Source organism: Pseudomonas salicis, from assembly GCF_057128705.1.
This window is the reverse complement of record NZ_JBSKHU010000004.1, coordinates 57,672-288,357: the sequence shown is the minus strand read 5'-3', so window position 1 is coordinate 288,357 and position 230,686 is coordinate 57,672. Positions and strand designations below refer to the sequence as shown.

Below are 230,686 nucleotides of genomic sequence, written 5' to 3'. Positions count from 1 at the left end.
CGTTACAAAAAATGAGGCGGCATTATAAACAACAACGGCCCGCAAGCGGGCCGTCGTTCACTGCGCTAATGAAGGATCAGCCCAGCGCTGCGTTCACCTTGGCGGTGATGTCTTCCACGGAACCGACGCCCGCGATGCTGCTGAACTTCGGCGTGCCGTCTTTGGCTTCGAGTTGCTTGTAGAACTCGACCAGAGGCTCGGTCTGCGCGTGATAGACCGACAGGCGATGGCGAACGGTCTCTTCGACGTCGTCTTTGCGCTGAACGAGGTCTTCGCCGGTTTCGTTGTCCTTGCCTTCAACCTTTGGCGGATTGAATACGGTGTGGTACACGCGGCCCGAACCTTCGTGCACACGACGGCCTGAAATGCGTTTGACGATCTCTTCGTCATCGACCTTGATCTCTACCACATGGTCAATCGCCAGGCCCGCATTCTTCAGGGCTTCGGCCTGAGGAATGGTGCGTGGGAAACCGTCGAACAGGCAGCCATTGGCGCAGTCAGGCTGCGACAGGCGATCCTTGATCAGGCCAATGATCAGGTCATCGGAAACCAGACCGCCGCTGTCCATGACGCTTTTGGCTTTCAGGCCCAGCTCGGTGCCCGCCTTGACCGCTGCCCGCAGCATGTCGCCAGTGGAGATTTGCGGAATGCCGAATTTCTTGGTGATGAACGTAGCCTGAGTACCTTTACCGGCCCCGGGAGCTCCCAGCAGAATCACGCGCATTGTTGTGCTCCTCAATTTTTATAGAGATTTCGTCGGATTCGCCTAAATGGGGCCAATCACTTTAAAAAATTAACTGACCCAACGGCCAAAGGCTGATCAAGATACACAGCCGGTTCATGCCGCACAAGACGCCAAAAGTCGCAGCAACCCGCGAAAAACCAGTAGCTTGCCAACGATCAATACTTTGGTACGACCCGGTGCAACTTCAGGGGTGTGCATCCTTGTCGATGAGCCAGGCGCCGCGAGATGAAGACCTGCGCCCTCACCCGCGTCGCAAGTGCCGCGTCAGCCGGTGTTACGCAAACCAGCGGCAATGCCTGCGACAGACACCAGCAGCGCCTGTACCAAAGGACTGTCCAGACTCGCGTCCTGTTTGCGCGAGCGCGCCAGCAATTCGGCCTGCAATAGATGAAGGGGGTCCAGATAGGTGTTGCGCAGGCTGATGAACTCCAGCGTCTCGGGGCTGTGGGCCAACAGCTGCGATTGGCCGGTCAGCCCCAGCACCACGTCACACGCCTGCGACAATAGGTCGCGCAAATGTGCACCCAAATGCAGCAGCCCCGGCTCCACCAGACGTTCGTCGTAGAGCTGCGCGATGTCGCTGTCTGCCTTGGCCAGCACCATTTCCAGCATGTCGATGCGCGTGCGGAAGAATGGCCACTGTTCGCGCATCTGCCCTAGCAGGTCGCCCTGCCCTCGCTCCAGCGCCTTGCTCAGCGCGTCTTCCCAGCCGAGCCATGCAGGCAGCATCAGGCGGGTCTGGGTCCAGGCGAAAATCCAGGGGATCGCGCGCAGGCTTTCGACGCCCCCTGCGCGGCGCTTGGCCGGACGGCTGCCCAACGGCAGGCGGCCCAGTTCCTGCTCGGGCGTGGCCTGGCTGAAGTATTCGACGAACTCGGGATTCTCCCGCACAACAGCGCGGTAGGCCTTCACGCCATCTGCCGCCAGCTCGTCCATCATCTGCCGCCACGCAGGCTCCGGCAACGGCGGTGGCTGGAGCGTCGCTTCGAGCACAGCGGCCAGGTACAGGTTGAGATTCTGTTCGGCGATATCAGGCAACCCGAACTTGAAGCGGATCATCTCGCCCTGTTCGGTGGTGCGGAAACGCCCGGCCACCGACCCCGGAGGCTGCGAGAGAATCGCCGCGTGGGCAGGACCGCCGCCACGCCCCACCGTGCCGCCGCGGCCATGGAACAGCAGCAGTTCGACTTGCTGGGCGCGGCAGATCTCCACCAGTTTTTCCTGCGCACGATACTGCGCCCAGGCCGCCGCCGTGGTGCCCGCGTCCTTGGCCGAGTCGGAATAGCCAATCATGACTTCCTGCGGGCCATGCAGACGCAGGCGATAGCCCGGCAGGCTGAGCAGGTGCTCGATCACCGGCCCGGCGTTATCGAGGTCCGCGAGGGTTTCGAACAGCGGCACGACGCGCATCGGTCGTTGTAATCCGGCCTCTTTGAGCAGCAATTGCACGGCCAAGACATCAGAAGCAGCACCGGCCATGGAGATCACGTAAGAACCCAAAGACGCCGCAGGGGCAGCAGCCACTTCGCGACAGGTGGCCAGCACTTCGGCGGTGTCAGCAGCCGGTTTGAAATGCGATGGCAGCAGCGGCCGCTTGCTGTTCAGTTCTTCCAGTAAGAACTCGATGCGCGCCTCTTCGCTCCACTCGTTATAGCGCCCCAGTCCGAGGTAATCAGTGATCTCGGTCATGGCCGCACTGTGGCGCGTGGAGTCCTGTCGGACGTCGAGTTTGACCAGGAACAATCCGAAGGTGACCGCCCGACGCAGACAGTCCAGCAGCGGACCGTCGGCAATGACGCCCATGCCGCACTCGTGCAATGACTGGAAACACAACTGCAGGGGTTCCAGCAATTCCCGGTTACTGTTCAGCACGTCTTCCGGCGCAGGCTGAGTGACTTTCAGTGAAGCATGGGCCCAGTTACGGGTAGCACGAAGACGCTCACGCAACTTTTTCAGCACGGCACGATAGGGTTCGACGCTGTCACCCGCTTCGGCCTGCAAAGCAGGGCTGGCCTGTTGCATCGACAGCTCGGCGGCCAATTGATCAACGTCACGCAGGTACAGGTCCGCCGCCATCCAGCGCGCCAGCAACAGCACTTCACGGGTCACGGCGGCGGTGACGTTTGGGTTGCCGTCGCGATCGCCACCCATCCATGAAGCGAAGCGAATCGGTGCGGCTTCCAGTGGCAAATGCAGACCGGTGGCAGCTTGCAGCGCCTGATCGGCTTTGCGCAGGTAATTGGGAACGGCCTGCCACAGCGAGTTTTCGATGACGGCAAAGCCCCATTTCGCTTCATCCACCGGGGTAGGACGTACCCGGCGGATTTCTTCGGTGTGCCACGCTTCCGCGATCAGGCGTTGCAGACGCTCGGTGATCTGGGCACGCTCCTGACGGTTCAGGTCGCGATGGTCAAGGGCAGCCAGTTGTGCGGCGATGGCGTCGTACTTCTGGATCAGGGTACGGCGCGCCACTTCAGTCGGGTGCGCAGTCAGCACCAATTCAATCTCCAGCTTGCCGAGTTGGCGAGCCAAGGCTTCAGGTGACTGCCCGGATTCCTTCAAACGCTCCAGCAACTCGGGAAGCACGCGGGATTCGAACGGCTGCGGCTTGCTGTCATCCCGTCGATGAATCAGTTGGTACTGCTCAGCGATGTTGGCCAGGTTAAGGAACTGATTGAACGCCCGCGCCACGGGCAGCAACTCGTCCTCGCCCAGGCTTTCCAGATTGGAACTCAGTTGCTCGGTGCTCTGGGTCGCGCTGCGGCGTCCGGCTTTGGCACTTTTGCGAATACGCTCGATTTTTTCGAGAAAATCAGCCCCGTGCTGATCACGAATGGTATTGCCCAATAGCTCACCCAGCAGGTGAACGTCCTCACGCAATCGTGCATCGATATCAGCCATCCAGCCTTCTCCTTCAGCGTTTTTTTGTTCTGTCCTGAGTCAGTTCGGTCATCCCGAACTGAACGCCCTCGTAAGTTTTGCCTCTATCAATGTGTATAGAGCGACAAATTCATGCACCTACGCAACCCTTTGCCTTACATCTGCCGGGAGCAAGCTAGTCTCAAGACGGGCCACGTCACGCATTGGACGACGGCTCGACAATTCGCCAGAACCCGCTCACACGCGGGTCGTTGAAGAGGTCTCTATGAAAATCCGTGAGCTCGCAAAACACTGGGAAGATTCCGCGAAAGGTCGCCTGACCAAAACCGGCTACGCGGTTCACCTGGATGTAGAAGCCGCGGCCCGCCTGGCCGCCATCGCCGAAATGTACCCCAAGCGTTCTGCCGAAGAACTGCTGGGCGAGCTGATCGGCGCTGCGCTGGAAGATTTGGAAGCCAGCTTTCCCTACATCAAAGGCCAGCATGTGGTCGCCACCGACGAGGAAGGCGACCCACTGTATGAGGACGTCGGCCCTACGCCACGATTCCTCGCGCTGTCTCGACGTTATCTGCAGGATTTATCCGAGCAGCAGGACAACGCTCAACACTGATCACGACGTCGTTTTTAGAGCATCAACAAAAGGCGCGCTCACCCCGAAAACCGGGGGCGGCGCGTCTTTTTTTGCGTCAATTTACGAGCGCCAATTTTACATCACGCAACAAAACGCCCGCCCGTAAGAGCGAAAACGTCTGAACTATTCAAAATCGGCAAAGGTCCGAACCATTAGCCATTACAGAAAAGCCGACAGGTGGCAGCGGAAATTGACCCTGGTCATGTCCCCGCCCAGGCCAGCGCTGAAATGGAAAATCTAGCTTTCAGGAGTTTCAAAATGGAGTTGACCACCATGAATACCCGCACTGCCACTCACACCATCAAGAGCCCGCGCGGGCTGAAACTGGCCGCGTTGGTCGTGGGCACCAGCCTCCTGCTTGCCGGTTGCGCGGGCAAACCTCCAAGCGAGCAATACGCGGTGACGCAATCTGCCGTGAACGCTGCAGTCAGCGCGGGCGGCACCGAGTACGCGGCCGTCGAGATGAAGTCGGCGCAGGACAAGTTCAAGCAAGCTGAACTGGCCATGCAAGAAAAGAAATACGACGAAGCTCGCAAGTACGCCGAACAAGCTGAATGGGACGCTCGTGTAGCCGAACGCAAGTCACAAGCGGCGAAAGCACAGAAAGCGGTGCAGGACGCGCGTCAGGGCGTCAACGAACTGCGTGAAGAAGGTCTGCGTCAGGCTCAGCCGACCGCTCAATAACCTCCCGCACTTCAAGCATTGCCACTGGATTTAAAGGACGAACATATTATGCGCAAACAAGTACTGATCCCTGCCCTGCTGGCCCTGAGCGTTGGTCTGGCTGCCTGCTCTTCGCAACCAAACGTGAATCTGGAACAGGCTCGCACCAACTACTCGGCGCTGCAAAGCAACCCGAAATCCACCGAACTCGCGGCCCTGGAAACCAAGGACGCCAGCGATTGGCTGAACAAGGCCGACGCCGCTTACCGCAACAATGAAGATCAGAAGAAGGTGGACCAATTGGCCTATCTGACCAATCAGCGCGTTGAGCTGGCGAAGCAGACCATTAACCTGAAGACCGCTGAAAACGATTTGAAGAACGCTGCGGCCCAACGTGCCCAGGCGCGTCTGGATGCTCGCGATGCGCAGATCAAAGCGCTGCAGAACAGCCTGAACGCCAAGCAGACCGAGCGCGGTACGCTGGTGACCTTCGGCGACGTGCTGTTCGACCTGAACAAGTCTGATCTGAAATCCGCAGGTCTGGTCAACGTCAACAAGCTGGCCCAGTTCCTTCAGGAAAACCCGGATCGCAAAGTGATCGTCGAGGGTTACACCGACAGCACCGGCTCCGACAGCTACAACCAGTCGCTCTCTGACCGTCGCGCCAACTCCGTGCGCATGGCGCTGGTGAAGATGGGCGTGAGCTTGGACCGTGTTGTATCCCAGGGCTATGGCAAGGAATACCCGGTTGCTGACAACGCCAGCGCTTCGGGCCGCGCCATGAACCGTCGCGTGGAAGTCACCATTTCCAACGACAACCAGCCGGTCGCACCGCGTTCGTCGATGCAATAAACCTGTTGCAGCGATAAACAAAAGCCCCGCCTGTTGACGAACAGGCGGGGCTTTTTTGTGGATGACGGAGCGACGTCTACTGCACCCTCTGCGGCGTTTCCTGCCCCATGCAACGCACGGCCTGTTTGCGGTCGTTGACCAGCACACCGGTCAGGCCTTTCTGTTCGGTGTCGAACAGCACCATCACGCCTTCCACGCATTGCGCGACTTGGGGCGCAGGCTCCAGCGCGACTTTGTAATCCTCCCCCGGAACGGTCTTGAGCATCGTGAACTGGCTCAATTCCAATGCGTCCTCGGGCTTGGCGAAGTGCAGGTAGCCGTAGTACCACAGCACGCCCACGGTGCCGAAAATGCAGCCGATGCCGGTGAGGATTTGCGGGATGAAGTTACGCTCTTCGGTCATTTCGGCTTCTCTTCAGGCTTACTGTCCGACGGCGTGGACGCACTTTTCTGGCGCGGATCAGGGTCGGGATAGTTGGGAACTTCGGCCAACCGACGCAGGCCACTGAAATGCGCCGGATCATCCAGATAACGCACCATCACTTCCTGCCACGTGGGGTCGGCGAAGGTCTGGACATGGGGGCCACGGGTCAATTGCAACACCCGAGGTGGGGGCGCGTTCTGGTACAGACTGATGCCGTTGTGAAGCGGGACTTGCGAATCGTCGAGGCTCTGGAACATCAGCATCGGCGTGCCTTTCAATTGAGCGATGCCGTTGATGGCACTGTCGCTGTCAGGAATCACCCACGACAACGGACGCTTGAACGGCCACGTCAGCCAGGACGTGCCGAGGGTGTATCGCGCGACTTCCCGGTAGCTGGCGGGCACGCCGTCGAGCACGAGGGCCTTGATGCGCGAACGCTGTTGCGGGTGTTCGGCCAGGTAATGCACGGCCAATGCGCCACCGATGCTCTGTCCCAGCACCACCAGCGGTTTGCCCTGTACGTCCGGGGCTTTGCTCAGCCAGTCGAACGCCGCGTCAATGTCCTGATAAATCGCGGGCAGGCTGGGCTCGCCTTCCGATTTGCCATAGCCGCGGTAGTCGAGCAGCAGCACTTGATAGCCCTGCTCGGGCAGCCACCAGCTCCCACCCAAATGCCAGGCCATGTTGCCGCCGTTGCCGTGCAAGTGCAGCACCGTTCCTTTGACCGGGACGCCTTCCTTCGCAGGCAGGAACCATGCGTTGAGCCGGGTCCCGTCTGCTGCCGTGAGGGTCACGTCGCGCCAGGCGATGTGGGCCTTTTCCGGGGTCAACGGCACTTCACGTTCGGGGTAGAACAGGAGTTGGCTGCAGCCGGTGAGCGTAATGAGCAGCAGCAACGTCAGAAGAGGCTTCAAGCGATGTCCTTGTCGTTCGCGTAGCTGTAGGAAACCATCACAGGATATTCGAATAATCCGCTTCGATCCGGTCCAGGCTCAAATGGTTAAGGAAGTTGGAGAAGCACATCCACGCCGACAGCGCGTTCATGTCGCGGAACTGGTCGGGCAGGTATTTCGGAGGCACCACCAACCCTTCATCCACCAGTTGCCGCAAGGTGCGCATGTCTTCCAGCGTGGTCTTGCCGCAGAACAGCAATGGCACCTGCTCCAGCTTGCCCTTTCTCACGGCCAACTGGATGTAGTTGTAAACCATGATGAAGCCCTTCAGGTAGGACAAGTCCTTGGTGAACGGCAGACCGTTCGGCACCGAGCCTCGGAACACGCGACTGGCGTTGCCGTAGCTTTCTGGCATGCCGAAGCCTTGCTCGCGGTAGAACTCGAACACTTGCAGGAAGTCCGCGCCCTCTTCTGCCATGTGAATGGCGCGGGTGCGGTTGGTGAGCTTGCGCAGACGGCTTGGGTAAGAGGCGAAGCCGATCACCTCCATCAGAATCGCCAGGCCTTCCTGTGTCACGGTTGACGAGGGCGGGCCTTTGGCGAGGAAGGTGCAGATCGGCTGGTTCTGGCCATTGAGCGTCGTGCCCACATGCACCAGCCCTTCATGGACCTCCAGCGCTCGCACGTCGCGCTCGTTGAACATCGCGTCGCTGCGGATCTTGATGTAATCCGCGCCCGCCGCCGCGTCGGCCACGATGCCGTCAGACTCGAACACCCGAATGGTTTCTTCCGCTTCGCCAAAGGTGCGGTTCAAGCGGCTTTGCAGCATCGCGACCGCGTCTTTCGCGTTGAGGGTTTTCGGCTCGTCCTTGAGGTCGCCACGTCCGGCGATGTTGTTCAAGTAATCAGAGAGCATCATGCCGAGGTCGGCCAGCGTCGGGTCTCCGGCGTGGAAAGCATCGGACGCAGCGCCGTATAGCTCTTGGGAAATCAGACCGAAATCCGGCGTGCCCCGCGCTTCGAGCATGCGCACGACCATCCGGTATTCCTTGCACATGCGGCGCATGATCTGCCCGACCGGGTTGAACTGCCCCAGTTGCCGGGTGATGTCACGCTCGATGTTCTGGAATTCGAGCTTCACAGCGCCGGAGTCGAACCCGAGCGGGCGGTTTTCGTAATAGGCCCGGTCCACCTCGGGCATTTGCTTGCCCTTGGCCGCGAGGAAATTCTTGCGAATGCTCTCGTCCCACTTCACCGCGTCGAGCACGCGAATCGGCGTCTGCGCCAACACAATGCGGTCGGACAGCGCGCGAATGGTCTGCTGGTATTCGTCCACCCAGTACCCCTTTGATTAACCCGTGGCGCTATTTGGCCATGCGCTGATATTGAGCCGCCTTGAGAAAGACGTCGGAATTGGCGGTGTCGTCCAGATAGGCGAACACCTTGTCCATGGAAGTGGAGATCAGCACGCCGTCGCCCTTTTCGGTTTCGGTGGGCTGGCCTTCGAAGGTCTTCTGATCGACCAGTTGCTGAATGCGCTCGACGTCCAGGTCGTAGATGACCAGTTCGTCGGCGGCGCTGCCGTTGTCGATCAGGTCGAAACCCGCGATCACGTAATGGGCGCCGTACTTCTCGGGCAGTGCCGCCGAGACGTACCAACGGCTGCCGTGCCGGGAAACGGTGAAGGTGTATTCGTCGCGGTTCTTGCGGTCGCCCTTGCGGTAGCTGACGGCCTTGTACTGATTGGCACCCGCGCGGCTGATTTCCAGCTCCAGCGGCTCGCCCCAGGCGTTTTTGCTGGTCCAGGTGCCGAGCAGCTTGGGCGGCGCGGTGTCGCTGGCGGGGATCGGGTCCTTGAAAGTCACCAGGCATCCGCTCAACAACGCGAACGACAAGGCGAGCAAGACGCTCCAGACTTTCATCGCTTCTCCTGAATTCAAGCGTTCTCAGCCAATCACTGGCTTGGCAGTACCCAACACCAGATGCATCTGGCGCGTAAGAATAGCGAGCATTTCCTCGTCTGCTTCGGGACGTGGCCCGGCGAGCAGCCCCTGATATTCCATCCGCCCGATAATCCCCGTCAACACTTGTGCATCCACTTGCGGTTGGGTCGAGCCCATGACCTCCAGAAACTGGGCGCTTCCCTGCAAGAGAATTTGCTGATGGGCCGCCACCAATGGCGCCAGGCGAGGGTTGATCAGGGCTTCCAGGCAGAACGCATGTTCAGCGATCAACTGGTCGCGCCGGGTCAGCAATTGATGGCGCACGTAGTCCAGGGTCATGCGGGCGATTTCATCGGCCAAACGGCCACGGGCTTCGGCGCTGCCGTCGTTGCGAGCGACCATCTCCCGCAGCAGGTCTTCGGTGTTGGTCCACAGCTTGGCCATGTAGGCGGCGCTGCGCTCGACGTATTGGGCGAAGGCATCGGTGAGCAGGTCGTCGATGTCCTTGAAGTAGTAGGTGGTGGCGGACAGCGGCACTTGCGCTTCGGCGGCCACGGCCCGATGGCGGACGGCACGCACGCCGTCGCGAATGAGGATGCGCATGGCAGCGTCGAGAATCTGCTGGCGGCGTTGCTCGCTGCCCTGTCGGCTGGCCTTGCGGCCCTGATACTGAACACTCTGCGCGACGGCGGTGGCCAGGCCGGCGGCTCCTTTTTGAGCGATCGTACGATTCACGACGGGGTTTCCTTTTTCAGTCTTGATAGTCAAGGCATATCACATGTTTTTCAGCGCCTGACGAGACGCTATCGCGAGCAAGCTCACTCCTACAACAGCCCGCGAACACCTGTAGGAGTGAGCTTGCTCGCGATAGCGTCATAACTGTTACCGCATGCTCCTACAGGTATTCATCAAGCAAAAAAAAGCCGCCCATGCTGAGGCGGCTTTTAGGATGACGCTTACGCCTGAGGCCGCATGTGCGGGAACAGGATGACGTCGCGGATCGACGGCGAGTTGGTCAGCAGCATGACCAGACGGTCGATACCGATGCCCTCGCCTGCCGTTGGCGGCATGCCGTATTCCAGCGCACGCACGAAGTCGGCGTCGTAATGCATGGCTTCGTCGTCGCCCGCGTCCTTGTCGGCGACTTGCGCCATGAAACGCTCGGCCTGGTCTTCCGCGTCGTTCAACTCGGAATAGGCGTTGGCAATTTCACGGCCACCGATGAACAACTCGAAACGGTCGGTGACGTTCGGGTTTTCGTCATTGCGGCGGGCCAGCGGCGACACTTCGAACGGGTACTGGGTGATGAAGTGCGGCTGATCCAGCTTGTGCTCGACCAGCTCTTCGAAAATCATCACCTGCAATTTGCCCAGACCTTCGAAGCCCAAGACCTTGGCGCCCGCTTTCTTGGCGATGGCGCGGGCCTTGTCGATGTCGTTCAGGTCGTCGGCGGTCAGATCCGGGTTGTACTTGAGGATCGAATCGAACACCGACAGACGCGCGAACGGCTCGCCAAAGTGGAACACCTTGTCGCCGTACGGCACGTCGGTGCTGCCCAGAACCAGTTGAGCCAGTTCACGGAACAGCTCTTCGGTCAGGTCCATGTTGTCTTCGTAGTCGGCGTACGCCTGGTAGAACTCCAACATGGTGAATTCAGGGTTGTGACGGGTCGAGACGCCTTCGTTGCGGAAGTTGCGGTTGATCTCGAACACCTTTTCAAACCCGCCAACCACCAGACGCTTGAGGTACAGCTCAGGCGCGATACGCAGGAACATTTCCAGGTCCAGCGCGTTGTGGTGGGTTTCGAACGGCTTGGCTGCGGCGCCGCCCGGAATGGTCTGCAGCATCGGCGTTTCAACTTCAAGGAAGTCGCGCTTCATCAGAAAGCTGCGGATGTGGGCGATGACTTGCGAGCGAACACGGAAGGTTTCGCGCACGTCTTCGTTGACGATCAGGTCAACGTAACGCTGGCGATAGCGCTGCTCGGTGTCGGTCAGGCCGTGGTGTTTGTCAGGCAGCGGACGCAGGGACTTGGTCAGCAGACGTACGCTGGTCATTTCGACGTACAGGTCGCCTTTGCCGGAACGGGCCAGGGTGCCCTCCGCCGCGATGATGTCGCCCATGTCCCAGGTTTTCACCGAGGCCAGGGTGTCTTCCGACAGGGTCTTGCGGTTGACGTAGACCTGAATGCGACCGGTCATGTCCTGGATCACCATGAACGAGCCACGGTTAAGCATGATGCGACCTGCAACCTTGACCGGAATCGCCGCTTCAGCCAGTTCTTCCTTGGTCTTGTCCACGTACTGTTTCTGCAGGTCGTTGCAGTAGTTTTCGCGGCGGAAGTCGTTCGGGAAGGCGTTACCCTTGGCGCGCTCGGCAGCAAGCTTTTCCTTGCGCAGTGCGATCAGGGTGTTTTCTTCCTGTTGCTGGGCTTGCGGGTCGAGTTGTTGGTCGCTCATGTCTTTAGATTTTCCATCACAGGTTCGTTGCTCTTGCCGTCGGCAAGGGATCGCGGGCCGGTCGCTGCTTCGCATGCGCCGTGCCCGCAACACGTGGGGTCGCGATTACAGCCCTTGCTTGAGGCTGGCTTCCAGGTAACCGTCGAGGTCACCGTCCAGCACCTTGTTGCAGTCGCTGCGCTCGACGCCGGTCCGCAGGTCCTTGATGCGCGAGTCATCGAGGACGTACGAGCGGATCTGGTGGCCCCAGCCGATGTCCGACTTGGTGTCTTCCAGCGCCTGGGACGCGGCGTTGCGCTTCTGCATTTCCAGCTCGTACAACTTGGCCCGCAGCATTTTCATGGCGGTGTCCTTGTTCGCGTGCTGGGAACGTTCGTTCTGGCAACTGACGACGGTGTTGGTCGGTACGTGGGTGATACGGACCGCCGAGTCGGTGGTGTTAACGTGCTGACCACCGGCACCGGACGAACGATAGGTGTCGATGCGCAGGTCCGACGGGTTGATGTCGATCTCGATGCGGTCGTCGATCTCGGGGGAAACGAACACCGCCGAGAATGAGGTGTGGCGACGTGCGCCGGAGTCGAACGGGCTCTTGCGGACCAGGCGGTGCACGCCGATTTCGGTACGCAGCCAGCCAAAGGCGTATTCGCCCTTGATGTGCACGGTGGCGCCCTTGATGCCGGCGACTTCGCCTTCGGACAGTTCCATGATGGTGGCGTCGAAGCCACGCTTGTCGGCCCAGCGCAGGTACATGCGCAGCAGGATGTTGGCCCAGTCCTGCGCTTCGGTGCCGCCGGAGCCGGCCTGGATGTCCAGGTAGGCGTTGTTCGGGTCCATCTCGCCGCTGAACATGCGACGGAATTCCAGCTTGGCGAGGGATGCTTCCAGGCCTTCCAGCAGCTCGACGACATCGGCGACAGCGCCTTCATCGTCTTCTTCGACGGCCATGTCCAGCAGCTCTTTAGCGTCGGCCAGGCCGGAACTCATTTCGTCGAGGGTTTCAACGATCTGGGCCAGCGCCGAACGCTCGCGGCCGAGGGCCTGGGCATACTCGGGCTTGTTCCAGACGTTGGGGTCTTCCAGCTCGCGGTTGACTTCGGTCAGACGATCATGTTTTTGATCGTAGTCAAAGATACCCCCGAATGGATTCGGAGCGTTCGGTCAGGTCCTTGATGGTGTTCAGGATCGGGTTGATTTCCATGGTCGTCAGGACTCGCAGGCGAATTTCACAAAGCCCGCGAGTATACCCGAGCTGACGCCGGGATGGCAGCCCGTTGGGCAGGGGTGGTTAGCGTCTACGGATGATCAAGCCAAATGCAAAACCTGTGGGAGCGAATTTATTCGCGAGAGGGCATTTCAGCCTCGACGGATAGAGGGACATTAACGCCCTTCGCGAATGAATTCGCTCCCACAGTTACGAGCCGACTACGACCTGATTGCGCCCATTGTGCTTCGCGGCATACAGGCCCTGATCCGCGCTCTGGATCAACTGGCGGCTGTGGCTGCCGACCGGAGGCACGAGGGTCGCCAGACCAATGCTCACGGTCAGGCTCGAGCCTTCCTTGGGCGCGATGTGCGGGATGTTCATGCTGGCGACGCTCTGGCGAAGTTTCTCGGCCAGCAAACGTGCGCCGCCCGGCGAGGTGTTCGGCAGGACCAGCGCGAACTCTTCGCCGCCGTAACGTGCAGGCAGGTCGGAAGGACGGCTGCAGCTGGAACGGATGGCCTTGGCCACCTGACGCAGCGCTTCGTCGCCTTCGAGGTGGCCGAAGTTGTCGTTATAGGCTTTGAAATAGTCGACATCGATCATCATCAGCGACAGCTGGGTCTGCTCGCGCGTCGCCCGGCGCCACTCCAGTTCGAGGTATTCGTCGAAGTGCCGACGGTTCGACAGCCCGGTCAGGCCATCGGAGTTCATCAGGCGTTGCAGCACCAGGTTGGTGTCCAGCAGCTGCTGCTGACTGACTCGCAAAGCACGGTAGGCTTCGTCGCGTTGCAGCAGAGTCATGTAGGAGCGGGAGTGGTAGCGGATGCGTGCCACCAGCTCGATGTTGTCCGGCAGTTTGACCAGATAATCGTTGGCCCCCGCCGCGAACGCCGCGCTCTTGATGAGCGGGTCTTCCTTGGTCGAGAGCACGATGATCGGGATGTCCCGGGTCATCGGGTTGTTGCGGTACTCGCGCACCAGCGTCAGACCGTCAAGCCCTGGCATCACCAGGTCCTGCAGAATCACCGTCGGCTTGATTTCGATCGCTTGAGCGATGGCCTGATGAGGGTCGGCGCAGAAGTGGAAATCGATGTTTTCCTCATTCGCCAGCCCACGCCGGACTGCCTCGCCGATCATTGCCTGATCGTCGACCAGCAACACCATGGCAGCGTTTTCATCCGTGGTGTTTACTTCGTCCAGCTGCAAGTCATGCATTCAGGGTCTCCTGGTCACAGGCGGGCTGTGAAATCACCTGGAAAATCATTGTATAAATGCCTCTTTCAAGCGAGGCGCGATCGTGTCTAGCGGGCGGATCTCCATGGCGGCGTCGATGGCGGCTGCCGCTTTGGGCATGCCATACACCGCGCAGCTTTGCTGGTCCTGGGCGATGGTGAGGAAGCCCCGCTGACGCATCAGCTTGAGTCCTTGGGCACCGTCTCGGCCCATACCTGTCAACAGAACGCCCACTGCGTCACCGTTCCAATAGCTGGCCACACTTTCGAAAAACACGTCGATAGAGGGCCTATATATCTCATTCACCGGCTCGGCGGTATAGGCCAGCGTGCCGTTCTTCAACAAGCGGATATGGTGATTGGTGCCCGCCAGCAACACGGCCCCGCACTCCGGCGGTTCCCCGTCGCGCGCCAGCCGCACCTCCAGCCCTGACGAGCTGCTCAACCATTGCGCCATGCCGGCCGCGAACACCTGGTCCACATGCTGAACCAGCACGATGGCTGCCGGGAACGCCTTCGGCAGTCCTTTGAGCAGCACTTCCAGCGCTGCCGGGCCCCCTGCGGACGAACCGATGGCGACCAGCCCCTTTCTTTGTGCCGCCACGCCCAACGGCGCTGGCGTCGGACGGACGCGGCTGTCACGTTGACCGACCAGCCACCCGATGTTGAGGATCTTGCGCAGCAAGGGTGCCGCTGCCTCTTTCGGGTCGCCCGCGCCGATGGCGGGCGTGTCGACCACGTCCAGGGCACCATGGCCCATTGCCTCGAACACACGGTGGACGTTCTGTTCCCGGTCAACAGTCACAATCACGATGGCACACGGCGTGGCGGCCATGATACGCCGGGTCGCCTCGACGCCGTCCATGACCGGCATGATGAGGTCCATCAAGATCAGATCCGGCGTCAGTTCGGCGCATCGCTGCACCGCGTCAGCGCCGTTGCTCGCCACCCACACCACCTGATGCGCAGGCTCGAACGCCAGCGCACGGCGCAGTGCTTCGACCGCCATGGGCATGTCGTTGACGATGGCGATTTTCATCCTTGCGCATCTCCTATCAGCTCGACCACCGCGTCGAGCAATGCATCATCATGGAAACTGGCCTTGGCCAGATAATAGTCGGCCCCGGCATCCAGCCCCCGACGACGATCCTCTTCGCGATCCTTGTACGACACCACCATCACGGGCAACGACTGCAAACGACTGTCGCGGCGCAACAGCGTCACCAGTTCGATACCGTCCATGCGCGGCATGTCGATGTCGGTAATCAGCAAATCGAAGTCTTCGGCACGCAGGGCGTTCCAGCCGTCCATCCCGTCCACGGCCACCGCGACTTCATAACCGCGGCTCAACAGCAATTTGCGCTCCAGCTCGCGCACGGTCAATGAGTCGTCCACCACCAGCACACGCTTGCGCACTTGAACGTCGACCTGACGATTGCGCCGATCAATACGCTCCAGTCGCCCGGTGTTAAGCAATTTTTCCACCGAGCGCAGCATGTCTTCGACGTCGATGATCAGCACGGCCGAGCCATCGTCCAGCAGCGCGCCAGCGGAAATGTCCTGGACCTTGCCCAGACGCGGGTCCAGCGGCAGCACCACCAGCGTGCGTTCGCCGATGAAACGCTCGACCGCCACGCCATACACGGCGTCACGTTCACGAATCACCACGACCTTGAGCGCGTCGGCGTTATTCTGGCTGGCAGGACGATTGAGCAATTGGCTGGCAGCAACGAGGCCGACGTGGCGCTCTTCGTGCCAGAAGTGCTGGCGGCCTTCCAGTTGCACGATTTCGTCCACTTGCACGTCGCGCATCCGCTCGATGTGCGCCAGCGGGAAGGCATAGGCTTCGCCGCCCACTTCCACCACCAGACTGCGCACGACGGACAGCGTGAGCGGCACTTCGATGTGGAAACGGCTGCCCTGCCCCGCCTGTTGATGCAGTTCGACCCCGCCGCGCAGTTGCCGGACCATGTGCTGCACCGCATCCAGCCCCACGCCGCGCCCGGAGACTTCGGTGACTTTGTCGCGCATGCTGAAACCCGGCAGGAACAGGAAGCTCAACAGTTCTTCCTCGCTCAGCTGCATCGCGGTTTCTTCGGGCGACAGTTTGCGGTCGATGATGCTGCGACGCAGACGCTCAAGGTCCACGCCACCGCCATCGTCGATCAGTTCGACGACCAGCAAACCGGCCTGGTGGGACGCCTTGAGTTGAATCAGTCCCTCCGCCGGTTTGCCAAGGGCCAAGCGCTGTTCGGGAAACTCGATGCCGTGGTCTACGGCGTTGCGCAACAGGTGCGTCAGCGGTGCTTCGAGCTTTTCCAGCACGTCGCGGTCGACCTGGGTTTTATCGCCGTCGATTTCCAGCCGCGCCTGTTTGCCCAGCGAACGGCCAAGGTCACGCACCATGCGCGCCTGCCCGGCCAGCACGTCGGCGAACGGACGCATGCGGCAGGCCAGCGCGGTGTCGTACAGCAGCTGCGCACGCTGACTGGCTTGCCAGCCGAATTCGTCGAGGTCGGAGGTCTGTTGGATCAGCAGGTGCTGCGCCTCGCTCAACAGACGCCGCGCTTCTTCCAGCGCCTTTTGCGCATCCGGATCGACGTTGGCGTCGAGCAAGGCTTCGAGATTGTCCAACGCGCGACTGGCGCCGCTTTGCGAGCGTTTGACCCGTTGCATCGCGGTCAGATAAGGCTTCAGGCGTTGGGTCTCGACCAGCGATTTGCTCGACAGGTCCAGCAGGTTATTCAGGCGCTCGGCCGTCACCCGCAAGACACGCTCGCCGCCCTCGTTGACCCGACGCTCGACGCGGCGGCCGATTTTCGGCTGGGCCTCTTCTTCGGCTTCGGGCACAGGGGCCGGTTGTGCGGGTGTAACGGATTCGGTGACAGCGGGTAATTCAGGTTCAGTGGGTTCAGTCAGCGGCGCATGGGCCGACTGCACCGATTCCACCAGCGACTGCGCGTTGGCCAGCAGCAGATCGTCCATTGATGGCGCAAGGTTCGGCGCAGCGGTGGCAGGACGCGCACCCGGTTTGATCAGGTCGTTCATCAATGCGACGTAGCCGTCCACGTCGCCTTGGGCCACGCTGTTCGGTCCCGGCGTGGCGATGCGCATGAGCATGTCCGTGCCCATCAACAGCGCGTCGATATGCTCGGGCTTGAGGTGCAGCCGCCCCTCCTGGGCTTCGACGAGGCAGTCTTCCATCACGTGAGAAACGCTGACCCCGGCGTTGACGCCGACGATCCGCGCCGCGCCCTTGAGCGAGTGCGCGGCGCGCATGCAGGCTTCCAGTTGATCGGCTTGGGTCGGGTTACGCTCCAGCGCCAGCAGGCCCGCGCTCAGGACTTGGGTCTGGGCTTCGGCCTCCAGCGTGAACAGTTCGAACAACGAGGCGTCGCGCATTTGATCGGGCGTCATGTCAGGCTCCGGTTCACGGCGGACAGCAACTGTTGTTCGTCCAGCAACCGCAAGCTGCGGTCTTTCCACTGCACCACGCCTCGGGTGAAGCGTGCGTTGGCGTTTTGCGCAGGGGCCGATGCGCTGTCCAGCAAACGCGCCTCGATGGCATGAATCCCGTCGACTTCATCGACCGGCACCACCACGGGCCCGCCCTCGGCGGCCACGATCAGCATGCGCGGCATGATGCGCGAGGCATTGGCGGGGGCCGACCCGCTGTCCAATCCCAGCAGCTCGACGAACGACAGGCACGCCACCAGCGCGCCACGCACGTTCGCCACGCCGAGCAAGGCCCGGGAGCGTTGGTGCGGGAGCGAGTGAATCGTCTGCACCGGCGACACTTCGACCAGACAGCGGGTCGGCAAGCCGAGCCATTCTTCGCCCAGGCGGAAGACCACAATGGAGCGGGTTTTTATGTCGCTGGCCAGCTCTTCGCTGTGAATCGACACGCGCTCCTCTTGCGCCAGCGCGTAGCGGTCCAGCAAACGGGTCGCCGCCGCCGAATACACCGAGCAGTTGCGGCAATGGATGTGTTCCACAAGAAGCGGGCACGAGCGATCGCCGTGGATGCCGATCCGGTTCCAGCAGTCGTCGATGGCCTGGGCATCGTTGTTGACCAGTTCACTGTGTACGCCGGTCATCGATTACGTCCTTCTTTATTCACACCACGGGCCGCGCGTTCCTGCAGACGGCGAGCACCGGCGCTGTCGCCCTGGGCCGCGAGAATGGCCGCCAATTGGGCGAGCGCTTCGGGATGCTGCGGCTCCAGGTACAACGCCTTGCGATAAAAACCCTGGGCGCCGATCACGTCGCCGCCCACTTCGCTCAGCAGACCGAGCCAATAGAACACCGCGGCCACCGGTTCATACCGTTTGAGGTACTGCTCGCACGCGAGTTTGGCGTCGGCGCTTTTGCCTTCGTTGGCGAGCTTCTTGATGCTGTCGAGCAAGGCTGCGGCCTCCCCCGTCGCAGGCGATGCGGGAGCGGCGCTGCGCGTTGCAGACTGAGAAGTCGGGAGAAATCGCACTCCGCCGGGACTTCGTGCAGGCGGTACAGGTGCAGGCTTTTTGCTGGCTGGCAGCGGCTCGACCGGCAATGGCGCCGGGGCGGGTGACGCCGCGATCACCGTCAGCGACTCGGCGTCCGCCTCGCCTTGATGCCGGAACGCGAACGACTGCGCAATGCCGATGGAAGTCATGCCCATCCGCCCCAACAGACTGCCCTCGGCAGGGCCGATGAACAGCACGCCGTCGTTGTGGGTCATGCGCTTGAGCACTTCGAACCCACGGCGCTGGGTATCGACGTCGAAATAGATCAGCAGGTTGCGGCAGAACACAAAGTCATAGGCCGACTGCGCCACCAACAGGGTCGGGTCCAGCATGTTCCCGGCCTGAAAGCTGACGCGCTCGCGCACCCGGTCTTCGACGCGATAGCCGTCTTCGACCGGGGTGAAATAACGCTCGCGAAAGCTTAACTGGTCGCCGCGAAACGAGTTCTTGCCGTAGACGCCACGGCGCGCTCGCTGCAAGGACAGCGGGCTGATGTCCACGGCTTCGATCTTGAACTGTTGCGCCTGCAGCCCGGCATCGAACAACGCCATGGCAATCGAATACGGCTCTTCGCCGGTGGAGCATGGCAGGCTGAGAATGCGCAGCGGGCGTGCACCGTTGAGATGCGCCAGACGCGCCGTCGCCAGTTTGCCAAGAGTGGCGAAGGATTCGGGATAACGAAAAAACCAGGTCTCGGGCACGATGACCGCTTCGATCAATGCCTGCTGCTCTTCCGCCGAACGTTGCAACAGCTGCCAGTAGTCAGCGTGGTCGATGGCTTTGACGACCATGCGCCGCTGACGCAACGCGCGTTCGATGATCGCTTCGCCCACCGACGCCACGTCGAGGCCGATGCGGTCCTTGAGAAAGGCGAAGAAACGCGCGTCTTCGGTCATGGAGTGGCCTCAAAGGGTTCGAGGCTCAAGGGTTGCGCCGGGAACAGCAGCGCACGGACCGAGTCGTCCAGCAGGTCCTGCACGCGAATCCATTGCAGCAAGCCCAACGCGTCTTCCCGCACCGGGCCGAGGTACGGAGCCTGGCGGTTGTCCAGACCGTATTCCTTGAACTCGTCAGCGGCGCAACGCAGGGTGTCGGTGGCTTGTTCGAGAATCAGCCCCAGCCATTGCGGGTCACGCTCGGCATCAGGCCGGTAATGCACCAACACCAGCCGCGTGCTGGTGCGCGAGGGCGCCGGTTCGCCGAAGGTCAACGCGCTCATGTCGATGACCGGCACCACCACGCCTCGGTGTGCGAACACACCGGCCACCCAATGCGGCGTCTGCGCGATGGGTTTGAGCATCAGCCGAGGCAGCACTTCGGCGACCTCGGTCGCCTCCAGCGCATAGCGCTCCGGCCCGATGCGAAACAGCAGGAACAGCTTGTTCTTCGGCACCACCCCGGCGCTGCGTTTGGCTGAATGCTCGATCATGGTCGGGTCTCAGACCTTGAAACGCGAAACGCCGCTGCGCAGCCCTACCGCCACCTGGCTTAACTCGTCGATGGCAAAGCTGGCCTGGCGCAGGGATTCCACGGTCTGGCTGCTGGCATCGCCCAGTTGCACCAGCGCCTGATTGATCTGCTCGGCGCCGGTCGCCTGGGCCTGCATGCCCTCGTTGACCATCAACACCCGCGGCGCCAGCGCCTGAACCTGGTGGATGATCTGCGAAAGCTGCTCGCCAACCTGAGTCACTTCGAACATGCCGCGACGCACTTCTTCGGAGAACTTGTCCATGCCCATCACGCCCGCCGACACCGCCGACTGAATCTCGCGGACCATCTGTTCGATGTCGTAGGTGGCCACGGCGGTCTGGTCTGCAAGACGTCGGACTTCAGTGGCAACCACCGCAAAACCACGGCCATATTCGCCCGCTTTTTCGGCCTCGATGGCAGCGTTCAGCGACAGCAGGTTGGTCTGGTCGGCGACCTTGACGATGGTCACGACCACTTGGTTGATGTTGCCGGCCTTCTCATTGAGGATCGCCAGCTTGGAGTTCACCAGATCCGCCGCGCCCATCACCGAATGCATGGTTTCTTCCATGCGCGCCAGGCCTTGCTGGCCGGAACCGGCGAGAATGGACGCTTGATCCGCCGCAGACGTGACTTCGGTCATGGTGCGCACCAGATCCCGAGACGTCGCGGCGATTTCACGGGACGTCGCGCCGATTTCGGTGGTGGTGGCGGCGGTCTCGGTGGCGGTGGCCTGTTGCTGTTTGGAAGTGGCCGCGATTTCGGTCACGGAGGTCGTGACTTGCACGGAGGAACGTTGCGCCTGAGACACCAGTGCAGCCAGCTCGGTGACCATGTCGTTGAACCCGGTCTGCACCGAGCCGAACTCGTCATTGCGGTCGAGGGTCAGGCGGCTGCTCAGGTCACCCGTGCGCATGGTTTCGAGAATCCGCACGATACGGTTCATCGGCGCCAAAATCGTGCGCATCAAAAGCAGGCCGCACGCGGCGGCGGCCAGGACTGCAACGATCAGTGAAATGCCCATGCTGATCTTCGCGGTCAGCACGGCAGAAGAAATGTTCGCAGTCGCCTGATCGGCCACGGCCTTGTTGGCCACGATCAGGTCATTGAGTTGCTTGCGGCCTTGCAGCCAGACCGGGTTGACTTGGCCGTAGAACACCGTTCGTGCAGTGGCGTAATCGCCCGCTTGATAGGTTTTGATCACTTCGCTCAACAGTCGGCCATACACCTCACGCTGCTTTTCGAAGGCGTTGAAATTGGCACGATCGGTGTCGTCGTAGATGGTCTTCTTGTAGCTGTCCATCTGGTTTTGCAGACGGGTGTCGAAGTCGATGTACTGATCCTGTTCGGAACGGGTCAGCTCGCGCGCTTTACCCTCGCCGATCAACTCCAGGGTGCGGATGTAGCTCTCGCCCCAGGCACTGCGCACCAGGGTGCTGAAGTAGACGCCCGGCAACGCGTCGTCGCTGACCGCTTCTTCGCTGTGCTGGATCGACAGCAGTCGGGTGTACGACACGACCACCATCAACAGCATGATGGCGATGATTACAGCGAAGCTCGCCAAGATACGTTGGCGCAACGTCCAATTCTTCACAGTCAGCCCTCAAGAGTTCAACACCGACAACGCCGGGTTCAAGAAGCGGACCGACAGACGGCCCAACGCGAGCCGAGTATAGCCCAGTGCCTTACGAATTAACCCGGCTGTTTCCGACATAGATAAAGCGATAACGCACAGATATATCGGAAATATCTGACAGGTTATCGGCGGGAGGGGGGAATGCTTGATAAGGAGGCACGACCCTTGTGAATGATGTTGAGCACCGGTTTTATCTTGCGCACATCCGCGTGTATGAGTTTTAACTCTGTGCTCGCCCTTTCCTGTAGGAGCGAATTTATTCGCGAATGGCGTTACGGCTGATACATCTCTATCGCCTGAGCACTCTTTCGCGAATAAATTCGCTCCCACAGGGGGCGACGTGCCGGGCTGTTGTGGAAGGCACTCTCCTACAGAAGATCACTGGCGCCGCAAACGGAGTGCCTGACGCAATTCAACTGTGGGAGCGAATTTATTCGCGAAGCGGTTTTCCGGGCGATGCATCTCTATCGTCTGCACCACCGCCTCGCGAATGAATTCGCTCCTACAGGGACGGCGGTGTCGTTCAGGGGGGATTGTGAGGGCTATGGCTGCGCCTGTCGCACTTGGCTCTCCAGCTCGGTCTTGAGCCCCGGCGCCAGTTTCAGTTGTTTCGCCAGCTCATCGAGATAAGCGCGTTCCATGAAGTGCTCTTCGTCGACCATCATCACGCTCGCCAGGTACATCTCGGCGGCGATTTCAGGCGTGTGGGCGGAGCGGGCGACGTCGGCGGGGTCGAGGGGTTTATTGAGTTCGGCGTGCAGCCAATGCTGCAATTCCTGGTCGCCGGTCAGGCGGGTGAATTCGCCTTCGATCAATTGGCGCTCGTGGTCATCGACGTGTCCATCGGCCTTGGCCGCAGCGACCAGCGCGCGCAAGACGGCTTCGCTGTGCTGCTCAACCTGGGCGGGGGGCACACGGTCCACCGTCTGCGGCTGACTCGGTCCCGCGCCCGGCTGGTTCGCCTGCCAGTTGCCATACGCCTTGTAGGCCAGCACACCCAATGCGGCCAGGCCGCCGTAGGTCAGCGCCTTGCCGCCCATCTTGCGGGCGCTTTTATTGCCCAGCAGCAGGCCCATCGCCCCTGCTGCCAACGCCCCGCCTCCAGCCCCCGACAGAAATCCGCCCAGGTTGCCGCCGCCGACTTTGCCCAGTAAATCGTTAAGCCCGCCTTGAGCGCCTTTACCCTGAGAGCCGGGGTTGGCGGCGCTGCCAGCCTTGTTCTGCAACAGGTCCTGACCGGATTTCAACAGTTGATCGAGCAAGCCACGGGTGTTCATAACAGACCTCCTGATTCGGGATAGACGATTCGACTCGCAGGGTATGTCGAAGTCGCCGAAAGCCGTTTTCAGGTGTGCTTCTGGATGTTGCAGGGTTCGAACGCTACTCTGAAGCACATCGAGAAAAACGATACACACGCCTGACATTCCAAAAAACACAAGGGGCCGGTTCCGCATGATGACGCTCCGTCAGATCCGCCATTTCATCGCTGTGGCCGAAACCGGCTCGATTTCCGCCGCGGCTCAGGCGGTGTTCATTTCCCAATCGACCCTGACCCTCGCCATCCAGCAACTGGAGGAAGACATCGGCGTCAGCCTGTTCAGTCGGCACGCCAAGGGCATGACGCTGACCCACCAAGGGCATCAATTCTTGCGCCAGGCGCACTTGATCCTCGCGACGGTGGAAAACGCCAAGCGCAGCTTGCAACAAGGCGCGGATCAGGTGGCCGGGCAACTGGTGGTCGGCGTGACGAGCCTGGTGGCGGGCTATTACCTCGCCGACCTGCTGACCCGCTTTCAGCGCGCTTACCCCAACGTCGACATTCGGGTGATGGAGGATGAACGGCCTTACATCGAGCATCTGCTGGTCAGCGGCGAGATCGACGTGGGGGTGTTGATTCTCTCCAACCTCGAAGACCGCCACGCGCTGCAAACCGAAGTGCTGACCCACTCGCCCCACCGCCTGTGGCTGCCCGCCCAGCACCCGTTGCTGGACCACGACAACATTCATCTGGCCGATGTGGCGTGCGAGCCGCTGATTCAGCTGAACGTCGATGAAATGGGGGTGAACGCCCAGCGCATCTGGTCCCGCGCCGGTTTGCAGCCGAAGGTGACGTTGCGCACCGCCTCGACCGAAGCGGTGCGAAGTCTGGTGGCGGCGGGGCTGGGCGTGTCGATACAGCCGGACATGACCTATCGACCGTGGTCGCTGGAAGGCGACATCATCGAAGCCCGGCCAATCGCTGACCTGACCCAGACGCTGGACATCGGCCTGGCGTGGCGTCGGGGTACGGCGCGGCCTTCACTGGTCGATCCATTCCTGAGCGTGGCGCGGGAACAGCCGCATCCAGGACGCAGGCCATCGATTTAATCGAACGCTGCTTTCAGAATTTAGAATTTGTCGCCCGCTGGATGTGGCACTAGGCTCAGAAGCTTGGGCAGAAGCTGTTTCTGGATACGACATTCAACGACCTCGGTGTCGCCATGATGATGCTATCGCGAGCAAGCTCACTCCTACAGGGAGAACGGGTACTTCTGTAGGAGTGAGCTTGCTCGCGATAGCCCTATCAGCGACGCCATCCAGTCGTCCTGTATATAAGAATCGACAAGGAAGCTTCGAACGATGGCTGGCGACGTGACCTCACATTTTGCAACCGCGCTGCTGATCGACGGCGAGCAGGTCACGGGGCAGGGTTTTGTCGAGCCGATCCTCAACCCTGCCACCGGTGAAGTGCTGACCCGCATTGCCGAGGCCAGCACCGATCAGGTCGAGACGGCGATTCTGGCCGCCCACCGCGCTTTCAATGAATGGTCGCGCACCACGCCGCAACAACGCTCGAACATCCTCTTGAGCATCGCCGATGCCATCGAAAAGAACGCCGACCACCTCGCCCGCCTGGAAGCCTTGAACTGCGGCAAGCCGTTGCACCTGGCGCGACAGGATGACCTGACCGCGACTGTCGACGTGTTCCGTTTCTTCGCCGGGGCCGTGCGTTGCCAGACCGGGCAGCTCTCCGGCGAATACACGCCGGGCTACACCAGCATGGTGCGGCGCGATCCGATTGGCGTCGTCGCCTCCATTGCGCCGTGGAATTACCCGATCATGATGGCCGCGTGGAAGATCGCCCCCGCCCTCGCCGCCGGCAACACCCTCGTCTTCAAACCCTCCGAACACACACCGCTCTCGGTCCTCGCGCTGGCGCCGGTGTTCGCCGAGCTGCTGCCCAAGGGCGTGATCAACATTGTCTGCGGGGGCGGCGAAGGGGTCGGCAGCCATTTGGTCAGCCATCCAAAAGTGCGCATGGTCTCGCTGACAGGGGATATCGTCACCGGTCAGAAAATTCTTCAGGCCGCGTCGAAAACCCTGAAACGCACTCATCTCGAACTGGGCGGTAAGGCACCGGTGATCGTCTGCAACGACGCCGACATTGCCGCCGTGGTCGAGGGCGTGCGCACGTATGGGTATTACAACGCCGGTCAGGATTGCACCGCCGCCTGCCGGATCTATGCGCAGGCAGGCATCCACGATCGACTCGTCGCCGAACTCGGTGCGGCCGTCAGCAGCCTGCGTTTTGCGGGCAAGCGCGATGCCGACAATGAACTCGGCCCCCTGATCAGCACCCGCCAGCGCGACCGTGTCGCCAGTTTCGTCGAGCGCGCGTTGAGTCAGCCGCACATCGAACGCATCACCGGCGCGGCCGTGCATTCCGGGCCCGGTTTCTTCTACCAGCCGACCCTGCTCGCGGGCTGCAAACAGAGTGACGAAATCGTCCAGCGCGAAGTGTTCGGCCCGGTGGTGACCGTGACCCGCTTCGACGAACTCTCCCAGGCCGTAGACTGGGCCAACGATTCCGAATACGGCCTGGCCTCGTCGATCTGGACCCAGAATCTGGACAAGGCGATGCAGGTCGCGGCCCGTCTGCAATACGGCTGCACCTGGATCAACAGCCATTTCATGCTGGTCAGCGAAATGCCTCACGGCGGCTTGAAACGCTCGGGGTACGGGAAAGACTTGTCCAGCGACTCGCTTCAGGACTACAGCGTGGTTCGCCACATCATGGCTAAAAGCAGCTACGAGCTTTGAGCTTCGAGCTGCAAGAAAAAGCGTCAGAGCTGCGTAGGTTTTGAGTTCAAAGCAATAAAAAAAGAAAGGGGAGCAAGTGGATTTTTCGGCTAGAAGTCAAAAGTGGGCGCGATGACCACTTGCAGCTTGTAGCTTGCGGCTCGTAGCTGGCTCCCCACCACTGATTTCCTGCCAACCATAAGTTAAAGAGGGAACCCCCATGTCAGTGCAAAAGACCATGTTATTGGGAGCCATAGCCGGCGCAATGTTGACGAGCGGCGCCGTGCAGGCGGCGGAAGCGCTCAAGGCTGTCGGCGACGGCGAGGGCCAGTTGGATATCGTGGCGTGGCCGGGTTACATCGAGCGGGGCGAGAGCGATAAGGCCTATGACTGGGTCACCGGTTTCGAGCAGGAAACCGGGTGTAAGGTCAGCGTCAAAACCGCTGCGACGTCCGACGAGATGGTCAGCCTGATGACCAAGGGCGGCTATGACCTGGTGACCGCGTCGGGCGACGCTTCGTTGCGTCTGGTGGCGGGCAAGCGGGTGCAGCCGATCAACACTGACCTGATCCCCAACTGGAAAACCCTCGACCCGCGCCTGAAAGACGGCCCGTGGTACACCGTCAACAAGCAGACTTACGGCACGCCTTATCAATGGGGGCCGAACGTGCTGATGTACAACACCAACGTGTTCAAGACCCCGCCGGTGAGCTGGAGCGTGGTGTTCGAGCCGCAGGACCTGCCTGATGGCAAGCCGAACAAAGGCCGCGTTCAGGCCTATGACGGGCCGATCTACATCGCCGACGCCGCGCTGTATTTGAAGACCGCCAAGCCGGACCTGAAGATCGAAGACCCGTACCAACTGACCGAAACCCAATACAAGGCCGTGCTCGATCTGTTGCGCGCCCAACACCCGTTGGTGCACCGCTACTGGCACGACGCGACCGTGCAGATGAGCGACGTGAAAAACGAAGGCGTTGCGGCGTCGAGTTCGTGGGGTTACATGGTCAATGGGTTGGTGGCTGACAAACAGCCGGTCGCCTCGACCATCCCGCAGGAAGGCGCCACCGGTTGGGCCGATACCACCATGTTGCACGCCGAGGCCAAGCACCCGAACTGCGCGTACAAGTGGATGAACTGGTCGCTGCAACCGAAGGTTCAGGGCGACGTCGCGGCCTGGTTCGGTTCGCTGCCGGTCGTGCCTGCGGCGTGCAAGGGCAATGAGCTGTTGGGTGCCGAGGGTTGCGCCACCAACGGCTTCGACCTGTTCGACAAGATCGCCTTCTGGAAAACCCCGCAGGCCGAGGGAGGCAAGTACGTGCCGTACAGCCGCTGGACGCAGGACTACATCGCGATCATGGGTGGGCGGTAGTTCCCCAGTCTGCCGGTGCTGATCGTTCCCACGCAGGACTCAGGAACGATCATCACAATTTGCTGGGTGAGCGCGGGCCCCCTGTGGGAGCGAATTCATTCGCGAAAGGCCTGTTCAGTCGATGCATCTCTATCGCCTGACCAATTCTTCGCGAATGAATTCGCTCCCACAGGAGACCCCGTGCACCCGCCTCTCCCGCCACACGCATTTACGCTACACCCGGCGAACCCGCTGCGACGGCGTTCGCTTCCACTTGAGGTTTCACCCATGACCCTTGCAGTCCAGTTCACCCACGTTTCCCGTCAGTTCGGCGAAGTGAAGGCCGTTGACCGGGTTTCCATCGACATCAAGGACGGCGAGTTCTTCTCCATGCTCGGCCCTTCGGGTTCGGGCAAGACCACCTGCCTGCGCCTGATCGCAGGTTTCGAACAGCCCAGCGCAGGTTCAATCCGCATTCATGGCGAAGAGGCGGCTGGCCTGCCGCCGTACCAGCGCGACGTCAACACGGTGTTTCAGGACTACGCCCTGTTCCCGCACATGAACGTGCGCGACAACGTCGCCTACGGCCTGAAGGTGAAGGGCGTCGGCAAGGGCGAGCGTGTGGCACGCGCCGAAGAAGCCCTGAACATGGTCGCCCTCGGCGGCTACGGCGACCGCAAGCCGGTGCAACTGTCGGGCGGTCAGCGCCAGCGGGTCGCACTGGCCCGTGCGCTGGTCAACCGTCCTCGCGTGTTGCTGCTCGACGAACCCCTCGGGGCCCTGGATCTGAAGCTGCGCGAACAGATGCAAAGCGAGCTGAAAAAGCTGCAACGGCAACTGGGCATCACCTTCATCTTCGTCACGCACGACCAGACCGAAGCGCTGTCGATGTCCGACCGCGTGGCGGTGTTCAACAAGGGCCGCATCGAGCAGGTCGATACCCCGCGCAATCTGTACATGAAACCTGCGACCACGTTCGTCGCTGAGTTCGTCGGCACGTCCAACGTGCTGCGCGGCGAATTGGCGCAACAGTTGAGCGGCCACCCCAACGCCTTTTCCATTCGCCCCGAGCACATTCGTTTTGCCGAAGGCCCGGTTGCCAGTCACGAGATCGAAGTCAGCGGCCTGCTGCACGACATTCAGTATCAAGGCAGCGCCACGCGTTATGAGCTGAAACTCGACAACGGCCAGACCCTCAGCGTCAGCCAGGCCAACACCCAATGGCTGGACACCAGCGCGCAGCACCAGCCGGGTCAGCGCATGACCGCTCGCTGGGCCCGCGAGGCGATGATCCCGCTGCATGACGCTGTCATCGAGCACACGGCCGAGGCCCATTGAGATGAGCCAGACACTCGCCCATTCAGCACCAATGCCAGAGCAATCGCCCCTGCGGCGCTTTTCCAATCTGCTGTATCGACGGCCGAATCTGTACCTGACGCTGCTGCTGATCCCGCCGCTGTTGTGGTTCGGCGCGATCTACCTCGGCTCTTTGCTCGGGCTGCTGTGGCAGGGCTTCTACACCTTCGACGACTTCAGCATGTCGGTCACGCCGGACTTGACCTTGGCCAACTTCGCGGCGCTGTTCAACCCGGCCAATTTCGACGTGATCCAGCGCACGCTGACCATGGCCATTGCCGTGTCTATCGCCAGCGCCATCGTCGCGTTCCCCATCGCCTACTACATGGCGCGTTACACCACCGGCAAGACCAAGGCGTTTTTCTACATCGCCGTGATGATGCCGATGTGGGCCAGTTACATCGTCAAGGCCTACGCGTGGACGCTGCTGCTGGCGAAAGGCGGTGTGGCACAGTGGTTCGTTCAGCATCTGGGCCTGGAGCCAGTGTTGCAGGTGATTCTGGGGATTCCCGGTGTCGGCGGGAGCACCTTGTCCACCTCGCATTTGGGACGGTTTCTGGTGTTCGTCTACATCTGGCTGCCGTTCATGATTTTGCCGATCCAGGCCTCTCTCGAACGCCTGCCGCCCTCGCTGTTGCAAGCCTCGGCGGACCTGGGCGCCAAGCCTCGGCAGACCTTCCTGCAGGTGATCCTGCCGCTGTCGGTGCCCGGCATTGCGGCGGGTTCGATCTTCACGTTTTCGCTGACGCTGGGCGACTTCATCGTGCCGCAGCTGATCGGCCCGCCCGGCTATTTTATCGGCAGCATGGTCTACGCCCAGCAAGGCGCCATCGGCAACATGCCCATGGCCGCCGCGTTCACACTGGTGCCCATCGTGCTGATCGCCATTTACCTGTCCATCGTCAAACGACTGGGGGCTTTCGATGCGCTCTAAGCCTGTGATCAAACAAGGCGATCAAGCCTCATGGGGCATGAGGATTGCCGCATGGGGCGGGTTGGTGTTTCTCCACTTCCCGATCCTGATCATCTTCGTCTACGCCTTCAACACTCAAGACGCCGCGTTCAGTTTTCCGCCACAGGGCTTCACCCTGAAGTGGTTCAGCGTGGCCTTCTCGCGGCCTGATGTGATGGAGTCGATCAAGCTGTCGTTGCAGATCGCCTGCGTCGCGACATTGATCGCACTGGTGCTGGGCACCCTGGCGTCGGCGGCGCTGTATCGCAGGGATTTCTTCGGCAAGGACGGCATTTCGCTGATGCTGATCCTGCCCATCGCCCTGCCCGGCATCATCACCGGCCTGGCGTTGCTGTCGGCGTTCAAATCGCTGGGGATTGAGCCAGGGATGTTCACCATCATCGTTGGCCACGCGACCTTCTGCGTGGTGATCGTCTACAACAACGTCATTGCCCGCCTGCGTCGCACGTCCCACAGTTTGATCGAAGCGTCGATGGATTTGGGGGCCGACGGCTGGCAGACCTTTCGCTACATCATCCTGCCGAACCTCGGTTCCGCATTGCTGGCGGGCGGGATGCTGGCGTTTGCGTTGTCGTTCGACGAAATCATCGTAACCACGTTTACCGCGGGTCACGAACGCACCTTGCCGATCTGGCTGCTCAACCAACTCAGCCGCCCCCGCGACGTGCCGGTGACCAACGTCGTTGCGATGCTGGTGATGATGGTCACGATGCTGCCGATTCTCGGCGCGTATTACCTGACCCGTGGCGGTGAAAGCGTGGCGGGGAGCGGCGGGAAGTGATGACACCTTTTTGAATTCAACACCCACCCCTGTAGGAGTGAGCTTGCTCGCGATAGCGGTGTATCAGCTAGCCAATGAGTGACTGTTCATACGCAATCGCGAGCAAGCTCACTCCTACAGGACCACGTTTCAACGCGCTGGCGCGCCACAGCAAAGCGCCCGACAGATTCAACAAGAGGACAAACCCCATGCAAACCAAACTGCTGATCAATGGCCATCTGGTCGCCGGTGAAGGTCCCGCGCAGCCCGTGTTCAACCCCGCGCTGGGCCGGGTATTGGTGGAAATCAACGAAGCCACCGAGGGCCAGGTCGACACCGCCGTACGCGCCGCCGATGCCGCGTTTGAGAGCTGGTCGCAAACCGCGCCGAAAGACCGTTCCTTGCTGCTGCTGAAACTGGCGGACGCCATCGACGCTAACGCCGAAGAACTCGCCAAGCTCGAATCAGACAACTGCGGCAAGCCTTATCAAGCGGCGTTGAACGACGAGCTGCCAGCGATTGCCGACGTGTTCCGCTTCTTCGCTGGCGCCAGCCGCTGCATGAGCGGTTCGGCGGCGGGCGAATACCTGCCGGGGCACACCTCGATGATCCGTCGCGACCCAGTGGGCGTCGTGGCGTCCATCGCGCCGTGGAACTACCCGCTGATGATGGTCGCCTGGAAAATCGCCCCGGCGCTGGCGGCGGGCAATACCGTGGTGCTCAAACCTTCCGAGCAAACCCCTTTGACCGCGCTGCGTCTGGTCGAGCTGGCCAATGACATCTTCCCGGCAGGCGTGCTGAATCTGGTATTCGGTCGCGGCCAGACCGTCGGCAATCCGCTGGTCACACACCCGAAAGTCCGCATGGTGTCGCTGACGGGCTCGGTCGCCACCGGCTCGCACATCATTTCCAGCACCGCCGAGAGCGTCAAACGCACCCACATGGAACTGGGCGGCAAGGCCCCGGTGATCATCTTCGACGACGCCGACATCGACGCCGCCGTCGAAGGCATTCGCACTTTCGGCTTCTATAACGCAGGTCAGGATTGCACCGCCGCCTGCCGCATCTACGCGCAAAAAGGCATCTATGAGCAATTCGTGCAGAAGCTCGGGGAAGCCGTCAGCACGATCAAAGTCGGTCAGCAGGATGACCCGGACACCGAACTCGGCCCGCTGATCACGGCCCAACATCGCGACCGCGTCACCGGCTTCGTCGAGCGTGCGGTCGCCCAATCCCACACGCGGCTGATCACCGGCGGCAAGGCCATCGAAGGCAACGGTTTCTTCTTCCAGCCAACGGTGATCGCCGACGCTCAACAAGACGACGAAATCGTCCGCCGCGAGGTGTTCGGCCCGGTGGTGTCGGTGACGTCATTCGATGATGAAGCCCAAGTCCTGGGCTGGGCCAACGATTCCGATTATGGCCTGGCGTCGTCGGTCTGGACCCAGGACGTCGGTCGCGCCCACCGCCTGTCCGCCCGTCTGCAATACGGGTGCACCTGGGTGAACACCCATTTCATGCTCATCAGCGAAATGCCCCACGGCGGCCAGAAATTGTCCGGCTACGGGAAAGACCTGTCGATGTACGGGCTTGAGGACTACACCACCGTGCGCCATGTGATGTTCAAACACTGATGCTTTATCTGTAGCGGTCCGGCTCGCCGGCGGCAGCGATCCCACTGACGCCACCGCTGGCAAGCCGTGCGGCTACAGCCACGCCATCCAAACTGATTAGAATTTGACATCACCACGCAACCCCTGTGCTCATTCACGGTCAACACAACAGACGCTGCTTTGAATCGCGGGGGGTTGTTTTGGTATTCGTTCGAATACCGATAAAGCTCAACCACGCTCAATCACCCTTCAAGCGGATGTGAAAGGTGAGGATTCTTCCGGTCCGGCTTCGTACACTGTTTCCCCCTGACTGGAGCTTGCCTCGTTGACACGATATCCCCGCTTTCCCGCAGGCGACAGTGAGGCAGGTCGCACCATCAAGGACATGGACTGGGCCACAACGCCCCTTGGCCCCATCGAACAATGGCCTGCTGCGCTGAAGATCCACCTCAATCTGATCCTCAATTCCCCCGAGTCGATGTACCTGCTTTGGGGCCCGGAGTTGCTGTTTTTCCACAACGATGCCTGTGCCCCGACTCTCGGCCCTCGACGGGACGCGGCCATGGGTGCTCGCATGCCGGAGTTGTGGTCGGATGTGTGGGATCAAGTGCAGCCGTTTGCCGAGCAAGCGTTGAACGGGCAGCCGTATCACTGCGAAGACATGCCTCTGACCATGGCGCGTTATGGCGCAATCGAGCGCACGTGGTGGTCGTTTTCGTTCTCACCGATGATTGACGAACACAACCAGGTGGTCGGCCTGTTCTGCGTGACCAATGAAACCACACGCCGCGTGCTGGATCAGCGAGCACTGAGGGCCAGCGAACAGCGTCGGCTCGACCTGATTGCCGACCTTGAACGGCAAGTCGTCGAGCGTGCTCATGAACGTGGCCTGACTTGGCAAGTCAGCCCCGATCTGCTCTCGATCATGACCTCCGATCTGCATTTCGAAACCACCAACCCGGCCTGGCGATTCACCTTGGGCTGGACGGACGAAGCATTGTCGCGGTTCGCGTTCTCTGACCTGATTCACCCCGAAGACGTCGCGCGCAGTCAGGAAGCCTTTGGTGCGCTGGGGCGCAATCATCCGGTGCTGAATCTGGAAAACCGTTACCGACGCAAGGATGGCAGCTACCGCTGGCTGTCGTGGGTCGCGGTGCCGGAAGGCGGCAAGTTGTATTGCAGCGCACGGGACATTACTGCCGAAAAGCAACAGGCCGAAGCGCTGCGACGCGCAGAAGATGCGTTGCGTCACTCGCAGAAAATGGAAGCTGTCGGCCAACTCACCGGAGGGCTGGCCCATGACTTCAACAACCTGCTGATGGGTGTCAGCGGCAACATCGAACTCTTGAAAAACCGCGTCGCCAAAGGCCGCACCGACAACCTCGGGCGCTACATCAATGCGGCGCTCGAAGGCTCTCGCCGAGCCGCCGCGCTGACCCACCGGCTGCTGGCGTTTTCTCGGCGACAGACCCTCGATCCCCGACCGACTGATGTGGATCATCTGGTTGAGGGAATGGCCGAACTCATTCGCCGCACGGTGGGCCCCGCCATTGCCATGGACGTGATCGGCACCCCCGGCCTGTGGGCAACCCTGGTGGACGCCCATCAACTGGAAAACGCCCTGCTCAACCTGTGCCTGAATGCCCGCGATGCCATGCCCGACGGCGGTCAGCTGCTGATCGAAACCGGCAACAAAACCCTCGACGACATCGAAGCCCGAGAGCTGGAAATGCCCGAAGGTCGGTACGTGGCGCTGTGCGTCAGCGACAACGGCAGCGGGATGAGCGCCGATGTCGTCAAACGCGCCTTTGATCCCTTCTTCACCACCAAACCCATCGGCATGGGCACGGGGCTTGGGTTGTCGATGATCTACGGTTTTGCCCGCCAGTCGGGGGGCGGGGTTCAGATTCGCTCCGCAGTGGGGAAAGGCACGCAGGTGTGCATTTACCTGCCGGTACAAGGCGAGGCCATTGCGTTTTCCCCGGACACACCGTTGCAGGAACAGCCTTCCGGACCGGTGGCGGGCGGCGAAACCGTGCTGGTGGTGGACGACGAGCCGACGATCAGAACCCTGGTCGCCGAAGTGCTGACCGACCTCGGCTACCGTGTGCTGGAAGCCGAAAACGGTGCCCTGGCACTGGAAATACTGCAAACACGACAAACCATCGACCTGCTCGTCTCGGACGTCGGCCTGCCCGGTGGCATGAACGGACGCCAACTCGCCGACGCCGCCCGCTCAGTGCGACCGGGTTTGAAGGTGCTGTTCGTGACCGGTTACGCGGAAAATGCCGCCTTGGGCAAAGGTCGGCTGGAACCAGGGATGCATGTGCTGACCAAACCGTTTTCGATACCGGCGCTCGGCGAGCGGGTCAAGGGGTTGTTGGAAACGTGAGCGAAGTGTTCCGTGCTCATGTATAGGGGTCAGGCTGAATGACTGACTGTGGGAGCCGGCTTGCTGGCGAATCGGTCTTTTCAGCCACCCGATAAGTATCTGGCCCACCGCATTCGCCAGCAAGCCGCCTCCCACAACGTTGCGTCAGGTCATAAGACCCAAGCGTCAGCAGGCAATCAATCCCGCAAATCAGACTCGTGAATCGGCTGATCGCGATGGGTCGCACGTTGATACTGTGCAGGCCAGGTCGCCTGACGCCCGTTCAGGTCGTCATCGGCATGCAATGGCCAGTACGGGTCGCGCAACAGCTCACGGGCGAGCAGGATCAAATCCGCCTGCCCCGTGCGTAGAATATGTTCGGCCTGAGCGGGCTCGGTGATCATACCCACCGTTCCCGTGGCGATCTGGGACTCTTTCTTGACCCGCTCGGCAAACTGCGTTTGATACCCCGGACCCACCGGGATTTCAGCGTTGGCGGCGGTGCCTCCCGAGGACACGTCGACCAGATCCGCACCCAGCGTTTTCAGACGCTTCGCCAGTTCTACGGTTTCATCCGGATTCCAGCCGTCCTCCACCCAATCGGTCGCCGACACGCGCACGAACAGCGGCAGCGCTTGCGGCCAGACATCACGCACGGCTTTGGTGACTTCCAGCGTCAGACGAATACGGTTTTCGAACGAACCGCCGTATTCATCCTGGCGTTGGTTGCTGACCGGCGACAGGAACTGGTGCAGCAGATAACCGTGGGCAGCGTGAATTTCCACCACGCTGAAACCGGCGGTCAGCGCACGCTTGGCAGCCGCGACGAAGGCCTCGACGACCTCTTTGATTTGAGGGGTATCCAACGGCGTCGGCGGCGTGTGTTTCGGGTCGAAAGCGATTTTCGATGGCCCCCACGGTGTCCAGCCACCCTGATCAGCAGGAATGCTGCCCTGCTTGCCCAGCCAAGGACGCCAGGTGCTCGCCTTGCGTCCGGCATGGGCCAGTTGAATACCAGCCACGGCCCCCTGAGCGGTGATGAATCGGGTAATGCGTTGCAACGGCGCGATCTGCTCGTCGTTCCACAGCCCGAGGTCTTCCGGGGTAATACGGCCGTCTTCGGTGACAGCGGCCGCTTCGGTGAAGATCAGTCCGGCACCGCCCACGGCGCGGCTGCCGAGGTGCACGAGGTGCCAGTCGTTGGCCAGACCGTCCTGGGCGGAGTATTGGCACATCGGCGAGACCACGATGCGATTGCGTAAGGTGAGTTCGCGAAGGGTGAAGGATTCAAGCAGCAGGCTCATGAGTATCTCTCGAAGTCGCGGAGGAAGGTTCCTTTGTACTGAACCTAGAGCCTAGTCGACAAGCTGAGAGAAGCCGTGGTTCCTGCTGTCTCGCGTGAAATCAACGCGGTGAAATGTGCGCCACCATGAGCTGCACGGTCTCGTTGCCCCGAAATTCGTTGAGGTCCAGCTTATAGGCCAGCTCGACCCACCGCACCGTCGGATTGGGCCACACGTCGCGATCAACGCTGAACGCAATGCCGTCGAGCTTGACGGTGCCGCATTCGGTTTTGAGCACCATCTTCAAATGCCGCTCGCCTACGACGCGTTGCTCCACCAGCTGGAACACCCCGTGAAACAACGGCTCGGGGAAGTGCTGGCCCCAAGGCCCGGCATTGCGCAGCGCGCGGGCCAGCTCAAGATGAAACTCTTCAACCGCCAACGTCCCATCGGACAACAGACGGCCGGTCAGGTCTTCTTCAGTCAGTTGACGACGAACTTCGGCATCGAAGGCTTCGGCGAAGGCCGAGAAATTTTCCGCAGGCAGCGACAAACCGGCTGCCATCGCGTGGCCACCAAACTTGCTGATCAACTCAGGGTGTTTCGCCGCAACGGCGTCCAGCGCATCCCTGATGTGGAATCCCGGCACCGAACGCGCCGAGCCTTTCAGCACGCCCTCCCCTGCGCTGGCGAAGGCGATAGTGGGCCGGTGATAACGCTCTTTCAGGCGCGACGCGAGAATCCCGATCACGCCCTGGTGCCATTCGGCTTCGTACAGGCAGAGCCCGAACGGCATCGACTCGACAGGCAAATCCTTGAGCTGGGCCAGCGCTTCCCGCTGCATGCCCTGTTCGATGGACTTGCGGTCCTGATTCAGCTCGTCCAATTGCACGGCCATCTCCCGCGCCAGCGTCTCGTCTTCGCACAGCAGGCATTCGATGCCCAGACTCATGTCGTCCAGACGCCCCGCCGCGTTCAATCGCGGGCCGAGGATGAAGCCGAGGTCGGTGGAGGTGATGCGCGAAGGTTCGCGGCGCGCGACTTCCAGAATGGCGCGCAACCCCGGACGGGCGCGACCGGCGCGAATCCGCATCAAGCCCTGATGCACCAGAATCCGGTTGTTCGCGTCCAGCGGCACCACGTCGGCCACACTGCCAAGCGCGACCAGGTCCAACAACTCGCCGAGGTTTGGCTGAGCGCGACCGTTGGCCTCGAACCATCCGATTTCCCGCAAACGCGCGCGCAGGGCCATCAGCACATAAAACATCACGCCGACACCGGCTAGTGCCTTGCTGGGGAACGTGCAACCGGGCTGATTCGGGTTGACGATGGCGTCAGCGGCCGGCAGCTCATGGCCGGGCAAGTGGTGATCGGTCACCAGGACCTGCAGGCCCGCCGCCTTGGCAGCCGCAACACCTTCCACGCTGGAGATGCCGTTATCCACGGTCATCAACAGCTCCGGCTCACGCTCAAGGGCGACCTTGACGATTTCCGGGGTCAGCCCGTAGCCGTATTCGAAGCGGTTCGGCACCAGATAATCGACATGCGCCGCACCCAGCAACCGCAGTCCCAAAACCCCGACCGTGCTGGCCGTAGCGCCGTCGGCATCGAAGTCACCGACGATCAGGATGCGCTGACGCTGTTGCAGCGCCGTCACCAGCAAATCCACCGCCGCGTCGATGCCTTTGAGTTGCTGATACGGAATCAGCCGCGCCAGGCCCTTGTCCAGCTCGTCCTGCGACAGCACGCCCCGCGAGGCGTACAGTCGGGTCAACAAAGGCGGCAGATCGCCTAGAAAAGGCAAGGTGTCGGGCAACTGTCGTGATTCGATGCGCATGCGGGTTCCGCTGATGTGTTCGGTTGGAGCTGATTCAGTGATGCGGGCAAACGTCGGCGGTCAACCGCGCTCGCCAGCCAGCCACTGCAATTGCACTTCGTGCTGGCCACGGTCGTCGGTCACGAAAATCGTGCCTTCGCTGATCATCACGTCCCACTTGATAACGCGGGGCATGTCCTTGGCCAGGGTCTCCAGCACTTCCTGAGGCACGGCGGCGATGTTGACGTTTTTCAACGTTTTGACGGCCGGGACGATCTTGCCCTCCCACACGCGCAGGCTGCCGTACGCCAAGAGGCTGGTGCGCTCGGTACGGCGGGAGCACCACGTCAGCCGGTCAGCATCGGGTTGGCCGACTTCGATCCAGTGCAGTACGCGGTCATCCAGGCTTTTTTCCCACAAGGCAGGTTCGTCGACGTCAGACAGACCGCGTCCGAACGACAGGTGTTCGCTGTACCAGAATGCGTAGGCCAACAAACGCACGGCCATGCGCTCTTCGGTTTCCGACGGGTGGCGGGCGATGGTCTGTTTGACGTTTTCGTACACCCCACGGTCGAGGTCAGTGAGGTTCAGTTCGAATTTGTAGGTCGTGGACGGCTGGGCCATGAACGGGCTTCTAAGGACGGGAAAGGCGCCAAGTCTAACCGATGCACGTCCCGTTGAACGACCAGACTCGATGATTGATCGTCATGGCGACATGAAAATCAGCGTGCGCGCATTTGTCAGGCTGCTTTACTCAACCCAGGGTGACGAGTGTTAAACAAATGATCCACAACGCCGATACGTTGATGCGAGACCCTCTAGCATGAAGTTCACAGCGTGGGCCGTTGCGAAATCAGACCCGTCGGATCGGGGTGATCGCGGCTTAAACCTCAGTCAGTATTTTCAGGATTTACCTCGACGGATGGTCAATCGTTACGCACACATTCGCCCGTCCGGTGTTTTCGCCCTGCTGATCGCTTCGGCACTGAGTGCGACACCCGGAACCGCAGACGCGAAGGAAACGCTGACCTGGCTGCTTCGGGACTTCCCTCCCCTGACCATTTTCGCCGGCCCGCAAGCAGGCCAGGGCGCCATCGACAAGCTGATGCCTGAACTGATTGCGCAGATGCCGGAATACAACCACCAGATCATGCACGTGAACCGTGCGCGGGGCACACAGATGCTCCGGGACCCGGACGTCTTCGCCTGTGACCCGACGCTGTTGTGGACGGCAGAACGTGCGAAGACCATTCTGTTCTCGATCCCGACCTACGCCACGCCTGGCAACGGGGTGACGATCGAACGGCGAAATCACGCGATGTTTGCGCCATTTCTCGATGCCGATGGGCATCTTGATCTGGCGGCCCTGCTGAACGCCAACACGGTCAAGACCGGTATTGTGGCCGAGCGCAGCTACGGTCCGACTATCGATAAGATTCTCAAGGCGACCACCCAACCCGACAGCCTGATTCTGCATTACGGCAACGCGGCGGTAGGCAGCATGTTGCAGATGGAACGCCTGGACCGTTTCCAGGCCATTATCAGCTACTGGCCCGAAGCGCGGTATCACGCCCAGCAGCAGGGCATTGCGCTGGAAGAGCTGGAGTTTTTCCCGATCAAGGACGCGCCCAAGTACCAGTTCGCGCACATCGGCTGCTCGAAGACCGAAAAGGGCCGCGAAGCCATCGAGATCATCAATCGCGAGATGCGCACGTTGCGGACCACCAAGCTGATCTCGTTCTACGCCGAATGGATGGTCGACAAGCGCCAATACCTGCAGGACGCGCAGACGTTTTTCGACGACGCGGAAAACTGAAAAACACCAGGCAAAAAGAAACCCCGAGCAGCGGGGAGACTACTCGGGGTCAACCGTGGTCCATCTTGGACCCGTACGGCAGGCAACATAAACACCGGAGCACAATGCCTGCACCTGCCGTAATGGATAGGAGCCTATGTAATGGATAAGGTTCCCCGTCCCTCAGACAAAACCCTGACGGGCGGCAAAATTGTTGACCTGTGTCGCATTTCGCATCGCGGCGATGACGCAAGGCTCGATACGCCCCTCGGCGACCATCAAATCGCGATGAAGCCCGTCGACCACGTCGGTCAGCTGGCGCTTGTCACACAACTGGGCAGCGGAATAGACGCGTTCGATCACGATCGCACCGGCTGCATTTTTCAGCGTCACCAGACGCTCGCCATTTACACCGGCAGCGCCCAGGCTGGCCTCATAAGGTGCCAGTGCTTCGCTTAACAACAAGCTGATATTTTCCATCTGGATCACCACTCAACAGTTTGAATGCAAAGGTGCTTATCAATGACCATCGGCAGAAGCGGAAAGTTCTTTTCCGCTTCGAGGGTTTACCGTGAGCGGGTTGATCGTCACCCCCTTTGTCACTGGAGCATGCCTGCCCAATGTGACAGACAGAATTCAGTCTTTTGACGATCGCGTCGCGCTCGGCGTCAGACCCTTGGCCTCGCTGAGATCGAGCCAGCCCCCCAGCAAGCCCTGCAACTGTCCGCCTCCGTCATAGAACGGCACCGCCCACTGAGACGCTTTAATGACGCGACCGGACAGCGTGAAACTGCGCTCGGTCAGCAGCGGTTGATGAGTCGTCAATAGATTCATGTAACTCGCGTGCATCGCCTCGGCAGCGTCTCGTGGGATCAGATCGACATCGATCAGGCGCCGACCATTCATCTGTTCATAGCTGATACCGAAACTGTCCTCATAGCTACGGTTGCAGAACACGAGACGACCCTGGAGATCCCGGACATACATCGGCTCAGGAATACCGTCCATCAACGCACGCTTGAACGCCAGTTGATCGTTGAGCTGCACTTCGGCGATCAGCCGTTGCCGTATCTGGTCCGTCAACCGAATTTTCCAATAGAGCGAAACCAATACGCCTGATAACACCACCGCCAGCAGCCAAAACACCCAATGGGGAATCCGCTCCCACAGCGTGGATTGACCCATGATTCCCCCCAGCCATTTCGTGCGAATCGCCCGCATCTCGGCCACGGGGAATTCATCCAGTGCCTTGTTCAGAATGCTCAAAAGCTCAGGTTCGGAATTGATGACTGCAAACCGGTCCGGCGACCATATGTCCTCCACGCTGCCAGCCACCTTCAGCCCGCGCATCGACGAGGTCCAGGCCGCCGCTTCATTCTGAATGGTCGCCGTTGCCCCTCCGCTCTCCACCAACCGCCGGGCCTCCACGTAGGAGGGCACGATCATCAGTTGGACGTCTGGGTAGCGGACGCGAATGAATTCCAGAAGAGCGTGACGGGCAGGCATCGCCAGTACCTTTCCAGACATGTTGGCCAGGCTTACGAGACCCTCGTTATCCTTTTGGGTCACGTACACCCAACTGTTCCCGCCATAGGCGTAACTGAACGACAGCGTCGCCCGGCGCTCTGCGGTTTCCGCCACAGTGGTATTCATGTCAACGGCCCCGGACGACAACGCTTCCAGTGCCGCATGGAGGTTTGGCATCTCGTGGTGGACGAAGTTGAGGCCGGTCATGCGCGAGATTCGGTCAAGAATATCGATATTCAGCCCCACCCAGTGACCGTCGGCATCTTTAAAGACATAGGGCGCATGTTGTGTCGAACCGATGCGGACTTGCGAGTGTTTGCGAACCCACTGGCGTTCGGCGGCAGTGAGTCGGATACGCCGCCCAGGCGCGACCTCGACATTCTCGTCAAGTATCCAGCGACTTTGTATGTTCCGGTCCACCGCCTCATCCAGATCATTGAGTGAACGGTTCAACAGCGCCAACAGCGTCGTATCCTCTGCCCGTGTCGCGAACCCGAAGCCCGCCAAAGGCAACAAACTCTCGAATCTGGTTTGCAAACCCAGGTAGGGACGTAGCGACTTGAAGGCGTTCACGACTATTTCATTGCCGACGAATGCGTCGGCATCACCTTGAGTCAACGCCTCTACAGCGCTGAACAACGTCGGTGCAAGCACAATATCGCTGTCAGGATACAGTCGCTGCAGTTGGTCGGGATCGGCGTAGCAGTCCAGCGCGATAATGCGCTTGCCACTTAAGGCAGTGGACAATGTGAAATCTCCCCGGCGCCCTACCACCACAGCCCTGTCCGTCAGGTAATTGCGGGTGACGGCAAGGTCTGACATCCCGCGTTCGAACCCACTGGCGCTGGTCAACAGGTCGACTTTGCCTGTCTTCAACGCCTCGACGGCCTGATCGCGCTTGGCGAAGCCCGTAACGTGCATGGAGACGCCCAGCTTGGCAGCGATCAGGCTCAGATAATCTGCACTGATGCCTTGATAGCGGTTGCCGTCGCTGGTGATGTCGACAGGTTCGTAGTCGTCAATGGGAATACCGACACGCAGCACTTGTCGCTGGTCCAGCCACTGACGCTCGGCGGCCTCAAGCGGCATCGGCTGCACGCTGAGGAAGGGTTCGCCCAAAATGAAGGGAAGCTTTTCGGCTCCGTGCCCTGCCCGGCTCCCGACACACACCAGTAGCATCAATGCGCACAGCAAGTATCGAAAGATTCGGTTCTGGACGGGCACTCCTTGTCTGTCCATGTTCATGTTTTATACCGCCACTTGTTTGTTCACGAAAATAAGAAATTCCGCGCAAGTGTGGCACGCATGAACAAGAAGGCCCGCCGAGGGGCGGGCCTTAGTTGTTACACGGCGATACCGTTAAAGCGGCTTGCCGCGATTGCCGTGCTGGCTGACGAACGCCTGCATGGCTTTCAGGTCATTCGGCAGCACGGTGCAGCGTTCATCGCGCTCAAACAAATCAGACAAATGTGCAGGCAACTCAAGTGCTTTTCCTACACCGGCCTTTTGCACGGCTTCCGGGAATTTGACCGGGTGCGCTGTCCCCAGAATCACCATCGGGGTATCAAGGCTGCGACGGCAATCGCGGGCCGCTTTCACACCAATCGCGGTGTGCGGGTCAAGAACTTCACCGGTGCTGGCGAAGACTTCAGCGATGGTTTCACAGGTCTGTTCGTCGCTGACCGCCAGCGAATCGAAGAGCTTGCGGGTTTCGGTCCAGCGGTCTTCTTCGACGCTGAAACCGCCACCCTGCTTGAAGCTGGCCATCAGGTCGGCAATCGCGGCACCGTTGCGACCGTGCATGTCGAACAGCAGACGTTCAAAGTTTGACGACACCATGATGTCCATCGACGGCGACAGCGTGGCGTGCAGCGTTTCCTTGACGTACTGATTGCCGCTCATGAAGCGGTGCAGGATGTCGTTGCGGTTGGTCGCCACGATCAGTTGGCTGATCGGCAGGCCCATATTGCGCGCCAGGTAACCGGCAAAAATGTCGCCGAAGTTACCCGTCGGCACCGAGAACGCGACCGAACGCGCAGGACCACCCAGTTGCAGCGCCGCGTGGAAGTAGTAAACGATCTGAGCCATGATCCGCGCCCAGTTGATCGAGTTTACGGCCACAAGACGCGTACCTTTCAGGAAGCTCTGGTCGGCAAAGCTGTTCTTGACCATTTCCTGGCAGTCATCGAAGTTGCCTTCGATGGCGATGTTGTGGATGTTCTCGCCGAAGATCGTGGTCATCTGGCGGCGCTGAACGTCCGACACACGCTTGTTCGGGTGCAGGATGAAGATGTCGACGTTGTCGCAACGACGGCAGCCTTCGATCGCGGCGGAACCGGTATCACCGGACGTCGCGCCGATGATGACCACGCGCTCGCCGCGTTTTTCCAACACGTAATCCAGCAGGCGACCCAGCAGTTGCAGCGCGAAATCCTTGAACGCCAGGGTCGGGCCGTGGAACAGTTCCATCACCCATTCGTTGCTGTTCAATTGACGCAGAGGCGCAACGGCACTGTGGGCGAACACGCCATAGGTTTCTTCAAGGATCTTCTTGAAATCAGCGTCTGGAATGCTGCCGGTGACGAACGGACGCATCACCCGGAACGCCAGCTCGTGATACGGCAGACCGGCCCAGGACGCGATTTCTTCCTGGGTGAAACGTGGCAGGTTCTCAGGAACGTACAGACCGCCATCGGTGGCAAGACCGGCGAGCAGCACGTCTTCAAAATTCAGGGCCGGCGCCTGGCCGCGAGTACTGATATAGCGCATAAACAAACCTTCGGTTTGAGCGGCGAGCTTCGAGCTGCAAGCTACAAGTAAAAGCGAATTCCGTTTTCACTTTCAGCCTGCGTCAAGAAGCTCACCGCAATGTGATTTTGATCTTGCTTGAAGCTTGCAGCTCAAAGCTCGTAGCTGCGTTTAATTTAGATGTTCGACGCGAATACGAACGACCGGGCCCGCCACGCCTTCCAGCGCTTCCAGTGCCTGAATGGCATCGTTGATGCGCTGCTCGACCACGCGGTGGGTCAGCAGAATCATCGGCACCAGGCCATCCTGCTCTTCGGCTTCTTTCTGCATGATCGATTCGATGTTGATGCCGCGCTCGGACAGGATGCTGGCAACCTGAGCCAGAACACCCGGATGGTCCTTCGCCTGAATGCGCAGGTAGTAAGCGCTCTCGCACTTCTCGATCGGCAGGATCGGGTGAGCCGACAACGAATCTGGCTGGAAGGCGAGGTGCGGCACGCGGTTTTCAGGGTCGGTGGTGAGGGCACGTACCACATCCACCAGGTCTGCAACGACGGACGAAGCGGTCGGTTCCATACCTGCGCCCGCGCCGTAGAACAGGGTCGAACCGGCTGCGTCACCGTTGACCATCACCGCGTTCATCACGCCGTTGACGTTGGCGATCAGGCGATCGGCCGGAATCAGGGTCGGGTGTACGCGCAACTCGATACCGGCCGGAGTGCTGCGGGCCACGCCCAGGTGCTTGATGCGGTAGCCCAAGGCCTCGGCGTAGTTCACGTCAGCGGTGGTCAGCTGGGTGATGCCTTCGGTATAAGCCTTGTCGAACTGCAGCGGGATACCGAACGCGATAGACGCCAGAATGGTCAGCTTGTGCGCGGCGTCGATGCCTTCGACGTCGAACGTCGGGTCGGCTTCGGCATAACCCAGCGCTTGGGCTTCAGCCAGCACGTCCGGGAAGGTACGGCCCTTCTCACGCATCTCGGTCAGGATGAAGTTGCCGGTGCCATTGATGATGCCCGCAACCCAGTTGATACGGTTGGCCGCCAGGCCTTCACGAATGGCCTTGATCACAGGGATGCCACCAGCAACTGCGGCTTCGAAGGCCACGATAACGCCCTTTTCGCGGGCCTTGGCGAAGATTTCGTTACCGTGAACAGCAATCAGCGCCTTGTTGGCGGTGACCACGTGCTTGCCGTTTTCGATGGCCTTGAGCACCAGCTCGCGGGCCACGGTGTAACCGCCAATCAACTCGATGACGATGTCGATTTCAGGGTTGCTGGCCACGTCGAACACATCGGTCGTGGTCGGGGTACCGGTAATCTGGCAATTGGGGTTTGGTGTACGCACGGCAATTTGCGCGACTTCGATTCCACGCCCGGCACGGCGGGCAATCTCCTCGGCGTTACGCTTTAGCACATTGAAGGTACCGCCACCGACAGTACCCAGCCCACAGATGCCTACTTTGACCGGTTTCACTATGAACTCCCCGTAAAACGACCGGCGCTGAACCGACCGTGGAAACAGCCGCATGGCAGTGCGGCTCGCTGTTGAACTGATTTATTGGACTACTTGACGGCGCTCAGCGCCAGTTTCGCCACTTGTGGTGCAGGCTGATAACCCGGAATCACCTGACCGTCGGCCAGCACGATGGCCGGCGTGCCGTTCACACCGATCGCCTGACCGATCTCGAATTGGCGAGTCACAGGGTTATCGCATTTCGGCGCCTTGATGTTTTTGCCATCGACCATGCGGTCCATGGCGTCGCGGCGATCCTTGGAGCACCAGACGGCTTGCAGTTGTTCGTCACCTGGAGAGCCCAGGCCCTGACGCGGGAACGCCACGTAACGCACTTCAATGCCGCGCTTGTTCAGCTCAGGCACTTCGCCGTGCAGTTTGTGGCAGTACGGGCAGGTGGTGTCGGTGAACACGGTGATGTGCGATTTGGTCTCGCCAATGGCCGGGTAAACCACCATCTCACCGGTCGGGATGCCATTGATGGTCTTGGAAATCGCCAGGCGCTCGACCTTCTCGGTCAGGTTGACCGGCTTGCCGCCCTGAATCTGATACAGATTGCCCTGCATCACAAACTGACCGTCAGCGCTGGCGTAGAGTACACGACCGCCTTTGAGGTTGACCTCGTACAGGCCGTTGAGCGGGCTGCTGGAAATGCTCTCAACCGGGATTTCCAGGTTCAGCGATTCCAGGGTCTTGCGGATGGCCTTGTCGGACGCGTCATCGGCGTGGGCGAACAGGCTGAACGTACTGGCGAGCGCTACGGCGGCTGCACCGATAAAACGAGTCACGCGCATGAAAACTCCTCGAGCGGTGGGCAGACGGGCGGGTTTGAAAACGGTAACCGCGGGCATGCCGGGGAGGTTTTCAGGCTCCAATCTGCGAAACCGGCAAAGCCTATCACATAAGGCCCGCAAGGCCGACGCCGACTGATGTAAGACTCGTCGTAAATTCCGGCCGCAAACTTACCCGCGAGGGTGGTGTTTTGCATGCAGCTCTTGTAGGCGGGCCCGAGCGATGTGGGTGTAGATCTGCGTGGTGGACAAATCGCTGTGCCCCAGCAGCATCTGCACAACGCGAAGATCAGCCCCATGATTGAGCAAATGCGTGGCGAATGCGTGGCGCAAGGTGTGTGGCGACAGAGATTTGCCGATCCCCGCGACTTTGGCCTGCAGCTTGATCCGGTGCCAGAACGTCTGGCGGGTCATTTGTTCGCCGCGTTGACTGGGAAACAGCACGTCACTGGGGCGGCCATTGAGCAGTTCCTGTCGGCCGTCGCGCAGGTAGCGCTCGACCCAGACAATCGCCTCCTCCCCCATCGGCACCAGACGCTCTTTGCTGCCTTTGCCCATGATGCGCAACACGCCTTGACGCAAGTTGACCTGTTCGAGGGTCAGGCTCACCAGTTCCGTGACCCGCAACCCGCAGGCATAGAGCACCTCAAGCATCGCCCGGTCGCGCTGGCCGATGGCTTCACTCAGGTCAGGTGCGGCCAGTAAAGACTCCACGTCGGCCTCGGACAACGACTTGGGCAGCGGCTTGCCCAGCTGAGGCATGTCGACCTGTAGCGTGGGGTCGACGGCGATCAGCTTTTCTCGCAACAAGTACCGATAAAAGCCACGCACGCCGGAGAGAAAACGCGCGGACGAACGCGCTTTGTAGCCGTTGTCTACGCGCCAGGCCAGGTGATCGAAAATCACACCACGGCCGACGGTCATGAGGTCGATGCCGCGCTCCTGTAACCAGCCATTGAACAGCGCCAAGTCGCTGCGGTAGGAATCGCGGGTGTTGTCGGACAGCCCTTTCTCCAGCCACAGGGCGTCGAGGAAGCGGTCGATCATGGGGTGGTCTAAGGCGGGCATGGGGTCAGACTTGAGCGAGGGAAAACGGGAGGGAGTCTTTCACATCTCCCAAGACGATACAAAACGCTCATGCCTTTGAATGACCCGTACCGTCTGGGTGTTTTCGTCAGGCATAAAAAAAGCAGCCCGTAGGCTGCTTCTTTTTGCATCGGAAGACTGGGATTAAACCAGTTTTTCCTTGATGCGAGCTGCTTTACCGGACAGGTCACGCAGGTAGTACAGTTTAGCCTTGCGAACGTCACCGCGACGTTTCACAGCCATGCTGTCGATTTGCGGGCTGTAGGTCTGGAAAGTACGCTCAACGCCAACACCGTTGGAGATTTTGCGAACAGTGAAAGCACTGTTTACACCACGGTTACGCTTGGCAATTACAACGCCTTCGAACGCTTGCAGACGCGAACGGTCGCCTTCCTTCACTTTCACCTGAACGACAATGGTGTCGCCCGGGGCAAAGGGAGGGATCTCTTTGGTCATCTGCTCTGCTTCGAGTGCAAGAATGATTTTGTTAGTCATGCTGTGCTCCTAAGGTAAATCAGTCGGATTTACCATCGATACGTTAACTATCGTCCCGCTCGCGGAGGTATTCCGCCAGCAGCTTCTTCTCTTCTCCAGAAAGCGAGCGGCTTTCCAGAAGATCGGCGCGTCGTTCATAGGTCCGCCCAAGGGACTGCTGTAAACGCCAACGCCGGATGTGTGCGTGATTGCCACTTAGCAACACGTCGGGAACACGCTGATCCGCATACACCTCCGGTCGGGTGTAGTGCGGGCAATCCAGCAGACCATCCGTGAAGGAATCTTCCTCCGCGGAATCCACATGCCCTAAAGCTCCAGGCAGCAGTCGCGTAACCGCATCTATCAGGACCATGGCCGGCAGCTCGCCGCCAGACAACACATAGTCTCCAATCGACCACTCTTCATCGACATGAGCCTCAATAAAGCGCTCGTCAATGCCTTCATAACGACCGGCAATCAGGATCAGTGCTTCTTCCTGTGCCAACTCGCGTACCGCAGACTGATCCAGCTTGCGGCCTTGTGGCGACAGGTAAATCACCTTCGCCGCATCCCCTGCTGCTTGCCTGGCCTGAACCAGTGCATCTTCCAGAGGCTTGATCTTCATCACCATGCCAGGGCCACCGCCAAACGGGCGATCGTCCACAGTGTGATGCCGATCCGTGGTGTAGTCCCGCGGATTCCAACAGGTCAGCTGCAACAGCCCCTGTTTCACCGCACGGCTGGTAATGCCGTATTCGCTGATGGCGGAAAACATCTCGGGAAACAAACTGATGACTTCTATGCGCAGGCTCGCCATTGCTTAGAAATCCGCGTCCCAATCCACCTTCATCTCGCCTGCAACCAGATCGATGGCCAACACGCATTGCTCTGTGTAGGGCAACAAGCGTTCGCGATCATCCAGACTGCCTGCGCAGGGCTTGACCACCATTACATCGTTCGAGCCGGTTTCCAGAAGATGATCGATTTTCCCGAGCAGTTGCCCAAGGTGGTCGATAACCTTCAAACCCACGAGCTGGTACCAGTAGTACTCGCCGTCGGTCAGATCAGGAAGCATGCTGCGTTGCACGCAGATCTCATAACCGGCCAGAAGACGAGCTTCTTCACGATCATCGAGACCCTTGAGCTTCGCGACCAGGAACTTGTCGCTCCCGCGCCCGCTGACCAGCTCAACCTGCTTCACACTCCCTTCGCGCTTGAGCGTCCAGGTCTTGTACTGCAACAGGTTTTCAGTCGGATCAGTAAAGGAATACACCTTCACTTCGCCGCGAACGCCATGTACCGAATAAATCTTGCCGATGACGATGAGATCGTCGGCAGAAGCTGGCGTCGCGTTCATATTGCTCAGGCCGCAGCCTTAGCAGATTCCTTCAACAGCGAAGCAACGCGCTCAGAAGGTTGTGCACCAACGCTGAGCCAGTAGTTCAGACGCTCTTGGTTCACGGACAGACGGATTTCCTGACCACGGGCAACCGGGTTGAAGAAACCGATTTGTTCCTTGTGCGAACCGTCGCGTGGGTTACGGCTGTCGGTCACAGTCAGGTGGTAGAACGGGCGCTTTTTGGAGCCGCCAAGGGCAAGACGGATTGTTAGCATTGAACAAAGTTCCTGTAGTCGGTGCTGCAAATCTAAGATGCACAGCGGGCATGGGTGCCCGAAAGGCCGCATATTCTAAGGAATATCCGGACTTTTGCAAATGACTTTTTCCGGCGCGAACCGCAAGGCCATCAAGATCTGCCGTGGAGCCGCCTGCGTCGACGGCCATTAAGCGCCTGCCGAAGCAGGCCAGTGGGAAGATTTTCCCAAAGAAGGACGCGCGAAGCCGTGCTCCGCGCGGTGTGAATCACATCTTGGGCATGCCGCCGCCGGGCAGCATGCCGCCCATGCCGCGCATCATTTTGGCCATGCCGCCTTTGGTCGAGAATTTCTTCATCATCTTCTGCATCTGCTTGTGCTGCTTGATCAGACGCCCGATATCCTGCACCTGGGTGCCGGAACCCATGGCAATGCGGCGTTTGCGCGAACCGCTGATCAGCTCAGGGTCACGGCGCTCGGCCGGGGTCATGGAGTTGATGATGGCTTCCATTTGCTTGAACTGCTTCTCGGCCACGTTCTGTGCGTTGCCCATCTGTGACAGGTTCATGCCACCGATGCTGGGCAGTTTGTCCATGAGGCCGCCGAGGCCGCCCATGTTCTTCATCTGTTGCAGCTGATCGCGGAAGTCCTCAAGGTCGAAGCCCTTCCCTTTCTTCAGCTTCTTGGCGAGCTTGTCGGCCTTTTCTTTGTCGAGGGTCTGCTCGGCCTGTTCGATCAGGCTGAGTACGTCACCCATGCCCAGGATGCGCGAAGCGATACGGTCAGGGTGGAACGGCTCCAGCGCCTCGCTCTTCTCGCCCATACCGATGAATTTGATCGGCTTGCCGGTGATGGCACGAACGGACAGCGCGGCACCGCCACGGGCGTCGCCGTCGACTTTGGTCAGGATCACGCCGGTCAGCGGCAGCGCGTCACCAAAGGCCTTGGCGGTGTTGGCGGCGTCCTGACCGGTCATGGCGTCAACCACGAACAGCGTCTCGGCCGGTTTCACCGCCGCGTGCAACGCCTGGATCTCGCCCATCATCTCGGCGTCGATGTGCAGACGGCCGGCGGTGTCGAGGATCACAACGTCGATGAATTTCAGCTTGGCTTCTTTGATGGCCGCTTCGGCGATCGCTACTGGCTTCTGGCTGATGTCGGACGGGAAGAACGTCACGCCGATGTCGTTGGCCAGGGTTTCCAGCTGCTTGATCGCCGCCGGACGGTAAACGTCCGCCGAGACCACCATGACGGTTTTCTTTTTGCGTTCCTTGAGGAATTTCGCCAGCTTGCCTGCGGTGGTGGTTTTACCCGCACCTTGCAGACCCGCCATCAGAATGACCGCCGGTGGCGCGACATTGAGGGTCAGCTCTTCGTTGGCGGCCCCCATCATCTCTTCCAGCTCAGCCTGGACGATCTTCACGAACGCCTGGCCCGGCGTCAGGCTGCGGGACACCTCGGTGCCGACCGCGCGTTCCTTGATGCGGTTGACGAAATCCTTGACCACTGGCAAGGCGACGTCGGCTTCGAGCAGCGCCATACGCACTTCACGCAGAGTGTCCTTGATGTTGTCCTCGGTCAGCTTGGCCTTGCCGGTGACTTGGCGCAGCGTCTGTGAGAGACGATCTGTCAGATTTTCAAACATGCGTGATCCTTTGAGTTCGTGCGAACCCCAGTGAGTGCGGCGCTGTGCCTTTCATGGCTCCATATGAGGTGTTCGAATCCGACACCTATATAGAAGAAACAGCGCTCGGCGAGCCTGTGGCTTGAGCAGGTCGCGGATTATAGCGAAGAGTCCGGCGCTCGGACACCATGACGTCTGCTTCTGTGGTCTTTCGTGCACCGTTGGTTCTATGCCAAACTCAGCGGCTTTCGGGCACGCCCATCAGGATCTATGTTCCCCTTGTCACCGAGTTTGCTATTCAGCCTCGTCGCCGCCGTGCTCTACGCCGCTGCGACCCTCTATCAAGGTATTCGCCTGCGTCAGGGCAAGAAGGCCGACAAATGGCTGTTGTGCCTGATCGGCACCCTTGCCGTCGCCTGTCAGGCCAGTGCGCTTTTCGGTCAATTGGTGCGCCCTATCGGCCTCGGTCTGGACTTTTTCAGTGCCGCCAGCCTGATCGCCGTCGCCGTGATCATCGTGACCATGCTGGCGTGCATTCGCATCCCGGTGGAAATCCTGCTGATCCTGCTCTTCCCCCTCGGCCTGTTGACGACCCTGATGGCGCAATTCGCCCCCAGCGGCACCCTGCAGCCGATCCTCGGTGAACAGGGGCTGATCGGGCATATCTTGCTGTCGATCCTTGCCTACGGCATGTTCACCATCGCCGTGTTTCAGGCGCTGTTGCTGCTGTTGCAGAACCGGCAGCTCAAGAACAAGCACCCCTCCGGGCTGATCAAGAATTTCCCGCCGCTGCAGACCATGGAAAGCCTGCTGTTCGGTTTCCTGTGGGCCGGCTGGACGCTGCTGTCGATGTCGCTGATTTCCGGCTGGCTGTTCGTTGAGAACCTCTTCGCCCAACACCTGGTGCACAAGACCCTGCTGTCGATCCTCGCGTGGATTGTGTTCAGCGTCCTGCTGTGGGGACGCACCCGTCTGGGTTGGCGCGGTCACAAAGCGATTCGCTGGACGCTGGGCGGTTTCCTGCTGCTGATGCTGGCCTATTTCGGCAGCAAACTCGTACGCGAATACATCCTGCACATCTGACAGGCGCCGACCATGGAAAACCTGCCCAACGGCACGATGCTCGCGCTCCTTGTCCTGCTCACGCTGTGGTCTGCGTTGTTCACGGCGGTCGAGGCGGCGCACTACAACTTGCGCGCGGTGCGCATCAACCCGCGCTCGACCGAGCCCGCCAAGCCAGTGCTGGCGTTCAACCTGAACAGCCTGATTCTCGGCAACACGCTGCTCAAGGTCCTGATCACGGTGCTCGCCACCCTGCTGGCGATCAGTCGCTGGTACGACCACGGCCCCCTGATCGCTTGGGTGGGTGTCGCCAGCCTGCTGGTGATCGTCACCGAATTCATTCCGCGCAAGCTCGCCGCCCGCCGCCCCGAAGCCATTTTGTTGCTGGGCAATAACGTGCTGCGCATCCCGATGCGCCTGCTGCGGCCGCTGACCTGGCTGTACAAAAACATCGCCAAGGTGCTGCTGCGCCCGTTTCTCTCCAAACGTCGCCCGGACAGCGTGGCCGATGACGACGACATGGGGCCGACGGTCTACCAGGACAACGAAAGCCAGTTCGGCCGCTCCCGGGTGATTTCCGGGATTCACGCGCTGGACAGCATGACGGTCAACGACATCCTCGTTCCGCGCAGCGAAGTGGATGGCATCAACCTCGATGACACGATTGAAGAGATCGTCGACAAGCTGATCATATCCCGCCACACGCGCCTGCCGGTCTATCACAACGACATTAATCAGGTCGAAGGCGTGCTCAACACACGCATGATCAGCCACCTGCTACCACGCGGTCAGTTGACCAAGGAAGCGCTGAAAGCGGCGTGCTACGAGCCCTATTTCGTTCCCGAAAGCACGCCATTGCAGATGCAGTTGCTGAACTTTCACAAGCAGCAGCGGCGCATGGGCGTGGTGGTGGACGAGTACGGCGAAGTGTTGGGCATCGTCAGCCTGGAAGACATTCTCGAAGAGATCGTCGGAGAATTCGAAAGCGAGCAATCCCTCGACAACCCGCACATTCACCCGCAGCCGGACGGCCGTCTGGTGGTGGAAGGCGCGGCCTCGATCCGCGACCTGAACAAGAGCCTGGGCTGGCACCTGCCGGCGGACGGCCCCAAGACCCTCAACGGTCTGATCACCGAAGCGCTGGAAACCATTCCCGACAGCTCGGTGTGCCTGAAGATCGGGCCGTACCGCCTCGAAACGCTGGAAACCGAGGACAACCGGGTCACCCGCGTCCTCATGTGGCAAAACACCCGGACCAAAGACGTGACCTAAGGCGCGCAACAAGCCTGAAACACTTGTTTCCGCACTGCTGCCCTTCCTATAATCGAGCCGCTTACCCAGCCCCGCCGACCCGCGTGCTACCCGCACGATGCGAGAGTCGGCCAGTCACTCAGCCTGACGTCTTCACACCGCTCACATCCCGAGCACCGCCACCTCCCCACCATTCGGGGCTAGTCTGTTCAGCGCTGTACCCAAAAACAATTAACGATTGCCCCAGCGCCCCGGACGTTTTGTCCCCCGCTGACAGGCAAGATGACTGCCAGGGATACCCGCATGACCAGCACGTCCACCTTTCCGCCAAGCGGCGAAAGCGCGGCACCGCCCGCCAATTCCGCCGCCCGCGTGGCCACCGCCAGCTTCATCGGCACGGCCATCGAGTTCTACGATTTTTATGTCTACGCCACCGCTGCCGCCCTGGTGATCGGGCCGGTGTTTTTCCCGCAGACCTCCAGCACCGCACAAATGCTGTCGGCGTTTCTGACGTTCGGTATCGCCTTTCTCGCTCGCCCGCTGGGCTCGTTGCTGTTCGGTCACTTCGGCGACCGTATTGGCCGCAAGTCCACGCTGGTAGCTTCGTTGCTGTTGATGGGCGTCTGCACCACGCTGATCGGCGTTTTGCCAGGCTATGAGGCCATCGGTTCGTGGGCGCCGATTTTGCTATGCGTGCTGCGTTTCGGCCAAGGTCTGGGGCTGGGCGGCGAATGGGGCGGCGCAGCGTTGCTGGCCACCGAAAACGCCCCCAAGGGCAAGCGGGCGTGGTTCGGGATGTTTCCGCAACTCGGTCCATCGATCGGGTTTCTGGCGGCCAACGGCCTGTTCCTGACCCTGGCCGTCACGCTGAGCGACGAACAGTTCCGCTCCTGGGGCTGGCGCATTCCGTTCCTGCTCAGCGCCGTGCTGGTGGTGATCGGCCTGTATGTGCGCTTGAAGCTGGAAGAAACGCCGGTCTTCGCCAAGGCCATCGCTAATCACGAGCGCTTGAAGATGCCGATTGCCGAGCTGTTTTCGCAATACTGGGCGCCGATGCTGTTGGGCGCCGCATCGATGGTGGTGTGCTACGCGCTGTTCTACATCTCGACGGTGTTCTCCCTGAGCTACGGGGTGAAATCCCTGGGCTACAGCCGCGAATCCTTCCTTGCCATGCTGTGCTTTGCGGTGTTGTTCATGGCCTTGGCCACCCCGCTGTCGGCCTGGGCCAGCGACCGTTTCGGGCGCAAACCGGTGTTGATCATCGGCGGCGTGCTGGCCATTCTGTCGGGTTTTCTGATGCAGCCGTTGCTGACTCACGGCACCACGTGGGCGGTGACGCTATTTCTGTCCATCGAGCTGTTCCTGATGGGCGTGACCTTCGCCCCGATGGGCGCGATGTTGCCTGAACTGTTCCCGACCCGCGTGCGCTACACCGGCGCGTCGGCGGCCTACAACATTGGCGGGATCGTCGGCGCCTCGGTGGCGCCGTTCTTCGCCCAGCAATTGGTGGAGATGGGCGGTTTGAGCTGGGTCGGCGGTTACGTGTCGGCGGCAGCGTTGTTGAGTCTGATTGCTGTGCTGTGCCTGAAAGAAACGCGGCATGCGGATCTGGATACGATCAATTAACGACGCCATTGCAGGGGGGGCGATCCCGTAGACGTCCCCTGGCAACACACCCTGTGGGAGCGAATTCATTCGCGAAGGTGTATCAGGCGATGCATATGTGTCGGCTGAACATACGTCTCGCGAATAAATTCGCTCCCACAGGTGGTAATGGGCTGGACACAGCGCTTCGTAATTCCCAACAAAAACGGCGCCTTTAAGGACGCCGTTTTTATTTGCGGGACAGCCTTACAACTGCACTTTCACCGCCATCGACGCGCGGGTCGCCTTGCGGCGAGCGGCTTCAATCGATTCGTCACGGGCCAAGGCCACGCCCATGCGGCGCTGACCGTTGACTTCCGGCTTGCCGAACAGGCGCAGCGCGGTGTCTGGCTCGCTCAGGGCCTGCTCCAGATTGGCAAACGCGGTCTGGGTCGATTGACCTTCCACCAGAATCACCGCCGAAGCCGATGGGCCGAACTGACGAATCAACGGGATCGGCAGACCGAGAATGGCGCGGGCGTGCAACGCGAACTGCGACAGGTCCTGGGAAATCAGCGTCACCAGGCCGGTGTCGTGCGGGCGTGGCGAAACTTCGCTGAACCACACCTGATCGCCCTTGATGAACAGCTCGACGCCGAACAGGCCACGGCCGCCCAACGCCTCGGTCACGGCCTTGGCCACACGCTCGGATTCCGCCAGCGCCGCCGGGCTCATGGCCTGTGGCTGCCAGGATTCCTGATAGTCGCCCTTCTCCTGACGATGGCCTACCGGCGCGCAGAAAGTGGTGCCGCCGACGTGGCGCACGGTCAGCAGGGTGATCTCGTAATCGAAGTCGATGAAGCCTTCGATAATCACGCGGCCTTTGCCCGCACGGCCGCCTTCTTGGGCGTAATCCCAGGCCTTCTGAACGTCAGCCTCGGTTTTCAGCAGGCTCTGGCCTTTGCCCGACGAGCTCATGACCGGTTTGACGACGCACGGGAAACCCAGGTCATCGACGGCCTTCTTGTAATCTTCGAAGCTGTCGGCAAAGTGATAGGGCGAGGTCGGCAGGTCCAGCTCTTCAGCGGCCAGACGGCGGATGCCTTCGCGGTTCATGGTCAGCTGCGTGGCGCGCGCGGTCGGGATCACGGTGAAGCCTTCGGCTTCCAGTTCGACCAGCGTCGCGGTGGCGATGGCTTCGATTTCCGGGACGATGTAGTGCGGTTTCTCCGCTTCGATCACAGCCCGCAGTGCAGCGCCGTCGAGCATGTTGATCACATGGCTGCGGTGCGCGACCTGCATGGCCGGAGCGTTGGCGTAACGGTCGACGGCAATCACTTCAACGCCCAGGCGTTGCAGTTCGATCACCACTTCCTTGCCAAGCTCGCCGCAACCGCAGAGCAAAACGCGGGTCGCGGTCGGCGACAGTGGAGTTCCGATTTGAGTCATCTCAGGTCCTCGTGGAGCAGATATCGAGGGCAACCCGCCACAGGCGAGTAACCGCAGGTCATAAAGGCGCGCAATTTAACATGAAGGCCGGGGGATGGGGTGTGGTGGGTGACGGATGAGTCGGTGCTTCGCAGAAGTCTTGTAGGAGTGAGCTTGCTCGCGATGGCATTCCATCAGGTTCATATCTATCGCCCGAGAAGACGCTATCGCGAGCAAGCTCACGCCTACAGAAGAGATTGCTAAGCACGGGCCACCGAGAACATCGACCCACTGGCCCGCGCACGCTCATCGCACAACGCCAATACCGCCCGGCGTTCGTCGTTGCTCATGCGGCTCCAGCCCGTGATTTCCGTGACCGTGCGCTGGCAGCCAACGCACATGTCGGCATCATCCAGCGCACAGATGCTCACGCATGGCGAGCGCACGGGCTTTTCATGAACAGGTTGATCGGCGGCCATCAGTCTTCCTGCGGCGCCAGATCGCGGGCGTAACGCTGTGCGTTGTGAACGTAGTGGGCGGCGCTGGCTTCGAGCATTTTCTTCTGCGCCTCGGTCAGTTCCCGCACGATCTTGCCCGGCGACCCCATGACCAGCGACCCGTCCGGAATCACCTTGCCTTCACCGATCAGCGAATTGGCGCCGATGAGGCAGTATTTGCCGATCTTCGCCCCGTTGAGGATCACCGAATTGATGCCGATCAGCGTGTTGTCGTCCACCGTGCAGCCGTGAAGCATGACGTTGTGGCCGATGGTCACGTTCTTGCCGATGGTCAGCGGCGACCCCATGTCGGTGTGCATCACGGTGCCATCTTGCACGTTGCTGTTTTCGCCGATGTCGATCAGCTCGTTGTCACCCCGCAGCACGGCACCGAACCAGACGCTGGCGTTGGCCTGCAAACGAACCTTGCCGACCAAGGTGGCGGTGGGGGCAATCCAGCTTTGCGGGTGAGCTTCGACGCGGGCATCGCCCAGGCGGTATTTCATGGTGTCTTCCTCATGACTCGGCTCTGCGGCCGTGGGTCGAGCGCGGGGCTCACGGTTGGGCGAAACGGGTAAATCAGGTTTTCAGCGTCAGGATGGACGAACGCTGGGGCGGATGATGCAGGCTGATCTTGCTGTCGAACAGCACGTTCATCAGTTCCACGATCATGATCGCGCTCAAGCCCCAGATCTTGTACTCGCCAAAGCGGTAGCTCGGCACGTACCAACTGCGCCCCTGATAATCGATGCGGTGCGTATGTTCGCGGGCGTCTTCGCGGAAAAATTCAAGCGGCACGCTGAACACGGCAGCGATCTCGCCGTCATTGGGTTTGTATTCGACGTAATCGGGGATGATGCCGACGTAAGGCGTGACTTTCAGGCCGTGCTTGGAAATCAGCGGACTCAATGGGCCAACGACTTCGACGAGGCCCGGCGGCAAGCCGATTTCCTCTTCAGCCTCGCGTAAGGCGGTGAACACCAGATCAGGGTCTTCAGGGTCTCGTCGTCCGCCTGGGAACGCCACTTCACCGCCATGGGTCGACAGCCCGCTGGCGCGCAGGGTCAGCACCAGTTCCGGCTCGTCGCTGCGGGTAATAGGCATGAGCACCGCGGCCTCGGAGAACCCTGCGTCCATCTCCAGAGGCTGCGGCGTGTGGCTGCTCATACGGCGAAGTAGCTCGTCCAGCATGGGAATTCTCGGTCGATTGCCTGACCCGCATCATGCACCAAAGCGCCGACACGCCCAACCCCAGGGGCGACAGCCAGCGTGTCGGAAACAACACATCGCTTGCCGACCACCCGCGCCACAAGCCAAGATAGCCGCTGACTTCAGGAACCCGATTCGATCATGAAATTCTGCAGCCACTGCGGCGAACAGGTCAGCCAGCGCATCCCCGAAGGCGATACGCGTCTGCGTTATGTGTGCGACCACTGTCACACTATTCATTACCAGAATCCGAACATCGTGGCGGGGGTATTGCCGCTCTGGGAAGGCAAGGTGCTGCTGTGTCGTCGCGCCATCGAGCCGCGCCTGGGTTACTGGACCCTGCCCGCCGGTTTCATGGAGAACGGCGAAAGCGTCGATCAGGCCGCGCGCCGGGAGACCGTCGAAGAAGCCTGCGCCGTGCTGGACGACTTGCACCTTTATGCCATGATCGACGTGCCGCACATCAGCCAGGTGCACATTTTCTACCGCGCCAACATGGCCAGCGCGGAGTTTGCCGCCGGGGTCGAGAGCCTTGAGGTGAAGCTGTTCGACGAGGCGGACATTCCGTGGTCGGAACTGGCATTCAACACCGTGAGACGTACGCTGGAGTATTTTTTTGCAGACCGGCGGCGTCAAGAATTCCCGGTGCATACCGATTGCCTGACTGTCGTGCCCCCTCTCAAAACCACTTGACCAGATGACCCCGCGCCGCTGAGCGCAGGGTTCAGGGATACCGTTGAAAATGCGTTGGTTGCTTGCCGTTCTATGCCTGCTGGTCGTTCCGTTGTCCCAGGCCGCCTTCACTCAGACCATCGTGCCCAAGGGTAGCGAGCAGAAATTCGTCGACGGTAAGGTGGTGGACACCCAGGACATCAGCGCCCGCGCCATCGACAAGGTGTTGGTGCTCAAATCAGCACATCAGTTGCAATTGATGAGCAAGGGCGAGGCACTGAAAACCTACCGCATCTCGCTGGGCAAGGCGCCAAAAGGGCCGAAGCTGCAAGAGGGTGACCAACGCACCCCGGAAGGCTTTTATTGGCTGGACTGGCGCAAGACCAGCGACGCGTTCAACCTGTCGATGCACATTTCCTACCCCAACATCGCCGACTCCGCCCGCGCCCGCCGCGAAGGTGTGAACCCGGGCAGCATGATCATGATCCACGGCACGCCGATCAACGAAGACTACCCCGAGTGGTATTTCCACACGCTGGACTGGACCAACGGCTGCATCGCCATGAAGAACAGCGACATTCGTGAAGTCTGGGATCTGGTGAAAGACGGCACGATGATCGAGATTCGGCCGTAGGCCATTCAGATACCACTCGACGCGGACTGCTTCTGCCGAAGGCGTAGGAGTCGCCGGAGTGGCGCTCCACCTTGCCGACGATCTGGCGCGAAGCGGCAGCCAAACCAGACGACACCGTTCCTCCTGATGCACCGCGCATACCGATTTTGCTGCCGCTGCGCGGCAGATCGCGAGCAAGCTTGCTCCTACGGCCTTCGGCCAGAATCAACAGCAGTCAGCATTCCAATCGACCTCTGGCAACATTTCCTTGACGTCCAAACGTCACAACCCCGTGACCAAAAAAACCTCCCCTCTGATACCAATCCTGTTGACGTGGTATGCAAGTGGTATTACTTTCGGATGCATTCTCCGAACATAATTCCAATCCACCTCGGCCCGCCTTCCATGAATTCGATCCTCTCCCTGCGTCCTGACGACAGCCAGCCCACACCGCTTTATTTGCAACTGGCGCGCAATCTGGAAGCGGCGATTCATGCCGGTCAATGGAAGGCCGAGCAGGCGTTGCCCTCGGAACGCAGCCTCAGCGAGAGCCTGAACATTTCCCGAGTCACGGCGCGCAAGGCACTGGAAATTCTGCTGGAACAAGGCCTGATCCGCCGCAGCCAGGGTTCGGGCACGTTCATCACGCCGCGCCTCGAACAGCCGCTGTCCCGCCTCTCCAGCTTCAGCGAGATGCTGCGGCTCAAGGGTTTCACGCCCAGTTCCCAGTGGCTGGAGCGCGATATCACATTGCCGACCCACGAAGAGCTGATCCGCCTGAGCCTGTCGCCCACCGCGAAAGTTGCCCGGCTCAAACGTCTGCGCAAGGCTGATGGCATCGTCATGGCGGTCGAACTGAGCGCGCTGCCCGCAGCCCTGTTGCCAGAACCCGAGGCCATCGGCGATTCGCTGTACGCGCATCTGGATGCCATCGGTCGCCCGGTGGTGCGCGCCCTGCAACACATCCGCGCGATCAATGCCTCGGCGGAAATGGCCGCGCTGGTCGGCCTCGAAACTGGCACCGCCATGCTGCTGATGACCCGGATTGGCTACCTCGCCGACAACACGCCCATCGAACTGACCGACACCTATTGCCGCGACGATTACTACGATTTCGTCGCCGAACTGCGCCGGTAAGTAGCGCCCCAGATAACCCCGAACGGAGCCTGCATGTCCGAGTTCAACATCCTTACCCCTGACGGCTGGATTCGCGGTCAGTTGCAGCACCGCGACGGCCGGGTAACGCGCATTGATGGCACGCCCTGCGACCCGCAGGACAACGACCTGCCTTACGTTCTACCGGGTTTCATTGACTTGCACGTCCACGGTGGCGGAGGCAGCGACATCATGGAAGGCGCCGAAGGGTTCGCCACTATCGCCCGCACGCACCTGCGTTTCGGCACCACGTCGATGCTGGCCACGACCATGACCGCCCCCGCCGTTGAGATCGGTCAGATCCTGGAACAGCTGGGCGGGTATTGTCAGCGTCGGGCGTCAGAAACGGCCCGGGTGTTGGGCGTGCATCTGGAAGGCCCCTACATCAATCCGGGAAAACTCGGCGCGCAACCTAACCACGCCCATGCCGCGCTGCTGAGCGAAGTCGAGCACTATCTGAGTCTGGCGCCGATCAAGGTCATCACCATCGCACCGGAGATCGCCGGGCATGTCGAGCTGATCAAAGCCCTGGCGTCCCAAGGGGTGCGCCTGCAAATCGGCCACACGCTGGGCAGCTACGAAGAAGGGGTCAAGGCCCTCGAAGCCGGCGCGACCAGTTTTACCCACCTCTATAACGCCATGAGCCCGCTGCATCACCGCGAACCAGGCATCGTCGGTGCAGCGCTGGCCCATGCGCGTTACGCCGAGCTGATCCCCGATTTGCTGCACGTGCACCCTGGCGCCATCCGCGTCGCGTTGCGCTCGATCCCCTGCCTGTATTGCGTCACCGATTCCACCGCTGCCACCGGCATGCCGGACGGCGAATACAAGCTCGGCAGCCACACCGTCACCAAATGCCTCGGCGGCGTGCGCCTGCCCGACGGCACCCTCGCGGGCAGCACGCTGACCATGGATCAGGCGCTGCGCAATCTGGTGAAGATCGGCCTGCCGTTGGCGGAAGCCTCACAACGTCTGTCGCAATTTCCTGCGGACTATCTGGGCATCGAAGAACGCGGCCGCCTGCAACCCGGCAGTTGGGCGGACGCCGTGTACCTGGACCGCGATCTGAAACTCACCGCCGTGATGGTCGAAGGAGAGACCCTTGAACTCGAAAATGCTTGATGAGGCCCTCGCCTCTGCGGACGCGGTGCAGCGTCAGTTGACGGTGCTCGAACCCCGTCTGATCGACCTCGCGCAGCGCCTGCGTCAGACCGCGCCTCACGTCGTGCTCTCGGTGGCCCGGGGCAGTTCCGATCACGCCGCCAGTTACTTCGCCTACCTGACCATGCAGCACGTGGGCGTGCCCGTCGCGTCGCTGCCGATGTCGGTGGTGACCTTGCACAACTCGCCCCTGAAGGTTGAAAACCAGCCCGCCATCGGTTTTTCGCAGTCAGGCCAAAGCCCGGACCTGGTGGACAGCCTGCGCACGCTGCGTGAACGCGGCGCCTTGAGCATTGCGATGGTCAACGTCGAAGGCTCGCCCCTCGAACAGGCCTGTGAATACGTGCTGCCGCTGAGTGCGGGGCCTGAGCTTAGCGTCGCGGCGACCAAAAGCTTCATCGCTACTCTGAGCGCCAGTGCACGCCTCGTCGCCCATTGGCGGCAAGACGCCCAGCTGTTGAAAGCAGGTGAAACGCTGCCGGAACGCTTGCACGAGGCGGCGCGTCAGGACTGGTCCGCTGCCATCGATGCGCTGCGCGATTGCGAGCGCCTCATGGTCATCGGTCGCGGCACCGGTTTCGCCATCGCTCAAGAGGCAGCGCTCAAGTTTAAGGAGACCTCGGGGATTCAGGCCGAAGCCTTCAGCAGCGCCGAAGTGCGCCACGGTCCGATGGCGCTGGTGGGCGATCACTATCCGCTGCTGATCTTTGCCACCCGAGGCGCCGAACAGGCCAGCCTGCTTGCCCTCGCCGCCGACATGCGCGAGCGCGGTGCCAAGGTGTTGCTGGCCGCGCCCGACAATGTGGCGGAGCGCGACCTCACCCTGACCTGCGCCGACCACCCGGCCCTTGACCCGATTCTCGCCATTCAGAGTTTTTACGTGATGGCGGCGGGCCTGGCCGAAGCCCGAGGCCTCGATCCCGATCAGCCACGCCACTTGAGCAAAGTCACCAAAACCCATTGATTCCGCGCCGCCTCGACCGACGCCAGCAAGGACGATGTCATGCATAACAATAAACAAATGACGTTCAGCGCCCCGTTCAGCGGAGCGGTACTGGAACTGAGCCAAGTGCCCGACCCGGTGTTCGCCGAGGGCGCCATGGGCGTCGGCATTGCCATTGACCCACTCGATGCTGTGCTGCACGCGCCGTTCGCGGGCGTGGTCATCAACGTCGCGCGCACCCGTCATGCCGTGAATCTGCGAGCGGACAACGGCAGCGAATGGCTGCTGCACGTGGGCATCGACACCGTCGGGCTGAATGGCGAGGGCTTCGAAGCGCTGGTCAAAGACGGCGAGCGGGTGAAGGAAGGTCAGCCGCTGCTGCGCTTCGATCTGGATAAGGTGGCCCGCGGAAGCCGCAGCCTGGTCAGCCCGTTGATTCTGCTCAACGGTGATCGGTACAGCCTGACGCCCGCCCGGCCTGCTGGCCCGGTGAACGTGGGCGAACCCTTGTTGATCGTCGAAGGCGTGGCCCACGAAACGCAAAAATCCCAGAACCCTGATATTCGGGCCAAACAGGCCCGAGGCATGATCCGCGTTGCCCACAACGGCGGCCTGCACGCTCGCCCTGCTGCTCTGGTACGTCAGACGGCCCGCCAGTTCGCCAGCCACGCCGAGCTGCATTTCGCCGGGGCCAGCGCTTCGACCGACAGCGTTACCGGCCTGATGGGGCTGGGGATTGCCGAGCAGGATGAGGTGGAAGTGGTGTGTCTGGGGCATGACAGCGAAGTCGCGCTTCAGGCGCTGCTCAAGGCACTGTCCACGCCCTCTCCGGACGAAAAACCCCAGGCGCCGGTGACCCAAGTCGTGCCCGTCGGCAACGAAACCGCCGACCTCGAAAACGGCGTACTGAAAGGGGTGACCGCGTCCCCCGGTCTGGCCAGCGGCCCGTTGTTCCGGCTCGACACGATTGAGCTGGAAGAAGACCGCGGCGGCCATCGCCCTGAAGAGCAACGCCAGATTCTCAGCGAAGGACTGGCTCAGGTTCGCGCCGACGTCAGCACCTCTCTCGATCATCAACACCACGAACAGAGCGCGATTTTCGCCACGCACCTGGCGATGCTCGAAGACCCGGCCCTGCTCGACGCGGCCTACGACGCCATCGATCAAGGCCAAAGCGCGGCCCACGCCTGGAGCCAGGCTGTGCTGGCCCAATGCGCGATACTGGAAAACCTCGGCAATCCCCTGCTCGCCGAGCGCGCCAACGACCTGCGCGACCTGCGCCAGCGCGTGCTGCTCACACTGCTCGGTGACGCCCGCGATGTGGCCGTGCCCTCAGGCGCCATTGTCATCGCCCGCGAACTGACGCCTTCCGATTTGTTGATGCTGGTGCAACGTGGCGTCGGCGGGATTTGCATGGCGGAAGGCGGCGCCACGTCCCACGTCGCCATCCTCGCCCGCAGCAAAGGCGTGCCGTGTCTGGTCGCACTGGGGTCGGCGCTGCTCGACGTCGCAACCGATAAAGACGCGGTGCTGGATGCTGACAACGGGCGGTTGGAACTCAAGCCCGACGCCGCTCGCCTACAGGACATTCAGACCCTTCGCACACAGCGCTTCGAACAACGCCAACGTCAGCAGCAACAGGCGCCCCTCCCTGCGCAAACACAGGACGGCGTCTGCATCGAGGTCGCGGCCAACGTCGCGTCCCGTGCCGATGCAGAAAACGCACAGCTCAACGGTGCCGATGGCGTGGGCCTGTTGCGCACCGAGTTTCTGTTTGTGGATCGCAGCACTGCTCCTACTGAAGATGAACAGCTGTCGGCTTATCAGTCGGTGCTCGACGCCATGCCCGAGAAACCGGTGATTATCCGCACCATCGACGTTGGCGGCGACAAGCAACTGGAATATTTGCCCCTCCCCGCCGAGGCCAACCCCGTACTCGGCTTGCGCGGGATTCGTCTGGGTCAAGCCCGCCCTGAACTGCTCGATCAACAGTTGCGCGCCTTGCTGCGGATCAAACCGTTGGCGCGCTGCCGCATTCTGCTGCCGATGATCAGCGAAGTCGGCGAGCTGCTGGCGGTTCGCGCGCGCATCGACGCACTGGCTTCGGAAGCCGGCATCAGCGAGCGCCCTGAACTGGGGGTGATGATCGAGGTGCCGTCCGCTGCATTGCTCGCCGGGCAACTGGCCGAGCACGCGGACTTTCTGTCCATCGGCACCAACGATTTGTCCCAGTACACCTTGGCCATGGACCGTGATCACGCGGGGCTGGCCGCTCGCGTGGATGCGCTGCACCCCGCCCTCCTTCGCTTGATCGCTATGACTTGCACAGCCGCTCAAGACAAAGGCCGCTGGGTCGGCGTGTGTGGCGCGCTGGCGTCCGACCCTCTGGCGACAGCCGCGTTGATCGGGCTGGGTGTGCGCGAGTTGTCGGTGAGCCCTCCGCAAGTCCCGGAAATCAAGGCACAGATTCGCGAGCTGGACGTCCGTCAATGCGAAGCGCTGGCTCAACACCTGATGAACCTGACCAGCGCCGAAGACGTGCGGGACGCTTGCCGCACGTTTCAGACGCAAGTCCTGAAACCACAAGCCATCGCCTGAATAACAAGAACGATCACCTCAAGGAGAGACGTCATGTACCAACACTTCATTGAAGGATTACAGCGACTGGGGCGCGCGTTGATGCTGCCCATCGCGATTCTGCCGATTGCCGGGCTGTTGCTGCGCCTGGGCGATACCGACCTGCTGGACATCGCGATCATTCACTCGGCGGGCAACGCGATTTTCAGCAACCTGGCGCTGATCTTCGCCATCGGCATTGCCGTGGGCTTCGCCCGTGACAACAACGGCACGGCGGGGCTGGCCGGTGCGATTGGCTATCTCGTGATGACCTCGACGCTCAAGGTGCTCGACCCGCACATCGACATGGGCATGCTCGCCGGGATCATCGCCGGCCTGCTGGGCGGCGCGATGTACAACCGCTTCAAGGAGATTCACCTGCCCGAGTATCTGGCGTTTTTTGGCGGACGCCGGTTCGTGCCGATTGTCACGGGATTGTCGGCAGTGTTGCTGGGCCTGGTGTTCGGCCTGATCTGGCCACCGGTGCAACAGGGCATCAACACCCTCGGCCAGTTGATGCTGGAAAGCGGCAGCATCGGTGCGTTTTTCTTCGGCGTGATGAACCGGATTTTGATCGTCACCGGCCTGCATCACATCCTCAACAACCTGGTGTGGTTCGTGTTCGGCAGCTTCACCGACCCGGAAACCGGGCGCGCCGTGACCGGCGATCTGGCGCGCTATTTCGCAGGCGATCCCCATGCGGGCCAGTTCATGACCGGCATGTTCCCGATGATGATTTTTGGTCTCCCCGCAGCGTGCCTGGCGATGTACCGCAACGCACTGCCGGAAAACCGCAAGCTGATCGGCGGGATTCTGCTGTCGATGGCGCTGACGTCGGCGCTCACCGGCGTGACCGAGCCTATCGAATTTGCCTTCATGTTCCTCGCGCCGATGCTGTACGTGCTACATGCCTTGCTGACCGGTTTGTCGATGGCGCTGGCGAACATGCTCAACATTCACTTGGGCTTCACCTTCTCCGGTGGCGCCATCGACATGGCCCTCGGCTGGGGCAAGTCCACCAACGGCTGGCTGGTCTTTCCGCTGGGGTTGGCGTACGCGTTGATCTATTACGTAGTGTTCGATCAGTGCATCAAGCGCTTCAACCTCAAAACGCCGGGGCGTGAACAGGTCGTCGCCAATACTGCTCAAGTGGCGCAAAGCGACCGGGCCGGTGCGTACATCAACGCATTGGGCGGTGCGGACAATCTGCTTGGGATCGATGCCTGCACCACGCGCCTGCGCCTGCAACTGGTGGATCGCAGCAAAGCGCAGGACAGCGAGTTGAAAGCGCTGGGCGCGATGGCGGTGGTGCGGCCGGGGAATGCGGGGAGTCTGCAAGTGGTGGTCGGGCCGATGGCGGATGGCTTGGCGGACGAACTGCGCAACGCCCTGCCGCATGCAGCCAAGATGCCGGTGGCTGGGGAGTCGGTTGTCGCCGTAGCTCGTAAAACGGTTGATGTCACGCAGGCGGCACAATGGTTCAAAGCGCTGGGCGACAAAGGGATCGAGGACGTGGAATGTGTGGCGCTCACTCGGCTGCGGGTGCAATTAAAGGAAGGCCAGTCGTTGGCGGCGGGTCAACTGGAAGTGTTGGGCTCGCAAGGGGTTCGAAACCTGGGGAACGGCGTGTGGCATGTGTTGGTGGGGGATGGTGCCCAGGGGTTGAGCGAGGCAGTGCGGGGGATGGTCAACGGAAGATGAAGACGACTCTGCGCTGAGAAGTGACTAATCACCTCGATGCTTTTGCAATGTGACGGCCTTCAGACTCGAACGAATTTTGTGATTGCTCCAACGACCTCATCGCCACGCTCCAGGTAAGGTACATGCCCTGTGCCCTCGATAACCTGGCTACAGGCATCGGGTAGCGCTTTCAACAGAGGCCCTAGAGCAGCAATGGAAAAAACCTGATCGTCACTACCCCAGATCACCAAAGTCCTGCATGTGATGCTCGGCAACTGCGCGACCAGCACGTTCAGACCTTCGCGCCGAGTATCGGCAACTACCTTCTGCACGGTCGCGTACCTGGCACGACCGCTAGCGGCTAGTGCACGGGCAACTCGGCCCGCGACTTGTGGTGGGTGTACGAACAACAAGCTCCAGAAGCGTTGCATCTCTTCAACCGTGCGGTAGCCAAAATTACCGTCCCGGCCAGTTAGCAAACCAGCCTGAAATACGGGGCCCAACGCTGCATCGCCCAGCCCTGATGGCGCCAGCAGTATCAGGCGCTGAACCCGTCCAGGTTTTTTGGCGGCATAGAGCCCTGCCACACAACCACCTAAGGAGCTGCCAATCAACACGATGGGGCGTGTCGAAAGCCGATCGAGCAGGGGCTCCAACTCGACCAGCATTGCCTGCGGACCGAGGCCCTGTCGGGCCAGGCAAGAGGACTGGCCATGCCCGGGTAAATCAATAAACAGGCAATGGTGCTTTCGAGCAAGCTTGCACACTTCAGGGCCCCACTGATCTTTGCTAGCACCAAGGCCATGCAACAGGACCAGGGTTGCGCCTTCCTGCCGACGGCTTTCCAAATAGGATAAGCGGCCATGGCGCCGTAGTTTCAGAGCAAAGCGCCAGCGATTGATCGTACGCAGGGATGTCAGCAACAAAAGGTCAAGGGCGTTCATCGATTGCCTTCTGCTCCTTTGTACCTGTGGCCACAAAAACCTTGCGCCCTGGCATGTGCAGTTGGCAAAGCGCGACGCCCAGAAGCGATAATGCAGCCCCTAACAACAGGCGTTGGCCTAAACGTTCGACAAGCAGTACCTGGCTCACAGCGATGGCAAAAACCGGTACCAGCAATAGATAAGGGGCTAGCTGTTGCATGCTGTTGCGTCGCAGCAGCCAGAACCAAAGGCCGAACCCCAACAGACCACCACTGAGTGCGGTGTAGATCATGGCCCACCAAGCCACAGCACTCGCATCGGCCAGCGTGGACCACTGCCATTCTTCCTGGACCAGTGACCAGATCAGTAATTGTGGCCCCGCTACGATTGCTGTCCAGGCGCTGAGCGCCAGTGGGTCTAATGGCCCCATACGCTTGGTCAGTACCGACCCGACGGCAAATGCCAAAGCTGCCAGCGCGATCAGCATCATGCCGGTCAGCGTGGCCTTGGGGGCATCACTTGGGAGCAATACCAATACCCCGCAAAACGCCAAGGCAATGCCGACCACAACATTGAGCTTCAGCGCCTCACCTAGCACTAAGAAGGCCAGAATCAATGTGAATGGCGTGGCCAATTGATAAATAACCGCTGAAGTCGAAGCGTCGACGCGAGCGATGCCGCAGTACAACAGTCCAAAGTGCAGCGTACCCATCACCGTCGCAATCACTGTCATCGGGATGATTTGATCCCTTCGACAACGCCACAGAAACGGAAGAAGAAATAAGGACATGATCGCGTAACGCATAGCGACCGTCAGAATCGACGGCAACTCAGCGCCGGCGACCTTTACTGCAGTGACCTGCGCGCCCCACAGAAAAGCCACCAGCAATGCAAGCATGGAGTCCTTCAATGACATAACGATCACCCCTTAGAGAATTGAATCGGGCGTACAACGCTTGGGGCATTGCCTTGCGAGTGCCAGTTATCGTTTAGCCTGCGGTAGTGCTCGGCAAGCCGGTCAAGGGTTTCGCGTAACGCTTGCTCAGCTTCTGGGTCATGCGCGAGCTGGCTCTGGAAGCAAGGCGGGAAACCTGAACCGATCAAGATCATCTTGTTCAGCAGAATATTGAGTGCAACCTGTGAAAACACTGCCGTGTGGCCGTAGCGACGCCCGACCACGGCGATTGCGGCGAGCTTGTCACGTAACGGACGCTGGCGATGCCGCATGAAGCCATAGCCCATTCGCTCAAGAAACGCCTGGAATCGGCTGTTGAGTCCATAGGCATGCATGACCGGCACGTAGAGCAACGCGTCCGCATGGCTCAAACGTGCCACTAATTGCCCGACGTCATCCGGTAGGGCGCAATCCTCCGTGGAACACGCATTGTCTGCATCGCAGTAATCGATGCGGTAATCCTTGAGCCAGATTTCCTCGACTGTAGCCTCCTCACCCAGGTGGCGATGCACAAGCGCCACCACCCGAGCACTGACGCCGCAAGGCCGGCTTGAACCTACTATGACGGCCAGCTTCATCACTCAGGAAGCCTCCCTCATGTTCTGCTCGCCCGCCAGATAGGCACGCAACGCCTCTTCCAGCAACTGCCCGGTGAGCCATAAGGTGACTTGGGCGACTTCCCTTATCTGATGACGGTCCTCCTCCGTCTTCACTGCGCGCTCCATGACCAGGCGAACCTCCTCGGAATGCTTCTCGTCGATAGTCGAATGCGCGACGAAGAACGTCATCTGTTCATCACTGAGGTTCAGGTCATTGCGGAAGCGGTCGAGTATGGGTTGGATGTGGTCATACACGTCCTCGGCCCAGTAGCTGTAGCCCAAGCGGGCGATCGGGCCCTTGCGAATCGCTACGTCATTAAGGAAAGCAACGAGCGCCTGAGTGGGCGCTAACGGCGCGGGCATCTCTTCAGGCAACAAGCCAACAGCCTCCAGATCGCGCAATACCATTCGTTCGTGACCAAGCTCTTCTAGCGCGTGTTTGTATACGAAGCGCAATAACGAAGTTTGCTCCGGATCAGCGCTGAACGCACAGGCGGCCTGATTGACCGAGTTGTAGCGGGTGTAGTGGTACACCTGCAGCATCACCTGCTGGTAAAGCGCTGCAGGCGTGGTATTGGTCACGCTGAATTTCCAGTACTCACCCTGTTTGATCCGGGCCCAGCCTGCCTCGACGATAGCGTCGAGTTCATTGAAGAACGCTTGCATTTCATTTGCCTCCTTGGACGGTGTGGTAAACATTTTCAAGTTCCAGATATACCCAGCTGTAGCGACGCTCAGCCTGACCTGTCGACCAGGTAATATCATCTGAGAGCACTCGCCCACCGAGACCGATATAGAGCGCAGCCAACTGCTCGCGGCAGAGCGCCGAAATGAATCGCAAATGGGTGTTGCCCCTCAGCCAGATCGCCGCGTGGAGCAAAAAGGTGCGCAGGTGACGGCCTCCGCGATAACGCGCGTCCAGTACCAGGCGATTAGCGTCGAAGGCATCGGTCGGAACTGCGAAATGCGCCTGCACATCGACCGCTCGCTCCACGAAACTTAAGCCGTGTCCCAACGGGGTGACCCGCAGCGTGCCGACAACATCGCCGTCGTCCAGATAGACCAAGTGATAGGAAAGAGCATCACGTAGCGCTTCGCGGCGCTCGTAATCGTCTTCTTGGGCAGGGTTTTCCCCCAAATGGAGCGCCCGAAGGTTTTTGACCGCTTCGAACAATTCGCAGGTGGAATCAATTACGCGTACTGAAAGGCCCATGACTGCAATTACCTGCCTTTACGCTGATCTACGATACGGGCCTCTTTCCAACTGAACCAGCTACCCAGATTGACATGCTCAGCGAGGTCATTGACAACCATGACCGTGGCATCTACCCCTAGGCGCTCGCGCAGCCGCTCTTTGATCAGCAGCACCAGGCGCGCCTGGTCGCCCTCAAAGAAGCGTGACATTTCCAGTTTCGCGATGACGGTGTCCCGATCGCTGGCACGGCTGAGGACTATCTGATAGCCCAAGCACTGCTCGACTCCTTCAAGCAATGCCTGCTCGATCTGTGCTGCGGAAAACGCGCGGTCGTTCAGTTGCACGGCATCTTTGACGCGGCCCACCACCTTGATCACGTGACGCGTGGGCTGCGGATAGCCCGGGCGCGATTGAATCGATACCAGATCGCCAGTGCGGTAGCGAATGAGCGGCTTGGTACCCGGTATCAACATCGTCACGCACAGCTCACCCTCGCCGGTTGCACCCAGACTGTGACCGGTCACTGGATCCAGCACCTCGATGAGGTAATTGAGGCGATGAGGCATCAACTGGTCATTGGCATTACAAGCAGCAATAATCATCGCCTCCTGCGACCCATACAGGCTGTCGTAGGCTTGCACTCCCCACAGACTGAACAGGTTGTTCTTCAGCGCTGGCGTACACAGCTCGCCACTCATCATGAAAGCCCGCAAGCTGAAATCTTTACGGGGATTGAAGCCTTGTCGCTCAGCCTCTTTGGCCATAGCAAGCAAGAGGCCAGGCGCCGACGCGAGCACTCCGATGTTCAGATCTTTCAGCAGTTGCAGCGCTTTGGGCCAGCCTATGACTGGGGAATGCGGCCATAGCTTGGCGTTGCATAAGTCGAGCTGGGTACAGACATCACCCAAGGTATCCCCAAAGGAGTGGACTTCGGTCGGCCCCATGATACCAATCACAGTCTTCTGACCCGGGAAGTGCTTTTCGACCACCGCTTGATAGGCCATGGCCAATTGGCGGTTGCTGGCGTAGCTCTCCTTACGATCCCGAGGGCATGGTGTTGCCGGGCCCGTCGTGCCGGTGGTTTCGTAGTAGAAAATCGCTTCTTCCAACGGGCCGGACAGCATGTCGAAGCCCGCTTCGCGCAAATCATCCTTTGTGGTGAAAGGCAAGGCTGTCAAATCGGCCAAAGTCAGGCTACTGGCATCAATGTGAGCCAGACGACGAGCGTAGAAGGGCGAATGGCACTTGACGTGGCTGACCACCTTCCGCAACTGCTGCTGGTGCCAATCGGCAAGGGCCTGGTCGTTGAGGGCGCCCGTCCAGTAGGCAAGGTGGATCGGGTCATATCGTTTCTTGAATGTGTCCAACTGTTCATTCATGCCAGGCGCTCCGGTTGTGGGGACTGCAACTGGCCGACACATTAAAGTCCGAACTTTCTGTTACACAGCTGTGGTATTCCACAGTTGCGCGCGAGTTCAAATCTTGTTATGCCACGACGCGACGCATCACAACAAAATCTTTCATTACGTTTATCGGTGGCTCCATTGATGACTGACGTAATTGCGGTTGACACTCTATAGACACGCTGATACTTTCAGCCCCTGTGGTCTTCCACCGCAAGGATTAGCCAAGACTAGGAAGTCTAGATATGTATTATCACCTTTCTGCTATACGCTCATTGCACAACTGCCCTTCTCGATGCTCTCGCGCCGTCCTGGCCATCTTCAAAAGTAATATCTGGCGCCGCTAACACTCAAAAGAAAAGGTGTGGCTGTCCAATAGATGCTCTTCACCTTTTTCCAAATCGGGCGCCTCTGCTTTAAGCATTGCTGCCGCTTGTCTGCATGCCAACTACGGCTGCAACATGCTTGGTACCGACAGTATTCGACCGACATTTAAAATCATCAGCACCGGTGCAAACTAACGCGCCTTTGCGCTTGATATTTATTTAGTGCCTTCTATCGCCTATCGCATCAACCTATATTGAAAATGGAATTATCGATGGACAGTAATATTCTCAGGGTAGATGTTATTCGACACGAAGAGCGTCAAACAATTGATGCACTCAGTGTTTATACACATGCACTTGCGCAATTGGATCGTCATTCGGTATTCATCCTTGAGTCACTCTCAGGGCCCAGCCGAGACCGACGGGCGACGATCATTGGCATGGAACCACTTTTTGAAGTGTGCATTGATGAAAGACATGCCCGTTTGCGCGGTCGGCCTGAACTCTGTCAACACCTCTACAGCTGCCTGCGCCAGCGAGGGATGAAGATCGGGCCCGAGCAGCAGATCGAATTGCCCGACAGCGAAGCCGCCTGGAACCTGCTCCGATACATCCAGAACCTGTTCCAGGTGGCTCCTGACAAGCCGCAAAGCCTTGCGTACTTCGGTTATTTCTCATACGACAGCGTGCGATTGATCGAACGCCTGCCCGATTTGGCGGAGCAGACCCACGACTACCCTCTGATTGCTTTGTCGGTTTACCAGACACTGCTCTACCTCCACAGCAATGGCACGGTCGAAACACTGATCAATAACCACGCCTTGTGGGAGACGCGCGGGCTGGAAGACTACCCGTTCCTGCGAGCCCCAAATCCGGTGAGCCTGCATGAACAGCCTCATTATCCGCAGGTCTTCGAAGAAACCCGCACAGTCACTCCCGCACAGTTCGCGCAGCGGGTAGAAGTGGCAATGGAGCATATACGAGCTGGAGACGTGTACCAGATCCAACTCGGTCATGAGATCCGTATTCATTCCGAGGTCACGCCGCTCGACGTTTACAAGAGCTTGCGCATGCGTAATCCGTCCCCCTACATGTACCTGGCACACGTCGGCGGAATCGACCTAATCGGTGCGAGCCCCGAACTGTTCGTCAGGATCAAGGACAATTTGATCGAAATGCGCCCGATCGCCGGGACAGTAGGTAAACGGCCCGGCGTCGATTCCACCGAGCTGATGTTGGAGCTGACGCGTTCGGAGAAGGAACGTGCGGAGCACCTCATGCTCATCGACCTGTGTCGCAATGACATAGGACGGGTCTGTCAGCCGGGATCTCTGGAGGTCGATGAGTTCATGCTGGTGGAGGAGTATTCGCACCTTTACCACATGGTTTCGAACGTTCGGGGGCTACTGCGCCCAGGCCTGGATGCCTACGACGTGATCAAGGCCTCATTCCCCGCCGGGACGATGTCGGGTGCGCCCAAGGTCAGAGCGATGGAGCTGATTGAGGCCATGGAAAGTAACCGACGGGGCATCTATGCAGGCGCCCTTGGGCTGATCGGATTCGATGGTAGCGTTAATACCGCTTTGTGCATTCGATCGACCGTGTATGACCAAGGCGTCTACTCCCTGCGTGCGTCTGCTGGCGTGGTGGCCGACTCGACACCCGAAATGGAGTGGAGAGAAACACTTTACAAGATCGGATCCGTTTACCGAGCGGTGACAGGAAAGGAGATTGCGCTGTGAAAGTATTTTTGATCGATGCTTACGACAGCTTCGTCTTCATCATCAGCCAATACCTTGAGCAACTTGGGCTGGAAACGCGTGTCGAGCGTCATGACCAGCCTGACCTCATTCAGCGGATCGAGGCGTTCGCACCAGACTTTTGCGTACTCGGCCCGGGACCTGGCCATCCGTCGGAGGTCGGCTACATAGAACTCATTCGGCATTTCGAGCGCCGCCTGCCGCTGCTAGGCGTTTGTCTCGGCCATCAAGCCGTGGGGCTAGCATTCGGGGCTCAGGTCTGCCGCGCTCCTCACGTCATGCATGGCAAGGTGAGCCAGATAGAAAACGATGGCAAGGGGGTCTATGCCCACACAGAGGGTCGATCTTTCAACGCGACTCGCTATCACTCCCTCATGCTTACAGACGCATGTTTGCCGGACTGCCTGGAGGTGACCTCCAGGTCAACCGACGATGGCTACATCATGGGCGTTCGGCATCGCACGTTGCCCATTGAGGGGGTTCAGTACCACCCCGAAAGTATCCTCACGGAAAACGGCCTGGACCTGTTCCGCAGCTTCATCAAGCATTACCTCAACTGACCTTTATGGCGGCGGGATGAGCCTCACCTGTGAGGCTTTGCCCCGCACCAGCGGACGCTCGTATTCCAGGGTTTGCGCATTGGCTAACACGGATGTGCCAAATCAGCGCCTCACACCAGTGCGGGCACACCTTGGAACAGGTGCAGACAATGTAGGTGCCACGTCAATTGCAGTATCAACGAGAGCGAGATGTTTATGGATAACTACAACGCGTCGGCCTCTGCGGACAAGCAAGCCGAGCATGCTGCAACATTCAACACTTTCAGGGGTCTTGCCAAAGACATCCACCGGTGCGACTGGGAGCGTTTGCTGAAAAAAACTTTTCGTGAACTAGGCTTCGCCAGGTTTCTGGTAAGTCTCGGTCCAGCCAGAGCATGCGACAACGATCCTCTGAACGACGTCCTCACAACGTTCCCTAAGCAGTGGCTGGAGCATTACCGCAGTAATAGGCTCATCGAAATTGACCCCATCCTTAAACACTGCCATCAGGAACTTGTACCGTATTTCTGGTCAACCGAACGCCGTCGGGCACGCGGCCGGTCGCGCCGATTCTGGGAGCTGCGCGAACAACATGGACTACGAAATGGCCTGAGCATCCCCCTGCGCTATGAATTGTTCAGAGGCACCCTTAGCGTGGCCTTTGACGACGTTCAGGCTGCAGAGCAAACGGTCTTCCCCCATCCTGCAGTAAGCCAGCTGTTCATGCTCGTACCCTACTTACTGGCCGGCATGGGTCATCAATTTCAAAACTCGATGCCGGAGCGACAAGGCCTGACACCCAGAGAAATGGAGTGCCTGTATTGGGCAAGTGCTGGCAAGACGAGTTGGGAGATCAGTCACATCCTCACACGCTCTGAACGCACCATCGACTTCCACCTGCTCAATGCTCGTCGCAAACTCGGCTCGGTCAGCCGGCAGCAGGCAGTGGGTGCTGCCGCCGCTTACGGGCTGATTGCTCCCGCAGGCGGCAGGCCCTGTTACAGCAGGCAAAGGTGAAACTTTCCCTTCGGAACCGGGCAACAGCTAGCGCCTTAGAAAAGGTGCTGAAACGAGTGTCAGTAAAAACAACGTGGTCGGTGAGCGTTCATAAGAGCGTTCTCTTATGTCCGCAAAACCACAGCAACTGAACGTTGGGAGATGGAGCGCAGGGGCTGAGCGATGCGATGCGATGCGATGCGATGCGATGCCGGGGATGGTCAAACCGACCTGACAGGCGACACGACCTCCTGTGGGAAACACCCATACAGGTTTTGCGGTGTGCCAGAGGCACTCAATCTGCTTTAAAAACTCTCAAGCTTCCACACGTCATAGGCCGGGGTTTCGTAGGGGTGGCTGCTTTTGAGGGCAGCCACGGCCTGCCGAATCAACTCATCGGCGACGACAAGCTCGACCTTCCACTCTTCCGCCCGCTCGATCTCGCCGGTTTGCCCAATGAACGGCTGACTGCCATGCAGCGGGCGAAACTGGCCTTGACCGAGGACCTGCCATGAGCAGCTGTCATACGCGCCGATTCGTCCCGCACCGGCGGCGAACAATGCACTCTTGACCGCTTCCACATGGCTCGGCGGCACGAAGAAGGCGAGCTTGTACATCCTTTATCAGTTCACCCAGACGCGCGCGTTACGGAACATACGCATCCACGCGCCGTCTTCGGTCCACTCATCCGGACGCCACGAGTTGGTCACGGCGCGGAACACGCGCTCCGGGTGCGGCATCATGATGGTGACGCGACCGTCGCGGGTGGTCAGGCCGGTGATCCCGCGCGGCGAGCCGTTCGGGTTGGACGGGTAGGTTTCGGTGACTTTGCCGTGGTTGTCGACGAAGCGCATCGCCACGGTGCCGGAGACGTCGGTTTCGAGCAGCGCGTCAGCCGATTTGAATTCCGCATGGCCTTCGCCGTGGGCGATGGCAATTGGCATACGCGAACCGGCCATGCCTTGCAGGAAGATCGACGCTGATTTCTGAACTTCGACCATCGCCACACGCCCTTCGAACTGCTCGGAGCGGTTGCGCACGAAGTGCGGCCAGAACTCGCTGCCCGGAATCAGTTCGCTCAGGTTGGACATCATCTGGCAGCCGTTGCAGACGCCCAGCGCGAAGCTGTCGTTACGTTCGAAGAAGCCCTGGAACGCGTCACGTGCACGGCTGTTGAACAGCGCGGACTTGGCCCAGCCTTCACCGGCGCCGAGAACGTCACCGTAAGAGAAGCCGCCGCACGCCACCAGACCTTTGAACTCGTTCAGGTCAACGCGGCCCGCGAGAATGTCGCTCATGTGCACGTCAACCGACGCGAAACCGGCGCGGTCAAACGCGGCGGCCATTTCGACCTGACCGTTCACGCCCTGCTCACGCAGGACCGCCACTTGTGGGCGCACGCCTTTCTTGATGTAAGGCGCAGCGATGTCGTCGTTGACGTCGTAGCCCAGCTTGACGCTCAGGCCCGGGTTGTCTTCTTCCAGCAGCGCGCCGAATTCCTGATCGGCGCAGTCGGGGTTGTCGCGCAGACGCTGGATCTGGTAGCTGGTTTCGCTCCACTGACGTTGCAGCAGACGGCGGTCGCCCTTGAACAACTCTTCGCCGTTGAGGCTGATGGCCACTTCGCTGTTGTTGACCGGCTTGCCGATTACCGCGACGCAGTCTTCGCCCAGGCCTGCAGCGCTGAACTGCGCCAGCACGACCGGGGTCGCGTCCTGACGCACCTGAATGACCGCACCCAGCTCTTCGTTGAAGAGGATGGCTGCGATTTTTTCACGCTTGCTGGTGAGGGTGTCGAGTTCCAGGTTCAGACCACAGTGGCCGGCAAATGCCATTTCCAGCGCGGTGGTCATCAGGCCACCGTCCGAGCGGTCGTGGTAGGCCAGCAGGTGGCCGTCGGCGTTGAGGCCCTGAATCACGGCGAAGAACGCCTTCAGGTCTTCCGCGTCATCGACGTCCGGTGCGGCGCTGCCCAGCTTGCCGTGGGTCTGCGCGAGAATCGACGCACCCATGCGGTTCTGGCCACGGCCCAGGTCGATCAGGATCAGGTCCGTTTCGCCCTTGTCCATGCGCAGTTGCGGGGTCAAGGTCTTGCGAATATCGGTGACCGGCGCGAAACCGGTGACGATCAGCGACAGCGGTGAAGTGACGGTTTTTTCCGTGCCATCGTCGCTCCAGCGGGTCTTCATGGACATCGAGTCCTTGCCCACTGGAATGGTGATGCCCAGCTCAGGGCACAGCTCCATGCCGACCGCTTTTACGGTGTCGTACAAACGGGCGTCTTCACCGGGGTGACCGGCTGCGGACATCCAGTTGGCCGACAGTTTGATGTCGGAAATCTTCGCGATGCTGGAAGCCGCGATATTGGTCAGGGTTTCGCCAATCGCCATGCGACCGGACGCCGGAGCGTCCAGCAGTGCCAGCGGCGTGCGCTCGCCCATCGCCATCGATTCGCCGGTGTAGACGTCGAAGCTGGTGGCGGTCACGGCCACGTCAGCCACGGGCACCTGCCACGGGCCGACCATCTGGTCGCGGTTGACCATGCCGGTGATGCTGCGGTCGCCGATGGTGATCAGGAAGTTCTTGCTCGCCACGGCCGGGTGATGCAGCACGCGCTGCACGCTTTCTTCGAGATCAAGGGTGCTCGGGTCGAAATCGTCGCCCAGCTCTTCTTCGCGACTGGCCGAACGGTGCATGCGCGGGGCCTTGCCCAGCAGCACTTCCAGCGGCATGTCCACTGGGCTGTTGCCGAAGTGGCTGTCGGTGACGGTCAGTTGTGGCTCTTCGGTGGCTTCACCGACGACCGCGAACGGGCAACGCTCACGTTCACAGATGGCTTTGAAGCGTTCGAAATCCGGTGCGCTGACGGCCAGGACGTAACGCTCCTGGGACTCGTTGCTCCAGATTTCCAGCGGGGCCATGCCCGGCTCGTCGTTCGGCACGTTGCGCAGTTCGAAACGACCGCCACGGCCGCCGTCGTTTACCAGCTCAGGGAAGGCGTTGGACAGACCGCCCGCGCCGACGTCGTGGATGAAGGCGATCGGGTTCTGGTCGCCCAGCTGCCAGCAACGGTCGATGACTTCCTGGCAACGACGCTCCATTTCCGGGTTTTCACGCTGAACCGAGGCAAAGTCCAGGTCCGCCGAGCTAGTGCCGGTGGCCATGGAGGACGCAGCACCGCCGCCCAGACCGATCAGCATGGCCGGGCCACCCAGCACGATCAGCTTGGCGCCGACGGTGATTTCTCCTTTCTGCACGTGGTCTTCACGGATGTTACCCATGCCACCCGCCAACATGATCGGCTTGTGGTAGCCGCGGACTTCTTCGCCGTGCGGGGTATTGATGGACTGCTCGAAGGTACGGAAGTACCCGGTCAGGGCCGGACGACCGAATTCGTTGTTGAACGCCGCGCCGCCCAGCGGGCCTTCGATCATGATGTCCAGTGGAGTGACGATGCGCTCAGGCTTGCCGTACGGCTTTTCCCACGGCTGCTCGAAACCCGGAATGTTCAGGTTGGACACGGTGAAACCGGTCAGGCCCGCCTTAGGCTTCGCGCCACGGCCGGTGGCGCCTTCGTCACGAATCTCGCCGCCGGAGCCGGTGGACGCGCCCGGGAACGGGGCAATCGCGGTCGGGTGGTTGTGGGTCTCGACCTTCATCAGAATGTGCACCGGCTCCTGCACCGCGCCGTACTGGCGGGTTTCAGGGTTCGGGAAGAAGCGGCCGGCCACCGAGCCGACGATCACCGAGGCGTTGTCCTTATAAGCGGACAGCACGCCTTCGTTGTGCATCTGGTAGGTGTTCTTGATCATGCCGAACAGGCTTTTTTCCTGGCTCTGGCCGTCGATGTCCCAACTGGCGTTGAAGATCTTGTGGCGGCAGTGCTCGGAGTTCGCTTGGGCGAACATCATCAGTTCGATGTCGTGCGGATTGCGCTTGAGGCCGACGAACGCGTTGACCAGATAATCGATTTCGTCTTCCGCCAGGGCCAGGCCCAGCTCGACGTTGGCCTTTTCCAGCGCGGCGCGACCGCCACCCAAGACGTCAACGGCGGTCAGCGGCTTCGGCTCGGCGTGGCTGAACAGCCCGGCGGCCTCTTCCAGCCCCCCCAACACCAACTGGGTCATACGGTCGTGAAGCGCGTCGGCGATGAGCTGTGCATCGGCGTCGCTGAACTGGCCTTCTACATAAAAGGCAGTACCGCGCTCGATGCGCTGAATCTTGGTCAGGCTGCAATTGCGGGCGATGTCGGTGGCCTTGCTCGACCACGGCGAAATGGTGCCGAAACGCGGCAACACCAGAAACAGGCGACCGCGAGGCTCTTGAACCGGCACGCTCGGGCCGTATTTCAACAGTCGCGCGAGGACGTGTTGCTCTTCCTCGGTCAGAACGCCGGCAACCTCAGCGAAGTGGGCGAATTCAGCGTACAGGCCACTGACAGCCGGAACTTTATCGTTCAGCTGCTCAAGTAATTTCTTGTGGCGGAAGGCGGAAAGGGCGGGAGCACCACGCAGGATCAACATCGTCGGGACAGCCTCGGGGAAGGGGGTGTGCTTTGAGGCCGTGCATTCTAGCCTAAACACGACCTTTCGGCACCCGAAACGAAGGGTTACAGCTGCCCGAATGTCGGTGCGAGACGGTTTCTTACACCAATAGCGGAAAAAACCTTTGCTCTATCAGACGCCGCTCTCGCTGTCGAGATATGGCGGTCAGCGCGCTTTGCGTATACTGCACCGATGTTTTCCCCATCAGATTTCCGCCCACGCTGTGCCAAGTGGCTCATCGCAACCGGAATCTTCCTGCTGCTCGGCGCGTGTGTTGAGAAACCCAACACACTGGAACGAGTCAAGGAGGATGGCGTCCTGCGCGTCGTCACCCGCAACAGCCCCGCGACTTATTTCCAGGATCGTAACGGTGAAACCGGTTTCGAGTACGAACTGGTCAAGCGTTTCGCCGACGATCTGGGCGTCGAACTGAAGATCGAAACGGCCGACAATCTCGACGACCTGTTCGACCAGATGAATAAACCCGGTGGGCCTGTGTTGGCGGCAGCCGGTCTGGTCAGCACCGAAAATCGCGCCAAACAGGTGCGCTTCTCCCATTCGTACCTCGAAGTCACCCCCCAAGTCATTTACCGCAACGGCCAGAACCGTCCGACCGATCCCGGCGATCTGGTGGGCAAGAAAATCCTCGTGCTGAAGGGCAGCAGCCACGCCGAGCAACTCGCCGCACTGAAGGTCAAGTATCCGGGTATCAACTACGAAGAGTCCGATCAGGTCGAGGTCGTCGACCTGCTGCGCATGGTGGACGAGGGTCAGATCGACCTGACCCTCGTGGATTCCAACGAACTGGCGATGAATCAGGTGTATTTCCCGAACGTACGCGTGGCGTTTGACCTCGGCGACGGCCGCGACCAGCGTTGGGCCGTGGCGTTGGGCGATGACAACAGCCTGCTGAACGAGATCAATACCTTCCTCGATAAAATGCAGAAGAACGGCATGCTCCAGCGGCTCAAGGACCGCTATTACGGGCATGTGGACGTTCTTGGGTATGTCGGCGCCTACACCTTCGCCCAGCATTTGCAGGAACGGTTGCCTAAATACGAGAAGCACTTCCAGGCTGCCGCGAAAGCGGAACAAGTGGACTGGCGTCTGTTGGCGGCCATCGGCTATCAGGAATCGCTGTGGCAACCGGCGGTCACGTCGAAGACTGGCGTGCGCGGGTTGATGATGCTGACCCAAAGCACGGCACAGGCGATGGGCGTTTCCAATCGGCTGGATGCCAAGCAGAGCATTCAGGGCGGCGCCAAGTATTTCGCCTACGTGAAAGAACAACTGGATGACACGATTCAGGAGCCGGATCGTACGTGGCTGGCGCTGGCGTCCTACAACATCGGCACCGGACACCTCGACGATGCGCGCAAGCTGGCGGAAAACGAAGGGCTGAACCCGAACAAGTGGCTGGACGTGAAGAAGATGCTGCCGCGTCTGTCGCAGAAAAAGTGGTACAGCAAGACGCGCTATGGCTACGCCCGGGGGGGCGAACCGGTGAGTTTCGTGGCCAACATCCGTCGGTATTACGACATTCTGACGTGGGTAACCCAGCCTCAGCTGGAAGGCAGCCAAGTGGCCGAAGGCGCGTTGCATGTGCCGGGCGTGGACAAGACCAAGCCGCCTGAGGACAAGGCACCGCTGTAGTTTTTTGTTGATGCTGAGGTCGGGGGCTGATCCGTTAGCTGCGGGGATGCTTTTTGTTCTGGCTAACGCCAGATCTGTTTCGACTTCGTCGAGTTACTTGAAAGCACCAAGTAACCAAGTGCCTACGCTCCCTTCCCGGCCCGACTTCGTCGGGTTCCCTGCGCACAGGTTCCGTTCCGTGGGCCCGCCGCAATTTGTGGCGTCTGCACGATTTGCGTTCAAGAACACCACACCTTTACGTAGCAGTCCGGCTTGCCGGCGGTGGGGCCCGTGAGATCGCTGCCGCCGGCAAGCCGGACTGATACAGGGTCGGTGTCGTGCTTTTGATTTGCTTTTGATCTTGATGCGCAATGGCACAGACGCCGCCAGTCGCGACTTGGGTGCAGGCCGAACGCAGGCGATGTGGAGTGGGTCGAGCCGCATGGATGCGGCGAGAGGCGTGTGGGCCATGGATGGCCCATTCACGCCGGGCCCACGGAGCATCGCCGGAGTGAGGGAAGTCTGACGAAGTCAGACCCCAGCCAGGAGTAAAAGCCCTTGGTTACTTGGGGCTTTTCCAAGTAACTCGACGAAGTCGAAACGCTTCTGCCGTTAGGCAGGATCCGGGATGAGATGAGCGCCATTAAAATAGCGGCGTACTCAAATCCTGGCGCTAAGACCTCGCCCTTCTCATCCTGAAAAACTCACTCAGCATCGTCCCGCACTCCTCCGCCAGCACGCCGCCCTCAAACAACACCCGATGGTTGAGAAACGGCTGGGTGAAAAACTGCCCTTGGCTCTGCACCACCCCGGCTTTCGGCTCGGTCGCGCCATAGACCACGCGGGTGATGCGCGAGTGCACGATCAAACCCGCACACATGCTGCACGGCTCCAGGGTGACGTACAGCGTGCTACCGGGCAGGCGATAGTTGCTCTGCGCTTGGGCGGCTGCGCGAATGGCGACCATTTCGGCATGGGCACTGGGGTCGCTGCCGCTGATGGGGCAGTTGAAGCCTCGTCCAATGATGACGCCATCGTGAACCACCACCGCGCCCACCGGCACCTCGCCCAGCATCGCCCCTTCGGCGGCCAGCGCCAGTGCTTCGCGCATGAAATGCTGATCGCGGCTGCGATCAATGATTTGCGGCTGCCGCATTACGAAACCTCGATAGCTGCCATAAGACCGGTTTCCATGTGATCGATCACATGGCAGTGGAACATCCACACGCCGGGATTATCCGCTACCAGCGCGACCCGTGCGCGCTCGTTTCGGCCTAACAGATAGGTGTCGGTGAAATACGGGATCACCTCCTTGCGATTGGAGGCGATGACCTTGAAGCTCATGCCATGCAAATGAATGGGGTGCTGATACTGGGTCATGTTCTTCAACTCGAAGATGTAGCTCTTGCCCTTTTCCAACTTGGCGATGGGCCGATCGGCGCAGGTCTTGTCGGTAATGTCCCAAGCCTGGCCGTTGATCTGCCACAAGCTCGGCGGCTTACCGTTCTCGACGTTGACCGACACCGCGCCCGCCCATTCGAAGTTGAAATTCAGCTTTTCCGCGTTGTCCAGGTCCGGTTCCGCCACCGGGTTGGCAGGCAGCTCGGGCGGCCAGTCGCTCGGCGCCTCGTGATTTGCCACAGAACGGAACGTTCCCAGGCGAACCGGCCCGTTGCGCAACGACAGTTCCTCGCCAGCGACAGGCGCCTTGATCGCCAGGCAAATCCGCATGCCCGGCCCCAGCCAGTAATCCTTGCCCAGCGGGCGCGGTTTGACAGGGTTGCCGTCCAGCGCGTAGATCATCGCGTCGGCGTCCGGCAGGTTCAGGCGGTAGGTCACGGTGTTGTCGAGATTAAGAATGCGCACGCGGGTGATCTGCCCCGCAGGCAATTCGATCACACCCTGAGGCACCCCGTTGATCGTCGACAGCCGCCCGGCCGTACCTTCCCGCGCGGCTTCGCGGGTCACGCTGAATTCCGTGAAAGCCCCCTGCTCGTCCACGTGCCAGCTTTTCAGACTGACCGTGCGCTCATGCAGAAAACCGGTCGGCTCACGCTCCTCGACGATCAGTGGTCCCACCAGACCGCGCCCCAGTTCTTCGCTGCTGCTGACGTGGGGGTGATACCAATAGCTGCCCGCGTCCGGGACACGGAATTTATAGTCGAAGTATTCGCCCGGTTTGACTGGAAGTTGCGAGACGTACGGCACGCCGTCCATTTCCAGCGGCAGACGAATCCCGTGCCAATGAATGGTCGTCTCGACCGGCAACTGATTGATGAAACGCACCCGCAGCCACTCGCCCTGACGCACCCGCAGTTCGGTGCCCGGGGCCGAGCCGCCGAAAGCCCATGCTGGAGTCTGATGCCCGGCTACCAACTCCACATCCAGCGGGGCGGCGATCAGCTCGTAATCGTGCCCTTCTCCCGGCCCGCGTCGGCCGAGCCAATACCGCGAAGCCCCGCCAGCCCCCAGACCGACCACGGCAAGACCAGCCAGACCTCCGAGTATTTGTCGACGGGTGAAGGACATCAGCGCAAAACCTCAAAAAAACAAAAATCAGAACGCCGCCGCAAACGCGAGCGTGTGTGAGGGGCGAACACGATACACATGCATTTACACGAAGATAAGCGAGCAGTGGCTGCGGTACATATTTAGTACCAATTCAACCCGCCGAATCGGGAAGCTCAAGGCTCATTCATCAAGGACGACGACCATGCTTCCCGTGACCTCCCCCTCCGCTGCTATCAATACAGACAGACAGAAGCTCCATGTCATCGGCCAGAAAGTGGTCGATGGCTGCCCTGACATGCGCGAAATGGCGCGCAACGCCGCCGCTGATATTCTGCGCACACATGGCCTCAGCGACCTCGAACCGGATACCGTCTATTGGCACCGCTTCAACCGCACCGAAAGCAGCCCGCTCACGTTCAATGGCTGGGAACACCTCGATACACCTGTGGAATCCCTGACGCTGCCGCAACTGGTCATGCGCCGTTTCAACGCGAACGATCAGGACAACGCCGACGACCTGCAAGCCATGAGCGGTTTCTACACCGACGGCCCGGAGGAGCAAGCGTATGACGAAACCAATGAAGTGCGTTTGTTGCCCCAGGATGTGATGGAAGCGTTCTGGACCCTGGATTTCAAGACGCGCTTCAACACGCAGCTGACCGCCTTCTGGCAGCACTGCGCGGACGACTTCAGAACACTGTCCAAGGCCAACTTCATCGCCAAGGCCGTTGAGGATCACAGCAGTGCGGTCCTCGACAGCGAGCAATTCACTTCGCTGCTGGAAGCCGTGGGCATCGACCTGAAGCAACCTGTCACCCTTGCGACGCTGCAAGCGGAGAGCAGAGGCAGCCGCCACATACGGATCGCCAAACTGGACATTGCCGGGTACGAAGCCACCGACATTTTGCGCTTCGTCGAACCCGGCGGGCGCCAGTTCGTTTATGTGCCCGGTGAAGTGGACGCCTTCCAGGTCTTCGACACGCCCGACGACCTGCAATGGTGGCTGATGACGCACACCAACGAGGTCGCTAATCGTGCGCGTTTCATGTCGCACTTCCCCCTCGTCATGCACGCCGAAAAAGCCCACACCACCGGCCTCAATCATGCGCTGGACATGATGTTCAGCAACTGGGGCCCTGGCACGCTCAAGGTCATCAACCTTAACGACCAGACCGTGGCAGGCGATCCGTTCTCCAACGTGCGCGATTGCACCCGAAGCCGCATGCAGGCGGATGCCGACCACGCGCTTCATTCGAATGGCGAGCTGCGCAAGCAGATGTGGATGGGGTACCTGAGAGCGTTCGGCCAGACATTCGGTGCACTGGCGGCGCTGGACTGGCCCATTGCGCTCGCTGCTGTGGGCGCAGGGCTGGCGGATGTCGGCTTGAACATCGATCAGGCGATCCACGGACACACCACGGCCGAACGCAAACGTGGCGTGACCGGGGCCATTCTTGGCAGCATCGATGTGCTCTTCAACAGTGTCTTTCTGCTGCAAGCGGCGGCTGAAGTGAGTGAGATACCCTCCGAACCCGAGTCCGTTTCCGAACCGGAACCCACCCCCGAAGACCTTCCGGAAGTCACCTCGCCCCCCGCACTGGATGCGAATGCTACTCTCCCGACACACGCCACTTCCCTTCCCGTAGCCGACGGCGAGTTGCTGTCGTTCAGAACCAACGAGCTGCTCGACACTCTGACCCCGCCTCCCACCGAAGGCCGAATGCAAGGCGTCTATCTCAAGAGCACCGGCGAGACCTTCATCAGCGTCAATGACGAGGCCTACCGCGTGCGTTTCGTGAATGAGTTGAACACTTGGGTAATCATCGATCCGCAAGCCCCCTTCTCGTTTCAGCGCAACCTTCCCGTCAGGTTGAACGCCAGCGGCACATGGCAACCGATCAAGAACTCCGGACTGCTGGGCGGTGGCAAAACGTTGAGTACCTTGAGGAGTGGACAGGCGTCGGTGTTCCCTTCCCCACCGCCACCCTCCACGCCCTATGACATGCCGGTAACCCTGCGACAAGGCATGCGCACGCGCGTCGAAAGCCCCAGCAACAAACCCTTCGAGGGCTACTACGCGACGCTGGATGCCGACGATCCGATTGAGCGTTTCTTCGTCATCCGGGATCAATTGGCGAGCGACGCCGACGCCTTTTATGCAAGGCTGGAACTCCCCCCACGCCCGTCCATTCCAGAGATTCCTCAGGACGCCCTGCCCAAGACGGCAATCCGTCAACTCTACGAAAACCATCAAGGACTGGTCATCGGTGAAAGCCACAGCAGCGTGGCGAGCAAGCAGTTCCTGATGGACAACATGCCACGGCTCGCCAAGGAGAATGTGCGGACGTTGTATCTGGAGCATGTCCTGACGGACTTGCACCAAGTCGACCTCGACACCTTCGCCAGAACCGGTCGCATGCCGAAAACCCTGCAAACCTATCTGGAAGATCTGGACTGGGGGCATTTCACCGATTCGACCGGCACGTACACCTTCCAGAACCTCGTGCGTACAGCCATCAAATACCGCATCCGCATCCGGGCCATCGACTGCATGGCCAGTTACCGCGTTGCCGGTCTGCCCGACCCGGGACGCACCGTGCGATTGAAGCTGATGAACTATTTCGCCCACACCGTCATCGCTGCGGATGAGTCCGCGCGCGCAGGCAGCAAATGGATTGCCCTGGTGGGAAACGCTCATGCCAACACGTTCAAAGGCGTGCCGGGCGTCGCGGAAATCGAGCGGGTCGTAGGCTTGCGCGTGCGCGACGTGCCCACGGGTGGCATGACGGGATTTGGCATTGACCCGGGTGAAGACGTGCTGACGGCGATGGGTCAACCGGCTGGCCGGGTCAAAAGCGACCTTCGGTTGCAGATGGCGACCACCGGGGTCAGAACCCACTTCCTGCGCACCCCGACCTCGCTGGGCTACCGCCTGCGACGCCCCGGTAATTTTGCCATCCAGCGCTCGGGGGATTCGCCCCAGTTGATCTACAAGAACCAGGACGGGGAAATCACCTACGTGCCCATTCGTGTCACCGACGAGCACCTGTCCATCAGCAGCCCCGACTGGCCGCTGATCAGCGGACGCCGGTATGCCAGCTTCGAAGAATTGGCCTTCGCGCTAAAGCTGGCAGGGCTGACGTAAGCGGGCGGACCGAGGCGATTTACAGGCTTCATCGGCTTTCAGCGGCGCCCCTGCTCACAAACCAGAAGTGAGGGGGCGCTGCGATATTTATTTACCACCCCTGCAACCCGGCAAATCAGCAAGCTCAAGGCTCATTCATCACGGACGACGATCATGCCTTCCATTACCCGCGACACCCCCGCCATCAGCGCAGACCAACAAGCGCTCAACGACATCAGCCGCAACGTGGTCGAGAGCTGCCCGGACATGCGTGAGATGGCGCGCGAAGCCGCCAGCGGCATTCTGCGCAAACACGGCCTCGACGCGTTTGAGCCGGACACCGTGTACTGGCATCGTTTCGACCGTACCGAGAGCAGTCCGCGAACCTTCAACGGCTGGGAGCATCTGGACCCGCCGGTCGAATCCCTCACCTTCCCGCAATTGGTGATGCGCCGGTTTAACGCCAACGATCAGGACACTGCCGACACCCTGCAAACCATGAGCGGCTTTTACACCGCTGGCCCGGACGCCAAGAGGTTCAACGAAACCAATGAGGTGCGCTTGCTGCCGGGCGATGTCATGGGGGACTTTTGGGCGCTGGATTTCAAGGCTCGTTTCACCGACAGGATGAACACGTTCTGGCGGGATCACGCGGAGGATTTCAGAACGCTCGCCAAAGCCAATTTCATCGCCAAAGCCGTCGAGGATCGGCACAGCAATGCCCTGACGTCTGAGCAGTTCAACACCCTCATGCACGCCATCGGCCTGGACCCGAGCCAACCGATCACCTTGGCCATGCTGCAGGCGCCAACCGCGCCGCCGGAGGGCGTGCGATTCGCGAAACTGGACGTTGCAGGCTACGCCGCCAGCGATATCCTGCGCATCGTCGAGGACAGCGGGCGGCAGTTTCTCTACCTGCCGGGCGAGGTCGATGCTTTCCATGTCTTCGACACGCCAGATGACCTGCAATGGTGGCTCATGACGCACACCAACGAAGTCGAAAACCGCGCACGTTTCATGTCGCATTTCACACTGTCCACCCACGCCGAGACCGATCACCAGACAGGGCTACACCACGCGATCGATCTAATGTTCAGCCACTGGGGCGCGGGCACGGAGCGGATCGTCAATCGCGATAACCAATCGATCACAGGAGACCCCTTCGCTCACCTCCGGAATGCCACGCAAACCCGCATGGCGGACGATGCCGCGTTTGCGTTGCATTCCAACGGCGAACTGCGTGAGCTGATGTGGATGGGCTACCTCAAGGCGTTTGCCAAGACCTTCGGTTCACTGGCAGCGCTGGACTGGCCGATTGCACTGGCCGCCGTGGGCGCGGGGCTGGCGGATGTGGGCCTGAACATCGATCAAGCGATACATGGGCACACCACCGCCGAACGTAAAAATGGCGTGCTGGGGGCGATCTTTGGCAGCATCGACGTGTTGTTCAATGGGCTGTTTGTGGTGCAAGGCGCCGCAGGGGAGCTTCCCGAGATCCCCGTGGCAGAGGAACCAGCCGTGCTTCCGGAGACCGCAGGTCTGCCCGCTGCTGAGGAAGAAATCGTGAGCGCCGCCCCGCAGAACCGACCGTAACTTCTCACCCGCTCGCGCCATTCGAAACCAACGAGCTGCTCGACAGCTACGCCCTGCCTGCTCAAGCCGGTCGAATGCGTGGCATTTACGCGTCGGAGACCGGCCAGACTTTCATATCGATTGAGGACATTGCCTACCGCGTGCGTTACGTCGCGGAGCTGAAGCATTGGGTCATCGTCGATCCCGAATACCCTTTTTCCTTCGCCCGCAATCTGCCGGTGCGCCTGAACGAAGCAGGTCAATGGGAGGCGATGACCCGCCAAGGCCTGCGCGGCGGGGGCGGTGCGATGGGCAAACTGCCGACCTCTGGGGCGTCGGTCGCGCCCTCGACAGCGGCCCTGCCGACGCCCTACGACATGCCGGTGGAATTGAGGGAAGGCATGCGCTACCGCGTCGAAGCCCCCGACAACAAGCCCTTCACCGGGCAATATTTTTCCCTGCAAAAGAACGACCCTATTGACCGTTTCTTTGAGATTCGCCAACGCCTGGTGAGCGACGTCAACGCGTTTTACGCCGACCTGCACCTGCCCCAACGCCCGGCGATACCGGACATTGCCGCCGAAGCCTCGCCCAAGGTCGCGCTCAAACAGCTTTACAAAGACGCTCAGGGGCTGGTGATCGGTGAGAGCCACAGCAGTGTCGGCAGCAAACAGTTTCTTATCGATAACATGGGGCAATTCGCCAAGCAGAACGTCAGGACGCTGTATCTGGAACACGTGATGACCGATCTGCATCTGGCCGATCTCGACCTCTTCGCCCAGACCGGAAAAATGCCGGAAAACCTGGAGTCGTACCTGAACGAACTCGACCGGGGCCACCTCACCGACCAATCGGGGCGCTACACCTTCTTGAACCTGGTCAAAACGGCTCAACGCCACCGCATCCGGATTCGCGCCATCGACTGCATGGCCAGCTATCGCACGGCGGGTGTGCCTGACCCGGCGGACAACATGCGTCTGAAAATGATGAATTACTTCGCTTACACCGTCATTCGCGCGGATCAGGCCGCGCTGCGCGGCGGCAAATGGATCGCGCTGGTCGGCAACGCCCATGTCAACACCATGAAAGGCGCCACAGGGCTGTCCGAACTGGAAGGCGTGATCGGATTGCGCATTGAGGACGTCAGTGTGAGCGAGACCACCGGCTATGGCATCGATCCTGGAGCCGAGGTCACGGATGTCATGGGGCAACCCGCTGGCACCGTCAAAAGCGACATCCGCCTGCGCATGGCCGTGCCCGGCCGCCGCGCCGTCTCGCTGACGCCCCCACCCTCTCTCGAATCCCGGCTGCCGAAAACCGGGAATTTCACCATCCAGCGAGACAGCCAAGTACCCGAACTCATCCACCGCAGTCGTACCGGCGCACTGGTGTATACGCCGATCATCGTCGAGGAAACGGAGGTTTACATCCAGCGCGCGGAATGGCCCCTGCTAAGCCAACGCCGCTTCCATAGCTTCGATGAATTGGCCAAGGCATTGGCGTTGATGGGGTTGAAACAGGTCGCCTGAACGACGAAGCCGGATGCGTCGTTGAGACGGCATCCGGCTTGCGAAGGTAGATGCTTAAAGCTGACCAGGCTTCAAAGAAGCCTGGTTTATCAGCGAGCGGTCGGCGCGTCCCAGACCAGCATGAGCCGATCGATGGCGCCTTCGATCACTTTCAGCGCAATGCCGTCTCGGGCCAACGTCGAGATGCCGAGCAGGAAGCTTTCGAACACGGCAGCCAATTCCATCGCATCGGTGTGCGCTGGCAACTCCCCGGCAAAAATTCCACGCTCGACGCACGCGCGCAGCCCCGCCCTGTTGCGCGCACGGGCGGTATCCAGTGGTGCTCGGACGCTGTCACTGGCCAGCGCGCAAGCGCCCATCGTTCCCAAGGCAACCATGCACCCTTTTGGATGGCCGTCGGCACATTGCATCCGCGCTGACAATTTCAACGCGCTCGCGACCGCATCTCTAGGCGCGAGATCGGGGTCGAAAACCGGGTCCATGACTCGACCGTACGTGTCCAGGTACCGGTCGACGACTTCGTTGAACAGCCCTTCCTTGGAGCCGAACGCCGCATAAAAGCTCGGCGCCGTGATGCCACCGCCGATGCCTGCCTTCAACTGGCTGAGCGACGTGGAATCGTAACCATGCTCCCAGAACAGCAGCATGGCTTCGTCAATTGCACGGGCTCGGTCGAATGTCCGTGGGCGCCCCATCTGAGCCATCGTTGGCCTCCTTGAGTTCAGGACTTAAATACTGCTCGATACAGAAGTTGTTGACCCCGTTCGAGATGCCCGATTAGATTAATACCAATCGATACATAAATCACGGGATTCTGAAACTATGCACGATGATCGAGAGAGATTACCGGTCGGCGCTTTGCTGGCGCTGGCGATGACCGGCTTCATCTGCATCATGACTGAGACCTTGCCTGCAGGACTGTTACCGGCGATCAGCAGTGGCCTGGACATCTCACCCTCTCTTGCTGGGCAGATGGTGACCGCGTACGCGCTGGGCTCGGTGACTGCAGCAATTCCTCTCACGTTGGCCACGCAAGGCTGGCGTCGCCGTCGGGTGCTGCTCGCCACCGTCATCGGCTTTCTGTTTTTCAACTCACTGACCGCGTTGTCGAGCAATGTCGTCCTGACCCTCGCCGCCCGTTTTTTCGCGGGTGCCGCAGCGGGGCTGGCCTGGAGTCTGCTCGCAGGTTATGCGCGCCGCATGGTGGCGCCGGTCAATCAGGGCCGAGCGCTTGCGATGGCCATGGTCGGCACGCCCGTTGCGCTGTCACTGGGTGTGCCGCTGGGGACCTGGATGGGCAACCTGCTGGGCTGGCGTTGGTCCTTCGCCGTCATGTCGTTGATGACGGTAGGGCTGGTGGCCTGGATCCTTGTCAAAGTGCCGGATTACCCCGGTCAGATCGCCAGCAAGCGCGAGTCTGTTCTCGCGGTGCTCAGCAAACCCGGCATTCGTCCGGTCCTCGCAGTCGTCCTTGCGTGGATGCTCGCGCATAACATTCTCTACACCTACATCGCACCGTTCGCGGCCCGGTTCGGACTTGAAGAGAGCGTCGATTTGATTCTGCTGGTCTTCGGCGCTGCGTCGCTAATGGGTATCTGGATCACCGGCCGCCTGGTCGATCACCACCTGCGCCGCGCCGTGTTGATCAGCCTGGGCAGCTTTGCCCTGATTTCTTTGCTGCTGGCGCTGTTCCAGTTTTCAGCCGCTGGTCTGTACGCCGCCGTGTTCATCTGGGGGTTGTCATTCGGTGGCGCCGCGACCCTGTTACAAACCGCCTTGGCGGATGCTGCGGGGGATTCAGCCGATGCCGCGCTGTCGATGAACGTCGTGGTCTGGAACTGCGCCATCGCAGGCGCCGGAGTTCTCGGCGGACTTCTGCTCGACAGCCTCGGCGTCAGCTCATTTCCGTGGGCGTTACTGGGACTTTTGCTGATCGCATTCGTCATCGCCTCGACTGCTCGCCGACAAGGCTTTCCTGCGGGAAGCCGTCAAGCGTCATCGAAGGTCGTCGCCCACTGACGCCACAACGAAAGGCGCCCACCATGCCTTTCATGCCCGCGAACAAAGATCGCCAAGGCCACCGCCACACTTGATTCAGGAGCATTTCATGAACATTGCATTCATCGGCGTCGGCAGCATGACCCGCGCCATCATCCCCAACCTGGTTCGCGCAGGTTTCCACGTCAGCGCCTGGAACCGCAGCCGCCAGGCCTTCGCCGATCTCGATGAAGTTCGCGTTCTACGCGACGTCAGCCAGGCCTTCGAGCAGGACATCGTGATCACCCTGCTCAGCCACGACGCCGCCGTCCGGGAAACCCTCATCGCGACAAAAGCCTGGCAAGCCGCGAAACCCGGCACCGTGCATATCCTCATGTCCACGCTGTCGCCGACGCTTGTGGATGAACTCGAAGCGCTTCATCGGGAGGCCGCTATTGGCTTCGTCGCGGCGCCGGTCTTCGGCATTCCTGCCGTCGCCGCCCAGGGTCAGCTGAATATCCTCGCCGCCGGTGCTCCCGATGCACTGGAGCGCGTCCGTCCCGTGTTCGAGGTTATGGGCAAAAAGACCTGGCGTCTCGGCGATAAACCCAGCCAAGCCAGCATCGCCAAACTGGCCGGCAACCTGATGATCACTCAGGCGATCCAGTCACTGGCCGAAGGTGCCGCATTGGTAAAAAGCCACGGCCTCGCCCCCGGCGCGTTTTTCGAAATCGTCACCCAAACCCTGTTTGCCTGCCCCAGCTACCAACGCTACGGCGCGAAAATCGCCCAGGCAGAATTCGAACCGGGTTTCACGCTGACACTGGGTTTGAAGGACGTGAACCTGGCGCTGGATGCCGCCCAGGAAAAGGGTTGTCACTTGCCGGCTGCGCAGGAGGTGAAGAAGACCATGGAGCAGGCTATCGCGGAGGGATGGGGGGAGAAGGACTGGTCGGCGATGGCGATGGTGGAGCGGTAGATTCAGCCCTAGGGGCTCTGGAGCGAGGCCATGCACGCGCATAGTCCACCAGACGGCGTGTGCAGCGGAGAACCGCCCGCACCGCCGATGCGGCCGGGTCACTGCCTGATGATGCGATGCAAGATCAGGCAGTGACAAAGTGGGTTTATTCCCACTCAATCGTCGCAGGCGGCTTGCTCGACACGTCGTAGGTCACGCGGGAGATGCCTTCGATTTCGTTGATGATGCGGCCGCTGACGGTTTCCAGCAGTTCGTAAGGCAGGTGCGCCCAACGTGCGGTCATGAAGTCGATGGTCTCGACGGCGCGCAGGGCGACAACCCAGGCGTAGCGGCGACCGTCGCCGACCACGCCCACGGATTTCACGGGCTGGAACACGACGAAGGCCTGGCTGACTTTGTGGTACCAGTCGGCCTTGCGCAGTTCTTCGATGAAGATGTGGTCGGCGCGACGCAGGAGGTCGGCGTATTCCTTTTTCACTTCACCGAGGATGCGTACGCCCAAGCCTGGGCCCGGGAACGGGTGACGGTAGACCATGTCGTACGGCAGGCCCAGTTCCAGCCCCAGGCGACGGACTTCGTCCTTGAACAGTTCGCGCAGTGGCTCGACCAGTTTCAGGTTCATCTCTTCCGGCAGGCCGCCCACGTTATGGTGCGACTTGATGACGTGTGCCTTGCCGCTTTTGGCGCCAGCGGACTCGATCACGTCAGGGTAGATGGTGCCCTGAGCCAGGTATTTGATGTTGTGCAGCTTGGTGGACTCGGCATCGAACACGTCGATGAAAGTACGGCCAATGATCTTGCGCTTTTTCTCCGGGTCGCTTTCGCCAGCCAGGTTGTTGAGGAACTGGTCCTCGGCGTTGGCGCGGATCACCTTGACGCCCATGTTCTCAGCGAACATGGCCATCACTTGCTCGCCTTCGTGCAGGCGCAGCAGGCCATTGTCAACGAAGACGCAGGTCAGTTGATCACCGATAGCCTTGTGCAGCAGGGCTGCGACCACGGAGGAGTCAACACCACCGGACAGACCCAGCAGCACGTTGTCGGTACCGACCTGGGCACGAACTTGAGCGATGGCGTCTTCCGCGATCTTCGACGGGGTCCACAGCGCTTCACAGCCGCAGATGTCGAGGATAAAGCGCGACAGGATGCGGCCGCCCTGTTTGGTGTGGGTCACTTCCGGGTGGAACTGCACGCCGTAGTAGCCACGGGTGTCATCCGCCATACCGGCAATCGGGCAGCTCGGGGTGCTGGCCAGAATGTGGAATTCGGACGGCAGCTTGGTGACCTTGTCACCGTGGCTCATCCAGACGTCGAGACCCAGCAGGCCGTCGGCGTCGACGTGGTCTTCGATGCCGTCGAGCAGACGGCTCTTGCCGACCACGTCGACACGGGCGTAACCGAATTCACGCAGTTCGGAACCTTCGACCTTGCCGCCCAGCTGCTCGGCCATGGTCTGCATGCCGTAGCAGATGCCGAACACCGGAACGCCCAGGTCAAACACGGCTTGCGGGCAGCGCGGGCTGTTGGCTTCGTGCACGGACTCGGGGCCACCGGCGAGGATGACGCCTTTCGGTGCGAATTCGCGAATCGCTTCGTCGTCCATGTCGAACGGGTGCAGTTCGCAATACACGCCGATCTCACGTACGCGACGGGCGATCAGTTGGGTGTACTGGGAACCGAAGTCCAGGATCAGGATGCGGTGGGCGTGAATGTCGAGGGCCATTGGGAGACTCTTCTAGAGCAGCTTCGAGCCTCAAGCTTCAAGCTGCAAGTGGCGCAGCTGCAAGCTTCAGGTCCAAGCCGCAAGATGTAGGGAGACTGCAAGCCGTATGTGGTGCCTGGCCTTGAAAGCGCTGGCACTACGATCGGCTTGCAGCTTGTAGCTTATAACTTGCCGCCGGGAGGCTAGCCGACCCGATAGTTCGGTGCTTCCTTGGTGATCTGCACGTCGTGGACGTGAGACTCAGCCATGCCAGCACCGGTGATGCGAACGAATTCAGGCTTGGTACGCATTTCCTGAATGTCGGCGCTGCCGGTGTAGCCCATGGAAGAACGCAGGCCGCCCATCAGTTGATGGATGATCGCGGACAGCGAGCCTTTATAGGCAACGCGGCCTTCGATGCCTTCCGGCACCAGTTTTTCGGCGCCTTCGGAGGAGTCCTGGAAGTAACGGTCCGAAGAACCTTGGGCCTGGGACATGGCGCCCAACGAACCCATGCCGCGATACGCCTTGTACGAACGGCCCTGGAACAGTTCGATTTCACCCGGTGCTTCTTCAGTACCGGCGAACATCGAACCCATCATCACGCTGTAGGCACCGGCCACGATCGCTTTGGACAAGTCACCGGAGAAACGGATGCCGCCGTCGGCGATCAGGGGAACGTCTGTGCCTTCCAGTGCAGCAGCCACGTTGGCAACCGCGCTGATTTGCGGAACGCCCACGCCTGCGACGATACGGGTGGTGCAAATGGAGCCGGGGCCGATACCGACCTTGACGCCGTCAGCGCCAGCTTCGACCAATGCACGAGCGGCAGCGCCGGTGGCGATGTTGCCGCCGATGACCTGCACGTCGGGGAAGTTCTGCTTGACCCAGCGAACGCGGTCGATCACGCCTTTGGAATGACCGTGAGCGGTGTCGACGACGATGACGTCAACGCCTGCTGCGACCAGCGCGGTAACGCGCTCGCCGGTGTCCTTGCCGGTGCCGACCGCAGCGCCGACGCGCAGACGACCTTGATCGTCCTTGCTGGCCAGCGGGTAGGCTTTGGATTTCTCGATGTCCTTGACGGTCATCATGCCCTTGAGCGCGAACTTGTCGTCAACGATCAGGACTTTTTCCAGACGGTGCTTGTGCAGCAACTCGCGGACTTCGTATTTGTCAGCGCCTTCGTGCACGGTGACCAGACGCTCTTTCGGGGTCATCACTTCGCGGACGGGCACATCCAGACGGTTTTCGAAGCGCACGTCACGGGAGGTCACGATGCCGACGAGCTCGCCGTCGTGCAGGACCGGAACGCCGGAGATGTTGTGCTGACGGGTCAGTTCGAACAGGTCACGAACGGTGGCGTCTGCCTCGATGGTAATCGGGTCCTTGACCACACCCGCTTCGAACTTCTTGACCTTGCGCACTTCGGCAGCCTGCTGCTCGACGGTCATGTTCTTGTGGATGATGCCGATGCCGCCTTCCTGAGCCATGGCGATTGCCAGACGGGCTTCAGTGACGGTGTCCATAGCGGCGGAAACGAGGGGGATGTTCAGTTCGATGCCACGGGTCAATCGGGTTTTCAGACTGACTTCGTTGGGAAGCACCTCGGAATAACCGGGCACAAGGAGAATGTCGTCGAATGTAAGGGCTTCTTGGCTGATACGCAGCATCGCTGGGCTCCCGAGCGGGAAAATGGAAGCGCGCCATTATACCCAGACACCTGCCCTTGCTCAATGTAAAGATCAGCCTATTTGATAATCAGCGTGATCGTGCTGCTCTATCACAGGTTTTTAGTGTTATAGCCGGACTTTGACGAAAGACACCGGACGATCCAGACGTTCGGCGAACTCTTCCACGAAGCTGGTCTTGAACCCCGCGTCCAGCCAGTTGTTGAAGATGAACCCGAGGTTGGAAAAGCCGCACGGGTCGAGAAAAAGGAAGCCATTGATGTCGTCTTCGTGGCGGCATTCCGGGCACATGAAGTTGTCGGTGTGGCCCGGCATCCACTCTTCCAGGCTGTCGAACAATGCCTCGCCGATTTCGCGCCGACACTCGGGGCATCCGGCTTCCTCTTTAAAGCCGACCTGCGGGGTATAAATGCAGCGTTTGAGCACGATCTCCAGGCCGTTGATTGCCTGGCCATAAGGCAGCGCATCGGGGTTTTCGACGAAGCGCCGCGCACCGGGCGCGATGGCGTAGGCCATGCGGTTGAAACTGCGCCCGCAGGTGGTCAGCGATTCCTCGACCACGCCGAGCTTCACCAGCCAACGCAGGATCGCCCGCGCCTTGGCTTCATGGGCCGGGAAGCTGGAGATTTGCGGGACGATGATGCTCTGGGTGTTCATGACGGGCCTGTCTGACGCGTGATCGGGGGGCGGCAGCTTAATACCACCGCCGACGACGTCAAGTATGGCTTTCAGCCCGCAAGGTAGCGACCGATCAACGTGATGCCGCTGATCAGCACCATCCAGGTCACCAGCCGCACGAACATTTCTCGCGACAGACGCATGACCAGCCGCCGCCCTATCCACGAACCGACGATCATCGCAGGCAACAGGCAGACCGCCAGCACCAGCAGCGAAATTTGCGCGTACACCCCGGTGATCACAAACAGGCTCAGGCGCACGATGGTGCTGCAACTGATCAGCGCGTTTTGCGTGGCGCGGGCCTGGAATTTGTCGGTCAGGCGGCCATTGAGATAGATCGCGTATAAAAAGCCGCCACTCCCAAACAGGGCCCCGAACAGACCACCCAGGGTGCCCATCGGAATCGACCACGCGGCAGATAGCTGCGTTGGCCTGACTTTCACCGCAAGGCTGTAGATCGAATAACCGATCAGAAACAGTCCCATCATTAATAGAAGGACGTCGGATTTCAGATTGAGCAAGAACAGCACGCCCAACGTACAGCCGACCGCCATGCACGGCACCATGCGAAACAGCTCGGAACGCACCACCGATTGCCGCGAGGGGAGCAAATGGCTGAACGCGGCGAGGAAGTCCAGCATCACCAATAAAGGGATGATCCGCGAGAGCGGCATGAAATGAATCAGGACGGGGCCTGCGACCAGGGCCGTGCCAAAACCGGCAATAGCGAAGACCAGATAGGCGGCAATAACGCCACCTTCAATGAACAGCCAGTCGGTGGGGGTGAGCCCCAGTGAATCGACGACGCCCGACAATTCGGCGAGGGTGGTGAGCATTGCGTCCTCCGTGGATAAGCGGCGGCGCACAGCATATCCTGAGACTGCCGCTTCACCGGAAGAAAAAACGCCCCCTGGGGGAGCGAATTCATTCGCGATTGGCCATTCGCCCGGCACATCTGTTTCGGTCATGCCGACGTCTCGCGAATGAATTCGCGCCCGCAGGGGCGGCGTACAGGTCTATTAATGTGGTGACCCACGCCCCAATGCCTTTATCATGCCCGCCATGATCAAAGACCCCTTCGCAAGACTCGGCCTTGACCGGGAAGTCCTCACTGTCAGCCAGCTCAACGGCCGCGCCCGCGTGTTGCTGGAAGATGTGTTTTCGAACATCTGGGTCGAGGGGGAGATTTCCAACCTGTCTCGTCCGGCATCGGGTCACGTCTATTTCACCCTGAAAGACAGTGGCGCCCAGGTCCGTTGCGCGCTGTTTCGCAGCAACGCCGCTCGGGTTCGTCAGGCGTTGAAAGACGGTCTGGCCGTCAAAGTGCGTGGCAAGGTCTCGCTCTTCGAAGGTCGCGGCGACTATCAGTTGATCCTCGACACGGTCGAGCCTGCTGGCGATGGCGCCCTGCGTCTGGCCTTCGATGCGCTGAAAGAAAAGCTCAATGCCGAAGGCCTCTTCAGCGCCGAGCGGAAGGTCGCCCTGCCCTTGCACCCGCAGCGTATCGGCATCGTCAGTTCGCCGACGGGCGCGGTGATCCGCGACATCATCAGCGTGTTCCGCCGTCGCGCTCCGCAAGTTGAACTGACACTGATCCCCACTGCAGTGCAAGGCCGCGAGGCGATCAACCAGATCGTCCGCGCTTTGAAACTCGCGGACTCCCGAGGCTTCGATGCACTGATCCTGGCCCGTGGCGGTGGCTCGCTGGAGGACCTCTGGTGCTTCAACGAAGAAGCCGTGGCCCGCGCCATCGATGCCTGCGTGACGCCCATCGTCAGCGCCGTTGGCCATGAGACCGATGTGTCGATCAGTGACTTCGTAGCCGACGTTCGCGCCCCCACGCCGTCCGCCGCCGCCGAGCTGCTGGCTCCAGATTCAAGCGACCTGCACCGCCGGGTCGATAACCTGCAACGTCGGCTCGTCACGCGCATGCGCGATCGGCTGATGCGCGAACAACTGCGTCTGGATGGCATTTCCCGTCGCCTGCGTCATCCGGGCGAGCGCCTGCGTCAACGCGCCCAACGGCTGGACGATCTGGACATGCGCCTGCGTCGCGCCTTCGAGCAACACATGCACAAACGCCACGTGCGCATGAGCCATCTTGAAAGCCGATTGGCGGCCCAACACCCCGGCCGCACCCTCGCGTTTCTGCGTCAGCGTCTGGACGTGCTGGCCGAGCGCCTGCCTCGGGCGATCAAGGAAAACCTCAAGTCCCGGCGCCTCCAATTGCAAGGTCAGGTGCAGACACTGAACGTGGTCAGCCCCCTCGCCACCCTCGGGCGCGGTTACAGCATTTTGCTCGACGAGCGCGGTAAGGCGATTCGTGCTGCTGAACAGACCCACACCGGCCAACGCCTCACCGCAAAGCTGGCCGAGGGCGAACTGCAAGTCCGTGTTGAGGACAATCACCTGACGCCTGTCACCCTTTCTCTTCTGGATTGATCGATGCTGCCTTTTATCTCCCGCTCTCTGGCAGGCGCCGCGTTTGCCCTGTGTCTCGCCCTTCCCGCCCACGCTGACAGCTACCTCTCGCGGCTGCTGAACAAACCGGTGCCAGGCGGCGTTGCGGTGGTGGACCTCGGCCCTGCGGCTCAGGCGCCCAAGGCCACGTGGCAAGGCAAACCGGTGCTGGTGGTCAAGGATTCCGATGCGCGCTGGCAGGCCATCGTCGGCATTCCGCTGACCGTCAAACCGGGCACGTCACAACAGGTGAGCAGCGGTGGTCGCACGCTGGCCTTCACCGTCGGCAGCAAGAAATACCCGGAACAGCACATCACCCTGAAAAATCAGCGGCAGGTCAATCCGAACCCGGATGATTTGAAACGCATCGAGCAGGAGCTGGACGTGCAGGTTCGCGCCTACCGGACGTTCAGCCCGGTGACGCCGAGCAATCTGCTGCTGGACAAGCCCGTCGATGGCCCGTTGTCGAGCAAATTTGGCGTTCGTCGTTTCTTCAATGGCGAAGAGCGCAATCCTCACGCGGGTCTGGACTTCGCCGTCCCGGCGGGCACCCCGATCAAGTCGCCTGCAGCGGGCAAGGTCATCCTGATCGGCAATTACTTCTTCAACGGCAACACAGTGTTCGTCGATCACGGCCAAGGCTTCATCAGCATGTTCTGCCACATGTCGAAGATTGACGTGAAAGTGGGCGACGCCGTACCCCGTGGCGGCGTGGTGGGTCGCGTCGGCTCGACCGGGCGTGCCACCGGGCCGCATATGCACTGGAACGTGAGCCTGAACGATGCACGGGTCGATCCGGCGATTTTCATTAACGCGTTTCAGCCCTAGACGCGGCTTTCAGCTGTAGGAGTGAGCTTGCTCGCGATACCAACGTTGCCGCGGCGACTCGGTGCCTGACGCCACGCTATCGCGAGCAAGGTCACCCCTACAGTTGACCCCGGTTGCATGATCTGAAACGGGCCAGCAATAAAATCTTGAAAGCACGTAGCAATCCGTCAAAAAATAGCTGCATACCGCTACTTTTGAAATTCCCTCTCAATTTTTTCCAACTGCTTGCCAGCTTTCACCTCATTGGTTACGGTTGGACACATGAAAACCTCTCAAACCCTCATTCTGATGCGTCAACATCGCTGCCTCAGCCTCGTCAGTGCACGACTGCCAGGCTGAAATCGCGGTGCCTCGACCCTTCATCTGCGTTTCTCGTTAATCGGCTGGCCGCCTTCTTTCGGCCTTGAGTCCACAAAGGATTATTCTCATGACCATGCTCAAAGATCCCTCGAAGAAGTACCGCGCGTTCCCTGTCATCGACCTGCCCGATCGCACCTGGCCTTCCAAGACCATTACCGAAGTGCCGATCTGGTGCAGCTCTGACTTGCGCGACGGTAACCAATCGCTGATCGAGCCAATGGATTCGGTCAAAAAGCTGCGCTTCTGGAAAACCCTCGTTCAAGTGGGCGTGAAAGAAATCGAAGCTTCGTTCCCAGCGGCTTCGCAAACCGACTTTGACTTCGTGCGCACGCTGATCGAAGACGGCCACATCCCGGACGACACCACCATTCAGGTGCTGACACAGGGCCGTGAAGACCTGATCGCTCGCACGTTCGAATCCCTGCGCGGCGCGAAGAAAGCCATCGTCCACCTGTACAACGCGACCTCGCCGTCGTTCCGCCGCATCGTGTTCAATCAGGACAAGGACGGCATCAAGGCCATCGCGGTCAACGCTGCAAAGCTGTTCGTCAAATACGCCGCTCAGCAGCCGGAAACCCAATGGCAGTTCGAATACTCGCCGGAAACCTTCAGCGCCACCGAACTGGATTTCGCCAAGGAAGTCTGTGACGCCGTGATCGAAGTGTGGAACGCCACGCCGCAGAACAAGGTGATCCTCAACCTGCCGGCCACTGTCGAAGTCGCCACGCCGAATATCTACGCCGACCAGGTCGAGTGGTTCTGCCGCAACATCACCCGCCGCGACAGCGTGATCATCAGCCTGCACACCCACAACGACCGTGGCACTGGCGTGGCCGCTACCGAGCTTGGCCTGATGGCGGGCGCTGACCGTGTCGAAGGTTGCTTGTTCGGTAATGGCGAGCGCACCGGTAACGTGGATCTGGTGACCGTTGCCCTCAACATGTACACCCAGGGTCTGAACCCGCAACTGGACTTCTCCGACATCGACGGCGTTCGTAAGGTGGTCGAAGAGTGCAACCAGATCCCGGTTCACCCTCGCCACCCGTACGTCGGCGACCTCGTGCACACCGCGTTCTCCGGTTCGCACCAAGACGCGATTCGCAAGGGCTTCACTCAGCAGAAAGAAGACGCGCTGTGGGAAGTGCCATACCTGCCGATCGACCCGGCGGACATCGGCCGCAGCTACGAAGCGGTCATTCGGGTGAACAGCCAGTCCGGCAAAGGCGGCATCACTTACCTGCTGGAACAGGAATACGGCATCTCGCTGCCACGTCGCATGCAGATCGAGTTCAGCCAGGTGGTTCAGGGCGAGACCGACCGTCTGGGCCTGGAGATGACCGCGCAGCAGATCTACTCGCTGTTCAAGACTGAATACCTGCAAGCCAACAAGCCCTACGCGCTGGTCAGCCATCGTCTCCAGGAAGAAAACGGTCACAGCGCCGTTGAAGTCGAAGTCACGGGCAAAGGTGACGGCGAAAGCAACCTGCACTGGAAGGGCCGCGGTAACGGCGCGCTGGAGGCACTGGTGGCCGGTCTGCCGGTCAAGGCGGAGATCATGGACTACAACGAACACGCCATCGGCGCGGGCACCACGGCCAAGGCCGCTGCCTACATCGAACTGCGCGTGAACGGCGAGCGTGCGGTCCACGGCGTGGGCATCGATGAAAACATCACCACCGCCAGCTTCAAGGCCCTGTTCAGCGCGCTGAACCGTGCGCTGATTCAGGCTGAGGTCGCGGCACAGGCTGCTTGATCCCCGAGGATCGGTGATGACAGACCTGGAGGAGCGAATTCATTCGCGATGCGAGGACGCCAGGCGATGCATCTGTGTCGCCCGTTACATCTTTCGCGAATAAATTCGCTCCTACAGATGATGTTTTTTGAACCCAAAAAAGGCCCTGAAGCTCACGCTCCAGGGCCTTTTTATGTGTGGCGTGTGGGTCAGGCCTTGGTGCTGACGGAGCCTTTCATCAATTCCAGCAATGACGCCTGAAGAGCGGTGAGTTGCGCCATGGTCCCGGCGATCTGCTGCTGGATAGCCATGACTTGCGCGGCTTTCTCCTGCTCGGGAGCCTTGCTGTTCAACGCGGCGGCGAGCTGCTGCTGCTGTTGCTCAAGCACCTTTTGCGTCTCTTTGATCTGATCTTGAAGTTGCTTGATCATCTGCTCGCGTGGCGACTGGGGCGCCTCCGCTTCTCCCGCTTTCTTACCGGGCTCGGTGTACGCCGTGCCGCGCAGGTTCACGCTGGCGGTCACCACATCGCTCTTGGTGGCCTGATCGTTTTTGAGCGCGACCGTAAAAGGATTGGCGTAAGGACTCAACGTGCTTGTATTGATCGTCGTCATGATGAACTCCTGTTCTGTGCACTTTGTATCGGCCAAGGTACAAAGAACTGAAGCCCATTCTTTACGCACACGAAAACGCCCCATGACCTTCGTCACGGAGCGCTTTTACGGGGGAGATATCAGGCGGTGGTGTTGATGCTGCCAGACTTTTGCAACTGGGCCAGCGCGGCCTGCTGGGTCGCCAGCGTAGAAGTGGTCGTGGAAATCTGGCCCTGGATCGCCATCGCGCGTTGGGCTTTCTCTTCATCAGAGCCGCTGCTGGCGTTGGCTGCTGCCAATTGCTGTTCTTGCTGCTGCAACTGCTTTTGGGTTTCCTTGATCTGCTCTTCGAGCTTCTCGATGGCCTGCTCGCTCTCGCTGGAAGAACTGGAGCTGCCGCCCGCTGCCCCTGCGCCACCCGCAGCCCCGGCTCCGCCTGCCTGCGCGGTGGTAGAGCCCGCCGCAGCGGTAGTGGTGGAGGCGTCGCTGTCAGTAGAGGCCGTCGAGGTGTCTTTCTTGACGGCAACCGAGAAACTGCTGGTGTAGGAAGCGAGTGAAGAAGTGCTGATGGTGGTCATACCGATCTCCTGTTTGGGTACAACGCTATCGACCGCCACCCCCTCCAACTCTATGACGTTAGTGTATCTCGAATGTATCGGCGTCGAGATATGCCGGGAATTTCTGGCGATAGGCATCCAGGCTTTCAGCGGACAGGCTGACATGAAAAACCCCGTCGGCCCCACCAATATTCAGCAGGCTTTCGCCCTGAAAATCCAGCACCTGACTGTCGCCGGTGTAGGCGCAGCCTTTGCCGTCGGTACCCACGCGGTTCACCGCCGCCACGTAACACAGATTCTCAATGGCCCGAGCAGGCAACAGGCGATTCCAGTGCTGACGCCGGGCCCCGGGCCAGTTGGCGGTGTACAGCAGCAGATCGGTGTCTTGAGCACCTCGGCTCCACACTGGAAACCGCAGGTCGTAACAGATCAACGGCCGGATTCGCCAGCCCTTGAGCTCGAACTGCACCTGACGTTCGCCTGGACTGTAGTGCTCGTGCTCGCCTGCCATGCGAAACAGATGGCGTTTGTCGTAGTGCAGCAGCTCGCCGTCCGGACGCGCCCACAGCAAGCGATTGCGATGGCTGCCGTCTTCCGCCCGAATGATGACGCTGCCGGTCACGACCGCATTGAGGCGCTTGGCCTGATCGAGCAACCAGCGCGACGTGATGCCGTTTTCAGGCTCAGCCAATGCTTCGGACTCCATCGAAAATCCGGTGGTGAACATTTCCGGCAGGATCACCAGATCGGCACCCTGGGCTTGGGACAGCAGCTCCTCGAAGTGCGCGTGATTCGCCTGACAGTCGTGCCAGACGAGGGTGGTCTGCACCAACGCCACGTTGAGGTTTGGCAATGAACTCAAATCGCGCATAGTTTTTCCGCTGCCAGACGCAACGTCTCCTCTCGCTTGGGAAAGCACAGGCGAATCAGGCGCTGGCCTTCGGGCGGATTCTGATAGAACACGGACGGGGGAATGCTCGCCACGCCATGCTCGCGGGTCATCCACAGCGACATGTCCACGTCGTTCAGATCAGGACGAATCTGTGAGTAATCGACCAGTTGGAAATACGTCCCGGCGGCGCGGGTGAAGGTAAAACGCGAGCCTTCGAGGCGGTCGCAAAAAAAGTCGCGCTTGGCTTGGTAGAACGCTGGCAGCTCCTCGACGTGCTCTGGACAGGCCGCCATGAAATCGGCCAATGCCCACTGCAACGGGGTCACGCCACAGAAGCCGACGAATTGGTGAACCTTACGCATCTCGGCGGTCAGCGCAGGCGGTGCGATGAGATAGCCGGTTTTCCAGCCGGTCACGTGGTAGGTCTTGCCAAACGAACTGACCACGAATGCTCGCGCATACAGCTCATCGTGAGCCAAGATGCTGGCGTGTTTCACGCCGTCGAACACCAAGTGCTCGTACACCTCGTCGCTGACCAGGTAAATGTCACGGTCACGAATGAGCGCCGCCAACTGGTCGAGTTCGACGCGGCTGATCAACGCACCGCTCGGGTTGTGCGGGGTATTGATGATGATCATGCGCGTCTTCGGACTCAACGCGGCGGTAAGCTGTTCCCAGTCGATGGAGAAATCATCCGCCTTTAGCTGGACGTGCACGCAACGGCCACCGGCCAGCTCCACCGAGGGCTCGTAGCTGTCGTAACTGGGATCGAACACGATGACTTCGTCGCCAGCCCGAACCACGGTCTGAATGGCGCAAAAGATGGCATGGGTCGCGCCGGGGGTGATGGTCACCTCGGTGTCGACGTTGACGTCACGGCCGTAAGCACGTGCGATCTTGGCGGCGACTTGCTGACGTAGAGCGGGCAGGCCCGCCATCGGTGCGTACTGGTTGAAGCCGTCCATGGTGCGGCGACAAAGGGCTTCGCGCAGCGCGTCAGGCCCGTCGAAGTCGGGAAAACCCTGGGAAAGATTGATCGCCCCGGTATCGGCTGCAAGCTGGGACATCACGGTAAATATGGTGGTGCCAACGTTCGGCAATTTGCTGGTGATCATCGGGTTTTCCTGCTCCACACCCGGCTCCAGAACGGCACGGGGACCCGCAGAATAGCCCATCCTTGACGCATAAAAAAAGGCGCCATTGGCGCCTTTTCGAAGAAAGTCCGTTACCGAATCAACGCTTGTCCTTGCGCTTCTTCTCGGCTTTCTTGTGGTGCGACATTAAGCGACGCTTCTTGTTGACCTGACGATCGGTCAGCGTGTTCTTGTTGCCTTCGTACGGGTTATCGCCACCCTTGAACTCAATGCGGATCGGCGTACCGACGAGCTTGAGCACGCGGCGGTAGGTGTTTTCCAGATAGCGTACGTACGACTTGGGTACGCGCTCGACCTGGTTACCGTGGATCACGATGATCGGCGGGTTCGCACCACCCAAGTGGGCATAACGCAGTTTGATCCGACGGCTGTTGACCATCGGCGGCTGGTGCTCAGTGACCGCGTCTTCGAGGATCTGGGTCAGGCGGCTGGTCGGCCAGCGAGTGACTGCCGACTTGAACGAGTTCTGCACCGATTGGTACAGGTTCCCGACGCCCGTGCCGTGCAGCGCGGAGATGAAGTGGATGTCCGCGAAGTCGACAAAGAACAACCGGCGCTCCAGCTCGGTCTTCACGTAGTCGCGCTCGCTCGGCACCATGCCATCCCACTTGTTCAGTGCGATGACCAGTGCGCGACCGGCTTCCAGCGCGAAGCCCAGCAGGTTCAGGTCGTGATCGACGACGCCTTCGCGGGCGTCCATGACGAAGATCACCACGTTGGCGTCTTTGATCGCCTGCAGGGTTTTCACCACCGAGAATTTTTCGACTTCTTCGTGGATCTTGCCGCGCTTGCGCACGCCGGCGGTGTCGATCAGCGTGTACTTCTCGTCGTTGCGTTCGAATGGGATGTAGATACTGTCACGTGTCGTGCCGGGCTGGTCGTAGACGATCACGCGGTCTTCACCGAGCATGCGGTTGACCAACGTCGATTTACCAACGTTCGGACGACCGATGATCGCGATCTTGATGCCGTCCTTCTCGCTAGGACCCGGAATACGCTTGGCTTCCTCGCCTTCAGCGACGTCTTCCTCTTCGCCCTCTTCCACTTCATCAGCGTCTTTGGGGAATTCGCGCAGGGCGATGTCCAGCATCTGCGTGATGCCGCGACCGTGGGCGCCAGCGATCGGGATCGCGTCGCCCATGCCCAGTGGCGCGAACTCGGCACGTGCCATGTCAGGGTCGATGTTGTCGACCTTGTTGGCGATCACGTACGAGGTCTTGTTGCGCTTGCGCAAGTGCTCGCCAATCATTTGGTCGGCAGCGGTGAAACCGGCCTTGGCGTCCACCAGGAACAGCACGACATCGGCTTCTTCGATGGCCAGCAGCGACTGCTCGGCCATCTTTTCGTCCATGCCGTGTTCATCACCGGAAATACCGCCGGTGTCGATCACAATGTAGGTGCGCCCTTGCCACTTGGCCTCGCCGTACTGGCGATCACGGGTCAGACCGGACAAGTCGCCGACGATGGCGTCGCGACTACGGGTCAGGCGGTTGAACAAGGTGGACTTGCCGACGTTCGGTCGACCCACCAGGGCGATTACGGGAACCATGCGGCTCTCCACTTCGTTATTTCAGAAAATACAAAAGCCGCTGCAAGGCAGCGGCCGGAGTTCGGAGCGGCATTCAACACGCCGCAAGCCCCGTCAACGCGGGGCCGCCAGAGGAAAGCCGCCGAGCGGCCTCTTCTAGCATAGACAGCCACTACTTGATCGTCAGGGCTTCCAGCTTGCCGCTGTTGCCAAAGACGTAAATAGTGTTGCCGGAGACCAGCGGACGCGCACGCAGGCCGTCGCTGTCGATCTTTTCACGCCCGACGAAGTGACCGTCGACCTGGCTGAGCAGATGCAGATAACCTTCGAAGTCACCGACCGCCACGTAGCTGGAAAACACTTCCGGAGAGCCCAGTTGACGACGGGCCAGCGAGTCGTTGCTCCACAGCGCCGTGGAAGAACGCTCGTCGACGCCTTCAACGGTGCCGTTGGCCAGCGAAACGTAGACGCTGCCGAAGCCTTGTGCCACGCCCGAATAGCTCGACGCATCACGCTGCCACAGCACGCGGCCGCTTTGCAGCTCCAGACCGGCTACACGCCCCTGGTAGGTCGCCACGTACAAGGTGCTGCCGGACAACAGCAGGCCGCCGTCGATATCAACCACGCGATCCAGCTCCGAGCGACCTTGGGGAATCGCAACGCGCTGCTCCCAGACCGGCACGCCGTTGGTAGTGTCGAGGGCCACGACCTTGCCGGTCGAGAGGCCAGCGACTGCCAACTGACTGGTCACGATCGGAGCGCCGGTGCCACGCAGGGTCAGTACCGCAGGACTGCTTTCGTAGATCCAGCGCTGGTTACCCGTGGCGGCATCATAACCGATGACCTTGTCGTCCTGAGTCTGAGCGACAACCACATCACCGTTGGTGGCCGGAGCGGACAGCACTTCGCTGGTCGCCTTGGCTTTCCACTTCTGTTCGCCGGTGGATTCGTCGAGGACGATCACTTCGCCACGCAAAGTACCGACCATGACCAGACCGGAGCCTACGCCGACCGCGCCGGAAACAGGTTGCTCCAGCTCTTTCTTCCAGACCACGTCGCCATTGCTGCGGTTGATCGCCATGATCAGACCTTTAGCGTCGGCAGCGTAGATGTTGTCGCCGTCGATGGCTGGAACGAGCATGTTGTAGATGTCGCCCTGGCCGTCACCGACCGAGCGGCTCCACAACTTCTGCAGGATCACTTCTTCCTTGAAGCTGGTGAGCTCGGCCGGAGGCAATTCCTTTTTGCTGTTGCTGCTGCAACCCGCGGCCAGAACGGCCAGAGCCAGCAATGCTGCATGTTTCCAACGAATCACGTCACGCATCCCCTTTCGCCAGATCGTCGAGCTTCATTTGCAGGCCACCCACTGCCGATTGCTCGGACAGCGCAGCCTTGGCTTTCTTGTATGCAGCGTACGCGTCATCGGTACGACCCAACTGAACCAGCAGGTCGCCACGCAGCTCTTCACGGCTGGCTTCGAAAGACTTGTCGACCTGACCGTCGAGCAGCTTCAACGCATCTTCCGCCTTGTTCTGGGCCGCAAGCACGCGAGCCAGACGTTGACGGGCGATTTCGCCCAAGGTCGGGTTGACCGGTTTGTCGTTGACCGCTTTCAGTTCACTGACCGCATCGTCCAGCTTGCCAGTGTCGACCGCCACCTTGGCCACGAACAGGCTGCCGTACTGAGCGTAGGCCGTGCCACCGAAATCGCTTTTCAGCTTGCCAGCGATGGCCGCCACTTGACCGGCATCTGCCTGGCCACTTGGCGTCAGGGCCGTTTCCAGCAATTGCTGGTACAACGCCGAAGCACCTTGTGCCTGGTTGTTCTGATAGCGATGCCAGGCCTGCCAGCCCAACACCACGATCACCGCCAGCAGACCGCCGGTGACCAAAGGCTTGCCGTTACGCTGCCACCAGTCCTTTACCGCCGCCAGCTGTTCATCATCGGTACTCGACACGCCACTACTCCTATCCAATCCGGCTATTTATTCGCTTCAGCCCTGCACGATGCAGGTGGCCAGGTGCTCGGAAAGAGCATCCCATGCAACAGTTTGTTGTTCGCCTTGACCGCGCAGCGGCTTGACGCCCACTTCCTTGCGGGCCAGTTCTTCGTCTCCCAGGATCAGCGCAAACAATGCGCCGCTCTTGTCAGCCTTCTTGAACTGGCTCTTGAAGCTGCCCGCCCCGGCGTTGACCTGCAGACGCAGGTTCGACGCCTGATCGCGCAGGCGCTCGGACAAGGCCAGTGCCGCCAGTTCAGCCGCTTCACCGAACGCGCAGACGTAGACGTCAACGGTACGGGAGATTTCTTCCGGGACTTTGTCGAGGGTTTCCAGCAGCAGGACCAGACGCTCGATCCCCATGGCGAAACCGACGCCCGTGGTGGGCTTGCCGCCCATTTGCTCGACCAGGCCGTCGTAACGGCCACCCGCGCAAACGGTGCCCTGAGCCCCGAGCTGATCGGTGACCCATTCGAAAACGGTCTTGCTGTAGTAATCCAGACCGCGGACGAGCTTCGGGTTGATCACATAAGGAATGCCAACAGCATCCAGACGCGCTTTCAGGCCTTCAAAGTGAATCCGCGATTCTTCATCCAGATAATCCGCCAGCTTCGGCGCATCCACCAGAACGGCCTGGGTTTCAGGATTCTTAGTGTCCAGCACGCGCAGCGGGTTGGTTTTCAGACGGCGTTGGCTGTCTTCGTCCAGTTGGTCGTGACGCGCCGACAGGTACTCGACCAGCGCCTCGCGGTAACGCCCACGGGCTTCGCTGGTGCCCAGACTGTTGAGTTCAAGCTTCACCGCACTGCGAATGCCCAACAATTCCCACAGACGCCACGTCAGCACGATCAGCTCGGCATCGATGTCCGGACCGTCGAGGTTGAACACTTCCAGACCGATCTGGTGGAACTGGCGATAACGGCCTTTTTGTGGACGTTCGTGGCGGAACATCGGGCCGATGTACCAGAGCTTCTGCACTTGGCCGCCGCCGGTGATCCCGTGCTCAAGTACCGCGCGCACGCAGGCCGCTGTGCCTTCAGGGCGCAGGGTCAGCGAATCGCCGTTGCGGTCTTCGAAGGTGTACATCTCTTTTTCGACGATGTCGGTGACTTCGCCAATGGAGCGTTTGAACAGATCGGTGAACTCGACGATCGGCATGCGGATCTGGCGATAACCGTAGTTATCCAGCAAACGCGATACGGTGCCTTCGAAGTAGCGCCACAGCGGGGTCTGGTCCGGCAGGATGTCGTTCATGCCACGAATGGCTTGCAGAGACTTACTCACAAAAATTCCTTGGAAACTGGGTTAGCCGCGAACGATCAGCGCTGCGTCGGCCTCGACCTTTTCGGCCGCTTTCTGACGGATCAGGCGTTCAAGCTCGTCCACCAGATTGTCATTGGTCAGCTTTTGCGATGGCTTGCCATCGATGTAGATCAGGTTCGGCGTGCCGCCCGTCAGGCCGACATGGGCCTCCTTGGCTTCGCCCGGACCGTTCACCACACAACCGATCACCGCCACATCCAGCGGGACCAGCAGGTCTTCAAGTCGCCCTTCCAGTTCGTTCATGGTCTTGACCACATCGAAGTTCTGCCGCGAGCAGCTCGGACAGGCGATGAAGTTGATGCCACGGGAACGCAGGTGCAGCGACTTGAGGATGTCGTAGCCGACTTTCACTTCTTCAACAGGATCGGCGGCCAGCGAGATACGGATGGTATCGCCAATTCCTTCGGCCAGCAGCATACCTAGGCCGACGGCCGATTTCACTGTGCCTGAACGCAAACCACCCGCTTCGGTGATCCCAAGGTGCAGCGGCTGGACGATTTGCTTGGCCAGCAGGCGATAGGCTTCGACGGCCATGAACACGTCCGACGCCTTGACGCTGACCTTGAAGTCCTGGAAATCCAGGCGATCGAGGTGTTCAACGTGGCGCAACGCCGACTCCACCAAGGCAGCCGGGGTCGGTTCGCCATACTTTTTCTGCAGGTCTTTTTCCAACGAACCGGCGTTCACGCCAATACGGATTGGAATGCCCCGGTCGCGTGCTGCATCGACCACCGCGCGTACCCGGTCTTCACGACCGATGTTGCCCGGGTTGATGCGCAGGCAATCAACGCCCAGCTCAGCCACGCGCAACGCGATCTTGTAGTCGAAATGGATGTCGGCCACCAGCGGCACTTTGACCAACTGCTTGATACGCCCGAACGCTTCGGCGGCGTCCATGTCGGGAACGGACACACGAACGATGTCCACGCCCGCCGCTTCCAGACGATTGATCTGGGCAACGGTAGCGGCGACGTCGTTGGTGTCGCTGTTGGTCATGCTCTGTACCGCAATCGGCGCGTCGCCGCCGACCGGGACGGAGCCGACCCAGATTTTACGAGATTCGCGACGTTTGATCGGAGATTCGCCGTGCATGACTTATTGCCCCAGCTTCATGCGAGCCGTCTGGCCCGATGTGAAAGGTGTGACGTCCACCGGCTGGCCGTTGTAGCTGACCTGTGCGGCACGGGCCACGCCCAGACGGACCGACAAAGGCGGCTTGCCGCTGACGCTGACGTTGTCGCCCGAGTGCTTGAGGCCGGTGCTGAGCACCTTGCCGTTGGCGTCGGTGATCTGAAACCAGCAATCGGCGGTGAACTGCAACTGGACCTGTCCGAAACCAGCCGGGGTCGGCGCTGTATCGGCAGGATTAGGAGCTGGCGCAGGGACAGCCGCTGTGGCGGGTGCGGAGGTTGCACCTGGCATCGGAACAGTGTGCGCAGGCACAGCAGGCGTCGCTGTAGTGCCGTGAACCGGAGCGACTGGCGCAGTGGTCGCTGGCGCAGTCGTGGTCGGCGCAGCGGAGGTCGTCGGTGCAGTGGAGGACGAATCGGTGTTGTTCAGTGGCAGTGGCGCCGTGTTGTTCTGCCCTTCTGCGACCGCCTGATCTTCAGGCTCGTCCAGCGGGTGAATCTGGGTGGTGCCGTCGGCGCTTTCGACTTCGACGTGCTCCATGCCCAGACTGGTCGGCTCCTTGCCACGCAAAGTCGCCTGATCCTGCCACCACACGAAACCGCCACCAATCAACGCAACCAGTAATAACAGGCTGACGATACGCAGAATATTGTGGGACAGACGCACAGGCTCTTCGATACGGCCCAAGGCGTGAACGTTGCTGCCCTGTCCGTCGGTGCCGGTGTATTGATCGAACTGAGCAACCAGTGCGGTCTGGTCAAGGCCCATCAATTTCGCGTAGGCACGGATGTAGCCCCGGGCGAACGTGTGGCCCGGAAGCTTCTCAAAATCGCCCGACTCCACATAGCCCAGGGAAGTCGCGGTGAGGTTCAACCTCAAAGCCACATCTGGCAGCGACCAGTTTTTACTCTCGCGAGCCTGGCGCAAGGTTTCACCAGGGTTCGTACGAGTGGCTGCTACAACTTCGGGATGCGCCGCTTTCATCATTGCTCCGACAGGTATTGCTGATATTCCGGCGTGCCGGGATAGAGTCTTTTTAGTTGCAGGCCATAACTGGCTGCCTTGTTGCGATCGTCATAGATCTTCGCCAGGCGCGTACCCAGCAACAGGCTACGTGCATTCTGCTCGCTCAGTTGGCTGAAGCGGTCATAGTAATCACGCGCCGGCACATAATGCCTGTCTTCGTAAGACAACTCAGCCATTTCCAGCAACGCACGTGGCTGTTGGGCGTCGAGCCTGAGGGCCTTGGTGAACTCGTCGAGCGCCTGATCCCGATTGCCCAGCATCACAGAGGTCATGCCGAGGTTCTCGAACACCCGGGCACGCTCGGCATAGAGATTGTCGTCCGCAGCCTGCTGGAAGCGCTCGTAAGCGTCTTTGTAGCGTTTTTGCTGGTAGAGAAAGCTGCCGTAATTATTGAGGATGCGAGCATCCTTGGGGCGAGAGGACAACGCTTTCTTGTAATACTGATCTGCAAGCTCAGGCTCGGCCTCGGCCTGGAACACCAGCCCCAGCGCAGCATTGGCGTCAGGGTCGGAGCTGTCCAGCTCCAGTGCTTTTTTCAACGGCGCCTTCGCACGCTCCATCTGCCCCTGCTGCAGATAGCCGATCCCCAACTGCACATAAGCCTGACGAGCATCTTCACGTCCCTTGCCGGTACTCATCGGATCGACGTTGCCGGTGGAAACACAGCCAGCCAGCAGCGTGACAACACACAGCAGCAGCGCAGCGCGCAGGGACATAGAGATCCTCTCAGTCAATTTCGCAGTCAGGTGCGAGCCGCAGCGACCTGAGCCCCTTCGGTCTCGGCACTGAGCTCGCGCACAGCAATGTAGCGTTCGCTGCGGCGAGTGCGGTCCATTACCTGCCCGACCAGTTGGCCACAGGCAGCATCGATGTCCTCACCGCGCGTGGTGCGCACAGTGACGTTGAATCCAGCGTGATGCAGCAAATCTTGAAAACGACGGATCGCGTTGTTGCTCGGACGCTCATAACCCGAATGCGGGAACGGGTTGAATGGAATCAGGTTGATCTTGCACGGCGTGTCCTTGAGCAGCTCGATCATCTCCACGGCATGCTCAGGCTTGTCGTTGACGTCCTTGAGCAGGGTGTATTCGATGGTCAGGACGCGCTTCTCACCCAATGCCGACATGTAGTTGCGGCAGGATTCGAGCAGCATTTTCAACGGGTATTTCTTGTTGATCGGCACCAACTGGTTGCGCAGCGCGTCGTTCGGCGCGTGCAGCGAAAGCGCCAGCGACACGTCAATGTGCTGTGCCAGCACGTCGATCATCGGTACCACGCCAGAGGTGGACAGCGTCACCCGACGTTTGGAGATGCCATAGCCGAAGTCGTCCATCATCAGACGCATGGCGGCAATGACATTGTCGAAGTTCAGCAATGGCTCGCCCATGCCCATCATCACCACGTTGGTGATGGCACGGTCGACGGTCGCCGGGACACTGCCGAAAGATTTGTTGGCAATCCACACCTGACCGATGACTTCGGCGGCGGTGAGGTTGCTGTTGAAGCCTTGCTTGCCGGTGGAGCAGAAACTGCAATCCAGCGCGCAGCCCGCCTGGGAAGAGACACACAAGGTGCCGCGTTTGCCCTGCGGGATGTAAACAGTCTCGACGCAGCTGCCGGACGCCACGCGCACGACCCACTTACGGGTGCCGTCGGTGGAGATGTCCTCGCTGACGACTTCGGGACCCCGAATTTCGGCACGACGCTCAAGCTTTTCGCGCAGCGCCTTGCCGACGTTCGTCATGGCTTCGAAATTATCGACGCCATAGTGGTGAATCCACTTCATGACCTGACCGGCACGGAAGCGTTTCTCCCCGATGGACTCGAAGAATTTTTCCATTTCCTGCAGGGTCAGACCCAACAGGTTGATTTTGCCAGTCGTATCAGTCATGGATTCACCCTCACTCGCAGCAGCAGCTTAGCGAGTGGTTACCTCGGTAGCAGCGAAGAAGTAAGCGATTTCGCGAGCAGCAGCGGCTTCGGAGTCCGAACCGTGAACGGCGTTGGCGTCGATGGACTCGGCGAAGTCAGCACGGATGGTGCCGGCAGCAGCTTCTTTAGGGTTGGTAGCGCCCATCAGCTCACGGTTTGCCAGGATGGCGTTTTCGCCTTCCAGCACCTGAACGACAACCGGACCGGAAGTCATGAAAGCAACCAGGTCGCCGAAGAAACCACGGGCGCTGTGCTCAGCGTAGAAACCTTCTGCTTCGGCCTTGGACAGTTGCTTCAGTTTCGAAGCGACGACGCGCAGACCGGCTTTTTCGAAGCGGGTGGTGATCTCGCCGATTACGTTTTTAGCAACAGCATCAGGCTTGATGATCGAGAAAGTACGTTGAACAGCCATGGTGTAACTCCAGAAACGGTGATTATTGCGAAAAATTAAACCCGCGAATTATACGCGGGTTCTGGTGTATTGCCTAACGTGCAGAGATGATCAGTCTATTTCATCGGCCCAAAGGGTCTGGACCGCTTCCAGTACCTTCTCGCCGACCCGACCCGACGTGTCGTCGAAATCAGGCAATTGCTGGATCATCTGTTGCAGTTTGACGAAGCCTACCGAGTAAGGATCGAGCCCCGGATGGGCCTCGGCCAACTCTTCGGCAATGCGTTGTACGTCATTCCAACCGTAGCTCATGACAATCCCTCAGTCAGTGCGGCGCTTCGGCGGCATGGTTAAGCGAATATTTCGGAATCTCGACGGTCAGGTCTTCGGTACCGACCTTGGCCTGACATGCCAGGCGAGAAGTCGCTTCCAGGCCCCACGCACGATCAAGATAGTCTTCTTCCAGCTCGTCGGCCTCTTCCAGCGAATTGAAACCCTCGCGGATGATGCAATGGCACGTGGTGCACGCGCACACACCGCCGCACGCGCTTTCCATCTCGATATGGTGCTCATGAGCCAGTTCGAGGATGGATGTGCCTGGCGCAGCCTCGACCACCAACCCGTCCGGGCAAAACTCCTTGTGGGGGAGAAAAATCACCTGCGGCATCAATTATTCCTCAATCTCATTCAGGTTGCGTCCTGACAGGGCGGCTTTCACCGTCGAGTCCAGGCGGCGGGCCGCGAACGCATCGGTCACCTGCGACAGACGCTTGGTCTGCTGCTCGATGGCCGCACCGTCGGTGCCCTTGATCAATTCACGGAGTTCATCCACCTGCATCTCGATGACCACGCGTTCCTCGGCGTCGAGCAAACGCTCGCCATCAGCTTGCAACGCGCCTTCGACGGCCTCGACCAGGCGCTGGGCGTCGACCTGCTGCTCGCGCAGCACACGCGCGACCTTGTCGTCACCGGCGTACTGGAACGAATCCTTGAGCATGCGGGTGATTTCACCGTCGGTCAGGCCATAGGAAGGCTTGACCTGAATGCTCGATTCCACGCCCGACGCCAGCTCGCGAGCGGAAACGCTCAGCAGACCATCGGCATCGACCTGGAAGGTGACACGAATTTTCGCCGCACCCGCGACCATCGCGGGAATGCCGCGAAGATCGAAACGCGCCAGCGAACGGCAATCGCTGATCAGTTCACGCTCACCTTGCAGGACGTGAATCATCATGGCCGACTGGCCGTCTTTATAGGTGGTGAACTCTTGGGCGCGAGCCACCGGAATCGTGGTGTTGCGCGGGATCACCTTCTCCATCAACCCGCCCATGGTCTCAAGACCAAGGGACAGCGGAATCACGTCCAGCAGCAGCAACTCGCCACCGTCACGCTTGTTGCCTGCCAGTGTATCGGCCTGAATGGCCGCGCCGATGGCAACCACTTGATCCGGGTCGATTTCAGTCAACGGCTGGCGACCGAACAGCTCGGCGACCGCTTCACGCACACGCGGCACGCGGGTGGAACCGCCGACCATGACCACCGCTTCCACTTCGTCCAGCTCGATGCCGCAATCGCGTACGGCACGACGGCACGCTTTGAGACTACGGGCAATCATCGGCTCGACAAGGGCGTCGAACGCGGCGCGGGTCAGCACGCCAGTCCAGGCGCCGTGAACGACGTCCACGGAATCGGTATCAGAGAGGGTTTCTTTGGCTGCGCAAGCCGTCTGCATCAGACGGCGCTGGGCCGACGGGTCGAGGTCGTCGGACAGACCGGCCTCGGCAATGATCCAGCTGGCAATCGCATGGTCGAAATCGTCGCCCCCCAGCGCGCTGTCGCCGCCAGTTGCCATGACTTCGAAAACGCCGCCGGTCAGGCGCAGAATCGAGATATCGAAGGTGCCGCCGCCGAGGTCGTAAATGGCGACAACGCCTTCGGCGTTCTGGTCCAGGCCGTAAGCCACTGCCGCCGCCGTGGGCTCATTGAGCAGGCGCAACACGGTCAGACCCGCCAGCTTGGCGGCGTCTTTGGTGGCTTGCCGCTGTGCGTCATCGAAATACGCAGGCACGGTGATCACCGCGCCCACCAGCTCGCCACCCAATGTCGCTTCCGCGCGCTGACGCAGCACCTTGAGGATGTCAGCGGAGACTTCGACCGGGCTTTTCGCGCCCTGAACGGTCTCGATGAATGGCATGTGCGACTCACCGCCAATGAAGCGGTAAGGCAGTTGCTCACCCAAATGCTTCACGTCGGAGATGCCGCGCCCCATCAGACGCTTGACCGAGATAATGGTGTTCAGCGGGTCAGAGGCGGCGGCGTCCTTGGCGGACTGGCCGACTTCGACACGATCAGCGTGATAACGCACCGCCGAGGGCAGGATGACCTGCCCGTTCTGATCGGGAAGAGGCTCACTGATGCCACTGCGCAGGGCAGCGACCAGCGAGTTGGTGGTGCCGAGATCGATCCCGACGGCCAGACGACGCTGATGAGGTTTTGGACTTTGGCCGGGTTCGGCGATCTGCAGTAGAGCCATTGCTTTTCTGATATCACTGGCGCGCCGCCCAAAAGGCGGCGCGGGGTTAATCGTCGAGGCGCTCTTCCAGCTGGCGCACTTCGTAGGAAAGCTTGTCGAGGAACTGCATGCGACGCATCAGGCGTTCGGCCTGTTCGCGCTGTGCAGCATCGTCCCAACAGGCTGCAAAGCTTTCGTTCAGTTCTTCCTGCGCCACCTTGAGCCGTCGCTTGAAGGTCGCGACACCGTCCAGCTCCGCCTCGTCTTGCAGGTCTTCGAGCTCTTCGCGCCATTGCATCTGCTGCATCAGGAACTCGGGGTCGTGAACCGTGACCTCCAGCGGCACCTCACCTTTGAGCGCCAACAGATAACGCGCCCGTTTAGGCGCGCTCTTCAGCGTCTGGTAGGCATCGTTCAAGCTCGCCGAGCGCTCCAGCGCAACGCGCTGCTCACGCTCGGAAGCGTCAGCGAAGCGGTCGGGGTGCACGCCACGGGCAAGCTCGCGATAACGCGTAGCCAACAGGTCAAGATCCAGACGGAAACCCGGCTGCAGATCGAATAGAGCGAAATGACAAGGAGTACCCACGACAAGCCTCAGACGTTGAAGCTTTCGCCGCAGCCACATTCACCGCGCGAGTTGGGGTTGTTGAACTTGAAGCCTTCGTTCAACCCTTCCTTGACGAAATCGAGTTCGGTGCCGTCGAGGTAAACCAGGCTCTTGGGATCGATGATCACCTTGACGCCGTGGTACTCGAAAACGGTGTCTTCGCTTTCCGGTTCGTCGACGAACTCAAGTACGTACGCCAGGCCGGAACAGCCTGTGGTGCGAACGCCCAGACGAATGCCATCACCTTTGCCGCGCCCATTAAGGGAACGACGTACGTGATTGGCGGCCGCTTCGGTCATGCTGATAGCCATCGTGACTCCTTACGTGCAAGCGGGATGAGGACTGCTCAGAGCAGGCCTTTCTTCTGCTTGTAATCGCGAACGGCGGCCTTGATGGCGTCTTCGGCGAGTACGGAGCAGTGAATTTTCACCGGCGGCAGGGCCAGTTCTTCAGCCAGCTGAGTGTTCTTGATGGTCTCTGCTTCGTCCAGAGTCTTGCCTTTCATCCACTCGGTCGCCAGGGAGCTGGAGGCGATGGCCGAACCGCAGCCGTAGGTCTTGAACTTGGCGTCTTCGATGATGCCTTGCTCGTTGACCTTGATTTGCAGGCGCATGACGTCGCCGCACGCCGGAGCGCCGACCATGCCAGTGCCGACATCAGGATCTTCCGCGTTCATCTTGCCGACGTTGCGCGGGTTCTCGTAGTGGTCGATGACCTTTTCGCTGTAAGCCATGGTGCAATCCTCATCAGTTTGTCGCTCTGGCGACACTTCAAAAACCCGGTTTTCAAAGCGCCGCATTCATGTGGCGACTTGAAATTAGTGTGCGGCCCACTCGATCTTCGAGATGTCGACGCCGTCTTTGAACATGTCCCACAGCGGCGACAGAGCGCGCAGCTTGGTGACAGCCTCGCAGACTTTCTGCGCAGCCCAGTCGATCTCTTCTTCGGTGGTGAAGCGGCCGAAGGTGAAACGGATCGAACTGTGTGCCAGTTCGTCGTTGCGACCCAGGGCACGCAGAACGTAGGAAGGCTCCAGGGAAGCCGAGGTGCAGGCAGAACCGGACGACACCGCCAGATCCTTGAGCGCCATGATCAGCGACTCGCCTTCGACGTAGTTGAAGCTCAGATTCAGATTGTGCGGTACGCGGGCTGTCAGGCTGCCGTTGACGTACAGCTCTTCGAGATGCTCGACCTGCTTGTAGAAGCGGTCACTGAGCGCCTTGAGGCGAACGTTTTCAGCAGCCATCTCTTCTTTCGCGATACGGAATGCTTCGCCCATGCCGACGATCTGGTGAGTGGCCAGGGTGCCGGAACGCATGCCGCGCTCGTGACCGCCACCGTGCATGGTCGCTTCGATACGGACGCGAGGCTTGCGGCTGACGTACAGCGCGCCGATGCCTTTAGGACCGTAAGTCTTGTGCGCCGAGAAGGACATCATGTCGACTTTCAGCTTGGAAAGGTCGATCTCGACCTTGCCAGTGGACTGAGCGGCGTCAACATGAAACAGCACGCCGCGCGAACGGGTCAGTTCGCCAATCGCAGCGATGTCGTTGACGGTGCCGATTTCGTTGTTGACGTGCATGATCGAGACCAGAATGGTGTCGTCACGCAGCACGGCTTCGATCATGGACGGCGTGATCAGACCGTCTTCGGTCGGGTCCAGGTAGGTGACTTCGAAACCCTCACGCTCCAGTTGGCGCATGGTGTCGAGGACAGCCTTGTGTTCGATCTTGCTGGTGATCAGGTGCTTGCCCTTAGTCGCATAGAAATGCGCGGCGCCCTTGATGGCCAGGTTGTCGGACTCGGTGGCACCGGAGGTCCAGACGATTTCACGCGGGTCAGCATGAACCAGATCAGCGACCTGACGACGAGCGTTCTCAACCGCCTCTTCCGCTTTCCAGCCGAAAACGTGGGAGCGCGACGCCGGGTTACCGAAGTTGCCATCCACCAGCAGGCAATCGCTCATTTTCTGCGCAACACGCGGATCGACCGGGGTCGTCGCGGAATAATCGAGGTAAATCGGCAATCTCATTGAATATCTCCTATCGGGCAGGCGCGCCGCGCGTTCATCTGCGTTCACTCAACGGCGGATGTTTCAATCTTGTCCAGAAACTGCGTCTTGGTATTGCAACGACGCAGGTCCTGACGTTGGGCGACTTCCTGCACTTCACGGCGAGTGACGAGGTCGGCCAGGCTGATACCGCTTAGAAATTCATGAATCTGCTGGCTGAGGTCGCACCACAGATGGTGGGTGAGACAGGTATCGCCAGCATGGCAATCACCGAGCCCCTGACAGCGCGTCGCATCGACCGATTCGTTGACTGCATCGATCACTTGCGCCACCTGGATGCCCTGCATGTCGCGGGACAACTGGTAGCCGCCACCTGGACCACGCACGCTGGACACCAGATTGCTGCGACGCAGCTTGGCGAACAGTTGTTCGAGGTAGGAAAGGGAAATCCCTTGCCGCTCGGAGATATCGGCCAGAGACACTGGCCCATGCTGCGCGTGCAACGCCAGATCAAGCATGGCAGTGACGGCGTATCGGCCCTTTGTAGTCAGTCGCATGACGTGTACCGCGGAGGTTCGGAATGAGGGCGAGTATGCTATTCCCGAGTATTTAAGTCAACTATAAGACCTAGCAAAGCAGTCGGGATTACCCGCAAAGAGCGGGCGGCATAATAGCAAGATCAGAGGTCAAATGGCATGTTCCAACGACCCTTTTAGAGTCGTTTGCGTCAAATTCCTTGACCCACTTTGGTCGCGTTGCGCTCTTCAATGCAGTCGAACACGTCTTTTCGCAGCTCCGGCAGCTCCTGTTCGCGATACTCGCAACCGAGGCTCTTGAGCGCCTTGCCCATGTCTTCCATGCGCACGTCGACCGCCTGAAGGTGATCGAGCAACTGGCCGATGGCCTTGGCCACTGGGTCCGGCATGTCCTCACTGACGCCATACGCGTCAAAGCCGATCTTTTCGGCGATCGCCTTGCGCTTGGCATGGGTATCGTCTTCATCGGCCTTGACGATAATGCGCCCAGGAATGCCCACCACCGTCGCGCCTGCCGGTACCGGCTTGGTGACGACCGCATTGGAACCGACTTTGGCACCCGCACCGACGGTGAATGGGCCAAGCACCTTCGCGCCCGCCCCTACCACAACACCGGATTCCAGCGTCGGATGGCGCTTGCCTTTATTCCAGCTGGTGCCGCCCAGCGTCACACCCTGATAGAGCGTCACGTCGTCGCCGATTTCAGCGGTCTCGCCAATGACGATCCCCATGCCATGGTCGATGAAGAAGCGTCGCCCCACCTTGGCCCCCGGATGAATTTCGATGCCCGTCAACCAGCGCCCGAAGTTCGAGACCATGCGCGCAGGCCATTTCAGGTCCTTGCCCCACAGCCAGCCTGATAACCGATGCAGCCAGATCGCGTGCATGCCGGGGTAGCAGGTCAACACTTCGAATGCGTTACGGGCTGCCGGGTCACGGTGAAACACGCTTTGAATGTCTTCTCGCAAACGCTCGAACATCACTGATCCTTCCGCTTGTAGGGCTCGCCGCTGGCCGTTTTCTGGGTCTCGGTGAGGATGCCACGCAAAATGTTCATTTCGGAGCGACTGACAGCAGAGCGGCCATAAAGCCGGCGCAACCGCGCCATCAGATGACGAGGCTTCTCGGGATCAAGGAAGCCAATGCTGACCAATGTCGCTTCCAGATGCTCATAGAATTTTTCCATCTCATCCATGGTCGCCAGCTCGTTACTGCGTACGGACGTCACTTCGTATTTCTCGACCTTGCTCGCCTGCCCTTCCGCCGCCAACCACGCCATGCGTGCCTCGTAGCTCAGCACCTGAACAGCGGCCGCCAGGTTGAGCGAGCTGAATTCAGGGTCGGACGGAATGTGCACATGGTAATGACAGCGTTGCAGCTCCTCATTGGTCAGGCCGGCATATTCACGGCCAAATACCAGAGCGATCTCTTCACCCTGAGCGGCGTGTTCGATGGTCTTGACGCCCGCTTCACGAGGGTCGAGCAAGGGCCAGGGGATACGACGATCCCGGGCGCTGGTGCCCATGACCAGATTGCAGCCCACCAGCGCATCTTCGAGTGTCGCGACCACCTGGGCGCTTTCCAGAATGTCGCCGGCCCCGGAGGCACGGGCATCGGCTTCGTGATGGGGAAAATGCGCAGGGTCGACCAATACCAGCCGCGATAGCCCCATGTTCTTCATGGCACGCGCCGCACCACCGATATTCCCCGGATGACTGGTTCCGACCAGAACGACACGAATGTTTTGCAGCACTGGGGCAGTCTCGCTAGCAGCTGGAAAGGGGGACGAATCTTACAGAAGCGCCCGGCCCAAGGCTATGAACCCTTGCGCCAACGCCCCTGGATAGGCCCTGAAACCGCCACGAATTCGCGACCGCCCGTCGCGCATGAGGCGACGAGACGCGGAGGAAAGGCCGTCTTCGCGCTGGAAATCATCGACAAGAACCCCTAGAATGCCCGGCTCTCTTTAACGACCTAGGTGATTACATCCATGCAGCCCATGCTGAATATCGCGCTGCGCGCCGCCCGCAGCGCCAGCGAATTGATTTTCCGCTCCATCGAGCGCCTGGATACCATCAAGGTCGACGAAAAAGACGCGAAAGACTACGTAACCGAGATCGATCGCGCCGCTGAAAAAACCATTATTGAAGCGCTGCTTAAGGCTTACCCGAATCACGGCATCCTTGGCGAAGAAAGCGGCCTCAAAGAAGGCACTGGCGAAGGCGCCGATTACCTGTGGGTCATTGACCCGCTGGACGGCACCACCAACTTCGTACGCGGCGTGCCGCATTTCGCAGTCAGCATTGCCTGCAAATATCGCGGTCGCCTGGAACACGCCGTGGTTCTCGACCCGGTTCGCCAGGAAGAATTCACCGCCTCCCGTGGTCGTGGCGCTCAGCTGAACGGCCGCCGCCTGCGTGTCAGCCCGCGCAAGAGCCTGGAAGGCGCCCTGCTCGGCACCGGCTTCCCGTTCCGCGAGAACCAGCTCGACAACCTGGACAACTACCTGAACATGTTCCGCTCGCTGGTCGGCCAGACCGCAGGCATCCGTCGCGCAGGCGCCGCAAGCCTGGACCTGGCTTATGTTGCAGCCGGTCGTTTCGACGCGTTCTGGGAGTCGGGTCTATCCGAGTGGGACATGGCCGCGGGCGCCCTGCTGATTCAGGAAGCCGGCGGCCTGGTCAGCGATTTCAACGGCGGCCACGAATTCCTTGAAAAAGGCCACATCGTTGCGGGCAACACCAAGTGCTTCAAAGCCGTGCTGACCTCGATCGCACCGTTCGTGCCTGCGTCGCTCAAGCGCTAAGCGTTGATGCTGCAAAAAAACCGGCCATGTGCCGGTTTTTTTATGCCTGTGAATCTCCACGGCGCTAACGGCTACAAACGGACAGGTTGATCATCGGCGGTGGCGCCTCCCGCTCAACTCTCGGGACAAACCGATGAAGTTCTGCAGCGGTGGCAGCTGATTGAAGCTGCGACACACCAGCGTGATCGGCGCATGCAGTCGGGGCTTGGCGTCGACGATCGGGCAATAGACAACGCTCTCTTTGTGCACGTCCTTCATTGACGCGGGCACGATGGAAATCCCCGCGCCCGCGGCCACCAGACTGACGTTGGTCAGCATTCGCTCAACCTCAAAGGCGATCTTCGGATTGAAGCCCGCGTTCTGGCAGGCCTTGATGAGATTGGCGTACATCCCCGGCGCTCCGGGACGACGGACGAGAATGAACTGCTCGTCGGCCAGATCGTTGAGCGAAATGGAAGGCGCCCCATTGCCCGTATCGCGCCCCGCCAATAGACGATGACCCACCGGCAATGTCAGCAACATCTCCTCGTTAAGCAAACGGTGGAACTCGATGCTTTGATGCCGCCCTACCGGCGCACGCAGAATCCCGACGTCGACGCTGCCTTCAATGGCCGCTTCGGTCAGTTGCTGAGCGCTGCCTTCTTTGAGCATCACGGCAACGCCAGGAAAGCGCTCACGGTAGGCGCGGATGATGCGCGGGATCAATGGATGGGCTGCGGCCGAACTGGTGAATCCCACCCCCAACTGTCCCTCAATGCCGTGGGCTGCGCGGGAAGCCTTGAGCGATCCTTCTTTGACCCGCGCCAGAATGTCCTGCGCTTCCTGCAGGAAGACCTGCCCGCCTGCCGTGAGATCCACTCCCTTGGGATGGCGTTTGAACAGCTCAAACCCCAACTCGTCTTCCAGTGCCCGGATCTGCTGGCTCAACGGAGGCTGCTGCATGTTCAATCGCGCAGCCGCACGGGTGAAATGTCGCTCTTCGGCCACCATGACGAAATAGCGCAGATGACGAAGCTCCATGGTGGTCTATCCCGCAGCGAGGTTTTATGATTGCCGCCCGGTCATTGCGACAGCAGGCCGGCAAGCGTGCCCAATCGCCACCGTGCTGACAAGCCACGCTCATGACAATAAATACAACATCTCCGGAACGCCGATGCCGACAAGGCTTTTGAGCAGTGCCACGTTGCAACTTCTATTGGCCATCTTCTGTGGCGCGCTGCTGGGTGTCTTAGATCCGAAGCTCGCCGTTGAGATGAAACCGCTAAGCGACGGGTTTATCAGGGTCATTGGCTGGCTGATGCCGTTCATGATGTTCCTGCTGATCGCTTCGGGCGTTGCGGGTCTCAAGGTCAGGCAACGCGGGTTGGCGGGCAAGGTGTGGATTTACTTTCAGGCGATGGCGCTGGTGTCGCTGTGCCTCGGTTGCCTGATCGCGGCACTCACTCATCCCGGCGGGGGCGCGCCGCTTGGCACCTCGAACGCTCCCCTGTACCTCGGACACATTCCTCCAGCGACGTCAGGCTTTTCCTGGTCCGCTGTCGGTTCCATTCTGTTCCGCGCGCTCACTCAAAACCCGATCTTGCAGGTCATGCTCGCGGGCTTGGTGACAGGCTTTTTGATGATGCGCGCCAGAGGCCATCGCCAGGCTGACCGCTTGCACGCATTGCTGGAAAAGCTGGTAGAGCTGCTGTTCAAGGGCTTGAGGATCATTCTGCGTTTCGCACCCCTCGCCGCGTTTGGCGCCATCGCATTTACCCTCGGGAAATTTGGTCCTGCGTCAGCGCTGCCGTTGCTGAAGTTCGTCGCGGTGATGTATCTGGCCAGTGGCGCCTTTGTTGTACTGGTGCTGATTCCGGTGACGCAGTTGTCCGGCGTGTCGCTCTGGTCGCTGGTGAAACACGTCAAGGATGAATTGCTATTGGTGACCTTCACCGGGTCGTCCGTCGCCGCCCTCCCCGGCCTGATCGAAAAAATGCAGACGTTAGGTTGCGACCGACAGTTGACCCGATTAGTGCTTACCACCGGTTACACCTTCAACCTGAGCGGCTCGAACATCTACTTGATCACGGCAGTCCTGTTTCTGGCTCAGATGTCGGGCATCGAACTGACAGGTTCGGATCTGCTGACCCTGCTGCTGATTTCGCTGGTGACGTCGCTGGGTTCGACCAGCATGGCTGGCTCGGCGTTCTTTACGCTGATCGCCACGCTCAATCTGCTGCACATCGTGCCTGTGGAGGGCGTGGGTTTACTGCTGGGTGTGGAGCGATTGATGAAGTGCCGCGTACTCACCAACGTGCTGGGCAATTGCGTAGCCTGCCTGGCAATTGCGCGGTGGCAGAATGCACTAAACCTGTGGAAGCGAATTCATTCGCGAGACGGCGGCATGGGCGGCAATTCTCTACCGCCCAAGACATCGAATCGCGAATAAACCCGCTCCCACAGGATCTTGGTCAATCCATCAGGCAGTTTTCAGAGGCTGACCTCAGCCCTTGGACGACAACAGCTTCTCGAAAGCCCGATCCAGATTGCCTTCCGCCTGAGTCAGCTTGTCCCGACGCTCACGCAGCCAGGTCTGATCGCCTTCCAGATTTTTGTGCGCCTCCGCCAGCATGCGCTTGACCTCTTCCGGTTGCGGGCCGCCGGTGCCCTTGCGGGTCTTGACCATGTTCTCCGGCGACAACGACCCGCGGAAGGTGGCCTCATCCAGCGGCAGTGTGTTCGGTTTCCACTGGTACTTGTCGGCGGCTTTGGTGTAGAGCTTCTGCGCGTCGGCGTACGGGAAGGTCTTCGGCGTCAGCCCCTGATCGCGGGCCTGCTCGACGATCAGCGAGGCGAAGCTGTGGCCGATACGGAATGGCACTTTCTGCGTGCGCTCCAGTGTGTCCGCCAGCTCCATGGAAGTGGTCCATTCGTTTTCCAGTTCTTCCCGCGCGCGCTGCGGATTGACCTGCAAAGCATCGAGCACGGCATCCATCGCGCCGAACATGTCCTTGGTGGAATCGAAGACGCCCAGCGAGTCGAAGGCGAACTTGTAGTCGGTCATGCCGGTGGTGACGTTATGGGCGCGCAAGGTCACGGTCTGTGCCAGGCCTACAACATCGGACGCCGTTTCACGCGCACGCATCAGAAGACCCGGATTGCGTTTCTGCGGCATGGCGCTGCTGGTGTAGGTCTTTTCCTCGTCCAGCAACAACCAAGGACGAATCTGGTGATATTGCGTGTGAATGTCGCCGATCAGCGCACCGATCCGAATCGCGGATGACGAGGCCACGTTGGCCGCCTCGATGGGAATGTCGTAGGTGGAAACCTGGCTGGAATCCAGCGAGTTTTCACGTACCCCGTCGAAACCCAGCAGCTCGGCCATGCGCTCGCGATTCAGTGGATAGGCTGAGTTGGCCAGTACCGCCGTGCCCATCGGGCTCTGGTTCAGGCGCTGGTACAGCTCACGAATCCGCTGGCCGTCACGGTCGAACGCCGCTTCGTACGCCAACAGGTAATGCGCGTAGGTGATCGGCATCGCCTGCACGCCGTTGGTGTAGGCCGGAATCAGGGTGTCAATGTTCTTGTCCGCCAGATCCAGCAAACGCTTGCGGGTAGCGTTCAGGGCTTCGCTGTAAGCAAGGACGTCGGAGCGCAATTTCGCCAGGCGATACGTGGCGAGCATGTCCTGACGGCTGCGGCCGGAGTGGATCAGCGAGGCCTCCGGCCCAATCTTGTCGGTCATGATTTCTTCAAGCTGAAGCACGTCGCTGGGCCGCTTGCCGTTGGGCTGATCGGCCTGATCGATGGCGTAACGCACCCCCGTGGCGATCTTCTGGCCCATTTCCGGCTTCACGATGCCCTCTTCGGTCAGCATGACAATAGAGGCCTTGTTGATCCGGTTCAGCCAGGAAAACTGGCTTTCGGTCTTGCTGCCTTTTGTCTTCGACTTGTCGACCGTCGCGCCGATTTTCGCGGCCTGAGCGGCGCATTCTTCAGTGGTTTTGCAGGGCAAGTCAGCCGTGTTGGCGGCGTACGCGCCATAACTGTTGAACAGGGCAAACGCGACAGCCAGGTGGATAAGCGTCTTTCTTGTGGGCATTTCAGACTCCAGTGCGGCGAGGGCCGGGGGTGAACGTTGTCGGGATGTTGCTGAAAGCGTTGAGGCTCAGAGCAGCGGCAGCGTGTAGCTGACGATCACTCGGTTCTGATCGATGTTGTTGCCGCCGTTGCTGCGGTAGCTGCCGTTGCGCCACTTCAATTCGAGATTCTTTAATGCGCCGCTCTGGAATACGTAGGCGATGTCGGTATTGCGCTCCCATTCGGTGCCTTCCTTGTTGCCACGCGCGAAGTTGTCGCCCTGCAGATAGCGGGTCATGAAGGTCAGGCCCGGCAGGCCAACGGTGGCGAAGTTGTAGTCGTATCGGGCTTGCCAGGAGCGCTCTTCGGGATTGGCGAAATCCGGGGAAATCATCACGTAGTTGACGAGGAACGAATCAGTGCCTGCCAAGTGAGGAAAGCCGGTGTCGCCGCTCATCTTTTGATAGGCGAGGCCAAAACCATGGCCGCCGACGTTGTAGGTGAACCTTGCGCCAATGGCCGTGTTATCGACGTTGGTATTACCGTCCTTCAGCGAGCGCGCGTAACGCAGGTCGCTTTTGATCGACTGCGAATCACTCAGCGGAAAACTGTGCAGCAGCGTGACGATGTGCTGCTTGTAATTGTTCTCAAGGCCGCCGTAGTTGTAGGACGTGTTCAGCCCCTTGGTCCAGTTGTAGCTGGCGCTGGCAAAGTCGAACTTATCGCTTGGACGGCCGCCCTTGATACCCTTCGCTTCAGCGACGATGTCCTCGTGACCACTGTCATTGCGCTCGGTGTTACTGGTCAGGCGCCCGACGTTCAGGGTCATGTCGGTGATGTCTTTGGAGGTGACCTGTGCGCCACGGAAGGTTTGCGGCAGCAGACGTCCATCGTTAGGAACGACCGTTGGCAGTTTGGGAACCAGGGTGCCAACGCGCAGCACGCTCTTGGAGATTCGCGCCTTGGCCGTCACACCGGAACGGCCGTAGTCATCGGGCGCTTTTTCATCTCCCACCGGCAGTAAACCGGTGTTGCGGCGGTCAGGGCCAGAGTCGAGTTTCAAGCCAAACAGCCCTATGGCATCGACGCCAAAACCGACCGGGCCCTCGGTGAATCCAGATTCAAAGTTGAGAATCAGGCCTTGGGCCCATTCGTCGCGCTTGGATTGGTTCGCGCCTTCCTGACGGAAATCGCTGTTGAAATAGAAGTTGCGAAATTCAAGATCGGCTTTGCTGTCTTCGAAGAAATCAGCTTCAGCGAAACCTGGGAAGGCCAGGCTCAATCCAAGGGCGGCAGCCGACGTGAGGCCGATAGATACAGGACTTCTTTGCATTTTTATTCCCGCATGGCGTAGCTGGTTTTTATTAGAGTTGTTCAGATGTGCCGAGGGAATCAGGTCGCCCGGTCACGCAGAAAAGCTTACGCGGCGGGTGTACCGATTAAAAATATATAGTTACTACCTACTCAAGACTTTTTAGATATGAATTTACCTGTAGCAGCACGCAAGTTGCCATCAATACGAACCTGTAGGAGTGAGCTTGCTCGCGATCAGCATTTCAGTCGAAGCAGATCACGGCCTAACCCCCTTATCGCGAGCAAGCTCACTCCTACAATCCCTGCGGGACGCGAAAAAATATGCAAAAAAAACGCCCCTGCGAGAGGGGCGTTTTTCGTGAAGTTCATCAAGGCTTACTGCTGACCCGCCTGACTCAACTCCAACTGACCGTCTTTGTTCACTGGAATCTGACTGCCCGGATCGCGGTCCATACGCACCTGACCGACCTTGTCGTTCAGCTTGTACTTCACGTTGTAGCCTACGACCTTGTCGCTGATGTCGTTGACCGTATTGCAACGAGTTTGAGTGGTGGTGTACGTGTCGCGGTTCTGCATGCCCTCCTGAACCTTGTTACCCGCGTAGCCACCACCGACGGCACCTGCGACAGTGGCGACTTTCTTGCCGGTCCCGCCACCGATCTGGTTACCGAGCAGGCCACCTGCCAGGGCACCGACAACCGTACCGACGATCTGATGCTGGTCCTTGACCGGCGCGCGGTGGGTGACCGCGACGTCCTTGCATACTTCACGAGGGGTCTTGATCTGTTCTTTGACAGGCTCGACGGCGAGTACATCGGCGTACTCAGGGCCGTTGTTTTTAACGAGGCTGTAGGTGGCCAAAGCACCACCGGCGGTCACACCGACAGCACCCAATACCGCACCAACAAGCAACGATTTGTTCACGTGAACCTCCTGACCATATTCAGCGCAATTGCTCGCGCCACTCCCAGCCTTGGAGCATGAAAAAAGGCGCGAGTTCACACTCGCGCCTTTTAACGTGATGACCGGTCAGGAAAAATCGTCAGGGACGATCGTCGACCTTCTCTGTAGTCACGGGTGGCAGCAGGTCTTCGGAACGCAGGTTCAGCCAGATCAGCACCACGTTGGCGATGTAGATCGACGAGTACGTACCCGCCAGGACACCGATAAACAGCGCCACGGAGAAACCGTGCAGGCTGTCGCCACCAAAGATCCACAGCGCGCCGATGGCCAGCAGCGTGGAAATCGACGTCGCCATGGTCCGCAGCAGGGTCTGGGTGGTCGAGATGTTGATGTTCTCGATCAGCGAAGCCTTGCGCAGCAGTCGGAAGTTCTCGCGAACCCGGTCGAATACCACGATGGTGTCGTTAAGCGAGTAACCGATGATCGCCAAAACGGCGGCCAGCACGGTCAGGTCGAACGTCACCTGGAAGAACGACAGGATACCCATCGTGACCACCACGTCATGGATCAGCGAAACGATGGCACCGACCGCGAATTTCCACTGGAAGCGGAAGGCCAGGTAAATCAGAACGCCGCCCAATGCCAGCAACATGCCGATGCCGCCCTGGTCGCGCAACTCTTCACCCACTTGCGGACCGACGAACTCAACACGCTTGACCGTGACCGGATTGTCCGCGCCGGTCTTGCGCAGCGCCTGGGCTACTTGCGCACCCAGTTGCGGGTCTTCACCCGGCATGCGCACAAGCAGGTCGGTGGTGGCACCGAAGCTCTGAACGATAGCTTCGTGATACCCCGAAGAAGCCAGCTCTTCGCGCACCTTGCCGAGATCGGCCGGGTGCTCGTAAGTCAGCTCGATCAGCGTACCGCCGGTGAAGTCCAGGCCGAAGTTGAGCCCTTTATGAAACCAGCTGAACAACGCCAGAATCGTCAGGAGCATGGTGATGCCGAACGCAATGTTGCGAACGCCCATGAAGTTGATCGTACGTTTCATGTCAGCCCCTTAAATCCACAGCTTCTTGACGTCACGGCCGCCATAAATCAGGTTGACCATTGCGCGGGTCACCATGATGGCAGTGAACATCGAGGTAAAGATCCCGAGGGACATGGTCACGGCGAAACCTTTGACCGGCCCTGTGCCCATGGCATACAGGATGCCGCCGACGAGGAGCGATGTCAGGTTGGCGTCAAGAATCGCGGTGTAGGCGCGGTCGAAACCTTCGTTGATCGCACGCTGCACGCTCATGCCGTTGGCCAGTTCCTCGCGAATCCGCGAAAAGATCAGCACGTTGGCGTCCACCGCCATACCCATGGTCAACACGATACCGGCGATGCCTGGCAGGGTCAGCGTTGCACCCAGCAGCGACATCAATGCCAGCAGCATGACCATGTTGAAGGCCAGTGCAACGGTCGCGATCAGGCCGAAGAAACGGTAGATGGCGATGATGAACAGCGAAACGAATAGCATGCCCCACAGGGAAGCGTCGATACCTTTGGTGATGTTGTCAGCACCCAGGCTCGGACCGATTGTGCGCTCTTCAGCGAAGTACATCGGTGCAGCCAGACCACCGGCACGCAGCAGCAGCGCGAGTTCGGACGACTCACCCTGGCCGTTCAGGCCGGTGATGCGGAACTGGCTGCCCAACGGCGACTGGATGGTCGCCAGGCTGATGATCTTCTTGTCTTCCTTGAAGGTCTGAACCGGCACGTCTTTCTCGACGCCGTCCACAACCTGTTTGGTGTAGGTGGTCTGCGGACGCTGTTCGATGAAGATCACCGCCATGCTGCGACCGACGTTGGCGCGGGTCGCGCGGCTCATCAGATCGCCACCGTGACCGTCCAGCTTGATATTCACTTGCGGACGACCGTGTTCATCGAAGCCCGCCTTGGCGTCGGTCACCTGGTCACCGGTGATGATCAGGCCACGCTCAACCGGAGCAGCCGGACGACCGCCCTCGCGGAATTCGAACATTTCGGTGGTGGCCTTGGTGTCATCCGGGCCTGCGCCCAGACGGAACTCAAGGTTGGCGGTCTTGCCGAGAATACGTTTGGCTTCGGCGGTGTCCTGCACGCCTGGCAGCTCGACCACGATGCGGTTGGCACCCTGACGCTGAACCAGTGGCTCAGCCACACCCAGCTCGTTGACGCGGTTACGTACCGTGGTCAAGTTCTGCTTGATGGAGTATTCGCGGATCTCGGCGACCTTGGCCTGGGTCATGGCCAGACGCAGGATCGGCATTTCGCCACGATCAGTCGTGGTGATGTCGAAATCGCTGTAATCCTTGCGGATCAGGGCACGGGCCTGTTCGCGGGAATCGGTGTCACTGAAGCCAAGTTGAATGGCGTTGCCATCCTGCGGCAGGCTGCGATAGCGCAGTTTTTCCTTGCGCAGCAGGCTCTTCACTTCGCCTTCGTAGACGTTCAGACGGGCGCTCAGGGCCTTGTCCATGTCGACTTCGAGCAGGAAGTGCACGCCGCCGGACAGGTCGAGACCCAGTTTCATCGGGGTGGCGCCAATGTTGCGCAGCCACTTCGGCGTGGTCTGAGCCAGGTTCAACGCAACGACGTAGTCGTCACCCAACGCCTTGCGCGCGACATCCTTGGCGGGCAGCTGGTCTTCCTGCTTGGTCAGACGCAACAAACCGCCCTTGCCATTCTCGGCAAGAGACGCGCCCTTGACCGCGATGCCAGCATCGGTAAGCGCCTTGCTTACGCGATCCAGATCAGCCTGATTGACCTGCAACGCAGTGCTTGCGCCGCTGACCTGAATAGCCGGGTCATCAGGGTAGAGATTGGGTGCGGAATAAATAAAGCCGATCGTGAGCACTGCCAGGATCAGGATGTATTTCCACAGAGGGTATTTGTTCAACATCACGCCGCCTGCTTATAACGCGGGGCGCCTTGCGCGCCCCGTCGATTGGTAAAAGACTGGAATCAGAGGGCTTTCAAGGTGCCCTTAGGCAGGGTGGCAGCGATGGCGCCCTTCTGGAACTTCAGTTCTACGGTGTCGGACACTTCAAGGACAACGAAGTCATCGGTCACTTTGTTGATCTTGCCCGCGATACCACCGGAAGTGACGACTTCATCGCCCTTCTGCAAGTTGCCCAGCAGATTCTTCTGTTCTTTTGCGCGCTTAGCCTGTGGACGCCAGATCATCAGGTAGAAGATGACCAGAAAGCCGACCAGGAAGATCCACTCAAAGCCCGAACCCGCAGGACCGGCGGCAGCAGGTGCGCCCGCGTCAGCCATGGCGTTGGAAATGAAAAAGCTCATTAAACACTCCAGTTGCATATTTTTAATAATAGGAAGCGGTAAGACCGGCTGTCATTTCAATCCAGCGGCGGCGTCGCAAGCCCGCGTTTGGCATAGAACGTGTCGACAAAGGCGGCCAATGTACCTTGTTGAATAGCCTCGCGCAAACCAGCCATCAGCAGCTGGTAATGCCGCAAATTGTGGATCGTATTGAGCATGCTCCCCAGCATTTCGCCGCACTTGTCCAGGTGATGCAGATAAGCGCGAGAGAAGTTCTTGCAGGTGTAGCAGTCACAGGTCGGATCCAGCGGCGAATCATCATGGCGATGAAACGCGTTACGAATCTTCAGCACACCGGTGTCGATGAACAGATGACCGTTGCGAGCATTGCGCGTCGGCATGACGCAGTCGAACATGTCGACTCCGCGCCGCACACCTTCAACCAGGTCTTCCGGCTTGCCTACACCCATAAGGTAACGAGGTTTTTCAGCCGGCATGCGGCCTGGGAGATAGTCCAGCACCTTGATCATCTCGTGCTTGGGCTCACCCACCGACAGACCGCCGATGGCCAGGCCGTCGAAATCGAGCTCGTTCAGACCTTCAAGGGAGCGCATGCGCAGGTTTTCATGCATGCCGCCCTGAACGATGCCGAACAGCGCTGCGGTGTTTTCGCCATGAGCGATCTTGGACCGCTTGGCCCAACGCAGGGACAGTTCCATCGAGGTACGCGCGACGTCTTCATCCGCCGGGTACGGGGTGCACTCGTCGAAAATCATCACGATGTCAGAGCCCAGATCGCGCTGGACCTGCATCGACTCTTCCGGACCCATGAACACTTTTGCGCCATCCACAGGAGAGGCGAAGGTCACGCCCTCTTCCTTGATCTTGCGCATGGCGCCGAGGCTGAACACCTGAAAACCACCGGAGTCGGTCAGAATCGGGCCTTTCCATTGCATGAAGTCGTGCAGGTCGCCGTGGCCCTTGATCACTTCTGTGCCAGGACGCAGCCACAAATGGAACGTATTGCCGAGGATGATCTGCGCACCCGTGGCTTCGATATCACGCGGCAGCATGCCCTTGACCGTGCCATAGGTACCGACTGGCATGAACGCCGGGGTCTCGACCACGCCACGGGGAAAGGTCAGGCGACCACGACGAGCCTTGCCATCGGTGGCCAACAGCTCGAAAGACATACGACAGGTGCGACTCATGCTTGATCCTCTGGGGCCGATTCCTTGGGAGCCGTCGGCGCGGGATTGCGGGTGATGAACATGGCATCCCCGTAACTGAAGAAGCGGTAGCCGTTTTCCACAGCCGCCGCATAGGCCGCCATGGTTTCCGGGTAACCAGCGAAGGCCGAAACCAGCATCAGCAGCGTGGATTCAGGCAAATGGAAATTGGTGACCAGTGCATCGACCACGTGAAACGGTCGGCCTGGATAAATGAAGATGTCGGTGTCGCCGCTGAACGGCTTGAGCACGCCGTCCCGGGCCGCGCTTTCCAGCGAACGCACGCTGGTCGTACCGACGGCGATCACCCGGCCGCCCCGTGCACGGCACGCCGCAACGGCGTCGACCACGTCCTGCGTGACCTCCAGCCATTCGTGGTGCATGTGGTGATCTTCGATCCGCTCCACGCGCACCGGCTGAAAGGTCCCCGCCCCCACGTGCAACGTGACGAACGCCGTCTCAACGCCCTTCTCGGCAATCGCGTCCATCATCGTCTGATCGAAATGCAGCCCCGCCGTCGGCGCCGCCACAGCACCGGCACGCTGCGCGTACACGGTCTGGTACCGCTCGCGGTCAGCGTCTTCGTCCGGCCGGTCTATATAAGGAGGCAACGGCATGTGCCCGACGCGCTCCAGCAGCGGCAGCACGGGTTCGGCAAACCGCAGCTCGAACAACGCATCATGACGCGCCACCATCTCGGCCTCGCCACCCCCATCGATCAGGATCGACGAACCCGCCTTCGGCGACTTGCTCGACCGCACATGGGCCAGCACGCGATGCTGATCCAGCACCCGCTCGACCAGAATTTCGAGCTTGCCGCCCGACGCCTTCTGCCCGAACAAACGCGCGGGAATGACCCGGGTGTTGTTGAAAACCATCAGATCGCCAGGACGCAAATGCTCCAGCAAATCAGTGAATTGGCGGTGAGCCAGCGCACCACTGGGGCCGTCGAGGGTCAGCAAACGGCTGCCACGACGCTCGGCCAGCGGATGGCGGGCGATCAATGAATCCGGGAGTTCGAAGGTAAAGTCGGCGACACGCATGATGGGGTTCGTCTAGCAGGGCCGGGAAGTTTAGCCGAAAACCTGAAAATTGACCATGAAACATGATTGACCAACGGTAGGCACCTCTCTATACTGCGCCGCCACAAGCCCTGATGGCGGAATTGGTAGACGCGGCGGATTCAAAATCCGTTTTCGAAAGGAGTGGGAGTTCGAGTCTCCCTCGGGGCACCAAACAGTAGGACCTTCAAGGGGTTGCGTGACTTGAAGGGAAAAAGAAAACCGGCCATGTTTGAGCCGGTTTTTTTGTGAATAAAAATCGATCAGGAGCAGGTTGGCTGGACGTTTGCCTGGCCCCACTCAACCCGACCGTCGCGCGATGTTCACCTTCTTGTAGTCTGAGCTTTTCGTTTTATCCAACGACACACGTCATCTTTAACAGAACGACCTTCCTCAGATGCGCGCTTTCTGATCATCGCCTGCACAGTCCGCAACAGCTCAGACTCCTCGCAATCAAACCGTTCGATTGCGAAAAGCAAGTCGTACCAAGAGAGAATTTCATAAACCGAACCGTCGCCAGCCTCGTCTTTTTCGATAAAAGAGACGATATCCTTCTCAAGCGAGCGGATCGCCAGATACGACTTTTTCTCCATCCAACAATCAACGATTTCATCAAGACTCAGAATGGCAGTGCGTTGACCTTCAGGTAAATACTCCTGAATACCATCACTCAGCTCTCGCATAAAATCAACAAGCTGCATATATCCGCGCATAGAGCCTCAGAGCACCGGGTAAGCCGTCACGATAAAAGCTGGCATGTGGTTGAATTCCGTAAACTCCACCACGATCACGATAATTTTCATCCCGACCGGGGTATCCGCCGATGTGCGTGTAATCCCCCATCCCACGTCTTCTATAAAACTCATCTTTAACGTCAAGCGGTTATTTTTTCGCAAAAACCTTAGCTTCGAGTAGCCCAGAATTTTGTACCTGTGCATCTGCAGTGCCTTACTCACCGCCCATTCAGCTTTTTCCAAACTGCTAAACGTAGACATGACATTTGCGTTTTGCATCCGCTTCAATCTTTTCTGAAGAGCTTCTACATCTTTGCCTATATGACGCGCCTTTGTATGCCCGCCTAAACTTTGCCTTGGGGTATTTGGAAACCTCTCGCTCACGACAATCGTCATTTTCCCCGCACGCACAGAGGACACCCTGAACGCGTTATAGAGCGAAGCCGTCGAGAGGGGCACAGCAAACTCCGTCGCCAAACCAACGAGTCGGGCAGTGGTCGGTGACGCGCCCATCCCCCCGGCCGCAGATGCACCGATCTTGAAAGCATAGGAATCGGTGGCCCTTCCCGTGACGAGTTGATGCATACCCGCCGATGCCTGATCTGAACCGTGCAGGCCTACAGCGACACAGCCTATTTTGGTAAAAAACGGCTCCGGCGCTTTACAGAGCACTCCCGCTCCCGCCAACTCGACGATGCCACCGACCAGTCGCAGGCTTCCAATTATTCGATTGGACCTGATTTCGGTTTCGGAGAGAGACTCATGTTCCAGAATGGCCGCCATTTGGGCATAACTCAGAACAACGCGGAATTCTTCCTGATCAGGCATAACGCTTTCCCTGTGAACTGCAGCGCCCTCCGGGTATAGATACGGAGTCGCGAGAGGTTAAACCCAGGGGAAGCTAGCGAGGCGCATCTTTCATAACAAGCGAGAACGTATTGCAGATCAGCTTTTCATCCAATTCCTACCTATCTTTCGCGATTACTCCTACATAAAGCCCTGGCATCCGTTGCTTTGAACGAACTGTGGGAGCGAATTCATTCGCGAAAAGACTGAACAGACGAACAAGATATGTCGGCTGTACGAACCTTTCGCGAATGAATTCGCTCCCACAGGGGTTATTCACACGTCTGACTATTTCGGGAGTCGCAGATGATTGAGGAATCGCGGCGGCAAGCACTCCGTCGCAACCCTCTCCATCAACTTAGAAATCCTGCGCAGTCGGCCGCAGCACAATTTCGTTAATGTCCACATCCCCCGGCTGTTCAATCGCGAAGGCAATCGCCCGCGCCACGGATTCAGCGGGAATCGCCATTTTGTAGAACTCGTTCACGACGTCAGCGCTTGGCTGGTGGCCGCTGCCCAGTTTCAACTCGGAATCCACGGCACCCGGTTCGATGGTGGTGGTGCGGATCTTGCCGCCGACTTCGTGGCGCAGGCCATCGGAGATGGCGCGGACGGCGTATTTGGTGCCGCTGTAGACCGAGCCGCCCGGGCTGAACACTTTGATACCTGCGACGGACGAGATGTTGATGAAGTGGCCAAAGCCTTGGGCTTCGAACTTGGGCAGCGCCGCGGCGATGCCGTAGAGGACGCCTTTGACGTTGATGTCGATCATGCGGTCCCATTCGTCAACGCGCAGTTCCGAGATGGGAGCGATGGCCATGAAGCCTGCGTTGTTGACGATGACGTCGATTTTGCCGAAATCCTGAACCGCGTGGGCGACGAGGGCTTCGAGGTCTTGGCGACGGGTGACGTCGACGGTGTAGGCCGATGCCTCGCCGCCTGCGGCTTTGATCTCTTGGACGATGACGTCCATCCGTTCCTGGCGACGCGCGCCCAGAACGACTTTGGCGCCGAGTTTGGCCAGGTGGCGGGCGGTGGATTCGCCCAGCCCGCTGCTTGCGCCGGTGATGACGACGACTTTGCCCTGGATGCCATTGCTCATAACGTTTCTCCTGCACTTGCTGTGGGTTGGTAGTGATTGAGGGCAAGTTTGCAGTGGCTTTCCAATTCATAAAATGGAAGAGTTTGGCTTTGAGAATTCCACTATCTGGAACGCTCTTTTGAAAGGGTCGACCAATGCTCAATCGCATGGAAATGCTTCGCGTCTTTCTGGTGGCCGTTGAATCGCCGACTTTTCGGGAAGCGGCGCAGCGGCTGGGCACGTCGCCGCAGAAGGTCACTCGGGCGGTGAAAGAGTTGGAGCGGATGTTCGCCGAGCCCCTGTTTCACCGCAGCACGCGGCAAGCCCATGTCACGGCATTCGGCGCCCAGATCGCGCAGCAAGCGCGGGAGACACTGACTCAGTTCGACAACCTGTTCGTCTCTCACTCGAAAGCAGAGCAAACCACCGTCACCGGGAGGGTCGGCATTACCGCGCCCCATGCCGTCGGCAAGCTGTACCTGCCGGGCTTTCTCAAACCGTTGATGCAGGAAAATCCGGGATTGCAGATCGACCTGAGCCTGGACGACGAGTTGACCGATGCGGTGGCCGCGCAGATCGATATTGGCATTCGAGTGGGGACCGTCAAAGACCGACGCTACATTGCCCGCTCAGTAGGCGAAGTACCGTTGAAGGTCGTGGCTGCACCGACGCTGATCGCCGAAACGGGCGCGCCTTCCAGCCTCGAAGCACTGAAATCCATGCCGCTGTCCATGTTGATTGATCGTAAGAACGGCAGGCCCTGGCCGTGGTTTTTTGCCTCCGGGCAAACCTATCTGGCGCCCTCTCCCGCGTTCAGCTGCGACGATCCGGAAACTGAGTTGGAATTTGTTCTCGCAGGCCTGGCGTATGCGCAGATGCCGCATTACCTCGCCGAGCCATGGCTGGCTGAGGGACGGCTGGTAGAAGTGCTGAGTGAAATTGCGCCGCCGCCGATTGATCTGATGATTTACCGGACTCAGTCAGGGCCCGTTCCTCCGCGTGTCAGATGGGTTTACGACCATCTGATGAAATGCCTTTCCGATCCCGCAATGTTTCCCCAAGGATGAAGCTGGGCGGGCGACAACGCTGATCCGTAGGCCATCAGAACACTTAGCTGCGATGGCCCTTCGACCGGTCCGTTCCCTGCGCCATTTCTCCACAAATCCCCAGTTCTCAACTAGCCTTACCAGTGACTGATCCAAAGCGAATTGGCCGTACGCTCAACCCTCGCTGATCGGATAAAAATAACAATGAAAGATCCCTATGCATTCGGGTTTTACTGCGCGTTGTTTGCGCTGGCAGCGATGACCGGCGCTGTCTTCTACGAGTCCTATACCGGGGCCGGTGTGTCCGGATCGGCCCGCGCCTACGACGTCATCAACTCCTGTTCCGCGCTGGTGCAAGCGCTGGCCGCCATCGGCCTGGTGGGCCTGGCGTTCAAGGCCTATCGGGCGTGGAAAAACGAGATCATCCACAATAAGGCCCTGGGGATCATCTGGGACGCGAACGTGGCGTTTCGTGAGATTGAGCTGAGTTTCAACGAATGGTTCTTCGGACCAAATGCGGTGGACAAGGCCAACAGCGAAGGCTCGCGGATCACGTCGCTGTTAGCCGCGAGTCCGTTTGGCGCCAGCCTGCGCAGCTTCAAGAAGCAGTGCATTCTCATCGACAAGGTGGTGATCAAGGACAACTGGCAATGGGTCAATCATGCGACGGAGCTGGACATGCTGGCGCGGGTGTTGAGCATGGATGCTTTTCGCCCGACCACCCGCACCAAGGAGGCCGCGAATATCATCGATTTCCTGTACTCGCGTGAAGGCGAAGCGTTGAAGCGCACCCAGGCAGAATGGGAAATGTTGATGAAGGTCATCGAAAAAGACCTTGCTGCACTGGAGGCCGAGTTCAGCGAATGACCCCCACCGTTCGCTTGCAAAGATGATAGAACTGTTGGCCTCTCGCTTGGGTCGAACGGCATGCCTTCCGCCGGATGCTCCTGCGGCAAGTTTTTTGTATTGGGGCCGCTGTTTCCTATGTTCGAACACATCGACATCAATTATCTGCTGGTCAATTACGGCTATTGGGCAGTGTTTATCGGCTGTCTGCTGGAAGGCGAAACCATCCTGATTCTCGGCGGGCTCGCGGCGCACCAGACGTCACTGCGACTGCTCGATGTGATCGCTGTCGCCACGTTGGGGGGCATGTTGGGTGACCAGATTCTGTTCTGGACCGGGCGATATTTCGGGCCCCGAATTTTGCCCAAGCTGCATCGACAGCAAGCGACCATCGACCGCGTGTCAGGACTGATCGAGCGCTACCCCACGGCGTCGATCTTCTCGGTGCGCTTTCTCTACGGCATGCGCCTTGTCGGACCGCTGGTGATTGGTGCAAGCCGCCTGTCACCGATCCGCTTTTCGCTCGTCAACCTGCTCGGCGCTGCGGTCTGGGCGACACTGTTCGTGATGGGCGGATACTGGGCGGGCGAAGCGCTGGAGAACCTGCTCGGCAACCTGAAGCCCTATCGCCTGCCGATCTTCGCTGGCGTCGTCGTGCTTGCGGCGGGCGTGGCGTGGTATCGGCATCATCGGGCGAAGGTTCGGGTGGGGCGGTCATCACCGAAGTGATGACCATCACACTCGGGAGGCTGCCGTAACTGTGCCTGCGACTTTCGCGTGGAGTTCAACTCCCAGCGCATGCATGACCCTGACGACAGTATCGAAACGTGGCTTGGCACCGGGTGCCAGCGCTTTATACAAGCTCGCACGCCCCAAACCAGACGCCTCTGCGATATGAGACATGCCCCGAGCCTTGGCGACGTAACCCACCGCTCTGACGAACTCATCGCAGTCTCCGTCCGACAGTACCTGAGTCAGGTATTCGCTGATGGCCTCATCAGAGTCCAGAAACGAAGCGACGTCGAACGGGATCAATTCATTACTCATGTTCTAGCCCCTTTCCGAACGAAGACAAAGCGCAATCCTGCCGGCGACGCGCTGTGCGCAAGCACTGCATATCTATTGCCTCACCACTTTCCTCGAACGCTATCGGTCTCTATAACGTCAGCGAGGCCAGTCATAATAAAGGGAAATCACAATGAACAAACGCACCACCGCCACCCTGTTGATCACTCTGCTCGTCGCCGCTCAGGCCCACGCCGCCGAGCAGGCACCGCATCTGGACGCGATTCAGCAGAAAGGCGAGCTGGCGGTCTGCACCACCGGGGATTACAAGCCTTACACGTTTCTCAACGCCGACGGGCAATACGAAGGCATCGACATCGAATTGGTCCAGTCGCTCGCGCAAAGTCTGGGCGTGAAGGTGCAGTGGGTGCCGACGACCTGGAAAACGCTGATGACGGACTTCACAGCAGGCAAGTGCGACGTGGCAGTAGGCGGCATTTCGGTGACGCTGGAGCGGCAGAAGAAGGCGTTTTTCAGCGACACGCTGGACGTGGATGGCAAGGTGCCGCTGGTACGTTGCGAGGACGAGGCGAAGTACCAGACGCTCGATCAGATCAATCAACCCCACGTACGTTTGATCGAGCCTCAAGGCGGGACCAACGAGGCGTTCGCCCACGCGTTTTTGCCCAAGGCCGCGCTGGCGTTCCACGATAACAAGACCATCTTCCAGCAGTTGCTCGACGGCAAGGCCGACGTGATGATCACCGACGCGTCCGAGGCGCTGTACCAGCAGAAGCGCCTGCCGGGGCTGTGCACGGTCAATCCGTCGCGCTACATGCAATACGGCGAGAAGGCGTATCTGTTGCCGCGCGATGACGTCAGTTGGAAAGCCTACGTCGATCAGTGGCTGCATCTGGCCAAGGCAACCGGCATCTACCAGAACGTCGTGGCGCAATGGCTGGCGGTGCCTGCGCCATAGGCGCCAAAGACGCACACTTTCCAATTGCTCACCCTCTAGCGATTCAGCATCATGCCGGAACCCATTTCGGCGAAGGACCCAGCCGCATTCATGAAGCCCAGCAAGAGCATTACCCGCGCGTTTTGCGTCGAGTTGCAGCAGGAGCTGTCCATCGTGGCGGCGCGACGCGAGTATTTTTCTCAGGAACCGCCGCGGGCGCGCTTCAATTTCCTGTGCTCGTCCGAAGCCTGCCGCGCACAGGGCGTGAAGATCACCGGGGTGCGGTATGACGTGAAACCCCAAGAAAATCCTACGTTCGTCGCCGCGCATTTCAGGGCCAATCCCAACTACGAGCATCACGTCGATTGCGAATGGGTGGACGAGGCCGATACCGGCGACGATAAACCCGAGGCCTCCGAAACGGAGTCGGAAACGGCCCTGCGCAAGGTCAAGCGTAAGCTGGACGACTACATCGATGTGTTCGATCCCGCATTCAAGGAGCGGGCAAAGTCTGAGGCAGTGACTGCCAAGCCTGACAAGGCTCTGGAAGAAAACCCTGCTGATCTCACGCCTGTGTCCAACACGCCGAAAAGCAAACCGCCGACGGAAACCCGCACCAACAATCTGGAGCGTCTGGTGGACAGTTTCCGCCAGGCTCAGGCGCAGCTCACTAAAGAAGAGTTCGCTTTGCTGACCCTGCGTATCCCTGGTCAGGGCGAGGTATCGTTGCGCTCGTATTTCCGCCACATCAAGTTCGCACAACTGGGCGACGAGCGACGGGTGTTGTATGGGGGCGGCCTGGTTGAGCGCTACGGGACAGGGTTCAAGTTCAAATTCTTTGACCGGCTACAGGGCAAGCTCGTCACGCTGTACGTGTCGCCTGCGCAGATGCAGGCGTATCGATCCAGCCGTTACATCAGCGAGTTGCTGAGCCACGCTGAGGAGGTGCGATTTTTCACGGTGTTCGCGTTGGGCACTTTGGCTGCCAGCCCTTCTGGCAAAAGCGTCAGCGTGGAGATCGACGACTTGCGGCACCTTGCGATCGTGTTGGGTCCTGCGAAAGCGGCCAATGGCGACGAGCGCACGCCTCCCGCACCGGCATGACGTGTCGGCGCTCGCAGATCAGGCGGGGCCGCGGGTGCTGATGTAATCCAGGAATGCGTCCAGGTCAGAACCGGACAGCGTCCGGGCGACGGACTTCACTTCCTCCATCGGCCAATCCCACCACGCGGCTTGCAAAAGTTGGTCACGAACGCCTTCTTCAAAACGCCAACGGATGAACTTGCATGGGTTGCCCCCGACCACCGCGAAGGGCGGCACGTCTCGCGCAACCACCGCGCCAGCTGCGACGATGGCGCCGTGACCAATGGTGACGCCCGAGAGAATGGTCGCCCCCGCGCAGATCCAGCAGTCACTGCCGATGACCACGTCGCCTTTGCTGGGCGCGTACTCCTTGATGTCTTCCAGACCGCTCATCATGGCCGGGAATGGATAGGTGGTCAGCCAATCGGTGCGATGCTCGCCGCCCAGGAGAATCTTCACCCCTGCCGCAATCGAGCTGTACGAGCCAATGCGCAGGATCGTGTCGTCACCGAACTCGAACACTTCCGGAATACCGTACGTTCCCGTGCCCACCACGTACTTCGGGTAATGCAGTCGGATTTTTTCAGCGGCACGTTCGAGTTTGTCCAGGCTGCGCAGGTGCTTCCTGGTTTTACGGGTCTTGAGCAGTTCGAGGAATTTCATGCGGGGTCCGTGAACGAGAGCAGGCACGCGGGAAAAGGATCAGCTGCTCTGGCGGTGCAGCAACAGGCGCTTGAAGCGGCGAAAAGTGGTCTTGTTGAATTGCCGGAAGGGAATTGAGCGCAACAGGGTCCACGCGTACTTCTTGTCGCTGACCACTGCATATTTCAACGCCTTGTTGATGATCGCGGTCAGGCCCCGGTTGTAAGCGGGGTGAGTGCGATACGGAGCAATGGTGCGCATGTCGGCGTCAAGCAGCACCTTGTAGCGGCGCGACAGGTTATTAGGGTGACGACGATAGCGCGTGACACTGACCGGTAGCACATGAACTTCATAGCCCTTGCTGGCGATTCTGAGGGTCATCTGGAAATCCTGGACCCGAATCTCGGGGTCATAGAAATCCACGGCCCGGAGGGCGTCCATGCGGTACAGCGACACGGGGGCGCCCACCACGACCGCGTCGCCAAGGATTTCATCGAAGCTGAGTTTCTTGATGCCCGACAGCTTTTGCGTCTTGGTGTCGTTGCCGTCCGAATCCATGTAGATGATCAGCGCGCCCACACAACCGACTTCCGGGTGCTGATTCAAGTAGTCGGCGCGCAACCGCACAGACGACGGCAACATGATGTCATCGAGGTCCGGCGTGCACACGTATTCGCCACGGGCGTGGCTGAGGCCGTGATTCAAAGCAGCGCTGACGCCCTGATTGGCCTGAGAGTAGAGCTGGAAATCATATCGGGCTTGCAGCGCCTGCAACATGGCAACGCTGTTATCGCTCGAACCGTCATCGACGATGATGACTTCGAAGTTCTGATAATCCTGAGCGAAGATGCTGGCGATGGCGGCGTCCAGATACCTTTCTGCGTTGTAGCAGGGCGCAATGATCGATACCAGGGGCATCGAGTCATTCTTGGGCCGGATTTCTGGAGTGATTTGGTCAGTCATAAGTCTGTTTGTTGTGTCTCTACGACTGGATCGAAGGCATTTCGCTACGATCCTTGTACAAAACAGACACATGATGCGGCAAAGCGAAGGCTTTTGTCATGGCTGAATAGCCTCTGCCTACGCAAAAAATCGGATTGATCCTACCTTAGTCGGTAATGAATCCCTGACAGCTGCCTTTGATCGCCCAATAAAAAACCCCGTGGTTCTCGCGAAGCACGGGGTCTTTCATAACTGCGGTCGGGCGGCTAAGGAGCTGCGTACGTAATCAGCAATTCCTTAGTTACCTGAAAATCCAGCGACATGGCCACGCTCAGAGCAGTGATCGTGAAGATGGAGAACACGAACAGCTTGCGTGCCCAAACGGTGTCATCCTTGGCCTTGTAACCTGTCCAGGCCATGTACAACCAGTACATGCCCATGGCGGCCGCGACGGCCAGGTAATTGAGCCCGGCGTAACCGCCGAAGGTCAACATCAAGGTCGCCAACAAGAAGGCCAGGATGTAGATCAGAATATGCCGCTTGGCCACCCGGATGCCGCGCTTGACCGGCAGAACCGGAATCGAGGCAGCCAGGTAGTCGTTGAAGCGGAAGATCGCGATCGCATACGAATGAGGCATCTGCCACAGGCTGAACATGACCAGCAAAGTCAGCGCAGCGAGGTCGAAGCTGTTGCTCACGGCGACGTAGCCAATGACCGGTGGCATTGCCCCGGAGAGGCTGCCGACCAGGGTGCCGTGAACGGATTTGCGTTTCAGGTACAGGCTGTAGAAGCCGACATAAATCACGAAACCGATCACGGCGAACAGAGCGGCCAGTGCGTTGGCCTTGAAGTACAGCAGACCAACGCCCACCACACCCAGCACCGTCGCATAGGCCAGAGCGAGCTTCAGCGAAACCAGCCCCTGCACCAGCACACGATTACGGGTGCGCTCCATCTTCAGGTCGATGTCGCGGTCGATGCAGTTGTTGAAAACACAACCGGATGCGACGACCAGCGACGTACCAATCATTGCAACAAGGAACAAGCCGAAATCGACATGCCCCTTGGATGCGAGGAAAAAGCCACCAGCCACCGAAAGCACGTTACCGAAAATGATCCCCGGTTTGGTGATTTGGATAAAGTGCTTCAGTGACATCAGGGTTTCCTCACTTCGCCATCATGAAGGTGTGAATGCTGAACATGATCCAGACACTCAAACCGACCAACAGCAAGATAACCAACGTTGCGAAGGCAAACGCGATCACACTGTTGCGCTGCGCCGCAGAGCGGTCCAAGTGCAGGAAGTACACCAGGTGAACCAGAACCTGCACGACAGCGAAAATCAGTACGACCCACAGGGTGGCGACTTTCGAAATGGTCGGGAACATCACCAGACCGAAAGGAATCGCGGTCAGGATGATCGACAGTACGAAACCGATCATGTACGACTTGAAGCTGCCATGGCTCGCATCGTCGTGAGAATGATGTGAATTAGCCATTTAGATGGTCCCCATCAGATAGACAACGGTGAACACACAGATCCAGACCACGTCCAGGAAGTGCCAGAACAGGCTGAGCATGCTGAGGCGAGTCTGGTTGGTCGACGTCAGGCCGTGCTTGCTGACGTGATACATCATGATCGCCATCCAGATCAGACCGCTGGTCACGTGCAGACCGTGGGTACCCACCAGCGTGAAGAACGCCGACAGGAAACCGCTGCGGTTAGGGCCATAGCCTTCTTCGATCAGCATGTGGAATTCATTGACTTCCATGCCGATGAAGCCCAGACCGAACAGGAAGGTGATGAACAACCAACCCAGCACGCCAGCCTTGTTACCTTTGTGCATCGCCAGCATGGCGAAGCCGTAGGTGATCGAGCTGAGCAACAGGCAGGCGGTTTCGCCGAGCACGTAAGGCAGTTCGAAGATGTCGTGGCCCGAAGGACCGCCAGCAACGTTGTTCACCAGCACTGCATAGATTGCGAAGATCGACGCAAACAGAATGCAGTCGGTCATCAGGTAGATCCAGAAGCCGTAGATCTTCATCTCGCCGGCATCGTGATGATCATGGGCGTGGTCATGATCGTGATCGTGACCTTTCGCCCCTTCAAATACTAAGTTCGACATTGTTTATGCCTGCTCCAGCTTGTTGACAGGAGAGTTCGCCTGGGCAGCGCGCACCGAGGCCAGGATCTTGTGTTGCTCGCCTTCGACACGTGCCACTTCCGAAGCAGGAACCATGTAGCCCTGATCATCACGTGCAGTGTGGATCACGAGGTAAACGACAGTGCCTACCAGGCTTGCGATTGCCAGCCACCAGATGTGCCAGATCATCGCGAAACCAAAGACGGTCAGCAGACCACCCATGATCATGCCGGTCGCGGTGTTGTGCGGCATGTGGATGTCGTTGTACTTGGCCGGAACCTTGTACGCCTCGCCATCACGCTTGGCAGCATAGAACGCGTCGATCTCGTCAGCCTTTGGCAGCTCTGCGAAGTTGTAGAACGGCGGCGGCGAAGACGTGGACCATTCCAGGGTGTGGCCATTCCATGGGTCACCGGTCAGGTCACGGTTCTGCTCGCGGTCACGGATACTCACGTAGATCTGAATCAGCTGGCAGGCGATACCGACTGCGATCAGCGCAGCGCCCCAGAAGGCAACGTGCAGGTAAGGTGTCCAGTCCGGGTTATCAGTGGTGTTCAGACGACGGGTCATGCCCATGAAGCCCAGAGCGTACAGCGGCATGAATGCCACGTAGAAGCCCGAGATCCAGAACCAGAACGCTGCCTTGCCCCACTTCTCATTCAGCTTGAAGCCGAACGCTTTAGGGAACCAGAACGCGAAGCCGGCGATGTATCCGAATACCGCACCGCCGATGATCACGTTGTGGAAGTGCGCGATCACGAACAGGCTGTTGTGCAGAACGAAGTCAGCACCCGGGATGGCCAGCAGTACGCCGGTCATGCCACCGATAGAGAAGGTGATCATGAAGCCCAGGGTCCAGAGCACTGGTGCGTCGAAGCGCAGACGGCCCTGGTAGATCGTGAACAGCCAGTTGAACAGTTTCACACCCGTCGGGATGGAAATCAGCATCGTCGCCAGACCGAAGAAGGCGTTGACGCTCGCACCCGAACCCATGGTGAAGAAGTGGTGCAGCCATACCATGAAGCCCAGCACCGAGATCGCGCCGGAAGCGTAGATCATCGAGTGGTGGCCGAACAGGCGCTTGCCGGTGAACGTCGAGATGACTTCGGAGAAGACACCGAACGCCGGCAGAATCAGGATGTACACCTCAGGGTGACCCCACGCCCAGAACAGGTTCACGTACATCATCGGGTTACCACCCAATTCGTTCGTGAAGATGTGGAAGTCGAGGTAACGGTCGAGGGTCAGGAATGCCAGGGTGCCGGTCAGGATCGGGAACGAAGCCACGATCAGGACGTTGGCCCAGGTGCAGGTCCAGGTGAAAATCGGCATGTCCATCAGCTTCATGCCTGGGGTGCGCATTTTCAGAACGGTAACCAGGAAGTTAACGCCCGTCAGTGTCGTACCCAAGCCAGATAGCTGTAGCGCCCAGATGTAGTAGTCCACGCCCACGCCAGGGCTGTAGCCCAGCTCGGACAGCGGTGGATAGGCAACCCAGCCAGTGCGTGCGAATTCGCCGACACCCAGGGACACGTTGACCAGAACCACGCCGGAGATCAGCAGGTACAGGGACAGCGAGTTCAGGAACGGGAACGCAACGTCACGAGCGCCGATCTGCAGAGGCAGAACGATGTTCATCAGACCGGTGAAGAATGGCATCGCCATGAAGATGATCATGATCACACCGTGAGCGGTGAAGATCTGGTCATAGTGTTCAGGCGGCAGGTAGCCAGGCGAACCTTCAGTGGCCAGGGCCAACTGGGAACGCATCATGATGGCGTCGGCGAAACCACGCAGCAGCATGACCATGGCGATGACGATGTACATCACACCGATTTTCTTGTGGTCGACGGAGGTCAGCCACTCGGTGTACAGGTAGGTCCACTTCTTGAAATACGAGATCAGACCGACAACCGCCGCACCGCCGATAGCGATCATCGCGAGCGTGATCATGACTATCGGTTCGTGAAACGGAACCGCGTCTAGAGTTAATTTACCAAACATCGTTTACTCCTCTGCCTCAGCAGCTGAATGCTTACCCATGTCCATCCCTTCCATACCGGCCACTTCTTTCTTCTCGTGGACAATCTTGCCCGGCTTCATACCTTCATACTTGTCGATGATGATCTGAAACAGGTTAGGAGTGACCGTGGAGTAGAGTTCAACGGGGTTACGTTCGCTAGGTTTGGCCAGAGCGGTGTACTCAGCCGTTGCCAGCTGTTTAGGTGAATTCTTGACATCGGCTACCCAGGCGTCGAAGCCAGCCTGATCGGTCGCGGTTGCCGTGAATTTCATGCCGGTGAAACCTGCGCCGCTGTAGTTCGCGGAGATGCCGTCGAAATCGCCTTTCTCGTTGGCGATCAAGTGCAGCTTGGTCTGCATGCCAGCCATCGCGTAGATCTGGCCGCCCAGTGCAGGGATGAAGAACGAGTTCATGACCGAATCAGAGGTGATGCGGAAATTGAGCGGAGTATTGGCCGGGAAGACGATCTTGTTGACGGTGGCGATACCCTGGTCCGGGTAGATGAACAGCCATTTCCAGTCAAGCGCGACCACTTCGATGGTCAGGGGCTTCACGTCGGACTCAAGTGGACGGTATGGGTCCAGCGCGTGAGTGGACTTGTAGGTCACATAGCCCAGCACGATGATGATGGCCAGCGGAACCAGCCAGACAACCAGTTCGATCTTGGTCGAATGCGCCCAGTCAGGCGTGTACGTGGCGCTCTTGTTCGTCGCGCGATACTTCCAGGCGAAGATGATGGTCATGAAGATGACCGGCACCACCACCAGCAGCATGAGCAAGGTTGCAGTGATGATCAGATCACGCTCTTGCACGCCGACATGGCCCTTGGGGTCCAGCAGGGTGTAATCGCACCCGCTGAGCAGGAGCATGCTGAAAAGGGCCAAGAAGCCAAAAAACCTGGGGTACCTTTTTTTACTCATCTCACGACCTCTAAAAGCAGCTTTCGCATCGCAGTTGGGTTTCGACCGCCAACACTTCACCCTGCCAGGTGCTGGCAAATTCTTTGGATTGAACAGGGGCCTGTCAGGAAGCGTTTGGCCTCGTAACAAATCCAGGTTTAGCTGTGGTTTCTTATTCGAATGGTGGCAACCGCCGACGCGGTCCAAATCCCTTGGCGCAGACATTCAGAATTTGACTCAAGAGGCCATCCAAACGGCGTCTACAAAAGGGGAAAAACCCCTTCCCGACCTCGATTTACGCCGTCCATACGTGATGGGGGGCGTTAAGTGGGGGCGATTGTAGATACGTAAAGTTTTATTGACTATGAGTTTCTGCGCAACAGTTAATTTCCGGATCTGTAAGAATGCGCGCATATGTCGCACCCTTCGAACCCGGAAAGGCCCCAAATTTCCTAAGGCATTTGAGGCACTCTTTTCCGCAACACTTTGTAATTAACGCGCTTTCATACGGTTCCGAATGATGCCGACTGGTACCAGAATTACGGTGAGAACGAAAGCGATCAATGCCCACTGGGCGAGGGAGAGTCCCAAGACTGGCGGATATGGCGTCTCACAGAAGCCTGCCACTTGGAAACCCAGCGGAAACAGTGAGGCCAGGGGCAAACCGTCCACGATCGGTTGCAGTATGTCGATGCCGCAGCTCTCGGTCGGATGGGTCTGAATCCAGACGTGACGTCCCGCAGCGACCACACCGCCGATCGCACTGAGCGTGACCAACACTTCACAAATGCTCAGACCTACGCGTCCACGCATGGCGGCGCCGATGAAGGCAAAAATCGCGATGAACAGCAGCGCATAACGTTGCAAGATGCACAGCGGACAAGGCGCTTCGCCCAGCACCACCTGCATGTACAGGGCCCCGCCGATCAGCGCCAGGCAAATGATGCCCAGTAAAACCAGGAACTGCTTTTCGCGCCGCAGGTAAAACATCTCGTCAGTCATTCACATACCCTTTGAATGTGGTGTCCATCCAGATCGAAGATCTGCCTTGTTGCGTGCCCCGGGTGCCCGGAAAGCCGGCAATTCTACCATCGTCGCAGCCGCACGCCGGTGCAGATGGTGAACACATCTGCATTAGCCGAACATTAACCCTGGCACGGGCCAGCCAACGGTCACTTCTCCAGATCCTTCTATATATAGAAGCGTGCGACGCTTTGCCGCAGGGGCAGATCGCCGCACCCTTCCTTATATATAGAAGGCTGCGTCTATTTGTCGCAGCAGCCAAGGGTCATTCGAGTGCTGACGCCGGACCGAAGAACTCGTAACGCGCCTGGTCATCCGGAACACCTGCCGCTTTCAATTGGCGCTTCACTGCCGCCATGAAACCTTTCGGCCCCAGGAAGTACGCATCCAGATCGCGGTCCTCAGGCAACCACTGCTCCAGTTGCGCCTGATCCAGCAAACCCACCGCGTGCGCGGCCGCGCTGACACCATCATCTTCGCTGTACAGGTAGAACCGTTTCAATTGAGGATGCTTGCCTGCCAGCCCCTCGATCCAGTCGCGGAACGCGTGAACCGAGCCATTGCGCGCGCAGTGGATGAAATGGATTGGGCGCTGCGTTTCCAGCGCCGCCTGCAGCATGGCCAGGGTCGGTGTGATGCCCACGCCCCCACTGATCAGCACCAGAGGCTTGTCGCTGTGCGCCAGGGTGAACTCCCCCGAAGGCGGGAAGAGGCTGATGCTGTTCCCCACCTGCACTTCGTCATGCAAGTAGTTGGAGGCACGACCGCCAGGCTCGCGCTTCACGCTGATGCGGTACTGATTGTTGCCGGCCCGCGCAGACAATGAGTAGTTACGGCGGATCTCTTCGCCGTTCAGGAACAGCTGCATACCGATGTACTGACCGGGGGTGAAGTCGAGGATCGGCTGACCATCCGCAGGCGCGAAGTAGAACGATGTAATCTCGGCACTTTCGGCGACTTTGTTGACGACTTTGAATTCACGGGCACCGCGCCAGCCGCCAACGGCCAAGGCTTTTTCCTCGTAGATGTTTTCTTCGGCGCCAATCAGAATGTCAGCCAACTGCCCGTAGGCCCGTCCCCAAGCAGCGATGACCTCGTCCGTCGCAATTTCTGCACCCAGCACTTCACGGATCGCTTCCAACAGACACTCGCCGACCAGCGGGTAATGCTCCGGCAGAATTTGCAGCGCGACGTGCTTATTGATGATCTTGGCCACCAACCCACCCAATTGATCGAGTTGGTCGATGTGCCGGGCGTACATCAACACGCCGTTGGCCAGCGCACGGGGCTGATCGCCACTCGCCTGGTGCGCCTGATTGAACAGTGGGCGGACTTGTGGGTACTTATTAAGCAGCTTTTTGTAAAAATGAGTCGTCAGGGCTTCACCGCCGCTCTCCAGCAGCGGGACGGTGGATTTGACGATGGCACGATCCGAAGCATTCAACATGACGAACTCCTGAGGCTCAATGAAAAGAAGATGCTTTAGTCATATCAGGAACTGTGCCAGTTAAGTTTATTAATAAATTCAAATGGTTATACGGAACGTGTCTTTTTGACACGCAAGTGAAAGAAGTCATTACGACACATAAAAAGTCATTATGACTACACGAACGGACGTAAGCCGACCCACAGGAAGAAGCAAAAAGTTAAAGCCTGCCTGCACAGGGTCGATACATCGACATCGACAGCTGTTTGCGCGTTAAGGCGCACTCAGACACTGCATGACAGAAGGTTCACATGTCCAAAAACGTCCGTGCGGATTCCCTCTCGCTGCTGCTGTTCACGTTACGCAGCGGAAAGCTGATGGCGATCAACCTGCTCAAAGTCAGTGAAATCATCCCCTGCCCTCCCCTCACACGCCTTCCAGAATCACACCCCCATGTCAAAGGGGTTGCGACATTGAGGGGCAATTCGCTCTCGGTGATCGACCTGAGTCGTGCCATCGGCGAGCGCCCGCTGCTCGACCCGGACGGCGGCTGCCTGATCGTCACCGACGTCAGCCGCTCCAAGCAGGGGCTTCATGTGCAAGCGGTGAGCAAAATCGTCCACTGCCTGACCACTGATATCCGTCCGCCCCCTTTCGGCTCGGGCAACAAGTCGTTCATCACGGGCGTCACGCAAGTGGACGGCACGCTGGTTCAGGTGCTGGACATCGAAAAGGTCATCCACGGGATTTCGCCGGTGCAAATCGTCGCCCATGAAGCCGAACTCAGCCCTGAAGAGGTCAAGGTATTGAGTAAGGCGCGTATTTTGGTGGTGGACGACAGCCAGGTCGCGTTGCAACAGTCCGTGATCACGCTGCGCAACCTCGGCATCGAATGCCACACAGCACGCAGCGCTCGCGAGGCGATCGATCAACTGCTGGACCTGCAAGGTACGGCGCATCAGATCAACGTGGTGGTCTCCGATATTGAGATGTCGGAAATGGACGGATACGCGTTCACCCGCACCCTGCGCGAGACGCCAGACTTCCAGGAGCTTTACGTCCTGTTACACACTTCGCTGGACAGCGCGATGAACGCCGAGAAAGCCAAAGCGGCTGGCGCCAACGCCGTGCTGACCAAGTTTTCTTCACCCGAGCTGACGCGATGCTTGATCGAAGCCGCCCGTACGGTCGAAGCCCAAGGGATCTGAAACCCGGCGTTCACGACGCCTCGCCAGACCACTACTGGCTGATGCGTCGCGACCTGAGCCAGATTCATCGCCCGTTGGGCTGGCCTGACTCGTTGCATCGGGTGGATTTCTCCCGCGGAAACGCTGCTGCAGTGCATCGACTGCTCAGGCTCGGTACCGAGCTGGGCGGAGGTCGCGTGCCGGACTTCGAGACATGGCTCGACGGATTCGAGAACGATCCCGAGTTCGATCCCGCGTTGTGTTTCGTCCTGGAAGACTCATCTGGTGTCATCGCCGTCGCGCCATGCTGGACAAGCGCGTTCATCCGCAATCTTGTGGTTCATCCTCGCCTGCAAGGCCAGGGCGTCGGACTCGCCTTGCTAAACCATGTATTTGAGACATTCGCGGCACGGCGTGAGGGGCATGTCGATTTGAAAGTCATGGAGAACAACCTGACAGCCCGGCGTCTGTATGAGCGCGCTGAAATGTACTACGTGCAACGCTGCGAACTAGAACCCCGCTGAGTCAGTCAAAGCCGCTGTCATTCCGCTGATAAGACAACGATGGAGACTCTCATGAAAAGGACCACCTTGGTGTTGCTCGCCCTCACTGCCGTCGCAGGCCAGGCCAGCGCCTCCAGCCCGGACGCCTGGAAAGCCTTCGACAAAACGCTGGTCGACAGCTGCGTCGCGGCCAGCTCCCTGAAAAACGCCAAACCTGCCGGCACCTCTGCGATGTTCGACGACAGCGTGGGATACAGCGCGCTGCTGATCAAAGGCCAGTACAAGCAAACGTTCATGAAAAACAAGACCGGCACCGAGCTGTGCCTGTATGACCGTAAAAACAAGAAAGCGCTGATCACCGAGTGGGATAACGTCACCACACTGCCGAAGAAATGAGCTATATGTTCATCCCTTTGCCGGGCGCCTGAGAGGCTTCGATGAAAAGCGTTGCGATTGTGCTGTTCCCCCATGTTCAGTCCCTGGATGTCGCAGGCCCGCTGGATGTGTTCGCCGAAGCCAATCGCTACGTCGCCAAAGGAGAGGGTTATCAGATCGTGACGATCGGCGCGGCGCCCTACCCCATCCTAGCCTCTAACGGCATGCCCCTCGGCGCGCAATACGAGCTGGCCGATGCGCCGAAGCAATTCGACATTTTGTTGGTACCAGGCGGGCCGCTGTTACCCGAAAGCGCAGAAATGCCGCACATCACGGCCTGGCTGCATGAGGCAACGCCGCTTGCGGGTCGTTATGGCTCGATCTGCACCGGGGCTTTCATTCTCGGGCACGCCGGGTTGCTAGATGATAAACAGGCCGCGACCCATTGGAGCCATGCGCAGCAATTGGCCGATCTGTTTCCGAAAGCCAGGGTCGAGCCCGACCGGATTTACGTGCGAGACGGCAAGCTGATGACGTCGGCAGGGGTCACGGCGGGGATCGATATGGCGTTGGCACTGGTGGCCGAAGATCACGGCCCGGCAATTTCGCTGGCGGTCGCCAAGCGCCTGCTGGTCGTGGCCCAGCGTCAGGGAGGGCAATCGCAATTCAGCCCCTACCTGAATGCCTCGGCGGACGATGACACGCCGGTGGCGAAGATTCAGCGCTACGTGATGGAACACATCAGCGAACCGTTTTCAGTGGAGCGCTTGGCGGAGGTGGTGTCCATGAGCCCACGCAGCTTCGCTCGGGTGTTCGCCCGAGATGCGAAGGTCACCCCGGCCGAATTCGTGCAACGCGCCCGCATCGACGCCGCCCGGCACCTGCTGGAAGGCAGCGAAATGGTGATCAAGGCGGTGGCGTATCACTGCGGATTCGGCAGCGCTGCCCGCATGCGGTTGATCTTCACCCAACGGTTGGGCGTGACGCCGACGCAGTATCGAGACAGTTTTCGTAAGGAAGGCTAGAGGCATCGTTGGCTAACGGCCGGTACAACCGACACCTCTCCAGCGCCAGACCGATTTTTCGCGAATGAATTCGCTCCTACAGTTGAGCGCGCGCCGGACTTCATATTTCGCAGTGATGCAGAACCCTGTGGAAGCGAATTTATTCGCGAAAGGCCGGAACAGCCGACGCATCTCCATTGCCTGGCCTATTTTTCGCGAATGAATTCGCTCTTACAGTTGAGCCAGCGTCAAGCGATCAGCGCTTGCCCATCGAGCGACGAGTACCTGAGGGGGCAGCACCAGGGCGTTTGTCATGGTTCGATTTGCCCGAGCCTTTGTAGTGCGACGGGTTTTTTTTCGCCTGCAACAGCTCTGCTGGTTTGAACGGAAAGCCGAAGGCAGGAATGGCCGGCTTTTTCTCGCCGGATTCGGCTTGAACATCGACAGATTCGTCAGCGACTTCGGGAGCTGGCGTGTGTTCGGGGGTGGTCATGGAAGCTCCGTGAGCGCTGGACGGTCGATGGGCAAACAGGCGTTGCCCGCAGGCCGCGCAGCATACCTGAATCCCCTTCCGACCGCCCGTGACAACCGAGCAACGGCTACTTGTAAAACAGGTCCACGAACACCTCTGCAGAGAATGGACCCGGGGTCGGGGTGTTGGTCTGCCATACCAGTTCGGCGTTGAAATCGGCGGTACCGGAATACATACCATCGAGCAGATCAATGATGTGAAACGGCTCGTTGAACCGAATCGGTTGGTGGGCTGGTGCATGGGTCACACGGATTCCAATGCTCTCGTTGCTGACTGGCACCAGCACATCGCCCGCCAGCGTGCCGGACACCGGGGTGAAGCGCGCATTCAGGCTGAACGGCGAATCGCAGGTGCGGCTCGTCGCCAGCGCAAACCGCTGAAAAGTCGCCACCTCCCCTACACGCACGTTCTTGATGGGCACTGTGCCGAAATCGACGGTTTCCGGCAGCACTCGCAGCTCGGCATCACAGGCGACGAACCGCAGGCCCATCAAATTATTGATGACGTAATTGAGGTTGTTGTCCGGCACCGGGCTCATGCCATTGCCGCTGTCGATCTGGAACATGCGGTAGTCGAGCAAGTCACTGGCCGATCCGGACGGCGGCGTCGGCCCGTACTTCTGAATGAATACCGAAAACGGCAGATTGAAACTGACCCTTGGACAGGCTGCGACATTCCCCATTCCCTCGGTGCAAGCCGGAAGCACTTGCTGCGTGGGAATTCGCCCGTTGCTTTGCAGGTAATCGATACCGTTGAGGGTCAGCCCCGCACGAATCCCTTCGCCGATCTGAACGTTCTCGGGATTCAGGTACAGCACCACGTCTTCCGCAGGGCCGGACGCCTCGCGGGCGCATTCGATTGCTGCGTTCAAGCGCTCCGAACGCCAGACAACGCTGCCATCAGGCAACGTTGCAGGAATGGCAACGCTGCTGCTGAGATCGGCACGTATCACCGTTTCACCCGACCCTTGGGTCTTGCAGGTCATGGCCATGCCGGTCGCAGGCATGAGCAGGACACTCAGAAAAACCGGACACCAGCGTGAGAAAGAAAAAGTCGTCATGTTCAGCATTTCTCATTGAGTAGAGGGGACTCAGCGCTGCGACCGGATGTGCTACGCAGTCGAGCCACAAACGGTTCCGAGTCCTGCGAAAGAGCCGAAAAGTCGCGCTGTCCGCCGTAATCGGTGAGTGCCTTGAAGTGCAGGCAGCCCGTTCCTACAGCCCGTGTCAGCTCTTCCGGTAAGCGAAGTGAGCGCTCTGAAAACGGTTCGAGCAGGAGGTCTTCCTGAATCTCGACCCCGCCGAGATTGATCTTCAGCAGCGCGGCATGGAAAGCCGTCGGATTGCGTACATTGAGGACGTCGGAATCTTGCATGCTCCGTTGCCAGCGAAGGCTTTGCGGCACGTCGGCGGGTTCGCCATCAAGGCCTTTGGGCCGATAGAACACGTTGATGCGCTGACGCACGGCGATGGTCATTTGCTGCGGTGCATGGCTACGACGGGGCACTTCCAGCACGTATAGGTGAAGCAGGGATTCGCGATCCTGCGGCATGCCGACACCCTCATACAGCACCCGCAAAGTCTGTCGCCCTTGCGCAATAATCTGTGCCAGATGAGGGGTCAGTACGAACGGCAGATCCCCGGGTGTTGCCTGATCGGCTTTTGGGTTTTCGATCCAGGCCTGAATCAATACCGGTCCGCTTCCGGGATTGCTGACGTCAAGCGTCGCTTCCCGAAACCGGCCATCGAACACCAGCCGCGTCCCGCCCAATGACACGACCGCCTGCGCTTCACGGCCGACCAGCAGTGCGATGAAACAGATCATGGTCGCCCGTTTCATCGGCACGTCACCGTGATCCGGTCGTAGGTGCGCTGAGGGTCTCGCGGCGGCAAATCGAAAGGCGCCCGACAGTGCTGATCGGACCATTTGACCATCAACTCGCCACTGTCCTGCTCGCTCAGCACCAAGGCGCGGCTGGTTGGGTCAACAGCTGCAAGCAGCTTACCGTGGCCGTCTTCAACCACCGCGCCGAGCGGCACGCGGCTGCCGTCTTCGCGCACCAGTTCGAACTGCACCCGCCGCCCGACCTGCGCCTGGAACTTCACCACTGGCACCGCTCCCCGGCGTGGAATGACCTGCGTCACCGGATTTTCGAGTTCCACATCAGCGCCCAACTGTCGCGTATCCAGACTGACCCAATTGGCCCGATACGGCTGGGTGTAAGGCAACACCGCATAGCCATTGCCGGCTGTTTCGATGTGGCTGTAATTGCTCAGCCGCGCGCCCGCGACGTCCTTCACCTGCACCAGTGCGAAGGTTTCACCCAACGGCTGGCCGAGGTTCACGCCACCGGCATGGGCGACCACTGACCCCGCCGCACCGACGTTGAATGCCCGATAATCGCGCCCTTGGCCGTAGCCAACATCGAAACGGCCGAACGGTGTGGTGGTGTTGATCTTGCCGGACCCGGACGCCCCTGAACGACTGTCTTGCCCGGCCTGTACCGAATAGAACGTGCTGCGATCATCGAAGACCTGGCCATTGAGACCGGCCTGCATGTCGTGGTCGCCGACGCTGTCGCGGACGGCATTGAAAAAGGCCCGCGAAGACGACGAGCTGTTCCCCAATGGCAAGCTGAGCGTCAGGGCAATGCGGTTGTCCGACTGCCGCTGGCCGTCAATCAGAAAGGTCTGATTGCGTTCTACAGAAATGCCGTAGCTGAGGCTGCGCCAGGCTGCGTTCCATGTCAGGTAAAACTGTCGCGTCTTGCCCGTCGAGTCCCAGTAGCGTTGCTCAGAACCCGTAAAGCTCAGCGACGCAGACTGTTCCGGCAGCGCCTGCGTCAGGTTGAATTCAAGACGATCTTTGGCGCGCCCGTACCGCGTACCGTTCAAGGCCTGGCGCTCCTCGACATGCTCGTCAAACGTGCGATACCGGTCGGTGGAATAGCGATAACCGGCGACGGCCAGCGTTGTATTGGTCAGATCCAGCGTGTTCGCGTAACGCACCCGCACGCTTTGCCCGGTGTGGGTTTCGCGGGCCTGCTGGCTGACGGATTGAGTCACGTCCAGCGACACCGCACCGACGCCTGTGTTAACCCCTGCGCCGATGTTGCCTGCCCGAAAATCTTCGGCGACCTGCGTGCCTCCCGCCACCGTCATGCGCTCGGTCAGACCGTAGATCAGCGTCGCGCTGGTGAAGGTCGGTGACTCACCTGACTCGTCGTGGCTGTCGTAACTCCCCGCTGCGAGGCTGTAACGCAATGCCCCCTTGGGCACCATAATCGGCAACGACGCATAGGCCTGTACGAAAACGCGCTTGCGCCCGTCGGCCTCAACCACAGTGATTTCCAGATCACCATTTGAGCCGCTGGGGTAGATATCCGAGATTTCGAACGGCCCCGGCGACACGTTGCCGCTGTAGAGCATGAAGCCGTTCTGGCGCACTTCGACTGTCGCGTTGGTCTCGGCAATGCCCCGAATAACCGGGGCGTACACCCGCTCGCTATCGGGCAGCATGCCGTCATCGGAGGCCAGCATCGCGCCCACGAACCGTACGCTGTCGAAGACTTGGGAATCCGTGAACGTTTCACCCAAGGTCAGTTGCCCCTTGAGCGCTGTCACGTCTCGCTGAAGAAAGCTCCGGTTGCTGCGAAAGCGATAAGGCTGAGCATCGCCGTAGACCAGCGATGATTCGTTGCGCAATCGCCAGGCACCTAGGTTCAGCCCATTACGCAGGCCGAGATAATACTGATCCTGCGTCTGACCGCCCCGCGTACGACGGGCGCCGCTGAAGTTGTAATTGACGAACGCTGCCGTCTCGCCCTCGTCCCACAACTCCGGAGCCACATAGCCCCGCACGCTGCGCAACATCATGGCTTGGGGAATGCTGATGTTCAGTCGCAGGCTGGTGGGCTGGTATTCCACATGGGCGAACTGGACCTTGGCGGCCAGATCGAAGCAGCGGTCAGGCGCGTTGTCCGCGCTGCTCAACCCCGAGGTGTCCATGCCGAACTGTTGGAGCATCTCCAAGGTCAGGCAGGCCTCTATCGCGCCGGTTGCCGGGTTCGCCACAAAAGGGATGTCGCGCCGCCCACTCAAGGCCCGGTTGACGTAAATGTCGACCCTATACGTTCCCGGCACCACGCTGTTGCCTTGAAGGAAGGTCTCCAGGTCGGCGGGCTGATCGGTGCCTTGAATGAAAGCGGTGTTGAATTTCACCGAAGACGGGGCCGCTGCGGACACAGCGTTTTCGCCGCTGCCGCCGGTCATCGCCCAGGCGCTGGCGCTCATCGTCCACGCCATCGCAGCGGCGATGCCGGTGCTCAGCGGTTGACGCTGCCCAGGGAAACTCGGTGTGCGGACAGGCCTTCGTTTGTCTGACAGGATAGGTTTCGAACTACGTTTCTGGGTGTTGTTGTCTCGCCGTTCCATTAGCTGATTTCACTCGTACTCTGAGTGTCGATGCACCTGTGGAATCCTTTCTCACAGGCGTGCGACGCTGAAGCCGGATGCGTTTCCGGCTAAAAAGTGGGGTAACGAAAATCCCGACTGGCGTGGCGGTGGCTAGTCGGGGCGTGAGTCGGCCCTGTTCGCCTGGACGGCCCGGTCAGCCGTCACCTGTGCGCGGTAAGGCTCCTGACCGCCGAAATCGTTGATGCTGATAAACGCCAGATCCAGCGGACCCTGTCGGTTCATCCCTTTCAACGGGAACTGCAGACGGGCCTTGGGCGCCAACATTCGGCTGTCCTCCTGAAACACGATTTGCCCTCGATGACTTGCCGAAAGCTTGATCATCGAGACGTGATAAGGCCCGGGATTGACGACTTCGAGTTGCCCATCGCGCACCTGCCATTGCAGGGTCTGCGCAGCCTGCAGCGGGTCTTCGGTCAGCCCCTGAGGGCGGTAGAACAGCTTGATTCTCTGGCGGATCGCGATCTGCAATTCGTTTTCGCGCGCAGTCTGTGGAATCTCCTGAACGTTGAGCCACAGCACCGATTCCCGATCGGTCGGCAGGCCTTCCCCGGCATAGATGATCCGGATCAGTTGCTTGGCATTGCCAGCCATTCTCGCCAGGGCGGGTGTGATCGCGAACAAAGGGTGGCTGGCTGCCGGACTCTCGTTGTCAGCCTCAAGCCATGACTGCGCGAGAATTTCAGACGTGCCGGTGTTGTGGACCTGCAAGCTGACTTCTTTGTCTGTCGCCGGATAGATGACACGCGTGGTGTTCAACACGATGCCAGCCTGTGCCTGAATCGCCAGCGTCATGGTGAACGCCGCGCACAGCCACACTGTGGGACGCCTCAAAAAATAAGAAAACATGAGGGAGCGGTCTCTCAATCGGAGGGTGGCGGGGCCAGCAAAGCTCGCCCCGCCTGTTGCATCACTGATAATCCATCACGAAAGGCAGGAAGCCGTCCGCATTACCAGGGTTGGTGGCCGCACCGTTCAGCACGTACACCGCACCGAAGTTGAGTTCGGCAGTAGCGCCGCCCGCACCATCCTGCACCAGCGGTGCATCAATGGTTTCGTTGCCGCTCAGGTCCATCAGTTGATAGGACGAATTCAGCAGACCGATGCCCACACCGTCGGCCGCACCGGTGGCGCGCAGCAGTTTCTGATCGAGGTTATCCAGGCCGCTGCCTTGCCGAGCGACGAAGCGCATGTCCACGGTGTTGTATTGCGCGGCGCCGCCGGTGCAATTGACCAGCAATTGAATCGGCGACGCGGTTTCCAGTTTGTTGTCGGCGAACCGGCCGATTTCGGAGAACGAGACGTTGCCCATATCGACATTGATTTCGCCCGGATTGGAGCCAGGGCTTGCGCCCGTGCCAGCACCGACGTCACAGGTGATGTCGGTGAGGGTGCCGCTGAACACCAGCTTGCCATTGTTCGCTGCGTTTGCACTGCCCACAGCGCCCAAGCCCATTGCGGCCACGATAGCCAGAGAAAGAGAGATCTTTTTCATGTTAACGACGTTCCTTGTGTCAATTCGTGTGTGCCCAAGAGGACGACGAGAACTATAAGGGCGTCGCTCAAAGCCGGATGTCAGGTTATCTACCTCGAACTTGCAGAAATGACAGTGCAGCGTGCCAGACATTTCTGTAGGACATGACAGATAGAACGTACAGCCCCCGGACGGCGTGGCCTGTAGCGAAGTCGCGCTAAAAAAGGGTGGGCCGATCTTTGCAGGAGGGTTGTAAGGAAATGTCGTCATTGGCAACGGACAGACATAAAAAACCGCCCCGAGCCGGATTGACTGGGACGGTCGTTTGCGCTCGACGCGGAGCGAGGTCGGGGCGCTATTGGTAGGTCAGGGTCACGATGCCGCTGTGTGCGCCGACCAACACCGAGGTGCGTTCGGCATACGCCAGAGACACGGGCACTGCAGAGCCTTCGCAGGCATCATCGTGGTCGGCCAGGCCCAATGTCAGGCTGGCGTTCACTTTCAAGGACTTCAGGCCATGCAGTTGGCCCGAAACGGTGAACACTTTGGCGTCACATCCTGCGTTAACGAGTTGTCCGTGAAACATGAGGGCACTTCCTTGTGCCGAGGCTGCCGACCCTGTCAGCAAAGAAACCCCGATCAATGCGATTGAAAAAAACGTCGAAACTGTCTTTTTACCTTTCATCGCCACACTCCGAAGTGATGTCCCACCTATCACAGTTAAGTCGAGTCAGAGACAATCGACCAACGTTAGGGCACTTGTTTGTAGGAATTTTCGCATCCCTCTCCATGGTATCGCCAGGTTGCGCTCTTTCTTGACGCCACTTCATGCTCCGCCCTTATTCAGCTGACAATATTGACAGGTAGCAGTCATTTTGCTGACCGGGTCGAAGGTTTATAAGGAAGCTGTCAATTGTCCGCCCCTCACCTTTTCGCTGGCGTTATATCTGTATGCCCAAAAACAAAAAATCTGTGCTAGCCGTTGCTGTTCTTGCTGTCGTGATTGCGGCTGGCGTCTGGGTGGTCAAGCGTCCCACAGAGAAAAAAGTCAGTGCGCCCGCCGCAGTGCCTGTTCAAGTCATTAATGTGGTCAAGCAGGATGTCCCGCGCTACGTCACTGGCATCGGGTCGGTACTCTCGCTGCAGAGCGTGGTGATTCGCACTCAGGTGGACGGGATACTGACCCGGCTGGCCGTGAAGGAAGGGCAACAGGTCAAGACCGGCGACTTGCTGGCGACCATCGACGACCGCTCCATCCGTGCGGCCCTCGAACAGGCCAAGGCGCAGTTGGCCCAAGGCCAGGCGCAGCTGGACGTCGCTGAAGTAGACCTCAAGCGCTACAAGCTGCTCACCGTTGATAACAGCATTTCCAAGCAGCAATTCGATCAGCAGCAGGCGTTGGTCAACCAGCTGAAAGCGACGGTTCAGGGGAATCAGGCCTCGATCAACGCCTCGCAGGTTCAACTGTCTTACACGCAGATTCGCTCCCCGGTGACCGGCCGCGTCGGCATTCGCAACGTCGATGAAGGCAATTTCCTGCGCGTCAGTGACGCCGTCGGTCTGTTCTCGGTGACCCAGATCGATCCGGTGTCGGTGGAGTTCTCATTGCCCCAACAAATGCTCCCGACCCTGCACGACTTGCTGGCGTCCGCCGACCCGGCCAAGGTCAACGCCTACATGGGGGAAGGCGCGACCGGCACATTGCTCGGTGAGGGCAAGCTGACGTTGATTGACAACCAGGTCGCTGCCACGACAGGCACCATTCGCGCCAAGGCTGTCTTCGACAATAGGGCCGAAAAACTGTGGCCCGGCCAGTTGGTCACTGTGCGCATTCAGACCGCGATTGATCGCGACGCGTTGAAAGTCCCGCCACAAGTGGTACAGCGCGGCATCGACCAGCATTATGTCTACCGGGTCAAGGGCGATACCGTCGAAGTGATCCCGGTCAAAGTGCTGTATCAAGACAGCGACCTGACCTTGATCAGCGGGGTGAGCGCCGGTGACGTGCTGATCAGCGACGGCCAGTCACGGCTAAAGAACGGTTCGCACATTGAAATCGTCAAAGCGCAACCGATAGACACCCTCGCCGATGCCGCCACAGGTGCGTCGGGAGCCGCGAAATGAAGGGCCACGGTTCGATCTCCGCCTGGTGCGTGAATCACCCGATTGCCACGGTATTGCTGACGTTCGCGCTGGTCCTGCTCGGCTGCATCGCCTTCCCTCGCTTGCCCGTGGCGCCGTTGCCGGAGGCTGAATTCCCGACGATTCAAGTGTCGGCCACGCTGCCCGGCGCCAGTCCGGAAACCATGGCGTCGTCAGTCGCCACGCCTCTCGAAGTGCAGTTCAGCGCCATTCCGGGCATGACGCAAATGACGTCGAGCAGCGCCTTGGGCTCGACCAACCTGACCCTGCAATTCGTGCTGAACAAGAGCATCGACACCGCCGCGCAGGAAGTACAAGCCGCGATCAACACCGCGTCAGGCCGGTTGCCCAAGGACCTGCCCACCGCCCCGACCTGGCGTAAGGTCAACCCGGCGGACAGCCCGGTGCTGATCCTGAGCGTCAGTTCGAATCTGATGCCTGCCACTGAGCTGAGCGACGTCACCGAATCCCTTCTCGCCCGTCAGTTGAGTCAGATCAACGGCGTAGGCCAAGTCGCGATCACCGGTCAGCGTCGCCCCGCGATTCGCGTTCAGGCGTCGTCCGACAAGCTCGCTTCCATCGGCCTGACCCTGGCCGACCTGCGCGGTGCGCTGCAACAGACCAGCCTGAACCTGGCGAAAGGCGCGCTGTACGGCAAGGACAACGTGTCGACCCTTGCGTCCAACGACCAGCTGTTTCGGGCCAAGGATTACGACCAACTGATCGTTTCCTACAAGGACGGCGCCCCAGTTCACCTGCGAGACGTGGCAAAAGTCATCGACGGTTCGGAAAACGCTTACGTCAACGCGTGGTCCGGGGATCAGCAAGGCGTGAACATCGTGGTCTTCCGCCAGCCCGGCGCCAACATCGTCGAGACCGTAGACCGGGTGTTGGGCGAGTTGCCGCGCTTGCAGGAAATGCTCCCGGCGTCGGTGGATGTAACGGTCCTCAGCGACCGCACCAAGACCATCCGCGCCTCGCTGCACGAAGTGGAAATGACCCTGTTGATCGCCATCGTGTTGGTGATCGCGGTGATGGCGCTGTTCCTGCGCCAACTCTCGGCGACGTTGATCGTCACCGCTGTGCTCGGCGTGTCGCTGGTGGCCAGTTTTGCCCTGATGTACGTCCTTGGCTTCAGCCTCAACAACCTGACGCTGGTGGCGATAGTGGTGGCCGTGGGGTTTGTGGTGGACGACGCCATCGTGGTAGTGGAAAACATTCACCGACACCTCGAAGCGGGCGAAAGCATGCGCGAGGCGGCGATCAAAGGCGCGGGCGAGATTGGCTTTACCGTGGTGTCGATCAGCTTTTCGCTGATTGCGGCGTTCATCCCGCTGCTGTTCATGGGCGGTGTGGTCGGGCGGCTGTTCAAGGAGTTCGCACTGACAGCGACGTCGACCATTCTGATTTCGGTGATGGTCTCGCTGACGCTGGCGCCGACACTGGCCGCGTTGTTCATGCGCGCCCCGAAACACGACGCCCACGCCAACCCCGGTTTCGGCGAGCGCCTGCTGGCGCATTATGCGCGTGGCGTACGTTATGCCCTCGCCCACCAGCGCCTGATGCTGAGCATCTTCGGCCTGACCCTGGGCTTGGCCGTCGCTGGCTATGTGCTGATTCCCAAGGGCTTCTTTCCGGTACAGGACACCGGCATGGTGCTCGGTACCAGTGAGGCGGCAGCGGACATTTCTTACCCGGACATGGTGGAGAAACATAAACAGCTGGCGAAAATCATCGGCGCAGACCCGGCGGTCAAAGCCTTCTCGCACTCGGTCGGGGTGAGCGGCAGCAACCAGACCATCGCCAACGGTCGGGTCTGGATCGCGTTGAAAGACCGTGAAGACCGCGACGTGTCCGCCAGTGAGTTCATCGACCGCATCCGACCGAAACTGGCGAAGATTCCGGGGATCGTGCTTTACCTGCGCGCAGGCCAGGACATCAACCTCAGCTCAGGTCCGAGCCGTGCGCAGTACCAATACGTCCTCAAGAGCAACAATGGCGCGCTGCTGAACGAGTGGACGCAAAAGCTCACTGAAAAACTGAAAACGATCCCGGCCTTCCGCGACCTGTCCAACGACTTGCAATTGGGCGGCAGCGTCACCCATCTGGACATCGACCGCAGCGCCGCCGCGCGCTTCGGGCTGACCACGGCGGACGTCGACCAGGCGCTGTACGACGCGTTCGGTCAGCGACAGATCAACGAATACCAGACCGATATCAACCAGTACAAAGTCATTCTCGAACTCGACCCGTCGCAGCGCGGCAAGGCTGAAAGCCTGAATTACTTCTACCTGCGCTCGCCGCTGACCAACGAGATGGTGCCACTGTCGGCGCTGGCCAAGGTGGGTGCGCCGAAGATGGGCCCGCTGTCGATCAGCCACGACGGCATGTTCCCGGCGGCGAACCTGTCGTTCAACCTGTCGGCGGGCGTCGCCTTGGGTGATGCCGTGCAGTTGCTCGACCAGGCTAAAAACGAGATCGGCATGCCGTCTTCGATCATCGGCAATTTCCAGGGCGCGGCTCAGGCGTTCCAGAGTTCTCTGGCCAACCAGCCGTGGCTGATTCTGGCGGCGCTGGTCGCGGTGTACATCATTCTTGGTGTGCTGTACGAGAGCTTCGTCCACCCGTTGACGATCATTTCCACCCTGCCTTCGGCGGGGATTGGCGCGCTGTTGCTGCTGTGGCTGATGGGTCAAGACTTCTCGATCATGGGCTTGATCGGCATCGTCCTGCTGATCGGCATCGTCAAGAAAAACGGCATTTTGCTGGTGGACTTCGCGCTGGAGGGGCAACGTCATCGTGGCCTGTCGCCTGAAGACGCAATCTATGAAGCCTGCGTGACGCGTTTCCGGCCCATCATCATGACCACGTTGGCGGCGTTGCTCGGTGCCCTGCCGCTGATGCTCGGCTATGGTGTGGGTGCAGAACTGCGTCAGCCGTTGGGCATCGCGGTTGTCGGCGGTTTGCTGGTGAGCCAGGCGCTGACGCTGTTCACCACGCCAGTGATTTACCTGCAACTGGAACGAATCTTTCATCGCAGGCATCCGACCGTGACACCGACTGCACCCGTAACGAACAAGAAAACTGCGGCCCTACTCGCTACTGAAAAGTAAGCACACAAGAAGTGAGAGTGGACCATGCGTGTCCTGATTATCGAAGACGAAGAAAAAACCGCCGACTACCTGCATCGGGGCCTGACCGAACAGGGCTATACCACCGACGTTGCCCGGGAGGGCATCGAGGGTCTGCATCTGGCGCTGGAGAGCGATTACGCGGTCATCATTCTCGACGTCATGTTGCCGGGGCTGGACGGCTATGGCGTGCTGCGGGCGTTGCGGGCGCGCAAGCAGACGCCGGTGATCATGCTCACGGCCAGGGAAAACGTCGATGACCGTATTCGTGGCCTGCGCGAAGGCGCTGATGACTATCTGGGCAAACCCTTTTCCTTTCTGGAACTGGTAGCGCGCCTGCAGGCCCTGACCCGTCGCAGTGGCGGCCATGAGCCGGTGCAGATCAGCATCGCCGACCTGTGGATCGACTTGATCAGCCGCAAGGCCACACGTTCCGGCTCACGGCTGGACCTGACCGCCAAGGAATTCTCGCTGCTGAGCGTGCTGGCTCGCCGCCAGGGGCAAATCCTCTCCAAGACCTCAATTGCCGAGATGGTCTGGGACATCAATTTCGACAGCGACGCCAACGTTGTCGAAGTCGCGATCAAACGGCTGCGCGCCAAGCTCGACGGGCCGTTCGAACAGAAACTGCTGCACACCATTCGTGGCATGGGTTATGTCTTGGAGAGCCGTCGTGGCGAGTAACTCCATCGCCCTGCGCCTGAGCGGCATGTTCGCGCTGGTGGCGCTGTTGGTGTTTCTGCTCATCGGCTGGGCGTTGTACCTGCAAGTGGACAAAGGCCTGGGCCTATTGCCGGAAGCCGAGGTGGATGCGCGCTACAGCGTTCTGGAATCGGCGGTTCAGCGCTACGGCACGCCTGAGCACTGGGTGAAGATCAACGCCAAACTCAAACTCCTCAGCGAAGAAGACAAACGCCTGCGTTTCTGGGTGGTGAGCGACAACCCCACCTACGAATTCGGCAACCCCGACGCCGAGATTCGCGCCTTCGCCAAAGGGCCGTTGGGCATGCGCGACCTGAACCTGGGCGGCCACAACTACCCATTCAAAGTCCTCGTGAGCGAATTTCCTGCCAAAGACCAGCGCCCTCCCCTGCGCTTTTTGACCGCCATCGACACCGAGACGTTTTGGCAGACTCAGCATTCGCTGCTGATCGCCTTGATCAGCCTTGCCGCTATCGGCATCGTCCTGGCTTCGGCGCTGGGTTATTGGGTGGCACGCATTGGCCTGAAACCTTTGCTCAATCTATCGCTGGAAGCCCGAAAACTCGCGCCGCCCCGGCTGTCTGGTCGTCTGCAACTCTCATCACTTCCCCCAGAGTTGGACCAATTCGTGGCCTCGTTCAACTCGACGCTGGAACGGGTCGAGCAGGCGTATTCGCGACTGGAATCCTTCAATGCTGACGTGGCCCATGAACTGCGTTCACCGCTGACCAACCTGATTGGCCAGACCCAAGTGGCGCTGACCCGTGGGCGATCCGCCGAGCATTACTTCGAAGTGCTGCAATCCAACCTCGAAGAACTGGAGCGGCTGCGTTCGATCATCAACGACATGCTGTTCCTCGCCAGTGCCGATCAGGGCAGCAGGGCCACCGAACTGACCGAAGCGTCGCTGGCGGAAGAAGTGGCGACGACGCTGGATTACCTGGACTTCATCCTTGAAGACGCCCAGGTGCAGGTTCAGGTCCGTGGTGACGCCAGCGCGCCCATCGAAAAAGCCCATCTGCGCCGCGCAATGATCAACCTGCTGCACAACGCCGTGCAACACACCTCACCGGGGCACGTCATCCACGTGGACATTCTGGATGAAGGCGATCACGTCAGCATCGGCGTGACCAACCCTGGCGCGCAGATATCGGGCGAGCATTTGCCGAAACTGTTCGAGCGTTTTTATCGAGTCGATGCCTCACGCAGCAACAGCGGCGCGAATCATGGGTTAGGACTGGCCATCGTCAAAGCCATTGCGTTGATGCATGGCGGCACGGTGTTCGCACGCAGTGAGCGGGGGGAGAATACGTTCGGGATGAATTTGCCGTGCTGAGGACCGGGCGCGTCACGGCCTGAGATGCATCTCTGTGGGAGCGAATTCATTCGCGATACGGTGGAGCAACCGACACATCCGTATCGCCTGAACCATTTTTTCGCGAATGAATTCGCTCCCACAGGGGGGGTAGAAGTCGGCCGAGAGGTCAGCCTTTCTTGACGAACTCCGACTTCAGCTTCATCGCGCCGATGCCGTCGATCTTGCAGTCGATGTCGTGATCGCCGTCCACCAGACGGATGTTCTTGACCTTGGTGCCGACCTTGACCACCAGCGACGAGCCTTTGACTTTCAGGTCCTTGATCACCGTGACGGTGTCGCCGTCCTGCAGCGTGTTGCCGACGGCGTCTTTGATGATCTTCACGTCATCGCTCGCCTCAGCCGCGCCATCGGCGGACCACTCGTGGGCGCATTCCGGGCAGACGAGCTGGGTGCCGTCTTCGTAGGTGTATTCGGAATTGCATTTGGGGCACGGCGGTAAGCTCACGACGGTTCTCGCATCAGGAAAAATAGGCGCAGGATTATAAGGGTTTTTATTCACCTGCGGACAGTGGGGTTTTAATGGCCCGGAACCTTGCGTCTCACGGCAGTCATACAGGGTATGCGCTGCCAACGGCGGCGGATCTGATGCGAGAGGCTTCGACATGAACGACGAATACGATCTGCAACGTTTTCTCGATGCACAGGAACCCCTTTTCGAGCGCGCTCTGTCGGAGCTGCGCAACGGGCGCAAGCGCAGTCACTGGATGTGGTTCATCTTTCCCCAGTTGAAAGGGTTGGGTCACAGCGAGATGGCCCAGCGCTACGGCATTTCAGGACGCGAAGAAGCGCTGGCATATCTCCATCACCCTTGCCTGGGTCCCCGGTTGGAAAGCTGCAGCCGCGCGGTGTTGCAGTGGAAGCACCGCAGCGCCACGGAGATCATGGGTTCGCCGGATGACCTGAAGTTGCGTTCGAGCATGTCGCTGTTCGCCAGCGTGGCGCCTGAGCACGGGGTGTTTCAGGAGGTGATCGAGGCGTTTTTTGGGGGTAAAGCGGATACGGCGACGGTGTCGCGAATCAACTCAGATTGAAACACGGCAATCACATTCCCCTGTGGGAGCGAATTCATTCGCGAGGCGGCATTGCAGACCCCAGCATCTCCACCGCCTGACAGCTATTCGCGAATGAATTCGCTCCCACAGGGGGCCGCGCGATGTTCAGTTGTCGCTACGCTAACGCCGTGTCCATCACCATCATCAGGCAAAAGCCGACCAGCAGCCCGAGGCTGGCGATCTTGTCGTGCCCGTTGCGACGGGACTCGGGGATGATTTCGTGGGTCACCACCAGCAGCATCGCCCCGGCTGCCAAGGCCAGACCGATGGGCAGGAGCAACGCGGCGATTTCCACCAGCCACGCGCAGAGCACGGCGAACACCGGCTCGACCAACCCCGACGCCGCGCCGATCAGAAAGGCATTCAGCCGCGACATGCCCGCTGCCGCCAGGACCAGCGCGATGACCAACCCTTCCGGGACGTCCTGCAAGGCGATGCCCATTGCCAGGCTGTCCGCATGGGCCAGTCCGCCGCCCGCCGACACGCCCACCGCCATACCTTCCGGGATGTTGTGGGCGATGATCGCAATGACGAACAGCCAGATGTTTGACGGGATGGCCGGTTTGTCCGCGACCTCCGACAGTTGCGGGCCGCGAGAGACCAGCGTGTCGACGATGAAAAGCCCGACCGCTCCGGCCAGAATTCCGCCGCTGACCAAGGCGCCCGCGCCCCACGGCGAAAACCCAAGACCTTGCGCCGCGCTCAGGCCCGGTACAATCAACGAAAAAGCGGTCGCCGCGAGCATGATGCCCGCGCCGAAACCGAGCAATCCGTCGGACACCGCCACCGGCATCCCACGGATCACCAACACAGGCACTGCACCGAGCGCGGTCCCCAGTGCGCACAACGCTCCACCTTCCAACGCCCTCAACATACGGGGTTCAAGGCTCAGCCAGCTCAGTCCCTGGGCGATGAGCAACCCTGTGCCGACCAGCAGCAACACCGAACCGATGGCCAGACGAAACAACCGGCCGCTGCTGAGGGTGAGTAAATCAGAAGGCATAGATCGTCTACTTCTCGTTATGGGAGTTAGGCCAGAGCCTGGGCGTACCGCTTGGCCACTTCGTCCCAGTTCACGACGTTGTAGAACGCAGCGATGTATTCCGGGCGACGGTTCTGGTAACGCAGGTAATAGGCGTGCTCCCAGACGTCCAGACCGAGGATCGGCGTGTTGCCATTCATCAGTGGGCTGTCCTGGTTGCCGCTGCTTTCAACGACCAGCTTCTTCTCCGGCGTGACGCTCAGCCACGCCCAGCCGCTGCCGAATCGGGTCAGTGCGGCTTTGGTGAACGCCTCTTTGAAGGCGTCGATGCCGCCCAGTTGCTCATCGATGGCTTTGGCCAGCGCGCCACTTGGCAGACCGCCGCCTTTAGGGCTCATGACCTCCCAGAACAGCGAATGGTTGGCGTGACCGCCGCCCTGATTAATCACCGCCGGGCGCAGTTTTTCCGGCAGTTGGCCAACTCTGGCGACCAGTTTCTCAATCGGCCATTCAGCGTATTCGGTGCCTTCGACGGCGGCGTTGAGGTTGTTGATGTAGGTCTGATGGTGCTTGGTGTAGTGGATTTCCATGGTCTGCGCATCGATGTGTGGCTCAAGGGCATCGTAGGCGTATGGCAAGGCAGGCAAGGTATACGGCATATCAATGGACTCCAAAGGACAAAGTGCCGGCGGCAGCGGCGTTGCGCTGTAGCGCCGAGCGTGAGTGTTCGCCGCTGCTGTTGAGCAGTCGGTGGGTGCGTGGGTATTCACCGTGTTCGCTGATGAAGCCCAACAGTTCGCTGTAGGTCTTGTTGCTGTGTCGGAACGCGGCCTGGCGCAATGCAGGCGTCAGGCGCGGGTTCTGGATCACGTGCAGCAGGCGTTGATGGGCCGAGCACAGGTATTCGGCGCTTTCTTCCGGCTGATTCAGGCTCAGGTGCAGATCGGCCAGGTTGTGATGGGAAATCACGAACGCGGCAACCGCCTCGTCAGGGTCTTTCCAGCGCTCCAGCAGCACTTGCGCCAAGGCCAGGGCTTGCAGATAGAGTTCGCGGGCGTCGACCAGATCGCCACGGTTGAAGCAGCTATTGCCTTTCAGAATGGTGCTTTTCCAATGCTCCATGGCGCGTCTCCTCGATCGCTGACGTGGGTGTTCGCAGGTCAGATGCCGCCTGCAGTGAGTTTTTCCGGGTTCAGCAGGGTTTCCAGCCGCGAGCGATCCAGATCGGTGTGCTCAAGCGCCACGTCAATGATCGGACGGCCTTCCTTGTAGGCGGTTTTGGCGATTTCGGCCGCCTTTTGGTAGCCGATGATCGGGTTCAGCGCGGTCACCAGAATCGGGTTGCGCGACAGGGCTTCCTTGAGCTTGGCCTCGTTGACCTTGAAGGTGGCGATGGCCTTGTCGGCCAGCAGACGGCTGGAATTGGCCAGCAGCTCAATGCTTTCGAGCAGGTTGTGGGCAATGATCGGCAGCATCACGTTGAGCTCGAAGTTGCCCGACTGGCCGGCGACGGTGATGGCGGCGTCGTTGCCGATCACTTGCGCGGCGACCATCGCGGTGGCTTCCGGAATCACCGGGTTGACCTTGCCCGGCATGATCGAGGAGCCCGGTTGCAGGCCTTCCAGCTCGATCTCGCCCAGGCCTGCCAAGGGGCCTGAGTTCATCCAACGCAGGTCATTGGCGATCTTCATCAGCGACACGGCGGTGGCCTTGAGCTGACCGGAAACAGCCACGGCGGTGTCCTGAGAGCCGATCAGGGCGAACAGGTCCTTACCCGGCACAAAGCCCACGTGGCTCAACTGGCTCAGTTGCGTGGCAAAACGCGAGGCGAACTCCGGGTGCGCGTTGATCCCGGTCCCCACGGCTGTGCCGCCCTGGGCCAGCGCTTGCAGGCTCGGCAGCAGGTTTTCGATGTGCTCGACGTTGGCTTTGATCTGCTGCGACCAGCCGTTCAGCACCTGGCTCATGCGCACGGGCATGGCGTCCATCAGGTGGGTGCGGCCGGTTTTGACGAACGGGTGAACCTGCAGCGCTTTCTGTTCGGTGACCTGCACCAGATGCGCCAATGCAGGCAGCAGCTGTTCGTGGATCGCCAACGCGGCGCTGACGTGGATGGTGGTCGGAATGATGTCGTTGCTGCTCTGACCACAGTTGACGTGGTCGTTGGCGTTCACCGGTTCGCCGAGTACGCGGCTGGCGAGGGTGGCAATGACTTCGTTGGCGTTCATGTTGGTGCTGGTGCCGGAGCCTGTCTGGAACACGTCCACCGGAAAGTGCGCCATGAAGTCGCCTGCCAGCAGCTCTTTGCAGGCGGTGACGATGGCCTTGCTCTGACCTTCGCTGATTTGCTTGAGCTCAAGGTTGGCCTGAGCGGCAGCGGCCTTGGCCAGCAGCAGCGCACGAACGAACTGGTGAGGCATGCGCAACTGGCTGATCGGGAAGTTGTTCACCGCACGCTGGGTCTGCGCGCCATACAGGGCCTCGGACGGGACCTGCAACTCGCCCATGCTGTCGCGTTCAATACGGGTATTACTCATCAAGAGTTCCTTGCATCAGTTCAGCGAGAGAAATCGAGGGTTGCAACACGCAGGTCGCCAGTTGATGGGCGAAGGCCTGCCAGCGTTGGCGTTGTGAGGAGGAATGCGCAAGGGCCTGCAAATCCCGCAACGGACGCCAGGCCTGATCAAGGCACAGGCAGCGCCAATGCCAGGGCAGGACGGTGTCGCGAGCGGTGTCGATCAACAGTCGAAACGTGCTTTCGGCGATCAGTACGTGTGGGGTGGCCGTGAAACGCGCGAGGTAGCGGCCCTCGGCGAGGTAATGCTCAATGGCCCGCGGCTCGTCGGGATGCAAGGCGCAGCGAATCCGCAGACTCAGCGCACGCCAGTTTTCCAGATAAGGGGACTCGTGCAGAACAGTCGCCATGACCTCAGACCCATTTAACGAATGAGATTCATTATTAAATGAGTTTAAGAATCAAAACAACCCCGACATTGGAGGGGGGGCCAGTCATGAAATTCGAGTACGCCGCCCTGTAGGAGCGCGCTTGCCCGCGATAGTGGTGTGTCAGTCACGTTATGAGGCACGAGCAGAATGCGTTCGCGGGCAAGCGCGCTCCTACAAAAGACTGCGGGTTTCAAACCCTGTAGGAGTGAGCTTGCTCGCGATAGCGGCGTATCAGCCACGCATGCAGCGATTGGCACACCGAATCGCGAGCAAGCTCACTCCTACAGGGATGGAGGGATTTCAAAAATGCCGGGCCAAAAAAAGGCCTGCGCGTGGCAGGCCTTGGTAATCGCTCAACGCTGGGGAAATCAGCTCCCCGCCACCATCATCTTCTCGATCAACACCGACCCCGTGCGGATGTTGCTGCGCATCTCAAGATCGCTGCCCACGGCGACGATCTGCTTGAACATGTCACGCATGTTGCCGGCAATGGTCACTTCCTGAACCGGGAACTGAATCTCGCCGTTCTCGACCCAGAAACCCGCCGCGCCGCGCGAATAATCGCCGGTGACCATGTTCAGGCCGCTGCCCATCAGTTCGGTGACCAACAGGCCGCGTCCCATGCGACGGATCAGTGCGGCCTGGTCTTCAGTGCCGTGGGAAACGAACAGGTTGTGCACGCCGCCCGCGTTGGCGGTGCTTGGCAGACCCAGTTTGCGGCCCGAATACGTGCTGAGGATGTAGGACACCAAGTCACCGTTCTCGACGAACGGCTTGGCGTAGGTCGCCAGGCCATCGCCGTCGAAGGCCGAGCTGCCCATGGCGCGCATCAAGTGTGGACGCTCGTCGATGGTCATCCACTCCGGGAACAGGCGCTGGCCAATAGCGCCTTCAAGGAACGACGATTTGCGGTACAAGTTGCCGCCGGAAATCGCCCCCAAGAAGCTGCCGAACAGACCGCCCGCCAGTTCCGCCGAAAACAGCACTGGCACCTCGCAGGTCGGCACCGGACGCGCGCCCAAACGGCTCGCGGCGCGTTCGGCGGCTTTCTGGCCAATGAGTTTTGCGTCCATCAGCAGCTCGCCCTGACGATTGACGTCGTACCAATAATCGCGCTGCATCTGGCCGTCTTTTTCGGCGATCATCACGCAACTGAGGCTATGGCGGGTGGATGCGTAGCCGCCAATGAAGCCGTGACTGTTGCCATAGACGCGGCAGCCCTGATGCACGTTCAAGGTCGTGCCATCGGCGTTTTTGATCAGGCTGTTGGCATCGAACGCCGCCGCTTCGCAGATCAACGCGCGCTCGATCGCCTCTTCCGGGGTGATCGCCCACGGGTGGAACAGGTCGAAATCCGGCTGCTCCCGGGCCATCAGCGCGGCATCGGCGAGGCCCGAGCTTTCGTCTTCCGAGGTGTGTTTGGCGATGGCGAGTGCCGCCGCGACGGTTTCGCGAATGGCGTCCGGGCCGCTGGCCGAGGTGCTGGCCGAGCCTTTGCGGTGGCCGACATACAGGGTGATGCCGAAGCCCTGATCGCGGTTGAACTCGACGGTTTCGACTTCGCGCTGGCGAACCGACGTCGACAGCCCCTGATCCACAGACACTGCCACTTCGCACGCGGTCGCGCCTTGGCGTTTGGCTTCGGCCACGATCTGCTCGACCTGCTGTTGCAGTGCCGGGAGGGCCTGTGGGCCGACGCTTTCTGATGCACTCATGACTTACTCCATCAAATTCCGATTTCGGCAGCCAGGCCGGACATTTGGTCCCTGACTGGTTATCATGGCGGCGTTTATTTGCGGACTGCCCCCATGGTTGATTCTTACGACGACTCCTTCGACGGAGAGAAAAGCAAAACCCAGATCAAGAAAGAGCTTCACGCTCTGGTAGACCTGGGCGAACGCTTGACGACATTCAAGCCCGATGTGCTGGCCAAGCTGCCGCTGACCGACGAATTGCGTCGGGCACTGGCCGATGCGCCCAAGCACACCGCGCACATTGCGCGTAAGCGCCACATCTCGTTCATTGGCCGGCTGATGCGCGACCAGAACCTGGACGAAATCCTGGTCCTGCTCGATCAGCTCGACGCCTCCACGCGCCAGTACAACGAGCGCTTTCACAATCTGGAACGCTGGCGCGACCGGTTGGTGGGCGGCACTGACGACGTGCTCGAACAGTTCGTCAATGAGTACCCGGAAGCCGACCGTCAGCAACTGCGTTCGCTGATCCGTCAGGCTCAGCACGAGGCCAAGCAAAACAAGGCCCCGACCGCGACCCGCAAAATCTTCAAATACATCCGCGAACTGGACGAAACCAAGCGCGGATTGCGTTAAATCCGCTGCTCACCTGCTACACGCTGCTCCTGTAGGATTGAGCTTGCTCGCGATTACGGTGTGTCAATTTCAAATTAAGCGTCTGACATTCCGCAATCGCGAGCAAGCTCACTCCTACAGTGCTTCATTCCCCGCTTACGACCCTGTGCCACCCACAGTGATCGCATCGATCTTCAGCGTTGGCTGACCGACGCCCACGGGCACCGATTGCCCATCCTTGCCGCACGTGCCCACGCCACTGTCCAGCGACAGGTCGTTGCCGACCATCGACACCCGGCTCATGCACTCCGGACCGTTACCGATCAGCGTCGCGCCTTTGACTGGGGCAGTGATTTTGCCGTCTTCGATCAAATAGGCTTCGCTGGTAGAGAACACGAACTTGCCGCTGGTGATATCGACCTGACCGCCGCCGAGGTTGGCGCAGTAGATGCCCTTCTTCACCGAAGCGATGATTTCTGCCGGATCGCTCTGGCCGCCGAGCATGTAGGTGTTGGTCATGCGCGGCATCGGCAGGTGCGCGTAGGACTCGCGACGACCGTTACCGGTACGGGCAACGCCCATCAGCCGTGCGTTGAGCTTGTCCTGCATGTAGCCCTTGAGCACGCCATTCTCGATCAGCGTGGTGCATTCGGTCTGGGTGCCTTCGTCGTCCACGCTCAGCGAGCCGCGACGCCCTGCGAGGGTCCCGTCATCGACAATGGTGCAGAGTTTGGAAGCGACCATTTCGCCCATGCGACCGCTGTAGGCCGAACTGCCCTTACGGTTGAAGTCGCCTTCCAGACCGTGGCCCACTGCTTCGTGCAGCAGCACGCCGGACCAGCCGGAACCCAGTACGACTGGCAGCGTACCCGCTGGCGCAGGAATCGCTTCCAGGTTGACCAGCGCCTGACGCAACGCCTCGCGGGCGTAGCCCATGGCGCGGTCTTCCTGAAGGAAATAGCGGTAGTCGGTACGCCCGCCACCGCCATGGCCGCCGCGCTCGCGGCGACCGTTCTGTTCGACGATCACGCTGACGTTGAAACGCACCAGAGGGCGCACGTCCGCGGCCAGACCGCCATCGGTCGACGCCACCAGAATGCGCTCCCAGACCCCGGCCATGCTCACGGTGACTTGCTGAATGCGCGGGTCCAGCGCACGGGTGGCCACGTCGATGCGCTTGAGCAACTCGACCTTTTCGGCGCGGGTCAGGACTTCCAGGGGGTTATCAGGCGCGTAGAGCTGGGCGACGTCCTGGGTGGTGAAGGCTTGCACGCGGCCATTCTGACCGGCGCGAGAAATCGAGCGAGCGGCGCGGGCAGCCTGGCTCAATGCTTCAGGGGTGATCGCATTGCTGTAAGCGAAGCCGGTCTTTTCACCGGACTGCGCACGCACGCCGACGCCTTGGTCGAGGTTGAAGCTGCCTTCCTTGACGATGCCGTCTTCCAGCGCCCAGGACTCGGAAATCTGGCCCTGGAAATACAGGTCAGCGGCGTCGATTCCGGGACCGGCCAGCTCACCCAGCACCGATTGCAGGCTGTCGATGCTCAGGCCGCCGGGGGCCAGAAGGTGTTCGCTGACAGAGGACAAGTCGCTCATATTCACTCCGGGGTGTTGGCAGGCCGCAAAGCGTCCTGCGAAAAAAATCGCCGATGATTCGTCACCGGCATTCGCGTCCGTATGGACGCTTGTTCTTCACTGTCTCGTTCGGCCAGTAGCACGGCTTCACCCTGTGCCTGCTCAGCCAGCACGCGGCCCCATGGATCTATGATCGCCGCGTGTCCAAATGTTTCCCTTGGCCCCGGATGCACCCCGCCCTGCGCGGCCGCCAGCACGTAGCACTGGGTTTCGATGGCACGCGCGCGCAGCAGGATTTCCCAGTGCGCCGCGCCGGTCACGGCGGTAAAGGCCGACGGCGCGGTAATCAATTCGGCGCCCGCGTCTCGCAACGCGGTGTACAGCTCGGGGAAGCGCAGGTCGTAACAGACCGTCAGCCCCAGCTTTCCAACGGGTGTATCAGCGACCACGACGTTGTTGCCATGAGCATAGTCGTCGGATTCGCGATAACGCCCGCGCGCATCCGCTACGTCCACGTCGAACAGGTGCAGCTTGTCGTAGCGCGCCACCTGTTCGCCCTGATCGTCGACCAACAGCGAACACGCCGTGACCTTGCCCTCTGGCCGGTCTTTCGGCGGCAGCGGCAATGTCCCGGCGACAATCCATAACTTGAGGTCGCGAGCGGCGAGTTTCAACCACGGCAGGATCGGACCCTCGCCAAAGGCTTCGGCGCGGCCAATGGCAGCGATGTCACGACGGCCCATGGCGGCGAAGTTTTCCGGCAACACCGCCAGCCTGGCGCCCGAGGCAGCGGCCTGTTCCAGCAGCTTGCGCGCTTGAACGAGATTGCCCGCGACATCGCTCTGACTGACCATCTGAATCACTGCGAAGGACATGAAACGCTCCTTGATCGGTAGAACTGCACTGTACTCCAACGCGAAGCACGGTGTTCCCTGTAGGAGTGAGCTTGCTCGCGATCCGATGTCTCTGTGACGATTACGTCGACTGATGCGACGCTATCGCGAGCAAGCTCACTCCTACAGCCCATGTATCAGCCCAATTCATGATGGACGCCAATAGCTTCTGCCTACTGCGGCTTTTCAAACGGCTTGTCGAAAGTGATTTTAGGCTCTTTCCACGGACCTTCGACCTTGTATTGCACACTCGCGAAACGCGCGACGCGGTCACCCAGCAGCTTGTCGACCAGGAACAACGCGCCGCCAATCGCAGGGGCGCCAACGATCAGCGCGGCAATCGGCAGGTTGTTGGTCACCGGCAGGGTCACGAGCAGTTTGGCATCGACCCGGTCACGCACCATGTCCAGCGTGCCGTTAAGCTCCAGATTGCTCGACGGGCCAATCATGGTGATCGGGTCGCGGGTCACGTACACGCCGTCGCTGGCCACCAGCAAGCCTTTGACACGGTCGTAACTCAGCCCTTTGTTCAGCAAGTCCGAGAAATCCAGGCGCAGACGACGACCGATGGAGTTGAAGTTGAGCAGGCCGAACACCCGCAACGCCTGCGCCCCACCCTCCACTTCAACGAACTGGCCATTTTTGAGCGTGGCGTCGAGGCTGCCGGAATACCGCTTGAGCCCTACCCACGCAGGCGAACCCGGCCAACGGCCATCGGCATTCATCTCGAATTCCTGACTGGTCACCGTCGGCGCAAAACCCCATGCCTTCAGCACATCGGCGAGGTTTTTCCCCGCCACCTGGCCTTTGAACCAACTGCTCGTCGAACCCGGCGTGCCTTCCCAGCCGCCGTTGCCCACCAGCGAAATGCCCTTAAGACCCAGGTCCATGTCATTCAGTTGAAGGCCTGCAGGCGTGGGCCGAGCCTTCAATGTCCAGGCCCCCACCAGTTGATCCCCCTGAAACAGCTGGGTGATCTTGATGTTCATCGCAGGAATATTGTGCGGATCGACGTCCGCCAACGGGTCAGGCGCGTTTTCCACCACGGCGGCGTTCGGGTCCGGCGCAGGCAAACGGACGTACAGCAGGTTGATGTCAGCGGGTGTTGTCTTGTCGTCTGGTAGCGTCGCCGTGCCCTTGATCTTCGCGCTGTCCAGCGACAGGCCCCAACTGGCGTCGTTGCGCTTGAGCTGCACGTTGGCTTGATCCAGCGTCGTGCCCATGGCGGTCAGCTTGCCAATCTGCAGATCAACGCTGTTGACCAACTGTTTGGCGCTGCCCCCCGGATCGTTACCCGCATAGCGCTGAACCATCGCCTGCCACGGCGCGATGTCCAGTTCGGGCAGCGAGCCGCGTACACGCAGGCCCTTGCTGTCCGGAATGATCGCCCCGCCCTCGCCAATGAACAGCTCACCACGGCCGTCCTCGAACTTGCCGCCGGGGGCCGCGAAGGCAAAATTGGCCAGGTTGCCATAGCCCACGCCGATGCGCCGTTCGGCCCCTTGCAGGTTCATGCGGAAATCGGTGTCGCGGGTCTCATCGGCGGTTTTGCCGAACGGCGCAGGCAAGTCAATGGCCACGCCCTTGAGGTTGGAATTGATCAACAGCGGGCTGTCGGCGCCATTCAGCGTCAGTTGCAACTGGTACGGCAGATCCCCGGACACTGGCAGCGGTTGAGTGACGTTCAGCCAGTCCGTCAGGCGTTTGGTCGCGATCTGGCTGCTGGCCGTGATGCGCGTCAGCGGCGCCCCCGGCTTGCCTTCGGCGAAGATTTCGGCATTGACGGGCTTGTCGAACGCCATGGCCTTGATGTTCTTGCCGCTCAGGCCCTTGGCGTAATCGAAACGGAAATTGCCCTTGAGCTGGGTCAGATCAAGCACCGGGTCAGGCAACCGCAAACGGGCACTGTCGGTGTTGAAATCCACAGCGACCTTGGGCTCCTGGCCCTTGACCAGCGGGATATCCAGATTGATATGCCCTTGCAGCGGCCCTTCCGCTTGCCAGCCGTTGAAGGTCTGGGCAGTGCCTATGGGCGCTTCCTGCAGAATCTTCATGCCGTCTTGCAGACTGCCGTTGAAGTCACCGTCCACCAGCAAATGACTCGATTGTCCCGACGGCACGTGAGGCACGTCCACCGCCACGTTGCTCACCTGAGTGCCGAGCAGTTGCCCCTTGGTCGCCCGAATGCGCACGCCGCTGTTTTCAACGAAGACGTTGCCATCGACACCGGTCAGCTGCGGCCAGCCGGGCTGGAACGCAAGATTGGCGTTCCGTACCTTGAAGAACAGGCTGATGACCCGCGCCACGTCCTGCGCGTCGTGATTCAGCGAGCCCTGATACTGGAAGAAGCTCTGTTCGACGTTGCCGCTGAGAATGGCCGTGCGCAGCCAATGATCAAGCGACGGGCTGAGCACCGCAGGCAGGTATTTGGACGTGTAGCGACCGTCGGCATCCACCAGCCCGACGCGCAGGTCCATGTAGTCTTCCTGAGCCTGATCGAAATGCAGGCGAATCAGGAAATCGCTGGCGATCTTGCCCTCGTCACCGACCACCTTGATGTACGGGGCGATCAGCGTGAACCCCTGATCGTCCAACGCCCAGGTCAGGCGTGCATCGGCGTGGTGATAATTCCATTCGTTCTTGAAGATCGGGTCCAGGTGCAGCATGAAATCGTCGGTGTTCAGGCGCAGTTCGCCCTGCCCCAAGTCGCCACTGATGGCGCCGCTGACATTTCCGGCCGCAGGCGCGCCGTGATAGGCGTCGAAACCGACCTTGTCCAGATTGGCAGCAAAGCTCAGACGCTTGGCGCCCTCGGCCTGCGGACGATAATCGACCAGCACGTTGCGCAGGCCGCCGGTGACGTTCAGGTGATCGAGCACCACCATCAGCTTGTCAGGCAACGGTGCGAGCGAGTCGAGCAGCGGCGTCACCGGCGTCAGATCCAGACGATCAGCCTGTACGTTCCATAGCTCTTGTGCGTCGGACGTCGCCGCCGTCTGCTTGAGCTGGAGTCGGCTTTCCCAGCGTTTGCCGCCAAGGTCCATGGCCAGGGAACTCACCGACACATTGAAACCAGCGTCATCGCGCTGAAGCCATGCGTTGAGGGCCAGGTTGTCGATCTTCGTGGCCTTGCGGGCGGCATACGCCCCTTTGAACTGTGGCGCATTGAGTCGGACCACGGCGGATTGCAGCGTGCCCTTGCCCCACGTCAACCAGAACTCGCCACCGGCCTTGAGGGTCTTGATCTTCCATCCTTGGGTCACGCTCTTGGGCAGCCACTTGGACCACTCGCTCTGAGGCAGGCTCAGGTAAGCCTCGGCCTCTGCGTCCCGCCACGCGCTGGCGCGAATTTTAGAGCGTACGTTCAGCGACAGCGGCTGGCCATCCGGCAGCGTCACCTTGGCATCAAGACGCTGATGGAAGCGCCCGGTCTTGAGGGTCATGCTGGCGTAAGTCAGGGTCAGCGGAGCTTGCTCATAGGGCTGCAAGGTGATCTGACTGTCGAACAGCGACAGGGTCGAGATCATCTGCATTTGCGTCAGCACCTGTTCAGGGTCGAACGGCTTGTCATCCTGCATCGGTAAGCCCTGGAGGGCCCAGTGCCCGTCCTTGTCTTCTTTGAGCCCCACTTGCAGCCCATCGAGTTCAAGCCGCGCAATACGCACCTGCCGCGCCTTGAGGCTGGCCCACAGGTCCGGCACCGCACGCACATGGTCCAGACGCACCGAGGCAGAACCCTGGCCTACCATGACGTCCCGCGCTGTGAAAATCGGCGCAAAGCCGCTCCAACTGCCTTCGAGACGTCCAATGCTGACGGGCATACCCACCGCCGCCTGCGCCTTGACCTCAACATCTGCACGGTACTCGGCGACCATCGGCACCAGTTGGCGGCCGAGGCTGACGTACAGCGCGATCAACACCAAAACCAGGGCGCACACGCTCAGGCCCCAACGCGTCAGGGTCGCGAGGAAACGTGTCAGACGCTCCATGTCGCCGAGCCTCCAGGCAGCGCGCCCTTCAAAGGCATCCGGCTCAGTCGTACGGTTACGGGTAGGTCCGGGAAGTGCTCATTCGCCACGCAAAATTCTCTTTGAAAGGCATCCTTGCCATCCGCCCGTCAATAGGCTCGGTTGTCTGGTCAACGACCGCGCGGCGCAAGGCGCGGCGGTTCAAGCGGTGTTTTGAGCCCAATCAGAGCAGCACAACGTCATATTGTTCCTGGGAATACATGGTTTCGACCTGAAAACGAATGGTCCGGCCAATGAACACTTCCAGCTCAGCGACGTTGCCAGACTCCTCGTCAAGCAGCCGATCCACCACTTTCTGGTTCGCCAGCACCCGATACCCCAACGCCTGATAGGCCCGCGCTTCGCGCAAGATTTCGCGGAAAATCTCGTAGCAGATGGTTTCTGGGGTTTTCAGCTTGCCGCGCCCCTGACAGCTGCTGCACGGCTCGCACAACACCTGCTCCAGACTCTCGCGGGTACGCTTGCGGGTCATCTGCACCAGGCCCAGCTCGGTGATACCGATGATGTTGGTTTTCGCGTGATCCCGCTCCAGCTGCTTCTCCAGCGTGCGCAACACCTGACGCTGATGTTCACCGTCTTCCATGTCGATGAAATCGATGATGATGATCCCGCCGATATTGCGCAGGCGCAGTTGCCGGGCAATGGCCGTGGCCGCTTCCAGGTTGGTCTTGAAAATCGTCTCTTCGAGATTGCGATGGCCAACGAACGCGCCCGTATTGACGTCGATGGTGGTCATCGCTTCGGCTGGGTCGATCACCAGATAGCCACCGGACTTCAGAGGCACCTTGCGCTCCAGCGCTTTCTGGATTTCGTCTTCGACGCCATACAGGTCGAAAATCGGCCGCTCGCCGGGGTAGTGTTCGAGACGATCGGCAATTTCCGGCATCAGCTCGGCCACGAACTGCGTGGTCTTCTGGAAGGTTTCCCGGGAGTCGATGCGGATTTTTTCAATTCGCGGGCTGACCAGATCGCGCAACGTGCGCAGGGCCAGACCCAAATCTTCGTAAATGACGCTGGCCGGGCCGATGGTCTTGATCTGCTCGCCAATCTGGTCCCAGAGGCGGCGCAGATAGCGGATGTCCATCATGATCTCATCGGCCCCGGCGCCCTCGGCTGCCGTGCGCAGGATGAAACCGCCCTTCTCCTTGATCCCTTCCTTGGCCACGCAATCGCTGACGACCTGTTTGAGCCGCTCGCGCTCGACTTCGTCTTCGATCTTCAGGGAAATCCCGACGTGGGCCGTGCGCGGCATGTACACCAGATAGCGGGAGGGAATCGACAGCTGAGTGGTCAGGCGTGCGCCTTTGCTGCCGATCGGGTCTTTGGTGACCTGCACCACCAGGCTCTGGCCTTCGTGCACCAGCGAACTGATGGTTTCCACCGCCGGGCCTTCGCGCATGGAGATTTCCGAGGCGTGAATGAACGCCGCGCGGTCCAGGCCAATGTCGATGAACGCCGCCTGCATTCCCGGCAGCACACGCACAACTTTGCCTTTGTAAATGTTGCCGACGATCCCGCGACGCTGGGTGCGCTCGACATGGACTTCCTGCAAAACCCCGTTCTCAACGACGGCCACGCGCGACTCCATCGGCGTGATGTTGATCAGAATCTCTTCACTCATGGTTTTTCACCTTCCAGGCATTGCCAGCAGGGTATGCCAAAACGCTGGAGGATTTCTGCGGTTTCGCACAAGGGCAGGCCGACGACCGCGGAATAACTGCCACTGAGGTTTTCCACGAACACGGCGCCCAGCCCTTGAATGCCGTAACTACCGGCTTTGTCCCGTGGTTCACCACTGGCCCAGTAGGCACGGGCCTCTTCGGGGGAAATCGGACGAAAACGTACGCGACTGCTGACGACGCGGGTTTCACAGTGCTGCTCATCGACCACCGCAATGGCGGTCAAGACCTCGTGTTCGCGATTGGACAGCGCAGCGAGCATGGCCAGAGATTCGGCTTCGTCAGCAGGTTTGCCGAGAATACGACCGTCAAGAACCACCGCCGTGTCAGCGCCGAGAACGCAGGCGGTGGGGTAGGCGGGGTCATTGGCCAGTTGCAGCAAACCGGCATCAGCCTTGCCACGGGCCAAGCGCTCGACATAAGCCGTCGGGGTTTCGTTGGGGAGCGGGGTTTCGTCGATGTCGGCGCTGAGCGTGGTGAACGGCACACCGATCTGCGTCAGCAATTCACGACGGCGCGGGGAGCCGGAGGCGAGAAGAAGTTGGGGCATGGGACGTCTCCGTGTCAGTGATCTTCAGCTTAGCCAGCGCCACTCCTGTGGGAGCGGATTCATTCTGGGCGGCATTCCGACGAAACGCCGGTACAGCCGATAGACATGTGTCGCCGGACAAATCGCATCGCGAATGAATTCGCTCCCACAGGGTCCTGCCCGCAGCCTGCTATTTCAATTGATCTTCAAACGCAACCGCAACCCGCGCAAGCCGTAGCTCACCCACGGCCAGAGCAACGCGCTGACCAGCGCAGGCAACACCAACGCCAGGGTCGGCTGGCGGTTGCCGGTCAGAGCGCTGAGCCACAGTTGCACCAACTGCGCGAGGCCGAAGATCACCAGAATCACCAGGCATTGCTGCCACATCGGGAACATTCGCAAGCGTTGTTGCAACGACAGGACGAGGAAGGTGATCAGCGTCAGGATCAACGCGTTTTGCCCCAGCAACGTCCCGTAGAGTACGTCTTCAGCCAGGCCGAGCATCCACGCGGTAACCATGCCGATCTTGTGCGGCAAGGCCAGGGCCCAGAACGCCAGCAGCAACGCAAGCCACAGGGGGCGAAAGATTTCCATGAATTGCGGCAGCGGCGAAACGCTGAGCAGCAGGCCGATGGCGAAGGTCAACCAGACCACCCAGCCGTTTCGTGCAGGGGCATGACGCGCCATTAATCTTCCCTCTCATGCGTCGCCGCAGGGGCAGGCGCTGGCGTGGCCGGTCTGGTCGCAGCGGGCTTGGCGGGCGGCTTGGCCGGTGGTTTGCTCGCGGGCTTGGCCGGGGTGGCGGCTGGCGTCGCAGCGGGCGTCGTTGCAGGCGCCGCGGCCGGGGCTGACGACGTGCTGTGGCCCGTCGCAGCGGATTTCGGCACGGTCGCTGGGACAACGGGTTTGTTCGGGGTCGCGGCCGGCGCAACGCCTGGCACGGTGGCAGACGGCACGGCAGACGGATCAGCGGCCTGACGGTCCAGTGATTCCTGCTGTTGCGCAGCGTCGGCGGCGCGCTCTTCCGGCGAACGGCCATCGGAGAACACCAGCAACAGGTAACGGCTGCGGTTCAGCGCGGCGGTCGGCACGGCGCGAACGATCGCGAATGGCTGGCCGGAGTCGTGAATCACTTCCTTGACCGTCGCCACCGGGTAACCCGCCGGGAAGCGCTGACCCAGACCGGAACTCACCAGCAGGTCGCCTTCCTTGATGTCGGCGGTGTCCGCCACGTGCCGCAGCTCAAGGCGCTCCGGGTTGCCGGTGCCGCTGGCAATCGCTCGCAGGCCGTTGCGGTTCACTTGCACCGGAATACTGTGGGTGGTGTCGGTCAGCAGCAACACGCGGGAGGTGTACGGCATCAACTCGACCACCTGCCCCATCAGGCCACGGGCATCGAGCACCGGTTGACCCAGCACCACGCCGTCGCGCTCACCCTTGTTGATGATGATGCGATGGGTGAAGGGGTTAGGGTCCATGCCGATCAGCTCGGCGACCTCGACTTTTTCGTTGACCAACGCGGACGAGTTCAGCAACTCGCGCAGCCGAACGTTCTGCTCGGTCAGTGCGGCCAGCTTCTGCAGACGCCCCTGGAGCAGCAGGTTTTCAGTCTTGAGTTTTTCGTTTTCGGCAGCGAGTTCGGTGCGGCTGCCAAACTGGCTGGCAACGCCTTGATACAAACGTTCAGGCAGGTCGGCGATCCAGTAGGACTGCATCAGCACCAGCGACATCTGGCTGCGAACAGGTTTGAGCAGGGTGAAACGCGCGTCCACAACCATGACGGCCACGGAGAGGACGACCAGCACCAACAGACGAACGCCCAGCGACGGGCCCTTTGAGAAAAGCGGTTTAATGGGCCGCTCCTTCCAGGGATGCTTGTGTTTGGCTGTGCTTATTCATGCGACATGAAACCGGCCTGGTGCGGATTGACGGAAAGAAGGTGTGCCAGCCTTGCAGCGTCAAGAGAAGACGTCAACAGGTCAGGCACAAACGGGCAGCGCCGGAAGCGCCACCCGTTCGACAGCATGGAGCCATCCGGCGAGTTATTCGCTGGAGAGCAGGTCCATGGTGTGCTTGTCCATCATTTCCAGCGCACGACCACCGCCACGAGCGACGCAGGTCAGCGGGTCTTCGGCGACGATCACCGGCAGACCGGTTTCCTGGGCCAGCAGCTTGTCCAGGTCACGCAGCAAGGCGCCACCACCGGTCAGCACCAGACCACGCTCGGCGATGTCCGATGCCAGTTCCGGAGGGGATTGCTCCAGCGCGCTTTTCACGGCCTGAACGATGGTTGCCAGGGATTCCTGCAACGCTTCCAGCACTTCGTTGGAGTTCAGGGTGAAGGCACGTGGGACACCTTCCGCCAGGTTACGGCCGCGTACGTCGACTTCACGCACTTCGCCACCTGGGTAGGCGGTACCGATTTCCTGTTTGATGCGCTCTGCGGTGGATTCACCGATCAGGCTGCCGTAGTTACGGCGCACGTAAGTGATGATCGCTTCGTCGAAACGGTCGCCGCCCACACGTACGGATTCGGCGTAAACCACACCGTTGAGCGAGATCAGGGCGATTTCAGTGGTACCACCACCGATGTCGACGACCATCGAGCCACGGGCTTCTTCGACCGGCAGGCCGGCACCGATGGCAGCGGCCATTGGCTCTTCGATCAGGAACACTTCACGTGCACCGGCGCCCAGGGCCGACTCGCGAATGGCGCGACGCTCAACCTGGGTGGATTTGCACGGAACGCAGATCAGCACACGAGGGCTAGGCTGCAGGAAGCTGTTTTCGTGAACCTTGTTGATGAAATACTGGAGCATCTTTTCGCACACGCTGAAATCGGCGATCACGCCGTCTTTCATCGGACGAATGGCAGCGATGTTACCCGGGGTACGGCCCAGCATACGCTTGGCTTCCATCCCGACAGCAACGACGCTCTTCTGATTTCCGTGGGTCCGAATGGCCACAACCGATGGCTCGTTCAGGACAATACCGCGCTCACGCACGTAAATAAGGGTGTTGGCAGTGCCCAGGTCAATGGAAAGATCGCTGGAAAACATGCCACGCAGTTTCTTGAACATGGGAAAGGGACCCTAGGGAACGCGTGGGTAAAAAAGTGCGGCAAACTCTAACAACGACAGGGATTTTGGGCAAGGAGCCAATATGCTAAATTGGCTGTTTTTCCGAGCACTACCCTCGACGATCGCGGCCCTTTGACCGTCTTAATCGCGTAGTGTTCCGCAATCTGACGTACGGTCAAGTCCGTACGCATTCCACTGGAGAACCCCCATGGCGCTTGATCGCTCCGACGTGGAAAAAATCGCTCATCTGGCCCGACTGGGTCTCAATGACGCCGATATCCCGCGTACTACCGAAGCACTGAACAGCATTCTCGGGCTGGTCGACCAGATGCAGGCGGTCGACACCACCGGTATCGAACCCCTCGCGCATCCGCTTGAAGCCTCGCAACGCCTGCGTGAAGACGTGGTCAGCGAGACCAATCATCGCGATTCCTATCAAGCCATCGCACCAGCGGTCGAAGACGGCCTTTATCTGGTTCCGAAAGTCATCGACTAAGGGAATGAGCCTGCAATGCATCAAATGACTCTGGCAGAGATCGCTCGCGGTCTGGCCGACAAAAAGTTTTCTTCCGAAGAATTGACCCGCTCCCTGCTGGCGCGCATCGCCCAGTTGGACCCGCAGCTCAATAGCTTCATCTCGGTCACCGAAGACCTGGCCATCACTCAGGCCCAGGCCGCCGACGCCCGTCGCGCCGCTGGCGAAACCGGCGCGCTGCTGGGCGCCCCGCTGGCGCACAAGGACCTGTTCTGCACCAAGGGCATCCGCACCAGCTGCGCCTCCAAGATGCTCGACAACTTCAAGGCCCCGTACGACGCCACCATCGTCGCCAAGCTGGCCGCTGCCGGCACCGTGACCCTGGGCAAGACCAACATGGACGAATTCGCCATGGGTTCGGCCAACGAGTCCAGCCACTACGGCGCGGTGAAGAACCCGTGGAACCTTGAGCACGTACCGGGCGGCTCGTCCGGCGGTTCGGCCGCTGCGGTGGCCGCTCGTCTGTTGCCCGCCGCGACCGGCACCGACACCGGCGGCTCGATTCGCCAACCGGCTGCATTGACCAACCTCACCGGCCTGAAACCGACCTACGGTCGCGTCTCGCGCTGGGGCATGATCGCCTACGCGTCGAGCCTGGATCAGGCCGGCCCCATGGCGCGCACCGCCGAAGACTGCGCCCTGCTGCTGCAAGGCATGGCCGGTTTCGACATCAATGACTCCACCAGCATCGACGAGCCGGTCCCGGACTACAGTGCCAGCCTCAATGGCTCGCTGCAGGGCCTGCGCATTGGCGTGCCGAAGGAGTACTTCAGCGCGGGTCTGGACCCACGCATCGCCGATCTGGTCATGGCCAGCGTCGAAGAGCTGAAAAAGCTCGGCGCCGTGGTCAAGGAAGTCAGCCTGCCGAACCTGCAACACGCGATCCCTGCTTATTATGTGATCGCACCGGCAGAAGCCTCCTCCAACCTGTCGCGCTTCGACGGCGTGCGCTTCGGCTATCGCTGCGAAGACCCGAAAGACCTCACCGACCTGTACAAGCGCTCCCGTGGTGAAGGCTTCGGCCCTGAAGTGCAGCGCCGCATCATGGTCGGCGCCTACGCGCTGTCCGCCGGTTACTACGACGCCTACTACCTGCAAGCGCAGAAGATCCGTCGCCTGATCAAGAACGACTTCATGAACGCGTTCAAGGACGTCGACGTCATTCTGGGCCCGACCACGCCGAACCCGGCCTGGAAGATCGGCGCCAAGAACGCCGACCCGATCGCCGAGTACCTGGAAGACTTCTACACCATCACCGCCAACCTCGCGGGCCTGCCGGGCCTGTCGATGCCAGCCGGTTTCGCCGACGGCTTGCCGGTGGGCGTGCAACTGCTCGCGCCGTACTTCCAGGAAGGCCGCCTGCTCAACGTCGCTCACCAGTACCAATTGGTTACCGACTGGCACACTCGCTCGCCTGAAGGCTTCTAAGGAGAAAACGCATGCAATGGGAAGTCGTCATCGGGCTGGAGATTCACACCCAGCTCACCACCCAATCGAAGATTTTCTCCGGTAGCGCCACCACGTTCGGCTCCGAGCCCAACACTCAGGCCAGCCTCGTCGACCTGGGCATGCCCGGCACGCTGCCGGTGCTGAACAAGGAAGCCGTGCAGATGGCGGTCAAGTTCGGCCTGGCCATCGACGCCGAGATCGGCCAGCACAACGTGTTCGCCCGCAAGAACTACTTCTACCCGGACCTGCCCAAGGGCTACCAGATCAGCCAGATGGAGCTGCCGATCGTCGGCAAGGGCCACCTGGACATCACTCTGGAAGACGGCACCATCAAGCGCATCGGCGTGACCCGTGCCCACCTTGAAGAAGACGCCGGCAAGAGCCTGCACGAAGACTTCAGCGGCATGACCGGCATCGACCTGAACCGCGCCGGCACCCCGCTGCTGGAAATCGTTTCCGAACCGGACATGCGTTCGGCCAAGGAAGCGGTGGCCTACGTCAAGGCGATGCACGCGCTGGTCCGCTACCTGGGCATCTGCGACGGCAACATGGCCGAAGGCTCGCTGCGTTGCGACTGCAACGTGTCGATTCGTCCGGTCGGCCAGGTCGAGTTCGGCACCCGCTGCGAGATCAAGAACGTCAACTCGTTCCGCTTCATCGAGAAGGCGATCAACAGCGAGATCCAGCGCCAGATCGACCTGATCGAAGACGGCGGCAAGGTCATTCAGCAAACCCGCCTGTACGACCCGAACACCAACGAAACCCGCGCCATGCGCAGCAAGGAAGAAGCCAACGACTACCGTTACTTCCCGGACCCTGACCTGCTGCCGGTGATCATCGAGGATTCGTTCCTCGAACAGACCCGCGCCACCCTGCCGGAGCTGCCGCCGCAAAAACGCGAGCGCTTCCAGTCGCAGTTCGGCCTGTCGCTGTACGACGCCAGCGTGCTGGCCTCCAGCCGCGAGCAGGCGGACTACTTCGAGAAAGTGGTGAGCATTGCTGGCGACGCCAAGCTGGCCGCCAACTGGGTCATGGTCGAGCTGGGTTCGCTGCTCAACAAGCAAGGCGTGGAGATCGACGAATCGCCGGTCAGCGCCGAGCAACTGGGCGGCATGCTGCAGCGCATCACCGACAACACCATCTCGGGCAAGATCGCCAAGATGGTCTTCGAGGCGATGGCCAATGGTGAAGGCAGCGCCGACGAGATCATCGAGAAGCGCGGTCTGAAGCAAGTGACCGACAGCGGCGCCATCGAGTCGATTCTCGATGACATGCTGGCCGCCAACGCCGAGCAGGTCGAACAGTACCGCGCGGCCGATGAAGCCAAACGCGGCAAGATGTTCGGCTTCTTCGTCGGCCAGGCCATGAAAGCGTCGAAAGGCAAGGCCAACCCGGGTCAGGTCAACGAGCTGCTCAAACGCAAGCTGGAAGGTTGATGCAAAGGCGCTGATCCGGAACTTTCGACATCAGGGCCGGCCAAATCGCGAGCAAGCTCACTCCTACAATGGAATACGTTGCCCTTGTAGGAGTGAGCTTGCTCGCGATGACGTTTGAGTGTTCTCACGCTTTGCGTGGGAGCACATTTCAGGACGCTTTGCGTCCATTTCTGTGACGCGGAGCGTCACGAGCTGCATTTCCACGCAAAGCGTGGGGACGATCAGGACTGAAGGATTGCGAACCATGTGGCGGCTCCTCAGCGCTTGCGCGCTGCTCTCCCTGCTGGCCGGTTGTGCCAGCGAAGGCGTCATCGATCCCCACGGCTATAACGCCACCGGCGGAGCCTCGTATTACGGCTCGCGCCACCAAGGCAAGCGCACCGCCAGCGGTGAACGCTTCGACCAGAATTCCCTGACCGCCGCGCACCGCCAACTGCCGTTCGGCACCCGCGTGCAAGTCACCAACCTCGACAACGACCGCAAGGTCATCGTCCGCATCAACGATCGCGGGCCGCATACCCGTGGCCGATTGATCGACGTATCGCGCGCTGCCGCTGAACAATTGGGTATGCTGCGCAGCGGAACCGCCCAAGTGCGGGTGCAAGCCCTCGACGACTGACTCAGTGGTGCCCTGAATTCTCGCGCTCTCGACCCTGCCACTGCCCACGCTGATCGAACTGATCGGTGGCCTGCTGATGATGATCGTCGGCGCCGAACTGTCGGTGCGCGCGGCGGTGGCCCTGGCTGCCTTGCTAAAAACCCGGCCGCTGTTTCTCGGCCTCACCGTCGTCGCCCTCGGCAGCAGCGCGCCGCAAATGGCCGTAGGCTTGCAAGCTGCGCTGACTGACAGCACCGACATCGCGGTGGGCAGCGTCATCGGCAGCAATATCTTCAACATTCTGGTGACCCTCGGCCTGTCAGCGTTGATCATCCCGTTGCGGGTGGCGCGGCAGTTGGTGCGCGTGGACCTGCCGCTGATGATCGGCGCCACGGCGTTGGTTGCCGGGCTGGCGTGGAATGGGGTGTTGAGCGGGCTGGATGGCGTAGTGCTGTTGATCGCCATGGCCGGTTATCTGGTCGTGGTCGTGCGCCAGTTCGCCCACGGCGCCCGGCATTTCAACCCCACTGACGAAACACCAAAACGCAAAGTCTGGCCGATCCTTGGCCGCCTGGCGGTGATGTCCTGCGGGTTGGCCTTGATGATCTTTGGCAGTCATTTGCTGGTGGGCGCGGCCGTCGTTGTCGCCCAGGACCTGGGATTGTCGGAACGGGTGATCGGCCTGACCGTGATCGCCGTCGCCACGTCCCTCCCCGCCTTGATGACTTCACTGATCGCAGCGCTGCGTGGCGAACGTGACATCGCGGTGGGCAACATCATTGGCAGCAACCTGTTCAACCTGCTGGGCGTGCTGGGGATCACCTCGCTGATCGCCTCGACGCCGTTGTCGATCTCACCGAACGCACTGGACTTCGACCTGCCCGTGATGCTCGGCGTCGCGGTCCTGTGCCTGCCGCTGTTCTACTCCGGTTATCGCATCACCCGGCTGGAAGGCCTATTGCTGTTGGTGCTTTACGCGGTGTACGGGCTGCACATCGTGTCGTTCACCACCGGTATGCCGCTGGCGGATCGGCTCGAACGGCTGATGATTCATTACGCGTTGCCGGTGTTGGGCATGGCGGTATTGTTCAGCACGGTTCGCGCATGGCGTCGACAACACTGAGGGAAACGCCTGCACGTCTGCGGTCAGATCCATCCGCCCCACTGCAAAATGAAGATCCCGAGGTTGGTCGTCACCGCTGCTGCCAAGGTGGTCATGACGATGATCGACGCCGCCAGCTCATGATTGCCCTCAGCCGCGCGTGCCATGACGAAGCTGACGGAGGCCGTGGGCGCGCCGAAGTAAAGAAACAGAATCCCCAGTTCTGCGTGACGAAAGCCCAGCAGCCATGCGCCAGCGGTGCAGATCAGTGGCAACCACACCATTTTCATCAGGCCCGCGCTGACCGCCAGGCCGCCGCTCTCGCGCAACGATTTCAGCGACAAAGTCCCCCCGATGCACATCAACGCCAGCGGCAAGGTCATCTGCGCCAGGTAGCTGCCGGAGGTGTCGAGCCATTTCGGCAAGCTGATGCCGAAGTACGCGAAGGGGGTCGCGGCAATGATGCTGATGATCAGCGGGTTGGCGAAAACGCTTTTGCAGATGCTCCACGGGTCGGATTTGATCACCGGGCTGTAGACCGCCAGCACTACGGTCGAGAGCGTGTTGTAGAAAAGGATGACCAGCGCGGCGAGGATCGCGCCCAATGAGATGCCGTAATCGCCGTACATGCTGGCGGCCAGCGCGAGGCCGATCACACCGTTGTTACCGCGAAACGCCCCTTGCACGTAAATGCCGCGCTCGATGAAGGGTACGCGATAGATCGCCCAGCCCCAGACCAGCGCGAAACCCACCAGCGTGGCGACGATGAAGTAGATCAAGACGCCCGGTTGCAGCGCCGCGTGCAGGTCCGCGTGGATAATGCCGAGGAACAGCAACGCGGGCATGGTGCAGTTGAACACCAGCGAAGACGCAGTGTGAATGAAGCCGTCGTTGATCCAGTCGATCCGCTTGAGCAACACGCCGAGAAACAGCATGGCGAAGACCGGTGCGGTGATGTTCAGGGTTTCCCAAAAAATTGCCAGCATGCACACCAAACCCTGAGATGTCGTTAGGTGGCTAATGATAGGCGAGTGGCGAGCTAAGTGTTACCGGGAAATGCGTAGAGGTCGTACAACTGCCAATTTCTGCTTGGCTTTACGAAAAACTCATATGCGCCACGGACCTGTAGGAGTGAGCTTGCTCGCGATAGCAGTCTGTCTGTGCCTTATGTAGTGGCTGACACTGAGCCATCGCGAACAAGCTCACTCCTACAGGAAAGATGGCTAGACGAGAACTGATGGCTGCAATTTTTTCTCAAACACCGACACCCCGTCCAGATCCCGCAGCGTCACGGTCATCTCGCCGCTCTGCCCGTCGATGTTCACTTCGCCGAAAAACTGAAACCCGGCGAAGGGCGAGGTGTTCTGCGCAGGCGGGGCTTTCTGAAACACCAGCTCGGGGCCGAAGGTTTTGTCCAGCGTGTTCGGCCCGAAACTCCCGGCATTCAGGGGTCCGGCGACGAATTCCCAAAACGGGTCGAAGTCCTGAAACACGGCCTGATCCGGGTGATAGTGATGGGCCGCGCAGTAATGCACGTCGGCGGTCAGCCACACCGTATTGCGGACCTTCTGCTGACGCAGGAACCCCAGCAGTTCGGCGACCTCCAGCTCACGCCCTTTCGGCGCGCCGTTGTCAGTGTTGGCAATCGCCTCCCAGCGCATGACGCCTGGGCTGACCTCGCCGTCCGGCACACCGAGACCGATGGGCATGTCCGCCGCGATCACCTTCCACTGCGCGTTCGACGCCTGCAATTCGCGCTTGAGCCAGTCCAATTGCTGGCGCCCCAAAAATGCCGTGGTCGACCCCGGTTTGTCGGCCAGGTTGGCGTCGTTGCCGTCGCGGTAGCTGCGCATGTCGAGGACGAACACGTCGAGCATCGGCCCGTAACTGAGCTTGCGATACACTCGCCCGCCATTGTCGGCACTCTGCAAACGCATCGGCGCGTATTCCAGAAACGCCTGACGTCCGCGTGAAGCCAGCAATTGAATGTCTTTGACTTTATAGCGCTCGTCGAGCTGTTTGCTTGGCGACCAGTTGTTGGTGACTTCGTGGTCGTCCCACTGCCAGATTTGCGGCACTTCGGCGTTGAAGCGGCGCAGGTTCTCGTCCATCAAGTTGTAGCGATAGGCGCCGCGGTATTCGTCAAGGGTCTCGGCGACCTTGCTCTTGGCTTCGGTGGTGAGGTTGCGCCAGATGCGCCCGCCTTCCGTGACCACCTCGGCGGGCACCGGGCCGTCGGCATAAATGGTATCGCCGCTGTGGATGAAGAAGTCTGGTAGACGCAGGCGCATCGCTTCGTAGATGCGCATGCCGCCGATGTCCGGATTGATGCCGAAACCCTGCCCCACGGTGTCGCCGCTCCAGACGAAACGGATGTCACGGCGGGTCTGCGGCATGCTCCGCAGGTGACCGAACCACGGCTCGCTGGCGACACCGGTTTGCGCGTCTTCGAAGAACACGCGGTAGAAAATGGCTTGATCGGTGGGCAGGCCGGTCAGTTCGACACGGGCGGTGAAGTCGGTGCGCTGATCAGCCAGCAGTGAGACGGCGCGACGCGGATTAGCGAACATGCTGCGGGTGTCCCACTCCACGACCATGCGCGAAGGGCGGTCGCTGCGGCTCCAGACCATCGCGCGATCACCCATCAGATCGCCAGACTGCACGCCGTCAGTCATCTTCGGGCGATCCTTGACCGAGGCAATGACCGCCGGGGCCAAGCCCGGCAAGAGCAATCCGGCGCCAGCGGCTTGAATGATGCGTCGGCGTGTCAGGTCGAACTGAGTCATGTTTCATCCCTCTCCAGCGAATGCCAAAGACAGGAACCTAACAACCGAATGTTGGGTGAATATTACAGATGACACAGAACCTGTAGGAGTGAGCTTGCTCGCGATTGCTGGCTGCCGGTCACCACATGTGGCATAGGCAGGCGGCTATCGCGAGCAAGCTCACTCCTACAATGGTATTCAGCGCTTGTGAATCAAGCGCCAGCAGGCACCGCATCCAGTTCCACCACTTCGGGCCGTTTCAACACGGCATACAACACGCCCGTCACTACGCTGCCGACCACAATCGCCAGCAGGTACAGCAACGCATGGTTGATCGCATTCGGAATCAGCAGCACGAACAACCCGCCATGGGGCGCCATGAGTTTGCAGCCGAAAAACATCGACAACGCCCCGGTCAGTGCGCCACCGACGATGCTCGCCGGGATCACCCGCAGCGGGTCTTTGGCGGCGAAGGGAATGGCGCCTTCGGAGATGAAGCACAGCCCCAGCACAAACGCTGCCTTGCCCGCTTCGCGCTCGCTTTGGGCGAATTTGTGACGGGCGATGAGGCTGGCGATGCCCATGCCGATCGGCGGCACCATGCCTGCGGCCATCGCTGCGGCCATCGGCGCGTAGCTCTGGGATGCCAGCAGCCCCACCGAAAACGCATAAGACGCCTTGTTGATCGGCCCGCCGAGGTCTACGCACATCATGGCGCCCAGCAACACGCCCAGCAGAATCGCGTTGGTGGTGCCCATGCTGTCGAGGAAGTGCGTCAGCCCTTCGAGCATGCCCGCCACCGGCTTGCCGACCACGTAGATCATCACCAGCCCCGTCACCAGACTGGCCAGCAGCGGAATGATCAGGATCGGCTTCAACGCCTCGACGCTGGCGGGCAGCCTTGCATAACGATTGATCGCCGCAGCGGTGTACCCGGCGATGAAGCCCGCGATGATGCCGCCGATGAAACCCGCGCCCAAGGTGCTGGCTAGCAGCCCGCCGATCATGCCCGGCGCCAGACCCGGCCGATCCGCGATGGAATAGGCGATGTAACCCGCCAGCAGAGGCACCATCAGCTTGAACGCCGCATCACCGCCGATCTGCATCAACGCAGCGGCCAGCGTGCCTTGTTCCTTGAACGCCGTGATACCGAACACGAACGACAGCGCGATCAGCAAACCGCCCGCCACCACCATCGGCAGCATGAACGACACGCCTGTCAGCAGGTGTTTGTAGACACCGGTTTTCTCTTTTTTGGCAGGGGCTTTCGAGGTCGACGCAGAAGACTCGATTTCGGCTTCAGCCAAGGCTTTTTTTAGCGTCGCCTCGGACTGCTTGAGCGCGATGCCGGTGCCGCAGCGGTAGATTCGTTTGCCTGCGAAACGCTCGGTGGCCACTTCGATATCGGCCGCCAGCAACACCACGTCGGCCTCGGCAATCGCCTGAGCGCTTAACGGATTGCGCGCACCGACCGAGCCTTGGGTTTCCACTTGCAGGTCGTAGCCCAGTTTTTTCGCCGCCTGCTGAATGGCCTCGGCGGCCATGAAGGTGTGGGCAACGCCGGTCGGGCAAGCGGTCACCGCCACCAGTGTCGGGATTTTGCCCGAGCTGGCAGCGGCGACAGACTCGACGCGCTCGCTGGGCACATACACCTTCGCCAGTTCCTGGGCTGAATGCATGAAACCGTCGATGTCCTGCAACGCTCGGGAGGGCGTCGACTGATGCAGACGCTTGCCCGCAAACCGGCTCAAATCCAGAGGGCCGGTGTTGACGACCAACACCCAGTCGGCGCTTTGGATCTGATCAGCGGTGAGCTGTTTTTCAGGGTGACGCGGGTCGTGCACTTCGACACACGTCGTCCAGCCCTGACGCTGCGCCGCTGCATCGAGCAGACGGGCGCTGAGGACGCTGCTGATCTTGCCGTTCGGGCAGGCCGTGACAATGGCTAACTTCATCACTCTTCCTCTTTTCTTGTTCTGTCGAGGTAATTCGCCATGGCGCGAACGTTGACCCCGCCTTCCAGCCGTTTGAGTTGCACGGTGTCCGTGATACCGAACCCGATCTGGGTCACCGCCATCGCGGCAATCGCCGTCGCCGTGCGCAACGTCCGCTCGGGCGCGTGGCCGCTCAACAGACCGTGAACCATGCCCGCCAACAGCGAATCCCCCGCCCCGACCGTACTGGCAACCGTGACCTTCGGCGGCATCGCTTGCAACGCCACATCGGCGCTGAACCAGTGCACACCTTCCGAGCCTTGGGAAATCACCACATGCTCAATGCCGCGCTGCCGCAAGGCTTCGGCAGCCTCGGCTTGCGCGGCGATGGAAATGATCGGTGCATCCAGCGCGTCGGCCAGCTCTTCGGTGTTGGGCTTGATCAGCCACGGTGACGCCTCAAGGCCTGCACGCAAGGCTTCGCCGCTCGTGTCCAGAGCAACCTTCAGACCCTTTTTTTTGAGCATCACCAGCAAGGCTTTCAGCCACTGCGCATCGACGCCACGGGGCAGACTGCCCGCCACGATCACGGCATCAAAGTCGCTGGCGATCTGGTCGACGCGGGCCGCGAGCGCCTGTTGCGCCTGGACGCTGACTTCAGGTCCCGGCCCGTTCAAGTCAGTGATGCGCCCGCTGCTTTCGGCGAGCTTGATGTTGCTGCGGGTCTCGCCCGGCACACGCACGAACTCATCGACGAAACCGCGTTTGACGAACAGCGATTCGAACGGCAATTGATTATCGACGCCGAGAAAACCCGCGACGGTCAGTGTGTGCCCCATATCCGCCAGCACCTGTGCGACATTGAGGCCCTTGCCCGCCGCATGGGTGAGCATGCCTTCGCTGCGGTTGACCTGGCCCACCTGCAACGGACCCAACTGCACGGTCAGGTCCAGCGCCGGGTTCATGGTCAATGTCAAAATCTTCGCCATTAAAGCTTCTCCACGCACAGCCTCTCCACGAGGCCACGCACTTCAGCGGCGCTGCCGACGGCCAGCGCATGTTGCGCCAACTGCCGGGCACCGGTCAGATTCAACTCACGGACGCAGGCTTTGACTTCGCCCACACTGCGCGCCGCGACACTCAATTCATCGACGCCCAGCCCGACCAGTACCGGCACTGCCAGCGGGTCCGCTGCCAACTCGCCGCACACGCCGACCCATTTGCCATGGGCATGGGCGGCGCGAACGGTGATGTCGATCAGTTGCAGTACCGCGGGATGCAGACCATCCGCTTGGCCCGACAAGGTCGGATGACCACGGTCGATGGCCAGGGTGTACTGCGTCAGGTCGTTGGTTCCGACGCTGAAGAAGTCCACCTCTTTGGCCAGCACCGGCGCCAGCAGTGCTGCCGACGGCACTTCGATCATGATGCCCAGTTGCAAGTCGGCCACCGGGATTTCCAGGCGCAGACGCTCGGTCATGTCCCGCGCCTGACGCCACTCTTCAACCGTGCCGACCATCGGGAACATGATGCGCAACGGACGGTTGTCGGCGGCACGCAGCAAGGCGCGAAGCTGGCCTTCCATCACGTCAGGACGCTGCAAGGTCAGACGAATGCCGCGCACGCCGAGGAATGGGTTTTCTTCCTTGTCGATTGGCCAGTACGGCAGGGGTTTATCGCCACCGACGTCGAGGGTACGAACCACCAATGGGCGGCCTTTGAGGTCGTCAAGCACGCGACGGTATTCGGCTTCCTGAGTGGCTTCGTCCGGCGCGGAGCTGTGGGCCATGAACAGCAATTCGGTGCGCAACAGGCCGATGCCTTCGGCGCCCTGCTCTACCGCAGCGGGCGTACCGGCGCTGTCGCCAATGTTGGCGAACACCTCGACCGCGTGGCCGTCCTGGGTGATTGCAGGCTCCATGCGCAACGCGGCAGCGGCTTTCAGACGTGTCTCGCGGGTGTCGCGGTCAAGCAAGGCGCGCTGCAAAGTTGCCTCGTCCGGCGCCACATCAAGGCGTCCGCGCTGACCGTCGATCAGCAAAACGGTGCCGGATTTGATCAGCAACACCGCTTCCCCGGCACCGACCAGCGCCGGAATACCCAATGCGCGAGCGACGATGGCGCTGTGGGCCGTGGCTCCCCCGCGCGCCGTGAGAATCCCGGCGACGCGCGCGGGATCGAGCCGCGCCACGTCGGACGGGCCGACTTCATCCATCACCAGAATGTAGGGTTCGTGCGGTTCAACCAGATCCTGCACGCCACACAGTTGCGCCAGCACGCGACGACCTACATCGCGCAGGTCCGCCGCACGTTCGGCGAGCAGCGCATCTTTGAGCTGTTCCTGCTGGCGCGCCGCCGCGTCGATCACATGCGTCCAGGCGGCAGCGGCGCTTTCACCACTTTTGAGACGCAGGGCGACCTCGTCCACCAGTTCGGGGTCGTCGAGCATTTCCTGGTGGGTGATGAAAATCTCGCGAATGGCCTTGGCGGTGCTGCGTTGGATCAGCCCTTCGATGTCGCTTCGGACCAAGCCCAACGCCGAGTGCAGACGCTCATGCTCGGCGTGATACGACTCGCCGCGCAGCGGGTAATCAAATACCGGCAACACGTGCACATGGGCAGGCCCCGTGGCGATGCCGGGGGCGGCGGGAACGGCCTGGATCTGTGAACCGGCGGAGGGGGCGCTCAGGTGTTTTTCCACCACGGCCGCAATCGGGCTCGGCGCGGACTCGGTCGGCAGCGCCTCGATCTCCTCGCCCAAGCCTTCGCGGACGGCAGCGATCAGAGCAGGCAAGGCATCGCTGGCAATGGCCGGCTCGGCAATGAACTCCAGCACCTGCCCCCGACGCACGCCGAGGCTCAGCAGTTTGCTCAGACTTTTGACCGACACAGGATTTTCGGCGCTGTCGAGAATGCGCACGCGCACCTCGCCTTCAAAATTTTTCGCCAGTTGCGCGAGGATCTTCGCCGGGCGCGCATGCAGGCCATGAGCGTTGGCAAGGGCAACACGCTCGCTCGGCCAGTCAGGCGGCACGTCACCGCCCAAGGCTTGCAGCACCGCGCGGCTGCTGGTGGCCTGACCCAATTCTTGCCCACGGCCTTCGATCAACAGCGCGCACAGCCTTTCGAGCAACGCCTGATGGGACTCACCCAGGCTGGCGAGGCAGAACAGGCCGTTCAACGGTTGCCCCAGATGACGCATGGGCTTGTCCGGCGTGACAAACGCCAGCCCCGGTTTGTTGACCATCTGCTCGCTGTGCAGCCACCAGAGGCCGTCGCCCAACGGCAGCGGCTCGACCTGTTGCAGCACGGCGGCAAAGCCGTTGTTCACGCATTCGGCACGACGCAGCAACCGCGCGCCACGCCAGACCAGCTCTTCGAAATCATCGACTGAGGCACCGAGGCTGATCATCTGTGCATCCAGCGCCAGTTCCTGCGGCGCGCCTTGCAGTAGTTTAAGCAGCGCCTCTGGACTCTTGGCCTGACGCAACGCTTCGCCCAGATCGGTCTCGCCGAGGGCACGGGTCAGGAGTTGGAGGAGACGCAAGTGTTCGTCGGACTTGGCGGCAATGCCGATGGCCAGATAGACGATCTGCCCGTCGCCCCAATCCACACCTTCCGGAAACTGCATCAAACGCACACCGGTGGCGTACACCTGATCGCGGGTTTGCGGCGTGCCGTGGGGAATCGCGATGCCCTGGCCGAGAAAGGTCGAACCCTGTTGCTCGCGGGCTTGCAGCCCTTGCAAATAACCCGGTGCGACGAGTCCGTCAGCTACGAGCAGATCAGCGAGCAATTGCAGCGCGGCAGGTTTATCCATAGCCGTTTGGCCCATGGAAATTTGCTCAACGGTCAGTTCGAGCATCGCGTTCTCCTGTGATTCTTGTTTTAGGGCCTGAGGCACGTGGATAACACGGCATCAGACCAGCGTTCTTGCACGATTACGGCAATAAATGCGCTTGCTGAATCGTTTAATCTAGATTGCCGGGCACGTTACTCGATATCTTGCGCAGATTGAAGCGCATCCTGCTGACCGGCGCAGAAAGCATTCTGAAAACGTAATCGATAATGCTCTGCTGTAATGATGACTCTGAATCGGTGAAAATCCCGACCGCATTCCGTCCGTGCCAAAGAATAAAAGGAAGGTCCGCTTGAAACTCAGTGATATTGCGCGTCTGGCCGGCGTCTCCGTCACCACCGCCAGCTACGTGATCAACGGCAAGGCCGAGCAGCAACGCATCAGCAACGCGACCGTTGAACGTGTGCGGGCGGTGGTCGAGGCCCATGGATTTCGCCCCAATCCACAGGCTGCGGGGCTGCGCAGCCGCCACACCCGCACATTGGGTTTCATTTTGCCGGACCTGGAAAACCCGAGTTACGCCCGTATCGCCAAGCAACTCGAACAAGGCGCCCGTGCCCGAGGCTATCAACTCCTGATCGCCAGTTCCGACGACGATCCCATCAGCGAGTTGCAATTGTTGCAGTTGTTTCGCGCCCGTCGTTGCGATGCCCTCTTCGTTGCCAGTTGCCTGCCTGCCAGCGATGACAGCTACCGCGACCTGCAAAAACATGGCATTCCCGTCATCGCCATCGACCGGGAAATGGACCCCGCGCATTTCTGCTCGGTGGTCAGCGACGACCACGACGCCAGCCAGCAACTGACGCGCAGCCTGCTGGAAACCCGGCCCCGGCACGTTGCCCTCATCGGCGCCCGCCCTGAACTCAGCGTCAGTAAAGCCCGTGCCAGTGGCTTCGAAGACGCACTGGAAGGCTTCAAAGGCTCGGTGATCGTCGAGCATGGCGAAGCGTTCAGTCGCGATTGCGGCCTGCACATCGCGGGCGAGATGCTTGATCGCCTCGGCTATTTTCCCGACGCGTTGATCACCACGTCCTATGTTCTGTTGCAGGGCGTTTTCGACCTTCTGCACGCGCGCCGTCTCAATCCTGATCAACTGCACCTCGGCACTTTCGGCGACACGCAACTGCTCGACTTTCTGCCGTTGCCGGTCAACGCCATGGCCCAACAGCACCAGTTGATCGCTGAAAAAGCACTGGCATTGGCCCTATCGGCCGTGGAACAGGATCTGTACGAGCCGGGCGTTCACGCCATCGTGCGCACGTTCAAACAGCGCATTCACGAGGCCTGACGTGCGGATGATCGACACCCACACGCATTTGGACTTCGATGATTTCGACGCTGACCGAGACGCCGTTCTCAGCCATTGTCGAGAGCTGCAAGTAGACCGGATCGTGGTGTTGGGGGTCTATCAGCGCAATCTGCAGCGGGTGTGGGATCTGGCCCTCAATGAGCCTTCCATTTACGCGGCATTGGGCTTACACCCGATTTATCTTAATGAACACCGCCCCGAGCACCTTCATGAATTGCGCGAGCGACTGGCCGAATTGGCGGGCCATCCAAAACTCTGCGCCGTGGGCGAAATCGGGCTGGATTACTACGTCGAATCGGTGGATCGGGATCGCCAAAAAACCGTGTTCGAGCAACAGCTACAAATGGCCGCTGACTTCAATCTGCCCGCCCTGCTCCACGTACGCCGCAGTCACGCCGATACCATTGCCACACTCAAACGCTTCAAGCTCAAACGCGCTGGCATCGTTCACGCCTTCGCGGGGAGCCGAGAGGAAGCGAAGGAATACATCAAGCTCGGTTTCAAACTCGGCCTTGGCGGCGCGGCGACCTGGCCGCAAGCGCTGCGCATGCACCGGGTGATTGCCGACTTGCCGCTGGACAGCGTGGTGCTGGAAACCGACTCCCCCGACATGGCCCCGGCGATGTACCCCGGCCAGCGCAACAGCCCCGAGCATTTGCCAGCTATTTGCGTTGCCTTGGCCGGGCTTATGAATACCACGCCCGACACCCTCGCCAACGCCAGCACCGAGAACGCCTGCCAAGTCTTCGGCTGGGCATGAATCACGCCTGACTCACCACTCGCCCGATTTCATTTTGTAAAAAGAAATTTCAAACGCGACCAGCGGTCCTTTGCATACCTCCCCCCGATCGCTAAGGACACCGGCAATGAAATTCTCCAAGTTCGCGCAGGCGCTGTCGAAATGGACCGGCAACCCGAAAACCTTTGTCGTGGCCGTTCTGTTGATCTGCGTGTGGGCCGTGACGGGTCCGTTCTTCCATTACAACGACACGTGGCAGCTGATCATCAACACCTCCACGACGATCATCACGTTTCTGATGGTCTTCCTCGTGCAGAACACCCAGAACCGCGACACAGACGAGTTGCACATCAAGATCGACGAGCTATTGCGGGTCACCAAGGATGCCCAGAACGCGGTGTTGAGTCTGGACAACCTGGACCAGAAAGAACTGCACGCGCTGCGCAAGAAATACAAGGCCATGGGTGATCGTGAAGACACCGACCACACCCAGCCGTTTCCCGCGTGCGATGCCGATGTCCTCATCGACAAGTCTGAGCCGGCCACCGACCATTGATCAGAGGGCGAGGAACTACACGGCGTCGGGTTTTTCTCAAATGGATGTGTCGTCTGTGCTGACGCCTCGCGGATGAATTCGCTCCTACAGGTGATTTGGCGTACGCCTGAAACGGGTGGACGGACACAGCACCTGTGGGAGCGAATTCATTCGCGAAAGATGTATCAGACTACAGAGATTTATTGCGAAACACTTCGGCCTCAACAGGGAGTTCGCCCATGAGCGGATCACGCAGCACTGCAAAGTCTGAAGTCGTTCTGCTGGCCACCCACAAGCGCTTGGCGACTCACGAAACGGTGGTCCAACAGGCTCTGGCCGAACGGATCGCGGGTGTCTTGGGAGCGAAATTCGTCGGGGCGTATGACCCGGACCTGCACCAAGGTCATGCGCTGTATTACATCCCGTCCGACACGCTTATCGGAAAAGAGGATGGCAACGCGCTGAATATTCGCAGCGTCGATGACTTCTTTGGCGGGCTTATCGACCATCCCTTCATGGCCACCAAAGCCATTTCCCATCCTCTCCTCAAAGACGCAACCGCGAAACCGGCAGGCTGGTCTGATCGATTTTTCGAAGATGCAGCCGATGCCGTGCTTGCAGGTTTCAGCGTGTTCAACGAGGCCGATGCCAGGCGCGCCGGGGTGCTGTTGCTCAAAGACGGCCCGGTGCGGGTGAAGCCGGTCTTGGCCACAGCAGGTCGCGGACAGTTAGTGGTGACGACGGAAGCTGAGCTCGACAGCGCCCTCGCTCAGCAAGACATGGACGAGGTCGAGGAATGGGGGCTGGTGCTGGAGGAAGATTTGCACGACGTCATCACCTACAGCGTGGGCCAGATTCAGGTGGCGGGCATCACCATCAGTTACCACGGCACGCAAAGCCTGACCGAAGACAACAATGGCGAAACTGTCTACGGCGGCTCCCAATTGTGGCTGGTGCGCGGCGATTACAACGCGTTGCTCAAGCTCGATCTTGACGACGATGTGCGGCGTTCGGTCACTCAAGCCATGAGTTACGAAAACGCCGCGCTGGATTGCTTCCCGGATTTCCTCGCCTCGCGGCGCAATTACGACATTGCCCATGGCACCAATTCGCGAGGGGAAGTCTGCTCCGGCGTTTTGGAGCAATCCTGGCGCATCGGTGGCGCCAGCCCTGCCGAGATCGAAGCGCTGGTGGCGTTTGCCGCCGACCCGACTTTGCAGCGAATTCACGCGTCCAGCCACGAAATCTACGGGCCGACTACCTTGCCGGCCGATGCCCACCTTCTCTACGAGGGCGACGACCCTGACGTCGGCCTTATCAGCAAATTCACACAGGTCCAGCCTTATGACCGTACGCAGTGAAACCATCGACATCAACGTCAGCGACGACACCATCTCAGGCACCATCCTGGCGCCCGGCGCGAAGATGCCCGGCATTCTGTTCGTGCACGGGTGGGGCGGCAGTCAGCAGCGCGACCTCGCTCGGGCCAAGAACATCACCGGCCTGGGTTGCGTGTGCCTGACCTTCGACTTGCGCGGCCATGAGCGCACCCATGAAATGCGCGCCTCGGTGTCCCGCGAACACAGCATGGAAGACCTGCTTGCCGCGTACGACCGACTGGCGAGTCACCCCGCTGTGGATAACAACGCGATTGCGGTGATCGGCAGCAGTTACGGCGGCTATCTGGCGACGATTCTCAGCGGGATGCGCCCGGTCAAATGGCTGGCCTTGCGCGTTCCGGCGCTGTATTGGGACGCAGATTGGGACATGCCGAAACAGGCGCTGGACCGGGACAAGCTTGCGCATTACCGCCGCTCGGCCGTGACCGCCGCGGATAATCGCGCGTTGGCGGCGTGCAAGGATTTCAAAGGGGATGTGTTGCTGGTCGAGTCTGAGCAGGACGATTACGTGCCCCACGCGACATTAATGAGTTACCGCACGGCGTTCGATCTGGCGCATTCGTTGACCTATCGCCTGCTGGACGGCGCAGACCACGGGCTGAGTAGCGACACCAGCCAGCATGCCTACACGACGCTGTTGACCGACTGGATCAGCGAAATGGTCATCGGCTCGCGCCTGGTCGATTATCCGCATCATTCGGCGGCGTACTCGTGATCCTGGAGTCGCCCCTCGCCCAGTAGGAGTCGGCTCCCACCCTTTCAACGGCGCCTAAAAGTCAGGTACCCGACAAATCCACATCATTGGCCGATACATCCACCCGGCTGTCGAACCCTGGCGTGAGGATGATCTTGCGGCAGTCTTCCTCGCGTTTATCGAAGATTCTGTAGCCGTCCGCCGCCTCTTCCAAAGACAACCGGTGGGTAATGATTGCCTCCGGCGTCAGCGCGCCTTCTTCGATCAGTTTCAACAGTTCTGGCAGGTAGCTGTGCACGTGGGTCTGGCCCATCTTGAACGTCAGCCCCTTGTCGAACGCATCGCCGAACATGAAGCCGTGAATGAAGCCCGCGTAAACGCCCGGCACGCTGACGGTCCCGCCTCTGCGCACGGCCGCGATGCATTGGCGCAACGCCTTGCCGCTGCTGCCTTCGAGTTTGAGGGTGGCGAGGATGGTTTCCGTAGTGCTGCCCTTGGCTTCAAAACCTACAGCATCGATCACCGCATCGACACCGCGCATGCCCGACGTCTGACGCACAATGGTGTCTGCCGGGTCGTCGTCCTCATCGAAGTTGATCGGAATCACGCCGTAGGTGAACTGCGCATACGCGAGGCGATAGGCGTGATGATCGACCATGAAAATCTTCTCAGCCCCGAGCATTTTCGCGCACGCCGCGCTCAACAGTCCGACGGGTCCGGCGCCGTAAATCGCCACGCTTGAGCCCTGTTTCACACCCGCGTTGAGTACGGCCTGCCACGCCGTGGGCAGGATGTCCGAGAGGAACAAGACCTTCTCATCCGCTAACGTTCCCGGCACCTTGAACGGCCCGACATTACCCTTCGGAACGCGCACGTATTCGGCCTGCCCACCGGGCACCCCGCCGTACAAATGGCTGTAGCCAAACAACGCCGCACCGGGCGCAATCGACTTTTTATTCAGAATCGCCCCACGTCCCGTGTTAGTGGTTTCGCACGCAGCAAAGGCATCCATCTGACAGAAAAAACAGCTGCCACAAGCGATGACGAAAGGGATGACCACACGGTCGCCGGGCTTGACGGCGGTGACTTGGGGCCCGACTTCTTCGACGATACCCATGAATTCGTGACCAAAAATGTCGCCTTGTTCGGTGGCGGGAATCTTGCCGCGATACAGGTGCAGGTCCGAGCCGCAAATGGCCGTGGCGGTGACCTTCAAGATCACATCATCGGCTTCCTGGATGACGGGGTCGGCGACGGTTTCCACGCGTACGTCGTGGGCGCCGTGATACGTCAGTGCACGCATGAACTTCTCCTTGGCCCGCAGGCCAGAGCGTTTTGCAGAGGCATACAACAAGGATAGGTGCAGGGGCGATGAAGTTCAGGGAACGACCCCATAGCCGACCAATGGGTGCGCGCCGTTGTAGGAGTGAGCTTGCTCGCGATAGCGTCATGCAGTTCCCTACAACGGCGACTGATGCACCTCAATCGCTAGCAAAACTCACGCCTACAAAGAAATGCGCGAGGATTGGTGTAAATTGCGTAATGCCTTGAAACATTCCCCCAGCCGGAGCCACCATGAGTTCTTCCCCCTTGCGCATTTGCATTGCTGGCGCTGGCGCCATTGGTTGCACGCTGGCGGCGCGCATCGCGTTGACGGGGCACCCGGTGAACGTCTTCGCCCGTGGCCGCACCCTGGCAGCGCTGCAACGCAACGGCATTCACCTGCAGGATTTGCAAGGCCGTCATCACGTGAAGGTCAACGCCAGCGACAGCGCCGAAACCCTCGGCGAGCAGGACATCGTTTTTCTGTGCACCAAAGCCCCTTCACTGAGCGGTCTCTTGCCGAACATCAGCCCTTTGATCGGTCCGAACACGGTTGTAGTGCCCGTGATCAACGGCGTGCCGTGGTGGTACTTCCATGGTGAGGGTGGGCGTTTCGATGGCAATCGCGTAGAAACGGTCGATCCCGATGGGCGCATCACCGACACGCTGGATCTGCACAAGGTCATCGGCTGCGTCGTCTTCATCACGGCGCAAAGTTCTGCCCCTGCTGTCGTAAAAACCCACAACCCGTATCGCATTATCTTCGGCGAATTGAACGATGAGCTGACACCGCGTCTGGAACGACTGGTGTCGCTTATTCAGGGCGCAGGGATCGAAGCCCAAGGCACTGACCGGATTCGCGATCAGCTGTGGACCAAGATCATCGCCAACCTCACGTCCAACCCGGTTTCAGTGGTGACCGGCGCAACGCTGGAGCAAATCTATGGCCTGCCGGACATGCGCGAGCTGGCGCTGGCGACCTTCAACGAGGCGGTGCAAGTGGCGGCGGCTTATGACGCGAAGCTGAGCATGGAGCCGACGACTTTCATGCAGTTCGGCGCCAGCATGGGGCCGGTGCGCACGTCGATGCTGCAGGACTTCGATAAGGGCTTGCCGCTGGAACTGGCGGCGATTGGCGATGCGGTGGTGGAGTTGGCGGCGAAGGTGAACATTCCGATGCCGATCACCAGAAGCGTGCTGACGTTGGCGCGGTTTTGCGGGGAGCATGCGCACCACAAGGAGCATGGGCGGCATTGATTCAAGAGCTGAAAACATTCCCCCTGTAGCAGCACGGCTTGCCGGCGGCGGCGCCATCGAAACCGCCACCGCCGGCAAGCCGGACTGCTACAGGAGTATCAGCGACAGATATTGATGATCAGGTAATCGGCGCCGGGTTGAACAGGGTGATGTCGTTGTGCAAGCGGTAATGCTCGGTCCAGGTCTTCTTCTTGCCGCTGGCGACATCGAGATAGAAATGGAACAGCTCCCAGCCCAAGTCCTCAATGCTGGCACGACCGGTGGCGATACGCCCCGCATCAATGTCGATCAAGTCCGGCCAGCGTTGCGCCAGCTCGGTCCGGGTCGACACCTTCACCACCGGTGACATCGCCAGACCATAAGGCGTACCACGCCCGGTGGTGAACACGTGCAGGTTCATCCCGGCCGCCAGTTGTAGCGTACCGCAGACAAAGTCACTGGCAGGCGTTGCGCAAAAGATCAGCCCTTTGCGATTGACCCGCTCGCCAGGGCCCAGCACCCCATTGATTGCGCTGTTGCCGGATTTGACGATCGACCCGAGGGACTTTTCGACAATGTTCGACAACCCGCCCTTCTTGTTGCCCGGCGTGGTGTTGGCGCTGCGGTCGGCCTCGCCCTTGGCCAGGTAACGGTCGTACCAGTCCATCTCCCGCACCAGTTCCTCGGCCACTTCCGTGGTTTCAGCGCGGGAGGTCAGCAGGTAGATGGCGTCACGCACTTCGGTCACTTCCGAGAACATCACGGTCGCGCCTGCGCGCAGCAACAGGTCGGAAGCGTAGCCCAGCGCCGGATTCGCGGTGATGCCGGAAAACGCATCGCTGCCGCCGCACTGCATGCCCAGAATCAGCTCGGAGGCCGGCACGGTTTCGCGACGACGCTGATCGAGCTTCTTCAGACGCACTTCAGCCAGCGCCATGATCTGCTCGATCATTTCGTTGAAGCCGTGTTTGGAATCCTGCAAGCGGTACATCCACTCATCGCTCAGGTCGACCGACGGGTCGTTCTGATGCATGACCTGCTCGGCCTGCAATTTCTCGCAGCCCAGACCGATCACCAACGCTTCGCCACCCAGGTTTGGGTTGCGCGCCAGGTTGCGCACGGTGCGAATCGGGATGTACGCGTCCTTGGCCGTGATCGCCACGCCGCAGCCGTAGGTGTGGGTGATGGCCACCACGTCATCGACGTTCGGGTATTTGGGCAGCAGCTCCTCGCGGATGCGCTTGACCGCAAAGTCCAGCACGCCGGTCACGCACTGCACGGTGGTGGTAATCCCGAGAATGTTGCGTGTGCCGACGGTGCCGTCAGCGTTGCGATAGCCCTCGAAAGTGAAGCCTTCCAGCGGCTCGCCCCGGCCCGGCACATCGGTGGACAGCGGCAGGCTGTCCAGCGGTGGCGCGCTCGGCATACGCAGTTGATCTTCCTTGACCCAACTGCCGCGCGGAATCGGTTGCAGGGCATACCCGATGGTCTGCCCATAACGGATCACCGCCCCGCCTTCGGGGATGTCCACGGTGTTGACCTTGTGGCTTTGCGGCACGTTGTCGAGGGTCACCAGACCATTGTCGAATTCAGTCCCCGCCGGTACGCCCTGGTCATTGACCACGACGACGACGTTATCGCGCTCGTGCAAACGGATGTAACGCGGCGAGTCGGCATGTTGAATCAAGTTCATCACGGTATTCCTCAGTTTTTTGCTTGCGCTCAGCTTTTGGCTTGGGAAACTTCGCCAAGGTCGCTGGCCCGCACATCACCCTGCGTTGGGGTGTCTTTCAATTCCACGCGTTTGATTTCGCCCACGATGAACACATAGCTGATCACCGCCACCAGCGCGTTGGCGCCGACGAACACCAGCGCCCATTTGAACGAGCCGGTGGAGCTGATGATGTAGCCGATGACGATCGGGGTGGTGATCGACGCGATGTTACCGAACATGTTGAACAGACCGCCGCTCAGACCGGCGATTTGTTTCGGCGAGGCGTCAGACATCACCGCCCAACCCAGTGCGCCAACGCCCTTGCCGAAGAAGGCCAGCGCCATGAAGCCCACGACGACCCATTCGATGTCCACGTAGTTGCAGGTCACGATGGAGGTTGAAAGCAACAGACCGCCAATGATCGGCGCCTTGCGAGCGAAGGTCAGGGATTTGCCGCGACGCAGCAGCCAGTCGGAAATGATCCCGCCGAGCACACCACCGATGAAGCCGCAGACCGCTGGCAAGGAGGCGATGAAACCGGCTTTGAGAATGGTCATGCCGCGTTCCTGCACCAGGTACACCGGGAACCAGGTCAGGAAGAAATAGGTGATGCCGTTGATGCAGTATTGGGCCAGATAAATGCCCAGCATCATGCGATTGGTCAGCAGCTGCTTCACGTAGTCCCACTTCGGGCCGCCGCTTTTACCTTTGCCCTGCTCTTGGTCCATGTCGATCATGCCGCCGTTATTGGCGATGTGATCGAGTTCGGCCTTGTCGATCATCGGGTGGTTGCGGGGGCTGTGGATGATTTTCAGCCAGATCAGCGAGAACACGATCCCGACGCCGCCCATGACCACGAACACATGCTGCCAGCCGAAGGTGTAGACGATCCAGCCCATGATCGGTGCGAACAACACAGTGGCGAAGTATTGCGCCGAGTTGAAAATCGCCGACGCGGTGCCGCGCTCGGACGTCGGGAACCAGGCCGCGACAATACGTGCGTTGCCCGGAAAGGATGGCGCTTCCGCCAGACCCACCAGGAACCGCAGCATGAACAGCGCGACGATGGCGGTGGAGAGGCCGAACTCACCGACATAGCCTTGCAGCACGGTGAACAGCGACCAAGTGAAGATGCTCAGGGCGTAAATCTTTTTCGAGCCGAAACGGTCGAGCAGCCAACCGCCCGGAATCTGTCCGGCCACGTAGGCCCAACCGAATGCGGAGAAGATATAACCGAGGGTAACGGCGTCGATGCCAAGGCTTTTTTGCAGGCTGGAGCCAGCGATGGCGATGGTGGCACGGTCGGCGTAGTTGATCGTGGTCACCAGAAACAGCATGAGCAAGATCAAATAGCGGACGTGCGTCGGCTTGGTTTTTTGCATGTTCGAAAACTCCCACTCATTATTTTTTTACGCGGGTTAAACGATTTTTTATATGTGTGTGCTGCTCGCCTCTGCCCCTAAAATCCAGATGCGATTGAAGCCGTGTTTCAAAGGTGCAGCTTCACGCTGAAGCCACGGTGACGCCTAGGGTCGAACTCACGCGCAGGCGACCTTGCCTACGCGAATGGCATGAAACGGAAAATGGGAAAACGCCTGCCCCTATTCCAGAACCTCGACGGCAAAAAACCGCTGATCGCTCAGCGGTTTTGCGGCAGGTCGAGTGTTACTGCTGACCTTGCTTGTCCATCAGCGCAGCGAGCATTTCGAACTCTTCTGGCGTCAGGTCGGTCAATGGCGCACGCACCGGGCCTGCGTCGTAGCCAGCGATTTTCGCGCCCGCTTTCACGATGCTGACTGCGTAGCCAGCTTTGCGGTTACGGATGTCCAGGTACGGCAGGAAGAAGTCGTCGATCAGCTTGCCAACGGTGGCGTGATCGTCTTTGGCGATAGCGTGGTAGAAGTCCATCGCCAGCTTCGGTACGAAGTTGAACACCGCCGAGGAGTAGACCGGCACGCCCAGCGCCTTGTAAGCGGCGGCGTAGACTTCGGCAGTCGGCAGACCGCCCAGGTAAGAGAAACGGTCGCCCATGCGGCGGCGGATCGAAACCATCAGCTCAATGTCACCCAGACCGTCTTTGTAGCCGATCAGGTTCGGGCAGCGCTCAGCCAGTTGCTCCAGCAGCGCAGGGGTCAGGCGGCAGACGTTACGGTTGTAGACAACTACGCCGATCTTGACCGATTTGCAGACCGCTTCGACGTGAGCGGCAACGCCGTCCTGGCTGGCTTCAGTCAGGTAGTGAGGCAGCAGCAGCAGGCCTTTGGCGCCCAGACGTTCAGCTTCCTGAGCCTGTTGAATCGCTTGACGGGTCGGACCACCGACGCCCGCCAGGATCGGCACGGTTTTCTCGCAGGTATCAACGGCGGTTTTGATGACGTCGGAGTATTCGCTGCCGGTCAGGGAGAAAAACTCACCTGTACCGCCTGCTGCGAACAGTGCGGAAGCGCCATACGGGGCCAGCCATTCGAGGCGTTTGATGTAACCAGCGCGGTGGAAATCGCCCTGGGCATTGAAGTCGGTAACCGGGAAGGACAGCAGACCGTGGGAAAGGATGGACTTCAGTTCTTGTGGATTCATTATTCGAACACCCTGGGAAGCTAATTGTATGAATGGATCACCAGACCTGCGCTGATGTCGTAAGTCATCGTACAACTAGGAATGACATCTCTCAATAGGGGGGATGAATTATTTATGTCCGGACAGGATGAGTGGTGTTTGGGGGCTTCGCGGGGATGAGAATAAACCCGTAACAGCATGGCTTGCCGGCGGTGGCGTCGTTGAAATCGCAACCGCCGGCAAGCCGGACCGCTACAGGAGATGTTTTACAGACGTCGGTCATACGACCTCAGGCGCGTTGCGACTCCGCCTCTTCATGGGCATGACGCAACCGCTCGCGGCTGTTAGTGAGGTGCAGGCGCATCGCGGCGCGGGCGGCGTCGGAGTCCTGGCGGGCGATGGCGTCGTAGATCTCTTCGTGTTCGCGGCTCAGACGGTTCATGTAGTGCTGATGATCGTCATGGGCGAGACGCGCCGAATTCAACCGGGTGCGGGGAATGATGCTGGTTCCCAGGTGCGTCATGATGTCGGTGAAATAGCGGTTGCCCGTGGACAGCGCAATCGCCATGTGGAACTGGAAATCCGCCCCGACCGCATCGCTGGCGTGGGAAGCCCCTTCATTGAGGGCATCCAGCGCGGCACGCATGTCGGCCAGCTGTTCTGCGGAGCGACGTTGTGCCGCCAAGCCCGCCGATTCAACCTCAAGACTGATGCGCAACTCCAGAATCGCCAATACATCACGCAGCGTGACAATGGTGGCCGGATCGATGCGAAAGCCGCTTGGGCTTGGGGTGTCCAGAACGAAGGTACCGATGCCGTGACGCGTCTCGACCAGCCCCGACGCCTGCAACCGGGAGATGGCTTCACGGACGACCGTACGGCTGACGCCCTGCTCTTCCATGATTGCGGATTCGGTCGGCAGTTTGTCCCCGCGCTTCAATTCGCCGTTGCGGATGCGCTCGGAGAGTTCGGTGACCAATTCTTGAGCCAGGCTGCGGTGCTTTCGACGTGCGCGAGGCGGAGCACTCTGATTTTCCATATCCAACAGGCATCTCTAAATACGGTGAAAGGCTAATGATAGCTCAACCGGGTTGTACGATCACATAACAAACCCGGCGTGTTCGTAGGTTTTTGCGGCAGATGGGCCTGTCGATGCCGTATCAGATCGCCGTTTCGGTAAGGGATTGCTCCTTCAACTGGCCCTCGTCGATGCGCACATGGCGGCGATGGAAACGCTTGAGGCTGCTGCGGTGGCCGATACTGAGCAATGTCACCCCTGGCAACTCGTCGATCAACGCTTGATACAGCGCGGCTTCGTCTTCCTCATCCATCGCCGAGGTGGCTTCGTCGAGGTACAGCCAGTCTGGCGCGAACAGCAGCGCACGGGCAAACGCCACACGCTGTTGCTCGCCCGGCGACAGCATGCGCTGCCAGTGATTGCTCTCGTCCAGGCGCGGCACCAGATGGCTCAAACGGCACGTTTCCAGGACCTGCGCGAAACGCTCGGCGGGATAGACCTCCGGCGCTTGTGGATAACTCAGGGCTTCGCGCAGGGTGCCAATGGGCAGATACGGTTTTTGCGGCAGGAAGAACGCACGCTTGGCCGGCAGTTTCACCGCGCCATGGCCTTCGTTCCACAGCCCGCCCATCGCCCGCAGCAGCGTACTCTTGCCGCTGCCGGAGCGACCGCTGAGCATGACTTTCTCGCCTGCGGCGATGTCGATGTTGGCGTTGTTCAGCAACTGGCGACCGCCGATCAATGACAGGTCCAAACCCTGAACGTGCAGGGCATTGCTCTGGTGGGTCACTTCAATCGACGGCACGCGGGCTTCGTTTTCGTCCATGGCCTGACGGAAGCTGAGCAGACGGTCACAGGTGGCGCGCCACGACGCCAATTGGGTGTACGCGTCGATGAACCAGCTGAAGTTCTCTTGTACGTTGCCGAACGCCGAGTTGATTTGCATCAGCTCGCCCAGTTCGATCTTGCCGGCAAAATAGCGCGGCGCAGCGACGACAAACGCAAACACGATAGCGATCTGTGAGTAACCGGCGGTGAAGAACGTCAGGCGTTTCTGCACTTTCATGATGGTCCAGAAGTTACTCCAGACCATGCCAAATCGTGCGCTGAGACGCTGGTTTTCGTTGGCTTCACCTTCGGACAAGGCAATGCTTTCAGCGTTTTCGCGAACCCGCACCAGCGAGAAACGCATGTCGGCTTCATAACGCTGTTGTTGGTTGCTCAGCACGATCAACTTTTTGCCGATCAGGTGAGTCAGCCAACTGCCGACAGCGGCGTAGAGCAGCGCGGCCCAGAACATGTAACCGGGGATGGTGATGCTGAACAGCTCGATGCTGCCGGACACGCCCCACAGGATCACCGAGAACGACACCAGACTCACGACGGTGCGCAGCAGGCCGAGGCTCAGGCTCAAGGTGTCAGAGGTGAAGTTGTTGAGGTCTTCAGACAGACGTTGGTCAGGGTTATCGGTGTACCCGCCCTGCTCCAGCCGGTAATAATTCTTGTGGGCGAGCCATTTGGTGAAATGCTTTTCGGTGAGCCAGCGACGCCAGCGGATGGTCAGCATTTGCGTGAGGTAGAGACGATACACCGCGCCGAGAATGGCGATGGCGGCGATACCGCAGAAGTACAGAATCAGGTGGGTAAATGCCCCCAGATCCTTGTTTTGCAGCGCGTTGTAGAAATCCCGGTACCAGCTGTTGACCAGCACAGAGATAAAGACGCTGAACAGCGAGAGCACGATCACTGCAATCAGCAGCACCCAGGCCATGCCCTTTTCTTCGCTACGCCAGTACGGCGTGACCAGTTTCCAGACTCGGGAAAAAAAGCTCCCGTTCACAGCGTCATTGACCCTGGATTCATCGATATCAACATTCATGGCAACGGCTCGGCGGCAGGCATTTAGTAGCGTTGACACCAATGTGCCAGACGCTACACGCGGTCTTCCATGAAAAAAACTTTAACTGGCAATCCTCGCTCAGCGGCGAACCGGTCGCTTCTGCAACTTGCGCTGCAACGTACGCCGATGCATCCCCAAGGCCCGCGCCGTGGCCGAAATGTTGCCCTCGTGTTCAGTCAGCACCCGCTGGATGTGTTCCCACTGCAGGCGGTCCACGGACATCGGGTTTTCCGGCACCAGCGTGTCCAGATCGGCGTGCTCGGACAGCAGCGCAGCCAACACGTCATCTGCGTCCGCCGGCTTGCACAGGTAGTTGCAGGCGCCGCGCTTGATGGCCTCGACAGCGGTGGCGATGCTCGAATAGCCGGTCAGTATCAGGACACGCATTTCCGGGTCCAGTTCCAACAGCTTGGGCAGCAGCACCAGACCCGAGTCACCTTCCATTTTCAGATCGACCGTTGCGTAGTCGGGAATGTCCTGCTGGGCGAGCACCAGACCTTCCTCGGCGGAACTGGCGGTGCTGACACGAAAACCACGGCGCGCCATGGCGCGTGCCATCACGCGAGTGAAGGTGGCGTCGTCGTCCACCAGCAACAGGTGCGGCAGTTCTTCGCCCTCGACCTGGATGTCATCAGTCATGCTTCATCTCCTGTTGCGTTCCGGGGCAGACGCAGCTCGGTGAGCGTGCCGCCTTCCTCGTGAGGATAGAGTTTCACCGAGCCACCGGCGCGGGTCACGCTGGCCTTGCTCAAGAACAGGCCCAGGCCGAAGCCTTTGCCCTTGGTGGTAAAAAACGGTTTGCCGATCTGTTCGGCGACCGCCAACGGCACCCCGGCGCCGTGGTCGCGAATGGTGATGCTGATTTCCCAGGCGCTCCAGTCCAGGCTCACTTCCAGCCCTTCGGGGCAGGCATCGGCGGCGTTGTTCAGCAAGTTCAGCAGCGCTTGGGTCAGATCGGGAGGCGGCGCGACCATCGGTACGTCGCCCTGCCCCAGACGCTGGAAACGATAGCTGGCTTCGGGCCGCATCAGGTGCCAGCGATTGAGCGCCTGATCGAGCCAGTGGGTGACGGTCTGCTCCTGCACGGCGAGACGGCGATTGGCTTCGGCCGCACGAACCAGCTGTTGCAGGGTTTCCTTGCACAGTTTGACCTGGTCTTGAAGCACCGACAGGTCTTCTTGCAGCGCCGGGTCTTTGTGGTCCTGCTGCATTTCCTTGAGCAGCACGCTCATGGTCGCCAGCGGCGTGCCCAGTTCGTGCGCAGCGCCAGCAGCTTCAGTCGCGACAGCCAGCAGTTGCTGATCGCGAGCGCCTTCTTCTCGGCGCAGGGCGCGCATCTGTTCCTGACGGCGCAGTTCTTCGGCCATCCGCGCCGCGAAGAAGGTGATCACCCCCGCTGCCAGCGCAAAACTCAGCCACATGCCGTAGATCTGCATCTTCTCCCGAGCGATGGCGAAGGCTTCGACAGGATAGAAATTCGCCAGCATCAAGGTGTACAAGGCCAAGGCGATGCCCGAGAGAATAAGCGAATAGCGCCACGGCAGGGTCACGGCGGCAATCGTCAGCGGCACAAGATAATAAGAGACGAACGGGTTGGTCGACCCGCCGGAGAAAAACAGCAGCGCGCTGTGAATGAACAAGTCGAACGCCAGTTGCACGGCGTATTCCAGTTCGGTCACGGGCCAGGACGTGCGAAGTCTGATCGCCGTCAAAAGGCAAACGATGGCAGAAAAGCCCAAGGTGATGTCCAACTGGAGCCAAGGCAAAGGCAGCAGGTTGAACAGGTAGGCGAACCCTACCGAACCGGCTTGGGCACCGAGCACCAGAATGCGGATGAACGTCAGTCGCCAGAGATTCTGGCGCGTGGCAGACAGCAATTGAACGGGGGCGAGCATGAGCTCTCCTGATGAGCGCTCCAGGGGAATCCGAGCGAGTATAACCAATGCGACAGCGCTTTCCGTCAATGTGCGTCAAAGCGCCACAGCGATGAGGGATCTTCAGGCTGCAAACGCTTTCTGTGGGAGCGAATTCATTCGCGAATGGACAGTCAACCGACGTATCCCTGTCGCCTTAGCCATTTTTTCGCGAATGAATTCGCTCCCACAGTGAGGTTCTGCGTTTGTTCCTCGCTGGAACAAGATCCCGGAAACACAGTCTGATGGGCATCCGTCCAGCAACGCTCCAACCTGCGCTCAGGACGGTTCGCCCAACAAGGAGTTTCACATGTTCAGCCTTCGCCCCACTGCCACTGCCCTTACCTTTGGCGCCGCCGCGCTGGCCAGCGCCTGCGTCATGGCCGAAGACGTTCATTACAATCAGGTGTCCGTGCGCGCTGAGGTCAATCAGGAAGTTCAGCGCGACCTGATGACCGTCACCGTGTACACCGAATTGCAGAATACCGATCCGGCCAAGCTCGCCGCCGGGATCACCGAATCCCTTAACAAAGCCCTCGGCGAGGCCCGTCAGGTCAAGGGAGTGACGATTCGCCAAGGCAGCCGCAACAGCTACCCCATCTATGATGACAAAGGTCAGAAAATCACCGGCTGGCGTGAGCGCGCTGAACTGCGACTGGAAAGCCCCGACTTCGCGGCTCTTTCCAAACTCACCGGAGAACTGCTCGGCAGTGATATGAAAATGGGCGGCATGGACTTCTCCATCTCCGACCCGGCGCGCAAAACCAGCGAAGACACCTTGCTGAAAAACGCCGTCACCGCATTCAAAGCCCGCGCACAACTGGTCACTGATGCCCTGGGTGGCAGCGGCTATAAACTGGTGAACCTGAACCTCAACACCTCGGGCTACCCACAGCCTTATATGCGTGCGCCAGTCATGATGATGAAAGCGGCCCGCGCCGATGCCGCGCCAACGCCGGATGTCGAGGCCGGGACCAGCCAGGTCAGCGTGACCGCCGATGGCGTGATCGAAGTCGCGATTCCCTGATCCTTGCCCGCGGCAGCCAAGGGCTGCCGCAGTTTCCTCCCCCCTGCTGCACTCTTTTCCAGACGATCTGTCGCCCCTTCCCTTGCGACGCGCTAGCGCATCCTACACACCGCCGCGCCCTGTCCGATTTCCACGCCCCGTGCAATCCGTACACTCGACACCCGTACCACCAACAACACCTTCACGACCGGAGCGTCTGATGGGTCGGGATATCCCCGGACCCGCAACGCCTGACCGGTCGTTTATTACTGATTCAAGGAAGAATCCATCATGGCTTTTCAACCTGCGACAACCCGTTTCCTCGACCAACCCGACCTGACAGAGGCGCTCGTGCACAGCACGTTTGCCCTGGACCTGCTGACCCGGGTGGCGACGACACTTTCAGCCGATGGGTTCATTGAGAACATGGCGCGCATCTTTGGCCAGGACATTCCCGAAAGCGTTTACTGCGCCCTGCAAGACCGGCTGCTTGCCGGAGAAATCGACAACCCGGCCATCCTCATCGAGGACGGCGATCATCTCGCCGACTACAGCAACAGCGAGCGGGTCATCCGCATTCATTCCTCAATGATCGACAACGCCCTTAGCGACGTTCGGGTCGCCGAGTTTCTGGATGTTCTTCTGCACGAGTTCGGCCATCACATCGATAACGTGCTGCGTCAGGACTTCGCCGATTATCTGGAAGAGGGTTCGATCCCTCTCGCCAAGGATGCCAACGGTGAAGAGGGCTCTCGTTTCTCCCTCGCGATGGCTACGCTCGGCCAGTTCGACACCGATCGCGTGCGCGTTGCCAGCTACCGGTTCGGGTCAGCCCGCCCGCTGGATATCGAAACCCAGTGGAGTAAAGTGCGCGTACGCATCGTGTGGCGCCACTCGAACCTCAACGAAACCTCAAACTCTCCCGACCCGCACCCAGAGCGTGAACGCTTTGAAGCAGGTGATGGCGATGAACATCACCATACCCACGAGACGATCGAGGCCGTGCTGTACGACCTGGAGATGAGCCCCTATGAACTGGACACCATCTATTTTGGCAACTGGCTGCGGGATTATTCGCAGCTGCTCGATCCCAAGATCATTCGGGCCGCCGATACGCCCAAGGACTTCCCCGACGTACTGTCCCGTGACGCCCTTACCCGGATCGTCGACGTGCTTTCCATCAAACGATTCGGGGCGATTCGCCAGGGTAGCGGGGATTTGTACAGAGTGACTCCCGATGTGCTCGGTGTGTACCGCCCCAGTGAGCACATCGACAACCCGCGCGTCATTGACCGGAATACCCCAGACCCGAAGTCAAGGGACCAGGATTTCGAATCGCTGGTGTTCGACGGCGATCCACTCCTGCAAATTGACTACACGACATCGATGAAGCACTACATCGGCAGGTCGGTTGACTTCATGGCACGCCAGCTGCAATTTGCCATGGAGCACCCGCGCAAGCCCTGGGGTTTGCGCGCCTTTGGCTCGGCGTTGCACATACTCGAAGACTTTTTCGCTCACTCCAACTTCGTGGAACTGGCGCTGATCAAGAATGGCCACTCCGAGGTGCTGCCATGGACCTCCCCCGCCGACTGTGAAGCGGGCCTGCCGCTCGTGACCGGGATGTTCGGCTCCACCGATGTCCTGGCCAGTGTGGCCGGCCCACTGGGCAAGATTCTTTTCTCGGTCGACGACATCACCTATATGCCGACCAAACCGGGTGACCGAAGCCCTCGCGAGCAGGTGCTATTGATTCTTCTCGAAGAGCACGAGAACCCTGACTACCTCAAGCATTTCCAGGCCTTTCTGAACGCTCGTGATGAATGGGTCAGCCTGCCCATCGCGGAGTTCATTCAGCGAAGCGTGGCCTATCTGACAGGACCTGCCTCGGTGCTGGGTAATGCCCTCGGCATCGTCATGCAAGGTGTACTTACGCGATTCGGGGAAAACATCAAGGACTGGCAGACCCGGTATGGGGAAGATCCGCACGACAATGGCTCGACTGATCCAACTCACTCACAGCTGGCCAAGGACCATGCAGAACACCCACTGCACCTGCTGGCAAGCAGTCTGGCATCCGAAGCCGTGAGAGCGGTAGGCACCGCAATGGTCAATCATTGGAACGGCGACACCCAGGCCGATCCCGTTGCTATCGCTATCGACTATTTCAAGCATCCCCACAACAGTGAGTGGCAGGATGCACAAGTCGCTGAATGGGCGACGAAAAACCCCGAAAACGTACGCCGCGCCACCTCGAAGCTCGACCTGCGCGCCATTCATGAGCACCTCGCTGATACAGGACAGGCCTCGCTCGATCGCCTGACCAAAGATGGCGCTGCGTATCTGAACTTCATGAGAGGCGAGTTCCTGGACAAGGAGTCGCCACTCTGGGCACTGATAAAGCTCACGTCCGCTGGCGCCGCGCTTTATGCGCTTTATGAGTCACTGGGCATCATCAAATAGGCCAGACGGTTTTCTTTTCCGAACCCTCAACGCTGCGGCATTCTGCGCGGTCTATCATCCGTCGATGATTCCGGCATGAATGCCGCACTTGCATGAGGTCCACATGGAGAACACCTTCAAACCCCTGCTTCTGGCTGCTGCGATGGCGGTGTGCGTGCCGTCGGTACAGGCGGCCAGCACCTTGGTCTATTGCTCCGAAGCCAGCCCCGCTGGCTTCGATCCCAGCCAATACACCAGCGGTACTGAGTTCGATGCGTCGGCTGAAACCGTGTTCAACCGCCTGACCCAGTTCAAGCGGGGCGGCACTGAAGTCGAGCCAGGCCTGGCGACAAAATGGGACGTCTCCGACGATGGCCTCACCTACACGTTTCATCTGCGCGATGGGGTGAAATTCCATACCACGGACTACTTCAAGCCGACGCGGGATTTCAATGCCGACGACGTGCTGTTCACCTTCAATCGCCTGCTCAACGCCGACGATCCGTTCCGCAAGGCTTACCCGTCCGAGTCGCCGTACTTCACCGACATGGACATGAACAAGACCATCAAGCAGGTGGAGAAGGTTGACGACCACACCGTCAAATTTCACCTGAACAACATCGACGCCGCGTTCATTCAGAACCTGGCCATGAGCTTCGCCTCGATTCAGTCCGCTGAATACGCCGCGCAGCTACTCAAACAAGGCAAGGCCGAAGAGATCAACCAGAAGCCGATCGGAACCGGTCCTTTCGTGTTCAAGCGTTACCAGAAAGACGCGCAAATCCGCTTTACCGGCAACAAGGATTACTGGAAGCCGGAGGACGTGAAGCTCGACAACCTGATCTTCTCGATCAACACCGACGCGGCCACCCGCCTGCAGAAACTCAAGACCGGCGAATGCCAGATCAGCGGCTATCCGCGTCCGCAAGACATCGAGGAAGCGCAGAAGGACCCGAACCTAAAAGTGCTGAGCCAACCCGGCTTCAACCTCGGTTTCCTGGCCTATAACGTGACCCATCCGCCGCTGGATCAACTCAAGGTGCGTCAGGCGCTGGACATGGCCATCGACAAGCCGGCGATCATCAAGGCGGTGTACCAAGGGGCCGGTCAACTGGCGCAAAACGCGCTGCCGCCTGCGCAATGGGGTTATGACCCGAATATCAAGGACGCGCCTTACAACCCGGACAAGGCGAAACAACTGCTCAAGGAAGCAGGCGTCGCGCCGGGCACGCAGATCAATCTGTGGGCCATGACCGTGCAACGCGCGTCCAACCCGAACGCACGGATGTCAGCGCAGATGATTCAGTCCGACTGGGCGAAGATCGGCATCAAGGCCAACATTGTCAGCTACGAATGGGGCGAGTACATCAAGCGCGCCAAGGCTGGCGAACACGACGTGATGATCTATGGTTGGACAGGTGACAACGGTGACCCGGACAACTGGCTCGGCGTGCTCTATAGCTGTGCGGCGGTGAAAGGCAGCAACTACGCCAAATGGTGCAACCCGAGCTACGACAAATTGGTGACCCAGGCCAAGCTGACCAGCAACCGCGACGAGCGAATCAAGCTGTATCAGCAGGCGCAGAACATCCTGAAAAACGACGTGCCGATTACGCCAATCGCCAACTCCAAAGTGTTTCAGCCCATGCGCAAGGAGGTGCAGGACTTCAAACTCAGCCCGTTTGGCCTGACGCCCTTTTATGGGGTGAGCGTGGCCAAATAGCACCATCGCTTATCAACAGCGAAGTAACACTTGCGGGACATTCGGGTGCATTTGCCACGGCGCGATGCACCAAAATCGCGCAACAAAGATGCCGATATGCGACACGCAAACGTTCAACCGCGTCAAAAATTATACTTTTGCGACATTCGTGTACGTTCGTGCCACTCTTTGACACTTGTTTGGCGCCAGCATCTTGCTTTGGGTATGGCGCCTGCATAAGTATCCGCGGGACCGACCCATAAGGTCGTACCCTCAACTAAAAAATGACAACAACTGAGGCCACCATGCTCAAAAAAGCGGTCATTCCGTTTCTCCTCGGCGCAGGTTTGATCGCCAGCGCTCCCTTCGCTCAAGCAGCATCGAACCTGGTGTTCTGCTCCGAAGGCAGCCCCGCTGGTTTCGACCCAGGTCAGTACACCACCGGCACCGACTTCGACGCTTCGGCCGAGACCGTTTTCAACCGTCTGAGCCAGTTCGAACGCGGCGGCACCGCCGTCATTCCAGGCCTGGCCACTAGCTGGGACGTGTCCCCGGACGGCCTGACCTACACCTTCCACCTGCGTGAAGGTGTCAAGTTCCACACCACGCCGTACTTCAAACCGACCCGTACCTTCAATGCCGATGACGTGCTGTTCACGTTCAACCGCATGATCAACAAGGACGATCCGTTCCGTAAGGCGTACCCGACTGAATTCCCGTACTTCACCGACATGGCGATGGACACCAACATCACCAAGATCGAGAAAGTCGACGATCACACCGTCAAGATGACCCTGGGCGTGGTCGACGCTGCGTTCATCCAGAACCTGGCCATGAGCTTCGCGTCCATTCAGTCCGCTGAATACGCCGCCCAACTGCTCAAGGAAGGCAAGCCGGAAGACATCAACCAGAAGCCGATCGGCACTGGCCCGTTCGTGTTCAAAAGCTACCAGAAAGACTCCAACATCCGTTTCACCGGAAACAAGGACTACTGGAAGCCTGAAGACGTCAAAGTCGACAACCTGATTTTCGCGATCACCACCGACGCCTCGGTTCGCGCTCAGAAGCTGAAGAAAGGCGAATGCCAGATCACCGCTTATCCGCGTCCAGCCGACCTGAAGCCGTTGAAAGACGATCCTGCGCTGAAGATGCCTGATCAGGCGGGCTTCAACCTGGGCTACATCGCCTACAACGTGATGCCGGAAATCAAGGGCGAGACCAAGCCTAACCCGCTGGCCAAGCTGGAAGTGCGTCAGGCGCTGGACATGGCGGTCGACAAGAAAGCCATCATCGACGCGGTGTACCAGGGCGCAGGCCAACTGGCGGTGAACGCCATGCCACCGACCCAGTGGTCCTACGACACCACGATCAAGGATGCACCGTACGACGTCGCCAAGGCCAAGGAACTGCTGAAAAAAGCAGGCGTGGCCGACGGCACCGAAATCACCCTGTGGGCGATGCCGGTTCAGCGTCCGTACAACCCGAACGCCAAGCTGATGGCTGAGATGCTCCAGAACGACTGGAAGAAGATTGGCATCAACGCCAAGATCGTTTCCTACGAGTGGGGCGAGTACATCAAGCGCGCCAAAAACGGCGAAAACGGTGCGATGCTGATTGGCTGGAGCGGCGACAACGGTGACCCGGATAACTGGCTGGGCACCCTGTTCGGCTGCGACGCGGTCAACGGCAACAACTTCGCCAAATGGTGCGACAAGGACGGCTTCGACAAGCTGATCCACCAGGCCAAGGAAACCACCGACCAGTCCAAGCGCACCGAGCTGTACAAACAGGCTCAGCACTTGCTCAAGGCCGCAGTCCCTATGACCCCTATTGCGCACTCGACTGTTTACCAACCGATGCGTAAAGAAGTTCAGGACTTCAAGATCAGCCCATTTGGTCTGAACTCGTTCTACGGCGTGAGCGTCAGCGGTAAGTAATAACTCTCTGTGACTGCACGGTCGCGATACCTTCGGGTGTCGCGACCGTGTCGTCTTGTGCGTGATTCAGACACGAAAATGAATATCGTTAGACGAGTAAGTGTGCAGCTGAAAGAAATTGCCTACTAACGATATGCACTTTTCCTACAGACATCGAAGAAGTCTGAAGTATTTACTGTGCGGCCGGACGGACATACCGTTCTGAGTTCCCGCACCTGATAGTTATCGTTTTCCCGTCGGTCGGTTTATCTGATCGGACAATTCCATTTGCGCAAACGATTGCCCCGGAATTTTCCGCATCATCGAAAAGTGATACACGTCCCAGACGATAAGGATTGTCATGCGTAAAAACATTGTTGTGTCTTCGTTAATCACTGCTGGGCTATTAGCCACTATTCCAACCGTACAAGCGGCTACCAAGAGTCTGGTGTTTTGTTCGGAAGGCAGCCCCGCCGGTTTCGACATCGCCCAATACACGTCGGGCACTGACAACGACGCCGCCGAGCCGATCTACAACCGCCTCGCGGAGTTCGAACGCGGCGAGACCAGCGTGGTGCCTGCGCTCGCGACGAGCTGGGATATCTCGCCCGATGGCCTGACTTACACGTTCCACCTGCGCCCTGGCGTGAAATTCCACAGCAACAAGCTGTTCACGCCGACCCGCGACTTCAATGCCGACGACGTGCTGTTCACCTTCAATCGCATGTTGCAGAAGGATCATCCCTTCCGCGTCGCCTACCCGACGGAGTTCCCGTACTTCACCAGCATGGGCCTGGACAAGAACATCAAGTCAGTGGAAAAGACTGACGCCATGACGGTCGTATTCACACTGAACAAAGTGGACGCGGCCTTCATTCAAAACATTGCAATGAACTTCGCCTCTATTCTGTCGGCTGAATATGCTGACAAACTGATGGCATCGGGTAATGTTCGCGAGATCAATAATTCGCCCATTGGTACAGGCCCGTTTGCATTCCAGCGTTATCAGAAAGATTCGCAAATTCGCTACGTCGCCAATAAACACTTCTGGGACCCGAGCCGCGTGAAGATCGATCAACTGATCTTCGCCATCAATACCGATGCCTCGGTGCGTGTGCAGAAGCTCAAGAAAAACGAGTGTCAGGTGACACTCAATCCCCGCCCCGCCGACGTCGAGTCGATCAAGGCAGACAAGAATCTTCAGGTGATCGAGAAACCCGGCTTTAACCTCGGTTACATCGCCTACAACGTGCGTCATGCGCCGCTGGACAACCTGCAGGTTCGTCAGGCGCTGGACATGGCGGTGGACAAGAAGGCGATCATCGACGCGGTGTATCAGGGCGCGGGGCAACTGGCGCAGAACGCTATGCCGCCGACCCAGTGGTCCTACGATGAAACCGTCAAGGATGCCCCCTACAACCCGGAAAAAGCCCGCGAGCTGTTACGCGCTGCCGGTGTCAAGGAAGGCACCGAGCTCACCCTGTGGGCCATGCCCGTGCAGCGCCCCTACAACCCGAACGCCAAGCTGATGGCTCAGATGCTTCAGGCCGACTGGGCCAAAGTGGGCATCAAGGCGACCATCGTCAGCTACGAGTGGGGCGAGTACCTCAAGCGCAGCAAGAACGGCGAGCACGACATCTCGCTGATCGGCTGGACCGGCGACAACGGTGACCCCGACAACTGGATGGGCACGCTGTACAGCTGCGCCTCCATTGGCGGCAACAACTACTCGATGTGGTGCGACGAGAAGTACGACGCGCTGATCAAGTCGGCCGTGTCCACGGCGGACAAAAACCAGCGCATCGACCTCTACAAGCAAGCCCAGCACTACCTCAAGAGCCAGGTGCCGATCACGCCGATCGCTCACTCCACGGTCATTCAGCCGTTGCGTAAAAACGTTCAGGGGTTTCAGGTCAGTCCGTTCAATCGCAACAACTTCTCCGGCATCAGCATCGCCGACTAACCCGAGCAACTGTGCCACAGGTGAATGTTCGCCTTTGGCACTGCTTTATCCGCAATCCGCGGAACGAGCGAAAAAAGGCCCACAAGGCCGCTTCATCAAAGCCGGTCCTCCATAAAAACCGGCCTCTATAAAAGATGTAAAAGGGAGCTTCAAACGTGAAAAAAGCCAGCACCGCTGTATTCGCCCTCTCCGCCCTCGCCTTCAGCGTCGCGGCCCAGGCAGAGCCAACCAGTCAGGAGTTCGTCCCGACGACACTGGCCACCACCAACGCCCAGAGCGAAGCCAAAGGCTTTCTGGAAGACTCGAAAATCACCGGTTCGACCAAGAACTGGTACGCCAATGAACTGCTGCGTCGCGGCGGCAATTTCAGCCGCAGCGAGAACGGCGTCGTGGTCGATCGCGATCCACGTCGTATCAACTGGGTGCAAGGCACCATCGTTGACTACAGCTCGGGCTTCACTCAGGGCACCGTCGGGTTCGCCACGCAGATGGCGGTCTACAACGCCGTTGCGCTGGACCGCGACAAGGATGACCTGATGGGCGGCGCCAACCGCACGTTGACCAAGAACAACGGCGACCCCGTTGGCCAGTGGAGCAAGCTGGGCCTTGGCAACATCAAGGCACGCATCTCCAACACCACGCTGACCGCCGGCCGCCAGTCGCTGAACACGCCGGTACTGGCCTACATCGGTAACCGTGCGCTGCCGTCGAGCTTCGAAGGTGTGAGCATCCTCAGCGAAGAGTTCAACAACCTGTCGTTCACCGCTGGCAGCTTCGACCGCGTCTCACCGCGTTCCGAACAGAGCCTGACCAAGTTCCGCTCCGAGTACACCGCCAACGCGAACATCGAAGCCGACCGCGTGGACATGGCCGGTGTCGACTACAAGCCGTTCAAAAGCCTGACGACCAGCTTCTACGCTTCGAACGTCCAGGATTTCTGGCACCAGTACTATTTCTCGTTCCTGCACGAGCTGGGCGACACCGACGTCCTGGGCCTGAGCACCAACCTGAACTACTACAAAACCAAAGATTCCGGCTCGAAAAAAATGGGCCCGATCGACAACGACACCTACTCCCTGTCGTTGACCGCGACCCACAAGGCGCACAGCTTCAGCATCGCCTATCAGGAAGTCGAGGGTGACACCTACTTCGACTACGTGCATGACAGCAACGCCATCTTCCTCGCCAACTCCTTGCTCTCGGACTTCAACGGACCGAACGAGAAGTCGGTGCAACTGAGCTACCTGCTAAACATGGCCGACTACGGCGTGCCAGGCCTGAAGTTCAACGTCTATCAAGCCCGCGGCTTCGACATCGACGGTACGCACTACAAAGGCACCGCCTATGACGTGCGCAGCATGGACGGCGAAACTCACTACGAATACGGCGTCGGCGCGTCGTACACCCTGCAGTCCGGCCCGCTGAAGGCCTCGACCATGCGTGGCACGTACACCACCCACCGCGCGAGTGCGAACCAGGCTGACGGCAACATCAACGAGTTCCGTCTGGTGACCACCATCCCGTTCAACATCCTTTAATCAACCGCTGGGCAGTTTCGGGGCAAGGTTCATACAGAACTTAATGCCCCGAAACACCCACTGAGTAATGGCTTCATCACTTGCGGAGGGCGTTTTCTTGAAATCGACATTCAAACTCGCAACATTGCGCAACGCAGTCGCATTGGCACTGGGAATGACACTGCTCAGCGCCGCGGTCGGCGTTCAGGCCAAACCTCTTGTGGTCTGCACCGAAGCCAGCCCGGAAGGGTTTGACATTGCGCTGTACACCACCGCCGTCACCGCTGACGCTGCGGCGGAAACCATTTACAACCGTCTGGTGGACTTCAAGCCCGGCAGCACTGACATCCAGCCGGCCCTGGCCGAATCGTGGGAAATCAGCGAAGACGGCCTCAATTACACGTTCCACCTGCGCAAAGGCGTCAAGTTCCACACCACCGATTACTTCAAACCGACGCGCGACATGAATGCCGACGACGTGGTCTGGAGCTTCCAGCGTCAGCTGGACCCGAACCATCCGTGGCACAAACAATCGACCGTGGGTTTCCCGTACTTCGAAAGCATGGGCTTCAAAGACCTGCTCAAGAACGTCGAGAAGGTTGACGACAACACCGTCAAATTCACCCTGACCCGTCGCGAAGCACCGTTCCTGGCGGACGTTGCCATGGCCTTCTCCTCGATCTACTCGGCCGAATACGCCGATCAATTGCTCAAGAGCAATAAACTCGAAGGCCTGAACAGCCAGCCGATCGGCACCGGCCCCTTTGTATTCCAGCGCTACGCCAAGGATGCACAGGTGCGTTTCAAGGCCAACCCGGATTACTTCCGTGGCAAACCGCCAGCGGACACCCTGATTCTGGCCATCGCCACCGACAACAACGTGCGCCTGCAAAAGCTCAAGGCCAACGAGTGTCAGGTCGCGCTGTATCCCAAGCCAGATGACATTCCGAGCATCAAGAACGACGCGAACCTGAAGGTCGATGAGCTGAACGCGATGACCACCTCCTACATCGCGATGAACACCACCCACAAGTACATGAGCGACGTGCGGGTGCGGAAGGCCATCGACATCGCCTTCGATAAGGAAGCCTACGTCAACGCGTTGTTCGGCAAGGGCAATGCCACGGTCGGCGTCAACCCGTACCCGGACACCCTGCTGGGCTACAACAAATCGCTGAAGAATCCGGCCCACGATCTGGACAAGGCACGTGCCTTGCTTAAGGAAGCGGGCGTTCCGGACGGCACCGTGCTGACCCTGTTCACCCGCAACGGCGGCGGTCCAACCAACCCGAACCCGATGCTGGGCGCGCAGATGATGCAGTCGGATTTGGCGAAAGTCGGCATTAAGTTAGATATTCGCGTCATGGAATGGGGCGAAATGCTCAAACGTGCCAAAAACGGCGAGCACGACATGGTGTCGGCGGGCTGGGCAGGCGACAATGGCGACCCTGATAACTTCCTGACGCCGAACCTCAGCTGCGAAGCCGCCAAAAACGGCGAGAACTACGCTCGCTGGTGCAATGAGAAGTTCCAGACCCTGATCGATCAGGCACGGGAAAAAACCGACCCGGCCGAACGTGCTGCGCTCTATGAGCAGGCACAAGTGATCTTCAATCAGGATCAGCCATGGATCAGCATGGCGCACACCAAGATGTTCACCGCAATGCGCAAGAACGTAGAGGGCTACCACATTAGCCCTCTGACCACTAATAACTTCGCCACCACCCAGGTGAAGTAGAAGAAGAATCCGGCGGGTTCGCAAAAACGAACCCCGCTGGAACACGCCTAACCGGCAGATGAGGTACACGAGAAGATGTTTAGTTTTATCGCTCGCCGAGTGGGGTTACTGATACCCACCTTCTTCGGCATCACCTTGCTGACCTTCGCACTGATTCGCCTGATTCCGGGCGACCCGGTCGAAGTCATGATGGGTGAACGCCGGGTCGATCCGGAAATGCACGCCCAAGCCATGGAACGTCTTGGCCTGAACAAGCCCCTTTATGCGCAATACATCGATTACGTCGGCAAGCTCGCCCATGGCGACCTGGGCGAATCGCTGCGGACGCGCACGAGCGTGTGGACCGAATTCACTTCGCTGTTCCCGGCGACGCTGGAACTGTCGATTGCGGCGCTGATATTCGCTGGCATCATCGGGCTTCTGGCCGGTGTCATCGCGGCCTTGCGACGAGGGTCCCTGTTCGACCATGGGGTGATGGGCATCTCCCTGGCGGGGTACTCGATGCCGATCTTCTGGTGGGGCCTGATCCTGATCATGTTCTTCTCGGTATCGCTGGGCTGGACCCCGGTATCGGGGCGTATCGACCTGCTGTACGACATTCCGCCGAAAACCGGTTTCATGCTGATCGACACCCTGCTCAGCGATGAAGAAGGCTCGTTCATCGACGCCCTGCGTCACCTGAT

At 60.0% G+C, this 230,686-nt stretch carries 200 protein-coding genes and 1 tRNA gene (1 of these 201 running past the window's edge); 71 read left to right on the top strand and 130 right to left on the bottom strand.

The genetic code is table 11. From position 1 onward, the window contains the following. Positions 1–76: 76 nt before the first annotated feature. Positions 77–724 (bottom strand): adenylate kinase, encoded by a 648-nt coding sequence (gene adk, locus ACWKWE_RS16095; protein WP_166593568.1) that lies wholly within the window; start codon positions 722–724, stop codon positions 77–79. Between the two features lie 285 nt (positions 725–1,009). Beyond that, positions 1,010–3,646: a phosphoenolpyruvate carboxylase gene (ppc, locus tag ACWKWE_RS16090; protein WP_483851090.1), complete on the bottom strand. Its 2,637-nt coding sequence runs from the start codon at positions 3,644–3,646 to the stop codon at positions 1,010–1,012. A gap of 244 nt (positions 3,647–3,890) precedes the next feature. Between ppc and ACWKWE_RS16085 the strand changes: the two genes are divergently transcribed. The 3 genes from ACWKWE_RS16085 to lptF all read left to right on the top strand — a co-directional run bounded on the left by ACWKWE_RS16085 (position 3,891) and on the right by lptF (position 5,771). After that, positions 3,891–4,235: a pilin assembly protein gene (locus ACWKWE_RS16085; protein ID WP_166593570.1), complete on the top strand. Its 345-nt coding sequence runs from the start codon at positions 3,891–3,893 to the stop codon at positions 4,233–4,235. Between the two features lie 279 nt (positions 4,236–4,514). Continuing rightward, positions 4,515–4,940 (top strand): DUF4398 domain-containing protein, encoded by a 426-nt coding sequence (locus tag ACWKWE_RS16080; protein ID WP_483851089.1) that lies wholly within the window; start codon positions 4,515–4,517, stop codon positions 4,938–4,940. A 48-nt stretch (positions 4,941–4,988) separates the two neighbouring features. Continuing rightward, complete coding sequence (gene lptF / locus ACWKWE_RS16075; RefSeq protein WP_166593572.1) at positions 4,989–5,771, top strand: lipotoxin F family OmpA-related lipoprotein LptF; 783 nt, start codon at positions 4,989–4,991, stop codon at positions 5,769–5,771. A 76-nt stretch (positions 5,772–5,847) separates the two neighbouring features. On the opposite strand, the gene ACWKWE_RS16070 is transcribed toward lptF, so the two are convergent. The 15 genes from ACWKWE_RS16070 to ACWKWE_RS16000 form a co-directional block, all read right to left on the bottom strand. After that, positions 5,848–6,174 carry a PA3694 family proteiin gene (locus tag ACWKWE_RS16070; protein ID WP_483851088.1) on the bottom strand — a complete coding sequence of 109 codons (327 nt, stop codon included), beginning with the start codon at positions 6,172–6,174 and terminating at the stop codon, positions 5,848–5,850. Next, positions 6,171–7,109 carry an alpha/beta hydrolase gene (locus tag ACWKWE_RS16065; RefSeq protein WP_483851087.1) on the bottom strand — a complete coding sequence of 313 codons (939 nt, stop codon included), beginning with the start codon at positions 7,107–7,109 and terminating at the stop codon, positions 6,171–6,173. The genes ACWKWE_RS16070 and ACWKWE_RS16065 overlap by 4 nt, the downstream gene beginning before the upstream one ends. A 37-nt stretch (positions 7,110–7,146) precedes the next feature. Beyond that, positions 7,147–8,424 carry a flavohemoglobin expression-modulating QEGLA motif protein gene (locus ACWKWE_RS16060; RefSeq protein WP_166593575.1) on the bottom strand — a complete coding sequence of 426 codons (1,278 nt, stop codon included), beginning with the start codon at positions 8,422–8,424 and terminating at the stop codon, positions 7,147–7,149. A gap of 28 nt (positions 8,425–8,452) precedes the next feature. Continuing rightward, positions 8,453–9,010: a hypothetical protein gene (locus tag ACWKWE_RS16055; RefSeq protein WP_483851086.1), complete on the bottom strand. Its 558-nt coding sequence runs from the start codon at positions 9,008–9,010 to the stop codon at positions 8,453–8,455. Positions 9,011–9,034: 24 nt separating this feature from the next. Beyond that, entirely contained in the window at positions 9,035–9,766 is a 732-nt protein-coding gene (locus ACWKWE_RS16050) for a TetR family transcriptional regulator (RefSeq protein ID WP_166593577.1), read from the bottom strand. A 221-nt stretch (positions 9,767–9,987) separates the two neighbouring features. Continuing rightward, a complete protein-coding gene (gene lysS, locus ACWKWE_RS16045) occupies positions 9,988–11,490 on the bottom strand; it encodes a lysine--tRNA ligase (protein WP_483851085.1) in 1,503 nt (500 codons plus the stop codon). Positions 11,491–11,595: 105 nt separating this feature from the next. Continuing rightward, positions 11,596–12,691, bottom strand: a protein-coding gene (gene prfB / locus ACWKWE_RS16040) for a peptide chain release factor 2 (RefSeq protein WP_483851084.1) whose coding sequence is annotated in 2 segments (ribosomal slippage) — positions 11,596–12,618 and positions 12,620–12,691 — 1,095 coding nt in all. Because the reading frame shifts where the segments join, the coding sequence is not laid out codon by codon here. Between the two features lie 213 nt (positions 12,692–12,904). Continuing rightward, positions 12,905–13,912, bottom strand: coding sequence for a response regulator (locus ACWKWE_RS16035; RefSeq protein WP_166593580.1), 1,008 nt, complete (start codon positions 13,910–13,912; stop codon positions 12,905–12,907). Between the two features lie 45 nt (positions 13,913–13,957). Continuing rightward, on the bottom strand, positions 13,958–14,968 hold the full coding sequence (cheB, locus tag ACWKWE_RS16030) for a chemotaxis response regulator protein-glutamate methylesterase (RefSeq protein ID WP_166593581.1): 1,011 nt from the start codon (positions 14,966–14,968) through the stop codon (positions 13,958–13,960). Beyond that, positions 14,965–17,346 carry a response regulator gene (locus ACWKWE_RS16025; protein WP_483851083.1) on the bottom strand — a complete coding sequence of 794 codons (2,382 nt, stop codon included), beginning with the start codon at positions 17,344–17,346 and terminating at the stop codon, positions 14,965–14,967. The genes cheB and ACWKWE_RS16025 overlap by 4 nt, the downstream gene beginning before the upstream one ends. After that, positions 17,343–18,026, bottom strand: a complete 684-nt coding sequence (locus ACWKWE_RS16020; protein WP_483851082.1) for a chemotaxis protein CheW — start codon at positions 18,024–18,026, stop codon at positions 17,343–17,345. The genes ACWKWE_RS16025 and ACWKWE_RS16020 overlap by 4 nt, the downstream gene beginning before the upstream one ends. After that, entirely contained in the window at positions 18,023–19,330 is a 1,308-nt protein-coding gene (locus tag ACWKWE_RS16015; protein WP_483851081.1) for a CheR family methyltransferase, read from the bottom strand. The genes ACWKWE_RS16020 and ACWKWE_RS16015 overlap by 4 nt, the downstream gene beginning before the upstream one ends. After that, a complete protein-coding gene (locus tag ACWKWE_RS16010) occupies positions 19,327–19,863 on the bottom strand; it encodes a chemotaxis protein CheW (RefSeq protein WP_166593585.1) in 537 nt (178 codons plus the stop codon). Before ACWKWE_RS16010 ends, ACWKWE_RS16015 begins: the two co-directional genes overlap by 4 nt. A 9-nt stretch (positions 19,864–19,872) precedes the next feature. Next, a complete protein-coding gene (locus tag ACWKWE_RS16005) occupies positions 19,873–21,495 on the bottom strand; it encodes a methyl-accepting chemotaxis protein (RefSeq protein WP_166593586.1) in 1,623 nt (540 codons plus the stop codon). Between the two features lie 584 nt (positions 21,496–22,079). Further along, a complete protein-coding gene (locus ACWKWE_RS16000) occupies positions 22,080–22,814 on the bottom strand; it encodes a tellurite resistance TerB family protein (RefSeq protein ID WP_166593587.1) in 735 nt (244 codons plus the stop codon). 175 nt (positions 22,815–22,989) lie between these two features. Here ACWKWE_RS16000 and ACWKWE_RS15995 point away from each other — a divergent pair, with 175 nt between their 5' ends. The 8 genes from ACWKWE_RS15995 (at position 22,990) to ACWKWE_RS15960 (ending at position 34,041) form a co-directional block, all read left to right on the top strand. Next, entirely contained in the window at positions 22,990–23,904 is a 915-nt protein-coding gene (locus ACWKWE_RS15995) for a LysR family transcriptional regulator (protein ID WP_166593588.1), read from the top strand. Positions 23,905–24,156: 252 nt separating this feature from the next. Next, on the top strand, positions 24,157–25,617 hold the full coding sequence (locus tag ACWKWE_RS15990) for a gamma-aminobutyraldehyde dehydrogenase (RefSeq protein WP_483851080.1): 1,461 nt from the start codon (positions 24,157–24,159) through the stop codon (positions 25,615–25,617). Positions 25,618–25,816: 199 nt separating this feature from the next. Then, positions 25,817–26,968: a putative ABC transporter substrate-binding protein YdcS gene (gene ydcS / locus ACWKWE_RS15985; RefSeq protein WP_483851079.1), complete on the top strand. Its 1,152-nt coding sequence runs from the start codon at positions 25,817–25,819 to the stop codon at positions 26,966–26,968. 267 nt (positions 26,969–27,235) lie between these two features. Next, positions 27,236–28,285, top strand: a complete 1,050-nt coding sequence (locus ACWKWE_RS15980) for an ABC transporter ATP-binding protein (RefSeq protein ID WP_483851078.1) — start codon at positions 27,236–27,238, stop codon at positions 28,283–28,285. Between the two features lie 31 nt (positions 28,286–28,316). Then, entirely contained in the window at positions 28,317–29,237 is a 921-nt protein-coding gene (locus ACWKWE_RS15975; RefSeq protein WP_483851336.1) for an ABC transporter permease, read from the top strand. A 37-nt stretch (positions 29,238–29,274) separates the two neighbouring features. Then, the gene (locus ACWKWE_RS15970) at positions 29,275–30,057 is read left to right on the top strand and encodes an ABC transporter permease (RefSeq protein WP_483851335.1); all 783 of its coding nucleotides are present in this window, start codon (positions 29,275–29,277) and stop codon (positions 30,055–30,057) included. A 188-nt stretch (positions 30,058–30,245) separates the two neighbouring features. Further along, positions 30,246–31,670, top strand: a complete 1,425-nt coding sequence (locus tag ACWKWE_RS15965; RefSeq protein ID WP_483851077.1) for a gamma-aminobutyraldehyde dehydrogenase — start codon at positions 30,246–30,248, stop codon at positions 31,668–31,670. A 364-nt stretch (positions 31,671–32,034) separates the two neighbouring features. Further along, positions 32,035–34,041, top strand: coding sequence for a hybrid sensor histidine kinase/response regulator (locus ACWKWE_RS15960; protein ID WP_483851334.1), 2,007 nt, complete (start codon positions 32,035–32,037; stop codon positions 34,039–34,041). 176 nt (positions 34,042–34,217) lie between these two features. Here ACWKWE_RS15960 and ACWKWE_RS15955 read toward each other — a convergent pair whose 3' ends face one another. The 3 genes from ACWKWE_RS15955 to ACWKWE_RS15945 all read right to left on the bottom strand — a co-directional run bounded on the left by ACWKWE_RS15955 (position 34,218) and on the right by ACWKWE_RS15945 (position 37,743). Then, the gene (locus ACWKWE_RS15955) at positions 34,218–35,324 is read right to left on the bottom strand and encodes an NADH:flavin oxidoreductase/NADH oxidase (RefSeq protein WP_166593596.1); all 1,107 of its coding nucleotides are present in this window, start codon (positions 35,322–35,324) and stop codon (positions 34,218–34,220) included. A 100-nt stretch (positions 35,325–35,424) separates the two neighbouring features. Further along, on the bottom strand, positions 35,425–37,140 hold the full coding sequence (gene recJ / locus ACWKWE_RS15950; protein WP_483851076.1) for a single-stranded-DNA-specific exonuclease RecJ: 1,716 nt from the start codon (positions 37,138–37,140) through the stop codon (positions 35,425–35,427). A 60-nt stretch (positions 37,141–37,200) separates the two neighbouring features. Next, entirely contained in the window at positions 37,201–37,743 is a 543-nt protein-coding gene (locus ACWKWE_RS15945; protein WP_166593598.1) for a YaeQ family protein, read from the bottom strand. A 346-nt stretch (positions 37,744–38,089) separates the two neighbouring features. Between ACWKWE_RS15945 and ACWKWE_RS15940 the strand changes: the two genes are divergently transcribed. Next, positions 38,090–38,935 (top strand): TIGR02285 family protein, encoded by an 846-nt coding sequence (locus ACWKWE_RS15940; RefSeq protein WP_483851333.1) that lies wholly within the window; start codon positions 38,090–38,092, stop codon positions 38,933–38,935. A gap of 162 nt (positions 38,936–39,097) precedes the next feature. Here ACWKWE_RS15940 and ACWKWE_RS15935 read toward each other — a convergent pair whose 3' ends face one another. From ACWKWE_RS15935 to ffh, 11 genes are all read right to left on the bottom strand, one after another. Then, positions 39,098–39,394, bottom strand: coding sequence for a DUF3509 domain-containing protein (locus tag ACWKWE_RS15935; protein WP_166593811.1), 297 nt, complete (start codon positions 39,392–39,394; stop codon positions 39,098–39,100). Between the two features lie 156 nt (positions 39,395–39,550). Beyond that, positions 39,551–41,686, bottom strand: coding sequence for a transporter substrate-binding domain-containing protein (locus ACWKWE_RS15930; protein ID WP_483851075.1), 2,136 nt, complete (start codon positions 41,684–41,686; stop codon positions 39,551–39,553). A gap of 114 nt (positions 41,687–41,800) precedes the next feature. Then, positions 41,801–43,210: a threonine synthase gene (gene thrC / locus ACWKWE_RS15925; RefSeq protein ID WP_341959654.1), complete on the bottom strand. Its 1,410-nt coding sequence runs from the start codon at positions 43,208–43,210 to the stop codon at positions 41,801–41,803. Positions 43,211–43,360: 150 nt separating this feature from the next. Next, positions 43,361–44,665: a homoserine dehydrogenase gene (locus tag ACWKWE_RS15920; protein ID WP_166593601.1), complete on the bottom strand. Its 1,305-nt coding sequence runs from the start codon at positions 44,663–44,665 to the stop codon at positions 43,361–43,363. An 89-nt stretch (positions 44,666–44,754) separates the two neighbouring features. Continuing rightward, the gene (gene dsbC / locus ACWKWE_RS15915; protein ID WP_401141484.1) at positions 44,755–45,498 is read right to left on the bottom strand and encodes a bifunctional protein-disulfide isomerase/oxidoreductase DsbC; all 744 of its coding nucleotides are present in this window, start codon (positions 45,496–45,498) and stop codon (positions 44,755–44,757) included. Positions 45,499–45,666: 168 nt separating this feature from the next. Continuing rightward, positions 45,667–46,563, bottom strand: coding sequence for a site-specific tyrosine recombinase XerD (xerD, locus tag ACWKWE_RS15910; protein ID WP_166593603.1), 897 nt, complete (start codon positions 46,561–46,563; stop codon positions 45,667–45,669). Between the two features lie 162 nt (positions 46,564–46,725). Next, on the bottom strand, positions 46,726–47,076 hold the full coding sequence (gene rplS / locus ACWKWE_RS15905; protein WP_008018567.1) for a 50S ribosomal protein L19: 351 nt from the start codon (positions 47,074–47,076) through the stop codon (positions 46,726–46,728). Between the two features lie 43 nt (positions 47,077–47,119). After that, entirely contained in the window at positions 47,120–47,872 is a 753-nt protein-coding gene (gene trmD, locus ACWKWE_RS15900) for a tRNA (guanosine(37)-N1)-methyltransferase TrmD (RefSeq protein WP_341959658.1), read from the bottom strand. A gap of 3 nt (positions 47,873–47,875) precedes the next feature. Beyond that, complete coding sequence (gene rimM, locus ACWKWE_RS15895; RefSeq protein ID WP_166593604.1) at positions 47,876–48,412, bottom strand: ribosome maturation factor RimM; 537 nt, start codon at positions 48,410–48,412, stop codon at positions 47,876–47,878. A 5-nt stretch (positions 48,413–48,417) separates the two neighbouring features. Beyond that, positions 48,418–48,669: a 30S ribosomal protein S16 gene (gene rpsP / locus ACWKWE_RS15890; protein ID WP_166593605.1), complete on the bottom strand. Its 252-nt coding sequence runs from the start codon at positions 48,667–48,669 to the stop codon at positions 48,418–48,420. A 247-nt stretch (positions 48,670–48,916) separates the two neighbouring features. Next, positions 48,917–50,293, bottom strand: a complete 1,377-nt coding sequence (gene ffh, locus ACWKWE_RS15885; RefSeq protein ID WP_483851074.1) for a signal recognition particle protein — start codon at positions 50,291–50,293, stop codon at positions 48,917–48,919. Between the two features lie 249 nt (positions 50,294–50,542). Between ffh and ACWKWE_RS15880 the strand changes: the two genes are divergently transcribed. From ACWKWE_RS15880 to ACWKWE_RS15870, 3 genes are all read left to right on the top strand, one after another. Then, positions 50,543–51,355, top strand: coding sequence for a cytochrome C assembly family protein (locus ACWKWE_RS15880; protein WP_166593607.1), 813 nt, complete (start codon positions 50,543–50,545; stop codon positions 51,353–51,355). 12 nt (positions 51,356–51,367) lie between these two features. Continuing rightward, positions 51,368–52,606: a CNNM domain-containing protein gene (locus tag ACWKWE_RS15875; RefSeq protein WP_483851073.1), complete on the top strand. Its 1,239-nt coding sequence runs from the start codon at positions 51,368–51,370 to the stop codon at positions 52,604–52,606. 282 nt (positions 52,607–52,888) lie between these two features. Continuing rightward, positions 52,889–54,211 (top strand): MFS transporter, encoded by a 1,323-nt coding sequence (locus tag ACWKWE_RS15870; RefSeq protein WP_483851072.1) that lies wholly within the window; start codon positions 52,889–52,891, stop codon positions 54,209–54,211. Between the two features lie 225 nt (positions 54,212–54,436). Here the strand turns inward: ACWKWE_RS15870 and purT are convergent, their stop codons facing one another. The 4 genes from purT to ACWKWE_RS15850 form a co-directional block, all read right to left on the bottom strand. Next, positions 54,437–55,618: a formate-dependent phosphoribosylglycinamide formyltransferase gene (gene purT / locus ACWKWE_RS15865; protein ID WP_166593610.1), complete on the bottom strand. Its 1,182-nt coding sequence runs from the start codon at positions 55,616–55,618 to the stop codon at positions 54,437–54,439. A 239-nt stretch (positions 55,619–55,857) separates the two neighbouring features. Beyond that, complete coding sequence (locus ACWKWE_RS15860; RefSeq protein WP_483851071.1) at positions 55,858–56,076, bottom strand: DUF1289 domain-containing protein; 219 nt, start codon at positions 56,074–56,076, stop codon at positions 55,858–55,860. Then, a complete protein-coding gene (locus tag ACWKWE_RS15855) occupies positions 56,076–56,600 on the bottom strand; it encodes a gamma carbonic anhydrase family protein (RefSeq protein WP_483851070.1) in 525 nt (174 codons plus the stop codon). Before ACWKWE_RS15855 ends, ACWKWE_RS15860 begins: the two co-directional genes overlap by 1 nt. Positions 56,601–56,673: 73 nt before the next feature. After that, positions 56,674–57,285, bottom strand: coding sequence for a CoA pyrophosphatase (locus ACWKWE_RS15850; protein WP_483851069.1), 612 nt, complete (start codon positions 57,283–57,285; stop codon positions 56,674–56,676). A 159-nt stretch (positions 57,286–57,444) separates the two neighbouring features. Between ACWKWE_RS15850 and ACWKWE_RS15845 the strand changes: the two genes are divergently transcribed. The 7 genes from ACWKWE_RS15845 (at position 57,445) to nagE (ending at position 66,164) form a co-directional block, all read left to right on the top strand. Then, positions 57,445–57,996, top strand: coding sequence for an NUDIX hydrolase (locus tag ACWKWE_RS15845; protein ID WP_483851068.1), 552 nt, complete (start codon positions 57,445–57,447; stop codon positions 57,994–57,996). A 49-nt stretch (positions 57,997–58,045) separates the two neighbouring features. Beyond that, on the top strand, positions 58,046–58,609 hold the full coding sequence (locus tag ACWKWE_RS15840) for a L,D-transpeptidase family protein (RefSeq protein ID WP_166593615.1): 564 nt from the start codon (positions 58,046–58,048) through the stop codon (positions 58,607–58,609). 384 nt (positions 58,610–58,993) lie between these two features. After that, entirely contained in the window at positions 58,994–59,725 is a 732-nt protein-coding gene (locus tag ACWKWE_RS15835) for a GntR family transcriptional regulator (RefSeq protein WP_483851067.1), read from the top strand. Positions 59,726–59,758: 33 nt separating this feature from the next. Next, positions 59,759–60,865, top strand: coding sequence for an N-acetylglucosamine-6-phosphate deacetylase (gene nagA / locus ACWKWE_RS15830; RefSeq protein WP_483851066.1), 1,107 nt, complete (start codon positions 59,759–59,761; stop codon positions 60,863–60,865). Continuing rightward, positions 60,858–61,868: an SIS domain-containing protein gene (locus ACWKWE_RS15825; protein WP_483851332.1), complete on the top strand. Its 1,011-nt coding sequence runs from the start codon at positions 60,858–60,860 to the stop codon at positions 61,866–61,868. Before nagA ends, ACWKWE_RS15825 begins: the two co-directional genes overlap by 8 nt. Before the next feature lie 39 nt (positions 61,869–61,907). Next, a complete protein-coding gene (gene ptsP, locus ACWKWE_RS15820) occupies positions 61,908–64,445 on the top strand; it encodes a phosphoenolpyruvate--protein phosphotransferase (RefSeq protein WP_483851065.1) in 2,538 nt (845 codons plus the stop codon). Between the two features lie 33 nt (positions 64,446–64,478). Continuing rightward, the gene (gene nagE / locus ACWKWE_RS15815) at positions 64,479–66,164 is read left to right on the top strand and encodes an N-acetylglucosamine-specific PTS transporter subunit IIBC (RefSeq protein ID WP_483851064.1); all 1,686 of its coding nucleotides are present in this window, start codon (positions 64,479–64,481) and stop codon (positions 66,162–66,164) included. 59 nt (positions 66,165–66,223) lie between these two features. Here nagE and ACWKWE_RS15810 read toward each other — a convergent pair whose 3' ends face one another. From ACWKWE_RS15810 to ACWKWE_RS15785, 6 genes are read right to left on the bottom strand one after another with little or no spacing between them, the layout of a single operon-like run. Further along, a complete protein-coding gene (locus tag ACWKWE_RS15810; protein ID WP_483851063.1) occupies positions 66,224–67,087 on the bottom strand; it encodes an alpha/beta fold hydrolase in 864 nt (287 codons plus the stop codon). Beyond that, positions 67,074–67,982, bottom strand: coding sequence for a DMT family transporter (locus ACWKWE_RS15805; protein WP_166593621.1), 909 nt, complete (start codon positions 67,980–67,982; stop codon positions 67,074–67,076). Before ACWKWE_RS15805 ends, ACWKWE_RS15810 begins: the two co-directional genes overlap by 14 nt. 5 nt (positions 67,983–67,987) lie before the next feature. Further along, positions 67,988–68,599: a flavodoxin family protein gene (locus tag ACWKWE_RS15800; protein WP_483851331.1), complete on the bottom strand. Its 612-nt coding sequence runs from the start codon at positions 68,597–68,599 to the stop codon at positions 67,988–67,990. Positions 68,600–68,602: 3 nt separating this feature from the next. After that, positions 68,603–69,286 (bottom strand): iron-containing redox enzyme family protein, encoded by a 684-nt coding sequence (locus tag ACWKWE_RS15795; RefSeq protein WP_483851062.1) that lies wholly within the window; start codon positions 69,284–69,286, stop codon positions 68,603–68,605. Between the two features lies 1 nt (position 69,287). Further along, positions 69,288–69,833: a GNAT family N-acetyltransferase gene (locus ACWKWE_RS15790; protein WP_483851061.1), complete on the bottom strand. Its 546-nt coding sequence runs from the start codon at positions 69,831–69,833 to the stop codon at positions 69,288–69,290. Positions 69,834–69,841: 8 nt separating this feature from the next. Continuing rightward, entirely contained in the window at positions 69,842–71,194 is a 1,353-nt protein-coding gene (locus ACWKWE_RS15785; protein ID WP_483851060.1) for a phenylacetate--CoA ligase family protein, read from the bottom strand. A gap of 622 nt (positions 71,195–71,816) precedes the next feature. Between ACWKWE_RS15785 and ACWKWE_RS15780 the strand changes: the two genes are divergently transcribed. From ACWKWE_RS15780 to ACWKWE_RS15770, 3 genes are all read left to right on the top strand, one after another. Next, on the top strand, positions 71,817–73,286 hold the full coding sequence (locus ACWKWE_RS15780; protein ID WP_166593625.1) for an anthranilate synthase component I family protein: 1,470 nt from the start codon (positions 71,817–71,819) through the stop codon (positions 73,284–73,286). Beyond that, a complete protein-coding gene (locus ACWKWE_RS15775) occupies positions 73,283–73,864 on the top strand; it encodes an anthranilate synthase component II (RefSeq protein WP_166593626.1) in 582 nt (193 codons plus the stop codon). Before ACWKWE_RS15780 ends, ACWKWE_RS15775 begins: the two co-directional genes overlap by 4 nt. 195 nt (positions 73,865–74,059) lie before the next feature. After that, positions 74,060–74,860, top strand: a complete 801-nt coding sequence (locus ACWKWE_RS15770) for a helix-turn-helix transcriptional regulator (protein ID WP_483851059.1) — start codon at positions 74,060–74,062, stop codon at positions 74,858–74,860. Positions 74,861–75,144: 284 nt separating this feature from the next. Here the strand turns inward: ACWKWE_RS15770 and ACWKWE_RS15765 are convergent, their stop codons facing one another. Further along, on the bottom strand, positions 75,145–75,456 hold the full coding sequence (locus tag ACWKWE_RS15765; RefSeq protein ID WP_483851058.1) for an NGG1p interacting factor NIF3: 312 nt from the start codon (positions 75,454–75,456) through the stop codon (positions 75,145–75,147). Positions 75,457–75,462: 6 nt separating this feature from the next. Further along, positions 75,463–79,362, bottom strand: a complete 3,900-nt coding sequence (purL, locus tag ACWKWE_RS15760; RefSeq protein ID WP_483851057.1) for a phosphoribosylformylglycinamidine synthase — start codon at positions 79,360–79,362, stop codon at positions 75,463–75,465. Positions 79,363–79,575: 213 nt separating this feature from the next. Here purL and mltF point away from each other — a divergent pair, with 213 nt between their 5' ends. Next, complete coding sequence (mltF, locus tag ACWKWE_RS15755) at positions 79,576–81,036, top strand: membrane-bound lytic murein transglycosylase MltF (protein WP_166593630.1); 1,461 nt, start codon at positions 79,576–79,578, stop codon at positions 81,034–81,036. A 652-nt stretch (positions 81,037–81,688) separates the two neighbouring features. Here the strand turns inward: mltF and tadA are convergent. Continuing rightward, entirely contained in the window at positions 81,689–82,171 is a 483-nt protein-coding gene (gene tadA / locus ACWKWE_RS15750; RefSeq protein ID WP_483851056.1) for a tRNA adenosine(34) deaminase TadA, read from the bottom strand. Then, positions 82,171–83,544, bottom strand: a complete 1,374-nt coding sequence (locus ACWKWE_RS15745; protein ID WP_483851055.1) for a multicopper oxidase family protein — start codon at positions 83,542–83,544, stop codon at positions 82,171–82,173. Before ACWKWE_RS15745 ends, tadA begins: the two co-directional genes overlap by 1 nt. A 184-nt stretch (positions 83,545–83,728) precedes the next feature. Here ACWKWE_RS15745 and ACWKWE_RS15740 point away from each other — a divergent pair, with 184 nt between their 5' ends. The 3 genes from ACWKWE_RS15740 (at position 83,729) to ACWKWE_RS15730 (ending at position 89,751) form a co-directional block, all read left to right on the top strand. After that, positions 83,729–86,671, top strand: coding sequence for a membrane-targeted effector domain-containing toxin (locus tag ACWKWE_RS15740; protein ID WP_483851054.1), 2,943 nt, complete (start codon positions 83,729–83,731; stop codon positions 86,669–86,671). Between the two features lie 153 nt (positions 86,672–86,824). Beyond that, positions 86,825–88,243 (top strand): dermonecrotic toxin domain-containing protein, encoded by a 1,419-nt coding sequence (locus tag ACWKWE_RS15735; protein WP_483851053.1) that lies wholly within the window; start codon positions 86,825–86,827, stop codon positions 88,241–88,243. A 74-nt stretch (positions 88,244–88,317) separates the two neighbouring features. Then, the gene (locus tag ACWKWE_RS15730) at positions 88,318–89,751 is read left to right on the top strand and encodes a membrane-targeted effector domain-containing toxin (RefSeq protein WP_483851052.1); all 1,434 of its coding nucleotides are present in this window, start codon (positions 88,318–88,320) and stop codon (positions 89,749–89,751) included. Between the two features lie 89 nt (positions 89,752–89,840). Here ACWKWE_RS15730 and ACWKWE_RS15725 read toward each other — a convergent pair whose 3' ends face one another. Further along, the gene (locus ACWKWE_RS15725; RefSeq protein ID WP_166593635.1) at positions 89,841–90,455 is read right to left on the bottom strand and encodes a TetR/AcrR family transcriptional regulator; all 615 of its coding nucleotides are present in this window, start codon (positions 90,453–90,455) and stop codon (positions 89,841–89,843) included. 118 nt (positions 90,456–90,573) lie between these two features. Here ACWKWE_RS15725 and ACWKWE_RS15720 point away from each other — a divergent pair, with 118 nt between their 5' ends. Further along, positions 90,574–91,770 carry an MFS transporter gene (locus ACWKWE_RS15720; RefSeq protein ID WP_483851051.1) on the top strand — a complete coding sequence of 399 codons (1,197 nt, stop codon included), beginning with the start codon at positions 90,574–90,576 and terminating at the stop codon, positions 91,768–91,770. An 88-nt stretch (positions 91,771–91,858) separates the two neighbouring features. Next, on the top strand, positions 91,859–92,707 hold the full coding sequence (locus ACWKWE_RS15715) for an NAD(P)-dependent oxidoreductase (RefSeq protein ID WP_483851050.1): 849 nt from the start codon (positions 91,859–91,861) through the stop codon (positions 92,705–92,707). Between the two features lie 145 nt (positions 92,708–92,852). Here the strand turns inward: ACWKWE_RS15715 and guaA are convergent, their stop codons facing one another. From guaA to ACWKWE_RS15695, 4 genes are all read right to left on the bottom strand, one after another. Beyond that, positions 92,853–94,430 (bottom strand): glutamine-hydrolyzing GMP synthase, encoded by a 1,578-nt coding sequence (gene guaA / locus ACWKWE_RS15710; protein ID WP_166593638.1) that lies wholly within the window; start codon positions 94,428–94,430, stop codon positions 92,853–92,855. Between the two features lie 182 nt (positions 94,431–94,612). Beyond that, positions 94,613–96,082, bottom strand: coding sequence for an IMP dehydrogenase (guaB, locus tag ACWKWE_RS15705; protein ID WP_166593639.1), 1,470 nt, complete (start codon positions 96,080–96,082; stop codon positions 94,613–94,615). A 126-nt stretch (positions 96,083–96,208) separates the two neighbouring features. Further along, a complete protein-coding gene (locus ACWKWE_RS15700) occupies positions 96,209–96,757 on the bottom strand; it encodes a sugar ABC transporter ATPase (protein WP_166593640.1) in 549 nt (182 codons plus the stop codon). Between the two features lie 71 nt (positions 96,758–96,828). Beyond that, positions 96,829–97,614, bottom strand: coding sequence for a sulfite exporter TauE/SafE family protein (locus tag ACWKWE_RS15695; protein ID WP_483851049.1), 786 nt, complete (start codon positions 97,612–97,614; stop codon positions 96,829–96,831). A 226-nt stretch (positions 97,615–97,840) separates the two neighbouring features. On the opposite strand from ACWKWE_RS15695, the gene xseA reads away from it, so the two are divergent. From xseA to leuA, 3 genes are all read left to right on the top strand, one after another. Beyond that, on the top strand, positions 97,841–99,220 hold the full coding sequence (gene xseA, locus ACWKWE_RS15690) for an exodeoxyribonuclease VII large subunit (protein ID WP_483851330.1): 1,380 nt from the start codon (positions 97,841–97,843) through the stop codon (positions 99,218–99,220). A 3-nt stretch (positions 99,221–99,223) separates the two neighbouring features. Next, complete coding sequence (locus ACWKWE_RS15685) at positions 99,224–100,066, top strand: peptidoglycan DD-metalloendopeptidase family protein (protein ID WP_341959685.1); 843 nt, start codon at positions 99,224–99,226, stop codon at positions 100,064–100,066. 427 nt (positions 100,067–100,493) lie between these two features. Beyond that, positions 100,494–102,179: a 2-isopropylmalate synthase gene (leuA, locus tag ACWKWE_RS15680; protein ID WP_483851048.1), complete on the top strand. Its 1,686-nt coding sequence runs from the start codon at positions 100,494–100,496 to the stop codon at positions 102,177–102,179. Between the two features lie 188 nt (positions 102,180–102,367). Here leuA and ACWKWE_RS15675 read toward each other — a convergent pair whose 3' ends face one another. From ACWKWE_RS15675 to trmJ, 23 genes are all read right to left on the bottom strand, one after another. Beyond that, positions 102,368–102,772, bottom strand: coding sequence for a hypothetical protein (locus ACWKWE_RS15675; protein WP_166593644.1), 405 nt, complete (start codon positions 102,770–102,772; stop codon positions 102,368–102,370). A 119-nt stretch (positions 102,773–102,891) separates the two neighbouring features. Further along, positions 102,892–103,329, bottom strand: coding sequence for a hypothetical protein (locus ACWKWE_RS15670; protein WP_483851047.1), 438 nt, complete (start codon positions 103,327–103,329; stop codon positions 102,892–102,894). Positions 103,330–103,387: 58 nt separating this feature from the next. Beyond that, a complete protein-coding gene (locus ACWKWE_RS15665) occupies positions 103,388–104,179 on the bottom strand; it encodes an amidohydrolase (protein ID WP_483851046.1) in 792 nt (263 codons plus the stop codon). Further along, positions 104,167–105,315, bottom strand: coding sequence for a pyridoxal phosphate-dependent aminotransferase (locus tag ACWKWE_RS15660; RefSeq protein WP_483851045.1), 1,149 nt, complete (start codon positions 105,313–105,315; stop codon positions 104,167–104,169). The genes ACWKWE_RS15665 and ACWKWE_RS15660 overlap by 13 nt, the downstream gene beginning before the upstream one ends. 118 nt (positions 105,316–105,433) lie before the next feature. After that, entirely contained in the window at positions 105,434–106,903 is a 1,470-nt protein-coding gene (der, locus tag ACWKWE_RS15655; RefSeq protein WP_166593648.1) for a ribosome biogenesis GTPase Der, read from the bottom strand. A gap of 151 nt (positions 106,904–107,054) precedes the next feature. Continuing rightward, on the bottom strand, positions 107,055–108,206 hold the full coding sequence (bamB, locus tag ACWKWE_RS15650; protein ID WP_166593649.1) for an outer membrane protein assembly factor BamB: 1,152 nt from the start codon (positions 108,204–108,206) through the stop codon (positions 107,055–107,057). Beyond that, positions 108,199–108,840: a tetratricopeptide repeat protein gene (locus ACWKWE_RS15645; RefSeq protein WP_166593650.1), complete on the bottom strand. Its 642-nt coding sequence runs from the start codon at positions 108,838–108,840 to the stop codon at positions 108,199–108,201. The genes bamB and ACWKWE_RS15645 overlap by 8 nt, the downstream gene beginning before the upstream one ends. 36 nt (positions 108,841–108,876) lie before the next feature. After that, positions 108,877–110,166, bottom strand: a complete 1,290-nt coding sequence (gene hisS / locus ACWKWE_RS15640) for a histidine--tRNA ligase (RefSeq protein ID WP_483851044.1) — start codon at positions 110,164–110,166, stop codon at positions 108,877–108,879. 21 nt (positions 110,167–110,187) lie between these two features. After that, positions 110,188–111,297, bottom strand: coding sequence for a flavodoxin-dependent (E)-4-hydroxy-3-methylbut-2-enyl-diphosphate synthase (ispG, locus tag ACWKWE_RS15635; protein WP_166593652.1), 1,110 nt, complete (start codon positions 111,295–111,297; stop codon positions 110,188–110,190). A 3-nt stretch (positions 111,298–111,300) separates the two neighbouring features. Next, positions 111,301–112,320, bottom strand: coding sequence for a RodZ domain-containing protein (locus tag ACWKWE_RS15630; RefSeq protein ID WP_166593653.1), 1,020 nt, complete (start codon positions 112,318–112,320; stop codon positions 111,301–111,303). After that, positions 112,320–113,078 (bottom strand): type IV pilus biogenesis/stability protein PilW, encoded by a 759-nt coding sequence (pilW, locus tag ACWKWE_RS15625; RefSeq protein ID WP_166593654.1) that lies wholly within the window; start codon positions 113,076–113,078, stop codon positions 112,320–112,322. The genes ACWKWE_RS15630 and pilW overlap by 1 nt, the downstream gene beginning before the upstream one ends. Before the next feature lie 26 nt (positions 113,079–113,104). Beyond that, positions 113,105–114,253, bottom strand: a complete 1,149-nt coding sequence (gene rlmN, locus ACWKWE_RS15620) for a dual-specificity RNA methyltransferase RlmN (protein WP_341959699.1) — start codon at positions 114,251–114,253, stop codon at positions 113,105–113,107. A 27-nt stretch (positions 114,254–114,280) separates the two neighbouring features. Continuing rightward, complete coding sequence (gene ndk / locus ACWKWE_RS15615; protein WP_081565735.1) at positions 114,281–114,706, bottom strand: nucleoside-diphosphate kinase; 426 nt, start codon at positions 114,704–114,706, stop codon at positions 114,281–114,283. A 90-nt stretch (positions 114,707–114,796) separates the two neighbouring features. Continuing rightward, on the bottom strand, positions 114,797–114,997 hold the full coding sequence (iscX, locus tag ACWKWE_RS15610) for a Fe-S cluster assembly protein IscX (protein ID WP_166593656.1): 201 nt from the start codon (positions 114,995–114,997) through the stop codon (positions 114,797–114,799). A gap of 13 nt (positions 114,998–115,010) precedes the next feature. Then, positions 115,011–115,352: an ISC system 2Fe-2S type ferredoxin gene (fdx, locus tag ACWKWE_RS15605; RefSeq protein ID WP_166593657.1), complete on the bottom strand. Its 342-nt coding sequence runs from the start codon at positions 115,350–115,352 to the stop codon at positions 115,011–115,013. A 3-nt stretch (positions 115,353–115,355) separates the two neighbouring features. Beyond that, positions 115,356–117,218, bottom strand: a complete 1,863-nt coding sequence (gene hscA, locus ACWKWE_RS15600; protein ID WP_483851043.1) for a Fe-S protein assembly chaperone HscA — start codon at positions 117,216–117,218, stop codon at positions 115,356–115,358. 46 nt (positions 117,219–117,264) lie between these two features. After that, positions 117,265–117,783 carry a co-chaperone HscB gene (gene hscB, locus ACWKWE_RS15595; protein WP_483851042.1) on the bottom strand — a complete coding sequence of 173 codons (519 nt, stop codon included), beginning with the start codon at positions 117,781–117,783 and terminating at the stop codon, positions 117,265–117,267. Between the two features lie 8 nt (positions 117,784–117,791). Next, positions 117,792–118,115 carry an iron-sulfur cluster assembly protein IscA gene (gene iscA, locus ACWKWE_RS15590; protein WP_483851041.1) on the bottom strand — a complete coding sequence of 108 codons (324 nt, stop codon included), beginning with the start codon at positions 118,113–118,115 and terminating at the stop codon, positions 117,792–117,794. A 35-nt stretch (positions 118,116–118,150) separates the two neighbouring features. Beyond that, positions 118,151–118,537 carry a Fe-S cluster assembly scaffold IscU gene (gene iscU, locus ACWKWE_RS15585; protein WP_062383507.1) on the bottom strand — a complete coding sequence of 129 codons (387 nt, stop codon included), beginning with the start codon at positions 118,535–118,537 and terminating at the stop codon, positions 118,151–118,153. Positions 118,538–118,621: 84 nt separating this feature from the next. Further along, positions 118,622–119,836, bottom strand: coding sequence for an IscS subfamily cysteine desulfurase (locus ACWKWE_RS15580; protein ID WP_341959706.1), 1,215 nt, complete (start codon positions 119,834–119,836; stop codon positions 118,622–118,624). A 44-nt stretch (positions 119,837–119,880) separates the two neighbouring features. Next, entirely contained in the window at positions 119,881–120,372 is a 492-nt protein-coding gene (iscR, locus tag ACWKWE_RS15575; RefSeq protein ID WP_166593661.1) for a Fe-S cluster assembly transcriptional regulator IscR, read from the bottom strand. A 170-nt stretch (positions 120,373–120,542) separates the two neighbouring features. After that, entirely contained in the window at positions 120,543–121,331 is a 789-nt protein-coding gene (gene cysE, locus ACWKWE_RS15570; protein WP_166593662.1) for a serine O-acetyltransferase, read from the bottom strand. Next, entirely contained in the window at positions 121,331–122,104 is a 774-nt protein-coding gene (gene trmJ, locus ACWKWE_RS15565) for a tRNA (cytosine(32)/uridine(32)-2'-O)-methyltransferase TrmJ (protein WP_483851040.1), read from the bottom strand. Before trmJ ends, cysE begins: the two co-directional genes overlap by 1 nt. A 237-nt stretch (positions 122,105–122,341) precedes the next feature. Here trmJ and suhB point away from each other — a divergent pair, with 237 nt between their 5' ends. Beyond that, positions 122,342–123,157, top strand: a complete 816-nt coding sequence (gene suhB, locus ACWKWE_RS15560; RefSeq protein ID WP_166593664.1) for a type III secretion system regulator SuhB — start codon at positions 122,342–122,344, stop codon at positions 123,155–123,157. Positions 123,158–123,247: 90 nt separating this feature from the next. Here suhB and ACWKWE_RS15555 read toward each other — a convergent pair whose 3' ends face one another. Next, positions 123,248–124,177: a LysR family transcriptional regulator gene (locus ACWKWE_RS15555; protein ID WP_166593665.1), complete on the bottom strand. Its 930-nt coding sequence runs from the start codon at positions 124,175–124,177 to the stop codon at positions 123,248–123,250. 133 nt (positions 124,178–124,310) lie between these two features. Here ACWKWE_RS15555 and ACWKWE_RS15550 point away from each other — a divergent pair, with 133 nt between their 5' ends. Continuing rightward, positions 124,311–125,585, top strand: a complete 1,275-nt coding sequence (locus ACWKWE_RS15550) for a cation:dicarboxylate symporter family transporter (RefSeq protein ID WP_483851039.1) — start codon at positions 124,311–124,313, stop codon at positions 125,583–125,585. 54 nt (positions 125,586–125,639) lie between these two features. Here ACWKWE_RS15550 and ACWKWE_RS15545 read toward each other — a convergent pair whose 3' ends face one another. The 8 genes from ACWKWE_RS15545 to queA form a co-directional block, all read right to left on the bottom strand. Beyond that, on the bottom strand, positions 125,640–127,238 hold the full coding sequence (locus tag ACWKWE_RS15545) for an argininosuccinate lyase (protein ID WP_166593667.1): 1,599 nt from the start codon (positions 127,236–127,238) through the stop codon (positions 125,640–125,642). A 66-nt stretch (positions 127,239–127,304) separates the two neighbouring features. Then, complete coding sequence (locus tag ACWKWE_RS15540) at positions 127,305–128,549, bottom strand: OprD family porin (protein WP_166593668.1); 1,245 nt, start codon at positions 128,547–128,549, stop codon at positions 127,305–127,307. Between the two features lie 356 nt (positions 128,550–128,905). Beyond that, a complete protein-coding gene (locus ACWKWE_RS15535; protein WP_166593669.1) occupies positions 128,906–129,454 on the bottom strand; it encodes a glycine zipper 2TM domain-containing protein in 549 nt (182 codons plus the stop codon). Between the two features lie 118 nt (positions 129,455–129,572). Continuing rightward, positions 129,573–130,484: a protein translocase subunit SecF gene (secF, locus tag ACWKWE_RS15530; protein ID WP_401141377.1), complete on the bottom strand. Its 912-nt coding sequence runs from the start codon at positions 130,482–130,484 to the stop codon at positions 129,573–129,575. A 9-nt stretch (positions 130,485–130,493) separates the two neighbouring features. Next, complete coding sequence (gene secD, locus ACWKWE_RS15525; RefSeq protein ID WP_166593671.1) at positions 130,494–132,362, bottom strand: protein translocase subunit SecD; 1,869 nt, start codon at positions 132,360–132,362, stop codon at positions 130,494–130,496. A 62-nt stretch (positions 132,363–132,424) separates the two neighbouring features. Then, positions 132,425–132,763, bottom strand: a complete 339-nt coding sequence (gene yajC / locus ACWKWE_RS15520; RefSeq protein WP_166593672.1) for a preprotein translocase subunit YajC — start codon at positions 132,761–132,763, stop codon at positions 132,425–132,427. 56 nt (positions 132,764–132,819) lie between these two features. Next, positions 132,820–133,935 carry a tRNA guanosine(34) transglycosylase Tgt gene (gene tgt, locus ACWKWE_RS15515; RefSeq protein ID WP_166593815.1) on the bottom strand — a complete coding sequence of 372 codons (1,116 nt, stop codon included), beginning with the start codon at positions 133,933–133,935 and terminating at the stop codon, positions 132,820–132,822. A 14-nt stretch (positions 133,936–133,949) separates the two neighbouring features. Then, positions 133,950–135,014: a tRNA preQ1(34) S-adenosylmethionine ribosyltransferase-isomerase QueA gene (queA, locus tag ACWKWE_RS15510; RefSeq protein WP_483851038.1), complete on the bottom strand. Its 1,065-nt coding sequence runs from the start codon at positions 135,012–135,014 to the stop codon at positions 133,950–133,952. A gap of 107 nt (positions 135,015–135,121) precedes the next feature. On the opposite strand from queA, the gene ACWKWE_RS15505 reads away from it, so the two are divergent. Then, positions 135,122–135,206, top strand: a tRNA-Leu gene (locus ACWKWE_RS15505). A gap of 149 nt (positions 135,207–135,355) precedes the next feature. Here the strand turns inward: ACWKWE_RS15505 and ACWKWE_RS15500 are convergent. From ACWKWE_RS15500 to ACWKWE_RS15490, 3 genes are all read right to left on the bottom strand, one after another. Then, a complete protein-coding gene (locus ACWKWE_RS15500) occupies positions 135,356–135,733 on the bottom strand; it encodes a hypothetical protein (RefSeq protein WP_401141373.1) in 378 nt (125 codons plus the stop codon). 18 nt (positions 135,734–135,751) lie between these two features. Then, entirely contained in the window at positions 135,752–136,594 is an 843-nt protein-coding gene (locus ACWKWE_RS15495; protein WP_483851037.1) for an RNase A-like domain-containing protein, read from the bottom strand. Positions 136,595–136,970: 376 nt separating this feature from the next. Continuing rightward, positions 136,971–137,714, bottom strand: coding sequence for an SDR family oxidoreductase (locus ACWKWE_RS15490; RefSeq protein WP_166593678.1), 744 nt, complete (start codon positions 137,712–137,714; stop codon positions 136,971–136,973). 134 nt (positions 137,715–137,848) lie between these two features. Between ACWKWE_RS15490 and ACWKWE_RS15485 the strand changes: the two genes are divergently transcribed. The 3 genes from ACWKWE_RS15485 (at position 137,849) to ACWKWE_RS15475 (ending at position 140,314) form a co-directional block, all read left to right on the top strand. Next, positions 137,849–138,760, top strand: coding sequence for a LysR family transcriptional regulator (locus ACWKWE_RS15485; protein WP_166593679.1), 912 nt, complete (start codon positions 137,849–137,851; stop codon positions 138,758–138,760). A gap of 183 nt (positions 138,761–138,943) precedes the next feature. Beyond that, positions 138,944–139,606: a hypothetical protein gene (locus tag ACWKWE_RS15480; RefSeq protein ID WP_166593680.1), complete on the top strand. Its 663-nt coding sequence runs from the start codon at positions 138,944–138,946 to the stop codon at positions 139,604–139,606. Between the two features lie 117 nt (positions 139,607–139,723). Further along, on the top strand, positions 139,724–140,314 hold the full coding sequence (locus ACWKWE_RS15475) for a DedA family protein (protein ID WP_483851329.1): 591 nt from the start codon (positions 139,724–139,726) through the stop codon (positions 140,312–140,314). Between the two features lie 6 nt (positions 140,315–140,320). Here the strand turns inward: ACWKWE_RS15475 and ACWKWE_RS15470 are convergent, their stop codons facing one another. Next, positions 140,321–140,632 (bottom strand): addiction module antidote protein, encoded by a 312-nt coding sequence (locus ACWKWE_RS15470; RefSeq protein ID WP_483851036.1) that lies wholly within the window; start codon positions 140,630–140,632, stop codon positions 140,321–140,323. Between the two features lie 151 nt (positions 140,633–140,783). Between ACWKWE_RS15470 and ACWKWE_RS15465 the strand changes: the two genes are divergently transcribed. Both ACWKWE_RS15465 and ACWKWE_RS15460 read left to right on the top strand, forming a co-directional pair. Beyond that, positions 140,784–141,569, top strand: a complete 786-nt coding sequence (locus tag ACWKWE_RS15465) for a transporter substrate-binding domain-containing protein (RefSeq protein WP_483851035.1) — start codon at positions 140,784–140,786, stop codon at positions 141,567–141,569. Positions 141,570–141,659: 90 nt separating this feature from the next. Beyond that, positions 141,660–142,652 (top strand): ATPase, encoded by a 993-nt coding sequence (locus ACWKWE_RS15460; RefSeq protein ID WP_483851034.1) that lies wholly within the window; start codon positions 141,660–141,662, stop codon positions 142,650–142,652. An 18-nt stretch (positions 142,653–142,670) separates the two neighbouring features. On the opposite strand, the gene ACWKWE_RS15455 is transcribed toward ACWKWE_RS15460, so the two are convergent. The 9 genes from ACWKWE_RS15455 to hmpA all read right to left on the bottom strand — a co-directional run bounded on the left by ACWKWE_RS15455 (position 142,671) and on the right by hmpA (position 151,752). Then, positions 142,671–143,294, bottom strand: coding sequence for a CatB-related O-acetyltransferase (locus ACWKWE_RS15455; protein WP_483851033.1), 624 nt, complete (start codon positions 143,292–143,294; stop codon positions 142,671–142,673). Positions 143,295–143,333: 39 nt separating this feature from the next. Then, the gene (locus ACWKWE_RS15450; protein ID WP_483851032.1) at positions 143,334–144,191 is read right to left on the bottom strand and encodes a glycosyltransferase family 2 protein; all 858 of its coding nucleotides are present in this window, start codon (positions 144,189–144,191) and stop codon (positions 143,334–143,336) included. 290 nt (positions 144,192–144,481) lie between these two features. Further along, a complete protein-coding gene (gene cyoE, locus ACWKWE_RS15445) occupies positions 144,482–145,372 on the bottom strand; it encodes a heme o synthase (protein ID WP_166593687.1) in 891 nt (296 codons plus the stop codon). A 10-nt stretch (positions 145,373–145,382) separates the two neighbouring features. Next, positions 145,383–145,715, bottom strand: a complete 333-nt coding sequence (gene cyoD / locus ACWKWE_RS15440; RefSeq protein WP_166593688.1) for a cytochrome o ubiquinol oxidase subunit IV — start codon at positions 145,713–145,715, stop codon at positions 145,383–145,385. After that, positions 145,716–146,342, bottom strand: a complete 627-nt coding sequence (locus ACWKWE_RS15435) for a cytochrome o ubiquinol oxidase subunit III (protein ID WP_166593689.1) — start codon at positions 146,340–146,342, stop codon at positions 145,716–145,718. 3 nt (positions 146,343–146,345) lie between these two features. Continuing rightward, on the bottom strand, positions 146,346–148,364 hold the full coding sequence (gene cyoB / locus ACWKWE_RS15430) for a cytochrome o ubiquinol oxidase subunit I (RefSeq protein ID WP_166593690.1): 2,019 nt from the start codon (positions 148,362–148,364) through the stop codon (positions 146,346–146,348). Between the two features lie 3 nt (positions 148,365–148,367). Next, positions 148,368–149,303, bottom strand: a complete 936-nt coding sequence (gene cyoA, locus ACWKWE_RS15425; protein WP_166593691.1) for a ubiquinol oxidase subunit II — start codon at positions 149,301–149,303, stop codon at positions 148,368–148,370. 471 nt (positions 149,304–149,774) lie between these two features. Beyond that, positions 149,775–150,284 (bottom strand): disulfide bond formation protein B, encoded by a 510-nt coding sequence (locus ACWKWE_RS15420; RefSeq protein WP_166593692.1) that lies wholly within the window; start codon positions 150,282–150,284, stop codon positions 149,775–149,777. A gap of 286 nt (positions 150,285–150,570) precedes the next feature. Further along, entirely contained in the window at positions 150,571–151,752 is a 1,182-nt protein-coding gene (hmpA, locus tag ACWKWE_RS15415; protein ID WP_483851031.1) for an NO-inducible flavohemoprotein, read from the bottom strand. A 290-nt stretch (positions 151,753–152,042) separates the two neighbouring features. Between hmpA and ACWKWE_RS15410 the strand changes: the two genes are divergently transcribed. Genes ACWKWE_RS15410 through ACWKWE_RS15395 form a run of 4 tightly spaced genes read left to right on the top strand, consistent with a single transcriptional unit; the run spans position 152,043 to position 154,821 of the window. After that, the gene (locus ACWKWE_RS15410) at positions 152,043–152,939 is read left to right on the top strand and encodes a chemotaxis protein CheW (RefSeq protein WP_483851030.1); all 897 of its coding nucleotides are present in this window, start codon (positions 152,043–152,045) and stop codon (positions 152,937–152,939) included. Positions 152,940–152,980: 41 nt separating this feature from the next. Further along, entirely contained in the window at positions 152,981–153,442 is a 462-nt protein-coding gene (locus ACWKWE_RS15405; RefSeq protein WP_483851029.1) for a GNAT family N-acetyltransferase, read from the top strand. A gap of 51 nt (positions 153,443–153,493) precedes the next feature. Further along, positions 153,494–153,817 (top strand): hypothetical protein, encoded by a 324-nt coding sequence (locus ACWKWE_RS15400; protein ID WP_483851028.1) that lies wholly within the window; start codon positions 153,494–153,496, stop codon positions 153,815–153,817. Between the two features lie 41 nt (positions 153,818–153,858). Beyond that, positions 153,859–154,821, top strand: coding sequence for a GlxA family transcriptional regulator (locus ACWKWE_RS15395; RefSeq protein WP_166593696.1), 963 nt, complete (start codon positions 153,859–153,861; stop codon positions 154,819–154,821). 235 nt (positions 154,822–155,056) lie between these two features. On the opposite strand, the gene ACWKWE_RS15390 is transcribed toward ACWKWE_RS15395, so the two are convergent. The 7 genes from ACWKWE_RS15390 to ACWKWE_RS15360 all read right to left on the bottom strand — a co-directional run bounded on the left by ACWKWE_RS15390 (position 155,057) and on the right by ACWKWE_RS15360 (position 161,864). Further along, on the bottom strand, positions 155,057–155,293 hold the full coding sequence (locus tag ACWKWE_RS15390) for a hypothetical protein (RefSeq protein ID WP_166593697.1): 237 nt from the start codon (positions 155,291–155,293) through the stop codon (positions 155,057–155,059). 106 nt (positions 155,294–155,399) lie between these two features. Further along, the gene (locus ACWKWE_RS15385; RefSeq protein ID WP_483851027.1) at positions 155,400–156,392 is read right to left on the bottom strand and encodes a fimbrial protein; all 993 of its coding nucleotides are present in this window, start codon (positions 156,390–156,392) and stop codon (positions 155,400–155,402) included. Between the two features lie 2 nt (positions 156,393–156,394). Beyond that, a complete protein-coding gene (locus tag ACWKWE_RS15380; protein ID WP_483851026.1) occupies positions 156,395–157,171 on the bottom strand; it encodes a fimbrial biogenesis chaperone in 777 nt (258 codons plus the stop codon). After that, positions 157,168–159,624, bottom strand: coding sequence for a fimbria/pilus outer membrane usher protein (locus ACWKWE_RS15375; protein WP_371928469.1), 2,457 nt, complete (start codon positions 159,622–159,624; stop codon positions 157,168–157,170). Before ACWKWE_RS15375 ends, ACWKWE_RS15380 begins: the two co-directional genes overlap by 4 nt. Before the next feature lie 273 nt (positions 159,625–159,897). Next, positions 159,898–160,653: a fimbrial biogenesis chaperone gene (locus ACWKWE_RS15370; RefSeq protein WP_166593700.1), complete on the bottom strand. Its 756-nt coding sequence runs from the start codon at positions 160,651–160,653 to the stop codon at positions 159,898–159,900. A 61-nt stretch (positions 160,654–160,714) separates the two neighbouring features. Next, positions 160,715–161,299, bottom strand: coding sequence for a fimbrial protein (locus tag ACWKWE_RS15365; RefSeq protein WP_166593701.1), 585 nt, complete (start codon positions 161,297–161,299; stop codon positions 160,715–160,717). A 334-nt stretch (positions 161,300–161,633) separates the two neighbouring features. Then, positions 161,634–161,864: a hypothetical protein gene (locus ACWKWE_RS15360; RefSeq protein WP_166593702.1), complete on the bottom strand. Its 231-nt coding sequence runs from the start codon at positions 161,862–161,864 to the stop codon at positions 161,634–161,636. Between the two features lie 365 nt (positions 161,865–162,229). On the opposite strand from ACWKWE_RS15360, the gene ACWKWE_RS15355 reads away from it, so the two are divergent. From ACWKWE_RS15355 to ACWKWE_RS15340, 4 genes are read left to right on the top strand one after another with little or no spacing between them, the layout of a single operon-like run. After that, entirely contained in the window at positions 162,230–163,402 is a 1,173-nt protein-coding gene (locus ACWKWE_RS15355; RefSeq protein WP_166593703.1) for an efflux RND transporter periplasmic adaptor subunit, read from the top strand. Continuing rightward, entirely contained in the window at positions 163,399–166,533 is a 3,135-nt protein-coding gene (locus ACWKWE_RS15350; RefSeq protein ID WP_166593704.1) for a multidrug efflux RND transporter permease subunit, read from the top strand. The genes ACWKWE_RS15355 and ACWKWE_RS15350 overlap by 4 nt, the downstream gene beginning before the upstream one ends. Positions 166,534–166,557: 24 nt before the next feature. Beyond that, a complete protein-coding gene (locus tag ACWKWE_RS15345; protein WP_166593705.1) occupies positions 166,558–167,235 on the top strand; it encodes a heavy metal response regulator transcription factor in 678 nt (225 codons plus the stop codon). After that, positions 167,225–168,589 (top strand): heavy metal sensor histidine kinase, encoded by a 1,365-nt coding sequence (locus ACWKWE_RS15340; RefSeq protein ID WP_483851025.1) that lies wholly within the window; start codon positions 167,225–167,227, stop codon positions 168,587–168,589. Before ACWKWE_RS15345 ends, ACWKWE_RS15340 begins: the two co-directional genes overlap by 11 nt. A 148-nt stretch (positions 168,590–168,737) precedes the next feature. Here ACWKWE_RS15340 and ACWKWE_RS15335 read toward each other — a convergent pair whose 3' ends face one another. After that, entirely contained in the window at positions 168,738–169,076 is a 339-nt protein-coding gene (locus ACWKWE_RS15335; RefSeq protein WP_199884985.1) for a zinc ribbon domain-containing protein YjdM, read from the bottom strand. 157 nt (positions 169,077–169,233) lie between these two features. Here ACWKWE_RS15335 and ACWKWE_RS15330 point away from each other — a divergent pair, with 157 nt between their 5' ends. Continuing rightward, positions 169,234–169,662, top strand: a complete 429-nt coding sequence (locus ACWKWE_RS15330; RefSeq protein ID WP_483851024.1) for a DUF1810 domain-containing protein — start codon at positions 169,234–169,236, stop codon at positions 169,660–169,662. Between the two features lie 136 nt (positions 169,663–169,798). On the opposite strand, the gene ACWKWE_RS15325 is transcribed toward ACWKWE_RS15330, so the two are convergent. The 6 genes from ACWKWE_RS15325 to pmbA all read right to left on the bottom strand — a co-directional run bounded on the left by ACWKWE_RS15325 (position 169,799) and on the right by pmbA (position 175,326). After that, positions 169,799–170,686 carry a ZIP family metal transporter gene (locus ACWKWE_RS15325; protein WP_166593708.1) on the bottom strand — a complete coding sequence of 296 codons (888 nt, stop codon included), beginning with the start codon at positions 170,684–170,686 and terminating at the stop codon, positions 169,799–169,801. 26 nt (positions 170,687–170,712) lie between these two features. Next, entirely contained in the window at positions 170,713–171,324 is a 612-nt protein-coding gene (locus ACWKWE_RS15320) for a superoxide dismutase (protein ID WP_483851023.1), read from the bottom strand. Between the two features lies 1 nt (position 171,325). Next, positions 171,326–171,787, bottom strand: a complete 462-nt coding sequence (locus ACWKWE_RS15315; protein WP_166593710.1) for a DUF2753 family protein — start codon at positions 171,785–171,787, stop codon at positions 171,326–171,328. 38 nt (positions 171,788–171,825) lie between these two features. Further along, positions 171,826–173,202 (bottom strand): class II fumarate hydratase, encoded by a 1,377-nt coding sequence (locus ACWKWE_RS15310; RefSeq protein WP_483851022.1) that lies wholly within the window; start codon positions 173,200–173,202, stop codon positions 171,826–171,828. Further along, complete coding sequence (locus tag ACWKWE_RS15305) at positions 173,195–173,590, bottom strand: FagA protein (protein ID WP_166593712.1); 396 nt, start codon at positions 173,588–173,590, stop codon at positions 173,195–173,197. The genes ACWKWE_RS15310 and ACWKWE_RS15305 overlap by 8 nt, the downstream gene beginning before the upstream one ends. A gap of 389 nt (positions 173,591–173,979) precedes the next feature. Further along, positions 173,980–175,326, bottom strand: a complete 1,347-nt coding sequence (gene pmbA / locus ACWKWE_RS15300; RefSeq protein WP_166593713.1) for a metalloprotease PmbA — start codon at positions 175,324–175,326, stop codon at positions 173,980–173,982. 93 nt (positions 175,327–175,419) lie between these two features. Here pmbA and yjgA point away from each other — a divergent pair, with 93 nt between their 5' ends. Continuing rightward, positions 175,420–175,941, top strand: a complete 522-nt coding sequence (gene yjgA / locus ACWKWE_RS15295; RefSeq protein WP_166593714.1) for a ribosome biogenesis factor YjgA — start codon at positions 175,420–175,422, stop codon at positions 175,939–175,941. 135 nt (positions 175,942–176,076) lie between these two features. On the opposite strand, the gene tldD is transcribed toward yjgA, so the two are convergent. The 8 genes from tldD to mreB form a co-directional block, all read right to left on the bottom strand. Next, on the bottom strand, positions 176,077–177,516 hold the full coding sequence (gene tldD / locus ACWKWE_RS15290) for a metalloprotease TldD (RefSeq protein ID WP_166593715.1): 1,440 nt from the start codon (positions 177,514–177,516) through the stop codon (positions 176,077–176,079). 2 nt (positions 177,517–177,518) lie between these two features. After that, positions 177,519–178,370 (bottom strand): carbon-nitrogen hydrolase family protein, encoded by an 852-nt coding sequence (locus ACWKWE_RS15285; protein ID WP_166593716.1) that lies wholly within the window; start codon positions 178,368–178,370, stop codon positions 177,519–177,521. 191 nt (positions 178,371–178,561) lie between these two features. Continuing rightward, positions 178,562–182,377, bottom strand: a complete 3,816-nt coding sequence (locus ACWKWE_RS15280) for a YhdP family protein (protein WP_483851021.1) — start codon at positions 182,375–182,377, stop codon at positions 178,562–178,564. Between the two features lie 202 nt (positions 182,378–182,579). After that, entirely contained in the window at positions 182,580–184,037 is a 1,458-nt protein-coding gene (gene rng / locus ACWKWE_RS15275; RefSeq protein ID WP_166593718.1) for a ribonuclease G, read from the bottom strand. After that, positions 184,034–184,645, bottom strand: a complete 612-nt coding sequence (locus tag ACWKWE_RS15270; protein WP_341959789.1) for a Maf family protein — start codon at positions 184,643–184,645, stop codon at positions 184,034–184,036. Before ACWKWE_RS15270 ends, rng begins: the two co-directional genes overlap by 4 nt. A 174-nt stretch (positions 184,646–184,819) precedes the next feature. Beyond that, a complete protein-coding gene (gene mreD, locus ACWKWE_RS15265; protein ID WP_065990112.1) occupies positions 184,820–185,311 on the bottom strand; it encodes a rod shape-determining protein MreD in 492 nt (163 codons plus the stop codon). After that, the gene (gene mreC, locus ACWKWE_RS15260; RefSeq protein ID WP_483851328.1) at positions 185,311–186,447 is read right to left on the bottom strand and encodes a rod shape-determining protein MreC; all 1,137 of its coding nucleotides are present in this window, start codon (positions 186,445–186,447) and stop codon (positions 185,311–185,313) included. The genes mreD and mreC overlap by 1 nt, the downstream gene beginning before the upstream one ends. A gap of 219 nt (positions 186,448–186,666) precedes the next feature. Beyond that, positions 186,667–187,704: a rod shape-determining protein MreB gene (mreB, locus tag ACWKWE_RS15255; protein ID WP_020292894.1), complete on the bottom strand. Its 1,038-nt coding sequence runs from the start codon at positions 187,702–187,704 to the stop codon at positions 186,667–186,669. 208 nt (positions 187,705–187,912) lie between these two features. On the opposite strand from mreB, the gene gatC reads away from it, so the two are divergent. The 5 genes from gatC (at position 187,913) to ACWKWE_RS15230 (ending at position 192,845) form a co-directional block, all read left to right on the top strand. After that, a complete protein-coding gene (gene gatC / locus ACWKWE_RS15250; RefSeq protein ID WP_404637184.1) occupies positions 187,913–188,200 on the top strand; it encodes an Asp-tRNA(Asn)/Glu-tRNA(Gln) amidotransferase subunit GatC in 288 nt (95 codons plus the stop codon). 15 nt (positions 188,201–188,215) lie between these two features. Continuing rightward, a complete protein-coding gene (gene gatA, locus ACWKWE_RS15245) occupies positions 188,216–189,667 on the top strand; it encodes an Asp-tRNA(Asn)/Glu-tRNA(Gln) amidotransferase subunit GatA (protein ID WP_483851020.1) in 1,452 nt (483 codons plus the stop codon). Positions 189,668–189,678: 11 nt separating this feature from the next. Next, positions 189,679–191,124, top strand: a complete 1,446-nt coding sequence (gene gatB / locus ACWKWE_RS15240) for an Asp-tRNA(Asn)/Glu-tRNA(Gln) amidotransferase subunit GatB (protein ID WP_483851019.1) — start codon at positions 189,679–189,681, stop codon at positions 191,122–191,124. 244 nt (positions 191,125–191,368) lie between these two features. Continuing rightward, the gene (locus ACWKWE_RS15235; protein WP_166593723.1) at positions 191,369–191,743 is read left to right on the top strand and encodes a septal ring lytic transglycosylase RlpA family protein; all 375 of its coding nucleotides are present in this window, start codon (positions 191,369–191,371) and stop codon (positions 191,741–191,743) included. Positions 191,744–191,792: 49 nt separating this feature from the next. Continuing rightward, entirely contained in the window at positions 191,793–192,845 is a 1,053-nt protein-coding gene (locus ACWKWE_RS15230) for a calcium/sodium antiporter (protein WP_483851327.1), read from the top strand. Positions 192,846–192,868: 23 nt separating this feature from the next. On the opposite strand, the gene ACWKWE_RS15225 is transcribed toward ACWKWE_RS15230, so the two are convergent. The 5 genes from ACWKWE_RS15225 to ptsP (ACWKWE_RS15205) form a co-directional block, all read right to left on the bottom strand. Continuing rightward, the gene (locus ACWKWE_RS15225) at positions 192,869–193,810 is read right to left on the bottom strand and encodes an AEC family transporter (protein WP_483851018.1); all 942 of its coding nucleotides are present in this window, start codon (positions 193,808–193,810) and stop codon (positions 192,869–192,871) included. Positions 193,811–194,047: 237 nt separating this feature from the next. Then, positions 194,048–195,610 (bottom strand): alkaline phosphatase D family protein, encoded by a 1,563-nt coding sequence (locus tag ACWKWE_RS15220; protein ID WP_483851017.1) that lies wholly within the window; start codon positions 195,608–195,610, stop codon positions 194,048–194,050. A 191-nt stretch (positions 195,611–195,801) separates the two neighbouring features. After that, the gene (locus tag ACWKWE_RS15215; RefSeq protein WP_166593726.1) at positions 195,802–197,544 is read right to left on the bottom strand and encodes a PTS fructose-like transporter subunit IIB; all 1,743 of its coding nucleotides are present in this window, start codon (positions 197,542–197,544) and stop codon (positions 195,802–195,804) included. Further along, complete coding sequence (gene pfkB, locus ACWKWE_RS15210; RefSeq protein ID WP_483851016.1) at positions 197,544–198,512, bottom strand: 1-phosphofructokinase; 969 nt, start codon at positions 198,510–198,512, stop codon at positions 197,544–197,546. Before pfkB ends, ACWKWE_RS15215 begins: the two co-directional genes overlap by 1 nt. Next, entirely contained in the window at positions 198,512–201,388 is a 2,877-nt protein-coding gene (gene ptsP / locus ACWKWE_RS15205) for a phosphoenolpyruvate--protein phosphotransferase (protein WP_483851015.1), read from the bottom strand. Before ptsP (ACWKWE_RS15205) ends, pfkB begins: the two co-directional genes overlap by 1 nt. Positions 201,389–201,674: 286 nt before the next feature. Here ptsP (ACWKWE_RS15205) and cra point away from each other — a divergent pair, with 286 nt between their 5' ends. The 5 genes from cra to ACWKWE_RS15180 all read left to right on the top strand — a co-directional run bounded on the left by cra (position 201,675) and on the right by ACWKWE_RS15180 (position 206,080). Next, positions 201,675–202,670 (top strand): catabolite repressor/activator, encoded by a 996-nt coding sequence (gene cra, locus ACWKWE_RS15200; RefSeq protein ID WP_166593729.1) that lies wholly within the window; start codon positions 201,675–201,677, stop codon positions 202,668–202,670. Positions 202,671–202,677: 7 nt separating this feature from the next. After that, the gene (locus ACWKWE_RS15195; RefSeq protein WP_483851326.1) at positions 202,678–203,451 is read left to right on the top strand and encodes a TatD family hydrolase; all 774 of its coding nucleotides are present in this window, start codon (positions 202,678–202,680) and stop codon (positions 203,449–203,451) included. 106 nt (positions 203,452–203,557) lie between these two features. Further along, on the top strand, positions 203,558–203,986 hold the full coding sequence (locus ACWKWE_RS15190) for a low affinity iron permease family protein (RefSeq protein ID WP_483851014.1): 429 nt from the start codon (positions 203,558–203,560) through the stop codon (positions 203,984–203,986). A 218-nt stretch (positions 203,987–204,204) separates the two neighbouring features. After that, complete coding sequence (locus ACWKWE_RS15185; RefSeq protein WP_483851013.1) at positions 204,205–205,326, top strand: DUF3182 family protein; 1,122 nt, start codon at positions 204,205–204,207, stop codon at positions 205,324–205,326. Next, positions 205,310–206,080: an alpha/beta hydrolase family protein gene (locus ACWKWE_RS15180; RefSeq protein WP_166593732.1), complete on the top strand. Its 771-nt coding sequence runs from the start codon at positions 205,310–205,312 to the stop codon at positions 206,078–206,080. Before ACWKWE_RS15185 ends, ACWKWE_RS15180 begins: the two co-directional genes overlap by 17 nt. Positions 206,081–206,141: 61 nt before the next feature. Here ACWKWE_RS15180 and ACWKWE_RS15175 read toward each other — a convergent pair whose 3' ends face one another. Continuing rightward, positions 206,142–207,362 carry a zinc-dependent alcohol dehydrogenase gene (locus ACWKWE_RS15175; protein ID WP_483851012.1) on the bottom strand — a complete coding sequence of 407 codons (1,221 nt, stop codon included), beginning with the start codon at positions 207,360–207,362 and terminating at the stop codon, positions 206,142–206,144. A gap of 272 nt (positions 207,363–207,634) precedes the next feature. Between ACWKWE_RS15175 and ACWKWE_RS15170 the strand changes: the two genes are divergently transcribed. Then, entirely contained in the window at positions 207,635–208,639 is a 1,005-nt protein-coding gene (locus ACWKWE_RS15170) for a ketopantoate reductase family protein (RefSeq protein WP_483851011.1), read from the top strand. A 118-nt stretch (positions 208,640–208,757) separates the two neighbouring features. Here the strand turns inward: ACWKWE_RS15170 and garD are convergent, their stop codons facing one another. From garD to ACWKWE_RS15135, 7 genes are all read right to left on the bottom strand, one after another. Next, a complete protein-coding gene (gene garD / locus ACWKWE_RS15165; protein WP_166593735.1) occupies positions 208,758–210,311 on the bottom strand; it encodes a galactarate dehydratase in 1,554 nt (517 codons plus the stop codon). A 29-nt stretch (positions 210,312–210,340) separates the two neighbouring features. Further along, positions 210,341–211,714: an MFS transporter gene (locus ACWKWE_RS15160; RefSeq protein WP_483851010.1), complete on the bottom strand. Its 1,374-nt coding sequence runs from the start codon at positions 211,712–211,714 to the stop codon at positions 210,341–210,343. Positions 211,715–211,997: 283 nt separating this feature from the next. After that, positions 211,998–212,909, bottom strand: coding sequence for a 5-dehydro-4-deoxyglucarate dehydratase (gene kdgD, locus ACWKWE_RS15155; protein ID WP_166593737.1), 912 nt, complete (start codon positions 212,907–212,909; stop codon positions 211,998–212,000). Positions 212,910–213,177: 268 nt separating this feature from the next. After that, positions 213,178–213,927 (bottom strand): FadR/GntR family transcriptional regulator, encoded by a 750-nt coding sequence (locus tag ACWKWE_RS15150; RefSeq protein ID WP_166593738.1) that lies wholly within the window; start codon positions 213,925–213,927, stop codon positions 213,178–213,180. Positions 213,928–214,048: 121 nt separating this feature from the next. After that, the gene (locus ACWKWE_RS15145; RefSeq protein WP_166593739.1) at positions 214,049–215,785 is read right to left on the bottom strand and encodes an ABC transporter ATP-binding protein/permease; all 1,737 of its coding nucleotides are present in this window, start codon (positions 215,783–215,785) and stop codon (positions 214,049–214,051) included. A 99-nt stretch (positions 215,786–215,884) separates the two neighbouring features. Beyond that, positions 215,885–216,445 carry a response regulator transcription factor gene (locus ACWKWE_RS15140; protein WP_166593740.1) on the bottom strand — a complete coding sequence of 187 codons (561 nt, stop codon included), beginning with the start codon at positions 216,443–216,445 and terminating at the stop codon, positions 215,885–215,887. After that, positions 216,442–217,701: an ATP-binding protein gene (locus tag ACWKWE_RS15135; protein ID WP_166593741.1), complete on the bottom strand. Its 1,260-nt coding sequence runs from the start codon at positions 217,699–217,701 to the stop codon at positions 216,442–216,444. The genes ACWKWE_RS15140 and ACWKWE_RS15135 overlap by 4 nt, the downstream gene beginning before the upstream one ends. A gap of 328 nt (positions 217,702–218,029) precedes the next feature. On the opposite strand from ACWKWE_RS15135, the gene ACWKWE_RS15130 reads away from it, so the two are divergent. From ACWKWE_RS15130 to ACWKWE_RS15095, 8 genes are all read left to right on the top strand, one after another. Further along, positions 218,030–218,746, top strand: coding sequence for an SIMPL domain-containing protein (locus tag ACWKWE_RS15130; protein WP_483851009.1), 717 nt, complete (start codon positions 218,030–218,032; stop codon positions 218,744–218,746). 270 nt (positions 218,747–219,016) lie between these two features. After that, the gene (locus tag ACWKWE_RS15125) at positions 219,017–221,188 is read left to right on the top strand and encodes an HET-C-related protein (protein ID WP_483851008.1); all 2,172 of its coding nucleotides are present in this window, start codon (positions 219,017–219,019) and stop codon (positions 221,186–221,188) included. A 103-nt stretch (positions 221,189–221,291) separates the two neighbouring features. Continuing rightward, positions 221,292–222,890 (top strand): ABC transporter substrate-binding protein, encoded by a 1,599-nt coding sequence (locus tag ACWKWE_RS15120; protein WP_483851007.1) that lies wholly within the window; start codon positions 221,292–221,294, stop codon positions 222,888–222,890. 284 nt (positions 222,891–223,174) lie between these two features. Then, positions 223,175–224,806: an ABC transporter substrate-binding protein gene (locus ACWKWE_RS15115; protein WP_166593745.1), complete on the top strand. Its 1,632-nt coding sequence runs from the start codon at positions 223,175–223,177 to the stop codon at positions 224,804–224,806. Positions 224,807–225,146: 340 nt separating this feature from the next. Beyond that, positions 225,147–226,748, top strand: a complete 1,602-nt coding sequence (locus tag ACWKWE_RS15110) for an ABC transporter substrate-binding protein (protein ID WP_483851006.1) — start codon at positions 225,147–225,149, stop codon at positions 226,746–226,748. Between the two features lie 155 nt (positions 226,749–226,903). After that, positions 226,904–228,286 (top strand): OprD family porin, encoded by a 1,383-nt coding sequence (locus ACWKWE_RS15105; protein WP_483851005.1) that lies wholly within the window; start codon positions 226,904–226,906, stop codon positions 228,284–228,286. Positions 228,287–228,440: 154 nt separating this feature from the next. Next, positions 228,441–230,003: an ABC transporter substrate-binding protein gene (locus ACWKWE_RS15100; protein ID WP_483851325.1), complete on the top strand. Its 1,563-nt coding sequence runs from the start codon at positions 228,441–228,443 to the stop codon at positions 230,001–230,003. 75 nt (positions 230,004–230,078) lie between these two features. Beyond that, positions 230,079–230,686, top strand: partial view of an ABC transporter permease subunit gene (locus ACWKWE_RS15095; protein WP_166593749.1) — the 5' portion only. It continues 403 nt past the right edge of the window; the window shows 608 of its 1,011 coding nt (coding positions 1–608); the start codon lies at positions 230,079–230,081; the stop codon falls past the right edge of the window.

Coding starts and splice junctions, on each gene's coding strand:
- ACWKWE_RS15120 (WP_483851007.1), top strand. CDS start 221,292: ATGGAGAACACCTTCAAACCCCTGCTTCTGGCTGCTGCGATGGCGGTG.
- suhB (WP_166593664.1), top strand. CDS start 122,342: ATGCAGCCCATGCTGAATATCGCGCTGCGCGCCGCCCGCAGCGCCAGC.
- ACWKWE_RS15970 (WP_483851335.1), top strand. CDS start 29,275: ATGAGGATTGCCGCATGGGGCGGGTTGGTGTTTCTCCACTTCCCGATC.
- ydcS (WP_483851079.1), top strand. CDS start 25,817: ATGTCAGTGCAAAAGACCATGTTATTGGGAGCCATAGCCGGCGCAATG.
- ACWKWE_RS15785 (WP_483851060.1), bottom strand. CDS start 71,194: ATGAATGAACAGTTGGACACATTCAAGAAACGATATGACCCGATCCAC.
- ACWKWE_RS15470 (WP_483851036.1), bottom strand. CDS start 140,632: ATGAGTAATGAATTGATCCCGTTCGACGTCGCTTCGTTTCTGGACTCT.
- ppc (WP_483851090.1), bottom strand. CDS start 3,646: ATGGCTGATATCGATGCACGATTGCGTGAGGACGTTCACCTGCTGGGT.
- ACWKWE_RS15730 (WP_483851052.1), top strand. CDS start 88,318: ATGCGTGGCATTTACGCGTCGGAGACCGGCCAGACTTTCATATCGATT.
- ACWKWE_RS15825 (WP_483851332.1), top strand. CDS start 60,858: ATGCTTGATGAGGCCCTCGCCTCTGCGGACGCGGTGCAGCGTCAGTTG.
- ACWKWE_RS15150 (WP_166593738.1), bottom strand. CDS start 213,927: ATGGAAAATCAGAGTGCTCCGCCTCGCGCACGTCGAAAGCACCGCAGC.
- mreD (WP_065990112.1), bottom strand. CDS start 185,311: ATGGCGCGTCATGCCCCTGCACGAAACGGCTGGGTGGTCTGGTTGACC.
- ACWKWE_RS16015 (WP_483851081.1), bottom strand. CDS start 19,330: ATGACCGAAGACGCGCGTTTCTTCGCCTTTCTCAAGGACCGCATCGGC.
- ACWKWE_RS15740 (WP_483851054.1), top strand. CDS start 83,729: ATGCTTCCCGTGACCTCCCCCTCCGCTGCTATCAATACAGACAGACAG.
- iscU (WP_062383507.1), bottom strand. CDS start 118,537: ATGGCTTACAGCGAAAAGGTCATCGACCACTACGAGAACCCGCGCAAC.
- ACWKWE_RS15880 (WP_166593607.1), top strand. CDS start 50,543: ATGTTCCCCTTGTCACCGAGTTTGCTATTCAGCCTCGTCGCCGCCGTG.
- ACWKWE_RS15795 (WP_483851062.1), bottom strand. CDS start 69,286: ATGCAAGCGTTCTTCAATGAACTCGACGCTATCGTCGAGGCAGGCTGG.
- hmpA (WP_483851031.1), bottom strand. CDS start 151,752: ATGTTGAATGCTTCGGATCGTGCCATCGTCAAATCCACCGTCCCGCTG.
- ACWKWE_RS15375 (WP_371928469.1), bottom strand. CDS start 159,624: ATGAGCGCCAGCGCCTGGGCGATGACCGGCGGCAGCGGCGAAAACGCT.
- ACWKWE_RS15285 (WP_166593716.1), bottom strand. CDS start 178,370: ATGTCCTTCGCAGTGATTCAGATGGTCAGTCAGAGCGATGTCGCGGGC.
- ACWKWE_RS15160 (WP_483851010.1), bottom strand. CDS start 211,714: ATGCAAAAAACCAAGCCGACGCACGTCCGCTATTTGATCTTGCTCATG.
- ACWKWE_RS15630 (WP_166593653.1), bottom strand. CDS start 112,320: ATGAAAGCGGCGCATCCCGAAGTTGTAGCAGCCACTCGTACGAACCCT.
- ACWKWE_RS15540 (WP_166593668.1), bottom strand. CDS start 128,549: ATGCAAAGAAGTCCTGTATCTATCGGCCTCACGTCGGCTGCCGCCCTT.
- xerD (WP_166593603.1), bottom strand. CDS start 46,563: ATGCCCGCCTTAGACCACCCCATGATCGACCGCTTCCTCGACGCCCTG.
- ACWKWE_RS15855 (WP_483851070.1), bottom strand. CDS start 56,600: ATGAAATACCGCCTGGGCGATGCCCGCGTCGAAGCTCACCCGCAAAGC.
- ACWKWE_RS15170 (WP_483851011.1), top strand. CDS start 207,635: ATGAGTTCTTCCCCCTTGCGCATTTGCATTGCTGGCGCTGGCGCCATT.
- ACWKWE_RS16035 (WP_166593580.1), bottom strand. CDS start 13,912: ATGCATGACTTGCAGCTGGACGAAGTAAACACCACGGATGAAAACGCT.
- ACWKWE_RS15500 (WP_401141373.1), bottom strand. CDS start 135,733: ATGCAGCTTGTTGATTTTATGCGAGAGCTGAGTGATGGTATTCAGGAG.
- ACWKWE_RS15850 (WP_483851069.1), bottom strand. CDS start 57,285: ATGCTGGACGAGCTACTTCGCCGTATGAGCAGCCACACGCCGCAGCCT.
- ACWKWE_RS15225 (WP_483851018.1), bottom strand. CDS start 193,810: ATGCTGGCAATTTTTTGGGAAACCCTGAACATCACCGCACCGGTCTTC.
- ACWKWE_RS15840 (WP_166593615.1), top strand. CDS start 58,046: ATGCGTTGGTTGCTTGCCGTTCTATGCCTGCTGGTCGTTCCGTTGTCC.
- secD (WP_166593671.1), bottom strand. CDS start 132,362: ATGTTGAACAAATACCCTCTGTGGAAATACATCCTGATCCTGGCAGTG.
- ACWKWE_RS15660 (WP_483851045.1), bottom strand. CDS start 105,315: ATGATCACCAGCAAATTGCCGAACGTTGGCACCACCATATTTACCGTG.
- ACWKWE_RS15975 (WP_483851336.1), top strand. CDS start 28,317: ATGCCAGAGCAATCGCCCCTGCGGCGCTTTTCCAATCTGCTGTATCGA.
- ACWKWE_RS15765 (WP_483851058.1), bottom strand. CDS start 75,456: ATGTACAAGCTCGCCTTCTTCGTGCCGCCGAGCCATGTGGAAGCGGTC.
- ACWKWE_RS15420 (WP_166593692.1), bottom strand. CDS start 150,284: ATGACTGACGAGATGTTTTACCTGCGGCGCGAAAAGCAGTTCCTGGTT.
- ACWKWE_RS15110 (WP_483851006.1), top strand. CDS start 225,147: ATGCGTAAAAACATTGTTGTGTCTTCGTTAATCACTGCTGGGCTATTA.
- tldD (WP_166593715.1), bottom strand. CDS start 177,516: ATGAGCGACTTGTCCTCTGTCAGCGAACACCTTCTGGCCCCCGGCGGC.
- ACWKWE_RS15875 (WP_483851073.1), top strand. CDS start 51,368: ATGGAAAACCTGCCCAACGGCACGATGCTCGCGCTCCTTGTCCTGCTC.
- mltF (WP_166593630.1), top strand. CDS start 79,576: ATGTTTTCCCCATCAGATTTCCGCCCACGCTGTGCCAAGTGGCTCATC.
- ACWKWE_RS15175 (WP_483851012.1), bottom strand. CDS start 207,362: ATGCGTGCACTGACGTATCACGGCGCCCACGACGTACGCGTGGAAACC.
- ACWKWE_RS15715 (WP_483851050.1), top strand. CDS start 91,859: ATGAACATTGCATTCATCGGCGTCGGCAGCATGACCCGCGCCATCATC.
- ACWKWE_RS15145 (WP_166593739.1), bottom strand. CDS start 215,785: ATGAATGTTGATATCGATGAATCCAGGGTCAATGACGCTGTGAACGGG.
- rplS (WP_008018567.1), bottom strand. CDS start 47,076: ATGACTAACAAAATCATTCTTGCACTCGAAGCAGAGCAGATGACCAAA.
- ptsP (WP_483851065.1), top strand. CDS start 61,908: ATGCATAACAATAAACAAATGACGTTCAGCGCCCCGTTCAGCGGAGCG.
- fdx (WP_166593657.1), bottom strand. CDS start 115,352: ATGCCGCAGGTGATTTTTCTCCCCCACAAGGAGTTTTGCCCGGACGGG.
- ispG (WP_166593652.1), bottom strand. CDS start 111,297: ATGCACGGCGAATCTCCGATCAAACGTCGCGAATCTCGTAAAATCTGG.
- ACWKWE_RS15310 (WP_483851022.1), bottom strand. CDS start 173,202: ATGAGTAATACCCGTATTGAACGCGACAGCATGGGCGAGTTGCAGGTC.
- rng (WP_166593718.1), bottom strand. CDS start 184,037: ATGAGTGAAGAGATTCTGATCAACATCACGCCGATGGAGTCGCGCGTG.
- ACWKWE_RS15835 (WP_483851067.1), top strand. CDS start 58,994: ATGAATTCGATCCTCTCCCTGCGTCCTGACGACAGCCAGCCCACACCG.
- ACWKWE_RS15995 (WP_166593588.1), top strand. CDS start 22,990: ATGATGACGCTCCGTCAGATCCGCCATTTCATCGCTGTGGCCGAAACC.
- ACWKWE_RS15960 (WP_483851334.1), top strand. CDS start 32,035: ATGGACTGGGCCACAACGCCCCTTGGCCCCATCGAACAATGGCCTGCT.
- adk (WP_166593568.1), bottom strand. CDS start 724: ATGCGCGTGATTCTGCTGGGAGCTCCCGGGGCCGGTAAAGGTACTCAG.
- nagE (WP_483851064.1), top strand. CDS start 64,479: ATGTACCAACACTTCATTGAAGGATTACAGCGACTGGGGCGCGCGTTG.
- trmD (WP_341959658.1), bottom strand. CDS start 47,872: ATGGCGAGCCTGCGCATAGAAGTCATCAGTTTGTTTCCCGAGATGTTT.
- rlmN (WP_341959699.1), bottom strand. CDS start 114,253: ATGACTGATACGACTGGCAAAATCAACCTGTTGGGTCTGACCCTGCAG.
- kdgD (WP_166593737.1), bottom strand. CDS start 212,909: ATGAATCCACAAGAACTGAAGTCCATCCTTTCCCACGGTCTGCTGTCC.
- ACWKWE_RS15485 (WP_166593679.1), top strand. CDS start 137,849: ATGCTCAATCGCATGGAAATGCTTCGCGTCTTTCTGGTGGCCGTTGAA.
- ACWKWE_RS15395 (WP_166593696.1), top strand. CDS start 153,859: ATGAAAAGCGTTGCGATTGTGCTGTTCCCCCATGTTCAGTCCCTGGAT.
- ACWKWE_RS15735 (WP_483851053.1), top strand. CDS start 86,825: ATGCCTTCCATTACCCGCGACACCCCCGCCATCAGCGCAGACCAACAA.
- ACWKWE_RS15365 (WP_166593701.1), bottom strand. CDS start 161,299: ATGAAAAAGATCTCTCTTTCTCTGGCTATCGTGGCCGCAATGGGCTTG.
- ACWKWE_RS15465 (WP_483851035.1), top strand. CDS start 140,784: ATGAACAAACGCACCACCGCCACCCTGTTGATCACTCTGCTCGTCGCC.
- ACWKWE_RS15770 (WP_483851059.1), top strand. CDS start 74,060: ATGGATAACTACAACGCGTCGGCCTCTGCGGACAAGCAAGCCGAGCAT.
- ACWKWE_RS15435 (WP_166593689.1), bottom strand. CDS start 146,342: ATGTCGAACTTAGTATTTGAAGGGGCGAAAGGTCACGATCACGATCAT.
- ACWKWE_RS15405 (WP_483851029.1), top strand. CDS start 152,981: ATGCGTCGCGACCTGAGCCAGATTCATCGCCCGTTGGGCTGGCCTGAC.
- ACWKWE_RS15270 (WP_341959789.1), bottom strand. CDS start 184,645: ATGCCCCAACTTCTTCTCGCCTCCGGCTCCCCGCGCCGTCGTGAATTG.
- ACWKWE_RS16000 (WP_166593587.1), bottom strand. CDS start 22,814: ATGAACACCCGTGGCTTGCTCGATCAACTGTTGAAATCCGGTCAGGAC.
- ACWKWE_RS15315 (WP_166593710.1), bottom strand. CDS start 171,787: ATGGAGCATTGGAAAAGCACCATTCTGAAAGGCAATAGCTGCTTCAAC.
- cysE (WP_166593662.1), bottom strand. CDS start 121,331: ATGTTCGAGCGTTTGCGAGAAGACATTCAAAGCGTGTTTCACCGTGAC.
- ACWKWE_RS15580 (WP_341959706.1), bottom strand. CDS start 119,836: ATGAGATTGCCGATTTACCTCGATTATTCCGCGACGACCCCGGTCGAT.
- ACWKWE_RS16070 (WP_483851088.1), bottom strand. CDS start 6,174: ATGACCGAAGAGCGTAACTTCATCCCGCAAATCCTCACCGGCATCGGC.
- cyoE (WP_166593687.1), bottom strand. CDS start 145,372: ATGTCACTGAAGCACTTTATCCAAATCACCAAACCGGGGATCATTTTC.
- pmbA (WP_166593713.1), bottom strand. CDS start 175,326: ATGAGTGCATCAGAAAGCGTCGGCCCACAGGCCCTCCCGGCACTGCAA.
- ACWKWE_RS15350 (WP_166593704.1), top strand. CDS start 163,399: ATGAAGGGCCACGGTTCGATCTCCGCCTGGTGCGTGAATCACCCGATT.
- rpsP (WP_166593605.1), bottom strand. CDS start 48,669: ATGCTAACAATCCGTCTTGCCCTTGGCGGCTCCAAAAAGCGCCCGTTC.
- ACWKWE_RS15320 (WP_483851023.1), bottom strand. CDS start 171,324: ATGCCGTATACCTTGCCTGCCTTGCCATACGCCTACGATGCCCTTGAG.
- ACWKWE_RS15215 (WP_166593726.1), bottom strand. CDS start 197,544: ATGAAGTTAGCCATTGTCACGGCCTGCCCGAACGGCAAGATCAGCAGC.
- ACWKWE_RS15845 (WP_483851068.1), top strand. CDS start 57,445: ATGAAATTCTGCAGCCACTGCGGCGAACAGGTCAGCCAGCGCATCCCC.
- ACWKWE_RS15725 (WP_166593635.1), bottom strand. CDS start 90,455: ATGGCTCAGATGGGGCGCCCACGGACATTCGACCGAGCCCGTGCAATT.
- der (WP_166593648.1), bottom strand. CDS start 106,903: ATGGTTCCCGTAATCGCCCTGGTGGGTCGACCGAACGTCGGCAAGTCC.
- lptF (WP_166593572.1), top strand. CDS start 4,989: ATGCGCAAACAAGTACTGATCCCTGCCCTGCTGGCCCTGAGCGTTGGT.
- nagA (WP_483851066.1), top strand. CDS start 59,759: ATGTCCGAGTTCAACATCCTTACCCCTGACGGCTGGATTCGCGGTCAG.
- ACWKWE_RS15130 (WP_483851009.1), top strand. CDS start 218,030: ATGTTCAGCCTTCGCCCCACTGCCACTGCCCTTACCTTTGGCGCCGCC.
- ACWKWE_RS15410 (WP_483851030.1), top strand. CDS start 152,043: ATGTCCAAAAACGTCCGTGCGGATTCCCTCTCGCTGCTGCTGTTCACG.
- ffh (WP_483851074.1), bottom strand. CDS start 50,293: ATGTTTGAAAATCTGACAGATCGTCTCTCACAGACGCTGCGCCAAGTC.
- ACWKWE_RS15555 (WP_166593665.1), bottom strand. CDS start 124,177: ATGGAGCTTCGTCATCTGCGCTATTTCGTCATGGTGGCCGAAGAGCGA.
- ACWKWE_RS15135 (WP_166593741.1), bottom strand. CDS start 217,701: ATGCTCGCCCCCGTTCAATTGCTGTCTGCCACGCGCCAGAATCTCTGG.
- ACWKWE_RS15475 (WP_483851329.1), top strand. CDS start 139,724: ATGTTCGAACACATCGACATCAATTATCTGCTGGTCAATTACGGCTAT.
- tadA (WP_483851056.1), bottom strand. CDS start 82,171: ATGCGGCAGCCGCAAATCATTGATCGCAGCCGCGATCAGCATTTCATG.
- ndk (WP_081565735.1), bottom strand. CDS start 114,706: ATGGCTGTTCAACGTACTTTCTCGATCATCAAGCCTGATGCTGTTGCT.
- iscA (WP_483851041.1), bottom strand. CDS start 118,115: ATGGCTATCAGCATGACCGAAGCGGCCGCCAATCACGTACGTCGTTCC.
- ACWKWE_RS15115 (WP_166593745.1), top strand. CDS start 223,175: ATGCTCAAAAAAGCGGTCATTCCGTTTCTCCTCGGCGCAGGTTTGATC.
- ACWKWE_RS15955 (WP_166593596.1), bottom strand. CDS start 35,324: ATGAGCCTGCTGCTTGAATCCTTCACCCTTCGCGAACTCACCTTACGC.
- ACWKWE_RS15355 (WP_166593703.1), top strand. CDS start 162,230: ATGCCCAAAAACAAAAAATCTGTGCTAGCCGTTGCTGTTCTTGCTGTC.
- purL (WP_483851057.1), bottom strand. CDS start 79,362: ATGTTGATCCTGCGTGGTGCTCCCGCCCTTTCCGCCTTCCGCCACAAG.
- recJ (WP_483851076.1), bottom strand. CDS start 37,140: ATGCGCATCGAATCACGACAGTTGCCCGACACCTTGCCTTTTCTAGGC.
- ACWKWE_RS15450 (WP_483851032.1), bottom strand. CDS start 144,191: ATGCCCCTGGTATCGATCATTGCGCCCTGCTACAACGCAGAAAGGTAT.
- ACWKWE_RS15380 (WP_483851026.1), bottom strand. CDS start 157,171: ATGAAACGGGCGACCATGATCTGTTTCATCGCACTGCTGGTCGGCCGT.
- yajC (WP_166593672.1), bottom strand. CDS start 132,763: ATGAGCTTTTTCATTTCCAACGCCATGGCTGACGCGGGCGCACCTGCT.
- guaA (WP_166593638.1), bottom strand. CDS start 94,430: ATGGCCCTCGACATTCACGCCCACCGCATCCTGATCCTGGACTTCGGT.
- cyoD (WP_166593688.1), bottom strand. CDS start 145,715: ATGGCTAATTCACATCATTCTCACGACGATGCGAGCCATGGCAGCTTC.
- ACWKWE_RS15235 (WP_166593723.1), top strand. CDS start 191,369: ATGTGGCGGCTCCTCAGCGCTTGCGCGCTGCTCTCCCTGCTGGCCGGT.
- ACWKWE_RS15370 (WP_166593700.1), bottom strand. CDS start 160,653: ATGTTTTCTTATTTTTTGAGGCGTCCCACAGTGTGGCTGTGCGCGGCG.
- ACWKWE_RS15745 (WP_483851055.1), bottom strand. CDS start 83,544: ATGTCCTTCACCCGTCGACAAATACTCGGAGGTCTGGCTGGTCTTGCC.
- ACWKWE_RS15460 (WP_483851034.1), top strand. CDS start 141,660: ATGAAGCCCAGCAAGAGCATTACCCGCGCGTTTTGCGTCGAGTTGCAG.
- ACWKWE_RS15490 (WP_166593678.1), bottom strand. CDS start 137,714: ATGAGCAATGGCATCCAGGGCAAAGTCGTCGTCATCACCGGCGCAAGC.
- ACWKWE_RS16080 (WP_483851089.1), top strand. CDS start 4,515: ATGGAGTTGACCACCATGAATACCCGCACTGCCACTCACACCATCAAG.
- thrC (WP_341959654.1), bottom strand. CDS start 43,210: ATGCGCTATATCAGTACTCGCGGCCAGGCGCCGGCCCTGAATTTTGAA.
- purT (WP_166593610.1), bottom strand. CDS start 55,618: ATGACTCAAATCGGAACTCCACTGTCGCCGACCGCGACCCGCGTTTTG.
- gatB (WP_483851019.1), top strand. CDS start 189,679: ATGCAATGGGAAGTCGTCATCGGGCTGGAGATTCACACCCAGCTCACC.
- ACWKWE_RS15545 (WP_166593667.1), bottom strand. CDS start 127,238: ATGCCCACAAGAAAGACGCTTATCCACCTGGCTGTCGCGTTTGCCCTG.
- ACWKWE_RS15780 (WP_166593625.1), top strand. CDS start 71,817: ATGGACAGTAATATTCTCAGGGTAGATGTTATTCGACACGAAGAGCGT.
- ACWKWE_RS16020 (WP_483851082.1), bottom strand. CDS start 18,026: ATGACCGGCGTACACAGTGAACTGGTCAACAACGATGCCCAGGCCATC.
- ACWKWE_RS15400 (WP_483851028.1), top strand. CDS start 153,494: ATGAAAAGGACCACCTTGGTGTTGCTCGCCCTCACTGCCGTCGCAGGC.
- yjgA (WP_166593714.1), top strand. CDS start 175,420: ATGGTTGATTCTTACGACGACTCCTTCGACGGAGAGAAAAGCAAAACC.
- cyoA (WP_166593691.1), bottom strand. CDS start 149,303: ATGAGTAAAAAAAGGTACCCCAGGTTTTTTGGCTTCTTGGCCCTTTTC.
- ACWKWE_RS15980 (WP_483851078.1), top strand. CDS start 27,236: ATGACCCTTGCAGTCCAGTTCACCCACGTTTCCCGTCAGTTCGGCGAA.
- secF (WP_401141377.1), bottom strand. CDS start 130,484: ATGAAACGTACGATCAACTTCATGGGCGTTCGCAACATTGCGTTCGGC.
- hscA (WP_483851043.1), bottom strand. CDS start 117,218: ATGGCTCTACTGCAGATCGCCGAACCCGGCCAAAGTCCAAAACCTCAT.
- ACWKWE_RS15185 (WP_483851013.1), top strand. CDS start 204,205: ATGAGCGGATCACGCAGCACTGCAAAGTCTGAAGTCGTTCTGCTGGCC.
- cyoB (WP_166593690.1), bottom strand. CDS start 148,364: ATGTTTGGTAAATTAACTCTAGACGCGGTTCCGTTTCACGAACCGATA.
- iscX (WP_166593656.1), bottom strand. CDS start 114,997: ATGAGCTACGGTTGGAATGACGTACAACGCATTGCCGAAGAGTTGGCC.
- ACWKWE_RS15495 (WP_483851037.1), bottom strand. CDS start 136,594: ATGCCTGATCAGGAAGAATTCCGCGTTGTTCTGAGTTATGCCCAAATG.
- leuA (WP_483851048.1), top strand. CDS start 100,494: ATGACCATGCTCAAAGATCCCTCGAAGAAGTACCGCGCGTTCCCTGTC.
- ACWKWE_RS15325 (WP_166593708.1), bottom strand. CDS start 170,686: ATGCCTTCTGATTTACTCACCCTCAGCAGCGGCCGGTTGTTTCGTCTG.
- ACWKWE_RS15930 (WP_483851075.1), bottom strand. CDS start 41,686: ATGAACATGGACAGACAAGGAGTGCCCGTCCAGAACCGAATCTTTCGA.
- iscR (WP_166593661.1), bottom strand. CDS start 120,372: ATGCGACTGACTACAAAGGGCCGATACGCCGTCACTGCCATGCTTGAT.
- dsbC (WP_401141484.1), bottom strand. CDS start 45,498: ATGCGCGTGACTCGTTTTATCGGTGCAGCCGCCGTAGCGCTCGCCAGT.
- ACWKWE_RS15480 (WP_166593680.1), top strand. CDS start 138,944: ATGAAAGATCCCTATGCATTCGGGTTTTACTGCGCGTTGTTTGCGCTG.
- ACWKWE_RS15140 (WP_166593740.1), bottom strand. CDS start 216,445: ATGACTGATGACATCCAGGTCGAGGGCGAAGAACTGCCGCACCTGTTG.
- ACWKWE_RS15935 (WP_166593811.1), bottom strand. CDS start 39,394: ATGGAAAATATCAGCTTGTTGTTAAGCGAAGCACTGGCACCTTATGAG.
- ACWKWE_RS15100 (WP_483851325.1), top strand. CDS start 228,441: ATGACACTGCTCAGCGCCGCGGTCGGCGTTCAGGCCAAACCTCTTGTG.
- ACWKWE_RS15675 (WP_166593644.1), bottom strand. CDS start 102,772: ATGACGACGATCAATACAAGCACGTTGAGTCCTTACGCCAATCCTTTT.
- ACWKWE_RS15220 (WP_483851017.1), bottom strand. CDS start 195,610: ATGACTCAGTTCGACCTGACACGCCGACGCATCATTCAAGCCGCTGGC.
- ptsP (WP_483851015.1), bottom strand. CDS start 201,388: ATGCTCGAACTGACCGTTGAGCAAATTTCCATGGGCCAAACGGCTATG.
- rimM (WP_166593604.1), bottom strand. CDS start 48,412: ATGAACGCGACGCCAGCTTCTGCCGACGATCTCATCGTCATCGGCAAG.
- ACWKWE_RS15455 (WP_483851033.1), bottom strand. CDS start 143,294: ATGAAATTCCTCGAACTGCTCAAGACCCGTAAAACCAGGAAGCACCTG.
- bamB (WP_166593649.1), bottom strand. CDS start 108,206: ATGCGTGACGTGATTCGTTGGAAACATGCAGCATTGCTGGCTCTGGCC.
- ACWKWE_RS15665 (WP_483851046.1), bottom strand. CDS start 104,179: ATGCGCGATTTGAGTTCATTGCCAAACCTCAACGTGGCGTTGGTGCAG.
- ACWKWE_RS15695 (WP_483851049.1), bottom strand. CDS start 97,614: ATGCTCACCACCCTCGCCGAATTGTCGGGCGTCGTCGATTCACTGGGG.
- ACWKWE_RS15965 (WP_483851077.1), top strand. CDS start 30,246: ATGCAAACCAAACTGCTGATCAATGGCCATCTGGTCGCCGGTGAAGGT.
- ACWKWE_RS15305 (WP_166593712.1), bottom strand. CDS start 173,590: ATGGCGACTGTTCTGCACGAGTCCCCTTATCTGGAAAACTGGCGTGCG.
- ACWKWE_RS16025 (WP_483851083.1), bottom strand. CDS start 17,346: ATGACGCCCGATCAAATGCGCGACGCCTCGTTGTTCGAACTGTTCACG.
- pilW (WP_166593654.1), bottom strand. CDS start 113,078: ATGTCCCTGCGCGCTGCGCTGCTGCTGTGTGTTGTCACGCTGCTGGCT.
- gatA (WP_483851020.1), top strand. CDS start 188,216: ATGCATCAAATGACTCTGGCAGAGATCGCTCGCGGTCTGGCCGACAAA.
- ACWKWE_RS16055 (WP_483851086.1), bottom strand. CDS start 9,010: ATGAAAGTCTGGAGCGTCTTGCTCGCCTTGTCGTTCGCGTTGTTGAGC.
- queA (WP_483851038.1), bottom strand. CDS start 135,014: ATGCGTGTCGCCGACTTTACCTTCGAACTCCCGGATTCATTGATCGCC.
- pfkB (WP_483851016.1), bottom strand. CDS start 198,512: ATGGCGAAGATTTTGACATTGACCATGAACCCGGCGCTGGACCTGACC.
- ACWKWE_RS15385 (WP_483851027.1), bottom strand. CDS start 156,392: ATGACGACTTTTTCTTTCTCACGCTGGTGTCCGGTTTTTCTGAGTGTC.
- ACWKWE_RS15180 (WP_166593732.1), top strand. CDS start 205,310: ATGACCGTACGCAGTGAAACCATCGACATCAACGTCAGCGACGACACC.
- ACWKWE_RS15860 (WP_483851071.1), bottom strand. CDS start 56,076: ATGGCCGCCGATCAACCTGTTCATGAAAAGCCCGTGCGCTCGCCATGC.
- ACWKWE_RS15390 (WP_166593697.1), bottom strand. CDS start 155,293: ATGACCACCCCCGAACACACGCCAGCTCCCGAAGTCGCTGACGAATCT.
- xseA (WP_483851330.1), top strand. CDS start 97,841: ATGATCAAAGACCCCTTCGCAAGACTCGGCCTTGACCGGGAAGTCCTC.
- ACWKWE_RS15195 (WP_483851326.1), top strand. CDS start 202,678: ATGATCGACACCCACACGCATTTGGACTTCGATGATTTCGACGCTGAC.
- ACWKWE_RS15805 (WP_166593621.1), bottom strand. CDS start 67,982: ATGTCATTGAAGGACTCCATGCTTGCATTGCTGGTGGCTTTTCTGTGG.
- ACWKWE_RS15280 (WP_483851021.1), bottom strand. CDS start 182,377: ATGGAGCGTCTGACACGTTTCCTCGCGACCCTGACGCGTTGGGGCCTG.
- lysS (WP_483851085.1), bottom strand. CDS start 11,490: ATGAGCGACCAACAACTCGACCCGCAAGCCCAGCAACAGGAAGAAAAC.
- ACWKWE_RS15125 (WP_483851008.1), top strand. CDS start 219,017: ATGGCTTTTCAACCTGCGACAACCCGTTTCCTCGACCAACCCGACCTG.
- garD (WP_166593735.1), bottom strand. CDS start 210,311: ATGAACTTGATTCAACATGCCGACTCGCCGCGTTACATCCGTTTGCAC.
- ACWKWE_RS15720 (WP_483851051.1), top strand. CDS start 90,574: ATGCACGATGATCGAGAGAGATTACCGGTCGGCGCTTTGCTGGCGCTG.
- ACWKWE_RS16010 (WP_166593585.1), bottom strand. CDS start 19,863: ATGATCGAGCATTCAGCCAAACGCAGCGCCGGGGTGGTGCCGAAGAAC.
- cheB (WP_166593581.1), bottom strand. CDS start 14,968: ATGAAAATCGCCATCGTCAACGACATGCCCATGGCGGTCGAAGCACTG.
- ACWKWE_RS15360 (WP_166593702.1), bottom strand. CDS start 161,864: ATGTTTCACGGACAACTCGTTAACGCAGGATGTGACGCCAAAGTGTTC.
- gatC (WP_404637184.1), top strand. CDS start 187,913: ATGGCGCTTGATCGCTCCGACGTGGAAAAAATCGCTCATCTGGCCCGA.
- mreB (WP_020292894.1), bottom strand. CDS start 187,704: ATGTTCAAGAAACTGCGTGGCATGTTTTCCAGCGATCTTTCCATTGAC.
- ACWKWE_RS15700 (WP_166593640.1), bottom strand. CDS start 96,757: ATGAACACCCAGAGCATCATCGTCCCGCAAATCTCCAGCTTCCCGGCC.
- ACWKWE_RS15345 (WP_166593705.1), top strand. CDS start 166,558: ATGCGTGTCCTGATTATCGAAGACGAAGAAAAAACCGCCGACTACCTG.
- ACWKWE_RS15800 (WP_483851331.1), bottom strand. CDS start 68,599: ATGAAGCTGGCCGTCATAGTAGGTTCAAGCCGGCCTTGCGGCGTCAGT.
- ACWKWE_RS15670 (WP_483851047.1), bottom strand. CDS start 103,329: ATGACCACCATCAGCACTTCTTCACTCGCTTCCTACACCAGCAGTTTC.
- ACWKWE_RS15870 (WP_483851072.1), top strand. CDS start 52,889: ATGACCAGCACGTCCACCTTTCCGCCAAGCGGCGAAAGCGCGGCACCG.
- ACWKWE_RS15945 (WP_166593598.1), bottom strand. CDS start 37,743: ATGGCCCAGCCGTCCACGACCTACAAATTCGAACTGAACCTCACTGAC.
- guaB (WP_166593639.1), bottom strand. CDS start 96,082: ATGCTGCGTATCAGCCAAGAAGCCCTTACATTCGACGACATTCTCCTT.
- ACWKWE_RS15790 (WP_483851061.1), bottom strand. CDS start 69,833: ATGGGCCTTTCAGTACGCGTAATTGATTCCACCTGCGAATTGTTCGAA.
- ACWKWE_RS15190 (WP_483851014.1), top strand. CDS start 203,558: ATGAAATTCTCCAAGTTCGCGCAGGCGCTGTCGAAATGGACCGGCAAC.
- ACWKWE_RS15990 (WP_483851080.1), top strand. CDS start 24,157: ATGGCTGGCGACGTGACCTCACATTTTGCAACCGCGCTGCTGATCGAC.
- ACWKWE_RS15550 (WP_483851039.1), top strand. CDS start 124,311: ATGCCGACAAGGCTTTTGAGCAGTGCCACGTTGCAACTTCTATTGGCC.
- ACWKWE_RS15685 (WP_341959685.1), top strand. CDS start 99,224: ATGCTGCCTTTTATCTCCCGCTCTCTGGCAGGCGCCGCGTTTGCCCTG.
- ACWKWE_RS15810 (WP_483851063.1), bottom strand. CDS start 67,087: ATGAACGCCCTTGACCTTTTGTTGCTGACATCCCTGCGTACGATCAAT.
- ACWKWE_RS15330 (WP_483851024.1), top strand. CDS start 169,234: ATGAACGACGAATACGATCTGCAACGTTTTCTCGATGCACAGGAACCC.
- ACWKWE_RS16085 (WP_166593570.1), top strand. CDS start 3,891: ATGAAAATCCGTGAGCTCGCAAAACACTGGGAAGATTCCGCGAAAGGT.
- tgt (WP_166593815.1), bottom strand. CDS start 133,935: ATGTCTTTCGAGCTGTTGGCCACCGATGGCAAGGCTCGTCGTGGTCGC.